Source organism: Pectobacterium sp. S5, from assembly GCF_051707265.1.
GTDB classification, from domain to species: domain Bacteria; phylum Pseudomonadota; class Gammaproteobacteria; order Enterobacterales; family Enterobacteriaceae; genus Pectobacterium; species Pectobacterium polare.
Map to the genome: position 1 here is coordinate 576155 of NZ_JAULSZ010000001.1, position 230686 is coordinate 806840.

General features: G+C 52.6%; 197 protein-coding genes, 3 tRNA genes, 3 pseudogenes and 1 riboswitch (2 of these 204 cut by a window edge). Of the genes and pseudogenes, 98 read left to right on the forward strand and 105 right to left on the reverse strand.

From position 1 onward, the window contains the following. The 3 genes from mmuM to dusC form a co-directional block, all read right to left on the reverse strand. A protein-coding gene (gene mmuM, locus QWJ20_RS02670) for a homocysteine S-methyltransferase (protein ID WP_433991769.1) crosses the window boundary here: on the reverse strand, positions 1-120 show its start. 828 nt of this gene lie to the left of the window's left edge; only the first 120 of its 948 coding nucleotides appear in the window; its start codon is at positions 118-120; the stop codon falls past the left edge of the window. Next, a complete protein-coding gene (gene mmuP, locus QWJ20_RS02675) occupies positions 113-1525 on the reverse strand; it encodes an S-methylmethionine permease (RefSeq protein ID WP_095699116.1) in 1413 nt (470 codons plus the stop codon). Before mmuP ends, mmuM begins: the two co-directional genes overlap by 8 nt. A 187-nt stretch (positions 1526-1712) precedes the next feature. Next, positions 1713-2645: a tRNA dihydrouridine(16) synthase DusC gene (dusC, locus tag QWJ20_RS02680; RefSeq protein WP_119889575.1), complete on the reverse strand. Its 933-nt coding sequence runs from the start codon at positions 2643-2645 to the stop codon at positions 1713-1715. Between the two features lie 227 nt (positions 2646-2872). Here dusC and QWJ20_RS02685 point away from each other — a divergent pair, with 227 nt between their 5' ends. Continuing rightward, the gene (locus QWJ20_RS02685) at positions 2873-3544 is read left to right on the forward strand and encodes an epoxyqueuosine reductase QueH (RefSeq protein ID WP_095701890.1); all 672 of its coding nucleotides are present in this window, start codon (positions 2873-2875) and stop codon (positions 3542-3544) included. 138 nt (positions 3545-3682) lie between these two features. Here QWJ20_RS02685 and QWJ20_RS02690 read toward each other — a convergent pair whose 3' ends face one another. The 3 genes from QWJ20_RS02690 to QWJ20_RS02700 are packed head-to-tail and all read right to left on the reverse strand — an operon-like array spanning position 3683 to position 9407. After that, a complete protein-coding gene (locus tag QWJ20_RS02690; RefSeq protein WP_433992373.1) occupies positions 3683-5104 on the reverse strand; it encodes an efflux transporter outer membrane subunit in 1422 nt (473 codons plus the stop codon). After that, positions 5097-8246, reverse strand: coding sequence for an efflux RND transporter permease subunit (locus tag QWJ20_RS02695; protein WP_433991770.1), 3150 nt, complete (start codon positions 8244-8246; stop codon positions 5097-5099). Before QWJ20_RS02695 ends, QWJ20_RS02690 begins: the two co-directional genes overlap by 8 nt. A 3-nt stretch (positions 8247-8249) precedes the next feature. Next, positions 8250-9407, reverse strand: a complete 1158-nt coding sequence (locus tag QWJ20_RS02700; RefSeq protein ID WP_433991771.1) for an efflux RND transporter periplasmic adaptor subunit — start codon at positions 9405-9407, stop codon at positions 8250-8252. Positions 9408-9538: 131 nt separating this feature from the next. Between QWJ20_RS02700 and QWJ20_RS02705 the strand changes: the two genes are divergently transcribed. Together QWJ20_RS02705 and QWJ20_RS02710 are read left to right on the forward strand one after the other, a co-directional pair. Continuing rightward, positions 9539-10153 (forward strand): TetR/AcrR family transcriptional regulator, encoded by a 615-nt coding sequence (locus QWJ20_RS02705; RefSeq protein WP_433991772.1) that lies wholly within the window; start codon positions 9539-9541, stop codon positions 10151-10153. After that, positions 10146-11345 carry a multidrug effflux MFS transporter gene (locus QWJ20_RS02710; RefSeq protein ID WP_433991773.1) on the forward strand — a complete coding sequence of 400 codons (1200 nt, stop codon included), beginning with the start codon at positions 10146-10148 and terminating at the stop codon, positions 11343-11345. The genes QWJ20_RS02705 and QWJ20_RS02710 overlap by 8 nt, the downstream gene beginning before the upstream one ends. A gap of 17 nt (positions 11346-11362) precedes the next feature. On the opposite strand, the pseudogene QWJ20_RS02715 reads toward QWJ20_RS02710, so the two are convergent. Continuing rightward, positions 11363-11545 (reverse strand): annotated as a pseudogene (locus tag QWJ20_RS02715) (AraC family transcriptional regulator); the annotation flags it as partial. 37 nt (positions 11546-11582) lie between these two features. After that, entirely contained in the window at positions 11583-13178 is a 1596-nt protein-coding gene (locus QWJ20_RS02720; protein ID WP_433991774.1) for an ABC transporter substrate-binding protein, read from the reverse strand. Positions 13179-13372: 194 nt separating this feature from the next. On the opposite strand from QWJ20_RS02720, the gene pepT reads away from it, so the two are divergent. Then, positions 13373-14602, forward strand: coding sequence for a peptidase T (gene pepT / locus QWJ20_RS02725; RefSeq protein ID WP_433991775.1), 1230 nt, complete (start codon positions 13373-13375; stop codon positions 14600-14602). 81 nt (positions 14603-14683) lie between these two features. Here the strand turns inward: pepT and QWJ20_RS02730 are convergent, their stop codons facing one another. After that, positions 14684-15556: a helix-turn-helix domain-containing protein gene (locus tag QWJ20_RS02730; protein ID WP_433991776.1), complete on the reverse strand. Its 873-nt coding sequence runs from the start codon at positions 15554-15556 to the stop codon at positions 14684-14686. Between the two features lie 115 nt (positions 15557-15671). On the opposite strand from QWJ20_RS02730, the gene QWJ20_RS02735 reads away from it, so the two are divergent. After that, positions 15672-16571, forward strand: coding sequence for a DMT family transporter (locus QWJ20_RS02735; protein WP_119889534.1), 900 nt, complete (start codon positions 15672-15674; stop codon positions 16569-16571). A 39-nt stretch (positions 16572-16610) separates the two neighbouring features. Here QWJ20_RS02735 and rhlE read toward each other — a convergent pair whose 3' ends face one another. The 7 genes from rhlE to QWJ20_RS02770 all read right to left on the reverse strand — a co-directional run bounded on the left by rhlE (position 16611) and on the right by QWJ20_RS02770 (position 25179). Then, on the reverse strand, positions 16611-18050 hold the full coding sequence (gene rhlE, locus QWJ20_RS02740) for an ATP-dependent RNA helicase RhlE (protein ID WP_095699105.1): 1440 nt from the start codon (positions 18048-18050) through the stop codon (positions 16611-16613). A 341-nt stretch (positions 18051-18391) separates the two neighbouring features. Further along, a complete protein-coding gene (locus tag QWJ20_RS02745; protein ID WP_433991777.1) occupies positions 18392-19201 on the reverse strand; it encodes an IucA/IucC family C-terminal-domain containing protein in 810 nt (269 codons plus the stop codon). Next, positions 19191-20042 (reverse strand): ABC transporter ATP-binding protein, encoded by an 852-nt coding sequence (locus QWJ20_RS02750; RefSeq protein ID WP_174869237.1) that lies wholly within the window; start codon positions 20040-20042, stop codon positions 19191-19193. The genes QWJ20_RS02745 and QWJ20_RS02750 overlap by 11 nt, the downstream gene beginning before the upstream one ends. 12 nt (positions 20043-20054) lie before the next feature. Beyond that, positions 20055-21086 carry a FecCD family ABC transporter permease gene (locus QWJ20_RS02755; protein WP_174869238.1) on the reverse strand — a complete coding sequence of 344 codons (1032 nt, stop codon included), beginning with the start codon at positions 21084-21086 and terminating at the stop codon, positions 20055-20057. Further along, positions 21079-22068 carry a FecCD family ABC transporter permease gene (locus tag QWJ20_RS02760; protein ID WP_174871350.1) on the reverse strand — a complete coding sequence of 330 codons (990 nt, stop codon included), beginning with the start codon at positions 22066-22068 and terminating at the stop codon, positions 21079-21081. The genes QWJ20_RS02755 and QWJ20_RS02760 overlap by 8 nt, the downstream gene beginning before the upstream one ends. Next, on the reverse strand, positions 22065-23084 hold the full coding sequence (locus QWJ20_RS02765) for an ABC transporter substrate-binding protein (protein WP_433991778.1): 1020 nt from the start codon (positions 23082-23084) through the stop codon (positions 22065-22067). The genes QWJ20_RS02760 and QWJ20_RS02765 overlap by 4 nt, the downstream gene beginning before the upstream one ends. Next, entirely contained in the window at positions 23074-25179 is a 2106-nt protein-coding gene (locus QWJ20_RS02770) for a TonB-dependent receptor (RefSeq protein ID WP_433991779.1), read from the reverse strand. The genes QWJ20_RS02765 and QWJ20_RS02770 overlap by 11 nt, the downstream gene beginning before the upstream one ends. A 557-nt stretch (positions 25180-25736) precedes the next feature. Here QWJ20_RS02770 and hlyD point away from each other — a divergent pair. Genes hlyD through QWJ20_RS02790 form a run of 4 tightly spaced genes read left to right on the forward strand, consistent with a single transcriptional unit; the run spans position 25737 to position 30814 of the window. Further along, positions 25737-26765 (forward strand): secretion protein HlyD, encoded by a 1029-nt coding sequence (gene hlyD, locus QWJ20_RS02775; protein ID WP_433991780.1) that lies wholly within the window; start codon positions 25737-25739, stop codon positions 26763-26765. Further along, positions 26758-28500 (forward strand): ATP-binding cassette domain-containing protein, encoded by a 1743-nt coding sequence (locus tag QWJ20_RS02780; RefSeq protein ID WP_433991781.1) that lies wholly within the window; start codon positions 26758-26760, stop codon positions 28498-28500. Before hlyD ends, QWJ20_RS02780 begins: the two co-directional genes overlap by 8 nt. Next, positions 28493-29668 (forward strand): ABC transporter permease, encoded by a 1176-nt coding sequence (locus QWJ20_RS02785; protein ID WP_433991782.1) that lies wholly within the window; start codon positions 28493-28495, stop codon positions 29666-29668. Before QWJ20_RS02780 ends, QWJ20_RS02785 begins: the two co-directional genes overlap by 8 nt. 9 nt (positions 29669-29677) lie before the next feature. After that, positions 29678-30814: an ABC transporter permease gene (locus tag QWJ20_RS02790; RefSeq protein WP_433991783.1), complete on the forward strand. Its 1137-nt coding sequence runs from the start codon at positions 29678-29680 to the stop codon at positions 30812-30814. 72 nt (positions 30815-30886) lie between these two features. Here QWJ20_RS02790 and QWJ20_RS02795 read toward each other — a convergent pair whose 3' ends face one another. From QWJ20_RS02795 to moaA, 6 genes are all read right to left on the reverse strand, one after another. Beyond that, positions 30887-31594, reverse strand: a complete 708-nt coding sequence (locus QWJ20_RS02795) for a Bax inhibitor-1/YccA family protein (RefSeq protein WP_095699095.1) — start codon at positions 31592-31594, stop codon at positions 30887-30889. Positions 31595-31705: 111 nt separating this feature from the next. Beyond that, positions 31706-32158, reverse strand: a complete 453-nt coding sequence (gene moaE / locus QWJ20_RS02800) for a molybdopterin synthase catalytic subunit MoaE (protein WP_433991784.1) — start codon at positions 32156-32158, stop codon at positions 31706-31708. A gap of 2 nt (positions 32159-32160) precedes the next feature. After that, entirely contained in the window at positions 32161-32406 is a 246-nt protein-coding gene (gene moaD / locus QWJ20_RS02805) for a molybdopterin synthase sulfur carrier subunit (RefSeq protein ID WP_433991785.1), read from the reverse strand. Continuing rightward, a complete protein-coding gene (moaC, locus tag QWJ20_RS02810; RefSeq protein ID WP_262252553.1) occupies positions 32403-32897 on the reverse strand; it encodes a cyclic pyranopterin monophosphate synthase MoaC in 495 nt (164 codons plus the stop codon). Before moaC ends, moaD begins: the two co-directional genes overlap by 4 nt. 18 nt (positions 32898-32915) lie before the next feature. Next, positions 32916-33434, reverse strand: a complete 519-nt coding sequence (gene moaB, locus QWJ20_RS02815) for a molybdenum cofactor biosynthesis protein B (RefSeq protein WP_010297666.1) — start codon at positions 33432-33434, stop codon at positions 32916-32918. Positions 33435-33468: 34 nt separating this feature from the next. Further along, entirely contained in the window at positions 33469-34458 is a 990-nt protein-coding gene (moaA, locus tag QWJ20_RS02820) for a GTP 3',8-cyclase MoaA (protein WP_226301985.1), read from the reverse strand. Then, positions 34446-34594: riboswitch (molybdenum cofactor riboswitch) on the reverse strand. Its footprint overlaps the gene before it by 13 nt. A 412-nt stretch (positions 34595-35006) precedes the next feature. On the opposite strand from moaA, the gene yvcK reads away from it, so the two are divergent. Continuing rightward, positions 35007-35939 carry a uridine diphosphate-N-acetylglucosamine-binding protein YvcK gene (gene yvcK / locus QWJ20_RS02825; RefSeq protein ID WP_039484424.1) on the forward strand — a complete coding sequence of 311 codons (933 nt, stop codon included), beginning with the start codon at positions 35007-35009 and terminating at the stop codon, positions 35937-35939. On the opposite strand, the gene QWJ20_RS02830 is transcribed toward yvcK, so the two are convergent. From QWJ20_RS02830 to bioB, 9 genes are all read right to left on the reverse strand, one after another. Further along, complete coding sequence (locus tag QWJ20_RS02830) at positions 35915-36346, reverse strand: glyoxalase (RefSeq protein WP_433992374.1); 432 nt, start codon at positions 36344-36346, stop codon at positions 35915-35917. The genes yvcK and QWJ20_RS02830 overlap by 25 nt on opposite strands. 28 nt (positions 36347-36374) lie before the next feature. Continuing rightward, positions 36375-38387, reverse strand: coding sequence for an excinuclease ABC subunit UvrB (gene uvrB, locus QWJ20_RS02835; protein ID WP_433991786.1), 2013 nt, complete (start codon positions 38385-38387; stop codon positions 36375-36377). A gap of 782 nt (positions 38388-39169) precedes the next feature. Continuing rightward, on the reverse strand, positions 39170-39595 hold the full coding sequence (locus QWJ20_RS02840; RefSeq protein WP_109412086.1) for a hypothetical protein: 426 nt from the start codon (positions 39593-39595) through the stop codon (positions 39170-39172). Further along, positions 39596-40288, reverse strand: a complete 693-nt coding sequence (locus tag QWJ20_RS02845) for a hypothetical protein (protein ID WP_219680182.1) — start codon at positions 40286-40288, stop codon at positions 39596-39598. An 80-nt stretch (positions 40289-40368) separates the two neighbouring features. Continuing rightward, a complete protein-coding gene (locus tag QWJ20_RS02850; protein WP_095699083.1) occupies positions 40369-40848 on the reverse strand; it encodes an Hcp family type VI secretion system effector in 480 nt (159 codons plus the stop codon). A 274-nt stretch (positions 40849-41122) separates the two neighbouring features. Continuing rightward, the gene (gene bioD, locus QWJ20_RS02855) at positions 41123-41803 is read right to left on the reverse strand and encodes a dethiobiotin synthase (protein WP_433991787.1); all 681 of its coding nucleotides are present in this window, start codon (positions 41801-41803) and stop codon (positions 41123-41125) included. Next, entirely contained in the window at positions 41796-42557 is a 762-nt protein-coding gene (bioC, locus tag QWJ20_RS02860) for a malonyl-ACP O-methyltransferase BioC (RefSeq protein WP_433991788.1), read from the reverse strand. Before bioC ends, bioD begins: the two co-directional genes overlap by 8 nt. After that, positions 42538-43695 carry an 8-amino-7-oxononanoate synthase gene (gene bioF / locus QWJ20_RS02865; RefSeq protein WP_433991789.1) on the reverse strand — a complete coding sequence of 386 codons (1158 nt, stop codon included), beginning with the start codon at positions 43693-43695 and terminating at the stop codon, positions 42538-42540. The genes bioC and bioF overlap by 20 nt, the downstream gene beginning before the upstream one ends. Positions 43696-43734: 39 nt before the next feature. After that, positions 43735-44772: a biotin synthase BioB gene (gene bioB / locus QWJ20_RS02870; protein WP_433991790.1), complete on the reverse strand. Its 1038-nt coding sequence runs from the start codon at positions 44770-44772 to the stop codon at positions 43735-43737. Between the two features lie 95 nt (positions 44773-44867). Between bioB and bioA the strand changes: the two genes are divergently transcribed. The 6 genes from bioA to QWJ20_RS02900 all read left to right on the forward strand — a co-directional run bounded on the left by bioA (position 44868) and on the right by QWJ20_RS02900 (position 51859). Then, positions 44868-46172, forward strand: a complete 1305-nt coding sequence (gene bioA, locus QWJ20_RS02875; protein ID WP_433991791.1) for an adenosylmethionine--8-amino-7-oxononanoate transaminase — start codon at positions 44868-44870, stop codon at positions 46170-46172. 186 nt (positions 46173-46358) lie between these two features. After that, positions 46359-46766, forward strand: a complete 408-nt coding sequence (locus QWJ20_RS02880; protein ID WP_014914903.1) for a CidA/LrgA family protein — start codon at positions 46359-46361, stop codon at positions 46764-46766. Next, a complete protein-coding gene (locus tag QWJ20_RS02885) occupies positions 46766-47464 on the forward strand; it encodes a CidB/LrgB family autolysis modulator (RefSeq protein ID WP_433991792.1) in 699 nt (232 codons plus the stop codon). The genes QWJ20_RS02880 and QWJ20_RS02885 overlap by 1 nt, the downstream gene beginning before the upstream one ends. 32 nt (positions 47465-47496) lie before the next feature. Continuing rightward, positions 47497-48813 carry a PD-(D/E)XK nuclease family protein gene (locus QWJ20_RS02890; RefSeq protein ID WP_433991793.1) on the forward strand — a complete coding sequence of 439 codons (1317 nt, stop codon included), beginning with the start codon at positions 47497-47499 and terminating at the stop codon, positions 48811-48813. Positions 48814-49064: 251 nt separating this feature from the next. Further along, the gene (cdd, locus tag QWJ20_RS02895) at positions 49065-49955 is read left to right on the forward strand and encodes a cytidine deaminase (RefSeq protein WP_433991794.1); all 891 of its coding nucleotides are present in this window, start codon (positions 49065-49067) and stop codon (positions 49953-49955) included. A gap of 206 nt (positions 49956-50161) precedes the next feature. Continuing rightward, complete coding sequence (locus tag QWJ20_RS02900) at positions 50162-51859, forward strand: NAD-dependent malic enzyme (RefSeq protein ID WP_095994217.1); 1698 nt, start codon at positions 50162-50164, stop codon at positions 51857-51859. Between the two features lie 58 nt (positions 51860-51917). Here the strand turns inward: QWJ20_RS02900 and gsiD are convergent, their stop codons facing one another. The 4 genes from gsiD to QWJ20_RS02920 form a co-directional block, all read right to left on the reverse strand. Next, the gene (gsiD, locus tag QWJ20_RS02905) at positions 51918-52823 is read right to left on the reverse strand and encodes a glutathione ABC transporter permease GsiD (protein WP_095699074.1); all 906 of its coding nucleotides are present in this window, start codon (positions 52821-52823) and stop codon (positions 51918-51920) included. A gap of 9 nt (positions 52824-52832) precedes the next feature. Next, on the reverse strand, positions 52833-53753 hold the full coding sequence (gene gsiC / locus QWJ20_RS02910) for a glutathione ABC transporter permease GsiC (RefSeq protein WP_039480114.1): 921 nt from the start codon (positions 53751-53753) through the stop codon (positions 52833-52835). A gap of 108 nt (positions 53754-53861) precedes the next feature. Then, positions 53862-55406 carry a glutathione ABC transporter substrate-binding protein GsiB gene (gene gsiB, locus QWJ20_RS02915; RefSeq protein ID WP_433991795.1) on the reverse strand — a complete coding sequence of 515 codons (1545 nt, stop codon included), beginning with the start codon at positions 55404-55406 and terminating at the stop codon, positions 53862-53864. 25 nt (positions 55407-55431) lie between these two features. Then, positions 55432-57333, reverse strand: a complete 1902-nt coding sequence (locus QWJ20_RS02920) for a dipeptide ABC transporter ATP-binding protein (RefSeq protein ID WP_433991796.1) — start codon at positions 57331-57333, stop codon at positions 55432-55434. 477 nt (positions 57334-57810) lie between these two features. Here QWJ20_RS02920 and moeA point away from each other — a divergent pair, with 477 nt between their 5' ends. The 3 genes from moeA to QWJ20_RS02935 all read left to right on the forward strand — a co-directional run bounded on the left by moeA (position 57811) and on the right by QWJ20_RS02935 (position 60507). After that, positions 57811-59046 (forward strand): molybdopterin molybdotransferase MoeA, encoded by a 1236-nt coding sequence (gene moeA / locus QWJ20_RS02925; protein WP_433991797.1) that lies wholly within the window; start codon positions 57811-57813, stop codon positions 59044-59046. Positions 59047-59048: 2 nt separating this feature from the next. Further along, positions 59049-59807, forward strand: coding sequence for a molybdopterin-synthase adenylyltransferase MoeB (gene moeB / locus QWJ20_RS02930; RefSeq protein ID WP_275208997.1), 759 nt, complete (start codon positions 59049-59051; stop codon positions 59805-59807). Between the two features lie 100 nt (positions 59808-59907). Beyond that, positions 59908-60507: a nitroreductase family protein gene (locus QWJ20_RS02935; RefSeq protein WP_039480107.1), complete on the forward strand. Its 600-nt coding sequence runs from the start codon at positions 59908-59910 to the stop codon at positions 60505-60507. Positions 60508-60576: 69 nt separating this feature from the next. On the opposite strand, the gene QWJ20_RS02940 is transcribed toward QWJ20_RS02935, so the two are convergent. Next, the gene (locus QWJ20_RS02940) at positions 60577-61491 is read right to left on the reverse strand and encodes a lipid kinase (RefSeq protein WP_433991798.1); all 915 of its coding nucleotides are present in this window, start codon (positions 61489-61491) and stop codon (positions 60577-60579) included. Between the two features lie 293 nt (positions 61492-61784). Between QWJ20_RS02940 and QWJ20_RS02945 the strand changes: the two genes are divergently transcribed. Further along, positions 61785-63260 carry a sensor domain-containing diguanylate cyclase gene (locus tag QWJ20_RS02945; RefSeq protein ID WP_433991799.1) on the forward strand — a complete coding sequence of 492 codons (1476 nt, stop codon included), beginning with the start codon at positions 61785-61787 and terminating at the stop codon, positions 63258-63260. An 80-nt stretch (positions 63261-63340) separates the two neighbouring features. On the opposite strand, the gene QWJ20_RS02950 is transcribed toward QWJ20_RS02945, so the two are convergent. Next, positions 63341-63508 carry a YqaE/Pmp3 family membrane protein gene (locus QWJ20_RS02950; protein WP_010280855.1) on the reverse strand — a complete coding sequence of 56 codons (168 nt, stop codon included), beginning with the start codon at positions 63506-63508 and terminating at the stop codon, positions 63341-63343. Between the two features lie 153 nt (positions 63509-63661). Here QWJ20_RS02950 and QWJ20_RS02955 point away from each other — a divergent pair, with 153 nt between their 5' ends. Next, positions 63662-64048, forward strand: coding sequence for a lysozyme inhibitor LprI family protein (locus tag QWJ20_RS02955; RefSeq protein ID WP_433991800.1), 387 nt, complete (start codon positions 63662-63664; stop codon positions 64046-64048). A gap of 60 nt (positions 64049-64108) precedes the next feature. On the opposite strand, the gene QWJ20_RS02960 is transcribed toward QWJ20_RS02955, so the two are convergent. Next, a tRNA-Ser gene (locus QWJ20_RS02960) sits at positions 64109-64195 on the reverse strand. Between the two features lie 93 nt (positions 64196-64288). Between QWJ20_RS02960 and mtfA the strand changes: the two genes are divergently transcribed. From mtfA to QWJ20_RS02975, 3 genes are all read left to right on the forward strand, one after another. Further along, a complete protein-coding gene (gene mtfA / locus QWJ20_RS02965; protein WP_433991801.1) occupies positions 64289-65086 on the forward strand; it encodes a DgsA anti-repressor MtfA in 798 nt (265 codons plus the stop codon). A gap of 110 nt (positions 65087-65196) precedes the next feature. Beyond that, positions 65197-65272, forward strand: a tRNA-Asn gene (locus tag QWJ20_RS02970). A gap of 585 nt (positions 65273-65857) precedes the next feature. Then, positions 65858-69892 (forward strand): hypothetical protein, encoded by a 4035-nt coding sequence (locus QWJ20_RS02975; RefSeq protein WP_433991802.1) that lies wholly within the window; start codon positions 65858-65860, stop codon positions 69890-69892. A gap of 372 nt (positions 69893-70264) precedes the next feature. Here the strand turns inward: QWJ20_RS02975 and QWJ20_RS02980 are convergent, their stop codons facing one another. Then, positions 70265-71155: an oxidoreductase gene (locus tag QWJ20_RS02980; RefSeq protein ID WP_433991803.1), complete on the reverse strand. Its 891-nt coding sequence runs from the start codon at positions 71153-71155 to the stop codon at positions 70265-70267. A gap of 124 nt (positions 71156-71279) precedes the next feature. Then, on the reverse strand, positions 71280-72482 hold the full coding sequence (gene tyrS / locus QWJ20_RS02985) for a tyrosine--tRNA ligase (protein ID WP_433991804.1): 1203 nt from the start codon (positions 72480-72482) through the stop codon (positions 71280-71282). A 305-nt stretch (positions 72483-72787) separates the two neighbouring features. On the opposite strand from tyrS, the gene QWJ20_RS02990 reads away from it, so the two are divergent. Continuing rightward, positions 72788-73132, forward strand: coding sequence for a gamma-glutamylcyclotransferase family protein (locus QWJ20_RS02990; RefSeq protein WP_103941198.1), 345 nt, complete (start codon positions 72788-72790; stop codon positions 73130-73132). 172 nt (positions 73133-73304) lie between these two features. Here the strand turns inward: QWJ20_RS02990 and QWJ20_RS02995 are convergent, their stop codons facing one another. Further along, entirely contained in the window at positions 73305-73550 is a 246-nt protein-coding gene (locus tag QWJ20_RS02995; RefSeq protein ID WP_174877490.1) for a YmjA family protein, read from the reverse strand. A gap of 453 nt (positions 73551-74003) precedes the next feature. Between QWJ20_RS02995 and QWJ20_RS03000 the strand changes: the two genes are divergently transcribed. Together QWJ20_RS03000 and QWJ20_RS03005 are read left to right on the forward strand one after the other, a co-directional pair. Next, positions 74004-74981 carry a DUF1852 domain-containing protein gene (locus QWJ20_RS03000; protein WP_433991805.1) on the forward strand — a complete coding sequence of 326 codons (978 nt, stop codon included), beginning with the start codon at positions 74004-74006 and terminating at the stop codon, positions 74979-74981. Positions 74982-75011: 30 nt separating this feature from the next. After that, positions 75012-76043 carry a methionine synthase gene (locus QWJ20_RS03005; protein WP_095699060.1) on the forward strand — a complete coding sequence of 344 codons (1032 nt, stop codon included), beginning with the start codon at positions 75012-75014 and terminating at the stop codon, positions 76041-76043. A gap of 115 nt (positions 76044-76158) precedes the next feature. Here the strand turns inward: QWJ20_RS03005 and QWJ20_RS03010 are convergent, their stop codons facing one another. The 4 genes from QWJ20_RS03010 to QWJ20_RS03025 all read right to left on the reverse strand — a co-directional run bounded on the left by QWJ20_RS03010 (position 76159) and on the right by QWJ20_RS03025 (position 79609). Next, positions 76159-76698: a DUF2058 domain-containing protein gene (locus QWJ20_RS03010; protein WP_095994197.1), complete on the reverse strand. Its 540-nt coding sequence runs from the start codon at positions 76696-76698 to the stop codon at positions 76159-76161. Between the two features lie 179 nt (positions 76699-76877). Then, positions 76878-77360 (reverse strand): cold-shock protein, encoded by a 483-nt coding sequence (locus tag QWJ20_RS03015; protein WP_433991806.1) that lies wholly within the window; start codon positions 77358-77360, stop codon positions 76878-76880. Between the two features lie 161 nt (positions 77361-77521). Then, positions 77522-78958 carry a glycoside hydrolase family 1 protein gene (locus QWJ20_RS03020; protein WP_433991807.1) on the reverse strand — a complete coding sequence of 479 codons (1437 nt, stop codon included), beginning with the start codon at positions 78956-78958 and terminating at the stop codon, positions 77522-77524. Positions 78959-79153: 195 nt separating this feature from the next. Further along, on the reverse strand, positions 79154-79609 hold the full coding sequence (locus QWJ20_RS03025) for a helix-turn-helix domain-containing protein (RefSeq protein ID WP_277514017.1): 456 nt from the start codon (positions 79607-79609) through the stop codon (positions 79154-79156). Between the two features lie 66 nt (positions 79610-79675). Here QWJ20_RS03025 and QWJ20_RS03030 point away from each other — a divergent pair, with 66 nt between their 5' ends. Further along, positions 79676-80911 carry an MFS transporter gene (locus QWJ20_RS03030; protein ID WP_433991808.1) on the forward strand — a complete coding sequence of 412 codons (1236 nt, stop codon included), beginning with the start codon at positions 79676-79678 and terminating at the stop codon, positions 80909-80911. A gap of 49 nt (positions 80912-80960) precedes the next feature. Here QWJ20_RS03030 and QWJ20_RS03035 read toward each other — a convergent pair whose 3' ends face one another. Next, positions 80961-81596 carry an NAD(P)-dependent oxidoreductase gene (locus QWJ20_RS03035; RefSeq protein WP_433991809.1) on the reverse strand — a complete coding sequence of 212 codons (636 nt, stop codon included), beginning with the start codon at positions 81594-81596 and terminating at the stop codon, positions 80961-80963. A 56-nt stretch (positions 81597-81652) separates the two neighbouring features. Beyond that, on the reverse strand, positions 81653-82078 hold the full coding sequence (locus QWJ20_RS03040; protein WP_433991810.1) for a DoxX family protein: 426 nt from the start codon (positions 82076-82078) through the stop codon (positions 81653-81655). Positions 82079-82116: 38 nt separating this feature from the next. On the opposite strand from QWJ20_RS03040, the gene QWJ20_RS03045 reads away from it, so the two are divergent. Further along, entirely contained in the window at positions 82117-82560 is a 444-nt protein-coding gene (locus tag QWJ20_RS03045) for a winged helix-turn-helix transcriptional regulator (RefSeq protein ID WP_433991811.1), read from the forward strand. Positions 82561-82575: 15 nt separating this feature from the next. On the opposite strand, the gene QWJ20_RS03050 is transcribed toward QWJ20_RS03045, so the two are convergent. Beyond that, positions 82576-82914, reverse strand: a complete 339-nt coding sequence (locus QWJ20_RS03050) for an ArsR/SmtB family transcription factor (protein WP_095994191.1) — start codon at positions 82912-82914, stop codon at positions 82576-82578. Positions 82915-82966: 52 nt separating this feature from the next. Here QWJ20_RS03050 and QWJ20_RS03055 point away from each other — a divergent pair, with 52 nt between their 5' ends. Continuing rightward, positions 82967-83971 carry a threonine ammonia-lyase gene (locus QWJ20_RS03055; protein WP_433991812.1) on the forward strand — a complete coding sequence of 335 codons (1005 nt, stop codon included), beginning with the start codon at positions 82967-82969 and terminating at the stop codon, positions 83969-83971. 37 nt (positions 83972-84008) lie between these two features. Here QWJ20_RS03055 and QWJ20_RS03060 read toward each other — a convergent pair whose 3' ends face one another. Next, a complete protein-coding gene (locus QWJ20_RS03060) occupies positions 84009-84311 on the reverse strand; it encodes a helix-turn-helix domain-containing protein (RefSeq protein WP_433991813.1) in 303 nt (100 codons plus the stop codon). 232 nt (positions 84312-84543) lie between these two features. On the opposite strand from QWJ20_RS03060, the gene yghU reads away from it, so the two are divergent. Beyond that, positions 84544-85383 carry a glutathione-dependent disulfide-bond oxidoreductase gene (gene yghU, locus QWJ20_RS03065; protein ID WP_433991814.1) on the forward strand — a complete coding sequence of 280 codons (840 nt, stop codon included), beginning with the start codon at positions 84544-84546 and terminating at the stop codon, positions 85381-85383. A 115-nt stretch (positions 85384-85498) separates the two neighbouring features. Here yghU and QWJ20_RS03070 read toward each other — a convergent pair whose 3' ends face one another. Continuing rightward, the gene (locus tag QWJ20_RS03070; RefSeq protein WP_095699050.1) at positions 85499-86467 is read right to left on the reverse strand and encodes a chemotaxis protein; all 969 of its coding nucleotides are present in this window, start codon (positions 86465-86467) and stop codon (positions 85499-85501) included. A gap of 542 nt (positions 86468-87009) precedes the next feature. On the opposite strand from QWJ20_RS03070, the gene QWJ20_RS03075 reads away from it, so the two are divergent. The 5 genes from QWJ20_RS03075 to QWJ20_RS03095 are packed head-to-tail and all read left to right on the forward strand — an operon-like array spanning position 87010 to position 91236. Further along, the gene (locus QWJ20_RS03075; protein WP_127157679.1) at positions 87010-87672 is read left to right on the forward strand and encodes a DUF3313 domain-containing protein; all 663 of its coding nucleotides are present in this window, start codon (positions 87010-87012) and stop codon (positions 87670-87672) included. Positions 87673-87706: 34 nt separating this feature from the next. Continuing rightward, positions 87707-88342: a paraquat-inducible protein A gene (locus QWJ20_RS03080; protein ID WP_433992375.1), complete on the forward strand. Its 636-nt coding sequence runs from the start codon at positions 87707-87709 to the stop codon at positions 88340-88342. After that, entirely contained in the window at positions 88332-88955 is a 624-nt protein-coding gene (locus tag QWJ20_RS03085) for a paraquat-inducible protein A (RefSeq protein WP_277513998.1), read from the forward strand. The genes QWJ20_RS03080 and QWJ20_RS03085 overlap by 11 nt, the downstream gene beginning before the upstream one ends. Beyond that, positions 88952-90595: an intermembrane transport protein PqiB gene (locus QWJ20_RS03090; protein WP_433991815.1), complete on the forward strand. Its 1644-nt coding sequence runs from the start codon at positions 88952-88954 to the stop codon at positions 90593-90595. The genes QWJ20_RS03085 and QWJ20_RS03090 overlap by 4 nt, the downstream gene beginning before the upstream one ends. Continuing rightward, the gene (locus QWJ20_RS03095; protein WP_433991816.1) at positions 90592-91236 is read left to right on the forward strand and encodes a PqiC family protein; all 645 of its coding nucleotides are present in this window, start codon (positions 90592-90594) and stop codon (positions 91234-91236) included. Before QWJ20_RS03090 ends, QWJ20_RS03095 begins: the two co-directional genes overlap by 4 nt. Here QWJ20_RS03095 and QWJ20_RS03100 read toward each other — a convergent pair. Beyond that, entirely contained in the window at positions 91214-91828 is a 615-nt protein-coding gene (locus QWJ20_RS03100) for a TetR/AcrR family transcriptional regulator (RefSeq protein WP_095699044.1), read from the reverse strand. The genes QWJ20_RS03095 and QWJ20_RS03100 overlap by 23 nt on opposite strands. A 494-nt stretch (positions 91829-92322) precedes the next feature. Between QWJ20_RS03100 and QWJ20_RS03105 the strand changes: the two genes are divergently transcribed. Further along, positions 92323-93060 (forward strand): LuxR family transcriptional regulator, encoded by a 738-nt coding sequence (locus QWJ20_RS03105; RefSeq protein ID WP_249681175.1) that lies wholly within the window; start codon positions 92323-92325, stop codon positions 93058-93060. Between the two features lie 12 nt (positions 93061-93072). On the opposite strand, the gene QWJ20_RS03110 is transcribed toward QWJ20_RS03105, so the two are convergent. Then, positions 93073-94890, reverse strand: coding sequence for an ABC transporter ATP-binding protein (locus QWJ20_RS03110; RefSeq protein WP_433992376.1), 1818 nt, complete (start codon positions 94888-94890; stop codon positions 93073-93075). Next, the gene (locus QWJ20_RS03115; protein WP_433991817.1) at positions 94890-96728 is read right to left on the reverse strand and encodes an ABC transporter ATP-binding protein; all 1839 of its coding nucleotides are present in this window, start codon (positions 96726-96728) and stop codon (positions 94890-94892) included. Before QWJ20_RS03115 ends, QWJ20_RS03110 begins: the two co-directional genes overlap by 1 nt. Before the next feature lie 231 nt (positions 96729-96959). On the opposite strand from QWJ20_RS03115, the gene QWJ20_RS03120 reads away from it, so the two are divergent. From QWJ20_RS03120 to QWJ20_RS03140, 5 genes are all read left to right on the forward strand, one after another. Beyond that, positions 96960-97928, forward strand: coding sequence for a helix-turn-helix transcriptional regulator (locus QWJ20_RS03120; RefSeq protein WP_109412048.1), 969 nt, complete (start codon positions 96960-96962; stop codon positions 97926-97928). 229 nt (positions 97929-98157) lie between these two features. Next, positions 98158-99420, forward strand: a complete 1263-nt coding sequence (locus QWJ20_RS03125) for an MFS transporter (RefSeq protein WP_433991818.1) — start codon at positions 98158-98160, stop codon at positions 99418-99420. Between the two features lie 193 nt (positions 99421-99613). Then, positions 99614-101623, forward strand: a complete 2010-nt coding sequence (locus QWJ20_RS03130; protein ID WP_262252603.1) for a TonB-dependent siderophore receptor — start codon at positions 99614-99616, stop codon at positions 101621-101623. Positions 101624-101886: 263 nt separating this feature from the next. Continuing rightward, positions 101887-102639 (forward strand): CDP-diacylglycerol diphosphatase, encoded by a 753-nt coding sequence (locus QWJ20_RS03135; RefSeq protein ID WP_433991819.1) that lies wholly within the window; start codon positions 101887-101889, stop codon positions 102637-102639. Positions 102640-102784: 145 nt separating this feature from the next. Beyond that, the gene (locus QWJ20_RS03140; RefSeq protein WP_039320420.1) at positions 102785-103723 is read left to right on the forward strand and encodes a LysR family transcriptional regulator; all 939 of its coding nucleotides are present in this window, start codon (positions 102785-102787) and stop codon (positions 103721-103723) included. Between the two features lie 12 nt (positions 103724-103735). Here the strand turns inward: QWJ20_RS03140 and QWJ20_RS03145 are convergent, their stop codons facing one another. Further along, on the reverse strand, positions 103736-104872 hold the full coding sequence (locus tag QWJ20_RS03145; protein WP_433991820.1) for an ABC transporter substrate-binding protein: 1137 nt from the start codon (positions 104870-104872) through the stop codon (positions 103736-103738). Positions 104873-105109: 237 nt separating this feature from the next. Here QWJ20_RS03145 and QWJ20_RS03150 point away from each other — a divergent pair, with 237 nt between their 5' ends. The 11 genes from QWJ20_RS03150 to QWJ20_RS03200 all read left to right on the forward strand — a co-directional run bounded on the left by QWJ20_RS03150 (position 105110) and on the right by QWJ20_RS03200 (position 119122). Next, complete coding sequence (locus tag QWJ20_RS03150) at positions 105110-106723, forward strand: ABC transporter permease (RefSeq protein WP_433991821.1); 1614 nt, start codon at positions 105110-105112, stop codon at positions 106721-106723. Beyond that, a complete protein-coding gene (locus QWJ20_RS03155; RefSeq protein WP_433991822.1) occupies positions 106720-107529 on the forward strand; it encodes an ABC transporter ATP-binding protein in 810 nt (269 codons plus the stop codon). The genes QWJ20_RS03150 and QWJ20_RS03155 overlap by 4 nt, the downstream gene beginning before the upstream one ends. Before the next feature lie 16 nt (positions 107530-107545). Then, positions 107546-109339, forward strand: coding sequence for an aryl-sulfate sulfotransferase (locus tag QWJ20_RS03160; RefSeq protein ID WP_433991823.1), 1794 nt, complete (start codon positions 107546-107548; stop codon positions 109337-109339). A gap of 172 nt (positions 109340-109511) precedes the next feature. Beyond that, positions 109512-110480, forward strand: a complete 969-nt coding sequence (locus QWJ20_RS03165; RefSeq protein WP_433991824.1) for an Rpn family recombination-promoting nuclease/putative transposase — start codon at positions 109512-109514, stop codon at positions 110478-110480. 187 nt (positions 110481-110667) lie between these two features. Further along, positions 110668-111501 carry an ATP-binding cassette domain-containing protein gene (locus QWJ20_RS03170; protein ID WP_433991825.1) on the forward strand — a complete coding sequence of 278 codons (834 nt, stop codon included), beginning with the start codon at positions 110668-110670 and terminating at the stop codon, positions 111499-111501. Continuing rightward, a complete protein-coding gene (locus QWJ20_RS03175; protein ID WP_433991826.1) occupies positions 111498-112334 on the forward strand; it encodes an ABC transporter ATP-binding protein in 837 nt (278 codons plus the stop codon). Before QWJ20_RS03170 ends, QWJ20_RS03175 begins: the two co-directional genes overlap by 4 nt. A gap of 82 nt (positions 112335-112416) precedes the next feature. Further along, entirely contained in the window at positions 112417-113664 is a 1248-nt protein-coding gene (locus tag QWJ20_RS03180) for an MDR family MFS transporter (RefSeq protein ID WP_433991827.1), read from the forward strand. A 10-nt stretch (positions 113665-113674) separates the two neighbouring features. After that, entirely contained in the window at positions 113675-115186 is a 1512-nt protein-coding gene (locus QWJ20_RS03185; RefSeq protein ID WP_433991828.1) for an ABC transporter substrate-binding protein, read from the forward strand. 37 nt (positions 115187-115223) lie between these two features. Next, positions 115224-117002: an ABC transporter permease subunit gene (locus QWJ20_RS03190; protein WP_433991829.1), complete on the forward strand. Its 1779-nt coding sequence runs from the start codon at positions 115224-115226 to the stop codon at positions 117000-117002. Between the two features lie 308 nt (positions 117003-117310). Continuing rightward, the gene (locus QWJ20_RS03195) at positions 117311-118771 is read left to right on the forward strand and encodes an AMP nucleosidase (RefSeq protein ID WP_119889462.1); all 1461 of its coding nucleotides are present in this window, start codon (positions 117311-117313) and stop codon (positions 118769-118771) included. 111 nt (positions 118772-118882) lie between these two features. Beyond that, positions 118883-119122, forward strand: a complete 240-nt coding sequence (locus QWJ20_RS03200) for a hypothetical protein (protein ID WP_127157699.1) — start codon at positions 118883-118885, stop codon at positions 119120-119122. 62 nt (positions 119123-119184) lie between these two features. Here the strand turns inward: QWJ20_RS03200 and proP are convergent, their stop codons facing one another. Together proP and QWJ20_RS03210 are read right to left on the reverse strand one after the other, a co-directional pair. Further along, complete coding sequence (gene proP, locus QWJ20_RS03205) at positions 119185-120687, reverse strand: glycine betaine/L-proline transporter ProP (protein WP_095699026.1); 1503 nt, start codon at positions 120685-120687, stop codon at positions 119185-119187. 274 nt (positions 120688-120961) lie between these two features. Continuing rightward, complete coding sequence (locus QWJ20_RS03210; protein ID WP_433991830.1) at positions 120962-121954, reverse strand: helix-turn-helix domain-containing protein; 993 nt, start codon at positions 121952-121954, stop codon at positions 120962-120964. A 66-nt stretch (positions 121955-122020) separates the two neighbouring features. Between QWJ20_RS03210 and QWJ20_RS03215 the strand changes: the two genes are divergently transcribed. Then, positions 122021-123007 carry a methyltransferase domain-containing protein gene (locus QWJ20_RS03215; RefSeq protein WP_433991831.1) on the forward strand — a complete coding sequence of 329 codons (987 nt, stop codon included), beginning with the start codon at positions 122021-122023 and terminating at the stop codon, positions 123005-123007. Between the two features lie 109 nt (positions 123008-123116). Here the strand turns inward: QWJ20_RS03215 and ygjG are convergent, their stop codons facing one another. The 3 genes from ygjG to QWJ20_RS03230 all read right to left on the reverse strand — a co-directional run bounded on the left by ygjG (position 123117) and on the right by QWJ20_RS03230 (position 126565). Further along, on the reverse strand, positions 123117-124523 hold the full coding sequence (gene ygjG, locus QWJ20_RS03220; RefSeq protein WP_433991832.1) for a putrescine aminotransferase: 1407 nt from the start codon (positions 124521-124523) through the stop codon (positions 123117-123119). Between the two features lie 327 nt (positions 124524-124850). Beyond that, entirely contained in the window at positions 124851-126275 is a 1425-nt protein-coding gene (gene patD / locus QWJ20_RS03225) for an aminobutyraldehyde dehydrogenase (protein WP_433991833.1), read from the reverse strand. A 119-nt stretch (positions 126276-126394) separates the two neighbouring features. Continuing rightward, positions 126395-126565 (reverse strand): hypothetical protein, encoded by a 171-nt coding sequence (locus QWJ20_RS03230; RefSeq protein ID WP_174877523.1) that lies wholly within the window; start codon positions 126563-126565, stop codon positions 126395-126397. A 258-nt stretch (positions 126566-126823) separates the two neighbouring features. Here QWJ20_RS03230 and QWJ20_RS03235 point away from each other — a divergent pair, with 258 nt between their 5' ends. The 4 genes from QWJ20_RS03235 to QWJ20_RS03250 all read left to right on the forward strand — a co-directional run bounded on the left by QWJ20_RS03235 (position 126824) and on the right by QWJ20_RS03250 (position 132059). After that, positions 126824-127333, forward strand: a complete 510-nt coding sequence (locus QWJ20_RS03235) for an RNA polymerase sigma factor (RefSeq protein WP_095699021.1) — start codon at positions 126824-126826, stop codon at positions 127331-127333. Between the two features lie 99 nt (positions 127334-127432). Beyond that, positions 127433-128386, forward strand: a complete 954-nt coding sequence (locus QWJ20_RS03240; RefSeq protein ID WP_433991834.1) for a FecR family protein — start codon at positions 127433-127435, stop codon at positions 128384-128386. 259 nt (positions 128387-128645) lie between these two features. Then, positions 128646-131324: a TonB-dependent hemoglobin/transferrin/lactoferrin family receptor gene (locus QWJ20_RS03245; RefSeq protein ID WP_433991835.1), complete on the forward strand. Its 2679-nt coding sequence runs from the start codon at positions 128646-128648 to the stop codon at positions 131322-131324. A 117-nt stretch (positions 131325-131441) separates the two neighbouring features. Beyond that, entirely contained in the window at positions 131442-132059 is a 618-nt protein-coding gene (locus QWJ20_RS03250; protein ID WP_095699018.1) for a heme acquisition protein HasA, read from the forward strand. Positions 132060-132140: 81 nt separating this feature from the next. Here QWJ20_RS03250 and QWJ20_RS03255 read toward each other — a convergent pair whose 3' ends face one another. Beyond that, positions 132141-132269, reverse strand: coding sequence for a hypothetical protein (locus tag QWJ20_RS03255; RefSeq protein ID WP_433991836.1), 129 nt, complete (start codon positions 132267-132269; stop codon positions 132141-132143). Between QWJ20_RS03255 and QWJ20_RS03260 the strand changes: the two genes are divergently transcribed. The 4 genes from QWJ20_RS03260 to QWJ20_RS03275 all read left to right on the forward strand — a co-directional run bounded on the left by QWJ20_RS03260 (position 132268) and on the right by QWJ20_RS03275 (position 139123). After that, positions 132268-134127, forward strand: a complete 1860-nt coding sequence (locus QWJ20_RS03260) for a type I secretion system permease/ATPase (RefSeq protein ID WP_433991837.1) — start codon at positions 132268-132270, stop codon at positions 134125-134127. The genes QWJ20_RS03255 and QWJ20_RS03260 overlap by 2 nt on opposite strands. Before the next feature lie 64 nt (positions 134128-134191). Continuing rightward, positions 134192-135550: an HlyD family type I secretion periplasmic adaptor subunit gene (locus QWJ20_RS03265; protein ID WP_433991838.1), complete on the forward strand. Its 1359-nt coding sequence runs from the start codon at positions 134192-134194 to the stop codon at positions 135548-135550. A gap of 2 nt (positions 135551-135552) precedes the next feature. Next, positions 135553-136908 (forward strand): TolC family outer membrane protein, encoded by a 1356-nt coding sequence (locus QWJ20_RS03270; protein ID WP_433991839.1) that lies wholly within the window; start codon positions 135553-135555, stop codon positions 136906-136908. Between the two features lie 874 nt (positions 136909-137782). Beyond that, on the forward strand, positions 137783-139123 hold the full coding sequence (locus QWJ20_RS03275; protein ID WP_039516117.1) for an anaerobic C4-dicarboxylate transporter: 1341 nt from the start codon (positions 137783-137785) through the stop codon (positions 139121-139123). 44 nt (positions 139124-139167) lie between these two features. Here QWJ20_RS03275 and QWJ20_RS03280 read toward each other — a convergent pair whose 3' ends face one another. From QWJ20_RS03280 to QWJ20_RS03305, 6 genes are all read right to left on the reverse strand, one after another. Further along, positions 139168-139884 (reverse strand): aspartate/glutamate racemase family protein, encoded by a 717-nt coding sequence (locus QWJ20_RS03280; protein WP_433991840.1) that lies wholly within the window; start codon positions 139882-139884, stop codon positions 139168-139170. Next, positions 139881-140894: a D-cysteine desulfhydrase gene (locus QWJ20_RS03285; protein WP_433991841.1), complete on the reverse strand. Its 1014-nt coding sequence runs from the start codon at positions 140892-140894 to the stop codon at positions 139881-139883. Before QWJ20_RS03285 ends, QWJ20_RS03280 begins: the two co-directional genes overlap by 4 nt. 21 nt (positions 140895-140915) lie before the next feature. Beyond that, a complete protein-coding gene (locus QWJ20_RS03290; RefSeq protein ID WP_433991842.1) occupies positions 140916-141719 on the reverse strand; it encodes an ABC transporter ATP-binding protein in 804 nt (267 codons plus the stop codon). Continuing rightward, positions 141716-142489 carry an ABC transporter permease gene (locus tag QWJ20_RS03295; protein WP_433991843.1) on the reverse strand — a complete coding sequence of 258 codons (774 nt, stop codon included), beginning with the start codon at positions 142487-142489 and terminating at the stop codon, positions 141716-141718. The genes QWJ20_RS03290 and QWJ20_RS03295 overlap by 4 nt, the downstream gene beginning before the upstream one ends. A 6-nt stretch (positions 142490-142495) precedes the next feature. Continuing rightward, positions 142496-143509 (reverse strand): taurine ABC transporter substrate-binding protein, encoded by a 1014-nt coding sequence (locus tag QWJ20_RS03300; protein ID WP_433991844.1) that lies wholly within the window; start codon positions 143507-143509, stop codon positions 142496-142498. A gap of 63 nt (positions 143510-143572) precedes the next feature. After that, entirely contained in the window at positions 143573-144595 is a 1023-nt protein-coding gene (locus QWJ20_RS03305; RefSeq protein WP_433991845.1) for a malate/lactate/ureidoglycolate dehydrogenase, read from the reverse strand. 372 nt (positions 144596-144967) lie between these two features. Between QWJ20_RS03305 and QWJ20_RS03310 the strand changes: the two genes are divergently transcribed. From QWJ20_RS03310 to QWJ20_RS03325, 4 genes are all read left to right on the forward strand, one after another. Beyond that, entirely contained in the window at positions 144968-145990 is a 1023-nt protein-coding gene (locus QWJ20_RS03310) for an ABC transporter substrate-binding protein (RefSeq protein WP_249681106.1), read from the forward strand. Positions 145991-146046: 56 nt separating this feature from the next. Beyond that, entirely contained in the window at positions 146047-146913 is an 867-nt protein-coding gene (locus QWJ20_RS03315; protein ID WP_127157714.1) for an ABC transporter ATP-binding protein, read from the forward strand. Continuing rightward, positions 146873-147739 (forward strand): ABC transporter permease, encoded by an 867-nt coding sequence (locus QWJ20_RS03320; RefSeq protein WP_095699009.1) that lies wholly within the window; start codon positions 146873-146875, stop codon positions 147737-147739. The genes QWJ20_RS03315 and QWJ20_RS03320 overlap by 41 nt, the downstream gene beginning before the upstream one ends. Before the next feature lie 128 nt (positions 147740-147867). Then, positions 147868-148971: an iron-containing alcohol dehydrogenase family protein gene (locus tag QWJ20_RS03325; protein ID WP_433991846.1), complete on the forward strand. Its 1104-nt coding sequence runs from the start codon at positions 147868-147870 to the stop codon at positions 148969-148971. A 91-nt stretch (positions 148972-149062) separates the two neighbouring features. Here the strand turns inward: QWJ20_RS03325 and gltP are convergent, their stop codons facing one another. Next, positions 149063-150379: a glutamate/aspartate:proton symporter GltP gene (gene gltP, locus QWJ20_RS03330; protein WP_433991847.1), complete on the reverse strand. Its 1317-nt coding sequence runs from the start codon at positions 150377-150379 to the stop codon at positions 149063-149065. A gap of 300 nt (positions 150380-150679) precedes the next feature. Between gltP and QWJ20_RS03335 the strand changes: the two genes are divergently transcribed. Next, positions 150680-150886 carry a hypothetical protein gene (locus tag QWJ20_RS03335; RefSeq protein ID WP_433991848.1) on the forward strand — a complete coding sequence of 69 codons (207 nt, stop codon included), beginning with the start codon at positions 150680-150682 and terminating at the stop codon, positions 150884-150886. On the opposite strand, the gene cbl is transcribed toward QWJ20_RS03335, so the two are convergent. Next, positions 150874-151827 (reverse strand): HTH-type transcriptional regulator Cbl, encoded by a 954-nt coding sequence (gene cbl / locus QWJ20_RS03340; RefSeq protein ID WP_039512441.1) that lies wholly within the window; start codon positions 151825-151827, stop codon positions 150874-150876. The genes QWJ20_RS03335 and cbl overlap by 13 nt on opposite strands. Before the next feature lie 557 nt (positions 151828-152384). On the opposite strand from cbl, the gene QWJ20_RS03345 reads away from it, so the two are divergent. Together QWJ20_RS03345 and QWJ20_RS03350 are read left to right on the forward strand one after the other, a co-directional pair. Next, on the forward strand, positions 152385-153218 hold the full coding sequence (locus QWJ20_RS03345) for an AraC family ligand binding domain-containing protein (protein WP_433992377.1): 834 nt from the start codon (positions 152385-152387) through the stop codon (positions 153216-153218). 318 nt (positions 153219-153536) lie between these two features. Continuing rightward, entirely contained in the window at positions 153537-154532 is a 996-nt protein-coding gene (locus QWJ20_RS03350) for a DMT family transporter (protein WP_433991849.1), read from the forward strand. Positions 154533-154568: 36 nt separating this feature from the next. On the opposite strand, the gene QWJ20_RS03355 is transcribed toward QWJ20_RS03350, so the two are convergent. The 8 genes from QWJ20_RS03355 to QWJ20_RS03390 all read right to left on the reverse strand — a co-directional run bounded on the left by QWJ20_RS03355 (position 154569) and on the right by QWJ20_RS03390 (position 164461). After that, the gene (locus QWJ20_RS03355) at positions 154569-155066 is read right to left on the reverse strand and encodes a TlpA family protein disulfide reductase (RefSeq protein WP_433991850.1); all 498 of its coding nucleotides are present in this window, start codon (positions 155064-155066) and stop codon (positions 154569-154571) included. After that, the gene (locus QWJ20_RS03360) at positions 155053-155769 is read right to left on the reverse strand and encodes an ABC transporter ATP-binding protein (protein ID WP_433991851.1); all 717 of its coding nucleotides are present in this window, start codon (positions 155767-155769) and stop codon (positions 155053-155055) included. The genes QWJ20_RS03355 and QWJ20_RS03360 overlap by 14 nt, the downstream gene beginning before the upstream one ends. A gap of 4 nt (positions 155770-155773) precedes the next feature. Continuing rightward, positions 155774-156913 (reverse strand): ABC transporter permease, encoded by a 1140-nt coding sequence (locus tag QWJ20_RS03365; RefSeq protein ID WP_433991852.1) that lies wholly within the window; start codon positions 156911-156913, stop codon positions 155774-155776. Then, positions 156903-158192: an ABC transporter permease gene (locus QWJ20_RS03370; RefSeq protein WP_433991853.1), complete on the reverse strand. Its 1290-nt coding sequence runs from the start codon at positions 158190-158192 to the stop codon at positions 156903-156905. Before QWJ20_RS03370 ends, QWJ20_RS03365 begins: the two co-directional genes overlap by 11 nt. A 2-nt stretch (positions 158193-158194) precedes the next feature. After that, positions 158195-159592: a Fe-S-containing protein gene (locus tag QWJ20_RS03375; protein WP_433992378.1), complete on the reverse strand. Its 1398-nt coding sequence runs from the start codon at positions 159590-159592 to the stop codon at positions 158195-158197. Positions 159593-159746: 154 nt separating this feature from the next. Continuing rightward, positions 159747-160274 carry an iron transporter gene (locus QWJ20_RS03380; protein WP_010285198.1) on the reverse strand — a complete coding sequence of 176 codons (528 nt, stop codon included), beginning with the start codon at positions 160272-160274 and terminating at the stop codon, positions 159747-159749. 119 nt (positions 160275-160393) lie between these two features. Then, positions 160394-162298 (reverse strand): FTR1 family iron permease, encoded by a 1905-nt coding sequence (locus QWJ20_RS03385; protein ID WP_433991854.1) that lies wholly within the window; start codon positions 162296-162298, stop codon positions 160394-160396. A 483-nt stretch (positions 162299-162781) separates the two neighbouring features. Further along, a complete protein-coding gene (locus QWJ20_RS03390) occupies positions 162782-164461 on the reverse strand; it encodes a methyl-accepting chemotaxis protein (RefSeq protein WP_433991855.1) in 1680 nt (559 codons plus the stop codon). A 601-nt stretch (positions 164462-165062) separates the two neighbouring features. On the opposite strand from QWJ20_RS03390, the gene fdhF reads away from it, so the two are divergent. The 4 genes from fdhF (at position 165063) to QWJ20_RS03410 (ending at position 172314) form a co-directional block, all read left to right on the forward strand. Further along, positions 165063-167213 (forward strand): formate dehydrogenase subunit alpha, encoded by a 2151-nt coding sequence (gene fdhF / locus QWJ20_RS03395; protein WP_433991856.1) that lies wholly within the window; start codon positions 165063-165065, stop codon positions 167211-167213. Between the two features lie 816 nt (positions 167214-168029). Then, entirely contained in the window at positions 168030-169343 is a 1314-nt protein-coding gene (locus QWJ20_RS03400) for a CitMHS family transporter (protein ID WP_205551254.1), read from the forward strand. Positions 169344-169450: 107 nt separating this feature from the next. Next, positions 169451-170344, forward strand: a complete 894-nt coding sequence (locus QWJ20_RS03405) for a GntR family transcriptional regulator (protein ID WP_039311991.1) — start codon at positions 169451-169453, stop codon at positions 170342-170344. A gap of 665 nt (positions 170345-171009) precedes the next feature. Beyond that, the gene (locus QWJ20_RS03410) at positions 171010-172314 is read left to right on the forward strand and encodes a dicarboxylate/amino acid:cation symporter (protein ID WP_039484279.1); all 1305 of its coding nucleotides are present in this window, start codon (positions 171010-171012) and stop codon (positions 172312-172314) included. Between the two features lie 105 nt (positions 172315-172419). Here QWJ20_RS03410 and hypT read toward each other — a convergent pair whose 3' ends face one another. Next, positions 172420-173319, reverse strand: coding sequence for a hypochlorite stress DNA-binding transcriptional regulator HypT (gene hypT, locus QWJ20_RS03415; RefSeq protein ID WP_010285882.1), 900 nt, complete (start codon positions 173317-173319; stop codon positions 172420-172422). Positions 173320-173558: 239 nt separating this feature from the next. Between hypT and QWJ20_RS03420 the strand changes: the two genes are divergently transcribed. Beyond that, positions 173559-174275 (forward strand): aspartate/glutamate racemase family protein, encoded by a 717-nt coding sequence (locus QWJ20_RS03420; protein ID WP_433991857.1) that lies wholly within the window; start codon positions 173559-173561, stop codon positions 174273-174275. 168 nt (positions 174276-174443) lie between these two features. Here QWJ20_RS03420 and QWJ20_RS03425 read toward each other — a convergent pair whose 3' ends face one another. Both QWJ20_RS03425 and QWJ20_RS03430 read right to left on the reverse strand, forming a co-directional pair. Then, positions 174444-175388 carry a polysaccharide lyase gene (locus QWJ20_RS03425; protein ID WP_433991858.1) on the reverse strand — a complete coding sequence of 315 codons (945 nt, stop codon included), beginning with the start codon at positions 175386-175388 and terminating at the stop codon, positions 174444-174446. Between the two features lie 224 nt (positions 175389-175612). Continuing rightward, the gene (locus QWJ20_RS03430; RefSeq protein ID WP_095698994.1) at positions 175613-176428 is read right to left on the reverse strand and encodes a MetQ/NlpA family lipoprotein; all 816 of its coding nucleotides are present in this window, start codon (positions 176426-176428) and stop codon (positions 175613-175615) included. 252 nt (positions 176429-176680) lie between these two features. On the opposite strand from QWJ20_RS03430, the gene QWJ20_RS03435 reads away from it, so the two are divergent. From QWJ20_RS03435 to QWJ20_RS03490, 12 genes are all read left to right on the forward strand, one after another. Beyond that, on the forward strand, positions 176681-177310 hold the full coding sequence (locus tag QWJ20_RS03435; protein WP_010285873.1) for a response regulator transcription factor: 630 nt from the start codon (positions 176681-176683) through the stop codon (positions 177308-177310). 3 nt (positions 177311-177313) lie between these two features. After that, positions 177314-178891: an MASE1 domain-containing sensor histidine kinase gene (locus tag QWJ20_RS03440; RefSeq protein WP_205557003.1), complete on the forward strand. Its 1578-nt coding sequence runs from the start codon at positions 177314-177316 to the stop codon at positions 178889-178891. Between the two features lie 89 nt (positions 178892-178980). After that, positions 178981-180306, forward strand: coding sequence for an MFS transporter family glucose-6-phosphate receptor UhpC (uhpC, locus tag QWJ20_RS03445; protein WP_039487753.1), 1326 nt, complete (start codon positions 178981-178983; stop codon positions 180304-180306). Positions 180307-180342: 36 nt separating this feature from the next. After that, on the forward strand, positions 180343-181377 hold the full coding sequence (locus tag QWJ20_RS03450; RefSeq protein WP_014914786.1) for an ABC transporter substrate-binding protein: 1035 nt from the start codon (positions 180343-180345) through the stop codon (positions 181375-181377). 206 nt (positions 181378-181583) lie between these two features. Then, on the forward strand, positions 181584-183662 hold the full coding sequence (locus tag QWJ20_RS03455; RefSeq protein ID WP_127157900.1) for an ABC transporter permease: 2079 nt from the start codon (positions 181584-181586) through the stop codon (positions 183660-183662). A gap of 5 nt (positions 183663-183667) precedes the next feature. Continuing rightward, positions 183668-184726, forward strand: coding sequence for a ferric ABC transporter ATP-binding protein (gene fbpC, locus QWJ20_RS03460; protein ID WP_010307020.1), 1059 nt, complete (start codon positions 183668-183670; stop codon positions 184724-184726). A 202-nt stretch (positions 184727-184928) separates the two neighbouring features. After that, positions 184929-186005, forward strand: coding sequence for a LacI family DNA-binding transcriptional regulator (locus QWJ20_RS03465; RefSeq protein WP_433991859.1), 1077 nt, complete (start codon positions 184929-184931; stop codon positions 186003-186005). A gap of 329 nt (positions 186006-186334) precedes the next feature. After that, a complete protein-coding gene (locus tag QWJ20_RS03470) occupies positions 186335-189466 on the forward strand; it encodes a beta-galactosidase (protein ID WP_433991860.1) in 3132 nt (1043 codons plus the stop codon). 136 nt (positions 189467-189602) lie between these two features. Continuing rightward, the gene (locus QWJ20_RS03475) at positions 189603-190865 is read left to right on the forward strand and encodes an MFS transporter (RefSeq protein WP_039473900.1); all 1263 of its coding nucleotides are present in this window, start codon (positions 189603-189605) and stop codon (positions 190863-190865) included. A 142-nt stretch (positions 190866-191007) separates the two neighbouring features. Next, a tRNA-Asn gene (locus QWJ20_RS03480) sits at positions 191008-191083 on the forward strand. Between the two features lie 174 nt (positions 191084-191257). After that, complete coding sequence (locus tag QWJ20_RS03485) at positions 191258-192523, forward strand: tyrosine-type recombinase/integrase (protein WP_433991861.1); 1266 nt, start codon at positions 191258-191260, stop codon at positions 192521-192523. A 325-nt stretch (positions 192524-192848) separates the two neighbouring features. Then, positions 192849-193070 carry a Flp family type IVb pilin gene (locus tag QWJ20_RS03490; protein WP_119889611.1) on the forward strand — a complete coding sequence of 74 codons (222 nt, stop codon included), beginning with the start codon at positions 192849-192851 and terminating at the stop codon, positions 193068-193070. Between the two features lie 148 nt (positions 193071-193218). On the opposite strand, the gene QWJ20_RS03495 is transcribed toward QWJ20_RS03490, so the two are convergent. Together QWJ20_RS03495 and QWJ20_RS03500 are read right to left on the reverse strand one after the other, a co-directional pair. Then, positions 193219-193644, reverse strand: a complete 426-nt coding sequence (locus QWJ20_RS03495) for a hypothetical protein (protein WP_147387618.1) — start codon at positions 193642-193644, stop codon at positions 193219-193221. Beyond that, positions 193634-194074 carry a hypothetical protein gene (locus QWJ20_RS03500; RefSeq protein ID WP_119889613.1) on the reverse strand — a complete coding sequence of 147 codons (441 nt, stop codon included), beginning with the start codon at positions 194072-194074 and terminating at the stop codon, positions 193634-193636. Before QWJ20_RS03500 ends, QWJ20_RS03495 begins: the two co-directional genes overlap by 11 nt. A 415-nt stretch (positions 194075-194489) precedes the next feature. Here QWJ20_RS03500 and QWJ20_RS03505 point away from each other — a divergent pair. Then, a pseudogene (locus QWJ20_RS03505) lies at positions 194490-194670 on the forward strand (hypothetical protein). Positions 194671-194817: 147 nt separating this feature from the next. On the opposite strand, the gene QWJ20_RS03510 reads toward QWJ20_RS03505, so the two are convergent. From QWJ20_RS03510 to QWJ20_RS03555, 10 genes and pseudogenes are all read right to left on the reverse strand, one after another. Then, on the reverse strand, positions 194818-195027 hold the full coding sequence (locus QWJ20_RS03510) for a DUF4926 domain-containing protein (protein WP_433991862.1): 210 nt from the start codon (positions 195025-195027) through the stop codon (positions 194818-194820). A 17-nt stretch (positions 195028-195044) separates the two neighbouring features. Then, positions 195045-195263, reverse strand: a complete 219-nt coding sequence (locus tag QWJ20_RS03515; protein ID WP_433991863.1) for a CPCC family cysteine-rich protein — start codon at positions 195261-195263, stop codon at positions 195045-195047. 34 nt (positions 195264-195297) lie between these two features. Beyond that, complete coding sequence (locus QWJ20_RS03520) at positions 195298-195765, reverse strand: DUF6392 family protein (RefSeq protein WP_433991864.1); 468 nt, start codon at positions 195763-195765, stop codon at positions 195298-195300. A gap of 397 nt (positions 195766-196162) precedes the next feature. After that, positions 196163-197572 (reverse strand): annotated as a pseudogene (locus tag QWJ20_RS03525) (S-type pyocin domain-containing protein); the annotation flags it as partial. A gap of 460 nt (positions 197573-198032) precedes the next feature. Further along, complete coding sequence (locus tag QWJ20_RS03530; protein WP_433991865.1) at positions 198033-199157, reverse strand: MBL fold metallo-hydrolase; 1125 nt, start codon at positions 199155-199157, stop codon at positions 198033-198035. Then, positions 199154-200188 carry an SMP-30/gluconolactonase/LRE family protein gene (locus QWJ20_RS03535; RefSeq protein ID WP_433991866.1) on the reverse strand — a complete coding sequence of 345 codons (1035 nt, stop codon included), beginning with the start codon at positions 200186-200188 and terminating at the stop codon, positions 199154-199156. Before QWJ20_RS03535 ends, QWJ20_RS03530 begins: the two co-directional genes overlap by 4 nt. A gap of 110 nt (positions 200189-200298) precedes the next feature. Further along, positions 200299-201066: a glucose 1-dehydrogenase gene (locus tag QWJ20_RS03540; protein ID WP_433991867.1), complete on the reverse strand. Its 768-nt coding sequence runs from the start codon at positions 201064-201066 to the stop codon at positions 200299-200301. A 24-nt stretch (positions 201067-201090) separates the two neighbouring features. Continuing rightward, positions 201091-202167, reverse strand: a complete 1077-nt coding sequence (locus QWJ20_RS03545) for an alpha/beta hydrolase (protein WP_095994127.1) — start codon at positions 202165-202167, stop codon at positions 201091-201093. 38 nt (positions 202168-202205) lie between these two features. Next, entirely contained in the window at positions 202206-203354 is a 1149-nt protein-coding gene (locus QWJ20_RS03550; protein ID WP_433991868.1) for an iron-containing alcohol dehydrogenase, read from the reverse strand. 194 nt (positions 203355-203548) lie between these two features. Next, complete coding sequence (locus QWJ20_RS03555; RefSeq protein WP_433991869.1) at positions 203549-204793, reverse strand: MFS transporter; 1245 nt, start codon at positions 204791-204793, stop codon at positions 203549-203551. A 379-nt stretch (positions 204794-205172) separates the two neighbouring features. On the opposite strand from QWJ20_RS03555, the gene QWJ20_RS03560 reads away from it, so the two are divergent. Further along, on the forward strand, positions 205173-206156 hold the full coding sequence (locus tag QWJ20_RS03560; protein ID WP_433991870.1) for an AraC family transcriptional regulator N-terminal domain-containing protein: 984 nt from the start codon (positions 205173-205175) through the stop codon (positions 206154-206156). 319 nt (positions 206157-206475) lie between these two features. Here QWJ20_RS03560 and QWJ20_RS03565 read toward each other — a convergent pair whose 3' ends face one another. Continuing rightward, entirely contained in the window at positions 206476-207633 is a 1158-nt protein-coding gene (locus tag QWJ20_RS03565) for an iron-containing alcohol dehydrogenase (protein WP_277513834.1), read from the reverse strand. A gap of 210 nt (positions 207634-207843) precedes the next feature. On the opposite strand from QWJ20_RS03565, the gene QWJ20_RS03570 reads away from it, so the two are divergent. Then, the gene (locus QWJ20_RS03570; RefSeq protein ID WP_433991871.1) at positions 207844-208737 is read left to right on the forward strand and encodes a LysR family transcriptional regulator; all 894 of its coding nucleotides are present in this window, start codon (positions 207844-207846) and stop codon (positions 208735-208737) included. 130 nt (positions 208738-208867) lie between these two features. On the opposite strand, the gene QWJ20_RS03575 is transcribed toward QWJ20_RS03570, so the two are convergent. From QWJ20_RS03575 to QWJ20_RS03585, 3 genes are read right to left on the reverse strand one after another with little or no spacing between them, the layout of a single operon-like run. Then, a complete protein-coding gene (locus QWJ20_RS03575; protein ID WP_119889625.1) occupies positions 208868-209479 on the reverse strand; it encodes an NAD(P)H-dependent oxidoreductase in 612 nt (203 codons plus the stop codon). Positions 209480-209513: 34 nt separating this feature from the next. Then, a complete protein-coding gene (locus tag QWJ20_RS03580) occupies positions 209514-210038 on the reverse strand; it encodes an NAD(P)H-dependent oxidoreductase (protein WP_174865958.1) in 525 nt (174 codons plus the stop codon). Positions 210039-210064: 26 nt separating this feature from the next. Beyond that, a complete protein-coding gene (locus QWJ20_RS03585) occupies positions 210065-210370 on the reverse strand; it encodes a DUF1330 domain-containing protein (RefSeq protein WP_262252658.1) in 306 nt (101 codons plus the stop codon). 353 nt (positions 210371-210723) lie between these two features. Between QWJ20_RS03585 and QWJ20_RS03590 the strand changes: the two genes are divergently transcribed. Further along, entirely contained in the window at positions 210724-211704 is a 981-nt protein-coding gene (locus QWJ20_RS03590) for a LysR family transcriptional regulator (RefSeq protein WP_433991872.1), read from the forward strand. Positions 211705-211739: 35 nt separating this feature from the next. Here QWJ20_RS03590 and QWJ20_RS03595 read toward each other — a convergent pair whose 3' ends face one another. Further along, positions 211740-212642, reverse strand: coding sequence for an AraC family transcriptional regulator (locus QWJ20_RS03595; RefSeq protein ID WP_174869390.1), 903 nt, complete (start codon positions 212640-212642; stop codon positions 211740-211742). Positions 212643-213031: 389 nt separating this feature from the next. Between QWJ20_RS03595 and QWJ20_RS03600 the strand changes: the two genes are divergently transcribed. Beyond that, positions 213032-214204 carry an NAD(P)-dependent alcohol dehydrogenase gene (locus QWJ20_RS03600; protein WP_433991873.1) on the forward strand — a complete coding sequence of 391 codons (1173 nt, stop codon included), beginning with the start codon at positions 213032-213034 and terminating at the stop codon, positions 214202-214204. A 302-nt stretch (positions 214205-214506) separates the two neighbouring features. Here the strand turns inward: QWJ20_RS03600 and QWJ20_RS03605 are convergent, their stop codons facing one another. From QWJ20_RS03605 to QWJ20_RS03615, 3 genes are all read right to left on the reverse strand, one after another. Further along, positions 214507-215526 (reverse strand): NADP-dependent oxidoreductase, encoded by a 1020-nt coding sequence (locus QWJ20_RS03605; protein ID WP_433991874.1) that lies wholly within the window; start codon positions 215524-215526, stop codon positions 214507-214509. Positions 215527-215533: 7 nt separating this feature from the next. After that, a complete protein-coding gene (locus tag QWJ20_RS03610; RefSeq protein WP_433991875.1) occupies positions 215534-216352 on the reverse strand; it encodes an oxidoreductase in 819 nt (272 codons plus the stop codon). A gap of 94 nt (positions 216353-216446) precedes the next feature. After that, positions 216447-217229, reverse strand: coding sequence for an SDR family NAD(P)-dependent oxidoreductase (locus QWJ20_RS03615; protein ID WP_433991876.1), 783 nt, complete (start codon positions 217227-217229; stop codon positions 216447-216449). A gap of 144 nt (positions 217230-217373) precedes the next feature. Here QWJ20_RS03615 and QWJ20_RS03620 point away from each other — a divergent pair, with 144 nt between their 5' ends. Together QWJ20_RS03620 and QWJ20_RS03625 are read left to right on the forward strand one after the other, a co-directional pair. Continuing rightward, positions 217374-217940, forward strand: coding sequence for a TetR/AcrR family transcriptional regulator (locus QWJ20_RS03620; protein WP_226308974.1), 567 nt, complete (start codon positions 217374-217376; stop codon positions 217938-217940). Positions 217941-218293: 353 nt separating this feature from the next. Beyond that, positions 218294-219208 carry a LysR substrate-binding domain-containing protein gene (locus QWJ20_RS03625; protein ID WP_433991877.1) on the forward strand — a complete coding sequence of 305 codons (915 nt, stop codon included), beginning with the start codon at positions 218294-218296 and terminating at the stop codon, positions 219206-219208. A gap of 73 nt (positions 219209-219281) precedes the next feature. Here QWJ20_RS03625 and grxB read toward each other — a convergent pair whose 3' ends face one another. From grxB to QWJ20_RS03650, 5 genes are all read right to left on the reverse strand, one after another. After that, the gene (gene grxB, locus QWJ20_RS03630; RefSeq protein ID WP_433991878.1) at positions 219282-219917 is read right to left on the reverse strand and encodes a glutaredoxin 2; all 636 of its coding nucleotides are present in this window, start codon (positions 219915-219917) and stop codon (positions 219282-219284) included. Between the two features lie 264 nt (positions 219918-220181). Then, on the reverse strand, positions 220182-221585 hold the full coding sequence (locus tag QWJ20_RS03635; RefSeq protein WP_433991879.1) for a glycoside hydrolase family 1 protein: 1404 nt from the start codon (positions 221583-221585) through the stop codon (positions 220182-220184). 11 nt (positions 221586-221596) lie between these two features. Then, positions 221597-223498 (reverse strand): PTS beta-glucoside transporter subunit IIABC, encoded by a 1902-nt coding sequence (gene bglF / locus QWJ20_RS03640; RefSeq protein ID WP_433992379.1) that lies wholly within the window; start codon positions 223496-223498, stop codon positions 221597-221599. Between the two features lie 344 nt (positions 223499-223842). Next, a complete protein-coding gene (locus tag QWJ20_RS03645; RefSeq protein WP_433991880.1) occupies positions 223843-224610 on the reverse strand; it encodes an AraC family transcriptional regulator in 768 nt (255 codons plus the stop codon). Positions 224611-224788: 178 nt separating this feature from the next. Beyond that, positions 224789-225544, reverse strand: coding sequence for an IclR family transcriptional regulator (locus QWJ20_RS03650; protein ID WP_433991881.1), 756 nt, complete (start codon positions 225542-225544; stop codon positions 224789-224791). A gap of 204 nt (positions 225545-225748) precedes the next feature. On the opposite strand from QWJ20_RS03650, the gene QWJ20_RS03655 reads away from it, so the two are divergent. Beyond that, positions 225749-227086, forward strand: a complete 1338-nt coding sequence (locus tag QWJ20_RS03655) for an amidohydrolase (RefSeq protein ID WP_433991882.1) — start codon at positions 225749-225751, stop codon at positions 227084-227086. A gap of 86 nt (positions 227087-227172) precedes the next feature. Here QWJ20_RS03655 and QWJ20_RS03660 read toward each other — a convergent pair whose 3' ends face one another. Next, positions 227173-227763: a flavin reductase family protein gene (locus QWJ20_RS03660; RefSeq protein WP_433991883.1), complete on the reverse strand. Its 591-nt coding sequence runs from the start codon at positions 227761-227763 to the stop codon at positions 227173-227175. A 382-nt stretch (positions 227764-228145) separates the two neighbouring features. On the opposite strand from QWJ20_RS03660, the gene QWJ20_RS03665 reads away from it, so the two are divergent. From QWJ20_RS03665 to QWJ20_RS03680, 4 genes are all read left to right on the forward strand, one after another. Continuing rightward, a complete protein-coding gene (locus QWJ20_RS03665) occupies positions 228146-228478 on the forward strand; it encodes a DUF1971 domain-containing protein (RefSeq protein ID WP_095698971.1) in 333 nt (110 codons plus the stop codon). A gap of 10 nt (positions 228479-228488) precedes the next feature. After that, positions 228489-228827, forward strand: coding sequence for a DUF1869 domain-containing protein (locus tag QWJ20_RS03670; RefSeq protein ID WP_433991884.1), 339 nt, complete (start codon positions 228489-228491; stop codon positions 228825-228827). 607 nt (positions 228828-229434) lie between these two features. Then, positions 229435-229887, forward strand: a complete 453-nt coding sequence (locus tag QWJ20_RS03675; protein ID WP_039487680.1) for a hypothetical protein — start codon at positions 229435-229437, stop codon at positions 229885-229887. A 108-nt stretch (positions 229888-229995) separates the two neighbouring features. Then, positions 229996-230686 carry the 5' portion of a hypothetical protein gene (locus QWJ20_RS03680; protein WP_433991885.1) on the forward strand. It continues 116 nt past the right edge of the window, so the window shows 691 of its 807 coding nt (coding positions 1-691); it begins with the start codon at positions 229996-229998; the stop codon falls past the right edge of the window.

Below are 230686 nucleotides of genomic sequence, written 5' to 3' on the forward strand. Positions count from 1 at the left end.
CGCCGACCACAGCGGATCGGTTAAATCACAGCCGCGCGCTTCCAGTTCGGTCGCCAACGCACCGTCCAGCACAATCGTTGATGCCGTTGCCAGCATTTCGGTAACCGTATTCTTACGCAATGTCTTCCACTCCCGTTAATCTACGTTTCTTCATTGACTGCGTGAAATAATAAGCACCATAGCACAGCGCAACAAACGGAATTCCACACCACAGCGCAATCCGCTGGCTTGGGTCAAACGCCAGCCCGACGCAGGCCAACAGGCACAGCAGGAAGCCAAGAATCGGCGTGATGGGGAACCAAGGGGCGCGATATTGCAGGTCGGAAAGCGGTTTTCCCGAGCGGACATGATGACGGCGGAACATATAGTGCGAGGCGCAGATACTCAGCCACACCGCCACCACGGCAAAACCAGAAATCGCGGACAGTGCCACGTAGACGGTATCTGGCGCGACCACGCTGGAAAACAGCGCCAACAGCCCGCCCAGCATACTGATGGAGATCGCAAAAAGCGGAATGCCACGGCGCGTCAGACGAGAAAAACGGCGCGGCAACGTGCCTTCGTTGGACAGCGACCACAGCATACGCCCCGAGGCATACAGTCCTGAGTTAGCGGCGGACAGGATCGCCGTCAAAATCACGAAATTAAAAATATCGGCGGCGTAAGGAATACCAATCTTTTCAAACACCAGCACAAACGGGCTTTTCGCGATACCGGCCTCTTCCATCGGAATGAGTGCCGCCAGCACTAGCACCGTGCCCAGAAAGAAGATCACCAGTCGCGCAACGGTAGTACGAATCGCCATCGGCACGACCTTCTGAGGATTCTCGGTTTCTCCAGCCGCGATGCCGATCAGCTCCGTACCGGAGAAGGCGAAGTTCACCGCCACCATCGTCATCAATATTGGCAAGCCACCGTATGGGAGCCAGCCAGACGCGGTAATGTTCTGGAAGAACGGCGCAGGTGAACCGTCCTGCATCGGAATAAAGCCAAACATCGCGCCCGCACCGAGCACGATAAAAGCGAGAATCGTGACAACTTTAACGATAGAGAACCAGAATTCCCCTTCGGCAAAGAAGCGGGACGACACGATATTCAGCAGATAGATCAGCACACAAAACAGCAGACACCAGGTCCAGACCGGCACCTGTGGGAACCAATACTGCATGCAAAAACCGGCAGCAGTCAGGCTGGAACCTAGCGCAACCGTCCACGTCAGCCAATACAGCCACGCCACGGTATAACCCGTAGCCGGGCTGAGATAGCGGGACGCATACACATGGAACGCTCCGGTTTCCGGCATGGCGACGGACAGCTCACCCAGACTCAGCATCACCAGATACACCACCAGCGCGCCGATCAGATACGCCAATAGCGTCCCGGCCGCACCCGTCGTGGAAATAATGTAGCCCGTATTGAAAAACAGGCCAGTGCCGATGACGCCACCGAGCGAAAGCATCACCAAATGGCGAGCCTTCATGGTGCGCTTAAACTGCCCTTCCGTGCCTGATGCATGTTGTTCCATGATGACCTTTCGTTATAGACGTCTAAACTTCCAGATAGATGGAGTGTTATACCGTCAACCGATTCGTAAAGTAAAGTACAGGCCAGTTGGAGAGTGATGAGGTGCGTTAAATCTGAACAACGTGATGAGAACACGAAGCGTAGGAAGGCAGATGTAGGAAGGTAGAAAATGAGGAAACAGTGAGTCTCTATGGCTCACCAATCACACGGGCGATATCCGCCGAGGTTTTTAACGTGCGGATCTCGCTGAATAACTCGGTGGCGTCGTCGTACTCTTTACGCAAATAGCCGAGCCACTGTTTGATGCGCGCGACGTGATACAGCCCTGTGTCGCCCTGCTTTTCCAACTGCACATACTTTTGTAGCAGCAGCATGACCTCCGGCCACGGCATACGCGGTTCGTTATACTTAATCACGCGGCTCAGGTTCGGCACATTCAGCGCACCCCGCCCGATCATCACCGCGTCGCAGCCCGTTGTCGCCATACAGTCCTGCGCACTCTGCCAGTCCCAAATTTCGCCGTTGGCAATCACCGGAATTTGCAGGCGCTGGCGGATTTCCCCTATTGCCTGCCAGTTAATGCATTCGGCTTTGTAACCGTCTTCCTTCGTGCGGCCATGTACGGCCAGCTCGCTGGCACCCGCCTGCTGCACCGCGTCGGCAATTTCAAACTGGCGAGCGCCGGAATCCCAGCCCAGCCGAATTTTCACCGTGACTGGCAAGTGTGCTGGCACCGCCTCACGCATCGCTTTTGCGCCCCGATAAATCAGTTCAGGATCTTTTAACAGCGTCGCCCCGCCTCCGCTGCCGTTCACCAGCTTCGACGGGCAACCGCAGTTGAGATCGACGCCATACGAGCCGAGTTCTACCGCTCGCGCCGCATTTTCCGCCAGCCATTGCGGGTATTGCCCCAGTAGCTGAACACGTACCAGCGTGCCTGACGGCGTGCGGCTGGCATGGTGTAATTCCGGGCAAAGGCGATAAAAGGACTTAACCGGCAGACACTGATCCACCACGCGTAAAAATTCGGTGATGCACAGGTCATAATCATTTACTTCAGTCAGCAGTTCTCGCACCAATGAGTCGAGAACCCCTTCCATCGGGGCAAGCAGAACACGCATAACGCTACTCGGTAACCATTCGATCGTTAATCACAGCCATTCAGGCCAAAAAAAGCAGGCAATCTTAGGGGGTATTGTACGAGGAACGCAACGGGAAAGATAACGCTGGGCAGGCCATGAGGTTGCCTCTTGTGAACATATCATCAATAATTCGTGACGAACTTGTGCCGACACCGTCCTTGCGGACCACAACGAAGTGACCATTTCTTATGTCGAATGTCAAAACTATGCAGAACGTCAAAACCGCTGCACTGCAACGTCCACAGCTTTCTCTGCCGAATAATGCCGACAAGCTGTTGCTGCACTCCTGCTGCGCGCCCTGCTCTGGTGAAGTCATGGAAGCCATCACCGCTTCTGGCATCGATTACACCATTTTCTTTTATAACCCCAATATCCACCCGCAGCGTGAATACCTGATCCGTAAAGAAGAAAACATCCGTTTCGCCGAACAGCATAACGTGCCTTTCATCGATGCAGATTACGATTCAGATAACTGGTTTGAACGCGCGAAAGGCATGGAATGGGAACCGGAACGCGGCATTCGCTGCACCATGTGTTTTGATATGCGTTTCGAGCGCACGGCGCTGTACGCCGCAGAAAACGGCTTTAGCGTCATTTCCAGTTCGCTGGGGATTTCACGCTGGAAAAACATGCAGCAGATTACCGAGTGTGGGCATAACGCCGCGCAGAAATATCCCGGCGTGACCTATTGGGATTACAACTGGCGCAAAGGCGGCGGCTCGTCGCGCATGATTGAAATCAGCAAACGCGAACGTTTCTATCAACAGGAGTATTGCGGCTGCATTTATTCTCTGCGTGATTCCAATAAGCATCGCAAATCACAGGGGCGCGATATTATCCGCATCGGTAAACTGTATTACGGTGATGAAACCGAATGATCGGTTAGGCACGTCATGCAACGTGCCGTTTCGCTGCGTCTGATTGCGTCGTCGTTACCGGATAGAAAAGATGGCGCTCAACGAATACTAACTTAGCGCGCCTCTTCTTATCAGCGCCATCTCTGACTAGCCTCGCTGTTACAGCGTTGCCACGCCGCCGCCCAGGGCGTTATACAGCGTAATCAGGTTATTCAATCGCGTCTGTTCCAACCCAATTAGATTTTGCTGGGCGCTATAGAGCGTACGCTGCGCTTCCAGCATGTTGAGGTAGGTATCCACCCCTTCGCAGTAGCGGCTGTCCGCCAGGCGATAGCTGCGCTGCGCCGCCGCCACATAGTCTCGCTGCGCGGCTTGCTGCTGATCCAGCGTACCTTTGCGCGCCAGCGCATCCGCCACCTCTTTGAACGCCGACTGAACGGCTTTTTCATAGCTGGCGATATAGCCCTTCTTCTGCGCTTCGGCATAGTCCAGCGCGGCCCGGTTCGCGCCGCCGTCAAACAGCGGCAGGCTGACGCTGGGCGCAAACGACCATACGCCCGCGCCGTGGCTGAACAGGGAGGAGAGCGCGGTGCTGCTGACCCCGCCGCTGGCGGTGAGCGTCACGCTGGGAAAGAACGCCGCTCGCGCCGCGCCGATATTGGCATTGGCCGACTTCAGGGTATGTTCCGCCTCCTGCACATCCGGGCGTTGCAGCAACACAGACGAATCGATCCCGGCGACCACCGGCACCACCGCCTGCGCCAGCGCATCGAGGTTCTCGGGCAGCAGCGACTCGCTCACCGTTTGCCCCACCAGCAGGTTCAACGCGTTGTAATACTGCGCCACGCTGGTGGTATTGCTGGCAACATCGACCCGCGCCTGTTGATAGACGGTTTCCGACTGCGCCACATCGACGCCGGACGCCACGCCGTTACGCTGGCGTTCTTGCGTCACGTCCAGCGACGCCTTGGCGCTCTGCAATGTTTGCTGCGACAGCGCCAGATCGCTGCGCGCTTTCGCCAGCGCCACATAGCCGCTGGCGGTGTCGGCGATCAGCGTCAGGCGCGTACTCTTTTCCGCCTCCGCCGTCGACAGATAGGTTTCCAGCGCCGCCGTGCTCAGGCTATGTACTTTGCCGAACAGATCCAGCGTATAGGCGCTGTTGGCGAGCGACGCGCTGTAGGTCTGGGTCATCGCCGTGGTGTTGACGCCGCCCGGCGTGGTCGAAGTGATAGAACGTCCGCGGCTGCCGTCCATGCCGGCGTTAACGGTCGGCAAGGTGTCGGCCCGCTGAATGCCGTATTGCGCCCGCGCCGCTTCCACATCGGCGATCGCTTTGCGCAGATCGCGGTTATCGCTCAGCGCCAGCGTAATCACCTGGCGCATTTTTTCATCGACAATCACTGTGTTCCACGGGATATCACTCGCCGCCGTCGCGCCTTTCTGCTCGGGCGCATAGGCAGCGCCCTGCGGCCAGGACACCGAGACCGGTGCCGCCGGACGCTGGTATTTCGGATCCAGCGATAAGCATCCGCTCAGCAGCCAGGGCAACAACAGGGCGGCCCATTTGGGATTATGCATCATGGTTATTCTCTTCCTTCGACGTGCTATGACTCGCGACCCGTTTGATCTGCGGGAAAATACGGCGTACCAACATAAAGAACATCGGTATCAGGAAAATCGTCAGAAGCGTCGCGGTCAGCGTACCGCCGACGATGCCCGACCCGATGGAAATACGGCTGTTTGCCCCGGCCCCGGTGGCGATCGCCAACGGCAGCACGCCCATGATGAACGCCAGCGAGGTCATCAGTACCGGACGTAAACGCACCGAGGCGCCTTCCAGTACGGCTTCAAACAGCGTGGCCCCGCGCCGGTAGGCCAGTTCGGCAAACTCAACGATCAGGATGGCGTTCTTGGCGGAGAGGCCGATGGTGGTCAACAACGCCACCTGGAAGTAGACATCGTTTTCCAACCCACGCAGCGTTGCCGCCAGCACGGCGCCGACCACCCCGAGCGGGATCACCAGCATGACGGAGAACGGAATGCTCCAGCTTTCATACAGTGCCGCTAGGCACAGGAACACCACCAGAATGGAGATGGCGTACAGCGCCGAGGTTTGCCCGCTTGATTGGCGTTCCTGGTAGGAGAGCCCGCTCCATGAGTAGGTAGTACCCTGCGGCAAGGCGGACGCCAGGCGTTCCATTTCGTCCATCGCCGCGCCGGAGCTGACACCGGATGCGCCGCTGCCCTGAATTTCATACGACGCCAGTCCGTTATAGCGCGAGAGGCTTTCCGGCCCGAAAGTCCAGTGCGTGCTGGCGAAGGCGGAGAACGGCGTCATGGCGTTATCGCTGCCACGGACGTGCCACTTATCCAGATCTTCCGGCTTGCTACGGGAATCGACATCGCCTTGCATGTAGACTTTTTTCACCCGACCGCGGTCAAGGAAATCGTTGATGTAGGTTCCGCCCCAGGCGCTGCTCAGCGTCGCGGTGATATCGCTCATGGACAGACCGAGCGCGTTGGCTTTTTCGTTGTCAACATCCACCTGTAACTGCGGCATCTGCGCCAGTTCGTTAGGACGCACCGCGGAGAGCAGCGGGCTTTTCTGCGCCGCGGCCAACAGTTGGTCGCGCATCGCCAACAGCGTGGTACGATCCGTGGTGCCGCTGGCCTGCAATTCGAAGGTAAACCCGCTCGACTGCCCCAGGCCATCCACCGCCGGCGGCGTCAGGCTAAACACCTGCGCGTCACGCAGTGACGAGAGCGACTTCATCGCACGCTGGGCGATGGCGTCGGCGCGATTCTCCGCGCCCGGACGTTCGCTCCAGTTTTTCAAGGCCACGAACGCCATCCCGGCATTCTGCCCGCTGCCGCTGAAACCGAAGCCGGTAATCACGAAGATGGCTTTGGTATTGTCCTTTTCCTGCGTCAGGAAATAGCGCTCAATCTCTTTGCCCACTTTCTCAGTGCGCGCGGCGGTCGCGCCCGGCGGCAGGGTGAACTGCACCATCACGTCGCCCTGATCTTCCGTTGGCAAAAAGCCAGTGGGCAGCCGCATCAGCAGCAGCCCCATCCCCACCACAATCGCGCCATACAGCAGCACAAAGCGCAGCGGACGCCGCAGGATCTGCGCCACCTTACCGCGATGCCCATCTTGCAGGGATTGATAGCCGCGGTTGAAGCGGGCGAAGAAGCCTTTCCCCGTCGCATCGTGCGCTACCGGGCGCAACATGGTCGCACAGAGCGCCGGGGTCAAGGTTAACGCCACCAGCACCGACAGCAGCATGGCGGACACGATGGTGATGGAGAACTGGCGATAGATCACGCCGGTCGAGCCGCCGAAAAACGCCATCGGCAGGAAGACGGCGCTCAATACCAGCGCCACGCCGATCAAGGCGCTAGAGATTTCCCGCATCGAACTTTCGGTGGCTTCAACCGGAGACAGCCTTCGCTCGCGCATCAGGCGTTCCACGTTCTCCACCACCACGATGGCGTCATCCACCAGCAGGCCAATCGCCAGCACCATGCCGAACAGCGTCAAGGTGTTGATCGAGTAGCCGAAGGCCGACAGGATGCCGAAGGTCCCAAGCAGCACCACCGGCACCGCAATCGCCGGGATCAGGGTGGCGCGCCAGTTTTGCAGGAACAGGAACATCACGGCCACCACCAGCGCAATAGCTTCAAACAGCGTTTTCACTACTTCTTCGATGGAGATCTTGATGAAGTCGGTGCTGTCTTTCGGGTAGGCGATCTGGTAGCCCTGCGGCATGGTGTGCTCATATTCCGCCACCTTGGCTTTTACCCGCTCCGCGGTCGCCAGCGCGTTGGAACCGGGTGCCAGCATCACGGCAATCCCCGCCGCCGGATGGCCGTTGAGGCGAGTCATGATGCTGTAATCCTCATCCCCCAACTCAACGCGCGCCACATCGCTCAGGCGCACCAGCGCGCCGCTGCTGTCGCTTTTCACCACGATGTTGTTGAACTGCTCGACCGTTTTCAGCTGCGACTGCGCCATGACGGTCGCCGTCAGCTGTTGATCGCTGCGCGACGGCAATGCGCCGATCTTGCCCGCCGCCACCTGCACGTTCTGCGCTTCGATAGCGGTAGAGATATCGGACGGCATCAGGCTGTAGGCTGCCAATTGCGTCGGGTTGAGCCAGATACGCATCGCGTACTGCGAGCCGAACACCTTCACGTCGCCGACTCCGGTGACGCGCGCCAGCGGGTCTTGCAGGTTACTGACCATGTAGTCGGCGATGTCCGCCGAACTGGCGCGATCGCTGCTGTCGTACAGCGACATGATCAGCAGGAAGTTGCTTTGGGACTTGGTGACGGTGACGCCCTGCTGCTGTACCTCGGTGGGCAGCCGCGACAGCGCCTGCTGAACTTTGTTTTGTACCTGAACCTGCGCGGTATCAGGGTTGGTGCCCTTCTCAAAGGTGGCGGTAATTTTTACATCGCCGCTCGAACTACTGGAGGATGAGAAATAGAGCAGGCCATCCAGCCCGGTCAGCTGCTGTTCGATGATCTGGGTGACACTGTTTTCCAGCGTCTCCGCCGAGGCGCCGGTGTAGGTGGTATTGATGGAGACCGACGGCGGCGCCACGTCCGGATACTGGGCGATGGGCAGCGATGTGATCGCCAACACCCCGGCCAGCATGATGACGATCGAAATCACCCAGGCAAACACCGGGCGATGAATAAAGAAACGCGAGAACATCGTTTACTTTGCCTCCGTGCTGGCAACAGGCGCTTGAGCGTTGGCGCTCGAAGAGGCAGTTGCCTCGTCGCTGGCCTCAACCGGGTTGACATGCTGCCCCGCGCTCACCTTGTCGGTGCCTTCGATAATGACGCGATCGCCCTGCTGCACCCCATCCGTCACCAGCCATCGGTTGCCGATGGCCTGAGCGGTCACGACCGTGCGCTGCTCCACCTGCTGTTGGCTATTCACCACCAGCGCCACAGCATTGCCCTTGGCATCGCGCGTGATGCCCTGCTGCGGCACCAGGATGGCGTTCGGGTCCTCGCCCTGCGCCACGCTGGCGCGCGCATACATCCCCGGCAGCAGCAGATGCTGCGGATTAGGGAATTCAGCGCGCAGCGTCACACTGCCCGTCGATTCGTCCACCACCACTTCCGCCAGGCGCAACATGCCAGTTTCGGCGTATGTGGTTCCGTTTTCCAGCGTCAGGGAGACCGGCACTTCTGCGGCTTTCTGCGTCGCCTGTAGCGCCAGACGCTGACGGCTGGATTGGGTCAAATCGACATAAATGGGATCGAGCTGACGGATCGTCGCCAGCGCCGTGGTCTGGCTGGCCGTGACCAGCGCGCCGGGCGTGACGGTCGAGATACCGATACGCCCGCCAATCGACGCCTTGATTTGCGTGTAGTTCAGGTTAATGCGCGCGGTGCTGAGCGCCGCCTGTTTCTCCGCCACGCTGGCGACGGCGGCGTCATAGCTGCTTTGCGCATCGTCGGCATCCTGCTGTGACACGCCTTCGCTTTTCAGCAGGCGCGCATAGCGCTCCGCCTTCAGCTTGGTCGAACGCACCGTGGCCTGCGCATTTTTCAGCGTGGCGGCGGCTTCATCGTAAGCCGCCTGATAGGTCGCGGGATCGATCTGGTACAGCACCTGCCCCGCCTTGACTTCGCTCCCCTCGGTAAACAATCTCTTTTGAATGATGCCATCCACTTGCGGACGGACTTCCGAGACCATCGCGGCGGTGACTCTGCCGGTTAATTCGCTGCTCAGACGGACAGGCTCCGTATGCAACGTTTTCACCGTGACGTCCGCCACGGGCGCTGTCGCCGTGGAGGCCCCCTCGTCACGACAGCCGGTAGCCAGCAATACCAACATGAAAATAAAGTGCTTACTTTGCATGAAATCATGCCCTATAATTTAAATTGAGAATGAACGTTCATTCTCAATTCTAAAGAAGCTTATTTAGAGATGTTGATAAGTTTTTGTAAGGTTTTCGTAAGGCGCATTTTCCTGACGTTAAAGAGGTTCATATGCAGGCAATAATGAGTAAAGAAGAGCGGACACAACGCCGCCGCGATCAAATTATCGCTGCGGCGCGGGTCTGCTTTCGCCGCGGCGGATTTCACGGCGGCGGGATGGCGGAGATTGCCAAGCATGCCGAACTGAGCGTTGGGCAGATTTACCGCTATTTCGACAATAAGAACGCCATTATCGAAGAGATCGTACGGCGCATTACCAACGACAAGTTGCAGTTTATGGAATTCGGCATCGACCATGCCAGCCATATTCGCGACACCGCGCTGGCGCTCTCGCTGCGCGGCAAGCAGGACGCTGGCACCGTGCGCGAAGACGATCGCGCGCTGATGCTGGAGGTCACCGCTGAAGCCACCCGCAATGCGCGCATCGCCGAGATCCTGCAAGAAGCCGATGACCGCTTGTTTCAACAGGCTTGCAGCCTGATGGCGCGCCACTATCCGCATTTCACCGCAGCGCAGATTGCGGCCCGCGTGGAACTGGTCGCAACCCTCGCCGAAGGATCGGCATTTCGCGCCGTGCTGCATTCGCAAGCCGCCGACGAACTGCTGCATCAACTCTATAACAATCTGTTAAATCATATTTTTACGATATCTGAACGCCATGAATAAAACCGCTACACAGCCGCTAAGCGGCTCGACCCGCCTGAGCTATGCGTTGGTCCTTGGCCTGTTGGCCGCACTCGGTCCACTCTGTACCGATCTCTATCTGCCGGCGCTACCCGCGCTGAGCAACGAACTCTCCACCTCGGCGTCCACAGCGCAGCTGAGCCTGACCGCCGGACTGCTCGGCCTCGGTGCCGGACAGCTGCTGTTCGGCCCGCTAAGCGATGCGCGCGGCCGCCGCGGGCCGTTGTTGACCTCGCTGGCGATTTTTCTGCTCACCTCAGTGTGGTGCGCGCTGGCGCCGGATATTCATCAGTTGATCATCGCCCGCTTCCTGCAAGGTGCCTCCGGCGCAGGCGGTGCCGTGTTGTCGCGCGCTATCGCCCGCGACCTATACAGCGGTCATGAACTGACGCGTTTTTTTGCGCTGCTGATGCTGATTAACGGGCTGGCCCCGATTTTGGCACCAGTGATGGGCGGCGTGCTGTTGCGCGTCATGGACTGGCGCGGCATCTTCGTCGCCTTATCGGTCATCGCCGTTCTGCTGGTGGTGATTTCCGCCTGGCGTCTGCGTGAAACCTTGCCCCCCGAGCGCCGCATTACCGGCGGCGTCGGCAAGCTGCTGCGCTCCATCGCCACGCTGCTGACCCAGCGCGAATTTATGGGCCTGTGTCTGACGCAAGGGCTGGTCGGCGCAGGGATGTTCGCCTATATCGGCGCCTCTCCGTTTGTGTTGCAGGAAGTGTATCAGCTCAGCCCGCAGGCATTTAGCCTGTGCTTTGCCATCAACGGCGTGGGGATGGTACTCAGCGCCCAGATCGCCACCGCGCTATGCCGTAAGAAAGGCGAGCTGGCGGTGCTGAAAATGGCGTTGTGCATCGCCGTACTTGCGGCGTTGGCGCTGCTGGTGGCCGGTTTTGTTCAGGCGCCGTTGCCGGTGATCATGGTGCCGCTGTTCATCACAGTGTCCATGATTGGCCTGATTGGGCCTTGCGCCTCGACGCTGGCGATGCAGGAACAGGGCAGTCTGGCCGGCAGCGCCTCGGCGCTGATCGGCACCAGCCTGTTTATGCTCGGCGCCCTCAGCACGCCGCTGACCGGCATTAACGGCACCTCGGCCTTCTCTATGGCGCTGGTGATCTTTATCTGTTACGCCCTCGCGGGCGCGACCTTTCTGCTGGTGCGCCGCTCGCGCTAACGGTGCCATTCCCACACTATCAACGGATCGCTACCAAATATCCGCTCTTTTGCACAGATCGACGCCGGGCTGCGATCCCAGATTTGTTCGGCCAGCTGTCTCAAGTGCGCATAGTCAAAATACCGGTGTACAGAGCTGAAGTCGCCACGGATATCCCAGGTCAACGAGCTCTGTTTCGGCATCAGACAGAAACGATCTGGTCAGGCACGCCGTGCGGCGTGCCGTTTTCACTGCATCTTACTTCTTCACGTCTACCTGATAGAAAATATGCTTACCGAACGGATCGACCTCATACCCGGTCACTTCCTTACGCACAGGTTCAAAGATGGTGGAATGCGCAATCATGACGGCCGGTACCTGATCGTGCATCATCTGCTGCGCCTGCTTGTACAAGGCAATACGCTGCTCGTGATCCTGTGAAGCGCGCGCTTCGATAATGATTTTATCAAACGGCGCATAACACCATTTTGCCGAGTTGGAGCCGCCATTGGCCGCCGTACAGGTAAAGAGCGGCCCGAAGAAGTTATCAGGATCGCCCGTTGCCGTTGTCCAACCCATCAATGCCGCCTGATGCTCACCGCCTTTCACCCTTTTCAGGTATTCGCCCCACTCGAAGGTGACAATTTTGGCCTGCACACCGACTTTCGCCCAGTCCGCCTGAATCATCTCCGACATGCGGCGAGCGTTCGGGTTATACGGACGCTGTACCGGCATCGCCCACAGTTCGATAGCGGTGCCCTCCGCCAAACCGGCTTCTTTCAGTAACGCCTTCGCTTTTTCAGGATCGTAGTCATAGTCCTTCAGATCGCTATCGGCACTCCAGACACCCGGCGGCAGCAAGTTTTTCGCCGCTGTTCCGGTTCCCTGGAAAACAGCTTCGATAATCGCTGGCTTGTTAATCGCCATCGTTAACGCCTGCCGCACTTTCACATTGTCCGTCGGTGCTTTCTGAGTATTGAACGACAGGAAGCCGGTGTTCAGTCCGGCCTTTTGCATCAGCACGATGTCCTTGTTTTCTTTCATGCGCGGCAGGTCGGCGGGATTAGGGAACGGCATCACCTGACACTCATTCTTCTCCAGCTTGGCGTAACGCACGGAGGCATCCGGTGTGATGGTGAAAATCAGCCGATCCAGCTTGGCCTTGCCTTCCCAATAGTCGGGGAACGCTTTAAACAGGATGCGTGAATCCTTCTGATACTGCGCTAATTCAAAAGGTCCGGTGCCAATCGGCTCCATATCTACACGCTCCGGCGTCCCGGCTTTGAGCATCGTATCGGCATATTCCGCAGAGAGAATAGACGCGAAGTACCAGGCTAAATCGGCCAGAAACGGGGCTTCCGCATGGGAGAGCGTAAAGCGCACCGTGTGGTCATCCACTTTCTCAATACTCTGAATCAACGAGCCAAAGGACAAGCTTTCAAAATTGGCATAGGTCCCTTTCGAGACGCTGTGGTAAGGGTGCTGCGGATCTTTTTGCCGCATGAAGGAGAAAATAACGTCGTCGGCGGTAAAATCACGCGCAGGTTTGAAGTATTTATTGCTCTGGAATTTCACACCCTTGCGCAAATGGAAGGTATAGACACGCCCATCAGCGCTGACGTCCCAACGCTCCGCCAGACTCGGCACCAGCTCCGTGGTGCCTACTTTGAAATCCACCAGACGGTTATAAATCGGCACGGCGCTGGCATCCACGCTGGTGCCGGAGGTGTAAAGCTGCGGGTTAAAGTTTTCCGGCGATCCTTCAGAGCAGTACACCAGCGTATTCGCCGAGGCCGCTGAGGCGACCGCCAGCGTCAATGCTGCCAGAGTCAATCGTATTCCTGCTTTTTTCATTCCAGTCCTCGCTTGTTATGTTATTCATGTCCCATTTAGTGTTATTCGTGTCCCATTTAGTGCGTTTGCTTTCTGACGTCCCCTGCCTGAAAGAGAAAAACCATGACAATAAAATGACAAATAAAACCACCGAATGAAATAATTTCTACGTTAGGATAACTGTCATAGCTATTACTGAATAAAAAGGATTCGTTATGACAGACCGTTTAGCTCATCAGCTCAGCACGCGTTTTTACCGTTACCTCGCCGTCACCAGCCAAAGCGATGCCCGTTCGACAACATTGCCTAGCACACCGGAACAGCATGAAATGGCGCGATTGCTGGCGGACGAGCTCCGCGCGCTGGGCCTACAGGATGTGGTGATTGATGAGCACGCCACCGTGACGGCCGTGAAGCCGGGCAACTGTCCGTCCGCACCGCGTATCGGTTTTATTACTCATATCGATACGGTTGACGTCGGCCTGTCGCCGCATATTCACCCGCAAACGCTGCGCTTTACCGGTGAAGATTTGTGTCTGAATACCGAACAGGACATCTGGCTGCGCACGGCGGAACACCCGGAAATTCTGCCGTATGTTGGGCAGGACATTATTTTTAGCGACGGCACCAGCGTACTCGGCGCGGACAACAAGGCCGCCGTGACTGTGGTCATGACGCTGATGGAGAACCTGAGTGACGCGACGCCGCACGGCGATATCGTGGTCGCCTTCGTGCCAGATGAAGAAATTGGGCTGCGTGGAGCGAAAGCGCTCGATCTTAAACGCTTCGATGTCGATTTTGCCTATACCATCGACTGCTGCGAGCTGGGTGAAGTGGTGTATGAGAACTTCAATGCGGCTTCCGCAGAAATTCGCTTTACCGGTGTGCCAGCGCACCCGATGTCGGCGAAAGGCGTGCTGGTTAACCCGCTGCTCATGGCACATGACTTTATCAGCCAGTTCGATCGCCAGCAGACGCCGGAGCACACGGAAGGACGCGAGGGTTATGTCTGGTTTAACGACCTGACGGCGAATGCCAATGAAGCGAAGCTCAAGGCGTCTATCCGCGACTTTGATTTAGCCACGTTTGAACAGCGGAAGCAGCAGATCGCCGCAATCGCAGAGAAGATTGCCACGCAGTACCCGACTGGCAGCGTGACCTATGCCCTCACCGATATCTACAGCAATATCAGCAACGCTATCACCGACGATCGCCGCGCTATCGACCTGCTGTTTGCCGCACTCGACACGCTGGGCATTGAACCCAAAGTGACACCAATGCGCGGCGGCACGGACGGCGCTGCGCTGTCTGCCAAAGGGTTGCTCACGCCGAACTTCTTCACCGGTGCACACAATTTCCACTCGCGTTTTGAGTTTCTTCCTGTGCCGTCGTTTGTGAAATCGTATGAAGTGGCGCTGAATTTATGCCTGCTGGCGGCGAAGTAATCGCATCCAGAAAAGCGTGAGGCGGACATTTGTCCGCCTCAACAATGCCTCACTGACTGTTCACCCATCTACTTTTCCGGTCTACTTCTGCGCCAGCCTCAGCGCCGACGGCGTCAGACCGTATTCCTTTTTGAATTGGTGGCTCAGGTGGCTGGCAGAGCTGAACCCGCAGGCCAGCGCAATGTCCGTAATCGACAGCGAACCCTGTCGCACAAGCGCCTCCGCACGGGCCAATCGCTGTTTCAGAACATACTGATGCGGTGCCATTCCCACACTCTGGCGAAACATGCGTGCAAAGTGAAACTCGCTAAGCCCCGCTTCCGCCGCCAGCGTCTGTAACGTCAGCGGCTGATCGAGATGTGCCTCAATTTGCATCTTGCTGCGCCGCAGTACAACAGGTGACAGCCCGCCGCGCACCGTAGGCAGTTCCCACTGCAATTGGGTGTAACCACGCAGCACCTGAATCATCAACAGCGTCGCGGCGCTACTCAGCACAAGCTGATTCGCAGAGTCGTCCCAGCGATTGCTGAGCAGAAATTGTCGATACAGCGAGGTAATCAGCGGATCGCTACCAAATACCCGCTCTTCCGTGCAGATCGACGCCGGGCTGCGATCCCAGGTTTGCTCAGCCAGTTGCCGCAGGTGCGCATCGTCAAAATACAGATGCACAAACTCGAGGTCGCCACGAAGATCCCAGGTCGAGGCGCTTTGTTTCGGCATCAGGCAGAAACGATCCGGCCCGCCGCCGTTATGCCAGCCGTCCGCCGTTTTATGATAGCTCTCATAACCACCAGCGGTATAAAGGCTGAGCGTATGGTGTTCAGTGTTTTCCATCGTGACGCGATCGTGGCGGTTAAACCATGAAGCCAGCCGCACGCAGGAGGTCAGCTCGACGGTGTCGCGCAGCTCGGTTTTATGATGCAGCATGGTATCGAACGCTTTATAACGATGCATTGCTGCCTCCGTTTTTCACTTAACCGCAAGATTCTGTTATTTACAGCAAGGTGCTGAAAGCCCGCGACAAACGCACGCGCCATACTGCCGCCATGCACTCATACGGAATCACCCAATGAATACCTTACTCTATTTTTCTGTCGTCCTGATTTGGGGCACGACCTGGATCGCGATTAGCCTGCAACACGGCGAGGTCGCTGCCGAAGTCTCCGTGTTCTGGCGCTTTGCGCTGGCATCGGCCATCTTACTGACGATTCTAGCCCTGACGCGTCGCCTGCGTCCGCTTTCATCACGCGCTCATCTGCTGTGTATGGTACAAGGGCTATGCGTATTCGGCGTCAACTTTCTCTGTTTTTATCACGCTATCGCCTGGATTTCGAGCGGATTGGAATCCATCATTTTTTCGATGGCGGTACTGTTTAACGCCTTTAATAGCCGTATTTTCTTCGGCCAGCCGTTAACACGCAACGTGGCGATCGCCACACCGCTCGGGCTGATCGGCATCGTCGCGCTGTTCTGGCATGACTTAATGCAAATCGACGCGCAGCCCCATCTGCTGTGGGGCGTGGGATTAAGCATTCTGGGCACCTACTGCTTCTCGCTCGGCAATATGATTAGCGCCCAGCACCAGCGACAGGGCCGCGACATACTGACGACCAACGGCTGGGGCATGGGATATGGTGCGCTATGGATGGGGTTGTTCAGTCTGATTCAGGGATATAGCTTCGCACCGGAGTACAGCGCCAGCTATCTGGGTTCCCTGTTCTATCTGGCTATCTTTGGTTCAGTCATCGGCTTCGGCGCCTACTTCAGCCTGATCGGTCGCATCGGTGCCAGTCAGGCAGCGTATACCACGCTGCTCTTTCCGCTGGTGGCACTGTCGATTTCGACACTATTTGAAGACTACCAGTGGCGGCCCAACGCGCTTATCGGCCTGCTGCTGATTCTGGCGGGCAACGCGGCAATGTTCTATCGTCCACGTCGTCTGACCGCACAACCTGCCACGGCGAAATAACGCGATAAAAAAAGGGAGCCGCTGGGCTCCCTATCTATTTTACTTGTCCGCTGGCTTACTGCGATTTTGCGGACGCGGTGCGCGGCGTTGGCCTTCGCCACTACCTTTCCCGCTATTACCTTTATTACCACCCCACGGGCTATCGCTATTACCGCCCGCTTTACGCGGCTGGCGATTGCCATCGGCCGGACGGCGTTCGCCCTGACCCTGGCTGCGCTCGGACTGACCGCGTGGCGCGCCAGACTGTGCGCGAGGCGATGCATTACGTGCACCACCGCCGCCACCGCCACGGTTGCCCTGACGACCATTCACAATCGGCTCGGCCTTGATGGACGGATCCGGCTCGTAGCCTTCGATAGCGATACGTGGAATCTCACGCTTCAGCAAACGCTCGATGTCGCGCAGCAGTTTGTGCTCATCCACACAGACCAGCGACAGCGCTTCGCCCGTTGCTTCCGCACGACCGGTACGGCCGATACGGTGAACGTAATCTTCCGGCACGTTTGGCAGCTCATAGTTCACCACGTGCGGCAGTTGGTCGATATCCAGACCACGCGCGGCGATATCCGTCGCAACCAGCACGCGAATGCTGCCGTCTTTGAAGTTCGCCAGTGCACGAGTACGCGCTCCCTGACTTTTATTACCGTGGATAGCCGCAGCGGTAATACCGTCTTTTTCCAGCAGCTCAGCCAGATGGTTAGCACCGTGTTTGGTGCGGGTAAATACCAGCACCTGCTGCCAGTTATTTTCACCAATCAGCTGCGACAACAGTTCACGCTTGCGGCGCTTATCAACAAAATGCACGTGCTGCGTAACCAGTTCAGACGGCGTATTACGACGCACGACTTCAACCGAGGCTGGATTAGTCAGCAGCTTGTTCGCTAGCGCTTTGATCTCATCAGAGAAGGTCGCGGAAAACAGCAGGTTTTGACGCTTAGCAGGCAGCTTCGCCAGTACACGGCGAATGTCGTGAATGAAGCCCATATCCAGCATACGGTCTGCTTCATCCAGCACCAGAATTTCAATCTGTGACAGGTCAACAGCGCGCTGATGCTCCAGATCGAGCAGACGTCCCGGTGTCGCCACCAGAATATCTACGCCGCCGCGCAGTTTCATCATCTGTGGGTTAATGCTCACACCACCGAATACGACCAGTGAACGCAGGCTCAGATACTTGCTATACGACTTCACATTTTCATCAATCTGCGCAGCCAACTCACGGGTTGGCGTCAGGATCAGTGCGCGTACCGGACGGCGACCTTTCCCTTTGTGCTGCGCTTCACGGCTGGTCAGCAATTGCAATAACGGCAGCGTAAAGCCCGCTGTTTTGCCCGTACCGGTTTGCGCGCTGGCCATTAAATCGCGCCCTTCCAGCACGACAGGAATCGCCTGACGCTGAACAGGAGTAGGATCGCGATAACCCTGCTCGTCAATCGCGCGCAGAATATCGGCACTCAGGCCGAGAGAATCAAATGACATAAAGAGAACAACTCCAGATCCGCTCTGACCGGACAGTAGCCGGTGTAGTTTTCAGAGGGTCAGTAAGACGGGTTTGCTGAGCCGCTATATACGTAACAACTCACGTAACAATCTACGTAAACAACGACATACGCAACAACCACGGTGAACGAGCACAACTACGGTGCATGACTGCCGACGATTGTAGCAGAGATTCTATCCCCGTCATACTTCAAGCTACATGTGCGTTGGCTTCTCTTACTCACTCCAGTCACTTACTGACGTAAGCTCCCGGAGATTTGTGCGCTTGCTGCCTGCCCGCCACCCTATGGGCCGTCGCAAGCGACGTTGAAAAACGTTCCCTACGTTTTTCTAGCGGGGCGCAGTAACGGGCAGTTTTGACAGTATTCCTGCGGCTGCGAGGCCTTGTAATAAAAACAGCAGGTTCGGCGAAAGCGCACGTCACGAAAGCTCACCGAACGCCCCGCTGCGGGGACCCGCGTTTTCGCACGGAAGAACGGTTTCAGCGGATTATCATCACAGCCAAAACGTTCGCCGGGCGCCGCCAGCAAGGCATCAAAGTCCTGCTGCACCTGCTGTGCCAGCGTCATTCCCGGTGAGCACACCACCGCCGGAGCGTCCCACTCAATGCGCTGTTCGTATAACGAAAATACCCGCACCGCGACGTTTTCCCACAGAATGCGCAGCGGTGCGCCCGACACCGCCGACAACGTATGCAGGATCGGCGACAGGTGTTGAGCAAACAGCGTGTCGAACAGGCTATCGCGCCACGCGTCTCGTTGCCCCACTTCCGGCAGGGAGACGGTGAGATCGTAAAGCGGCATGGTCGATGTCCACAGGCGAGCGTGTCCGAATTCCAGCACGCTGTTATCCAGCGTCATGTTCAGCCCTTTGTTATACACCGACATGGCGTACAGGCTGGCGGCCGTGGTTAAGAAGCCAATGCGCTTCGCCAGCAGCGAGGCGGTAATCTTGATCGACGGCGACAGTAACGGCGGCGTCAGCGTTTCCAGCAGCCAGCGGCAATACTCAGGATCCAACACCCTACGGCTCGGGCAACTCTCCTGCCCTGCCCGCAGTGAAGCATCCGTTAATTGCAGCGTGCCGGAGAGCATCGCCCACTGCGGTGCCGTCAGACGGTTAGCCGACATCGGCCGCACGCTCCGCCGCTTCACGTCCAAACGGAATGCACAGCGGCGTGCCGAAGAACGGATCGTCAATGATGCGACAGTTCAGGTTAAACACCGTCTTTACCGTGGCTTCCGTGAGAATGTCACGCGGGTTGCCCTGCGCAAATACCGTCCGGTTATGTACGGCCACCATGTGATGCGCATAGCGACACGCTAGATTCAAATCATGCAACACCATAACGATGGTTTTGTGCTGCTGCGCGTTCAGCTCCCGTAACAGATCCAAAACCTCCATCTGATGCGCCAGATCGAGATAGGTCGTCGGTTCATCCAGCAGAACGATGTCGGTATCCTGCGCCAGCGTCATCGCAATCCAGACGCGCTGGCGCTGCCCGCCGGACAGCGAATCTACCGCGCGATCCTTTAATGCCAGCACGCCGGTACTGCGCAGCGCCTGAAGCACTTTTTCTTCATCCGTTTCCGACCACTGTTTCAACCACGACTGATGCGGGTAGCGCCCCATCTTCACCAGCTGATAGACCGTCAGGCCTTCCGGCGCGGTCGGCGTTTGCGGAAGAATCGCCAGCGACTTCGCCACCTCAACGGTGGATTGCCGATGGATATCCGCCCCGTTAACAATAATCGTCCCGCTCGTGGGTTTCAGCAGGCGGGCAAACGACTTCAATAACGTGCTCTTGCCGCAGCCGTTACTGCCCACCAGCACCGAAATTTTCTGAGCGGGCAGCGTGATATCCAGCGCATCAATCACGACCTGTTTTTCGTAACTCAGCGTCAACGACTGGCTGACAATCGCCTCGCGGTCAGTGTGGGGGACGCATGTTGGCTGCACATTCTCTGGCATAATCTTGCAATCTCAATAACGTTGCCGAAGCAATAAATAGATAAAGAAAGGCGTCCCGAGCACGGAGATAAAAATGCCGGCCGGTAGATCCAGCGGTAAGAACGTCGTGCGGCCAATTAAATCGGCCACCATCACCAGTAAACCGCCCGTCAGCGCCGACACCAGCGCCAGTCCGGGGAATGAACGGCTAGCCAGCTTTTTCGCAATATGCGGGGCCAGCAGGCCGACAAACGCCATCGCGCCTGCATAGGCAATCGCCGCCCCTGCCAGCGCGACGCTCAGCGTCAGCAGTGCGAGCCGGATGCGTCCGACAGATTGCCCAACGCCGCAGGCCAGCGCGTCATCCAGTTCATGCACGTTAACGTGCCGCGCCAACCCGACCAGAAACGGCGCGCCAAGCAGTAACCAGCCCGCCAGCGCAGACACATGCTGCCACTGCGCGCCATAAATACTGCCCGTCAGCCACACATAGGCCGTCAGCGTGGTGCCGATTGGGCTAAACACCAGCATCATCGTCACCGCCGCGCCCATAATGGCGGACAGCCCAACGCCAACCAGCACCAGCCGCAGCGGCGATGCGCCCTGCTTCCAGGCCAGCAGATAAATGGCGACCGCCGTCACCCACGCCCCGCCCATTGCTGCCAGCGGTAGCCAACGCTGGCTTATCACCGTCGCCAGGAACGAGAGGAAAAACACCGCCGCCGCCGATGCCCCGCTGGTAATCCCCAGAATATCCGGCGAGGCCAGCGGATTGCGCACAATGCTTTGCAGAATCAAGCCGGATATCGCCAGCGCCCCACCGACCAACAGCGCCAGCAGCGCACGCGGCAAACGCAGGTCGTTGACGATAAAGTGCACGCCGCTGTCTGCTTTTCCCAGCAGCGCTGACATCACCTGTGCGGGAGACAACACCACCTGCCCTAATGACAGCGACAGGAACACGACGACTAACAACACCAGCAGGAGCGACAACGCCACCGCAGACGTGCGGCGATCAATCTGGCGCGAGATCATTCCCACGCGCACGGTATACACCTTACCCATGCCGCATCCCTCTTCTCGCCAGATAAATGAAGAAGGGCGCGCCCAGCAACGCGGTCATGGCCCCAACCGGCACTTCCTGCGGCACGATCAGCAGACGCGAGGCGACATCAGCCAGCAGCAACAGCGTGGCACCGAAAATAGCGCAGCCGGGCAACAGCCAGCGGTGATCGGCAGACAGCACGCGACGCACAATATGCGGCACGATCAGCCCGACAAAACCGATATTTCCGGCTATCGCCACCGCGCCGCCCGCCAGCCCGATCACGCACAGCCCGGACAGCGCACGCACCAGCGCAGTTCTCTGCCCCAGACCTTTGGCGATCTCGTCGCCCGCGACCAGAATATTCAAGTGACGCGCCAGCAGTAGTGCGAGGAAAAGCGCGATAACAAAGTACGGCAGGAGCGGTAACAGCATCGACAGGCTGCGACCGGACACCGAACCAGCCAGCCAGAACAACATGCTGTCCAGCCCGTCCTGATTGATCACCAGCAGCGCCTGCGTAAACGAAATAAACAGCGCGCTAATGGCGGCACCAGCCAGCACAATGCGTAAGTGGCTGGAACGGGCATTGCCCAGCGTTCCCAACACATACACCATAACGCCAGCCACAGCGGCACCCAGATAGGCCGTCCACGCCAGCGCGATCTGTGAGGAAAAGGTAAACAGGGAAGACAGCAGGACGATGGCAAACATGGCTCCCGCATTAATGCCAAATATCCCCGGCGACGCCAGCGGGTTACGCGTCAACGCCTGCATTAATGCCCCGGCAACGGCAAGGCTGGCACCGACAACAATGGCAATCACCGTCCGCGACAGGCGGGTCGTTAGCACCAGTATGTGATCGATCTGCTGCGGATCGTAATGGAACAGTGAATTGAACACGGCCCCCAACGAAATGGTGGTTTGCCCCAGCATCAGGCTGGCAACAATACTCAGCAGCAGCAATACGACACCCGCTGCCGTCACGATGCCCTGTCTCATCGCGTAGCGTTCTCCTTTGCGATATCGCGCTTCTTAACCACAGACTCGGCCTTGCCAGCAAACTGCCGTTCGATATCGTCCAACATATTATTCGCCCCTAAAATACCGCCAGACAGGCTCCAGGCTACGTTATCCACCGGATACACCTGTTGCTGCTGAGGCGCATGCAGCCGCTGCCAGAGCGGATGCGCCTGCCAGTCGAGATAGTTCTGCGCCACCGCAGGCTTGTCCGAACGCAGCAAAACAAAGAACAAATCGGCATCCACCACCGGAATGCTCTCTTTGCTGGTGAGCTTTTGCATCACGCCTGACGTATAGCTTTCCGGCCGCGACCAGACAAAACCGATTTCCGACAGCACCGATCCGGCAAAGCTGGCGGGCAGATAGGTACGCATGTGATCTTCACGGAATTCGAGAATAGACACGCTGAGCGGCCAGCGTTCACCGAACCGCGCTTTCAACCGGTCACGCAGCGCATCCACGCGCCGCTCCCAGTGGGCTAAAATCTCGTTCGCTTTCTCTTCCCTGTTCAGCGCCACACCCATCATCTGTACCGTTTCTTTAAATTCCGACACCCTGTCTAGCGCAATCGTCGGCGCAATCTGCGACAGCAGACCGTAGATTTTCTCATGCCGAAACGTAGACGCCACGATGAGGTCAGGCTTGAGTAGCGCGATAGTTTCCAGACTGGGCTGCGTTTCCAGCCCGACCAGCGTTACGCCCTGCAAAGCGGGACGCAAGTAGCGATAAATCGGCTTCTCCGTCCACGATTCCACCACGCCAATCGGTTGGATTCCCAGCGCCACGGCGGAATCCGTCGCCCCCTGAAACAGTGTCACGATACGCAGCGGCGTCCCCGTCACCGCAGTTACGCCCAGCGCATGCCGAATCTGACGCGGCGATTCTGCCGCCTGCACTAACGTCACCAGCAGAAAAGACAACAACACGGCCAGCGTAAAACGCTGCCGTGTTGCTGAACTGAGGACAGAATTAAATCGGTTACGCTTAGAAATCAACCGAATAACCCAGCGTTACCGTGCGGCCGCGCCCAGAGAAATAGCGCGTATCGTTAACAAGCCCCGCCTGCGAATAGTAGGTGATGTACTGTTTATCCAGCAGGTTAGCCACCGCCACGTTGAGGCGACCATATGGCAGCTTGTAACCCACCGCCGCATCCATCAACAGGTAACCGTCAAACGCCATACCCGCATCGTCAAAACTGCGGCCAAAGGCATAATTCGCCTGCACGAATGAGCTCCATTTATCGTTCCAATTCGCCGACCAACTGGTGATCAGACGATCCGGTGCAATATTCAGGCCGTTGAATTTTGTATCCACTTTGCCATCTTTATTGTCGTCATATTTTCCTTCGCTATGCGCATAAGAGGCATTTACTTTATGCTGCTCGTTGATCTGATAGCCCGCAGTCACTTCAACACCGCGAATCTGAGTGCGCTGGCGTTCGGACAAAAATACGCCACCGCTCTCCGTCACGTTTTCGCCCAGTTTCGATTTGGACTCATAATAACTGGCTTCAAAATCAAACTTATCCCGTTTAAAACGGAACCCCGTCTCTACGTTATCTGTCACAACCGGCTTAAAGCCGTCAAAGTTTTTCAGACTAACACCTGAACGCCTGATGGAACGCAGCGCACGCCCCACATCCGGCATACCAAACCCTTCCGAGTAGTTGGCAAACAAACTCAGCGAGTCCGTCGCCGCATAGACGATACCGGCGTTATACAGCGTTTCATTAAATTTAGGGCTACCGCCTTCTACCGAATGACCACCATAAAATGCCAGCGTTTGGTAACCACCGACGCGCAGCTTGGCGATTTCGTGGCGTACACCCGCATGCAATGTGACGTTATCCAGCAGTTGATATTCACCCTGAATAAACGGTGAATAGTTGGTGTATTCCATCTCCGGCACATAGGTACGCTTGGTCAGGTAAAGATCCTGCTTCCCTTTATCGTACAGCGTATCGAATCCGACGGTGACTTTAAGCGTATCATCCAGCAAGTCGTCTTTAGTCAACGCCAATTTAGTGCCATATTTATTAGCAACGGATCGAGATTGCTCATACAGCGTCCCGCTGGGCGCTATCGCAGGGTCTTGAAACGTATTCGAGTTCGTTGCGCCAAATAGCGCCTCATAGCGCTGATTAAATACCAGCGCGGACAGTTTCATTCCTGCAAGATCATGATTTTCGTAAGTAAAGCCGGTCGTCCATATGCTGTTATGTGGCGCTTCACCCGGCGGTGTACCACGCACCGACGTCGTCGGAATACCTTGTGTACGAATACCATCTACGCTCAGATAGTTATTCTCATTTTTAATGTTATAGCGGTTCACGCTCAGTTGAATGCGCTGATAGTCATCCAGCCAGTACCCGACTTTCGCTAACAGGTCGTAAGAGCGGGAGTCCATGGTATCACCCTGCGTGTTATCCACACCAACAGGACGATTGTTGCCGTCCAGATACAGTCCCTGATTCTCATAACCAATCGCGAACAGGTAGTCGAGATAGTCTTCACGCCCATCGACCCGATAGGTAGTTTTATAGCTGGCGGTTTCACCGCGAATCTTTTCCGTCGGGATCGTAGTTTGCACGTTGACGTGCTGATTAAATGAGCCATTTTCCGGTCGACGAGTAATGATGTTAATCACGCCCCCCGTCGCGCCCATGCCGTTGGTGGCGTTCGCGCCATGGATCACTTCGATGCGCTCGACCATCGAGTAGTCTATCGTGTGCATCTCACGCCCAGTCGGACGCAGCGGGTTGGACTGGGGAATGCCGTCGATCATCACCAGAGCCGCACGCCCACGGAAGGTTTCACCGCTGCCGCTCATTTTCTGACGGCTGGGAGAGAACGAAGGCAGCAGGTTGCTCAAAATTTGTGACGAGTCGGAGGTGACCTGCATCTGCTGCTCGATTTGCTCTTTGGTAATCACCGTGACCACCTGCGGCGCTTTCTGCTGCTGGATATTCGAGCGTGAGGCGGTAATCACCATCTCATCACCGCTCGCCTCATCCTTTTTGGTCGTGTCATCCTGTGCATACGCCGGAGCAATCAGCACGCATGGCATCAATGCGAGTAAAGTGCGCATCTGGTTCACTGTCCTTCCCCTTTGGTTATGTATCCAACCGTCAATAAAAGTCACCGCCTGTGACGAGGTGCTTATCTGGGAACAGGCACGTCGTGGCAGGCAAAAAAATGCCAAAATGCTTCGTCTCACGCGAAACATCTTGGCGGGTGATGATCCGCTCAGGCATTGAACACCGGGTTTCTCACCTCTGTACGCCGCGTCAGTGCTGTCAGATCACTATGTCAGTACCAATACACATGCAATTGCTAATAACAATTATTATCATTCAATGAAACAAATTACAATATTGCTACATTTCTACTGTTTTTATTTAAAATCAAATACATAAAAACAACGCAAGCGGAGGTGTCTGAAAGTATCGGCCGAATGCAATGTATTTTTGTGAACTTGATCACTCTAAATCGCCATAAACCCCTGTAACCCGTCATATGATTAATAGCTTCCAGAAATAAGAGACGCCGCGTCCTCTGAACGGCCTGCGGGATCGCTACCGCTGACAAGCCAACCGCTGATAAATAAGGAACTATTCTTTATAAATAAATAAGGAACTATGCGTGATGAACAAGAGAAAACTGGCGTTCGCTGCCCTCGTTCTTGTCCTGCTCGGTGCGGGTTATGGCTTTTATCACCACCAGCAACAGAAGGAAAAACCGCTAACGCTCTACGGCAATGTGGATATCCGCACCGTCAATCTGGCCTTCCGCGTCGGCGGCAGAGTGGCTGAGCTGAACGTTGATGAGGGCGATGCCGTGCAGGCCGGCCAGCCGCTGGCAACGCTGGACGCCGCACCTTATCTGAATGCACAACATCAGGCACAGGCGAACCTCGCCAGCGCGCAGGCACAGCTTCAACTGTCGCAGGAAGGCTACCGACAGGAAGAGATCGCGCAGGTGCGATCTCAGGTTGCACAGAGTCAGGCGGCCTATGATTACGCCAACAGCTTCTACCAGCGTCAGCAAGGACTGTGGGACAAACGCGCGATTTCCGCCAACATGCTCGACGACGCCAGAACGTCACGTAATCAGGCGCTTGCAACACTACAGGCCGCGAAAGACAAGCTGAGCCAGTTCGAAAGCGGTAACCGACCGCAGGAAATTGCCGCTGCTCAGGCAGCAGTAGCACAGGCCGAAGCCGGACTGGCACAGGCAGAACTGAATAAACAGGATGCCGAGCTGCTGGCACCGTCTCCCGGCGTGATCCTCACTCGCGCCGCCGAAAAAGGCAGCATGCTGGCGGCGGGCAATACCGTTTTCACCCTTTCACTGACTCGCCCGGTTTGGGTACGCGCCTACGTAAGCGAGAAAGATCTCGGACGCGTCGTGCCCGGTAGCCAGATGCTGATTTATACCGATGGCCGCCCCAATCAGCCCTATCGTGGCAAAGTCGGTTTTGTCTCACCTAGCGCCGAATTCACACCGAAAAGCGTCGAAACGGAAGATCTCCGCACCGATTTGGTTTATCGCCTGCGCATCGTCGTTAACGATCCCGATGACGGATTACGGCAAGGGATGCCGGTCACGCTGCGTTTTGAAGACGCACGCACCGAGGATGCCAATCGCGCTCACGAGCCCGTTCGCCATGACTAATTCTCCCGCGCAGATCGTGTTGGACGGGCTGGAAAAACGCTTTGCCGGACAGGAGAAACCCGCGCTCGCCAGCCTCACCGCCGAGATCCACAGCGGTGCGGTTACCGGGCTGGTTGGCCCCGACGGCGCGGGTAAAACCACCCTGCTGCGCATGCTGGCCGGATTATTAACCCCCAGTAACGGAACACTGCGCGTGGCGAATCTGGATCCCATCAAAGAAGATCGTCAGCTCCATGCCATTTTGGGCTATATGCCGCAAAAATTCGGGCTGTATGAAGACCTGACGGTGATGGAAAACCTGACGCTGTATGCCGACTTGCGCGGTATCACCGGAGAGGTGCGCAGAGAAACGTTCGAGCGCCTGCTGTCATTTACCGATCTGACCCGCTTTACCGACAGGCTGGCGGGCAAACTGTCCGGCGGCATGAAACAGAAGCTGGGGCTGGCCTGTACGCTGCTGGGGCAACCCAAGGTGCTCCTGCTGGATGAACCGGGCGTGGGCGTCGACCCGATCTCTCGCCGCGAACTGTGGCACATGGTGCACGAACTGGCCGACGACGGTATGTTGATCCTGTGGAGCACGTCTTATCTTGATGAGGCGGAACAGTGTCGGGATGTGCTGCTGCTGAACGAAGGGGAACTGCTGTATCGCGGTGCGCCGCGCGATCTGACCACACGCATGGCCGGACGCTGCATCCTGATGGATACTGGAACGCGCCGACATCGGGATGTGTTGCAGGAAGCGCTGCGTCTGCCACAGGTCAGTGACGGTGTGATTCAAGGACAGTACGTCAGGCTGATGCTAAGGCCCGATGCGGATCGCGCATCACTGCTCTCCGCCTTGCACCTGGAACCGGATAGCCTGCATGACACCGATCCGCGCTTTGAAGATGCCTTTATCGACCTGCTGGGCGGCGGCCCGGCCAGTGATTCATCGCTGGCGAGCATCATGCCGCAGATTGATGTCAGCCGTGGCGAAACGGTGATTGAAGCTCAGGCGCTGACGAAAAAATTTGGTGATTTCGCTGCCACCGATCACGTCAGTTTTCAGGTGAAGCGAGGCGAAATTTTCGGCCTGCTTGGCCCGAACGGCGCGGGAAAATCGACCACCTTCAAGATGATGTGCGGCCTGCTGGTACCGACTGATGGCAAAGCGCTGGTGCTCGACATGGATCTGAAAACCAGCTCCGGCAAAGCCCGCCAGCATTTAGGTTACATGGCGCAAAAATTCTCGCTCTACGGCAACCTGACCGTCGAACAGAATCTGCGATTTTTCTCCGGCGTCTATGGACTCAAGGGCAAGGCGCAGCGCGATAAAATGGCCGGAATGACCGACGCCTTCAACTTCCAGCCTATTTACCGCCAAACGCCGGACGCCCTGCCCTTGGGGTTCAAGCAGCGGCTGGCGCTAGCCTGTGCGCTGATGCACGAACCCGACATTCTGTTTCTCGACGAACCGACCTCCGGCGTCGATCCGCTAACGCGGCGTGAGTTCTGGATACATATCAACGGTATGGTCAACCGTGGCGTCACGGTGATGGTCACCACGCACTTCATGGACGAAGCCGAATACTGCGATCGCATCGGGCTGGTGTACCGCGGCAAGCTGATCGCCAGCGGTACGCCGGACGAACTGAAACAGCAGGCGGCCAGCGCACAGACGCCATCACCGACAATGGAGGAAGCGTTTATCGCGCTGATTCAGGCGTACGGCGGGGAGGCGGAACATGGTTGAACAGAATAGGCATGAACAGGATAAAACGAGCCAGCACGGCAGCACGCATTTCTCCACGCGTCGCCTGCGGGCGCTGTGCCTGAAAGAAACCCGCCAAATTTTGCGCGACCCCAGCAGCGGGTTGATTGCGTTCGTCATTCCGCTGCTGTTGCTGTTTATCTTTGGCTACGGCATCAATCTGGATTCCAGCCGCCTGCATGTCGGTATCCTGATGGAACAGCAGAGCGAAGACGCGCGCGATCTGGCGAATACCTTCGCGGCGTCGCCGTTTATCGAGCCGACCATCAGCAATAATCGTCAATACCTGATCCAACAGATGCAGGCCGGCAGTATTCGCGGGTTGATCGTCATTCCTACTGACTTTGCCGAACGGCTGGCGCGGCCGGGCGATCGTGCACCGATCCAGGTCATCACCGACGGCAGCGAACCCAACACGGCGAATTTTGTGCAGGGATACGCAGAAGGCATCTGGCTGCTGTGGCAACAGCAGCGGGCGGAAGATCGCGGCGAGACGTTCGAGCAACTTATCGAGGTGCAATCGCGCTACTGGTTTAATCCGGCCGCCATCAGTCAGCATTTCATCATTCCCGGCGCGATCACCATCATCATGACAGTGATTGGCGCTATCCTCACCTCGCTGGTGATTGCCCGTGAGTGGGAGCGCGGGACGATGGAGGCGCTGCTCTCTACGCAGGTCACCCGTGCCGAGCTGCTGCTGTCCAAACTCATCCCGTATTACTTTCTTGGGATGATCGCCATGACGCTGTGTATTCTGGTTTCTACCTTCATCATGCAGGTGCCCTATCGCGGCTCGCTGATTTTGCTGTTTGTCATCAGCAGCCTGTTCCTTGCCAGCACGCTGGGCATGGGGCTGCTGATCTCCACCCTCACCCGCAACCAGTTCAACGCCGCGATGGTGGCGCTGAATGCGGCATTCCTGCCAGCCATCATGCTGTCCGGCTTTATTTTTGAAATCGACAGCATGCCGGAATTTGTCCGCGGCGTGTCGTACATCATCCCAGCGCGCTATTTTGTCAGCACGCTGCAAACGCTGTTTCTCGCGGGGAATATCGGTACGGTGCTGATGACCAACCTGCTGTTTCTCATTCTCTCCGCGCTGGTCTTTATTGGCCTGACGGCCTGGCAAACCCGGCGCAGGCTGGATTAGGGAGCGATTATGCTGCATCGTCTGTGGACGTTGATTATTAAGGAGCTGCAATCGCTGCTGCGCGATCCGCAAACGCGATCCATTCTGGTGCTGCCCGTTATCCTTCAGGTTTCTCTGTTTCCTTTCGCCGCAACGCTCGACGTCACCAATGCGACTATTGCGATTTACAGCGAAGACAGCGGCCCCCACGCCATAGAACTGACACAGCGCTTTGCCAAGGCCAAGTCCTTTTCTCACGTGCTGATGCTGCATAACTCGCAGGATATTGCACCGACGCTGGATAATCAGCACGCTCTTCTCATTCTGCGTTTCCCGCCGCAGTTCTCGCGCGATATTGCCAGCGGGAACAGCGCATCACTTCAGCTTATTCTGGACGGCAGACGCTCTAACAGCGCACAGATCGCCGCCAACGCCGTGCAGCACATCGTGCGGGATTATCAGTTGGAATTGCTAGCGGCCAGACCGGTTCAAAGCGGCGCGAATCAGAACACGTCCAATCCAAACAACAGCGAGCTGGTGGTACGTCACTGGTATAACCCGAATCTGGACTACAAGTGGTTTGTGGTGCCGTCGCTGATTGCCATGATTGCCACTATCGGCGTGCTGATTGTCACGGCACTTTCCGTGGCACGCGAGCGGGAACAGGGCACGCTGGAACAGCTGCTGGTTTCACCGCTGTCCACCAGCCAGATATTTATTGGCAAAGCGGTACCTGCGCTGATTGTCGCCACGTTTCAGGCAACGATCGTGTTGCTGGCAGGCATACTGATTTTCCATATCCCTTTCGCTGGGTCGCTGCTGCTGTTCTACACCACGATGCTCATCTATGGCCTGTCGCTGGTCGGCTTCGGTCTGCTGATTTCGTCACTCTGCTCAACGCAGCAGCAGGCGTTTATCGGCGTGTTCGTCTTCCTGATGCCCGCGATTCTGCTTTCCGGCTATGTGTCACCGGTTGAGAACATGCCGATCTGGTTGCAGCACATCACCTGGGTTAACCCAATTCGTCACTTCACCGACATCACTAAGCAGATTTACCTCAAGGATGCGGATTTCAGCATTATCTGGGGCAGTCTATGGCCGCTGTTCATCATCACGCTGACCACCGGCTCGGCAGCCTACGCCATTTTCAGGCGGAATATCGCGTAATAGCAGGTAAGAGGGAAAGATAGGTAGGAAGCTATCTGGCACGAGGAGCCGCGCCAGATAGGTGAGCAAGAATTAACGACGATTACCGAAAATACGCAGCAGCATCAGGAACAGGTTGATGAAGTCGAGGTACAGCGTCAACGCGCCCACGATGGAGTATTTACGGAAGCTGTCTTTGTCATCAACAGACAGCTGCTCGCCAATATTTTTCAGCTTCTGGGTGTCATACGCGGTCAGACCGACAAACACCACAACACCGATATAGGTCACGGCCCACATCAACGCTTCGCTTTTCAGCCACAGGTTCACCAGCGAAGCCAGCACAATCCCGATCAGCGCCATGAACAGCATGCTGCCAAAGCCGCTCAAATCACGCTTCGTGGTGTAGCCGTACAGGCTCATCGCCCCGAACATCCCCGCCGTAATGACAAAGGTGCTGGCGATGGATTCACCGGAGTACATAATGAAAATGCTGGAGAGCGTCAGCCCCGTCAGCGCGGAATAGAGCATAAACAGCGACGTAGCGACCGTACCGCTCAGGCGCTGTACCATGCCGGAAATCACAAAGACCAGCCCCAGTTGAGCAATTATCAGACCGAAGAACGTAATCTGGCTGGAGAAAACAAAATTCAGTACGGCTGGCGTATTCGCCGCGTACCAAGAAACAAACGCCGTCAGCAGCAGGCCGCAGGTCATCCAGCCATAAACCTGTGCCATATAGGCCTGGAGACCCGTCTGCGAGCGTTCAACAATCGAACCCGAGCGTGGATATCTGTCCATGATGTTACCTTTGCATAAAGTTATCTGATTAACGCGGCGCGAACCGCCCGTTTGAGGATCGAGATTAAATATTCTCTCCCCACCATCCTTTTATCCTAACACAGAAATGGACTACCAGCGTTGCGCGGCCTGCTTATCACTGTCGCGTGATTCCACCCAGCGTTCACCTTCCGGCGTCGCTTCCCGCTTCCAAAATGGCGCGCGAGTTTTCAGGTAATCCATAATAAATTGGGCGGCATCAAACGCCACGCTGCGATGAGCAGCACTGACACCAACGAACACAATTTCATCGCCCGGATAGAGTGCGCCCACCCGATGAATCACGCTTACACGCGGCAGTTCCCAGCGCTCGCGTGCCAGTTCGACAATCTCCGCCAGCGCCTTTTCCGTCATGCCGGGGTAATGTTCCAGCGTCAATGCACTGACATTTTTCGCCAGATTGTGATTACGCACCTTACCGGTGAACGTCACCACTGCGCCGTCTTCATCACACTGCGCCAGCCACTGATATTCATCGCCTACATTGAAGTTCTCTTCGCCGACCAGAATACGCGTTTCTGCCACGATCAACCTCCCGTTACCGGTGGGAAAAACGCCACTTCATCGCCGTCCTGTAACGGGTGCGTGAGCTCAACCAGCGACTGATTCACCGCAGCCAGCAATTTGCCGGATTCTAGCGCCAGCGCCCAGCGTGCGCCGCGTTGGCTTAGCGCCTGTCGCACGTCTTCTACGGTGGCATATTCGGCAGGCAGCGACAGGCTGTCTGTCTCGATCAGTTCACGGACTTGTGCAAAAAACAGAATCGTAATCATACGCCCTCCGCGGTAAAGTCGCCTGATTTGCCGCCGCTTTTCGCCAGCAGACGCACCGGACCAATCACCATATCTTTCTGCACGGCTTTGCACATGTCATAGATAGTCAGCGCAGCGACGGAGGCCGCTGTCAGCGCTTCCATCTCCACGCCAGTTTTTCCTGTCAGGCGGCACACAGATTCGATACGAACCCGATTGTGCTCCGGCTGTGCTTCCAGCTCGACAGCAACTTTACTCAGCAGCAGCGGATGACAGAGCGGAATCAGTTCCCAGGTGCGTTTCGCCGCCTGAATCCCAGCAATGCGCGCGGTGGCGAACACATCGCCCTTGTGGTGGCTGCCGGCAATAATCATCGCCAGCGTCTGCGGTGCCATTTCAACGAAAGCTTCCGCGCGGGCTTCGCGCACGGTTTCAACTTTGGCGGACACATCCACCATCGCGGCTTCGCCAGCGGCGTTAATGTGGGTCAATTGTGGCTTAAGTGATGACATAGTGAATAAGGCTTACCGTTAAGAGGATTTTTTCAAGTGCGGGTAAAAATTGCACGGCTTCTGGCGCGCATCCAGCTGTTCCTGAATGATGCGTTCCCATGCGGTTCGACAGGCGCGAGTCGACCCCGGCATGGCGAAAATCACCGTCTGGTTAGCCAGACCGGCAAGCGCGCGGGATTGCAGCGTCGCCGTACCAATATCTTCGTACGACACCATGCGAAACAGCTCGCCGAAACCTTCAATTTCGCGGTCGAACAAGACGCCAATGGCTTCCGGCACCACATCCCCTGCGGTGAAGCCCGTCCCACCATTAATCAAAATGCCCTGTACCTCGTCGCTGGCAATCCACGCCGAGATCTGCGCCCGAATCTGGTACAGGTTCTCTTTCACGATGGCGCTGTCGACAATACGATGCCCCGCAGACTGCGCCGCTTCGCGCAGATAATCGCCGGAGGTGTCGTCTTCCGCCGTACGGCGTTCGGAAACGGTCAGAACCGCAAGATTGAGAGAAACAAATTCGCTGCTGACTTTGCTCATGTCAGGCTCCTTTAAGAATCAGTGATGTCGCGGATTAACCGCCGATAAATGACAGGTTTTGCGTGATGCCGCTATTCCCTTCATGCAGGAAATGGGTCTGCTTTTTCGCCGACAGCCCGCCCGAGATACGCATTTTCAAATCATCAAGGTGACGATCGTCGGCCAGTAAATCACGCAGCGGAATGCCCTGTTCGCCAAAGAGACACAGATGAAGATTCCCTATGGCAGAGACTCGCAGGCGGTTGCAGCTCAGGCAGAAATCTTTCTCATACGGCATAATCAGCCCAATTTCGCCCTGATAGTCAGGATGGCAGAACACCTGCGCAGGACCGTCGCTGCGTGCGCGTTGTTGCTGCTGCCAGCCTTGTTGCAACAGTTGCTGGCGGATCACCTCGCCGGAAACGTGGTGACGGCGGAACATGTCGCCCCCCTCTCCCGTTTCCATCAGTTCAATAAAGCGTAGTTGAATCGGGCGGTGTTTAATCCAGTCGAGGAAGGTTTGCAGGCTGCCCGCATTCACATCACGCATCAACACCGTGTTAACTTTAACCTTGGCAAAGCCACAGTCAAAGGCGGCGTCGATGCCGTCCATCACCTGACGGAATTTGTCCTGCCCGGTAATCGCGTGAAACTGACGTGCATCCAGACTGTCCACGCTCACGTTCAGCGCCGTTAGCCCCGCATCACGCCACTGTGCGGCATCCCGCGCAAGGCGATAGCCGTTGGTGGTGACCGCCAGCGTACGAATCGCGGGGTTTTCACGAATGGCTGCGATGATATCGACAAAGTCCCGGCGCAGAGACGGTTCACCACCAGTGAGGCGGACTTTTTCCGTCCCTAATTCGGCAAAAGCGCGGCTGACGCGACGAATTTCATCGAGTGATAAAAAGCGATGTGGATTAGTGCCATTGGCCTGATAACCATCCGGCAGACAGTAGGTACAGCGAAAATTGCAGACGTCTGTGATAGACAGACGCAAATAGTAGAACTTGCGCGCAAACGCATCAGTCAGTTGACTCACCATAAACACCTTTCCAAATACGGGAGATGCAGACATTTCTGCCTCGCACCCTGGTGACCGCGAAGGCCACGGCCAGGGCACCGTATCACGCGCACTACGCGCATCACTTAGGCACCAAGGCTAGGAGTTTGATTCCTATCAGTTATCCGTTAAACCGCAGCGAGATAACCAGTCAAGAATCGTGATTTCATTAAGCAGTCTACTGCGAAAAAGCACAATCAACCACTCTCAAAATTCGCTATATAATTAAATATATAGCGTGTTTTCAATATCTTATGATGTACAGCATACGGAAAAATACGTATCAGAAATTGTCTCAGGTCATGCCTACGTGAGGATTTTTCGCGTTTTAAGGTTAAATCAGCTACCTTAGCGACAATTCTTATACCCTAAAGAATTCGAGTTTCAGGCAGGCGGCAAGAGAAGGCATCCCGATGAGCTTACTCAGGTAAGTGATTCGGGTGACTTAGCGCAGCCAACGCACAGGCAACTTGAAGTATGGCGGGTATACACGTTATTCATATTCCTCTGGCTCATTCATAAGGTTTTCTATGCGCAATCGCACGTTGGCCGACCTCGACAGGGTTGTTGCACTCGGAGGCGGACACGGTTTAGGTCGTGTGATGTCTTCGCTCTCTTCCCTGGGTTCACGGCTAACCGGCATTGTCACGACGACAGATAACGGCGGTTCGACTGGCCGCATCCGTCGCTCTGAAGGCGGCATTGCCTGGGGCGATACCCGCAATTGCCTGAATCAACTGATTACGACGCCCAGCGTGGCGTCCGCGATGTTTGAGTATCGGTTTAACGGTAACGGTGAACTTGCTGGGCACAATCTGGGTAACCTGATGCTAAAAGCGCTCGATCACCTGAGCGTGCGGCCGCTGGAAGCCATTAACCTGCTCCGTAACCTGCTCAAAGTGGATGCCTTTTTAATTCCGATGTCCGAGCATCCTGTCGATTTGATGGCGATTGATGAACAGGGCAACCCCGTTTATGGTGAAGTCGAGATCGATCAGCTGGCAGCCTTGCCGCAGGATTTGATGCTGTACCCGACGGTGCCGGCCACGCGCGAGGCGATTGATGCCATCGCAAAAGCAGACCTGATTTTGATTGGTCCCGGCAGCTTTCTAACCAGCCTGATGCCGCTGCTGTTGCTGGAGGATCTGACACAGGCACTCCGCCGCACGCCCGCTCCTATGGTGTACATCGGCAATCTGGGCAATGAGCAGAGCAACCCCGCCGCCCGTCTGACGCTGGTGGAGAAGCTATCCTGGATTGAACACAAGGTAGGGAAACCCGTGGTTGATGCCGCAATCGTCGGTCCAAAAGTCGATATCAGCCAGATTGGCGACCGGCTGGTCGTACAGCAGGCGCTGGCCGCAGAAGATGTTCCTCACCATCACGACCGTGAGTTACTGCGCCAGGCCATCGATCGTGCGCTACAGCTGTTGGGCTCTCAATCCCGCAGCCACGGCGTATAAGTCACACCAATCAGAATACCTTCGGGACTCAGGAAACGCGTGACCTGCTGTCCCCAAGGCTCAAGACGGTTTTCCACCAGTAACACATAGCCTTGCGCTTTCAGCGTGCTGGTCGCTTCCACCATATCAGCCACTTCGAACTCCAGCCAGCTTTGCGGTTCAGGAAGATCCGCAGGCCAACTTTCGTGCCCGAAACAGGACTCGCTAGCCTGTGACAGCGGCCACAGCGCGAAATGCTTCACGCCATCCATCTCGTCGCTCACCAGATAGTCGCTCCCTTCCGCAACAGGCTTCAGCGGCAACTTCAGCGTATCGACATAGAGCGCATGGCTGTCAGAAAGGGATTTCACGATCGGCCCGAAACCCGCCACAAACAGCACTTCTACACCCGGTATAGTCTGATCCATCATTGATCCTCAGTGAGCGCTTGCATCGTTAGGATACGGCGATAAATTGTGCGCGCAGTGCGTGTACTTCATCGCGCAGAGCGGCCGCCTCTTCAAATTCAAGGTTCTGCGCGTGCGTCAACATCTTGCTTTCCAACTCGCGGATTTTCAGCTCCAGCGCCTTCGGCGTCATGAGTTCATAACCTGCTGCTGGCTCTGCCGCTTTACGACTCCCACGCCCTTTGCCTTTGTTCGTCGGTTTACCGAGTTGCAGGATATCGGAGATCTTCTTATTGATTCCCTGCGGCACAATCCCGTGTTCGGTGTTGTAGGCTTCCTGTTTTTCGCGGCGGCGCTCCGTTTCACCAATCGCTTTCGCCATCGACGCCGTAATCCTGTCACCGTAGAGAATGGCTTTGCCACGCAGGTTACGTGCCGCACGGCCAATCGTCTGGATCAGGGAACGTTCAGAGCGCAGGAAACCCTCTTTATCGGCATCCAGAATTGCCACCAGCGATACTTCAGGCATGTCCAGCCCTTCACGCAGCAGGTTGATCCCCACCAGCACGTCGAACTCACCAAGGCGTAAATCACGGATGATTTCCACACGTTCGACGGTATCGATATCCGAGTGCAGATAACGTACCCGCTCGCCGTGTTCTTCCAGATATTCAGTGAGGTCTTCCGCCATTCGCTTGGTCAGCGTGGTTACCAGCACCCGTTCATTAATTGCAGCACGCAGGCGAATTTCGGAAAGCAGGTCGTCCACCTGGGTTGCGACAGGTCGCACTTCGATGATTGGATCGAGCAGCCCGGTGGGGCGCACCACCTGATCGATCACGTCACCACCCGATTTTTCCAATTCATAGTTACCCGGCGTCGCAGACACGTAGATCGTCTGTGGAGCCAGTGCTTCAAATTCTTCAAATTTCATCGGTCGGTTATCCAGCGCCGAAGGCAGCCGGAAACCGTATTCGACCAGCGTCTCTTTACGCGCGCGGTCACCGCGATACATACCACCGATCTGGGGCACGGTGACGTGGGATTCGTCAATGACCAGCAGCCCGTCCGCAGGCAGATAGTCAAACAGCGTCGGTGGCGACTCGCCAGGGCCGCGACCGGAAAGGTAGCGTGAGTAATTTTCGATACCGGAGCAGTAACCCAGTTCGTTCATCATCTCCAGATCAAACTGCGTGCGCTGGCTCAATCGCTGCTCTTCCACCAGTTTGTCATTGGCCAGCAGCACCCTTTTACGGTCGGCCAGTTCAACCTTGATCTCTTCCATCGCCTGCAAAATACGCTCACGTGGCGTGACGTAGTGCGTTTTTGGATAGATGGTATAGCGCGGCACCGTCTGAAGGACGTGGCCCGTCAGCGGGTCAAACAGCGACAACCGCTCGACTTCTTCATCGAACAGTTCAACACGCAGCGCGATTTCGTCAGATTCCGCAGGGAAGATATCAATCACCTCACCGCGCACGCGGAACGTACCGCGCTGAAACGCCTGATCGTTGCGGGCATACTGCAATTCGGCCAGACGTCGCAAAATAGCGCGCTGGTCAATCAGCATCCCCTGCGTCAGATGCAGCATCATTTTCAGATAGAGATCGGGATCTCCCAGACCATAAATTGCGGATACCGAGGCCACGACGATCACATCGCGCCGCTCCAGCAGCGCTTTTGTTGCAGAAAGACGCATCTGTTCGATATGTTCGTTAACCGACGCATCTTTTTCAATAAAGGTGTCTGAGCTTGGAACGTAGGCTTCTGGCTGATAATAGTCGTAGTACGAGACGAAGTACTCGACGGCATTATCAGGAAAGAATTCTTTCATTTCGCCATACAGCTGGGCTGCCAGCGTTTTATTCGGTGCCAACATCATCGTCGGCCGATTGAGGTCGGCAATGACGTTGGCGATCGTGAACGTCTTACCTGAGCCCGTCACCCCAAGCAGCGTTTGGTGCGCTAACCCGTCTTCCAGACCCTCTTTTAAACGACGAATGGCCTCAGGCTGATCGCCTGCCGGTTTAAAGTCTGAATTCAGTGTAAATACTTTACTCATCGTTAAGCACGCTACTTATCGTTATTACCCATCGCGCAATGCGACGTTCGTGGGTGGATGCTCGGAACTTGATTTTGAATGCCAATGACATTTTGAATGCCAATGACGAAATTCGCCACCGCAATGATACTGGATATAAAAACAGCATCAAGGAAATTATCGCTGGATTGGATGATTAATCGACAAATGAATTTGCTAGCACATTCATATTCAATCTACCAGATAAAATCATCATGATTTATCCCCAGATTTGGTAAAAATGTAACATACGGGGATGACCGGTGACGTTAATTTATGCAACTACGCCCCATTGATGTTCAAGACGCTTGATTTTACTTAAGCATATGATAATAAATAGATTAGCAAAACCGTGGAGAATAGCGTCAACCTGGCGACAGGCCGCGCCAGCTCTCGGTTAGGCCGTGTTGTCTATCCATAATTCACATAGTTATCCACAGAAATGGTGGATAACTCCCACAACCCCGCATCAGCACTGAGTTAGAGAAATACCCGCTTCATTCGCGATCCCCCCTGATATGGATTTTCTTCACACTCTTTCTGTGATTTATCGCATAAGTATTAGACGGAAAAAGACTAAAAACAGCAGAGAGCTAAATTGCAACAATTCAGGCATGGCGGGGAGTTAGAGGAAAACTCAAGAAGGTTTTAGCTATTAATCGGCATAAAAATGTAAGTTTTACAGTCGTGAAACAGATGGCGGTAAAAAACAACAAAAACCGTTGCTTGATTAGACGCAGGCGAAGGGTTGTCAACAGTCACCATCACAGTCTTCTTGGCAGCACAACTTCCATACCGACCTTTCTTCCCTTCGCGTCGACAAAAATCACTACCGTTTTCGTTTTATCCTTGCTCAACCATTCTTCGCCGTTTCCCTCCACCTTCTCAAGGGTGCAGCCGATGGAAATAAGGTAGTCTCTCAATGAGGCAATATCCACGGTGTTTTCAAAATACACTGCGCTCACTTCCGATGCAGGGCCCTCTTGAGGTGCGTTCACAAACTGATAAACCTCCGATATACGAGGTACACCTTTGACGATATCGTCAGTGAGTTCTTCGTAGAGGGCTTTGTCTTCCATGGTGTAGTGTTTACTTTCAAGATCAAAGCCTGAAAAAAACCAAAATAGCAGCAGTCCCACGACGGCACTGGTAATGGCCAAATTCCGCAGCAAACGGTATAGCGTCGCCATTTATCCTCCAAAATAGCGCAGAATCACTTCGGATCCATCATCAACCGCGATACCCACCTTTTCAGATGGAATCGGAGCATAAGGCTTTATTGTCGTCATAAATGCAGGCAAAACCCCTAAATAGGGCCGAGCATTCGGGGTCTTCTCCGGATCGGGGAAGATCAGTGGCCGGAATGATTGATTCTTAAACGCACCGATAGGACCGTAAAAATCCCAGCGTTTTAATGCCTCATCCCTGCTAATCGGCTTAAGCTCAGAGAAATAATGCATACCATCAACAGCCCGATAAAAACCCAATAAATCTGAGACTAAATCTTCGCCGCTAAACCCGCTGTCCGTCATAAGACTAAACGGGAAAGCCCCCTGTAACCCCTCAAAGCGATAAGCTACTTTCATCATCATCGCTAACGCAATACTGAACTGCTCGCTACGCGATACACCTTTTTTGATGCGCCAGACGGTATATTTAGATGTACCGATTTTTTTATTAAATTTCCGCATATCCTGAAAGTATGTCACATCATAATAAGGCCTGCCCCCACTCTCACCGGTCTCAAATTGAAGTAGTAACGATCTGATATCGTTGCCTTGGGCATGACCTAAATCAACCCAGCCAAGCACTTCGGTATAAATTAGTCCACGCTTGCTCAACGTTGCCGCTGGACCATCAACAATCTCCGAACGTTTACTCATAAAGTCCTCAATGCCCCCTTATTTACGGGCAGCAAGCAGGAAAATAGAAATAGCCAGAATAAAATGAATCAGTCATCACTTCACATAACGGTATCTTGCCAAAACAGATAGGAACTGGTGCGTGCAGCCACATGTTCCCATTCGATGGTGTTAAACTTAAAAGATACGCTTTCACTCGGCTGCAAATCGTTATGCGTTAAAGAATTAGGATACACAGCATTAATGCCAGAAATAATGCCCCCTAATAACCTTATTTTAAAATACAGTTCATTACCGCCCGCCATGGCTGTCCGATAAAGAGACAGATCACAGGTTAATTTTTCTTTATCGCCCAAAGCCTGGGATAATAACGGCGTGGATTTATCGATGGGTTTTCTGATTTGAAGGGGATAGAATGAGACGTTATCTTCCCGCATAACGCTGGTATTTAATTCGTAAACAAAAATCTCATCTTCGTGTCCAGACTGATGCAGGTTGCCTATCGACGCCATGGTGGAACACCCTGCTGATATCAACCCTTGTTTATCGCCATTAAGTGAAAGATAAATAATATTCGCCATGATACATTCCTTGAATCACGTTAGCTGTTCGAATAAGAACTTTTAATAAAAATATTTCTAATAAAGATTACGGAGTTTATTCTATCACTATTATTTCACAAACGACCAGTCATTAATAAAACATAGCTTTTAAAACAAGCAATGGATTAGCTCTTTCATTAAAAACACCGAACTAATCCATTGAGTGAAGGAATAATAAATAACGCCATTATCATTCAGCATGAAATTATCAGCTGAGAATAAAAAACATATCCCATTTTTTTAGTGACGTTACTCATTTCGCTAATAACCCAATATCAATATACTGCCCCAAATCATGCTGCTGAAGATCCGATATATAAGGAATTTCGCCAAGCATCGGCGCGGGTAGGCGCTGTTGCAGCGTTTGCAGATACGGCTGGTGCCATTTTCCCGGTGGCGTGATGTCATTAGCAATCCAGCCGCCAAGGCACAGGCCAGCGTGTTGAATGGCGTGGGCCGTTAGCATCGCGTGATTAATACAACCCAGCTTGATGCCGACCACCAAAATCACGGGAAGCTGTTCCTGTACCACCCAGTCGGCAAACGTATCCTGCTCTGACAGCGGCGTAAACCACCCACCAGCGCCCTCGACCAGCAGCCAATCTGCCTGCGTTTCTAATGCCCGTAGCCCTGCGGACAATGCCGAGAGATGGATAGGCCGCTGCTCCACCGCACTGATAATATGCGGTGACGTCGGCTCCATAAACGCCATCGGGTTCACCGCCTGATACTCCAGCCGGACACTGCTATTAGCTTGAAGCGCCAGCGCATCGCTGTTGCGAATGCCATCGGCTGTCATTTCACAGCCAGATGCCACGGGTTTATAGCCTGCGGTACGATATCCAGCCTGATTAGCAGCCTGAAGTAACGCCGTACTCGCGACCGTTTTCCCAACCTCGGTATCCGTGCCCGTCACAAACCAGCGCTCAATCACGATAAATCACTCCATAAACCAGTTGATAGCTGAGCGGGTAGCCGCCCTGCTCTTGCGGATAGTGGGCAGACAGCGCCGCCAGACGTGCCCGGCTCAATAGCCCCGGCGTACGCCCTTCGTGCAGCCAGGTCGCGCCAATCCCCTTCAGCGATTTCATCAACGTCAATACATCAGGGAAAAGGCAGACTTCACGTTCTTGTACTAAATGATGTCGGTAAGGCTGGCAGGCTGCGTCGATAGCGGAGAGCGGCAGAAAGCGATTCGTCCGCTGCGTGCCGTCCAGCCGCTGCCACGCCTGTGACAGTTCGCTTAAGGAGCCGTCCGCCAGCGTCGCAAACGCAATCACGCCCCCCGGTCGTGTAACCCGATACAGCTCGGCCAGCGCACGCGGTAACGAATCACACCACTGCACGGCCAGATTGCTATAGCTGATATCCACACTGCCATCAGCCAACGGCAGGTTTTCAATATCCCCTTCCTGATAGCAGTCTGCTGAGTCCAATTCACGGGCATACGCCAGCATCTCCACCGACAGATCCAGAGCAGTCACATGTTTACCAGTCTGACGCCAGTGGCGGCTAAAATGCCCGGTTCCGCACCCCGCATCCAGCACCTGTAGACCGCTGTGTGGCGGCATCAATGCCAGCAGACGTTCTCCGCTAGTACGTTGCAGCTCGGCAAAGCGATCGTAACACCCCGCCGCCCGCCCAAACGCCTGCGCAATCGCCTGCTTGTTATAGTTTTCTGTCAGCATGGTGCAATACCGTAAGCAAGCGACTGATATCTTCCGGCTGATGTTCCGCCGTCAGCGTAATCCGCAGACGCGCGCTGCCGACAGGCACTGTCGGCGGGCGCATCGCACTGACCCAGACGCCCTGTTCACGCAGATGGCTCATCAGTGCCATTGCCCGCACATTCTCACCGACAATCAGCGGCTGAATCGCGCTCTGTGAATCCATCAGTTGATAGGACGAGTTGGAAAAGCCCGCGCGGAACTGGGCGATGTTGCGTCGCAACGCATCACGCCGCTCGTCGCCCTGTCGGATACAGTTGACCGCCGCGCTCAGCGCACAGGCCTGCGCCGCAGGCATCGAGGTGCTGTAAATCAAATGACGAGCGAATTGCAGGAAGTACTCGGCCAGCGGTTCGGCGCACAGTACCGCCGCGCCGCTCACACCGAACGCCTTGCCAAACGTGACAATCAGCAGTTCAGGCTTGACGCCCTGCTGCCAACAGCTGCCGCGACCTTCATCACCCAGTACGCCAATCCCGTGTGCATCGTCCACCATCAACCAGGCATCGTGCGCTCGGCACTGGGCTTGTAGCGCTGACAGCGGGGCGGTATCACCATCCATACTGAAAACGCCTTCGGTCACCACCAGCGTCTGGCCGTCCGTCGGTTTTTCCAGCAGCGCTTGCAGGCTATCGACCTGATTGTGCTTAAAACGGCGCAGCGTCGCGGGTGACTGTGCAGCCGCTTCCAGCAGTGAAGCGTGGCTGAGCTTATCGGCAAAAATACGATCTTCCGCCTGTGCCAGCGCCGCCACCACCGCCTGATTCGCGGCATAGCCGGAAATAAACAGCAGCGCACGCGGGTAGCCCAGCCAGTCGGCAAGCTGGTTTTCCAGCGCGGCATGGGCATCGGTATACCCCGTCACATGCCCGGAACCGCCGCTGCCAATACCGTATTGCTCAGCGCCCTGCTGCCAGGCACGTACAATCTCCGGGTGGTGGCTCAGCCCCAGATAGTCGTTGCTGGAAAAATTCAGGTAGCAGCGGTCGCCCTGCATCAGCCAGCGCCCGCTACCGCCTTGATTCACCCGCCGCACACGGTAGGCATCATCGCGCTGGCGTTGTACCAGCGCGGCGTCAATACGTTGCTGCCAGCTCATGATGCAGCACGCCTTACCCGACGGTTTGCAGGCTGGACGTTATACCGCAGCATTATAAAACTGCTCGCTATCGGCGTTAATTAGCTGTTCGGCCAGCCGTTGCTGCTGTTGGTTATCCCCAAACTCAGTCCCCGTCTGCTGCGGATTCAGACCTAACTTGAGGAACAGCGCCAGATCTTTGTCTTCTTTCGGGTTTGGCGTCGTGAGCAGTTTGCAACCGTAGAAAATGGAGTTCGCACCGGCCATAAAGCACATTGCCTGCGTTTGCTCGCTCATCTGCTCGCGTCCGGCAGACAGGCGCACATAGGAAGCTGGCATCATGATGCGCGCAACGGCAATAGTCCGAATAAAATCAAACGGATCGACATCATCGTTATCCGCCAGCGGTGTGCCTTTCACCTTCACCAGCATGTTGATCGGCACGCTTTCCGGCGGCGTCGGCAGGTTAGCCAGTTGCACCAGCAGCCCGGCGCGGTCGCGCACGGTTTCCCCCAACCCAACAATGCCGCCGGAACAGACTTTAATGCCCGCGCCGCGCACTTTATCCAGCGTATCCAGACGCTCCTGATACGTGCGGGTCGTGATGATGCTGCCGTAAAATTCCGGCGAGGTATCGAGGTTATGGTTATAGAAATCCAGTCCGGCAGAGGCCAAACGCGCGGCCTGATCGTTGTGCAGCGTCCCCAGCGTCATGCAGGTTTCCATCCCCATCGCTTTCACGCCTTGCACCATCTGTTCCAGATACGGCATGTCGCGCTCGTGCGGATTTTTCCACGCCGCGCCCATACAAAAGCGCGTCGATCCTGCGGCTTTCGCCTGACGGGCAGATTCCAGCACCTGTTCAACCTGCATCAGGCGTTCGGTATCAATCCCGGTGCGATAGCGGGAGCTCTGCGGGCAATATTTACAGTCCTCAGGGCAAGAACCGGTTTTGATCGACAGTAACGTACTAACCTGCACCTGACGGGGATCAAAATGCTGACGGTGGATCTGCTGCGCTTCAAACATCAGTTCCAGAAACGGTTTATTAAATAAGTCTTGCGCTTGCTCAAGCGTCCAGTACATGCGGCCAGCCATCTCGGCATCTCCAAACTAAAAACGTTTCGCCAGTGTAAATTAACCCGATATACTGTCAACCAAATAGAGTCCATTTTGGTTTACGAAAGATCACCATGAATCCAGAAGACCTTGCTTTTGACCAGCGCCACATCTGGCACCCCTACACGTCAATGTCAGAACCGCTGCCCTGCTATCCGGTCGTATCAGCCAGCGGCGTCGAGCTTCAGTTGAACGACGGGTGTCGCCTGATTGACGGTATGTCGTCGTGGTGGGCAGCGATTCACGGTTACAACCATCCGGTAATCAATCAGGCGGTACAGGCTCAGCTCAGCCAGATGTCGCACGTGATGTTCGGCGGGATCACCCATCCGGCGGCGGTGGCGCTGTGCCGCCAACTGGTGGATATCACGCCAGAAGCGTTGGAATGCGTGTTTCTGGCCGATTCCGGCTCGGTCGCCGTCGAAGTGGCGATGAAAATGGCGCTGCAATATTGGCAGGCACGCGGTGAAGCCCGTCAGCGCTTTCTCACCCTGCGTCATGGCTATCACGGTGACACCTTCGGTGCGATGTCCGTGTGCGATCCGCAAAATTCGATGCACAGTCTGTATCAGGGCTATCTGCCAACCCACCTGTTTGTCGATGCACCACCCTGCGCCGCTATCAACGAAGGCGGTTTTACCGACGACTGGCAGGAAGCGGAGATCGTGCCGCTACAGGCGATGCTGTCAACGCACGCCCATGAGATTGCGGCCGTCATTCTGGAACCCATCGTACAGGGTGCAGGCGGCATGCGTTTCTACCATCCGGCCTATCTGCGTCGGGTACGGGAACTGTGCGATCAATGGGGGATCTTGCTGATTGCCGATGAGATCGCCACCGGATTTGGCCGCACCGGCAAGCTGTTTGCCTGTGAGCATGCGGGAATCTCACCCGATATTATGTGTCTGGGAAAAGCACTTACCGGCGGCTATATGACGCTCTCTGCCACAATAACCACCCGAATAGTTGCGGAAACCATCAGCAACGGCGCGGCAGGCTGTTTTATGCACGGCCCGACATTTATGGGCAATCCGCTCGCCTGTGCGGCAGCCAATGCCAGTTTGTCGCTGCTGGCGGAAAACCGCTGGCAGGAGCAGGTCAAACAGATTGAACGGCAGTTGCGAGAAGCGCTGCAACCCTGCGCGGATTCGCCGCTGGTGGCGAACGTTCGCGTACTGGGCGCTATCGGCGTGGTGGAAACGCAGCGTCCGGTTAATATGGCGCGGCTACAGCGTTTCTTCGTTGAGCGCGGCGTGTGGATTCGCCCCTTTGGTCGACTCATTTATCTGATGCCGCCGTTTATCATTCAGCCTGATGAACTGCGTAAGCTGACCGACGCGGTCTGTACCGCGATTCATGACGAACGGCTATTTGACTAACGACTATTTGGATCAATGACGTATTGGGATCAACAAAGGCCTGAGTGTGGCACGTTTGATGTCGCACCCAGGCCATTCACCTGATATCCCCTGCCATGCGTTGCCGCATAACGTTAGCAATGTGCGCTGTAGCACGTAAATTCCATTAGCGTTATGATAATCCCCTCAGCTAATCAGGAATTTCCCATGCGTAATACGTTCATCGTGTGCTGGCAGTATTTACGCGCTTTCGCATTGATTTATCTCTGCCTGCTGGCAGGCAATGCGGTATCCGCGTTACTTCCGTTCACTATCCCCGGCAGTATCATCGGCATGCTGGTCTTGTTCATCCTTCTCGCCTCGCAAATTCTGCCCGCGCAGTGGGTGAAACCGGGTTGCCACCTTCTTATTCGCCACATGGCGCTGCTGTTCGTCCCCATCGGCGTCGGCGTAATGAATTATTACGATCTGGTCAGCCAACAGTTTGGCCCCATCGTGGTTTCCTGCCTGATCAGTACCTTTATTGTGATGTTGGTTGTGGGTTTCAGTACCCAGATAATGCAGCGTGAACGAGCCGTGGCTGGCGATCGTACGCCGCCGAAGGATAATGAATAATGTTCAGCTATTTGTGGTGGTCGCTGCCCCTCACTCTGATTGTCTTTTTCGCCGCGCGTAAACTGGCCGTGCTGACCCGAATTTCCCTGTTGAACCCACTAATGGTGTCGATGGCGATTATTATTCCGCTGCTGCTGGTGTTGAAGATTCCCTACGAGCACTATTTTCAGGGCAGCAAAGTCCTTAACGATCTGCTGCAACCGGCGGTGGTCGCGCTGGCGTTCCCGCTTTATGAACAGCTGCACCAAATTCGCGCGCGCTGGAAGTCGATTATCAGCGTGTGCTTCATCGGTAGCCTGACCGCCATTATCTCCGGCACGCTGGTGGCGCTGTGGATGGGGGCATCGCCAGAAATTGCCGCCTCGGTGCTGCCGAAATCCGTCACCACACCGATTGCGATGGCCGTCGCCAGCTCGATTGGTGGGATTCCGGCTATCAGCGCCGTCTGCGTGATTTTTGTCGGTATTCTCGGCGCAGTCTTAGGCCACAGTGTGTTCAACCGCGTCGGTATTAAAACCAAAGCCGCACGTGGGCTGTCGATGGGCACGGCCTCACACGCACTCGGTACGGCGCGCTGTGCGGAGGTTGATTATCAGGAAGGCGCATTCAGTTCGCTGGCGCTGGTCATCTGCGGAATCATCACGTCGCTAATTGCGCCGTTAGTCTTCCCTCTACTCTTGCACGTCGCTGGCTATTGAATGTTCGATAAATAAAAATGGAAAAATGAGATATGGATGCACAAACATTTTACGAATTTCTCACGGACAAGAAGTTGCTAGAATTACGAGAAAGGTTGCGTATTTCAGATAACATCCTTGATGTCATCACCCTCAGCGAAAACCAACATTCCGATATGCTCGCGTGGTGCCTTAATCCTAATGAAGGACACTGCCAAGGCGATGCCGTGATCAAAGATTTTCTGACTGCGGCTTATCAGGCTGGCCATGAAACGAATACATGTTTCAATGAAGAATTCTTTAAGAAATGGACCCCAGGCCGTATCCAGACCACGAGCTTTGGTTCGGCTTTTGTGACGCGTGAATTTAGTATTAAAGACCACGTAGGTTCAAATCGTCGCCTCGATCTCTTTTTGATCGACCCGAAAAACCAGTTCATCGTTATCATTGAAAATAAAGTCGGCGCGAAATTATCCAATAAGCAACTCAATGGTTACTACAAGACCGTTCAAATCGCCTTTCCTCGTGAAACTTCGTTTAAAGGTTACAAATTTGCTTATGTGGTTTTGGATAAAAAATTTGAAACCTACAGCGAGGAAAAATTAGAGTCGTTGGATAATACGTGGGCATTTCTAAGTTATCAATGGCTGGAAAAAGCCGCCCAACGCGCTCGACTCCAGTTACAAAACAACAATGCTGCGGCACAATTGTTAATGGCCTATTGCCAAAAGCAAGCACAGTGGCAAAGCGCGAATGAAGAAGAGACCTCTGAACTGTCAGCTCAACTAGCTTCCCGATATGAAGCAGTAGTCAATCATTTTTCCTTGTTAACCGCTAAACCACTGGCAGATTGGAAGCCACGTAATTTAGAAGGCGTTAACGGTGAAGCATTGCTCTTTTTCCAGCAAAATAAGCAATTGTGCCATCAGCTTATTCAGGCAAAAGGTATTGCGGGTATTTTGGTTAGCCTACGTAAAGCCCATCCACACTTGACGGAAGAAGATCATTTTCTCATAGGGAGAACCTGGTTTAATGTCACAACACCAGCGATGCTTTCACTCGCGCAGGATGATGACTATTGGCCACTTTATGTAAGCATCGTCCGGGAAAATGGTGCTAATTCCCCTTTTACTATTTCACTTATTTACTACGAAGAGAGCCTATCGGAAGCATTGTGCGATACTCAGGCGCTGCATACCTTGTTTTCCTCTTATTACCCTGAACTCGCCAGGAAACAACGGCGACAGTGGAAAACTATCGATAAAAAAGAGGGAATTGCGGCGCGTTACGTGGCTAAAGAGGTACAAGCATTGATTTGCGATGCGGAAAAACGGCTGGAGAAAGCCAGAGAGGAAAAGATCATTTTCTGATTCAGCCCACACCATGCTGGTGAAAAATCACAGCTAAACAGAAAGGTATATAACAGCTACCTCGTTATATGCCTTTTATTTTCGCCCCTACGGCGAGGAGAGGTTACGATAGCCACCATAAAATTGAGATACATCTCGCATTTAGCAGTTAATTTGCAGCCCTTTCATTCAACAAAGAGATTTTTATCACAATTTATTGCTACTCTGCTCCCTAACATGACGTCATTGACGGGTAAAAAGAGTACGCCGATATGCATCCACGATTTGAAAACGCCTTCCAGCAATTACCTGCCAGTCTGCAAGCCGCGATCGGTCCTTTGATCGATAAACCAGATTTCGCCGCCATGCTCACCGCAGACGACGTGAATGCCGTCTGTGAAGCCAGCCAGCTAGACGCCGACGCGTTGGCTTTTGCGCTGTTGCCTCTGGCAGCGGCCTGCGCACAAGCACCTATCTCGAATTTTCAGGTTGGTGCGATTGCGCAAGGACTCAGCGGCAATTTCTACTTTGGTGCCAACATGGAGTTCAGCGCGGTTCAGTTGCAGCAAACGGTGCATGCCGAGCAAAGCGCCGTCAGCCACGCCTGGATACGCAATGAACGTGGGTTGCGGGCCGTGACCGTGAACTACACGCCATGCGGCCACTGTCGTCAGTTCATGAATGAATTACGTAATGCTGCGTCGCTACGCATTCAATTACCGGGTCGCCAGCCTGCCGTGCTCAGCCACTATCTGCCGGATTCCTTTGGTCCCGTCGATCTGCACATCGATACCTTGCTGATGGATGACGTCAACCACGGCACAACCTTGCAGAATGTGAACGCGCTTGCGCGTCAGGCGCTGGATGCCGCCAACCGTAGCCACGCGCCCTATAGCAAAGCCATCAGCGGCATTGCGCTGGAAACCTCAAGTGGCAACATTTATACCGGACGCTACGCAGAAAATGCCGCATTCAACCCGAGCCTGCCGCCTTTGCAAGTTGCATTGAATCTGATGAACCTTGCCGGCGAAGATGCGTGCACCATTAAACACGCGGCTGTCGTTGAGCGTCGTAGTGCAGTTGTCAGCCACTGGGCCATTTCGCAAATTATGCTGGCCGAATTAGGCTGCACTGACATTGAACACCACTTTATTGAGGAATAACGGCAGAGGTCAGCACAGGATTTCAGCAAAGGGAAGTGTGAGAAACGAGAGGTGAATCGATAAAGCCTGCATTTTGACTAAGATGCAAGCCATCTGTAACTATTTAAATTAACAATTCCTGTACATATTTTCTGGGTAATTTAAGATCCGCAACAGTTTTGATCGACAACACCTGAGTTTTTTCTGTTATCCGAGAGTAAAAAGTCATGGAATTAGAATACGAAAGCAAACGTCCTCTCCATATTCCCTACGCTGGCCCAATATTGCTTGAATTTCCCCTGCTGAATAAAGGCAGTGCGTTTACTGAAGAAGAACGCGCTAACTTTAACCTGCATGGTCTGCTGCCTGAAGCCGTCGAAACCATCGAAGAACAGGCAGAACGCGCCTGGCGTCAGTACCAGGAATTCAAACACGATATTGAAAAACACGTGTACCTGCGCAACATTCAGGACACCAACGAAACGCTGTTCTACCGCCTGCTGGACGGTCACCTCAGTGAGATGATGCCTATCATCTACACCCCGACCGTTGGCGAAGCCTGTGAACACTTCTCCGATATCTATCGTCGCGCACGCGGCCTGTTTATCTCCTACCCTAACCGCGCACATATCGACGATATGCTGCAAAACGCCACCAAGCAGAACGTGAAAGTCATCGTTGTGACCGACGGTGAGCGTATTCTGGGTCTGGGCGACCAGGGTATCGGCGGCATGGGGATTCCAATCGGTAAGCTGTCGCTGTACACCGCCTGTGGCGGCATCAGCCCGGCTTACACCCTGCCCGTCGTTCTGGATGTCGGCACCAACAACCCGCAGCGCCTGAACGATCCGCTGTACATGGGCTGGCGCCACCCGCGTATTACCGACGACGAATACTATTCCTTCGTTGACGAATTCATTCAGGCCGTTAAGCGCCGCTGGCCGAACGTGCTGTTGCAGTTTGAAGACTTCGCACAGAAAAACGCCACACCGCTGCTGAACCGCTATCGTGATGAGATCTGTAGCTTTAACGATGACATTCAGGGCACAGCCGCCGTTGCGATTGGCAGCCTGATTGCCGCCAGCCGTGCAGCAGGCACTCAGCTACGCGATCAGACCGTCACCTTCCTGGGTGCGGGCTCCGCAGGCTGTGGTATTGCTGAGCAAATCGTCGCGCAGATGAAATCTGAAGGGCTGAGCGAAGAAGAAGCACGCGCACGCGTCTTCATGGTTGACCGCTTCGGTCTGCTGACGGACAAATTGCCGAACCTGCTCGATTTCCAGAGCAAGCTGGTGCAGAAAAGTGAACTGCTGGCTGATTGGGATTGCAACAGCGACGCGATTTCACTGCTGGAAGTGGTACGCAATGCTAAGCCGACCATCCTGATCGGTGTATCCGGCCAGCCGGGTCTGTTCACGGAAGAAATCATCCGTGAAATGCACAAGCACTGCGCGCGTCCTATCGTGATGCCGCTGTCTAACCCGACATCCCGCGTGGAAGCCCGTCCAGAAGATATCATTCGCTGGACAGAAGGCTCAGCACTGGTCGCCACCGGCAGTCCGTTCGCTCCGGTTAACTATCAGGGCAAAGTCTTCCCTATCGCCCAGTGCAACAACTCCTACATTTTCCCAGGTATCGGGTTAGGTGTTCTGGCGTCGGGTGCTAAGCGTATCACTGACGGCATGTTGATGGCCGCCAGCCGCGCACTGGCTGACTGCTCGCCGCTGGCGAACAATGGTGAAGGCGCTCTGCTGCCGGATCTGTCCGATATCCAGCAGGTGTCCAAGCGTATTGCACTGGATGTGGGTAAAGCCGCACAGCTGCAGGGCGCAGCCGTGGTGACCTCTGCTGATGCGTTGCAGAAGGCGATTGACCATAACTTCTGGCAACCGCAGTACCGCAGCTACAAACGTACCTCGTTCTAACTGTCTGACTGCTAAAAAGCGCGGTATTTACCGCGCTTTTTTTATCACTGCTTTTTATTCAGCTTTTCAATTTCGGGTCGAGCGCATCGCGCAGACCATCACCCAATAAATTAAACGCCAAGACCGTCAGAAAGATCGCCAAACTAGGGAAGATCGCGACGTGCGGGGCGATCACCATATCCGACCGCGCTTCGTTCAGCATCGCTCCCCATTCCGGCATCGGCGGCTGTGCGCCCAGCCCTAAAAATGACAGGCTGGCTGCCGTGATGATCGACATCCCAATGCGCATCGAGAAAAACACGACAATGGAGGACACCGAACCGGGCAGAATATGCCGAAATAGGATCGTCCGGTCGCTGGCCCCAATGCTGCGGGCCGATTCAATATAGGTAAGTTGCTTCAGCACCAGCGTATTACCGCGCACCAGACGGGCGAAAGCCGGAATGCTGAAAATCGCGACGGCGACAATCACATTCGCCATCCCACTGCCCATAATCGCCACAACGGCAATCGCTAGCAGAATACCGGGGAAGGCAAACAGCACGTCGCATAGGCGCATGATGATCCTGTCCGCCCATCCTTCGTAGTAGCCCGCCACCAGACCGAGTGTCGTGCCGATAATCATCCCGACCAGCACCGAGAGAATGCCCGCCGCCAGCGAGATACGCGTACCCATCAGGATCCGACTGAAAATATCACGCCCTAATGAATCCACCCCCAGCCAGTGTGCCGCCGACGGGCCTTCATTCAGGCGGTCATAATCGAAGTAGGTCTCGGCATCATAGGGCATCAGGTACGGTGCCAGAAACGCGATCGCAATCAGCAGCAGCACAAACACGCCAGCGGTGACCGCGACGTGCTGCCGAAGAAAGCGCCGCCAGAATTCACGCCACGGCGTACGAACCGATTTATCCCTAATGACAGGGAGCGTCGCCAGCATAGCGTTACGTCGCCAGTGTCTCATTCCCTTTCCTTATTTATAACGAATGGCTGGGTTAATCGCGGCATACAGCATATCCACCAGCAGATTGATCAGAATAAACTCCAGCGAAAACAGCAGCACTTCAGCCTGAATCACCGGATAGTCGCGCATCTCCACCGCATCCACCAGCAGCCGTCCTAGCCCCGGCCAGTTGAAGACCTTCTCCACGACAATTGAGCCACCGAGCAAGAAACCAAATTGCAGCCCCATCATCGTAACTACCGGAATCAGCGCATTGCGCAGGCCGTGTTTCACCACCACCAGCGATTCGCGCACGCCCTTTGCCCGCGCCGTACGCATATAATCTTCTTGTAAGACATCAACAAACGATGCACGGGTGAAGCGTGCCATCACCGCGGCAACCGCCGCACCCAGCGTCAGTGAGGGCAAAATGTAGTGCAGCCAGGTGTCTGCCCCCACCGTCGGCAGCCATCCCAGTTCAACAGAAAAGACCTGCATTAACAGCATGCCGAGCGCAAAAGCAGGGAAAGAGAGACCGGAGACCGCCAGCGTCATTCCGATTCTATCCGGCCAGCCGTTACGCCACACGGCAGACACGATACCGATCGCCATGCCAAAAATCACTGCCCACACCATGCTGCACACCGTCAGCCAAAACGTCGGCATAAAGCGCATGGCGATCTCTTCGGTGACCGGGCGTTTCGATACGATCGACGTGCCAAAATCCCCTTGCAGGACATTAGTAAAGAAGTGCCAGAACTGGTGCGGCAGCGGTTTATCTAATCCTAAATCCTGCCGGACCATCTCAATAACGGCAGCATCCGCTTCCCGCCCAGCGGCTAAACGCGCCGGATCGCCGGGTAACAGATGAACGAACAGGAACACCAGCACCATTACAATCAGGAGCGTGGGAATCAGTCCCAGTAGTCGTTTGATAAAATAATTCAGCATGAACAGTTTTCCACAGACATGCGTCGGACTCCCTATGAGTGAACGTGTGTTGACCACTGCGGGCAGCCTCACGGCCACCCGACTCCCTGGTCATTCTTTTGCGGCGGATTACTCCGCTAGATCGGCATCCTCAAAACTGAATAAGGTATCCGGCATCACGTAGAACCCGGTCAGTTTTTTGCTGTTCGCCGACACTAGGCGCTCTGTCGCCAGGAAAATCCACGGCGCATCCGCCCAGATTTTGTCCTGTGCATCTTTGTACAGCTTCTGCTTTTCCGCCCGATCCGTTGTTTTCAGCGCATTCGCCAGATCCGCATCGACTTGCGGGTTGCTGTAAAACGCCGTATTGAACTGCGCAGGTGGCCAGGAAGCCGTTGCAAACAGCGGCGACAGCGCCCAGTCGGCTTCACCCGTCGAGGCCGACCAGCCGGTGTAGAACAGGCGAACGCCCGTTTCTTTCACGCCCTTACCTTCCACTTCCGCCGCGCGCTGCCCCGCATCCATGGCGGTCACCTGCACTTTCACGCCAACCTGTGCCAGCTGTTGCTGCGTGAATTGCAAGACTTTCTGCGCCGTACTATGGTTATGCGACGACCAGAGCGTAGTAGTGAAGCCGTCTGGGTAGCCCGCTTCTTTCAGCAGTTCGCGCGCCTTGGCTGGATCGTAAGGCCACGGGTGATATTTTACTGAATAATCAATGCTGCTCGGCAGTGGCCCTTCGGCTGGCGTCGCATAGCCGGAGAACGCCACTTTAATCAACGCCTCTTTGTTGATCGCGTAGTTCAACGCCTCGCGCACTTTCGGGTTATCAAACGGCTTCTGCGTAACATTCATGCTGATGTAGCGGTGCAGAATCGACGGCGATGCCACCAGCGCTAACTTGTCATTTTTCTCCAGCACTTTGGCCTGCTCGAACGGTATCGGATAAGCGAACTGCGCTTCACCGGTTTGCAGCAGCGCCGCACGCGTATTGTTATCCACCACCGGACGCCAGGTAATGCTGTCCAGTTTCGGCAACCCAGCCTTCCAGTAGCCGTTGAATTTCTCGACTTTAACAAAATCGGTCTGATTCCAGGCCACAAAACGGTATGGACCGGTGCCTACCGGATGGAAACCAATCTCCTTGCCGTACTGCTTTAACGCCGCCGGAGAAATCATCACCGCCGCCGGGTGTGCCAGATTATTCACGAACGCGGAGAACGGCGTCTTCAGCGTAATTTTCACCGTCAGATCGTCAACCGCCTCGGTTTTGTCGATCATCTTGAACAGGTTATATCGCTTCAGGCGATTGTCAGGATTACTGGCGCGATCCAGATTCACCTTCACGGCGGCGGCATTAAACGCCGTTCCATCATGAAATTTGACATCTGGGTGCAGCTTGACGGTATACGTCAGGCCGTCCGGGCTCACGTCATAGCTGTCCGCCAAGACGTTCACCAGCTTCATATCTTTATCGAAGCCAAAGAGCCCCTGATAGAAGGACTTCGCCACCGTCTGCGATAGCGAATCGTTGGCATCATACGGATCCAGGCTGGTAAACGTGGAACCCACGGCGATAACCGCATCTTTGGCTGCCCAGACGGGTGAAGCCGCCATCGCAGCGGTTACTCCTGCGGCCACTAACCAGCGCCGCTTTATCGTCATTACGCTCATGCTACGTTCTCCTTGTGAATCCCTGTCAATACGCGCCGGCTATCGGATGGTGCGCAACAAAGTGCCGCTCACCGACCTGAACCAGAGGCGCCGTGATCGGCTCATCGCCAAGCGCCCGAATCGGGCTGGGTATTTCATCAACCAGCAGCACCTGCTCACGCTGGCGGCGTGAGGGATCGGCAACCGGTACTGCCGACATCAGCTTGCGGGTATAAGGATGTCGAGGCCGCTCGAATACATCTTGCCGCGAGCCGATCTCGACAATCTGCCCCATGTACATCACCGCCACACGGTGGCTAATACGCTCAACCACCGCCATATCATGTGAAATAAACAAAAATGCGATGCCGAATTCACGTTGCAGTTCCAGCATCAGGTTGATGATTTGTGCCTGAATCGACACATCCAGCGCGGATACCGCTTCATCCGCAATCACCACTTTAGGGTTCAGCGCCAGCGCTCTGGCGATGCAAACGCGCTGACGCTGGCCACCAGAAAATTCATGCGGATAGCGTCGGGCGTGCTCCGGCTCCAGCCCGACGCGCGACAGCAGCCACTCAACGCGCTTTTCCGCTTCCTGCCGACGGCAAATGTTGTGCACCAGCAGCGGTTCCATAATCGAGAAACCGACCGTCAAACGAGGATCCAGTGACGCATAGGGATCCTGAAAAATCAGCTGAATATCGCGCCGCAGGTGCTGTAACGCGGCACCTTTCAGTTGATGGATTCGCTGACCGTTAAAGGTAATCTCGCCTCTCTGGCTTTCAACCAACTGGAGCAACGCACGGCTGGTGGTGGACTTGCCGCATCCCGATTCGCCGACCAGCGAGAGCGTTTCGCCCGGCCAGAGATCGAAGCTGACGTTTTCTACCGCATGCACCTGCCGAGTTACGCGGTTCAATAAACCACTGCGAATGGGAAAACGCGTCACCAGATTGCTGACCTGTAAGATCGGCTCCGCCTGCGCGGGAACGGTATCCTGCGGGACGTTGTCCGCAATACGTCCCGAATGTTGATCCAGCAGCGGAAATTTTTCCGGGAACGGTTGACCGCGCATAGACCCTAACGTCGGTACCGCCGCCAGCAGCCCTTGAGTATACGGATGCTGCGGGGCAGTAAAGATCTGCCCAACGCTCCCCGCTTCGACGCTTTCCCCACGGTGCATAACCAGTACACGCTCGGCCATTTCCGCCACCACGCTCATGTCATGGGTGATGAAAATCACGGCCATTTCCATTTCACGCTGTAGCACACGAATAAGTTGCAGAATTTGCGCCTGAATGGTGACATCCAGCGCGGTCGTCGGTTCATCAGCAATGAGTAGCGACGGCTTGCAGGAGAGCGCCATCGCAATCATCACCCGCTGGCGCATGCCGCCAGAAAGTTGGTGGGGATAGCGATCCAGTACGTTGCGCGCTTCCGGTATTCTGACCAGATCCAGCATGCGCAAGGTTTCTGTTCGCGCGGCGCGTCTGTCCATCCCCTGATGCAAACGAATCGACTCGGCAATCTGTTCGCCGACAGGGAAGACCGGATTCAGCGATGTCATCGGCTCCTGGAAAATCATCGCCAGATCCGCACCGCGTAACATGCGCATCGCACGCTGGCGGGCACCACGGAGATCCAGCACCTGCCCATCGCGACGGCGAAATAACATATCGCCTTGGTGAATCACGCCGCCCGCATGCTCAACCAACCGCATCAGCGCCAGCGACGTCACCGACTTACCCGACCCCGACTCTCCGACGATAGCCAGCGTTTCGCCGCGATCGACAGAGAACGTCAAATTACGCACCGCGTCGGTCCGCTGCCCCTGCTGCTCAAAATAGACACTCAGGTTGCGCACCTCCACCACCCGTTTTTCAGGCAAAATCAGCCCCGAAACAGGGGAAGATAGCGAGGCATAATGATCCTGTGTGGGCAACATGAACGGCAAATCTCCATATAAATGCGGCTGGAATCAGCGCAACGCGGTCAGGGACAAATTATCAGCGATTTTCGACTATATTTAGCGCAAGGTATGATGTAAAGCGGAAACTGAAATCGACACAGTGAAAAATTTCTTTTTATAACATTAAGTTAATTGTCATAAAGACACGCCATCAGGGGGAATATGTCCTGCAAATCCACCCACTTTTGCCCGAAATGTTTCGACTTGTGGGAAAAAAGTGACGCTTTCGCACCCATCCTTGTCGTTTGATACCTGACGGGATTCACAAGCCAACAATCCTATTCCTTGACCTGCATACATTCACCCACGTTACGAACTCTGACATAATTAATACTGGCATAGGAAACGGGTTTTCGCCTATGAACGGCGCGTTGCCGGAACACGATTCTTACTGATGAAATAAGTCATATTAATGAAATCAGTCGTATTGATAAAACAAGCTGTGGAGTGAAGATGGAAAGCGTTAACGCAGGTTTACTGACTCTTGAACAAGCTCTGGAAAACATGTTTTCTCAGGTTCCTTCCCTTACCGAGACAGAGCGCGTATCCCTGTTCGACGCCGCAGGACGGATTACCACCCATGCTATCACCTCCCCGATTAACGTCCCGCCTTTCGCCAATTCCGCGATGGATGGCTATGCCGTACGCTGCGCCGATTTGTCCGTTTCGGCCTCCCTACCGCTGGCTGGAAAAGCATTCGCTGGCGCGCCCTTCACCGACGAATGGCCTGCCGAAACCTGCATTCGCATCATGACCGGTGCGCCGATTCCCGCAGGCGCCGACGCCGTCATCATGCAGGAACAAGCCGAAGTCAGCGAGGACAGCATCCGCTTTTCTCATGAGGTAAAACCCGGCCAAAATATTCGTCTGGCGGGAGAAGATATTCAGGCTGGCGCCAGCGTGTTACCCGCGGGCTGCAAGCTTGGCGTGGCGGAGCTGCCGCTGCTGGCGTCACTGGGGATTGCGCAGATTGACGTGGTGCGCCGCCTGAAAGTCGCGGTGTTTTCAACCGGTGATGAACTGCAACCCGTCGGCGAACCGCTGGCAGACGGCCAGATTTATGACACCAACCGTTTTGCCGTCCGTTTGATGCTGGAACAGCTGGGCTGCGAAGTGCACGATCTGGGGATTATCCGCGACGATCCGGCCGCGCTGCGTGCCGCGTTCCATGAGGCTGACCAGCTTGCCGATCTGGTGATTAGCAGCGGCGGCGTTTCCGTTGGCGAGGCGGATTACACCAAGCAAATGCTGGATGAACTGGGCGATATCCACTTCTGGAAGCTGGCGATCAAACCCGGTAAGCCCTTCGCCTTTGGCAAGCTGCAACACGCCTGGTTCTGCGGCCTGCCGGGGAATCCGGTTTCTGCTGCGCTGACGTTCTATCAACTGGTTCAGCCGCTGCTGGCTCGCCTGTCTGGCTATACGCAATGGCGCCTGCCGCCACGGATTCGCGTCAAAACCACCAGCGCACTGAAAAAGACGCCGGGGCGCACCGATTTCCAACGCGGCATTTTCAGCCGTAACGCGCAGGGTGAACTAGAAGTGAGAACCACCGGGCATCAGGGTTCACACGTTTTCAGCTCGTTCAGCCTCGGTAACTGCTTCATTGTGCTTGAACAAGATCGCGGTCGCGTTGCCGCTGGCGAATGGGTCGAAATCGAGCCCTTCAACGCGCTGCTGGGGCACTGAGTATGTTGCCGGAGCTGAGCGATGAAGAGATGCTGCGCTACAATCGACAGATTGTGCTGCGCGGCTTTGATTTTGACGGACAGGAAAAGCTGAAGGCTTCGCGTCTGCTGATTGTCGGGCTGGGTGGGCTAGGCTGTGCCGCCGCGCAGTATCTGGCCGCGGCGGGCGTCGGCCATTTAACGCTGCTGGATTTTGATACCGTCTCTCTGTCTAACCTGCAACGTCAGGTTCTGCACCGCGATGCCCGTATCGGCATGGCGAAGGTGGAATCCGCGCGTCTGACGTTATCCGATATGAATCCGCATCTTTCGCTCGATACGGTTGATGGCGATCTCGATGACGAGGCGTTGAGCGAACTGGTCAACCAACACGATGCGGTGCTGGACTGTACCGACAACGTCGCCATTCGCAACCGTCTAAACCGCATTGGCTTTCAGCTCAAGAAGCCGCTGATCTCTGGGGCGGCGATTCGGATGGAAGGCCAAATCAGCGTCTTTACCTATCAACCTGATGAACCTTGCTATCATTGTCTCAGCCGTCTGTTCGGTGCCAATGCGCTGACCTGCGTCGAGGCTGGCGTAATGTCGCCGCTGGTGGGCACCATCGGAAGTTTGCAGGCGATGGAGGCCATTAAGCTACTGACCGGTTACGGCAGACTAGCGACAGGTCGACTGCTGATGTTCGATGCGATGACGCTGCAATTTCGCGAAATGATGCTGCCGAAAAACCCACACTGTGACGTCTGCGGCGGATCAGGCTGAAAAAGGAAAGATTGGCATCCGGCACGATAAGCCATTGAATACGGCGAAAATCAGTGACACATTATCAAGGCAAATCATCACGTAAACTGAGGAACACACCATGAGTAATGCTTTTTTGCAGTCAATCAAGGCCCGTCGTTCAATCTATGCCATCGGTAATAAATTACCGATATCAGAAGATCAGGTTACCGCCCTCATTACCGAAGCCGTTAATGAAAGCCCCTCCTCTTTTAATTCACAAAGCTCACGCGTTGTGATTCTGTTCGGCGAACAGCATCATAAAGTGTGGGATATTGTTAAGCAGCAGTTGAAGAAAATTGTACCGGCGGACGCCTTTGCCGCAACAGAAAACAAACTGGCTTCCTTTGCCGCTGGCGCAGGTACTGTCCTGTTCTTTGAAGACACCGCCGTGATTGAAGCGCTACAGGAAAAATTCGCGCTTTATGCCGATAACTTCCCAGTCTGGTCTGAACATTCAACCGGTATTGCTCAGTTTGCCGTGTGGTCTACGCTGGCGCAGGAAAAAATTGGCGCCTCACTCCAGCACTACAATCCGCTGATCGACGATGATGTTAAAGCACAGTGGAACCTGCCAGCCAGTTGGAAGCTGCGTGCTCAAATGCCATTCGGCTCAATCGAACAGCCAGCCGGTGAGAAAACCTATATTTCCTTTGAAGAGCGTTTCCGCGTATTTAAATAATCCGCTGAAGCCCCCTTTATAAACAAACAGGGACACCATGCGGTGTCCCTGTTTGTTTTAGTTCAGGTTCTAATCTGGCACTGGTGGCGCAAAAACCTGAATCGCCTTTTCTCTGATCCCGAATACCGCTGGCATTTTGCCAATCAGCTCGCCGTCGGCATTGATATCGTGCGGCCTCGTCGTATTCAACGTCAGTTGTTTGGCGGAAAAAGCGCGGACTTTGCGCCAGCGACCGTGCGTTCCCCTGCGGATAAAGGGAATCAGTGCCACCATTTCCCACCAGTGAGAAACCTCCAGGCTATACACATCCAGCAGACCATCATCGGGCGCGGCACTGTCTGCTACCGCCATGCCTCCGCCGTAGAAACGCCCATTCCCCACCGACACCTGCACGGTTCTCACCCGCTCTTTGATGCCGTCATGCTCAATCTCCACGCGGAAAGGACGACTTTGCTTCAAGAGCTTAAAGGCCGCCAGCGCATAGCCCAATGTGCCCCACCGTTTCTTGGATTTCGCTGACAGCCCGCGCGCCAATGCCGCCGAAAACCCAATACTGGAAACATTAAAGAACAGATGCCCGTTGACCTCACCCAAATCAACAATACGCTGCTGCCCGTTAGCGATAACCTGCACGGCCTGCCGAATATCTCTGGGGATCCCCACCGTACGGGCAAAATCATTCGCCGTCCCTAATGGCAGCACGCCTAGCGGCAATCCGGTATCAACCAGGCCGGGTGCGGCAGAATTCAGCGTGCCATCACCACCGCCGATAATCACAAAATCCACCCGATCCGCATACGCACGTATAATGTCGCTGCACGAACCTGTGTCGTTTTCATCCGGTTCGACGATGCTGATCTGGCTTTGCTGTAATAGTTCTTTCACATAGCGTGCTGAGGAATCGCCATTCCGCGCCTGTTTATTAATCAATAAAAGCGCTGTTGGGCCTGATTCTTTCGTTGCTGAATAATGGCTCATGGTCATCCACCCAACATCATTGATTGATGAAATCTAACCATAGGGATAATCAAACCGACAAGAGAGCTTTAACAAGCCCACAATAAAATACAAAACATTACGTTCCGGCAACCTGCCGCTAATACTTCCACACGAGAACCACTATACTGGATCTCACAGACGAGCCATTTTTTGTCCGACGATACAACGCCGCCTATTTGGTGCTACAACGTAAATCCAGTAAAACATAAATCCTAATTTTTCAGGTGAAACAGTAAGTTACTCACCTACCTCATCAATTATTCTCTGGGGAGATTACTTTGCAGACTGGATTCATCAATAACGCACGCTGGCTGGATAAAACACGCGCAATCATAATACTCGGATCCATGCTGCTCACCGCCTTTCTGGTTATCAGTTGGACCAGCTATGAAGTGGCTAAAGAATCACTGGAAGAAGAGATCGAAGAAAATACCCTGCCGCTGACCAGCGATAACGTTTATTCGGAAATCCAGCAAGATTTGTTAAAGCCTATCTTTATTTCATCTCTGATGGCGCACGATACTTTTTTGCGTGACTGGGTACTAAAAAATGAAAGCGATCCTCAGGCTCTATTCCGCTATCTGAAAGAGATCGATCGCCGCTTCAACACTGTATTTTCTTTTTTCATCTCTGATAAAACGGGGCTTTATTACGATCAGCAACGCATCCTAAAAACCGTCTCAGAAACATCCCCCGACGATCAATGGTATTTCCAACACAAAGCCCTATCGGATGACATGCCCTACGTTGTCGATCTCCGCGTCGATCCTGAAGAGCGTACCCGTCTGGACATCTTCATCAACCATAAAGTCATGGATTATGAAGACAATTTTATTGGCATTACCGGCGTAGGCATCCCGGTTGATCGCGTTAAACATCTTATTGAAAAATACGAGCAGCGCTATAACCGGACCATCTATTTCATTGATAAAGAAGGTAACATTACGCTGCATGGAGAAAACTACGCGCGCCCACTGCAAATTCAGGAACAGCAAGGGCTGAACCGGATCGCAACCGCGATTTTAACCGCCCCTGGCGGCGCTTATGAATATCAGTCAAACGGGGAACATATTTTCCTCAACACCCGACTCATCCCTGAATTCAGCTGGTATTTGATGGTCGAGCAAACCAGTCACCCCAGTGAAAAACGGCTGTTCACCACGCTGCTTAAAAATCTGGGTATCAGCACATTCGTCAGCGTCCTCTTCCTGTTCCTGCTGTGGTTGACGATTGGAGGATATCAACGCCGTCTGGAACAGATGGCAACGACCGATAAATTAACCGGCCTGATGAACCGTCAGGCATTTGATTATTTATTTCGCCGTCTCGGGTCGAAAAATGCCTTACAGCACAAGCCACTCTCCATTATTCTGATTGATATTGACCACTTCAAAAAAATCAATGACAAGTACGGCCACAACGTCGGGGATCTGGTTTTAAGAGAGGTTTCCTCTACCTTATCGACCAACACTCGCTCTAGCGATCAATCCTGCCGTTGGGGAGGAGAGGAATTCGTGATTTTACTCGACGATTGCGATATCAACGCCGCGCAGCAGCGCGCCGAAGCCTTACGACACAGCATTGAAATAACGCACCTCCCTTACCGTGAAGGGGTAATTCAGGTAACAGTCAGCTGCGGCGTTGCTGAATATAGAGCAGGCGAGACACTGAGTATGCTGATTAACCGCGCCGATATCGCGCTCTATCAGGCAAAACAACAAGGGCGTAATCAGGTGGTGAGTGCCGCGCAATAGCGCGCCATCAATAAAAGGTAACGGGGAGCGCTATGTCTCCCCGTTATTTCATCCGAATCGTCGAACAGGCTTTTCAGCCATTAAATGCCATCATCTTTCGTCTGCACCCAAAACGCATGCACCAACCCAGGAAAATAACCTAACAACGTCAGAATAATGTTCAGAATAAATGCCCCACCGATGCCTTTTCCCAGTAACACGCCCAACGGTGGTAGAAGAATAGTCAGTACAATACGCCAAAATCCCATATCAACCTCCGTAACGTGATGATTCCTTATGAAAGTAGTTCAGCGCACAGGATTTGTCAGTACGGAACGAGATCATTGAGAGTAATCTTTGCTGAGTCGTTCCCCCATCACATGTGCACCTGCATGCAGGTGCCGACTTACAGAGGATCAATAATGAAAAAGCGAGCCATTGTTCTTTTTGCTCTACTGCCCATCACTCAAGCCGCCGCCACAGACTGTGGCAACGCCAACACACAGCTGGAGATGAGCCAGTGTGCTGCTAATGAATATAAAAAAGTGGATGGCGAGCTTAATCGGCTTTATCAGGATGTCGTAAAACGCCTGGTGATTGAAGAACACAAGGCGTTGCTCAAGTCAGCGCAGAGAAAATGGATCTCGTACCGCGACGCTGACTGTGAGTTTCAGACCTTCCCGACAACCGGAGGATCGGTGCATGGCATGGTGTATTCCCAGTGCCTGACGCAGAAAACCGCCGAGCGCGTAGAAGAATTCAAAAGCATATTACGTTGTGAAGAAGGGGATTTGAGCTGTCCGCTTTAAGCCACTGCCAAGTGTGGAAAGCGTCACAGACTAAATTCGGGGTAAGTGTTTGAATAGCGGTGGAGAGACGGGGGGATTTGAACCCCCGGTCGCGTTGCCCGACTCCAGTTTTCGAGACTGGCCGTTCAGCCGCTCCGGCATCTCTCCGTTTAGCAGTTGCCATGATGCCTACTTTTACGGCATGTTAACAGCACCCACCCTCGCCTTTAAATTCAAGTGACGACTGAACGAGCAATAACAATGATTAAATGGCCGTGGAAAAACACTCAACCTCAGGTGCAGACGCTTGAACACTGGCAAGCTGCGATTTCCATCCCACTTCTCGCGCCTTTAAGCGACGAAGAGCTCCAGAAACTGGTCGCCCTTGCCGATCAGTTTCTGAAGCAAAAGCGCCTGATTCCGTTGCAAGAGCTAGTGTTGACGGACATCATGCAGCAGCGCATCGCCCTGCTGTTTTCCCTGCCGGTGTTGTCGCTGGGAATAGATGCGCTGGATGGCTTCCATGAAGTTCTGATTTACCCCGGCCCGTTTATTGTTGAGGAAGAGTGGCAGGATGACATCGGGCTCGTGCATAAGGGGAAAATGGTGCAATCCGGCCAAAGCTGGGATCAGGGACCGATTGTCCTCAACTGGCAGGAAGTGCAGGATTCCTTCGACCTCTCCGGTTTCAACCTCATCATTCATGAAGTCGCGCACAAGCTGGACATCCGCAGCAGCGGCGAAGCGACGGGCGTTCCCCTGATTCCACTGCGTGAGATTGCTGCGTGGGAACAGCATCTGCACGGCGCGATGGATGCCTTGCAGGAAGAGATCGATCTGGTGGGCGAAGATGCCGCCAGCATGGATCCCTACGCCGTCCACGATCCGGCAGAGTGCTTTGCGGTGCTGTCGGAATACTTCTTCAGCGCCCCCGAACTTCTCGAAGAGCGTTTCCCCGATCTGTACCGCTGCTTCCAAAAGTTCTATCGGCAGGATCCGCTCGTCCGTCTAAAAAGCTGGCAAAGCAGCACCAATTACCGTGCGCCATCCATTTACTAACTCATAAAAAAACAGCGAATTGTACACAGCCTAAACAGTCAGACGATAAAGCTGATTTTGCCGTTGACAGTACTGCGGGTGGCAGATATCATCCGCCCCGTTCACACGATTCCTCTGTAGTTCAGTCGGTAGAACGGCGGACTGTTAATCCGTATGTCACTGGTTCGAGTCCAGTCAGAGGAGCCAAATTTAGAAAATCCCGCTTAAGGAAACTTAAGCGGGATTTTTGTTTTTATCATTTTATTCAATACGTTCACATGCAAAAGTCTTTCCGGTGCACATTATGTTTTTCCTCTGCATCGGGAAAATGTGGGGGTCAGATTCGGGGTCTTTCCGGTTCGATAATGATGTGACCCCCAAATGTCTCTTAACGACTCAAAAAAACTGCAACGTGAAATCATCCGCTAAAATCTTCAAAGTTTCCGCCGCTAGTGACGGGAACAACAAAGGGTAGCAAGGTGAACTGATTAAATGATGCCGCTATTAGCTAATAGCAGCAATTGAAGGGTCTGGAAGCAGATCTCAGAAAGTAAAAACTCCGCAAACAAGTTCTCCATAACAAGAAAAATTTAGTGTCTGTTAACCTGTATGTCGCGATTGCGAAATGTGATGAATGTCAATAAGTTGTATAACGCGGTCAGCAGTTGATAAAACAGCCCCCCGATAAAGAAAAAAATGCCTTACTATCTCTGATATAAGCAAGAAAACTTAGGCGCAGCTTTCCTTTCTGCTGAAATCTTTGGGCTATTCAACACGAAGCATTTTGCAACTATGAATTCAACTTTCTATCTTGAACGTAATTTTACACACGATGACAAGACATACACAGAGACAGAGTTGCTGGCTGCATCAACACATATTGTTGTATTAGCAGAACCCGGTGGCGGGAAAACGGAGTTGATGAAAAGTTTTGCTCGGAAACTGAACACTTCTATCTTAAATGCCAGCGTATTTGCTCACATGGGAGCAGATAAAGAAAATAGTCCACTGGTCATTGATGCAGTTGATGAAGTCGCCAGAATCGATCAATCAGGTATTCATAAACTCCTTGCACTCGCCAGAACATCAAAGCCGACTAGCGTAATCATGTCGAGCAGATCAAGCGAATGGGGGCTGGCTTCTACCAGTATTTTTGAAAAATTTCTTGGTTTCTCCCCTATGGTTGTAAGGCTGAGAGAATTCGATCAAGACGAACAACACGCCATCTTTAAGTACCATGCGCCAGAAGAAGACTTCTTTGCATTCCAGACCGAAGTAGCACGGTTTAGTTTAGAAATGTTGTTACCAAACCCTCAGTTTCTGAAAATGTTCACCGATGCCTACTTAGAAAGTGACAGACGATTTGCTGACAAGCGTTCAATCTTTGCTTTAGCGGTCGAACGGCTGGCTAAGGAAGTCAACCCAGATATCCCGAAAGCCTCAGTACCTCTTTCCGTTGCACAGAAGATTTCATTTTCTGCCGAGATTTATGCCAAACTTCTGTTGTCGGGTGCCGAAGGAATCAGCACCATCGACGCGACTGCAAACCGGATGTATCCCATGCTGCCCGCGTTATTTATTGGCAATACAGTCTGTTACGACATATTGTCAACTCAGCTTTTCAAACCCGGCGATAAGGAAGACCAGCACCGCTCGGTTCACAAGATCGTCGCTGAATACTGCGCAGCGGATTATCTTATTAAACGAATAGCCGACCCAGGGGATGTTCTCAGTTTAACAAAGTGCTTACCAGTCATTGCACCGAATGGTACTGCCAGAGATGAGTTGAGAGGTCTGCTCGGATGGATGGCGGCATTAGGTAACAAGTCAGTACAGGAATCCATTATTGAGCTTGACGCCTATGCGGTACTCGCGAACGGCGATCCATCGCAACTTGAACGTTCATCGAAGCGACAACTTCTTCATCGACTCAAAGAGATTGAAACCGCAGATCCTTACTTTCGTCGGAGCGACTTTTGGCGCCGATTCAGCGCGGCTGGTTTTTTCACGCAAGACGTTGTCGAAGAAATAAAGCCTCTTTTAACGATGGGTAATGATGGTCATTTACGTGATTTAATTTTAGAACTTCTGGCTGACTCTCCGGTTAACAATCAGTTGACGCCTGAATTGAGCCTGCTTACTTTAAACCCCAATGAGTCTGAACATATTCGTACATTAGCAAGTAGATGCTTACTCAATGTAAAAGAATACGATTTCATTGGCGCTTTAGCCGTTTTAATTTTTGAAGCCAGTAATATTTCACTCAATATTTCAGCCAAAGTCATCGAAGTCGCAGGGCCAGAAAAATTTAACCGCAAATATCTCTCTGGATTCTTACGAGTCTGTGCGAACCTCTATCCCAGCCACAAAGAACAATTTGAAAGAGTGGTAGGAACTCGTTATTTTATTAAGAAGCTCATTTCCTGTTTTTCACAGCATACTCTCGAATCTCTTCTGGATGAATTAACCCATAACCTTTACTGCCATTGTGGGAAAAAATCCTATGAATGTGATTGTCGCAATGGGGTAAGTAAGATCGTCGGTTCAATGGTCGATCGCTATTTTGAATTAGCTCAAGCGCCGTTTGACCCTGTGAGGATCTGGCAATGGATAGGTAATCTCAATTTTCATCACCAATGCCAAGCCGATCAAAGTAAATCGATACAGGTGCTTCGGGAAAATGACACACTTCGTCAAGAGATCATTGCCCATGTATTCGGGCCATTAACGGATCGTAATGAAATATTCAACACAAGAGTAGAAAAGTTCGACGGACACCTGCACTCACATTCAGGCCTTCCTTTATGGCGGAATGACTATAAATTTCTCCTCGATCTGGCGTTTGAAACAGATAACGCTGATCTGTGGGCGAGTTTCCTTGTCAGCCATCAACGTTACAAAAACAAGGAAGAACAAGGCTCTGATGACTTGCGGGCACAAATGCGTCAGCACGCCCTTTCTAAACCCGCATTTATGCGCGAATGGGCCCGATACAACAATGCAATGAAATTATCCGAGCAGGAGCATCAAACCTGGAGATTCAGACATAGCCGAAGCATTAAACGCCATGACAGAAAGCGACGAGAGATTAGCGCAGAAAACATAAATTTCGTTAATGAAAACAGAGAAATTGTAGAAAGTGGTCGTCACTGGAGCTGTTTGGTGCATTTTGCAGAACTCGTTCTCATGGAGCCAGAAAAAATTGAATCAGCGTTTGGTGACGAGAAACTGGTTCGGGCTGCGTTGCGAAATTGTCTGGATTTTATTACTCCCGTGGTTCCCACCCTACCCGAACTGGCGGCTCTGCAATGCGAATCTAAATACAGGCATTCTGAGACGGTTTTATATGCAGCCTGCCTAGAGATTCTACGTGCAGAAAGCAACCTTGAATGCGTCAATATCGAGTTGCTCACAGCATTAAGAACTAACATTCACATGGGATACAATTCAGTTTCGACGGAAGAACGTGATGCTCTACAGGAAGAGGTTGACCGCCTCATTTTTCCTGATAGTGAAAGTGCGGAAAAATATCTCAGACAGTACGTTGAACCCCAACTCGCTCAGCCATGCCCTCACCCTGAAATCTGGATATTAAGTGGAGAAAAGGTCTTTCGTCATTCACGCGCTAAACTTTCCATTGAATGGCTTCGCCGTTTTACTGATTTATCCCTTAACTCAGTAGATACACTTTTTGAAATTGCTGCTCAATATGGCGATCGTGAGGATTTAAAAAAGATTATTGCAGAGCGTTGCTCAGATATGATGTCAGGCTGGCCTAATCCGACAGAAAATGAGGATATTGAACGCAAGCGAATATTCTGGCTGGTACGTGAGTTCTACTTTCTGGAGAATATTACGGATACTTATTGGGCATGGCTAAAATCTGACAAAGATAATTTACTGCATTTTTATGAACGTTCTGACCGGATGAGTCGAAGCGAGCACCTTGCCTGGCCGGAATTGGCCTCAATTAAGATTGAAGCCATTTTAGACGCTTTCATTGAACAATGGCCGTGCATTGAACTACCGAGTCATTGGGATAGTGACAGTCCTAAAGAGGAAAAAGCCTATCGCTTTTTGACTGATTTAATTTGGTCAATTAACTCGGACACTCCTGACAATGCAATACCTGTGTTGGGTCGTCTTCTCAACGATCCGCGTTTCGCTAGTCTGCATAAGGAGTTACAAAGTATATATGCCGCTCAGATCAGAAAAAAAGCGCTCAGGGATTTTGAGCCACCGACGCCAGATGAGATAGTTCAACGCCTGGATTGTGATTCAGTTGTTACTGTTGAAGGCCTGCGTCAGTTAGTTCTTCAGGAACTTCATGATTTCCAGAAAGCGATCAATGGCGGGGAGTTTAACCCGGCAGATCGCTTCTATGAGAAAAATGAACGCATTGATGAGGTAAAGTCCACGGAGATTATTGCGGAACGTCTGAATTTAAGACTCGAACCTCAGGGCATATCGATAACACCTGAGCATCAGTTGAAAGGTCAAAACAGGAGTGATTTCACAGCATCTAAGTTGATTGGCGGAAAAAGACGGCTGCTGGTTACGGAAGTCAAAGGCCAGTGGCACAGAGAGCTATATTCTGCCGCGTCAGCCCAACTCTATGACCGTTATTCTATCCACCCAGATGCCGAGCAGCAGGGTATCTTTCTAGCCATATGGTTTGGAGATAATGAAATTGTTGCTGGCCGCAAGAACCATGGTATTAAAACTGCTCAGGAACTTAAACTCAGTATTGAAGCAGTCTTGCCAGTTGATCTCTGCGGTTTAATTGATGTTTTCGTCTTAGATGTTTCACGGCACAGTAAACATTAGCGTGAACAATATGACTCCTGCTTTGAATTTGTCTCTATACATTCAGACATTTGGCTATTTTGAGATTGCTTTAAGTAATACAGTACAAAAAACATAACAGTATTGTTATATCGAACATAATTATCCGATATCAGCGCAGGTGTAAGATCAGGCATTTACCACTGGCACAAAGAAGTTGTTAAAGTTGGTGGTCAACTTAGTGGTCTTGACAGAAATAAAATTCATATTTATCTTATTTATCAAAAAATCACAAGAAAACACACTCCCAATCAGAGGAGCCAAATTTAGAAAATCCCGCTTAAGGAAACTTAAGCGGGATTTTTTTTTATCACTTAACTCAATAAATTCATGTGAAAAGCATTCCGGTTCGCGTTAACCCGGTCCTTCACTGCCGGCCGCCAGCAGGGGAACAAGCACATCACTGATAGGAACGGGAATGCCGTGAGCGTGGCCGTAGCGCTGTATCACACCGTTGCGGATATCCCATTCCATCGGGCGATTGGCCTGGCGGTCAGCGAGAATAGATGTGCCTAAATCGGCAGGCGCACGCTGAAAATTATCCACGATTTCCTGCGCGATCCTATCATCCAGCACGGCCCCCTCGGCACAGGCGACAGCGAGACACTCGCGCAGATACGCCAGAGCTAGCGCTTTAATATCCTCACGCGAAAACATTCCGGCGCGGCGATTCGCTAGCACCATCAGGCCTGCGACCGCATTTTGCAGCAGTTTGCGCCATGCGACGGATAAAAAATCCGCAGACAACTCAACCGCGCAGCACGTGCCTCTCAGCGCATCAATCACCCGTTTTGCCTGTGGGACATCCGGCAGGGTCAGACGCGGTTTGGCGCGCAGCCAAACTGAAGCATCCGGCTCGCGCTGAGCCGGAAACCAGACCACGGAAGGCAACACCGTTGCTCCATTGACCCAAGGTTCAAGCTGGGCTTTCTGCTCGACGCCGTTTTGCAGAGCGCAGACCACCGTATTTTCATCGCATAACGCACTCAGCCACCCGGCGCTGTCGACGTTTTGGGTAGTTTTCACCGCGACAAAAACCAGATTGAAAGGATGGTCGATCGCCGTCGGATCGCTTAACACCGGACCTGGTACAACAATTTCGCCCCCATCGTGACGCAAAAGTAACGTTGAATGTGCGGAACGCCCGCAAAGTAGCGGCGTGCGGCCCACTTCATGCAGTGCCGCAGCGATGGTCGTACCAATCGCACCAGGCCCAATCAGCGCAATAGTCGGATAGTCAGACATCGGTAGCTCTCCTGATTCGCTTAACCCATAATCAGTGCGCCGGCGACAATCACCACGCACGCCAGTATTTTTCTTAACGTCAACACTTCGCCGAAAAACCAATAACCAAGATAGATATCAGCCCCTATCTGACGATGAAGCGGTGATGTTTACCCAGCCAGAGAAGCATGCCGGGTTCTGAATTAATCATTGCCAGTTCATCCGTTTCTTTATGCGTATTGACCCGTACTGCTCCAGAGCGAATTAGCCTCCGCAGTTCAGAGCGGCTCATGTCGGCAAGCGCCTGACTACAAAAATCAATCAGTGCCAGCGGCGCTTGCCCGTCAACGATGAGTGGAAGATGGTCCTCTTCGGTGGGATTATGGCGCTGAAATACCCGCTCAAAATGTTTGCCAGCAGCGTCAGCGGCTTCCGCGTCATGGTAGATACCCACTATCTGGTGTGCCAGATCCTTTTTAATAAGAATGGGATTTCTCCCCCGTTCCATCTGCTCTCTGACCTCAATGATATATTCTGCTGAAACATTCGTCGCCAGGCTGAAATAACTGATAATAAGATGGTCAGGTAACGACATAATTTTCCCATACATCTCTTCAGGGCTGTCCGCTAATGCGATGTAGTTCCCTTTCGATTTACTCATCTTATCTTTGCCGTCCAAACCTTCCAGTAGCGCCATCGTGATGACCGACTGCCCTTCACTTCCGAAAGACTCCTGCAGCATGCGCCCAACCATGTTATTAAAGAGTTGATCCGTACCACCAAGCTCAATGTCCGCGTTGATCATCACGGAGTCATAGCCTTGAAGGATCGGATACAGAAGCTCATGCAGATGGATAGGTGAAGATGCGGCATACCGCGTTTTAAAATCATCACGCTGCATCATTTGCGCTAGCGTGACGCGGGAAACCAGACCAAGAATTTCAGAAAAGGGCATTTTTCTAAACCAGTCCGAGTTGCGGCGCACCTGTATACGCGAAGTATCAATAATTCGGCCGAGTTGATCGAGATAGGTTTGACTATTAAGAACGATTTGCTTTTCACTTAATGGCGGGCGCAGCTTGTTACGACCAGTTGGATCGCCAATAGAGGCAGTAAAGTCGCCAATGATAATGACAATATCGTGACCGGCATCCTGAAATTGTTTTAATTTGCGCAATACCACAGCATGCCCGAGATGAAGATCGGGTGCGGTAGGGTCGAACCCAAGCTTAATGATAAGCTTGCGATTCTCTTTTTCGGCCAGCTCAAGCTTCTTTTCAAGCCCACTAGAGGGCTCCATGATGGCAATGTTTGAAGCTAAGACGTCAATATTATTATTCGTTTTCATTGATATTCTCAGTTAAGTTAACAAACATTTAACGACTATTGGCGCGTATTTCTGTCAAACCAGAATGGTTGTCTATACCGACCAACAGTATCCTCCCACCAATCTTACCCCCGCGACTCAGGCAGTAATATTGATAAAGTCATGCAAAAAGTAGGGATATTCGATATTTTCGGAAATGTGGCTTTAAAGGATTGTTGGAGGTCAATACAAAATGGCAGAACCTGTTGCGAACCGCTTTATTAACCCCTAACGTGAGCATTATTCTTCGCCCGTTGGGTATTCATTGTTTTGATTGACGAGGGAAAATGGAACGCTTGTTTGTCTACGGGACGCTGCGTCCGGGTCACGAAAATGCCTATATTCTGGAAAACATCGGGGGAGACTGGCTGCCGGGTTACGTGACAGGCACGTTTTATGAGCGTGGCTGGGGCGCTGCCGCGGATTTTCCGGGGATCGTGCTCGATGATCACGGGCCGCGCGTCAACGGTTACCTGTTTTTGTCCGCTAATCTTGAGGCGCACTGGCCAATGCTGGATGAGTTTGAAGACGGCTACGATCGCGTTGAGGTTGTGGTTACGACAGCGGAAGACCAGCAGGTTACGGCATGGGTTTATCAGTTACAGCCACAGACAGGCCAGTATGCGGGATAGATAAACAACGTTCCCTGCCCTAACCTGCCCCAGCAGAGACCACATTTAAAAATCCCGCTTCAGGAAACCGAGGCGGGATTTCTGTTTTTAGCATCTTATGACGGCCGGCCAAGATGGGAGGCGGACACAGCGACACTCGCTTTGTATCCTTTCACCATGACCTCAACAAGCGTTATTCATTGCCCCATTGATTCAGGAACGTCGCGATCTCATCAATACGAAACTCGTCGATACCGGCTTCACTGGCCATCTCTTTCTGAGCCTCTTCACTGATCTCTTCGTTATTCATTAAGCGGGTGAGCAGCAGTTGGAAATAGTGCGCCAGAGCGTCACGTTCTGACTCGCTCACCGGCTTTGCCGATTCCGTCGAATACTCATCCGTGATGTCATAAAATTTAAGCGATATTTCATTGTTCATCAGTCGTTCCCAAGGGTTAAGGTCTATGTCCGTTGATGCTTGTATCATCTGGCCTGAATAATACCATTCTTATGCCGTTTTCCTGTCATCCGTGTGGGACAAGGAGTCAGACGAGAACAGTGTAGCCTCTTAAGTGCGAAAGGCTGGGTGAGCGTTTCCGTTTTAGCTTTACCATAAGGTCATGCAGTTACTCGCCACTAACCCAATGAATTACAAGTATAAACTCCATATAGCAAGGACCACCGCAACGGTATCGATCCAGGTCATACACCAAGTCATGAAGATGGCTCATGTCTATTGAAATTAAATCACTTTTACTCACGCAGTGACTCTGGCATAAATTGTGCACTACTATAGACAAGATGAAACCTGCAAAATTATAAGACCTGAAAACCTTGGAAAAACAAGCAATAAATTCAGGTTTTATATCAAGAATTAGGATGCTAGATCGCGATGAATAAGAATTTTACCTTTACGATTAAGAACTCGTGTTTCGATGAAAATTATAACCCCTCCGAAAACACGCGTATCACGACCAACTTTGCGAACCTGGCGAGAGGAAAAAACCGCCAGGAGAACTTACGCAACGCCTTAACGATGATTGACAATCGTTTCAATTCTCTGGCGAGTTGGGATAACCCCAAAGGAGATCGTTATTCTGTCGAGCTTGATATCATTTCCGTTGAGGTTGATATAGAAGGCAATGGCGACAGCTTCCCAGTTATTGAAATATTGAAAACCAATATTGTTGATAAAAAAACTAACGAGCGCATTGAAGGCATAGTAGGAAATAATTTCTCCTCCTACGTGCGAGATTATGATTTTAGCGTATTGCTGTCAGATCATAATAAGAATCACCCCGGATTTAGCACCCCCGATAGCTTTGGCGTCTTGCATGGCAATCTATTTAAATGCTTCGTAAATTCAGATTGTTACAAAGAGAGTTTTAGTAAATCGCCGGTTATATGTCTGAGTGTTTCAAGTAAAAACACCTATCATCGGACTGGAAATCAGCATCCTGTGTTAGGCGTCGAATACCAGCAAGATGAATATTCATTGACCGATCAATACTTCCATAAAATGGGATTGCAGGCTCGCTATTTTATGCCGCCAAATAGTGTCGCGCCTTTAGCTTTCTATTTTTCTGGTGACTTACTGAGTGATTACACGAATCTTGAGCTGATCAGTACCATCGCCACGATGGAGACTTTTCAAAAGATTTATCGACCTGAGATTTACAATGCGAACTCTGCAGCAGGCCAATGCTATCAGCCAAGCCTGAATCATCAGGATCATTCATTCACTCAAATTGTTTACGATAGAGAAGAACGTAGCCTGTTGGCTATCGAGCAGGGAAAGTTTACTGAGAAAAACTTCATCAAACCATACCAAGCTATTCTTGAGCAATGGTCTGCTAATTACGTTCTTTGATTAACCAAACACACAAGGTCATCGATTATTATGAAAATATTGTTACCCACCTCCACTGCTGGCAGCTTACCGAAACCTTCTTGGCTGGCGCAGCCTGAGACCCTTTGGTCCCCTTGGAAATTGCAAGGCGAGGAACTGATTGAGGGCAAACAAGATGCACTACGTTTGAGCTTGGCAGATCAACTACAGGCAGGGATTGATATTGTCAGCGACGGCGAGCAAACGCGCCAACATTTTGTCACGACGTTTATTGAGCACCTCAGCGGTGTTGATTTCGAGAAACGTGAGATCGTTAAAATTCGTAATCGCTATGACGCGAGCGTACCGACAGTCATTGGTGCGGTGGTTCGCCAGAAGCCCGTTTTTGTTGAAGACGCCAAATTTTTACGTCAGCAAACCACGAAACCCATTAAATGGGCCCTGCCTGGTCCCATGACGATGATCGATACGCTCTATGATAGCCACTATAAAAGTCGCGAAAAACTCGCCTGGGAATTCGCCAAAATTCTTAATCAAGAAGCCAAAGAATTAGAGGCTGCGGGTGTCGACATTATCCAATTTGATGAGCCCGCCTTTAATGTCTTTTTTGATGAGGTGAATGATTGGGGTATTGCCGCTTTAGAACGAGCCGTTGAAGGGCTTAAATGTGAAACTGCAGTGCATATTTGCTATGGCTATGGCATCAAAGCCAATACCGATTGGAAAAAGACGCTGGGATCCGAGTGGCGGCAATATGAAGAAATTTTCCCTAAGCTGCAAAAATCGGCTATCGATATCATTTCACTGGAATGTCAGAACTCTCGTGTTCCAATGGATCTGATTGAACTCATTCGCGGTAAAAAAGTGATGGTAGGTGCCATTGACGTGGCAACCAATACCATTGAGACACCAGAAGAAGTCGCCGATACGTTACGAAAAGCCCTTCAGTTTGTGGATGCCGATAAGCTCTATCCGTCCACCAACTGTGGCATGACTCCCTTATCTCGTCGCGTCGCAAGAGGCAAGCTCAATGCGTTAAGTGCGGGCGCGGAAATCGTCCGCAGAGAGCTCTTGGGTAAATAACGTAGCCAAGTAGTCAATCACTTGAAACGAGCTCAGTCCGAGTTGAGCGATACGTAAGCCTTAATGAAAAGCCCGTAAGGGCTTTTCATCTATATACGCATCAGCAAAACGTTAATTACCACATCAAATCATCAGGCACTTTAAAATCAGCATACGGATCGTCTTCGTCTTGCTCCTCCTGACTCAGCGCACTATTTAATACAATACTACTCGCATCTCGCTGTGCAATTTTATCGGCTACGATTGCGGGGATAATCGCATATTCACTCTCGCCGTTGCCATCAACCACCAAACGAGCAATAGCAAGACGACCACTAATTAGCTGAGCCTGCGTCAGCTTATCCACAGTTATTTTTTTAATTAAATTATTATCTGTGAAGTTAAAACCAATATCACCTTTTGAAATATTGATTCTATTCATTTCAATAAGCTGCTTCACCTGAGCTTTATACTCTTTAGATAAAGCAGCTTGTTTTTGTTGTTCGCTTAACTGTTTATCACGCTCAAGCTGTGCTTTTTTATTTTCTTCCACAGCCTCTCTTGCTTCACGAGCCTGAACGCGTGATTTTTTCGCCGTTCTTTGGACTTTGGCCATTTTTTTGCTGGTCACTAATCCCGCTTTTAGCATCTGCTCTTGTAAGGTGAGCTTTGTCATCTTCGTTCCTAAACCCGTTGAATAATGTGTGGGATTATACCTGTAATTTTTGAGGCTGCACTAGGTTGCAGGGGCAGATCGCTGTGTGGAGTGAGTTTGGAGGAATCTGGCAGAAACAATGCCGAAATTCTGCTTATGAGTGGCGCAGAGATTTCGGCACAGGGTCAGTCCGAATGATTTCAGACCTTGAGCATTTTCACCGTGGCATCCACGTCGATCTCATCTTCCGAGAAGATTAACGTCGTTCCCTGGAAGGTGGTGATTGCCAGTTTTTTCAGGGAGCGCATGTCACCAGGTTGAGTGGCTGACTTCGGCCTGATGCTACCCATCAGTGCGCCCACAGACAGCACCGTATTTTCTTTATCAATGCGGATATCAGCAGGCATTTCTTCACTGTAAACCAGATAAGATTTGATCGACGTGAGCTTAATGCGCTCGCCCGCAATATAGATGTATTTGCTTTCCGGTACCACTTTCACAGCATAAGCTGACAGCCCCTTGTTATTCGTGGTGGGCTCGAAAGTGACTGCCGCATCTTTCTTAATCAGATCAGGGTTGGCGACCTTAATCACATGAAAATAACGGTTATCGCCGTTTTCATCTTTGATAAATCCAAAGCCTTTATCTTTAAACCAGGTTGTGATCGTTCCGTTCATCGCCATTGTCGCCTACTTAATCGTTTATCTGCTCAGTTTTTGCAGCGCGCAGTGTAAAGCACAATGCCTGCGCAGACTACGTCTTTGGGTTAAGTCTGGACGATAAATTTCTGGTCTGCGAAAAAACATTCCCGATGCCGATTCCCTCCGCATCGGGAAGAGCTCACTTAACTGATATCACTACCATTAGTAGCAATCACTTTCTTATACCAATGGAACGATTTCTTCTTATAGCGGTTGCCGCTGCCGGAAATCGTGTCATCCAGTTCGACGTAGATAAAACCGTAGCGTTTGCTCATCTCGCCGGTAGACATGCTGACCAGATCGATGCAGCCCCACGGGGTATATCCCATCAGTTCGACGCCGTCGGTAATCGCGTCTGCCATTGCTTCGATGTGCTGACGCAGATAGTTGATGCGATAGTCATCAGCGATGTAGCGATCTTCATTCGGCTTATCCACCGCACCCAGACCGTTCTCGACGATAAACAGCGGTTTTTCGTAGCGGTCATACAGTTGGTTGAGCGCGATGCGTAGCCCCACCGGATCAATTTCCCAGCCCCACTCGCTGGCTTCCAGAAACGGATTACGCGCCCCGCCCAGCAGGTTGCCGTGGGCTGCCGACGCATCCGGGTCAGTTTTATAGGTGGTGGAAGACATGTAATAACTGAAGCCGATATAGTCGACGGTGTGCTGTTTAATCAGCTCCAGATCTCCCGGCTGAATATCCAGCGTGACGCCCAACGACTGCCACAGGCTTTTCGCATAGTAGGGATATTTCCCGCCCGCCTGAACGTCCGCACAGTAAAAGTTAAATGACTGAGTCTCTTTCAGTGCCGCCAACTGATTGATGGGGTTACAGTCATAGGCGTAATTCGTGGCAAACAAGATCATGCAGCCGATCTGGATCTGCGGATTGGTCTCATGCGCAATTTTCACCGCCAGACTGCTGGCAACAAACTGGTTATGCCACGCCTGAAATTTAGCCTGTGGCTCCAGCGCGCCAGTTTGCACCGTCAGCCCTTGGCTCATGATCGGGAAGTGGGCAGCGCCGTTGATCTCGTTAAAGGTCATCCAGTACTTCACTTTATGGCCGAAGCGCTCCAGCACCGTACGAGCAAAACGCTCGAAGTGGCCGATTAACTCACGGTTTTTCCAGCCGCCAAAAACAGTGGCAAGATGCAGCGGCATCTCATAGTGAGAGATCGTAATCACGGGTTCGATGCCGTGAGCTATGCAAGTATCGATCACCTGCTCGTAGTGACTCAGCCCCGCTTCGTTGGGCTCCAGCTCAACGCCATTCGGGTAGATGCGCGTCCAGGCAATGGAGAAGCGATAGCATTTGAAGCCCATCTCGGCAAACAGCGCAATATCTTCACGGAAGCGATGGTAGTGATCGATGCCTTTATGGTTAGGATAAGTGTAGCGCTGTTCATCCAGCGTGAAGTCAAACGCGTCGGAAGCCACGATGTTTAAACGCGCTTTGCCGCCGGGAATGGCGTCAACAATCGACAACCCTTTGCCGTCGATATTGTAGGCCCCTTCGACCTGATTCGCGGCGGTAGCCCCGCCCCACATAAAGCCGTGCGGAAATCTTTCGCTCATGGCACTTATCCTTTATCGATGATGATTATTTAATGTCGTGGGTCTGCCTGACGTTGACTTGATTCAGCGCGGCCCGAATGGCAGAAATTCTAGAGGAAAAGCGAGGGCATGAACAGAAATAAGAAACCGGTTGCATATCCGGTGTATGCGGGTCTACCAACATAGGGACATTCACCACGGCCAGCGGATTACACGTTATTTTTTCGTCTTCTGAGGTACTTTTCGAGTGGCTGAATGGTTGGTTTTCTCACGGATCTGACCTCTTCGGTGCGTGGTCTCAACGAGCTTCCTGAACGTCGGACACTCCATATGCGATGGCGCAGAACAGTCGGCAACGTGCCGCAGCGTGTCGCGCAATATCTTCAACTCATGGATTTGCCTATCGATTTCGTCAGCCTTCTTATGCAGCGCAGTGCGGGGCAAGTCCGGCATCCCATCCTTGTTAAACATGCCAGCGATTTCTTGCAGTGAGAACCCCGCCGATTTCCCCATCGTAATCAACCTGAGTTGCAGCAGCACGTCGGCAGGAAACTGCCGCCGAAGCCCATGTCGGGACACCGAAGCAATCAGCCCAATTTCCTCGTAATAACGCAGCGCCGAAGGCTTGATTCCACTCTTCTCCGCGATTTCGCCTATATCCAGAAACTTCATACTTGACCTCAAGCCGACTTTAATTTGTAGCATGCTCTGGAACCCACATTCTGACAAGGATAAAAAATGACAATTAACCAACCGGGCGAACCAGAGCAGGCTAAATCTGGGGTCACCATTACACTGGCACTCGCAATACTGTCGGCCTCGCTGGGAACAAGTATTGCCAATATTGCCCTTCCGACGCTGACAGCGGTATTTTCTGCGCCCTTCGCGCAGGTGCAGGCCGTTGTTATCGCCTATCTTGCGGCCATGGCGCTTTCGGTTGTGATCGCGGGTCGCCTTGGCGATCACTATGGACTGAAGCCCGTTTTCATTGCAGGTCTTGGGCTTTTCGCCCTCGCTTCGCTGCTGTGCGCCATTGCCCCCCAGCTATGGCAACTTATCGCGGCAAGAGCACTTCAGGGGATCGGTGCGGCGTTCCTGATGACATTAGGCATGGCACTGCTGAGGCAGACGACTGGGGAGAAGCATGTCGGGCGAGCGATGGGGATACTGGGAACGGTGTCCGCACTGGGTACCGCGCTTGGCCCTTCTGTCGGCGGCTTCCTGCTTGCGATAGCAGGATGGCGTAGCCTGTTCTGGATACAGATCCCGCTGGTCACGATCGTTTTGTTCATGGCTTTTACCCTACTGCCGGCCACGCTAGTGAAGGAAAAAACCGCGCTATCAGGAGGATCGCCGTTGCGGAACACCACACTGTGGCCGAATCTCACGATTAATGCGGCCGTCACCGCCATTATTATGACGACGTTAATCGTCGGCCCCTACTACCTTGGCCTGGGTCTTGGACTGAAGGAAACACTGGTGGGACTGGTGATGGCGATTGGCCCTGCCGTTGCGACCTTTAGCGGGATTCCGTCAGGTCGACTAGTCGATATCTGGGGGTTTAAACGGGCTCTTACCGCCGGTCTCTCTCTTGTAGTAACTGGCACCTTCATGCTGGCGATCTTGCCCAATCTACTCGGCGTCACGGGTTATATTCTTGCCATTGTTGTCCTGACGCCCGGCTATCAGCTCTTTCAGGCGGCAAACAACACCGCCACTCTTGCCGAGGTTCCGGGGAACCAGCGCGGTACGGTCTCCGGTCTACTTAACCTGTCGCGCAATATTGGGTTGATCGCCGGTGCTTCAATCATGGGACAGGTCTTCGCTCTGGGAGTCGGCACGGAAGATTTTACCCATGCCGCCCCCGCTTCCCTCGCGAATGGCATGCAGCTGACCTTCTTTCTGGCTGGCGGTATGGCGCTTGTTGCCATCGCATTCGCTTACCTGCCACGGTGGAAGCGAGTTACCCAATAATCTGTGGGTATTCTTTCAGGTTACAGGCACACACTACTCTAGACGCATTTCATTTCGTGCTAATTCCCGGTGCCCTGTTGATGAATTGAGCATCCAGTAATTGATCGAACATAAACGTGGCTAATGCCTCACGGGATAACGTCATGGTGTGTTTGGTCTTGCCATAAAGCCCCACATTAAGGTGGCCCGAGGCGGGATGGTTATTAAGAAAGGCGACGCGAACCAATGTCCACTCTAATTCCGAGGCGCGGATTGTTTTTGCGAGAGCAATAATGTCCTGATAAGCGCTCGCCATCATTATTTTGATCAACCATGCAGGAAACCGAATTTTCCAATCCGACCCATCGTCTGGGTCAGCGGCCGTTCCGGTCGATATCGCAATCAGGCGGGTGACATTTTCCTGTTTCATCACCGTAATAATGGATTGCATCGCTCGGGTAATCGGTAACGCGTTGGGGTGCTTCAACGCGGTGGGGCCAAGCGCGGACAACACAGCATCTGCGCCCTGAATCGCAGTTTTCAGCGCGTCTTTGTCGGTCAATTCGCCGCGAATAACACGGACGTTTGGCTCGTCAAATAAAGAGCCTGTGCGCGCAAACACCGTCAGTTCTATTCCACGCTTAAGGCCTTCGGAAATCAAATAACGTCCTGTTTTCCCCGTCGCACCAAACAATGTCACTTTCATGTTGCTCCCTTATATCTTGATAAAATGCGAAAGGCCAAAAAGAGCGAAACTTCAGATCAGTACACACTCCCCTTCCCGCTACTCGTCAGATGGTGTTCTGTGCCGATATCGCCATAAGGCGATGGGGTGTCACGCGCTGCATTTTGGGTAGCAAAGGACGCCATCAACAATACGAGCCCTAGCCCTGCCGGTAAGGCACCGCCAGGCTTACGTACGCCAATGTGCGCAATAGCCGAAAGAAGCAGATGAAAGAACATGCCCGCATAGGCCAGATCGCTGAGCGGCACGCTAATGCGGGAAAGGATGGTAGCGACAGCGAGGAGCTTCACTGCGGTGAGGATCGGCACAAGATAACCGGGGTAACCAAAGTCAATGATCGTCTGGCGGACCCACTCCCTTTTGGTGAGGTATATCGTCGCTGAGGCGATATACAGCAGTGATAACAGTGCGGTACTGATCCAGTAAATATAGTGTGCTTGCATGACATTTCCTCAAGGGTGTTTTCCAACGTTGGTGCAGAATGTCTGCTAACATGAATTACCGCAAGCAGGATGAAATAGTGATGGTTAGTATGGAAAACAAGACTAATGGCGATCCTGAAATCAACATGCACGAGGAAATGCGCCGGGCATTTGGGCTGCTGGCAGGCAAGTGGAAGCTAGAAATTATGTGGCTGCTCAATCAACGGATTTATCGCTTCGGAGAGCTCCGAAAAGCGATACCCGGCATTACGCAACACATGCTGACGGCCCAACTGCGCGAGCTGGAAACAGACGGTCTGGTATCCCGCACCGTTTTCGCGGAAGTCCCTCCACGCGTCGAGTATGAAATTACGGATAAGGCTCGCGGACTTGGGCCGACCATGCAGGCGTTAACCGCATGGTGGATGGAATACGGCCAAACTGTGCCCGTCAAACCTGCTGCGCGGGGACGCACAGCCAGGCCAAAATCGCAGGAAAAGTAATACCTTGAGCGCCCCTTACTGCTGGCGAGAGGCAGTCTTGGCCAGTTCAGATAATACGGCGGTCGCCTCATCTAAACGCTCAGGGACGAGCTTGTAGAACACCCAGTTTTTGATGCGTTTCGATGTGACAATCCCGGCTTTCGAGAGATATTGAAGATGACCGGTGACGGTTGGCTGGCTCAAGCCAATTTTCTCAGTGATAAAACCGACACAGACCCCATCGTTAACCAGATCCCCGTCCTGCTGTTCCGGGAAGTGTGCACGGGGATCGGCCAGCCATTCCAGAATGATGAGCCGTTGCTCATTGCCGAGCGCTCGCAGCAAATCGGCCGTTGTCGTCACATGCTTGTTCATATAGCTAAATGCCTATATAGTCATTTCCATATACAGTTGATAGGGCAATACTATGACAAGCAAACACCAAAGGGCAACCGACTCTGTAACGTTGAAGGATATTTACGCCGCCTCTCAGCAGATCAAGGGAACAATAAGCAGGACACCGCTGGATCATTCGCCACCGCTATCCGCCCTTGTTGGGGCGGAAATCCGACTCAAAATGGAAAACCTCCAGCAGACCGGTAGCTTTAAGCTGCGTGGTGCGGCAAACGTGCTTGCCAATCTGGATGCAGAACAGCGCCGCGCTGGCGTTATTGCCCCCACGGCAGGAAATCATGGATTAGGGCTCGCCTATGCCGGGCAGGTTGCGGGCATCCCCGTAACCATCTTTTTGCCACGCGCGGCAGACCCCATGAAGGTCGCAGCCATGAAAGGCTGTGGCGCGCATATTACGTTCTTTGATGACATCGAAGAAGCGAGGCAGGCGGCTATCGCAGCGGCGCAGCAGTCAGGTGCCACCTTCGTTTCTGCCTACGACAACCCGCATATGATTGCAGGCGGTGGCACTGTCGGCCTTGAAATCATGGAAGACTGGATGGATGCAGAGATTATTCTGGTGAACATCGGCGGTGGCGGACTCATCTCAGGGATCGCAACAGCGGCCAAAGCCATCAACCCCGCTATCGAAGTGTGGGGCATACAAAGTGAAGCGAGCCCGACATTCGCCCGCTGGAAAGAAGCAGGTGAAGCTATTCCCGTCGATCTAGCCCCCTCCATCGCCGAGGGCGTGAGTGGTTATATAGAACCCAGCGCGATGACTTGGCCGCTGGTTCGCGATCGTGTCGATCGCGTGCTAACTGTCTCAGAAGACGAAATTAAAGCAGCGATGCTGTCAATGCTCGATCTGCATCGCCATGTTGTCGAGCCCTCAGGGGTGCCCGCTGTCGCAGGCGCCATTCGCTACGCGAAGGAGATTGGCGGACGCAAAACCGTCTGCGTCGTCACCGGCAGGAATATTTCGAGTTCACGCTATCTCACGTTGCTTAATGATGCGGTAGCCAGTGTAAACCGGTAGAACAAGCGCCTCTTTGCTAGGTAACCTACGGGAGGCGTTACAGCGTGAATTCGTAATGGGAGCCGTCCGGCAGTTCAATATCAAGACGTAGTTTACTGCCGGTCGCCTCGACATAGCGTTTAAGTGTGGAAAGTTTCAGATCGCGACCGGGTTTCTCCATTCCCGCTATGGTCGGCTGTTTTAATCCAAGCACCTGCGCCATTTCCACTTGCGTTTTTTGCACCCTCTCACGCAGTTCGGCGAGGTGAATATTGAGTAACATGTCTGCCGCTATAGCGTGAGCCTCGGCAGCAACATCTGATTTTTCATCCGCAAGAAGCTGTTCCAGCGTTCTGCCCATAGCATTACCCCTTCTTCTCTGATTTTTTCAGATACTTTGTGAATTCCCGATCGGCAAGCAGGATCATATAAGATTTAGCTAAAATAGCTCAAATACTATATAGGTTAAAAGCTATAACTCCTCGTTATATCAATATGCAGTAGAGATAGAACAGAACGGTATCAGCGAGCCGCGTGAGTTTGTTATGGTATTGACTTAACTCGCTCTCTTTTCATGCATAAGGAGTTTTTGAATGGCTACCTCCCCAACGTATGTGCCGCCAAAAGTCTGGCAGCCCGCTTCTTCCGGCGGTGCTTTTGCCAATATTAACCGCCCAATAGCTGGCCCAACGCACGAGAAAGCGCTGCCCGTTGGCAAACATCCGCTTCAGCTTTACTCGCTGGCGACGCCAAATGGCGTGAAAGTGACAATCATGCTGGAAGAGTTGTTGGCGCTGGGCCATTCAGGTGCAGAGTACGATGCCTGGCTGATTAAGATAGGCGATGGAGATCAGTTCTCCAGCGGGTTTGTCGACGTCAATCCGAACTCAAAGATTCCCGCCTTGCTTGACCAAAGCGGCGAGAAACCGATTCGCGTGTTCGAGTCCGGCTCCATTCTGGTGTATCTGGCCGAGAAATTTGGTGCGCTGCTGCCGAACGACCTCGCCACGCGCACGGAAACCCTGAACTGGCTCTTCTGGCAGATGGGTTCCGCCCCTTACGTTGGCGGCGGATTCGGCCATTTCTACGCTTACGCGCCGGAAAAATTTGAATACCCGATCAACCGTTTCACGATGGAAACCAAGCGTCAATTGGATGTGCTCAACCGCCAACTGGCAGAGAACCGCTATCTGGCCGGCGACAGCTATACGATTGCCGATATTGCGGTTTGGCCGTGGTACGGTGGACTGGTACAAAACGCGCTTTACTCTGCCGGAGAGTTCCTGTCCATACACGAATATGAGCATGTGATTCGTTGGGCTGACGAGATTGCCGCCCGTCCGGCGGTGATCCGTGGCCGCAAGGTCAACCGCACCTGGGGTGAAGAGTCTGAGCAGGTCGCCGAACGCCATCAGGCATCCGATCTGGATTAATCTTCTGCCGCCAGATCAATACTGGCCGTATTCAACGACTAAAAAAATCGGCCTCTGCCCTCTCCCGTCAAGGAGGAGGCAAAGGCCGAATAGGGTAATACGCGCGCTTGACTAATTAGCGGCGTTTCACTTTATTCAGTACCGTCTGAATCGCCGTCGACAGTTCATTGATCTCGAATTTCGCGACGTAAGCATCTGCGCCAACATTGCGTACGTGATCTTCGTTCGCGCTACCAGACAGTGAAGAGTGAATCACCACCGGGATATTCTTCAGGTATTCTTCACGCTTGATATTTCTTGTCAGCGTAAAGCCGTCCATTTCCGGCATTTCCAAATCGGTCAGGACCATTGAGATCTTATCCGAGATAGGTCGGCCTTCCGACTGTGCTTCTAGCGCAATTTGTCGAATCTTGTTCCAGGCATCCTGTCCGGTGATGTGCATACTAAACGGAATGCCCATCTGGGTTAACCCCTGCTCAAGCAGCGAACGAGCAACTTTGGAATCCTCCGCCACAATCGCAATCGCACCTGGCGTATAAGGGTAAATTTTCTCTTCTGCGTTCTTGAGCTTGGTTTCGCGATCGCCAGGAATGATATCAAACAGAATCTGTTCAACATCCAGCACCAGCGCCAGACGGTTGCTGTCTTTGTCGTTATCAAGACGCGCGATACTGGTGATATAGGAGCTGCTCACGCCCGCTTCAGCAGCCAGAACCTGGCTCCATTCCAGACGAACGATATCGTCGACTGACTCCACGGCGAATGCCTGCGTACTACGTGCATACTCCGTGATAAGGAGGATGTTCAGGCCAGTTTCTGATGAACTGCCGACCACGGCAGGAAGATCGATAACGGGAATGATTTGTCCACGAATGTTGACCATACCCAGCATCGGCGATTTCATGCCAGCCGCTTTGGTCAGCGTAGGCATCGGCACGATTTCACGCAGTTTAAACACGTTGATGCCAAACAGCTCAGATTTGCCACCTTCAGGTGATTTGCCCAGCTGGAATAATAAGAGTTCAAATTTATTAGCAGAGGTGAGGTTTGTTCTCTCATCAATTTCTTTTTGAAAATTATCCATGCTTTCCTCAGTGCGAGTCATTGTCATTATAGGTATACCGTAACCAGGCAACATTCGAGATGTGAGCAAACAGGAACCAACATCCGACCGCTCCACTGTACGTGATAGTCGTGTTCTTCAATCTTATCCAGCGTCAAACGTAAATATTTGTTAAGTGTGTCAACCTTATCATCCAACGATGCTAATCATCGGACCAGTAGACGGATATCAGCCCTCTTCAGTATAACAGTCGGCTAGCATCCTTAAGGTGCAGATAACATTCCCTGAATCATTAATATCGGCAGAATTTGCCAACACCTTATCCCAAATCGTGACAGAAATGTTGCCTGAGAAGAAAACCTCACACCTCTCTTGACACCGCAGTCAGAAAAAACTAAAAGAATACCGTACGGTTCAGTTTTATAAAAAGTACGCATGCCGACATTAACGCATAGCAACAGTGAAGGAGCTCTGGCACCTAAGCAGCTGGCGTGACTGGACGTCGTGTGGCTAAGGCTGCGTGTTATCACGCTATTTCGCGGTTCTCTTTACAGGATTCTCATATGTTCACATTCTCCCGGGTTGCACGTCCTACCGTATTGGCTCTGGCTGTCGTACTCGCGGGCTGCGCGAGTAATCCCCCCGTGCGCTACAGCGGCATCGCATCGTCTTCGCAATTGGCGCAAAACGCAGGTGAGCACGCGGATCGCATTCCTTACCGCTACACCACGCCCGTCGACTGGACGCAATACACTCACATCATCATCGACCCAGTCAGCATTTATCAGGGCAGCGATAACCAGTTCAAAGACATGTCACAGCAGGACAAGCAGTCGCTGGCCGCCTATATGCAGGATACGTTCAGTAAAACTCTGCGATCTCGTTTCAACGAAGTGACCTCTCCTGCCCCCGGCACATTGCGGCTGAAACTGACGCTGACGGGTGCCGATACCACGACGCCCGTTGCCGGTACGTTTACCAAATTCGATCTGGCTGGCGGGCCATACAACATCGTGCAGTCCATCCGTGGCAAAGAAGGTCTGCTCAACGGTTCAGTGAACTATGCCGTTGAAATTTATGATGCGACGACCAACAAACTGCTCAATGCCTATGTCGCGAAGCAGTATCCGAACGCCATGAACGTCAGCGCCAGCGTGGGCGCACTGAGTGCCGCGGAGGTCGGTATCGATAAAGCGGCTGAAGAACTGGCTGACATGCTGAAGTAAGCGAAAAACGACTATCACGGTGCGGAACAGCATGATGACAATCTATCCCCACTTAATTATCTGTCCGCACTGCGACAGCGTGCATCATTACCGGGCGTTAAACCCCGGTGAGGCGGCACGCTGCACACGCTGTCAGGCCACACTTTATCGTTCAGGCTGGATGAATATCGGGCATCGGCTGGCGCTGATACAAACGGCAGCTATCCTGTTTTTTATCGCCAATATCTATCCGGTACTGAGCGTCAGTTTCCATGCGCTACAGAATACGGCCACGCTGTGGCAAGCGGCGCTCGCGCTGGCTAACGGGGCAACCTTGCCGCTGGCGATAGGCTGTTTTTTTCTCCTGATTATTGCCCCGTTTCTACAAATCATGCTGACCGGCTGGGTACTGATGTTCGCCAACCGAGGCCGCTGCGCCCCCGGTTTTATCTCCGTGATGAAGATACTGCTGTGGCTTCGTCCCTGGAGCATGTTGGAGATTGCGACGCTGGGTTTTCTAATCGCCGCCATCAAGCTTTCCGGCTTTATGCAGGTCATGCCGGGAGCAGGCTGCTGGGCGATGGCGGCGCTGATGTTGCTGCTCGTCGTCGTCAACAGTCTGGATCTTCGCCCGCTATGGTCGCTGGTGCCCACGGACAGTCACCGCAGCGTGATCAGCCATGAAAAGTAATCCGCCCGTCCAGCCGTTACCGTTGGTCGCCTGTCCGGTATGCGGGCTCGTCTGCCAGCATGATGCCGACACGCACGACGCGGCGCGATGCCCACGCTGCCAATCACGGCTGACGTCTTCCCACAAAGACAGCACCACGTTCTCTTCCGCGTTACTGGTCGCCGCCTTGATTTTTTATATTCCCGCTAACGTGTTACCCGTGATGTACACCCGCTTTTTCGGGCTGGGGAGCGAAAGCACCATCTTAAGCGGCGTGATGGATTTCTGGCGCAGCGGCGATTACGGCATCGCCCTGCTGATCTTTACTGCCAGCATTGTCATCCCCTGTATGAAATTTCTGATTCTCGGCCTGCTGCTCGTCATGTCTCGCAAAAAAAGCAGTAAAGCGATGGCCGAACGCGCGGCACTGTATCGGCTAACGGAATGGGTGGGTTACTGGTCCATGCTGGATGTCGTCGTCATTGCCGCCGTCTCTGCACTCGTCAGATTTCCGCCGCTGAGTGAAGCGGAACCCCGCAGCGGCATTCTTTTTTTTGGGCTGGTGGTGATACTGACCATGCTATCTGCCATGAGCTATGACCCGCGTCTTATCTGGAAAGGTGACAAGAAATGACCCACGAACAACCCGGCGAGCCGGTGATTATCCGCCAACGTTGGCGAATCTCATTAATCTGGCTGGTACCGGCGCTCGCCATGCTAACGGGGCTCGCCATGCTGATTCACACCTGGTCGGATACCGGGCCGGAAATCGTGATTGCCTTTCAGAGTGCAAGCGGTCTTGAGGCGGGCCGCACCGTCGTCAAATATAAAGACGTCGTGGTCGGCAGTGTAAAAGACATCTCGCTGAGTCAGGACAGTCAACAGGTTCTTGTCACGGTACAGCTCAATAAAAATGCGGAAAATCTGGCGCATACCGATAGTCGTTTTTGGGTGGTTCGCCCACGCGTCGCCATCAACGGCGTGACGGGCATCGATACCCTGCTTTCCGGCGCTTATATCGGGGCCGATAAAGGCGAATCGACTCAGGGCGAAACTCACTTTATCGGTTTAGAATCGCCGCCCGCGGTGATTAACGGCATGCCGGGCAGCCGTTTTGTCATTCAAGCGGACGATCTCGGATCGCTGGATAGCGGTTCGCCAGTTTACTACCGCCGCATCCCCGTTGGCCGCGTCGCGTCTTACCAGTTGAATCGCGATGGTCGGAGCGTCCAGCTTCAGGTTTTTATCGATGCGCCCTATGACCGCTTTGTTACACCCAATACCCGCTTCTGGAATGCCAGCGGTGTGGATCTCTCGGTAGACGCCAACGGTTTTCGTCTCAGAACACAAACCCTCGCGGCCGTTATGGCGGGCGGCATCGCGTTTTCCACGCCCGATCTGGACAACACAATTGCCCGACCGGAACCGCTGACCACCTACAAGCTGGCGAGCGATCGGGAATCGGCCCTGTCACCACCGGATGGCCCGCCTACTCCCTTCAAACTCCGCTTTGACCGTTCGCTGCACGGTCTGGAGGTCGGTGCCCCCGTTGAATTCTCCAGTGTCAAAATCGGCTACGTGACCGCCATTGAGCTGGATTACAGTAAAACGGGCTATCGCTTTCCAACCGTCGTCAGCATTGACGTGTTTCCTAACCGGCTCGGCAACGTGCTGGATAAGTTACCTAAACAGGCGATGTCGCTCGAGCAGCAAACGGCTGAGTTTACGCGCGATCTGGTTGAACACGGTCTGCGTGCTCAGGTGGCACCGAGCAATTTGCTGACCGGACAGCTTTATATCTCACTTGATTTTGTGCCCGATGCGGCAAAGACACCGTTTGATCTCAACGCCCGCCCGTTAGTGCTGCCCACCGTCGATGGGGGATTCGATCGGTTACAAACGCAGATGGCGAGCATCATCGGCAAGATCGACAATCTGCCGCTGGATGCGATCGGCCGCAACATGAACATCACGCTGGTAGAAGCCAATAAAGCGCTGCGACAGGTTAACGGACAGACATTGCCGGAGGCCAATCGGCTGATGAAACAAATGCAGCAGGCCACACGCCGCGCACAGGATGTTCTGGAAGAGGATTCGCCGCTGCAACTGGGCATCACGCAGTCACTACAGGAAATTCAGCGCACCTTGCGCGCCCTGCGCAGTCTGGCTGAGCAGATTGACCGTCATCCGGAATCGCTGCTGCAAGGGCGACCAAGTGATTCGTCGGCGACATTTAACCACGCCCCCCTTTCCCGAGAAGGATCTTCAAGATGAAACGAGTGGCATTATTTTTATCGCTTACCGTTATGGCGTTGCTGGGCGCCTGCTCGTCGCCTCCGGTGCGTTACCACACGCTGCTGGCGCCCGCCTCGCCCGTTGCAACCCTATCCTTTATGGCAAACACAACGCACGCGGCACCCTTTTTTATCGATGTGCTGCCCGTTGGTGTCCCGGCACAGCTTGATACATCGCAGCTCGTTATTCGACAGGGTGATAGCAGTGCTGTCGTGCTGGATAACGACCGTTGGCTCAGCCCGTTGAGCGAGGAAATTCGTACCGCGCTTTCCGCCGATCTGACGCAGCGTCTCAATACGCAGGATGTTTCAGGCTTGGTACGTTCGGCAGACACGCCAGTGGTCAGAATTCAGCTTCAGGTTCGGCGATTTGATAGCTGGCCCGGCCAATCGGTGACGTTTGACGCCGACTGGAGCCTAAGCGCCGTTGGAAAAGAAGATGAACGCGCACGGTTGATCTGTCGCAGCCAGTTTACCGAGCCGTCGGCGAACAGTGATACCGCTATGCTGCACGCTCAGCAGCAGGTCATCACGCGGCTGGCAGAGCAGATCGCCACAACGGCGACTCGCTGGATGCCGGATCGCCAAGGCACTTGCCCTACGCCGCCGCTCCGGCCATAAACATACTGACCGCATCCCCGACGATCTCGCGGATGCGTTCGAGGCTTATTGGCTGTAAATGACGGTAGAATATGCGGTCATCGATTTCTGCCGTCAGCAGCGCCAAAAACTGCAACGCCCGCAAACGTGGGTTTCCGGGTTTCAATTCCTGCCGTGCTATCGCTGCCGCCATCAGTTCGGACAGCTTATCGACGTTTTCTTTCGGGCCAGAATCATAAAACAGCGAACCAATATCGGAATGCCCGGCTTCCGCCACCACCATCCGATAAATTGCCATCGCGCTACTATCGTTGGTCAACACGTAGAGAATGCGTTCACCGAAGCGCGTCAGCTGCACGTCCAGCGTTTCGGCTGCCAGCGTGTCCGTCATCAACTCCGCCGTTGCTTCGGACAGATGCATGGTTGCATGTTCACGAACGACAGCCGTAAACAGTTCTTCTTTCGTTGAAAAATAGCCATACAGCGTCGCCTTGGAACCACCGACCCGCTTCGCCAGCTCATTCATGGTGGCGCGTTCATAGCCCATTTCCTGAAAAAGCTGCGCCGCAGTTTTAACGATGGCCTCACGACGAGCCTTAGTGCGGACTTTCATCACCACTCCTGCCAGCCGATGCTGACGAGCAAAATAGGATTCGATATAGCAATATTATCAAAACATTAGCCTCGCCGCCGCCTCTTTACACAAAGCAGCATTACAGCCTGTAACAATGGGAGAAAGATGAGAAAAGCACGATGATGAACAGCAAAGGACGATGGGGGTTGATAAGCGAAAACGGATTATTTACTATCCAGCTCCGAATGACGGGATCCATGTTTTTAGGGTGCGTGGTTTGACACCACACACCCTAAATTCAGTAGACAGAACAGGAACAAAATTATGGGTAATTCCCTGGGTTGGCAAATCAATTTGTAACAATTTTTTTAAAATTTACTTTCTTGAATTTTTTTATAAATTGTCCTGTTCATGAAAAAATTATAAGTGATATCATGGGGTAACAGTAGTTAGACTTAGGTATAGGTCAGCACTATACTTTTAGGACGCCATCTATATCATGGGTACTTTCTTGCTTTTATTGAGGCCGTTACATGTCTGTATTTTGCTCTGACAATGAAATTATCAATAACACGATAAAAAGCTATCTCGGCCGAAAATTAAAGCAGTATGGCGACCTGAAATACGCCTACATGATCATGAACAAGAAGAACCCTTCTCAGGTTGTGATCATCTCAAATTACCCGCAGGAATGGGTTAATACCTATAAAGAAAATAACTATCAGCATATTGATCCGGTTATTTTGACGGCGATAAATAAAGTCTCTCCGTTCTCCTGGGAAGACAACATCGTTATTAACTCTAAGCTGAAGTTTTCCAAGATTTTTAATCTGTCAAAAGAGTACGATATTGTTAATGGCTACACCTTTGTCTTGCATGACAACAATAATCATCTGGCAGCGCTATCAATTATGTTTGAAGAACACGCGCCAACAGATATGGAAAGTATTGTTGAGGAAAATAAAGACAAACTGCAAATGCTGCTCATTGCCGTTCATGAGAAAATCACTACGCTTTACAAAGAGATGACGCAAAGTCCGCAGAGTAAAAAGCAAGGTGACAAAGAGATTTTCTCCCAGCGTGAAAACGAAATTCTGTACTGGGCCAGCATGGGAAAAACCTACCCGGAAATTGCGCTGATTCTGGATATCAAAATCAGCACTGTGAAATTCCACATTGGTAATGTGGTGAAAAAACTGGGCGTGCTGAATGCCAAACACGCCATCAGGCTGGGCGTAGAATTACAGCTCATCAAGCCGGAACCGTTATAACCAGCAGCAAATCTATCTCCCCTCTACATGCACTTTAAGGTGGGATAGGCGCTTACTCTTCTGCTGCGCGTTCCACAACGCGCGATAACGGCCTTCAGCATGCAGTAATTCATTATGTGTTCCCTGATGGGAAATACCCCCGTTCTCCACCACCAGAATTCGATGTGCGCCCACAATTGTCGATAGCCGATGCGCGATGACAATCACCGTCTTGTCCTGAACCAGCCGGTCAATTGCCCGCTGTACGGCGAGCTCGCTTTCGGTATCCAACGCCGCTGTTGGTTCGTCCAAAATCACAATCGGCGCGTCCTTCAATAAGGCTCGCGCAATCGAAATACGCTGCCGTTCACCGCCGGATAATCTGCCGCCGATATCGCCCAGCCGCGTTTGCCATCCCTGCGGCAGCCGCTGAATAAAGTCCAGACACTGTGCTGCCTCGGCAGCCCGCTCGATCTCTTCGTCACTGGCATCCGGATGTGCCATCCGAATGTTTGCCAGCACTGAATCATCAAACAGATAGACATCCTGAAACACCACTGAAATCAGCTTATTCAATTCACGCGTTGGAATGCAGCGGATATCCACGCCGCCGATACACACGCGCCCATGTTGCGGATCCGCATGACGCATGAGCAGTCGCGTTATCGTCGTTTTCCCCGAACCCGACGGCCCGACCAACGCCGTCATCCCCTTCTCCGGCAGCGCGATATCTACCCTATCGAGCACCGCCTCAGCCTCGTCTGCATAGCGAAAACTCACCTGCTCGAACGCAATCGCATACGTCGTCGGCATCTCAACAGGCTGGTGTACGGGAAGCGGTTCAATCGCCAGCAGATCGTCAATGCGATGCAGCGCCGTATCAATCAGTTCCAGCACGGCCGTATAGCTGACAAACGTCGCCAGCGGTTCAGAGAAACGTACTACAATCACCATCATCGCGGCGACGATGGCTATATCCCACGCGCCCACCACAACGCCGCTGATACCCAAAATCAGCACACCTTGCAGGCCCAACTCCACGACGCTAGTAACCACTGCGCCGGGTTTAGCACCGCTACGGTGAGCCGACGTTTGTATCTGCTGTAGATGCTGGAAACGCTGACGCAGCGCCGATGTACGTTCAGCCTGCTGACAGCTGGTTCTCAACACAGCGAGCCCCTGCACATATTCCACAATGTCGGCGCTGGTTTGCTGATTCGCCTCCGCCAGCGCCTGCATCGTGCGGGCAAATGCCGGCCGCCGCCAGCGATAAAGCAGCGCGATAGCAGGAAAGATCAGCAGCAGGCTCACGCCCAATCGCCACTCCACCATCAGCATGATGAGCGCTATCACGACGGGCGTCACGATAGCCAGCAGCAGCTGGTTTACTATCGCCAGCATATAGTTCAGGTTCTCATCCACGCTGCCCAGCAACAGCGCGTTGATATCCCCCGCCCGCGCGGACTGAAGCGTGGTTAACGGCATGCTCCGCAGCTGTTCCCCCAGACGCATACGCAGCTCATGGGTCGACGCCGCAAGCTGCCCGCGATATTCAAACCCTTGACCATACCAGCGCAGCACCAGCGTCAGCAGGCTCATAAATGTCATGAGCGCAAGCCACATCGCTATCTCGCGGGAAGCCGCTGCGCGGGTGAACGCCGACAGCAACGGAAACAGGCACGCCAATGCCAGTCCCTGCGTCATCGCCGCCGCCAGCAGGCTCAGGCAGCACCGACGGAACCGTCGAGACTGTGAACCCGTCACTCGCTCCAGTTGACGATACGTGTGCCACCACGCAGATAGCCGCGTCGTTATGGCGGAATAGCTTATGACGGTATGGTTTTTGTTTATCACGCGCGATCTCCTGACTGCCCGTTGCTCGACAATGTGCTGCACGGTGCGCTGCCTAGCGCCCAATTCCGCGCCTGCTCATAGTGTCGCCACAGTTCGCTATAGCGGCCTCGTGCCGCCAGCAGCGCGTCATGACGACCCGATTCGCTCAGCCGTCCACGGTCGAAGACCACGATCTGGTCAGCATCGCGGATCGTCGACAGACGGTGCGCCACCATGATGACCGTCTTACCCTGCATCAGGACGCCAAGCGCCGCCAGCAGCGCAGCCTCGTTTTCCGGATCGGCGAAGGCTGTCGGTTCGTCCAGCACCAGAATCGGTCGGTTATGCAACAGCGCCCGCGCAATGGCAATACGCTGCAGCTGTCCGCCAGAAAGGAACTGGCCGCGCTCACCAGCCAGCGTGTCGTAACCCTGCGGCAACGCCATGATAAAATCGTGCGCCTGCGCCGCCGTCGCGGCGGCAATCACCTCTTCCATGCTTTTTTCAGGCGAGCCGAGCCGGATGTTATTAGCGATAGTGTCCGCAAACAGGAATGATTCCTGAAAAACAAACGACACCTGCTGCATGAGCGTGGCGGTTTTCATCTGCTGGATATCAACGCCGCCAATCAAAATGCGCCCGGCCGTCACGTCCCAAAAACGGGGAATGAGCCGAGCCACGGTGGTTTTCCCTGCGCCAGACGCCCCCACCAGCGCCGTCACCGATCCTGCCGGCACCTGAAAACTGACGTCCTCCAGCACCCAGTCACTCGCGTGCTGGTCGTAACGGAAGCTCACCTGTTCAAAGCTCACGCTGGCATCGGCAGGCAAGGCATCACTTTCTGCTTCCGGCAGCGGTGATAGCGCCAGCACGTCCTGAATCCGGCTGATACTCAATCGGGTTTTCGCCACCATATGATTCAGCGCCATCATCGGCATGACGGCCTCCGCCATGCCATTACCGAGCAGCAGCACCGCGACCCACAGGCTGAAATCAAGCTCACCGGCGTGATAGAAACCGTAGGCCACCCAGCACAGCACCAGCAGCGTAGGAAGCGGGTTAAGCACGGCGAAGGAGAAACGCGCCGAGAACCCCGCCTGCTGATACCAGCGCGTAAGCACGTCCAGATAATTTTCCAGCGCCTGCTGGTAGCGCCCAAACGTTGACGCGCCGGTATCGAAGGTGCGCACCACCGGCATCGCCTGCACAAATTCGATCACGGCGGTGCTGACGTCTTCCCGCGCCTGGTTATAGCGCTGGTTCATTTCACCGGCATTGCGCATCGCCAGCATCAACACCACGACACCAATGACCAGCACCAGCAAGGCGGCCAGTGCCAAACGCCAGTCCAGCCAGAACAGTAACGCCCCCGTACATAGCGGTGCAACAAAGGCGCGGGCATAGAGCGGCGTGCTATCCGCCACAAACAGGTGGAGCGCTTTTACATCGTCCTGAACGATCTTCGCCAACGAACCAGTGCCCAGACGCTGCACCTCACCTAGCGGGATCCGCGCCAGCTGTTCCGCCAGCGCGCTGCGAATCTGATTTTCCAGTCGGAACGCGGCGTAGTGAGATTGATTAAAAGCCAGCAGACGCAGCAGATAGCTGACGCTCAGGCACAGTACGGCCCCGACCATCGTCAACAGCGGCCATGACGCGGGTTGCACGATCAGCAGTTGGATACTCCATGCTAGAAAAAGCAGAAATGCGATGCCAGCCAGAACCGACAGCCCCGACAGGCACATCGCCAGACGAATTTGCCCGCGTACGGGGTGCATTATGTGCCAGGCACGGTTCTGTGGCGTAGAAGGCGGCGCGGCAGCGGATGAACCGCCCTCAACAGCGGAATGTGGCATAGTTGTTCTCTTTTCTCCTTCCCGCACAGTCTCTTATCTGCAAGACAAGCAAATCAACTCGACGACGGCAATAAAGTCAGGAATAATAACTATTCTCAATTGCGTATCTACCCGATTCGAGCCGATTTCTACCCGAATCGGTACGGGTTTCTGTCATCAACTGCGGTGCGATGATCGTCCGATGACCAGATCGTCCGATAACCGCAACCCGTATCTTCAGGAGTCTGTCCATTGAATGCCTCCCCACTGAAAGCCGCCAGCGAGCCTGAAGTCACCATTTCGAATTTGATCGCTGAGCTGCACGTCATGCGGCCGGATACCGGTGCGGACTGTAGCCTGCTGCGCGCTACGCTTCAGGAAGGGCTGGATATTCTGGTGTGGCGCGGGAAGTTCCGGCAACCGACAACCATGCATTTGCACGACGACTGGGGACGCATCAATTTTTCTTGTTCGTTGCAGGGCGATTCGCAATTCTCGCTGAAAGGCGATCGGGGACGGGAACATGTGCTGAAGCAAGGGTCGGGCTGCATTAGCTACACTCCGGACTGTCAGGGTACGTCGTCCTATGCCGGACAGTTTGAAAGCGTCACGGTATCGCTGAGCCCTGAGTTACTGGCTAACTGGGTGCCGGATCTCACCGGTAACCTGCAACAGCAGTTGGATTCCGGCCGACTCTGCACCCACTGTGACTGCAATGCCGAGATGCGGGCGACCGCGCAGGTATTAAGCCACGCGTTGTCCAGTCTGACGCACCCACAGCAGGCCGGTGAAAAACGTCATGCCCCTCTGTGGCTGCTGGGGCAAAGTATGATTCTGGTTAGCCTCGCCGTCGCCGGACATGCCGACACGATTCCCCAACAGGACACGCTCAGCCTGGCCGATCGCCAAAAGCTGCTGCGGGCCAAAGATCTGCTGCTAGCAGATCTGTCACAGGCCCCTACTATCGCCATGCTCTCCAGAGAAACCGGATTAAGCGTACTCAAGCTGAAACGCGGATTCCGCCAGCTCTTCAATAACAGCATCTATGGGTTATTTCAGGCCGAACGTATGCACGAAGCGCGGCGTCGGCTGTTTGTCACAGGTGCGCCCGTCATGGTGGTTGCCACCGATCTGGGCTATGCCAACGCCAGCCACTTTAGTGCCGCCTTCCAAAAGCAGTTCGGCGTTACGCCTTCCGCTTTCAAGCGTCTGAACATTTAGTCGTTCGCCAACGCTACCGTTCATCCCGATACGGGTACAAATAGACTGGATTCGGGTAGCGCTACAACAGCGAATGATTATCATTTTCTCCATAATAAGCCGGAGAAACCGCCATGCCCGATTCCATTGCAACGCCACATTCTTTCCTTGATACACACGCCTATTTTATCGTCGCCACCTCGCTTGAAGCACAGGCGCTGGCGATCACGCTGCTGGATAGCGACAAACCATGACGCACAATTCGATGACTCGCTATCTGCCCTATTGGTGTTTCTATCTCCATCAGGGCATGATCACCGCACTCATTATGCAAGGCGTGGCGGGCTATTTTCGCCACGCGGGTTTGGATTTAGCGCAGCTAAGCTGGCTGTCGCTGACCTTTCTGCCGTGGATTGCCAAATGCCTGTGGGCACCGTGGGGCGAACGCCACGCGCTTCCGCTGCGCGGGAATCCCTATTTAGGCAGTCTGGTGCTGCTCCAGATCGCGATGGCGGCAACGCTGGTTGTGATTGGCGTCATCTCCCCCGAGCACTCTGTCCTCACTATTATCATTGCGCTGATGCTGCTGGCGCTGCTCTCCGCCAGCCACGATATCTATGCCGACGGCATCACGATTTGCACCACCAGCGCCGCCAGTCGCGCACTGGCGAATACCGCACAGGTCGGCGGCAGCTATCTGGGTATTTTGTTCGGCTCTTATGCGTTCCTAAGTATTGCGGAACAGGCGGGATGGCGAGGCGGCTTCTTCGCGCTGGCGGGGCTGTCGCTGCTGATGCTCATCCTGCCGCTGCGCTATATCCAGCAATCCCCTATCCAGCACAGCCAAACTCAGGATCATCAGACTCAACAAACCGCACGCCCGACGCTAAATCGTCTGACGTTTAAAGTTCTCTGGCCGGTATTGGCCTTCACGGCCATTTTCTATCTGGCGATGCGCGGCATGATGGCGTTACAGACCGTCATGCTGATCGACAGACAGCTTAGCCTCAGCCAGTTGGGCATCGTCATGACCGTGTACAGCACCGCCGTCAGCGGCGTAGGAATTGTGCTCGCCAACATCCTGATTCGCCGTATGGGCGCGCTGCGCTGTCTGCTGCCCGTCATGGTCGTGCACGCTCTGCTCGCCATTGTGCTGGCTGTAGGCTACCCGCTGTATTCATTGAACGCCTGGATCGCGCTCTTTGGCGTGGTCAATCTGGCTGCCGCAATCGGGTTTGTCACGCTATACAACGTTCTGATGGGCCTAGTCAGACCGCATCAGCCCGCTTCTGACTATGCGCTGTTCCAATCGACCGACGCCGCCGTCGCCATGATCGTGTCGATTGCTGCGCTCCAGTTAGCACATCACACGAATTACCAGACCACGCTGGGCGTGCTGGCCTGCTTCGCCGTCGCCAGCCTGTGGCCCGCCAAGCGGCTATCTCTGCGCTTTTCCCGCCTATTTTCAGAGGGTATTCCCTCGGCTACAGCAGGCCAGCGGGGACAGGATTAAGGCAGGGAAAACACGCGGAAATCTGTTGTATTCGGGTTGAAATAGACCCGATACGGGTAGCTCAAAAAATGCAAACGATTATCATTTAACCTTCGTCATTCTCTGTCTCACACGCTTCCCTTATCGTAATAAAGCGCGTCGTGATGAAAGCCGTTACGTTGACAGCGATTTTAGTCTTTTCAGGGATTTAATAATGAAAATAATGCGTCTTTATCCGCTTGCCTTAACCGGCGTGTTTCTCTCTTCTTATGCCTTTGCCGCTCAGGACGATACGCTTGTTGTCACCGCCAGCAAACAATCGCCCTATTCCGCCTCGGCCAATAACGTCTCTTCTACCGTCGTAACGGCACCGGAGCTGAAAGATGCTGGCGTTACCAGCACGGACAAGCTGACCCGCGTGATGCCCGGCCTGAACCTCGGCAATAACGGTAGCCTGCTGTTCCCCTCCATCTCACTGCGCGGCGTGTCTTCCGCCCAGGATTTCTACAGCCCGGCCGTGACGGTCTACGTGGACGGCGTACCACAGCTCGCCACCAATACCGTACAGGCACTCTCCGATGTGGAAAGCATCGAAATGCTGCGAGGCCCACAGGGAACGCTGTACGGTAAAAGCGCACAGGGCGGCATTATCAACATCGTGACTCAACAGCCGGACAGCACGCCGCGTGGCTATGTCGAAGGCGGCGTTGCCAGCCGCGACGGCTATCACGGCAAAATCAACCTCAGCGGCCCCATTCAGGATGGCCTGCTGTACGGCAGCGTCACGCTGCTGCGTCAGGTCGATTCAGGCGCGATGACCAATCCTGCCACAGGCAGCGATAATCTCGGTGGGACAAAATCCAGCGTCGGGAACCTTAGGCTGCGGTTGGCTCCCGATGGTCAGCCGTGGGAAACCAGTCTGGCACTGACAGAAGACTGTACGCGCGCCACGCAGGATACCTATCTGCCGTTTGGCGATGCTAAAAATCGGACGCTGGAGATCGCCGCGGGCGCCCCCGATCCGACATTGCGCCGCTGCACGCACAGCCAGTCGCTAAGCGGAAAATACACTACCGATAACTGGATCTTTAGCCTGATCGGCGCGTGGCAGCAGCAGAATTATGAACGTACCTTCCCGAACGGTACGCTGATGGCCGACATGCCGGAGCGCTGGAATCAGGACGTGCAGGAACTGCGTGCCGCGACACACGGTGCAGGCCGCACGGTGGATATGGTGTTCGGTCTTTACCGACAGAACACGCGTGAAAAACTCGATCTGACCTACAGCACGGCAGGTGCTCCGTTCATGAAGAGCAATGCCAATACGTCGTCGGAGACGTTAGCCGCCTACAGCGATCTGACCTGGCATCTGACTGACCGTATCGATCTGGGCGGCGGGCTGCGCGTGTCACACGATAAAGCCGAAACCCGTTACCACCAGCAGTTCTCCGGCATGAACGTGGGCGACCGCAATAGCGTCGATGACGATCAGGTGCTGGGACAGCTCTCCGCCAGCTATCTGCTGAATAATGACTGGCGTGTCTATACTCGCGTCGCGCAGGGCTACAAACCAACGGGCTTTAACTATTCACCTGCCGCCGGTACGCAGGCCATTCCGTATAGTGCAGAGAAATCGATTAACTATGAAATCGGTTCGCGCTATCAGAGCGGCGATGTGCAGCTTCAGGGCGCGGTGTTCCACACCCACACGCGTGATATGCAGCTGTATTCCGGCCCGGTCGGTATGCAAACGCTCAGCAACGCAGGTAGCGCCGACGCCAGCGGCGTAGAGATGATGCTGAAGTGGCAGTTCGTTCCCAACTGGTCATGGGATATCAACGGCACCTATGTCCGTTCTGAATTTACGGGCGACAGTGAGAGCTATCAGGATAAACGCGTGCCCTTCGTCCCGCGCTACGGTGCCGGCACCAGCCTGAACGGATTGATTGATACTTCGTTCGGCGCGTTAATGCCGCGTCTGGCCTTCAACGTAGTAGGGCCGCACTACTTCGACGGCGACAATGCGTTGCGTCAGGGCACCTATACCACGACCGACCTGCGCCTCAGTTGGCAGGCCACCGACCGGGTGAATATCGCAGGCTATGTGGATAACGTCTTCGACCGCCGCTATCGCACCTTTGGCTTTATGAGCGGTACATCAGGCTATGCGCAGGTCAACGAAGGCCGAACCGTTGGCGTGGACGTGCGGGTAGATTTATTCTGATTTTGTTCTGACTTCGGTCATGACACATTCATCGCATAACGGCCTGCCGGGATAATTTTCTGTCATCCCGGCAGGCCGTTTCTTCTTACCGCGCATGCCTCTTACCGCTTATTCCCTTTACAATCCGTTACCGATTAGGTTTTCGCCTTTGCCGCTAGGTCATATTAATGACATCGCTCCTGCACCATACTGACTCTCGCCACTTTCTCATGATCCGTTTACCCTGATGTTTTGCGCCAGCCGCATTCTGCCGGAGATCCATCATGACGCGTAATAAGCTCCTTCTCCTTCTGATTCCCGTTGTCGTCTTGCTGATTGCCGTGCTGTGGTGGTCGTTCGGCCGAGGAAACAGCAATGCACTGTGGGAGATCGTCAGCGAACAATGCGTGCCCAATCAGCAGCGCAACGGCAAACCGGCCCCTTGTCTGGAGGTTAATCTGGCAGAAGGCTACGTGCTCTTTGATGACAGAAACGGTCCCTATCACGACCTGCTGCTCCCAACGGATAAAATCAGCGGCATCGAAAGCCCCGAACTCTTGCAGCCAGGTATACCCAATTTCTTCGAGCAGGCCTGGGCGCGCCGCGGTCGCCTCTCCAGCGAGGCAGGTAAACCCATCAAAGATGACTATCTGTCGCTGGCGATTAATTCACGCTATGGCCGCACGCAAAACCAGCTGCATATCCACATTGCCTGCCTGCGCCCAGAAATTTATCAAACGTTGAATCAGCAATTCCCGACACTTTCTGGCGACTGGAAAGTGCTGCCAGCGAAAATCAACGGGCACGTCTATCTGGCAAAAATGCTCACGGCGAACGAACTGACGCAGAGCGATCCATTCAAAACGCTTGATCGCTACGCCCAGCAGCGGGATGAATCTATCGGCAAATACGGGCTCGCGATGGTCTCCACGCCAGCAGGCGAAAAGGTACTGCTCGCCAGCGGCCTTGACGTATTCAATATGAGTCTCGGGTCTGTGGAAGAAATTCAGGATTTTTCCTGTGCGCTGGCGAAATAGCCGCTGACCGCGCCAGACAGCGGCCTGCGTGCGCTGAAGGCCTATAGCAATCAATTCGCTATAAGTTATGAATTTTTGTTCATTGCGTTGCCAGCCGACCTCCGCCTAAAAAGTGGGGAAAATCGATACGGTAGGTAGCTGCAACATGCATCTGGATTTACGGCAATTACGCAATTTTCTTGCACTGGCCGAACATGGGAGTTTTGTACAGGCCGCAGAGGCCGTCTGCCTGTCGCAATCGGCATTCAGCCGCAGCATTCAGGCGCTGGAACAAACGATGGGGCATCCGCTGATCGACCGTCAGAGCCGCCGTTTTGCGCTGACGTGGCAGGGCAATACGCTGCTGCCGTTTGCGCGGCGTATGCAGGAGCTGTCCTGGGAATTGATGACCGACATGCGGCAGATCAGCGAAGCGCAGGAAGGCGAGCTAACGTTTGGCTGCGGCCCTGCGCCGTCTACTACGCTGATTCCCAAAGCCGTCGCGCATTTCCATGCCCTTCGTCCGCGCGCCAGAGTTACCTACAGCGTGGATAACTGGCAATCCCTGCGTGAGCGGCTGCTCGCCGACGAGTGGCCTTTTATCGTTGCCGATACCTGGCAGGCCGAAATGGAAACCAACCTCCACGTACAGCCATTAAGCCAGCAGCGCTGCTTCTTTATCTGCCATTCCTCGCATCCGCTGGCGCAGCAGGCAAACGTGACGCCGGACGATCTCCTGCGCTTTCCGCTCGCCTCCCCTTTTATGCCCGTTGGCATGCGCAAGGTGCTGGCGGCGTTAACGCGTCAGCCCGATTATCGGCCACAGATTCAGTGTGATCATATCTATTCCGTCTTCAGCATCCTGCGGCACACGCAGGCCATCAGCTTTGCCAGCGAGGATGGCTTTGCGCTGGGACGATTAAGTCATCAGTTGGTAGAAATTCCGCTGACGGGCACGCCGCCGGAATGGGGAAATATGCAAACCCGCTTCGGTATTGTCACCTGCTTGCAAAGAACGCTGCCGCCGCTGGCTGAGCTGATGATCGAAAGCATACTGGCGCAGGACAGGCTGCGCTCACCGGCTCCGGCACTGCCGACCCTGTGAGCGCATTCGTGATTATTTCGTGGAACTACCGCTGGCGTCATACACAGCCCAGTTCGATTCCAGCCCTTTGGCTTTCAGCGCCCGGTCAACAAACTGGTCGGCAAACCAGTCGCTGGCCGAGAACGTGTTGCGAATCAGCCCGGCGGCTTTCGCCCGTTCGATGCTGTCCTGCAAGCTGCTGAGCAGGAATGGATCAAGACGCGGAGAACTTTGGAAAGGGAGATCTTCCGCTTTCAGCTCTTCCTGAAAAATCGCCTGCGGAATCTGACTCTGTTCGGACATCAGCGCGGTGTATTCCGGCAGGTGCTGCGCATCGCCGATCCACTGCGCATTGTCCACCAGCACATTCACCAGCTGCTGCGTCGTGCCCGGATAGCGGTCGATAAAGTCCTGCGTCGCCAGCACCGCCGCCTGCGTGGTGTTCGGCCAGCCCAGCGCCCGGCTGGTGGTCACAATATTGATGCCCTGCTTACGCAACGCCAGCAGAGAGACGCCGCCCCACACCGCATCCACGCGCCTGGCCGCCAGCGCCGCTTTGCCCGCCGTCCAGTCCAGATTGATCACCCGCACATCGCGCTCGTTCAGCCCGACGCTTTTAATCGCACGCTCAAACGACAGCTGATCGGCCGTCCCCTTGTAGACCGCAATTCGCTTACCGCGTAAATCCTCAATACGTTGAATGCCCGATTCCGGTGTCGCCGCCAAATAAGAATTAGAGCCGCGTGACCCGACCAGCACCCGCGTTGGCAGGCTCCCCGAACGACCGATAACCGCCGCCAGATCGCCCAGATACACCACATCCAGCTGCTTGTTTGCCAGCGCTTCATTCACCGCTGGGCCCGCCCCTTTAAAGAACGACCAGTGAATTTTAATACCCTGCGGCTCAAATTCCTTCTCCAACTGCTGGCGAATGTGCGCCAACCCCAGTGGCCCGCGAATAAAGGGTTTGCTGCCTGCACTCTGATCCGGCAAACCAATGCGAATCTCCGTCGGCTTCTGTGCATCCTGCGGGGCGGCGTCGTTTGCCTGAACGGTGGAAACGAGCGCAGCGCCCATCAACAGGGCGGTACTTAATACCTTCATCCCCCAGCGCCAGCGGGAAGATGCCGCTATCGGCGAGGCAGTGATCAACAGGGTGGCTTGTTGCATACGGTTTTCCTTAATAATTCGTTTCATCTGTCATGAAACTAGCGAACCGTCGGCATCAGGCTTAAATAACATTTACAGGTTTGTTCAGCGGAAAAAAGCATAAATCAGGGCTGGCGGGCTCGGGCTACGCATATGCATTTATTGCACGGCGACCATCGCTTTATTGCATTGGCGTTCAACGTCGAAACCTGTTTTTTATTCCCTATTCATCCAAGTGAGATGGTTTTCGGGAATAAAATGAATAAGTCGATACCGCTGAAAAAAACCACGATCGTCTGGCCTTCTCTGCCGATAGCGCGGGCCTATTCTCTTGTCGTGCCACTAGTCGTGTCGCTTGTCGTACCACTAATCGTGCCGCTGGCAGTGCTGGCCCTGTGGTATATCAGCACCCACTACGGTTGGATGCCCGCCCAGATTCTCCCAGCTCCCGATGTCGTCGCTAAAACTGCCGTCGAACTCTGGCACAACGATCTCCTGCCGCAGCTTTTTATCAGCCTGCAGCGGTTGGCTAGCGGCCTGCTGGCAGGCGTTCTGGCGGGGACGATACTTGGTGCACTGATGGGCGCCTCGCGCCGCGCCGAACACCTGCTGCACCCGACGGTATACGCGCTGGCACAAATTCCAACGTTGGGCTGGATCCCGCTGTTTATGGTGCTGTTCGGCATTGATGACGGTTTAAAACTCGCAGTCATCATCAAGGCCGTGATTATCCCGGTGACGCTGCATACGCAAACGGGCGTGCGCAACGTGCCGCATGCGCTACAGGAAGTCGCTCGCACGCTGCGCCTGCCGTGGCATCAGCGCCTCATCAAATTAACGCTGCCCGCCGCGCTCCCCACTTGGTTAACCGGCTTACGGCTGGCTCTCTCGCAGGCGTGGGTATCGCTAATTGTGGTCGAACTGCTGGCGTCGTCTCAGGGCATTGGTTACCTGTTGGTGTGGGGACGTCAGCTGTTTCAGTTGGATATTGTGTTTGTCTGTATCGCCGTCATCGGGTTGGCAGGGCTGACGATGGAGTGGGCAATCAATCAAATGGAACGCCGTCTGGTCTTTTGGCCACACCCACCGCTCAGTCGCTTAACTACCGCACCGTCTCGCCGTTTATCTGCGCTGGTTTTACCCTTTCTGCTTCTGCTGCTCTGGCAGCAAGCAAGCCGTTTTGGCTGGATCGACCCGTTGCTGCTGCCACCGCCCGCTGATGTGTGGCATATGCTGCTGCAAGGCGTGCGTGACGGTTCGCTCACCGAGGCAATGCAAGCCAGCCTAACCCGCGCGCTCGCCGGTGCAGTATGCGGCATTGTCGCGGGGCTCGTGTGCGGTGTGCTGCTGGGGCTGAATGCCACCAGCGATGCCCTCTTTACACCCACGGTCGCGACGCTGCGCCAGATCGCGCTGTTTGCCTGGCTACCGCTGCTGACTGCCTGGGTTGGCAACGATGAAGTCGGGAAAATCACGTTTGTCGCACTGGCCTCATTCTTCCCGATGCTGGTTGCCAGCCATCGCGGTATTCGCCAGCGTTCTCAGGCGTTACAGGAAGTCGCACAGGTACTGCAACTCCGTCTCTGGACCCGCCTGCGAGTGCTGATTCTGCCGGGTGCCGCACCCGCAATCTTCGCTGGTTTACGTCTGTCGCTGATTTACGCCTGGCTTGGCACCATCGGCGCGGAATATTTCATGTCATCCGGCACCGGGATCGGCAGCCTGATGATCAACGCCCAGCAGCTGCTGGATATGCCCTTGATTATCAGCGGCATGCTGTTGATTGGATTAACGGGCGCGGTGCTCGACCGCGTCGGATTAGGTCTGGAACAGCGGATGACGCGCTGGCGTTCCGCAGGAGAAATCGCATGACATCCACAACCCTTGACGTATCACCGCCGGTGGTGCAGTTCGATCGGCTTCGTAAACAGTTTCGCGTACAGGGCGAGGCGTTAACGGTGATTGAGGATTTTTCCCTGTCGATTCATAGCGGTGAACTGGTGGCGATTGTTGGCAGCAGCGGCTGCGGCAAATCCACGCTGCTGCGCATGCTGGTCGGTCTGGACAACGACTATCAGGGACGCGTGCTGGTCGAAGGAAAAACCGTGCGTGGTATCGGACGTGAGCGCGGCATGGTGTTTCAGGAACCGCGCCTGTTTCCGTGGCTGACAGTACGACAAAACATCGCGCTCGGGCTGGCGAATGAAGCCATCGACGACAAAGAGCGGAAGCGCCTGATCGACCACTTTATTCAGCTCGTCCATTTGCAGGATTTTGCCGATGCCCTGCCCGCTCAGCTTTCCGGCGGCATGGCACAGCGTGTGGCTATCGCACGTGGGCTCGTCGCCAATCCACGCATTCTGATGCTGGATGAGCCTTTTGGCGCGCTGGATGCGTTGACCCGCCAGCAGATGCAACAGGAGCTGCGCCGCATTCATCAAGCGGAAGGCACCACCACGCTGCTGGTCACCCACGACGTCGAGGAAGCGGTCTATCTCGCCGATCGCGTCGTTGTGCTGGCCCCGCGACCGGGCCGTATCCGCCAGATTGCGACGATTTCGCTGCCGCATCCGCGCCAGCGTGACAGTCAGGCCTTTCACCAGCAGAGCAGCGAGCTGCTCGCCTTGCTGACGCAGCCTGCCGATACGGCTGCCGACTTCTCTTCTCTGAACACGTAAATACTGGAGCACCATTATGGGACACCCTTCCGTCTACCCGACCGGCACAACGATTTACAACCCGGAAAAAGCCTGGGGCGGCTACACCGTCTTTCAAGCGCTGGAACGTGGTGCGGTACTAGTGGATATGAACGGCACCGAACTGCGCCTGTGGGAAGGCCTGCACGGCTTCCCCAACAAAATCCTGCCCGGCGGTTACATCCTCGGGCACAGCGGTGAACGCGACTCGCGCTACGGCATGCAGGACATGGTCGACCTGATTCAGGTCGACTGGGACGGCAATGTCGTCTGGAAATTCAACGGCTATGAGCACATTACCGATCCTGACCTTCCGCCAGAATGGATGGCGCGCGTCCATCATGACTACCAGCGCAGCGGTAATCCGGTAGGCTATTACGCACCGGGGCAGGAACCTCAGTCGATCGGCGGCAACACGCTGCTGTTGGCGCATACCAACCTGCACAATGAACGTATTAGCGACAAACTGCTGCTCGACGACACCATCATCGAAGTGGACTGGGAGGGCAACATTTTGTGGGAATGGCGTTGCAGCGACCATTTCGATGAGCTGGGCTTTGACGACGACGCGAAAACCGCGCTGTACAATAATCCTAACCTACGCAAAAGCGGCGGCGGGATGGGCGACTGGATGCACATCAACTCCATGTCGGCACTCGGCCCCAATCCGTGGTTCGATCAGGGCGATACCCGTTTCCACCCGGATAACATCATCTGGGACGCGCGCGAATCCAACATCATCGCCATCATCGACAAGCAGAGCGGCAATATCGTCTGGCAGCTTGGTCCGAATTACAACACGCCGGAACTCAAACACATTGGCTGGATTATCGGCCAGCATCACGCACATATGATCCCTGCCGGCTTGCCGGGCGCGGGCAATATTCTGGTGTTTGATAACGGTGGCTGGGCAGGCTACGGCGCGCCCAATCCGGCATCGGCTGACGGCGTGAAAAACGCCTGGCGTGACTATTCCCGCGTGCTGGAGATCAATCCGATAACGCTGGATATTGTCTGGCGCTATTCGCCGTACGAAGCGGGCATCCCCCATCCGACCGACGCCTTCCGTTTTTACAGCCCGTACATCAGCAATATCCAACGTCTGCCGAACGGCAATACGCTGATTAACGAAGGGGCAAATGGCCGGCTGTTTGAAGTGACCGTCGATCACGAGATTGTCTGGGAGTTTATTTCTCCCTACTGGGGCAAGACGGTGAACACCAACATGCTGTACCGCGCTTACCGCGTGCCTTACGAGTGGGTGCCGCAGTTGCCGCGCCCACAGGAAACTCCGGTGATTGCCCCCGACAACACCCAACTACGTCAACCCGGTGCCGCCGCCCCCGGCTTCGCCAGCGTGGTTCATATCGACGGCACGCGCCCCTACAAAAAAGGCGGCGATGCCCTGTGCGTCGCGACCGACAGCGAAGACCTCAAGCGCAGTCCGAAGCTCTTTGCCGTCAACCGTGAGCGTTTTGCTCCACTTACCGCCGACGACTGGCCTGAGCTGGCAGCCCAACCAGGCCCACAGCTGCTGCTGGTCGGCGCAGAGCGCTGCGTCCACTGCAAAAGCCTCTATCGCCAGTTAGAAGCGATTCTGGGTAATGAGGAATACCGACAATTACCAAGCCATTATCTGGACGCCGATCATCACATTGCGCTAGCGGAGCAATTGGCGGTCAGGACGCTACCGACCCTGCTATGGCTCGTCAATGGTGAAGAACAGGCTCGCCTGAACGGCGCACAGCAACCCGAACGCCTGCGCCAGTGGCTAGCCGCACAGCAGAGCTAAACCTCCCCCTGAACGCGATCTCGCTCCCGGTGAGATCGCGTCGTTACTTTCGTTTCTCACTTTTCTTGCGTACATCCTTCCATACCGACGCAGTTGTCCTCCGCGCGTCTTCCCTGCCCGTATCTGCTTCTTTTACCATTGCCTACAGATTATTCAGGGACGGAAAAACAGCATGGCCGCGCATGATGCGATTTTTAAACAGTTTCTCAGCGATCCAGCCGTTGCAAAGGATTTCTTCGCCATCCATCTGCCAGAAGAAATCAGGACTATCTGCGATTTCAGCTCGCTACAACTGCAATCGGCCTCTTTTGTTGACGAGGAATTACGCGCAAGAATATCGGATATGCTGTACTCAATTCAGACCACCGCAGGGCAAGGTTATATCTATTGTGTGATTGAGCATCAGAGTCGCCCAGAAAAGCTGATGCCATTTCGCCTGCTGCGCTACGCGCTGGCGGCCATGCAGCAACACCTCTCTCAAGGCCACGATACGTTGCCGCTCGTCGTTCCTTTGCTGTTTTATCACGGCCAGCGTAGCCCTTATCCCTATACGCTGCGCTGGCTCGATGGTTTTGCTGACGCTATTCAGGCTGAGAAACTCTACAACGCCTCCTTTCCTTTGGTTGACCTCACGGTGATACCGGATGAGGATATCAAGACGCATCGCCGCGTGGCGCTGTTGGAACTGGTACAAAAACACATCCGCACGCGAGATATGCTGGAACTGGCGCAGGATATCGGGCTATTATTTGAGCGCTGGCAGGTACCGCTGCCACAAAAAAGAGCGATACTGTTTTACATCGCCCGGAGCGGCAACACCTCAAGACCAGCAGAGTTTATTGAGGCCGTCGCGCAGTCTCTGTCAACGGATCGGGAGGCGATCATGACCATCGCACAGCAGCTTGAGAAAATCGGGTTTGAAAAAGGTATCAAGCATGGCATGCAGCAAGGGATACAGCGCGGCATGGAACAGGGAATACAACATGGCATGGAGCAAGGAATGCAACAAGGTATGAAAGCCAGTGCTCGAAACATTGCTCGCCAGCTTCTGCTTAACGGCATGGAACCTGCTCAGGTTTGTCAGATTACTCAGTTGAGCACGGCGGAACTGGCACAGCTTGTTGACTCATCGAATGAGTAGGCTCTAAAGATAGTCCGCACCTTCCTACAATCTATTCTCCCCTCATTTTTTCATCATCGACGTGGTCGTTAAATAGACTGCGTCGATGCGCCAATTTATACGTTCTGGATCACATTTCCTTTGCATCACCTCGTTGTATTTTGTTATGTTATTACATATCGATTTACACTAACCCTATACGTTATCCATGATCAACTGGAACAGACACACAGACGCCATTCTTCAGGTAGAGAACCTGAGCCTGTCTATTGGTGGTGAAACCAAAGTCAGCGATATCAGCTTTACGCTGTTCGCGGGTGAACGTGTCTGTTTACTCGGTGCATCCGGCTCTGGTAAATCCCTCACCGCCAAAGCGGTAATCGGCACACCGCCGTCGGGCTGTCAGGTTCGCGGCAGTATTCGGGTGAATGGCGAAGAGGTCGGTCGGCTGAAAGCGCTGGCACGCCCACCCGTTAGCCGCGTCTCTGCCGTGTTCCAGGACTCCGCAACGGCGCTCAATCCCCTCATGCCGTTGGGAAAACAGCTGTCTCTGGCGTTGGAAGCCACCTCTTCCGCTGAGCTTTCTGCCCTTCTGGCTGCTATGAAGTTGGATGATATTCCCAACCTGCTGCAACGCTATCCTGCCGAACTGTCCGGCGGTCAGCGCCAACGCATTTGTATTACCCTCGCTCTACTCGGCAAGACGCGCCTGCTGGTGGCGGACGAACCCACAACCGCGCTCGATGTCATGACCCAGCAGCAGGTATTGCAGGTCTTACAGGAACGTAGCGTGCAGCCAGATGCGCCCGCCCTGCTGTTTATTACGCATGATATCGCCGTTGCCGCCCAGCTCTGCCAACGTGGCCTAGTGATGGAAAACGGGCGAGTCATTGAATCTGGCAGTATGCAGCAACTACTGAATGCACCACAGCAGCCGTATACCCGCAGTCTGGTTGCTGCTGCTCGTCGCGCTGACACACTTTTATCTGACACTCGGTTATCCGACAGGATGTTACCCGCTGCCGGAGCGCTCGCTGGATGAACCACCACCTGCATGCGGTTCCCTCACCGTTTTTAAGCCTTGAGCACGTTAGCCGCTATCGCCAGACGTCACGTTTGCCGTGGCAAAAGGCCGATCCTGCCAGTGCGATTTTTCACGACCTGTCGCTGAACCTGCAACAGCACGAACGCGTCGGGCTGGTTGGTGCGTCCGGCTGTGGCAAATCCACGCTGCTAAAAACCCTGCTCGCGCTTGAAGCGCCGCAGAGTGGCGCGGTGTACTGCGACGGCAACCTGATTACGCCCGGTTCGGTGCGTTCGCTGCTCTGGTATCGCCGCCGCGTTCAGTACATTCCGCAGGATCCAGCAGGCTCGCTCGCGCCGCGTCAGCGCGTCGCCGATCTCCTCATCGAGCCGCTGAAGCGACTCCGCCCTGATGAGATCCGTCACGCTAATGGAAATCATTCTGCCCGCCTGGACGAAGTCATGGATCAGGTAGGACTGAGCGTCACGCTTCTGGATAAGGTCGCCGGACAGCTTTCCGGAGGACAGGCACAGCGTGTCGCGCTGGCGCGAGCGTTGATTGTTCGACCCGAATTTTTACTGGCGGACGAGCCCGTCAGCGGTCTGGATTTGCCGCTGCGCGAACAGATTAAAGCCCTACTTCAACAGGTCACCGAACAAAACAAAATGGGTTTGCTGATGGTCTCGCACGACATTTCCATGCTCGCCGGGCTATGCGACAGAATGCTGGTCATGGACGGCGGACGCATTATTGAAGATCGCCCCACGGCAGAGGTGCTGGCTTCGCCGCAGCAGGCACACACTGCCCGTCTGTTGCAGGCCGTACCCGCGCTATCAACGTCAGGCTATTAGCTCGCTGAAAACGCGCTTTTTACCATAAAATATCGCATCAATAACACATTCCCGTAACGGGCTTTTTATAACGGATCATGACATGTCAGACCTTACCGCCAACCACGCACCACGGCCTTATCCCCCGTTGCTTCTGGGTAGCCAGCTTGTTTTCAACATTGGCTTTTATGCCGTCGTGCCGTTTCTGGCCATTTTCCTGCGCGACGACATGCTGCTTTCCGGCTGGGCCATCGGACTGGTGATTGGTTTACGCACCTTTTCTCAGCAGGGCATGTTTTTAGTCGGCGGTGCGCTGGCTGACCGCTTCGGTGCACGCGTGACCATCCTGTGCGGCTGCGTCGTACGTATCAGCGGCTATCTCCTGCTGGCGTTAGGTGACTCGCTGTGGCCGATCATTCTCGGCGCCTGTCTGACCGGTGTCGGCGGTGCCCTGTTCTCTCCCGCCATTGAAGCGCTGATGGCACAGGCCGGTACGCAAAGTGAAAAAGAGGGAAAACGCAGCCGCTCCGAGTGGTTCGCCCTGTTTGCCATTTGCGGCGAGTTAGGCGCAGTGCTAGGGCCGTTGCTCGGTTCGGTGCTGGCGGGATACGGATTCCAGCGCGTGGCACTAGCCGGTGCGGGCGTGTTTGTGATTGCACTCATCATCCTGTTTTTCAGCCTGCCGCCAACGCAGCGCAATCGGGGCGAATTACAGATTGCTCCGTGGTGGGAAACCTTCCGCCAGCGCCGCTTTGTCGCGTTCATCATTGCCTACAGCGCTTACCTGTTCAGCTACAACCAGCTCTATCTGGCGCTGCCGGTCGAACTGCATCGCTCCGGCAGCAGCGAGAAAGATCTCGGTCCGCTATTTGTCCTGGCTTCACTGCTGGTGATCGGGTTACAGCTTCCGCTGGCGCGTTTCGCCCGCCGGGTTGGTGCGGCACGTATGCTGCCACTGGGCTTTGCGCTGCTAGCTGCCTCGTTCTTTAGCGTCGCGCTGTTTGCCTCCAGCACTCCGCCTGAAGGCTGGCAGCGTCTGCTTCCTGCCATCTCGCTGATTACGCTGCTGACGCTGGGTCAGATGCTGATCGTTCCGGTCGGGATGGACCTTATCCCGCGCTTTGCCAACAACCAGAATCTGGGTGCGCACTATGGCGCGCTGGCGTCGATGGGCGGTATCGCCGTTCTCGTCGGTAACTTTATACTCGGCAGCCAGCTTGACCGCGCGCTGACACCATCGCCACAGGCCGCCATTCCGTGGCTGTTGCTCGCCGCCGTGCCGTTGTGCAGTTCGCTGGCGATGATGGTCATCTGCCGCCCGTTTAAATCCGCTTCAACCGTGAATGAATAAGGACAGATTGATGAATATGCGTAATCGCCTGTGGCCCGTTTCTGGCTTGCTATCAGCCACGCTGCTGCTTTCAGGCTGCTTCAACGAGCCGGAGGAAAATCACACCTCGCATCATGACGGTCGAATCAAACTGGCGATGCTTCAGCCGCCGCGCTCCGGCCTGACGCCGCTGAGCGATGATGCCTTTAAGCTGTCGCGTTGGAGCACGGCAGAAACGCTGGTGGTACTCGACAAACTCGGCGAAGCCCAACCTGCGCTAGCGACAAAATGGCAGCAGATCGATGATAAATCCTGGCGTTTTGAACTACGCCCGAACGTCCATTTTCACGATAACACCGCCTTAAACGCCGCCACGGTAGTGAATGCGCTCACCGTGGCCTCCACCGCCGCCCCCAAACCGCGCATTCTGGACGGCGTGCAGTTAACGGTAAAAGCTGATGGCGATAACGCCGTCGTTGTCTCCACCGCTAAACCGGATCCGCTGTTGCCACAGCGTTTATCCAGCCCACAGTTGGCGATTCTCTCCACCGCGGCATACGGTAAAAATGGCGTCGTCAATCCGATCAACACCGGAAGTGGCCCGTTCGTTCTGCGTACTGTCACCGGCACCAGCAGCGCGGTATTGGATCGATTCGACGGTTATTGGGGTGAGAAAGCACAGGCCAGCGGTATCGACGTCAGCTTTGTCTCCGACGGCGCGGCGCGTGCAGCGGCATTACGTACCGGCACGGCTGATATTGTCGAAGCCATTCCGGTTTCTCAGGCACCGTTGCTGGATCAATCGCTGGTGCATGAAGTTCCGATGCCGCGCACCAATACGCTATATCTGAATACACGCCATGGCGTGATGCAAGATCCTGCGATGCGTGCTGCCGTGCGCGATGCGATCAATCGCCAACAGCTGGTGGATAACGTGTATGAGAAACGTGCCGATATCGCGCAGGGTCTGTTAGGTCCCGCGCTGCCGTGGGCCGCGCAACTGCGTCAGCCAGTAGCCAACCCGGTCAAAGCCGGTACGCCTGCGGGTGCCACCATTACGCTGGCCACCTTCAGCGATCGCGCCGAACTGCCTGAAGTGGCGGTCTATCTGGCACAACAGCTCACTGCCGCTGGATTTACGGTAAAGCAGGTGGTGCGTGAATACTCACAGATCGAGTCCGACGCGCTGGCAGGCAAGTTTGACGCCTTTATCTTATCGCGCGCGACGGTGCTGGATTCCGGCGATCCGGTCGCTTATCTATACAGCGACTTCGCCTGCGAAGGGTCATTCAATATCGCCCAACTGTGCCGCCCGGAAATCGATCAGGCGCTGCAAAAAGCTGCTGCGATTCCTGCTGGTGAAGCACGCCGTCAGGCCATCATGCAGGCAGAAAACCTGATCCTTGCCAGCGATGCCGCGATCCCAATGCTGCATGAGCGTGTGATTCAAGGTGAAAGCGCACAGGTAAAAGACGCGCTGCGCGACCCGCGTGAACGCACGCTGATTAACGCCGCCACGCATATTGTTACCAGCGCCAAGTAACGGATAGCGCACCCGCAACCAGAAAGATGACGAGTTTATGAGCGAATCGCTGTATTGCCGCACCTGTGCGACCATCAACCAGACGCAACGCCCGCGATACGGCGTGCTGATCCCGCTGTTTTCGCGGCTGCTGACGCTGGCGGGCATTGTGGTGCTGATTGGTATGTTGCCGTGGTTATCCGGTCAGGATCCGGCGCTGGCGCTGCTACGCGCCCGTTCCGGCGAGCAGGAAGCGACGACGGAAACGCTAAACGCGATTCGTCACTCTCTTGGGCTGGATCAAGGCCCGCTGCAATTGCTGTTGAACTGGCTGACTGGCCTGTTGCACGGCGATGCAGGTAATTCCTGGGTTTCTGGCCGACCGGTTCTTCCGGGGATGCTGCAAGCGGCGGGCGTCTCGCTCACGCTGATGGCCTCCTCAGCGCTGGTGGCCTTCACGCTGGCTGCCGTGCTGTGTGCTCCTACCTTTCGGCAGGGGTTGCGCGGTCAGATTCATCGTTCAGGCGGTTTGTTCGCCGCCTTGTTTACCGCGCTGCCCGAATTCCTGCTGGCGTCGTTTCTGCTGATTGTCGGTGCCGTCTGGCTACAGTGGTTCCCACCCTATGGCTGGCTGGGCCTGCACTACGCGGTGCTGCCGTCGCTGGCGCTCGGTATTCCGGCAGGCGGCTACCTTGGCCGGATTATTGCCGATGCGCTCTCCGCTACCTTCAGCGAAAACTGGCTCACTACCTGGAGCGTAGCGGGCGTGAGCCGTCGTCATATCGCGCTGGCCGTGCTGAAACGCACGTTACCCAGCGTGATGCCGCTAGTCGGGCTGGTGCTGGTCTCGCTAACCGGCGGTGCCATCGCCGTCGAAAAAGTGTTCGCGATTCCCGGTCTGGGACGTGCAACGCTGGGGGCGGCGGCCGCGCAGGATCTGCCCGCCTTGCAGATCGGCGTGCTGATTCTCTTACTCATCGCCTCGCTGGCTGGCATCGCCGCCAGCGGCGTACGACTGCTGATTCTCGGACGCGCGCTGCGGAGCGGCGCGATGCCCGTGCCGGAAGAGCGCGGTAGCCCCGCGTCTCGTCATGCCATCTGGTTGCCGATTATCTGCGTGCTGCTGCTGGCGCTTCTGTTGCTGGCTGGTCTGCCGCGCGATCCCTATACTTCTGCCTTTCTGCGCCTGCAACCGCCGTCGTTCCTGCTGCCTTTTGGCGCGGATGCGATGGGGCGTGATGTGCTGGCACGCGTCGCACACGGTACGTTAAATACCTGTCTGCTGGCGCTGGCGGTGTCGCTGGCCTGTCTGGCGATTGGCCTGTTGGTTGGGCTCTTTCCGCGCCTGCTCACAGGCCCGATTGAAGTGACTAACGCCCTGCCACCAGTCATTGCCGGGCTGCTGGTCGCTGCGGTCAATGGCCCGACGGCAACGGGCGCGGCGATTGCCGTGATTGCCGTCAGTTGGGCACCGCTCGCGGCCCACACGGCGGCGCTGGTCGCCGAAATCAATGCGCGCCCTTATATTCGGATGCTGCCAATTCTCGGCGTCGGCCCGATACGGCGCAGCCTGTTCTATATTCTGCCCGCGCTGATTGGCCCGCTTTTCCGTCACGCCATGCTGAAGCTGCCTGGCATCGCGCTTGCGCTGGCCTCACTCGGCTTTTTAGGTCTGGGCGCGTCACCGCCGACGCCGGAATGGGGACGCGTGCTGTCGGAAGGGATGCCGTATATCGAACGCGCCTTCTGGGGCGTGCTGGCACCGGCGGCTGCACTCGGCGTGCTGTCGATACTCGCGGTGAGCGCAGCGAACCTCTCCGGTCGCCACAAGCACTAATCTATCGTGCTATCGCAGAATACCGTCTAAGCGCCCGCTTCTCTCCACGTTTACAGCTCCGCCAGATTTCACGATGGCGGGGCTGTGCATCTTCAGTTACGCTGTGAGCTAACCTCTGCCGAAGTACAGGATATGATGAGGCACAGAATATGGATATACCCTAAATAATTCGAGTTTCAGGAAGGCGGCAAGGGAAGGCATCCCGATGAGCTTACTCAGGTAAGTGATTCGGGTGACTGAACGTAGCCAACGCACATGCAACTTGAAGTATGACGGGTATGGTGTAGAGCGTGATTAAAGGAGAGAGTATGCATAACAGCGGATCCCACGTCAGTCTTACCGTCACTCAGACTCTGGATAAACTGGAAGCGCTGTATGATGAGGCCGTCTCAGCACTGCGCGACGCCATTGGGGACTTCATCAATGATGGCACGCTGCCTGATGCCAACGCACGCGCGGCGGGGCTATTTGCCTACCCTGCCCTGCGCGTTAGCTGGAGTGGCAATTCGACCGGCCATCCACGCCATCGCGCCTATGGGCGTTTTACCCACCCCGGCAGCTACTCCACCACCGTTACCCGCCCGGCATTTCTGCGCGCTTATCTGGCTGAACAGCTGGCGCTGCTGGAAGGGGATTATGACGTCACTATCGAGGTTAGCCCGTCACAGCAGGAAATCCCGTTCCCTTACGTACTCGACGGTTCCGACCTGATTCTTGACCGTTCGATGAGTGCCGGTATCGCCAAGCATTTCCCTACGACAGAGCTGTCGCAGATTGGGGACGAGACGGCTGATGGACTGTTTCACGCCACCACCACATCGCCGCTGTCGCACTTCGACGCGCTGCGTACCGATTTCTCGCTGGCACGCCTTCGTCACTACACCGGCACGCCGGTAGAACATATTCAGCCGTTCATCCTCTTCACCAACTACACGCGCTATGTCGATGAGTTTGTACGCTGGGCCTGTGCGCAGATTGCCGACCCCGATAGCCCGTATGAGGCGCTGTCCTGCGCAGGCGGTATTTACATCACCGCGGATACACCTAACCCCGAACAGACAGTGTCCGATCTGGCCTGGAAGAACCACCAGATGCCCGCCTATCATCTGATTCCTCGTCAGGGGAAAGGGATTACGATGGTCAACATTGGCGTCGGGCCATCCAACGCCAAAACCATCTGCGATCACCTCGCAGTGATGCGTCCGCATGCCTGGCTGATGATCGGCCACTGCGGCGGCCTGCGCGAAAGCCAGTCCATCGGTGATTATGTGCTGGCGCATGCTTACCTGCGTGACGATCACGTACTGGACGCCGTACTGCCGCCGGATATCCCGATTCCCAGCATCGCCGAGGTGCAGCGCGCGCTGTATGACGCCACCAAGATGGTCAGCGGTATGCCGGGGGAAGAAGTTAAGCAGCGCCTGCGTACCGGCACGGTTGTCACCACCGATGACCGTAACTGGGAATTACGCTATGCGGCCTCTGCCCTGCGCTTTAACCTCAGTCGCGCAGTGGCGGTGGATATGGAAAGTGCAACGATTGCTGCACAGGGTTACCGCTTCCGTGTCCCTTACGGCACGCTGCTGTGCGTCTCGGATAAGCCGTTGCACGGTGAAATCAAGCTGCCGGGACAGGCGAACCGTTTCTATGAAGGGGCGATTTCGGAGCATTTGCAGATTGGCATCTGCGCTATCGATCTGCTGCGGGCGGAAAGCGACAAGCTGCACTCGCGTAAGCTGCGCACCTTTAACGAGCCGCCGTTCCGTTAGTTAATCGAATGACGTTGTTCAGACAGCCGACCCTATTCGGGCGGTCGGCTGCTCTGGCGCGATTAAATACGTTATGTTATAACAAAACAAACTCCATAGCGGATAAGCCCGATGAAAAAAGGTCTGTCAGTTCTGTTTCTTTCCCTCGTCGCGACACAAGCCTCGGCGTTTCAGGCCAAAATAGCTCAGTCTACTGAGACTGGATTGCGCAATATCGACGAGGCTAAGCGCACCTTTTCTGGCTTTACGCCAATGGGGCTGGAAACCATTCACCCCGGCCAGTGCGATGCGACCTCCGTTAACGGCTGTGGTTGCCCATTTTGCACCCAGCTGCGGCTCATTGGTCGCTAGGTTGTCGGCGGCATAGCAAAAGCGCCACATTCGTGGCGCTTTTCTAACACAGGAAGCTGAGACTAATTAATCTCAGGATGCTGTTCGGTCAGCCGTTTTCTTTTCTTCTCCAGTTCGGCAATTTGCTCATCAATCTCTTCTATTTTCTGCTCAATATTGTCGTACTGTTCCTGCAACAGCTCTTTGGCTTCCGTCCGATCCGATGCCGCGGGCGTTGCGCCTTTCAGCGGCTGGTTAGCGGTTTCACGCATCGACATCCCGGTAATCAAGCCGATCAGCCCAATCACCATCAGGTAGTACGCCGGCATATACAAGTTACCGGTAGACTCCACCAGCCACGCCGCCGCCGTTGGCGTAAAACCCGCAATCAGCACGGAAACGTTAAATGACGTCGCCAGTGCGCTATAACGAATGTGCGTGGGGAACAGAGCTGGAAGCGTTGAAGCCATCACGCCAGTGAAAGAGTTCAGCAGTACGGCCAGCATCAGTAATCCGCAGAAAATTAGCCCAATCACATCGCTGTTAATCAAGATGAAGCTGGGCACCGACAGCAGCAGCAGCCCAATACTGCCGCAAATAATAAACGGCTTGCGCCCATAGCGGTCGCTCATCAGCCCCATAACCGGCTGCACAAACAGCATCCCGATCATGACGGCGATAATAATCATCACCCCATGATCTTCCGAGTAATTCAGGCTGTGTGAAAGGTAGCTCGGCATATAGGTCAACAGCATGTAATAGGTGACATTGGTGGTAATCACCATCCCAATACACACCAGCAGACCTCTCCATTGCTTAGTCACAATTTCACGCAGAGAAATCTTCGGTGGAGATTGGATGCTGTCTTTTGATTCTTTATCAATCTTGTCAACGTGCTGTTGGAATGTCGGCGTTTCCTCCAGCGCATGGCGCAAATAAATCCCGATTAATCCGAGCGGTGCAGCAATAAAGAACGGAATACGCCATCCCCATTCCAGAAAACTCTCTTCTCCCACGATGGAAGAAATTAACACCACGACGCCTGCCCCCATTACGAACCCGGCAATAGAGCCGAAATCCAGCCAGCTCCCTAAAAAGCCGCGTCGTCTGTCCGGGGAATATTCGGCAACGAAAATCGCCGCGCCGGTATATTCTCCCCCGACGGAGAATCCCTGCGCCAGTTTCGCCAACAGCAGTAATATCGGTGCCCAAATACCAATCGATTCATAGGACGGAATCAAGCCGATACAGAATGTACTCACCGACATGATAATAATGGTGATCGACAGGACTTTCTGGCGACCAAATTTATCTCCCATCGCACCAAAGAATATCCCGCCAAGTGGCCGAACCAAAAAGGGAACCGAGAACGTTGCCAGCGCGGCAATCATTTGTACACCGGGATCGGCACCGGGGAAAAAGACCTGTCCGAGCGCATACGCCACAAAGCCATATACGCCAAAATCAAACCATTCCATCGCATTACCCAATGCGGCAGCGGTAATGGCTTTTTTGAGTCTGGCATTATCAATAATGGTAATGTCCTGAATCTTCATCGGTTCGATTTTTTTCTTTTTTAATCTCATCCTTTTTTCCTTTGCTTAAAAAGCGACCATTTATTAAAAATACAACGCTCACTTTCATGCACAGGGAACCACCCGACTGCGCGCTGAAAAATGAACAACTTATTGGTCGCAATATTCATTACACGTTGATACTGCTGGATGAAGTATAGAAGAATTTGGACAAAAGCTCGGATTCAGGAACCGCATGCCGAAATAACGCACGGGAATATAATCAAAGGAAAATAATGGTAAATAGTTATGACAAAATCATCACATTAATGTCAGTAGGGTATTTTTACTTACGCGAAGTAATCATTTTCGGGTTGCGTTTAAAATAGCGTGTAAATGCCAGACTGAAATTAGCAGGGTGTCGATAGCCAACTTGCCAGGCAGTCTGCGCCACCTGAAATCCCTGTTCCAGTAGCTGATGCGCTCGTTCCATCCGCATCCGCAATAGCATCTGACCCGGCGTGGTCGTAAAACAGCGATGAAACCCGAGTTTAAGTCTGGATTTCCCCATTCCAGCCTGAGCCGCAATGCAGGCCAGCGTCAGCGGTTCGGCCAAATGCTCACGCATCCAGCAACATACCTGCTCCAATTGCTGCCGTTCCTGTGGGTGAATACCGCCGCGTCTTTCTTCCGGTTGCAGGACGTGACGATACTGCGCCAGCAGGCTTAAGGCATGGATATGGCGATTTAGCGGATCGGCGTCAGCACACAGCGCATTGACGTGAACCTGACTGGCCGCAGAGACGGGCGTAAATGCGCGCTGCTGTACCCCAGCATCGTTGAACAACTGCTCCGCACCGTCCGCGCCAAAATAGCGCGTCGCCGCCGTTTTCCCCATCAGCAGCCGTAGCTGATCGACCTGCTGCTGCGCCTGATAATGACGCTCGCCCACGCTGGCACCAAACGTCGTAATCGTGACATGCTGCTGGCGAAACCAGATCGATGAACCGCCGCAATCGTAATAAACAGACTCCCCTGTCAGCGCAAACGTCATAACCAGCATCGGCTGCGAGTGCGGGTTCTGCGTTTCCTCCACCAAGGCACGACGCGGGCGATATTGCGAACGAGCCAGCGACAGATCGGTATCAATACAGCTGAAATCCGACCAGCATTCGCCAATGCCGTCCGGCAGTATTCGACGCGAATCAGTGCGATTCACCTCACTCATCCGGCACCGATCGCCCGATGATAACCCTTCTCGCACCTGCTGCTGTTTTTGCGCCATCTTCCCCCCGCCGTTTCGCATATGAAAAACGCCGTCTCGCATAGCAATGAACATAATAACGATTCTCATTTATAGATAGCATATTCCCTATCGACTGACCATCAATGGGAAAAACCACTTATGAATCCATTAGAGACGTTATGGCAGCTTGCCGCCAGCAGCGTGAAGGCGGACGCCTTATATCTGGCGCTGGAACAGCAGATTTTCGACAGGCTAGAAGAGGCCACCACACCGCAACAGCTGGCGGAAGCGCTGGGCTGGCAACCGGAGAAAACCGGGTTTCTGCTTGAACTGCTGTGGAGCATGCAGCTATTAACGCGCCATCACGAAGGCTATCGCACCGCTCCGGCCTGCGCCGCCGTGCTCTGTCGCAGCAGTTCACGTTTTCTGGGCGACGCCTGGCGTTTTCGCCTCACCAGCCTGCGCCAGTTTGGTCAGGGACTCGGTGGCGGTATGTGTCAGCCGCTGCTGACGCAGTTGAGCGAGTTGCCACGCGATGCGGCGTGGGCCAACGCTGCGGAACAGCAGATCGCACAGGAGCAGCGGGCAATAACGGCCGACCGTGCCGAGCAGTTAATCGCCAGCCTGCCGGATTTCTCGCAAATCAGACACGTTCTCGATCTGGGCGGCGGCCCCGGCTGGGTGGCGATTACGCTGGCGCTGCGTCACGCTCAGATCTCCGGCACGGTGTATGATCTGCCGCAAACCGCCGCCGTGGCACAACGCAATATCGATGCTGCCGGATTATCTGCACGTCTGTCGGCGCAAAGCGGCGCATTGCCCAGCGAGAAATACGATCTGATCTGGAGTTCCTCTTTCCTGCATTTTGTCGAGGACATCCCCACCATGCTGACCACGCTCCACGATACGCTGGCACCGGAGGGCACGCTGGTTCTGGCACAGGCGGAGATTGCCGAAGCGCCGGAGGATGCCGCACCGGTTCTGCCGTTCTATCTGCCGATGCAAATGAGTGGACGCCACGTCACACGAGAGGGTCAACTGACGCAGTGGCTACTGGCTGCCGGCTTTAGCTCTGTCGAAACTCGTCGCCATCAGGCATTTCCCATGGCTCCGCTGAATGTGCTGATCGCCCGTAAAGGCCATTGAGCCATGTCGAAAAATCGTGTCGGGAACCGGATAAAAAAAGCCAGTCAATAAGGGCTGACTGGCTTTCAGAGTGAACCTAATAGGGTGCTGCGTGTTTCCGTCTCGTTTTTCACTCTACCGCATATTCCTTCATTTTATTTTCGTCAGGCATGGTGCCATTGAGTTTCTTGAGCACTTCCTTCGCTTCTTTCAACACTCGGGCACATTGCTCGCGCGTGATGGTAAGCGGTGGCTCAATCCTGACCGATTTGGCATTATTCAAGGTGCCCGCAACCAGAACATTACGTTGAAACAGCTCTTTCGCGAAGGCATAGCCGATCTCGTTTTTCCTGAACTCGATAGCCTGTAACAGCCCCATTCCTCGCGCTTCGATAATCAATTGAGGATACTCGGCCGCCAGTTGCCGTAAGCCCTGCAATAAATATTCCCCCTGTATGGTCGCCTGTTCCGGCAGATTCTTCGTCAGCAATTCATTGACCGTCGCCAACGCCGCCGCACAGGCCAGCGGATTGCCGCCAAACGTGGTGGTATGCAGGAACGGGTTTTCAAACAGCACGGAAAATACCTCTTCCGTTGCCACCGTTGCGCCAATCGGCATCACGCCGCCGCCCAGCGCCTTCGCCAGACACAGAATGTCAGGCTGCACGCCATAATGCTCACAGGCGAACATCTTGCCCGTGCGGCCCATGCCGGTTTGCACCTCATCCAGAATCAGCAATGCCCCAACCTCATCGCATAACGCTCTGACCGCAGGCAAGTAATTTTCCGGTGGCACAATCACGCCGCCTTCTCCCTGAATAGGTTCAAGGATGATGGCAGCCACGTCATCGCCGGTCTTCTGGCACTGCTCAACCTGCTTGCGCATGGCGCTGATGTCACCAAAAGCAACATGATGGAAGCCGGGTAACAGCGGCATGAAAGGACGACGAAATGCGGGTTTGGCGGTGGCGGAAAGTGCGCCCAGCGATTTCCCGTGGAAAGCGCCTGTCGCGGCGATAAAGGTATATTTACCGCGCGGTGACTGGTAGGCCTTCGCCAGCTTTAAAGCCGCCTCAACCGATTCCGTTCCGCTATTGCAGAAGAAACTGTATTTCAGATCGCCCGGCGTCAGCGCCGCCAGCGTTTTTGCCAGTAATCCCCGCAGCGGGTCGAGCAGTTCCTGACTGTGCAGCGGTTGTCTGGCGAGCTGGCGCTCAACGGCAGCAATGACGTTAGGGTTACGATGCCCAACGTTAAAAATGCCGTAACCGCCGAGGCAGTCCAGATATTCATTCCCTTGGGTATCAATCAGCGTATTCGGGCCGCTGGCGCGCCATTCGACTGCGCCGTAATCGCCGCCGGTGGTGACAGATTTTCGGTACTCCAGAAAACCTGGGTTGACGTATTCACGAAAACAACTCAAAACTTCTCGATTCAGTGCCGTCATGTCATCGTGGGATAGCGTGTCACTATGAATCCAATGCAGCGCCTGCTGAGTACACTCTAGCGGGTTAAGGTGGGCGTTTGATCTGGACAAAATGCGCTCCTTGAAAACGGACATCACGCGATGCCACTTTAATTAATGCACATAACACGCCAGTCGCCCGCCCCAAATCAGAATAAAATACAAAAACGCGATCTAATCCAAAAATTCAGCAGGTAATTTGAACTAAATACGAAGAGATGAAATTAATAACCAACAAGAATGGCAAATGCCAGTATGAAGAAAATCAAAGTAACGTGTGATGCCCTGCTTTTGCCCAGCGTGCCCTTTTTTGGGGCACGCCGGGGCTGGACAAACGCGCTATGTCATTACCTGCTTCTCGTGCAGGACAAACAGAATCCCCAAGCAGGCAGAAGATCCTCAGTGCCGGATCATGATATGGCGCACGATGGTGTAATCCTCCAGACCGTACATCGACATATCCTTGCCGTAGCCGGATAGCTTCTGCCCGCCGTGTGGCATTTCACTCACCAGCATGAAGTGGGTGTTCACCCAGGTACAACCGTATTGAAGGCATGCGGCCAGACGGTGTGCCCGCCCGATATCGCGCGTCCAGACCGACGAGGCCAGCCCGTAATGCGAGGCATTCGCCCAGCCAATCACCTGCGCCTCATCGTCAAATGGCGTGATGGAGATAACCGGCCCAAACACCTCTTTCTGGACGATTTCGTCTTCCTGTTTTGCCCCCGCCAGCACCGTAGGCTGGAAGTAGAATCCCTGCCCTTTTACCCGCTCACCACCGGTCACCACCGTAATGTGCGGTAACGCTTTGGCGCGTTCGACAAAGCCAATCACGCGCTCCAGCTGCGGCTCGGTAATCAATGGCCCCAGTTCGGTGGTTTCATCGTGTGGATCGCCCATTTTCAGCGTCGCCACCGCTTTTCCTAATGCGTCTACGACCTCATCGTAAATCGCACGTTGGACATACAGCCGACAGGCAGCGGTACAATCCTGCCCCGCATTGTAAAAACCGAAACTGCGGATCCCATCAACCACCTGATCGATATCAGCATCGTCGAAGACAATCACCGGTGCTTTGCCACCCAGCTCCATATGCGTCCGTTTTACGCTCGCGGCGGTATGCGACAGAATATGCGCGCCAGTCGCAATCGAACCAGTCAACGACACCATGTTCACTTTCTCATGTCCCGTCAGCGCATCGCCGATATCCGCCCCACGCCCGAACACAATATTCACCACGCCAGCAGGCAGTATCTCGGCCAGCAGGTGTGCCAGATAGAATGTGGTCAGTGGGGTTTGCTCCGCCGGCTTCAGCACCACGCAGTTTCCCGCCGCCAGCGCCGGTGCCAGCTTCCACGACGCCATCATCAGCGGGTAATTCCACGGTGCGATGGACGCCACCACGCCAACCGGATCGCGCCGGATCATTGAGGTGTGCCCTTCAAGATACTCTCCCGCCGCCGAACCGCTCAGGCAGCGTGCCGCGCCGGCAAAAAAGCGAAACACATCAGCGACCGCAGGCACTTCATCATTCAGCGCCGCATGGTAGGGCTTACCGCAGTTCAGCGATTCAAGCTCGGCAAACGTCTCAGCGTTTTCCTCGATGGCATCGGCAATCTGTAGCAGCAGCGTCGCGCGCGTTTTCGGCGTGGTCTGGCCCCAGTGTGCAAAAGCGGACTCCGCGGCCAGAACGGCTGCATCAACCTGGTGCAGATCGGCCTGCGCAATGGCGGCAATTTGCTCTCCTGTGGCAGGATTAAATACCGCTAACGCCTCGCCTTTCCCCGCGACCAGCTTGCCTTCTATGAGTAATTTATCGTGCATACATTTTCCTTACAGAGAGAAAACCATCTTGTTTTTCATCACTATCTGCAAAATGTCTGTGCAAAAAACCTGCCACGTTGCGCTACCTGTCGCTCCGTTCTGCGGTCAGCGCCATTACACTAGGGCGCGTTGCCCGACCCTTTCTGCGTCTGCGTGGCAGCCTGTCTGGCTTCTTCCGCCAGCGCTTCAATCTCTTCTTCCGTCAACTGCTCTGATGCCTCATGCACCTTTGCCAGCCCTTCGCTGACCGTCACGGCTTTAGGATCCTGCTCTGAGTCCTTCGTAGTCATCTCTGTATCTCCTGATTAAATAATAAGCCAGCAAAGATAAGTGTAGTCGATGGCGAGAATCCGCCAATCTGAAGAAGATTTAACTCTGCTTTCCGGTTCGTCATATGTGATAATAATTATCAATTACATTAAATTTATTATTCAGGGCCTTACCCCGTCGACATCAACGGACAGGATCGCTATGGAGAGCGCCGTGGCAAGGGAAAGGGGTTCTGTTGCCGCAGAGTCGGCGGGAAGGTCACCTGACGGGACGTTGGCATGTCAGAGTCTGAACTCAGAATGCTGTTCAACCACTATGCAGAACGGTTGGAACGCTATCTCAATCATAAACTGCGCGACCCTCAGGCAGCGGCAGATCTGGTGCAAGAGAGTTTTTTACGGTTGGCGCAACGGCTGGAACAGCAAGATGATGTAGACGACAAGAAGGCGTATCTCTATAAAACAGCAAATAATTTGCTGCTTGATCATGTGCGCCACCAGCAGCGCTGGCAGATGGCGACGTCCGTTGACGACGTGGAGACGACGCTGGAATACCTGCCGGATGCCGCACCCCAGCTCGATCAAACGGCCATCGCCCAGCAGGAGCTGGAACGTCTGGCAAACGTACTGGCGACGCTGCCTGAACGCACGCAGCTGATATTTCATCTGCACCGGTTTGAGCACATGACGCAGGCGCAAATTGCTCAGCAGTTGGAGATTTCCCTCAGCACTGTTGAGAAGCATCTTGCCATGACGCTGAGTGCAATGATGACGATCCGCGCCTCGTGAAACGCGTCGCCCATCGTGAAATAATCACAAATTATTTACGGGTTTATTGCCGCCAGACGTCTACGTATTTAGAGACCCTACACACTCCAGGCCTACAACATGAACGATTATCCCCCTGAAATCCAACAGCAGGCAGCACGATGGGCCATCCGTTTGGCCGAAGCGCCGCTGGACGATGAACAGGAACTGACATTCCAACACTGGCTGGCACAGGATCCGCGCCATTGTCACGCGTTGGAACAGGCAGGGAGGCTCTGGCACGGGCTCGGCTCACTCAGCGCCGAGCAAAAACAGGTGCTGCAACCACGGCCGCCAGCAACCTTTCTCATCAGGCGTGTTAATCGCGCAACACAGTGGAAAATCGCCGCCTTGCTGCTACTGGGTTTCAGTCTCGGTGCGACGTGGATTTCTGACGGCATACTCATGCTGCGCTCGGATTATCATGCAGCGCATCAGGTCAAACACGTTACGTTGCCGGACGGCAGTGAAGTCGATATGGATGCGGGCAGCGCCATTTCACTCGCCTACACGCCGCAAGAACGGCGCGTCACGCTGCTGCAAGGTTCCGCCTGGTTCACTGTCGCACCGACAACTACACAGGAAAAACGCCCTTTCCTGGTTGATGCCGCATCGGGCACCACACAGGCGCTGGGTACGCAGTTCATCGTGCAGAATTCACCACAGACCACGACCGTCGGCGTGGTGGAACACAGCGTTCAGGTAACGGCAAACGGGCAAACGCTGCGGCTTGATGAGCAACAGGCGGCACGTTATACCGAACAAGGGATGACTCGCCTCCCCGGCTGGAATAGCCGCGAGCGCGGCGACTGGCGACGCGGCCTGCTGATCTTCGATCAACAACCGCTGGCTATCGTGATCGCACGTATCAATCAGTATCGATCGGGGACGATCGTTATCCCTACATCAGCACTGCGCCAACGTCAGGTTAGCGGCATTTTTTCGCTGAACGAACTGGATGGCGCGCTGCAAACCATTGCCACCGAACTGGGTGCCAAAACGGTTTCACTCCCCGGCATCACGGTTCTGTACTAATCCTTTCCCCTCCAGTCTTCCCCACTCCTGCCACGCCGCTTAGGCGTGGTAATCGCACATAAATTCCCTTTACATTCACAAGGCCGCAACGCGCCGGAGAAAAAAATTTAAATATTTTTTTACGGGTTCTGTCATCTCAGCCGTCTTCATATTTAGGTAATGATTTTTATTATCATTTTCATTAAGAAAAATAGGACTAATTATCCCTTTGTTTATTAATGCTTATTGGTGATTTAACAGATGGCAGACCAGGCGAAAAATGTTTAAAAGAACACAACAGCAAAACAACCGCTTGTTACAACGTAGTCCACTTTCTCTTGCCGTCGGCATCGCACTGTCGTTGTCTGGCTCGCTCCACTATGCGCAAGCAGAAACGCAGGCCACCAGCGTTCAGGAGGCGGCTCGTCAAAGCGCCGCCTTTTCCATCGGCGCGCAGCCGTTGAGCAGCGCGTTGCTGCGTTTCGCCGAACAGGCGGGGTTACAGGTCTTTTTTGCCGACGTCAAACTGGAAAATATGCAGGTCGTTGCGCTTCAAGGGCGCTTCACGCCAGAACAAGGGCTGCGCAGGCTAATCGGCACTAATCCGGTTGATTTCCAGATTGGCAGCAATGGCGTCATTACCCTGCGCCCTCGTTCAGTCAATGTCGATACGGCAAAAATAGACGACGTGATGACAGTTCGCGCATTTACCGTCGCCAATCCCGGCGACTGGATCTACGAACAGCCGCGCGCGATCAGCGTTATTTCACGCGAGCAGATGGATAACCGCCCTTCCCGCCATGCCGCCGATCTGCTGGAGCAATCCGCTGGCGTTTACTCCAGCGTCAGCCAGCAGGACCCGTCGCTGTCGGTCAACATTCGCGGCATACAGGATTTCGGTCGCGTGAATATGAACATCGACGGTGTGCGGCAGAATTTTCAAAAAACCGGCTACGGCCAGCGCAACGGACAGATGTATATCGATTCGGAGCTGCTCTCCGGCGCAACGATTGAAAAAGGCGCGACAAACGTGATGGGCAGCGCGGGTACGTTGGGCGGCGTCGCTACATTTAACACCGTCAGCGCTCAAGACTTTCTCGCTCCGGGTAAAGAGCTGGGCGGAAAACTGCACGCCAGCACGGGCGACAACGGAACGCATTTTATCGGCAGCGGCGTGCTCGCGTTGGGTAACGAAACTGGCGACATTCTGGTCGGTGCCAGCGAGCGTCATTTGGGCGACTACTGGCCGGGTAATGATGGCAACCTCGGTAATATCCGTATCCCCGGCAATTCAAATAATTACGAAGAATGGGCCAATAACTTAAAGCATCAAAAAGTGGCCAACGCAGCTTACACCATGCGCTCGCGGCTGGCGAAAGTCGGCTGGAATCTGCCAGCTAATCAGCGCTTCCAGCTCAGCTATATGCAAACGCAAACCTCTTCTGAAAATGCCGGGACGTTGTCCAACCTTTCCAATACCGAACTGGGTTGGAAGGCTAGCGGGCACAGCGAAATTATGGCGCGCAGTACCGCGCTGGATTACAGCCTGAAACCGGACAACCAGCGCTGGCTGGATTTTAAGGCCAAGATTTATTACGCCGATACCAATAACGACACCGACAACTACGCTACCTCTAATAACAGCGCCTATCACGAGAGCACGCGACTGCGCACCTACGGAGCGCAAGCGCAGAATACCTCGACGCTGTGGCAGCAAGGCGCGCACGATCTGAAAGCCGATTACGGGCTGGACTTCTATTACGACAAGATCACCACAGACAGCAGCAATAACACAGCCAGTAACGCGACCCCGGAAGGGAACCGTGCGATGGCCAGCCTGTTCGCGAATCTGAATTACGCGTACGACGAGTGGGTAACGCTTCAAGGTGGCCTGCGTTACGATCGCTACCGGTTACGCGGCACCACCAGCATCAGCTATCGGGAAATCCCCTATACCGTTACGGACCCCTGCACTGAACGGTCGATCGCGCTCTGCTCGCCGTTCGTGACTACCACGCAGGATTGGAATGTCGATGACGAGCACGGCAAACTATCCCCCACGCTGTTTGCTGGTGTCCGCCCCGGCGTTGAATGGCTACAGCTGTACACCAGCTATGGTCTATCCTGGCGTCCGCCGTCAGTCAGCGAAACCTTTGCTAACGGCAGCTACAGCGCGGGCAATTATTACCTGTATCCGAACCCCAATCTCAAGCCGGAGCGTTCCCGTGCCTGGGAGATCGGATTCAATATTCAGCAGCCCGACCTGCTCGTCGACGGCGACAGGCTGGTCACCAAGGTGTCCTATTTCGACACCAAGATAAATAACTACATCAGCCTGAACGGTGCCCGCACCAAACCCGGCTATAACGGCGATTCCCTCAGCAACTCTGTGTTCCAGAACAATCTGGCGAAGAGCCGCTTCCGCGGTATGGAATACCAGCTTAATTACGACGCGGGCTTTCTGTATGTCGATGCCACCTACACCCACATGATCGGCAATAACGATTTCTGTGCGCCAATGGCCTGGATGGGTGGCGTCACGACCGTCGGCGGCACCAGAAGAAACTACTACTCCACACCTGTCGATACCACGGCCAGTGATTTCACTTGCCAAAAAACGCTGTTACTCAGCAACGCCGCCTATCTGCCGGGCGACCGTGGTTCCGTCACGCTGGGGACGCGCGTCTTCGACCGCAAGCTGGATATGGGCGTCACGATGCGTTTTGCTCCCGGCTATCAGGACGCTGCCGCGCCAGCCAACTCCGCCTATTTAGCCGACTGGCCCAAGTATGAAGTTTACGATCTGTACGCCAGCTATCGTCTGACTGACAGCCTGACGGTACGTGGTTCCGTCGAGAATATCGCTAACCGTACTTACATCGTGAGCTATGGCGAATCACTGGGTTACACGCCAAGCCGGGGAAGAACGGTGCAGGCTGGCGTGGAGTACCGATTCTAATTTCTCTGTTTCTCCACGCGGGAGACAGGAAAACAAAGGGGATGGGATGGCTCATCCTCTTTCACGACAGACACGGATAACCGTGCCTGTAGATCGCTAGTTAATGAGGAATCTATCATGAGTTTTGCAATTACCTACGATGCCTACTATGCCAATTACAGCATTGCCAGCTACCTGACTGAATGGTCTGCAGCATTTGGCGACGTTAATCATACCGCGGGTAATACACAAGTCGGTGGCAATAATACCGGGGGCTTTTACGGCGGCGACACCTTTATAGACGGTACTCAGTATGCGATCACGAGTGCGCAGAACGACTTTTCTGCACTTATTGCAGGCGGCGATCTGAACTATAGCCTCTTCACCCCTCCTGCCCACACGCTGTACGGCGATCTGGACACTCTGTCCTTCGGGAACGTTCTGCAAGGCGGCACCACCGCAGGCACCACGTACTCTCTTGCTGAGCCAGAAGTGACCTTCAGCGGGCTGGGTCTCTCCACGGACGTTGCCAACCAGAATGTTGACGATCGCGGCGTGGTACATGACGTGATTTATGGCCTGATGAGCGGACAGGTTCAGCCACTGCTGACTGCGCTGAGCAATGCGGGTATCGATATTAATGCGAGCCTGGATAGCCTGAGCTTCGCCACGGCGACCGCCGATGCTGCGCTTTCTGCTGATACCGTGGTTGACGTCGTTGGCGTCGCAGAAACGGCCGATCTGCTGGCGGCATAAGAAAACGGCTAAAAGATGACGCTTTTAGCCGTTTGAGTGAACACCGTCGCGGTACGGAGAGAACATCTGAACCGCGACGGTCTAGTGAGTGTAATAACCGTTGGCAAACCGCGTCAATAGCGGTACGGCTAACCGCTTTTCCCCCTCTTCCACCTTGTGGGTACACCACGATGGAACGATGGCGACTTCATTGAAGAAGGAACATCCCATGTCCGCATCCCATCCGGCGTCATCAGGCCGGGAGATTATTGACGCGCTGGCCGCCTACCGTCAGGGATTTTGGGGAATTGGCCTGTTCAGCGCCGTCATCAACCTGCTGATGCTGGCACCGGCGATTTATATGCTCCAGGTTTATGACCGCGTACTGCCTTCCAGCAGCACCATGACGCTGGCGATGCTGACGATCATTATGCTGGGTCTGTTTTTACTGATGGGATTACTGGAATGGATACGCAGCGCCGTGGTGATCCGCCTCGGTACGCAGATGGATATGCGACTGAATCAGCGTATCTACAATGCCGCGTTTGAAAGCAATCTCAAGAACGGCACGGCAGGAGCCGGACAAGCCTTAAACGATCTGACCGCCCTGCGCCAGTTCGCCACCGGGAATGCGCTATTCGCCTTCTTTGATGCGCCGTGGTTTCCGGTTTATCTTCTGGTGATCTTCTTACTTCATCCCTGGCTGGGCGTGATGGCGCTGGCGGGGGCGATCATACTGATTGTGCTAGCCTGGCTGAATCAAAAACTCACGCGCGAACCCTTGGCCTTAGCCGCACAAAACACCGTTCAGGCAACGCAGCAGGCTAACTCCAACCTGCGTAACGCTGATGCCATTGAAGCGATGGGGATGCTGCCCGCCATGCGTGAACGCTGGCTGACGCAGCATAACGCGTTTCTCTATTATCAGAACGTTGCCAGCGAAAAAAGCGCCAACATTACCTCGCTGACGAAAAGCACCCGACTGGCGCTCCAGTCGCTGATGCTGGGGCTGGGCGCGTTGCTGGCTGTTAACGGCGATATCACGCCCGGCATGATGATTGCCGGCTCCATTTTGGTGAGCCGCGTACTCAGCCCAATCGATCAGATCATTGGCGTCTGGAAACAGTGGATGCAGGCGCGTCTCGCCTGGCAGCGTGTCAATATCTTGCTCGACAACCATCCGGCGCGCCCTGCTGGCATGGCGTTGCCCGCCCCCGAGGGTAAACTTCAGGTGGAACAGCTCAGCGCCAACGCACCCAACACGCGCACGCCCATACTCGCCAATATCACGTTTGAACTGGCGCCCGGCGATGTGCTCGGCGTTTTAGGCCCATCGGGCTCCGGTAAATCCACCCTCGCCCGCCTGCTGGTTGCCGCCATGCCCGCTCTTGGTGGCAAAGTCAGGCTGGACGGCGCAGACATGCACCAGTGGGACAAAGGTGATTTAGGCCGCTTCGTCGGCTATCTGCCGCAGGATGTCCAGCTTTTCAGCGGGACGATTGCCGAAAACATCGCTCGTTTCACTCAGCCGGATGCAGAAAAGATCGTTGCCGCTGCCATCACGGCAGGCGTTCACGAGATGATTCTGCGGCTGCCGCAGGGCTACGATACGCCACTCGGTGAAGGTGGTGCCGGGCTGTCCGGCGGTCAAAAGCAGCGTGTCGCCCTTGCCAGAGCCATTTACAACCAGCCGCGCCTGATTGTGATGGATGAACCGAATGCCAGTCTGGATGACGACGGCGAAAAAGCCTTATTGGCCGCGATTGCCGCCCAGCAGGAAGCCCAAAGTACGCAGATACTGATCACGCATAAGCCTGCTCTGCTGTCCTGTGCCAACAAACTGTTAGTCCTGCGCGCCGGACAGATCCAGTATTTCGGCGCAACCGAGCAGGTGTTAAAAGAACTACAGCGCGCTAAGCCCGCGAATGCTTCTATGACCAAACCGATGACGAACCCCGCCAGCGCCAAACCCGCGCCGGTTAAAACAGCCGACGCCGCAAATGCCTTTACTCCAAAAGAACCCGGTTCATCCGGGCTGAGTATGGTGTACAGCGCGCCAACGCCGCGCCGCGCCGCACCGGATAAATGAGGCTCAGCGCATTGATAACGCACGCCTGCCGTCAGAACAGCATCATGGAAAGAAGAGGATAACCATGTCCGCGTTACGCAAAGTCACATCACAGCCGACAACTCCCCTCCATCCGGTAGCGGATAACGTCGCGGCGATGCCGTTACACACCGACGCTGGACGCTATTTGAAGTACGGTCTCTGGCTGGTGCTTATCGGCTTTGGAGGCCTGCTGCTGTGGGCCGGCATGGCACCGTTGGATAAAGGGGTCGGCGTATCCGGTCGGGTCATCGTCGCAGATAACCGCAAAGCGGTGCAGCCCGTCAGTAGCGGACGCATCGCCTCGCTCACCGTGCGGGACGGTGACCATGTGCAGGCTGGGCAAGTCCTTGCCACGCTGGATCAAACGCCCGCTCAGGCACAGCGCGACAATCTCGTTACGCAGCTTCAGGAAGCGCACGCAGGCGAAGCGCGTCTACTGGCGGAACGCGACGATCTGAATACGATCGCCTTCCCTGCCCCCACCGAGCAACACAGCACCGTCACGCAACAAATTCAGATTGCCCAACAGCAGCTCTTCATCAGCCGTCGTGCTGCCCTGCAACAGGAACGCGCCGCGATACAGGCCGCCATCATCGGGGCAAAGGCGCAGTCGCAGGGTTCACAGGCGCTGCTGGCCAGCAGCCAAACGCAATTCCAGATTATCAGCGAGCAGCTGAGCGGGCTGCGCCCGCTGGCGCAGGAAGGCTATATCGCCCGTAACCGTCTGCTGGACGTCGAGCGGCAAGCCGCCCAACTGGCTGGCGCGATCGCGCAGGAGCGGAATAATCAGGTGCAGCTCCAGCAACAGGTTGTCGAGCTGGAGCAAAAGATTCAGCAGCGCCAGAACGAATACCAGAAAGAGGTACGCGCCCAGCTCGCCGATACCCAGCGTTCCATTCAGGATCTCACCCAGCGGCTGAAAACGGCGGAGTATGAACTTCAGCACACGCACATTCGCGCTCCTGCCAGCGGCACGGTGGTCGGGCTGGCGCTGCACACCGAAGGCGGCGTGGTGAATAGCGGGCAGATGTTGATGGAGATTGTTCCCGAGGGGCAACCGTTATTGATTGACGCACAGCTGCCAATCGAACTGGTGGACAGAGTCAGCAACGGGCTGCCGGTCGAGCTGCTGTTTTCTGCCTTCAACCAAAGCACCACGCCGCGTATTTCCGGCGTTGTCGCGCTGATCGGTGCCGACCAGCTCGTCGAGCAGCAGACCGGAAAACCCTATTACGCACTGCGTATCCACGTCGATGAACAGGGTAAGCAGCAGCTCGCCGGGCTGGACGTGCGTCCCGGCATGCCGGTTCAAGCCTTTATTCGTACCGGTGAGCGCTCCCTGCTCAACTACCTGTTCAAACCGCTTTCCGACCGCCTGCATCTGGCGCTGACCGAGGAGTAATCATGCTGCGCCTTTCATCCGTTTATCGCGCGGCGATCCGCTCCCGTTATGCCGTCCCGCTTGTTCTCACGCTGCTCTACAGCGCACCGAGTCAGGCATTGGGATTAATGGAAGCCTGGCAGCAGGCGCTGACGCACGACCCAGCCTTTCAGGCCGCCGTGCATGCACGTAATGCAGACAGCGAAGAGAAGAACATCGGGCGCGCTGGGCTGCTGCCAAAAGTCACCTATGACTACAGCCAGTCCCGTAACGATTCGACGGTGACGGCGGGTGGGCAACAGTCGGAGCGGGATTACACCAGCCGTGCGTCCAGCTTTTCTCTGCAACAGCCTCTAATCGACTACGCGGCGTGGTCGCGCTATCAACAGGGTGAAGCCAGCGCCGTGCTGGCCGACGAACAGCTGCGCGATGCCAGCCAGCAGCTATTGGTACGTCTGTTTCAGGCTTATACCAACGTGCTATTTAGCCGCGAGCAGATTGCGCTGGTTCAGGCACAGCAGCGCGCTTATCGCGAGCAATATCAGTTGAATCAACGCCTCTTCCAGCAGGGGGAAGGCACCCGCACCGATATGCTGGAAACCGAAGCGCGCGTCAATCTGACCGAGGCACAGCTCATCGAAGCGCAGGACAATCTGGATATCAGCCTGAGTGAACTGGAAACGCTGTTGGGGATGCCCGTTGGCGTGGATCAGCTTGCGGCACTAACGCCGCACTTCACGCCGCAGCCGCTCCAGCCTGCAGGCTATCAGCACTGGCAATCGCTGGCGCTGCGCCACAACGCACAGCTATTAGCGCTAAACCAGTCGCTGGCCGTGGCGAAATACGGTATTGAGCGTAACCGCGCGGGTCACCTGCCGCAGGTTACGCTGGTTGCCAGCACGCGCAATACGCAGTCAGATACCGAAAACAGCTACAACCAGAAATACGATACGCGGTCGATTGGTATCCGCGTCAGCGTACCGATTTTTGCCGGCGGCGGCGTCTCTGCCGCAACGCGTCAGGCAAAAGAGCGCTATCAGCAAACCGCGCGGGAAAAGGACGAACAGACGGCGACAATCCAGACGGAACTGCGTCGTCAGTTTAATCTGGTCACCAGCAGTCAGGCGAAAATCCGTGCCTATGAGTTGACGGAAAAGTCGGCGCTGGCGCTGGTCACCGCTACACAGAAGAGCGTTCAGGGCGGAGAACGCGTGAACCTTGACGTGCTGAATGCCGAACAGCAGCTCTATGGCGCACGACGCGATCTGACCGAAGCGCGTTATACTTGGCTGACGGCTTGGCTACAGCTGCGTTACTACGCCGGTACACTGGACGAGCAGACGCTGCGGCAGTTAGCGACCTATTTCGTGCATACCTAGCAGCATAAGTTCGGAAAGCGATATAGAGATATAGAGATAAAGCGAATGTGGCTGGTATTCGGCCACGTTCAGCTTAGGAAGGAAAATAAGCCGAATCCAGATATTCTAAAATATTTATAAAAAAACCATATTAATAACCAATAACACTATAAAGAGTCTCCCTCTTCGCATTCAATGTAAAAATAGCAGAAAGCCAGTCAGCTATATTCCTGATGTGAACAGCGATGTCGCAGCAGCCACTTTTATTTCTCGACAATTCAATAGTGGCCTGATGTTGACTTAGTAATTTAAAAGGGATTCATTTTATCATTTTTAAAGTAATCATTTAAAAACAACACAATATGCAAAAGTACCTCATTGGAGGTATCCAAAGTGACATTAAGGTAGGATTTTTTATGGCAATCATTAACGAAAATAAAAAATAGAACAACATTGAACACAACAAAATAAGAACGAAAATTTAATCACTTTTAAAAATCCCCACCCAATCATTAACAACCTCACCAACTGGCGCTCAACCCAACCATTAATAAATTAAAATCACACTTAAATAACTAAATAAACCAGAAAGACGCAATTATTGCGAGCGAGATCTTTTATTTTCAGTAAATAGCGCAAAGGTAAAAATTAATAGATTTAGATCAAGAAAATAAATAACAACCCGTCCATATAGTACCCGCAGTAAAAACTCACTTATTTTAATTCTAACTAATCAGTTCATCTTATTACCCTAAATAATTCGAGTTGCGTGAAGGCGGCAACTGAGCGAATCCTCAGGAGCTTACTCAGGTAAGTGACTGAGGTGAGTAAAGGCAGCTAACGCACAAGCAGATTGAAGTATGACGGGTATATTGAGCAATGTAATGGGGCTACTATGGACTTCATCATTCAATTAGTCATTGTCTTGATCTGCCTTTTTTACGGGGCAAGAAAAGGCGGGATCGCGCTGGGTTTATTAGGCGGGATTGGACTTGTTATTCTGGTCTTTATTTTTAAACTACAACCGGGTAAACCGCCCGTTGACGTTATGCTGGTCATCATTGCTGTGGTGGCCGCATCGGCAACGCTTCAGGCATCGGGCGGGCTGGATGTAATGCTGCAAATCGCAGAGCGTATGCTGCGGCGTAACCCGAAATACGTGTCGATTATCGCGCCGTTCGTCACCTGTATTCTGACCATCCTCTGTGGTACAGGCCACGTGGTGTATACCATTCTGCCGATTATTTATGATGTCGCCATCAAGAATAATATCCGTCCTGAAAGACCAATGGCCGCCAGTTCGATCGGCGCTCAAATGGGGATTATCGCCAGCCCGGTCTCTGTTGCGGTGGTGTCGCTGGTTGCCATGCTGGCTAATTTCACCTTCCAGGGTAAGCATCTGGGCTTCCTCGATCTGCTGTCGATTACTATTCCCTCTACCCTGCTGGGTATTCTGGCGATTGGGATTTTCAGCTGGTTCCGCGGCAAGGATCTGGACAAAGATGAAGACTTTCAGACATTCATCGCCGATCCAGAAAACAAACAGTATGTGTATGGCGATACCGCCACGCTGCTAGACAGAAAACTGCCGCGCAGTAACTGGATCGCCATGTGGATCTTTCTGGCAACCATCGCGGCGGTGGCGATTCTGGGTGCCGTTGAAGAACTGCGTCCGGTCTTTGCTGGTAAACCGCTGTCGATGGTGCTGGTCATTCAGATGTTTATGCTGCTGTCTGGCGCCATCATCATTATCGCGACCAAAACCAATCCGTCTTCAATCTCGAAGAATGAAGTGTTCCGTTCAGGGATGATTGCCATCGTCGCGGTATACGGTATCGCCTGGATGGCGGAAACCATGTTCGGCGCGCATCTGGAGGAGATCAAAGGCACGCTCGGTTCACTGGTGAAAGTCTACCCTTGGGCTTACGCCATTATCCTGCTGATTGTGTCCAAGTTCGTGAACTCGCAGGCGGCGGCGCTGGCGGCGATTGTGCCCGTTGCGCTGGCAATCGGGGTGGATCCCGCATATATCGTGGCGTCTGCACCAGCCTGTTATGGTTACTACATTCTGCCGACCTACCCAAGCGATCTGGCGGCTATCCAGTTTGACCGTTCCGGCACCACCAAAATCGGCCGGTTCGTTATCAACCACAGCTTTATTCTGCCGGGCCTGATCGGTGTGAGCACATCCTGCGTCTTTGGGTGGGTGTTCGCCGCGATGTACGGCTTCCTGTAATTCGGTTCTCTGTACCTAAAGCCGTCCAGCAATGGACGGTTTTTTTATCTCTGTTGCCAGATTCGAACGCAGGCCTGTGCCAGCGCGCGAGTCGGATCAATACTAATGTCCCGCCAGCGTGACGACACAGCCTCCAGCGCCGGAGGGACTTCCGTGCAGGCCAGTACCAGACGTTCTGCTCCCCGTTCCACCAGTTGCGCCGCTAACTGATCCAGCAAACGTCCGCCGTGCTGTAATTCTCCCCTTTTTACTGCATAGCACCCCGGCACAAAGAGCGTCGCCATTTCCTGTTCGTTCGGTACCACCGTCTCGGCACCTCGCTGCGCGGCAAAACGCTGCTGATACCATCCGGCATTTAGCGTCCCGTGAGTCGCAATCAGCCCGATTTTACGTGGCGATACCTTTGCCTCATCTACCTCTGTCAGCGCGTGCAGCGTAGCGTCAGCAATGTGTAGCAGCGGTGCATCGCTTGCCTCAGCCAACGCATCAAACCAGTGGTGTGCCGTATTACACGGCACCACAATATGGCTAACCGATAAGCGATTAAGCTGCCGGATGGCGTGCAGTAGCGTCGGCAGCGGCGATTCACCGGTGCCTGCCAGCGCCTGTTGGCGGTCGGGAATCTGCGGCACGTTCCAGGCAACTACTGGCACATGATCCTGATCGCAACTGGCAGGCGTTTCTTCAATAATCTTATGTAACAGGTCGACCGTCGCCAGCGGCCCCATCCCGCCCAACACGCCAATCAGCGTCGTACTCATTGCGCAGCCGTTTGTTCGAATAGTTGACGATAGCCAAATAGCCCTGCCGAGCCGCCAGTATGGATGAAGACAATATTTTCATCCGCGCGAAAGTGTCCCTGACGAATCAGATCGATCAGCCCCGCCATTCCTTTGCCGGAATAGACCGGATCGAGCAAAATCCCTTCCAACTGAGCCAACAGCCTGAGTGCTTCCAGCGTTCCCTCGGTTGGAATACCGTATCCTTTGCCGACATAATCACTATTCACCTGTACAGCACTGCGCGGCAATTCGCCCGGAATTCCCAGCAGTTGCCAGGAGCGCTGTGCTAACGCATAAACATTCTCTTCCTGCTTCGCTTTCAGCGCTCTGACGCTAATACCTAACAGTGGAATCTGGCTGTGTGTTGCCGTCAGCCCGGTCACCAACCCTGCCTGTGTTCCCGTGCTACCCGTCGCATGGACAATATGATCGATGCGCAGACGCTGCTGGCTGGACTGAAATAACAGCTCTTCCGCACAGGCTACATAACCCAGCGCGCCGACCGGACTGGAGCCACCGCCGGGGATGACATAAGGCTTCAACCCTTCTTTTCGCAGCGATTCCGCGAGGGTTTCCATCGCCTGCTGCATATCCGTACCCGCGGGCAGATGATCGATAATTTCACCGCCGAGCAGGTTATCCAGCAGCACGTTACCGGATCGCTGGTAGTCTTCGCCGTAGTCCTCAACGCGTTTTTCCAGCAGCACTTTGGTTTTCAGCCCCAGTTTTGCCGCCGCCGCAATGGTTTGTCGCACATGGTTAGACTGCGTCGCACCCTGTGTGATGATGACATCCGCTCCCTGCTGCTGCGCATCGGCAAGCAGGAACTCCAGTTTGCGGGTTTTATTGCCGCCGGTCGCCAGCCCTGTGGCGTCGTCGCGCTTGATGTAAATCGTCGGGCCGCCCAGATAGGCAGACAGGTTCGGTAATGCCTCCAGCGGCGTGGGAAAATGGCCCAGTGTTAAACGGGGGAATCGGGCAAGGTGCATAATATTCTCCTGGAATACGGGTTACAGATTAAGGTGACGACGCGCTTCTTCACGAACGCGATGCAAAATACGCTGCTTCAATGCGGCGTAGTCAGGGTGCTGTGCCAAGGTTTCAATGTCTCTCTCTCGGCCAAACGGCAGTGGGATGGTTTCCGCAATACGACCGGGACGCGCGGACATCACCAGTATTCGGTCGGCCAGAAACAGCGCCTCGTCCACGTCATGTGTAACAAATAACAGCGTAGTGCCAGTTTTCTGCCAGGCGGAAAGCAGCAATTCCTGCATCATCAAACGGGTTTGTGCATCCAGCGCGCCAAACGGTTCATCCATCAGCAACACTTCAGGGTTCGGCAGCCAGGCTCGCGCCAGTGCAACCCGTTGCTTCATTCCGCCAGAAAGCTGCCAGGGATAGTGCTGCTGGAATCCCTCCAGCCCGACCAGCGCCAGATAGTCTTGCGCTTCACGCTGAAGGTGCGCTTTCTTCGCCCCCTGCATCCGTGGACCAAACGTCACGTTTTCCAGCACGGTGAGCCAAGGGAATAAATTGGCCTGCTGAAATACCATACCGCGCGCTGGCCCCGGACGTCGGACAGGTTCACCGCCGCACAGCACACGCCCTTTATCAGCGGCCTCAAAGCCCGCGATCATGTTGAGAATGGTCGATTTGCCGCAGCCGGAAGGGCCAAGCAGCACCACGAATTCACCTTTGGCAATCTGGAGGGAAACATCATCCAGCACCGTCAAAGGCCCGCTCTGTGACGAAAAGGTAAGGCTAACGCGTTCGACGGAAATGTGTGGTGCATCAAGCTGAGAATGTTCTGTCATGATGATTTCCCCGCCCACGGCACGAAGATGCGCTGCGCGCCGACTAACAGCAGATCGAGCACATAGCCAATCCCCCCCAATAATAAGATGCCCAACATAACGATATCGGTACGCAGATAGGCGCTGGCATTCATCACCATCCAACCTATTCCCGAGGTGGCCGCGACCATTTCCGCCGCAATCAGGGACGTCCAGCCAATACCGATGGCCAGTCGCACCGTGGTGAACAACTCCGGCAGCGTATCGGGCAACACGACATGGAAAAAAATCTGTCGGCGACTGGCACCGAGCGTTTGTGCAACACGGATACGTGAACGTTCCACCCGCTCAGCAGCGGCACAAGCCCCCACCACGACGCTGAGAAAAGTCGCGATAAAGATCAGGAAAAATTTGGATGCCTCACCGATGCCCAACCACACTACCGCCAGCGGGATCAGTGCGATTTTAGGCAGTGGCCGGAGAAACTGAACGAAAGGATTAAAAACGGCAGCAATCGGCGGTGATAACCCCATCAACAGGCCAAGCGGGACGCCGAGAATAATGGCAACGCTAAAGGCACTTAGCGCCCGTCCAACGCTCACAGCAATATGCTCCCACAATGACACCTGCCGATAGCCATCCTGCGCTAACTCCCCCGCGGTCAAGATGATATCTGACAGCGGGGGTAGCAGCAGCGGATCCACCCACTGCTGTGCCCCCGCCCACTGCCATAAGCCGAGTACCGCCGCCACAGACGTGATACTCAATAAGACATAAGACGTTCTTTTCACGACCCGTTAATTCCCTTTTGCAGCCTGCTTCAGATAGGAGGAATTAATGGAATCGGCGTACGAAGCGGGAATATCACGCTGGCGAACTTCGCCGATACTTTCCAGAAAATGCGCCGTTTTAGCGACAGCCTGACCGATGCCGCTCCGATCCGTATTACTGCCGTCACCCAGCCATTGGGCCGTTGCCTGCTGTTCCAGCGTCGGATACTCCAGCCCTGATAGGGTATTGGTTGCCGTCGTAACCGGCGCACCGACCTCTTTTGCCACAATCGCCGCTGCTTTCTCTGGATCCTGACGGAACTCGTCCACTTTCTGCTGGTGTACACGTAGGAAGCGAGCCACCGTTTCAGGATACTGCTGGGCAAAAGCCTTTCTGACCACGTAGTTGTTGTAAATCAGATAGCCGTCCTTTTGCAGATCTTTGGTCGCAAAAATGGCATGCCCATCGGAAGCTTCCAGCTCCTGAGCGAACGGTGCCCAGACGTATCCTGCATCAATATCGCCGCGCTTCCATGCAGCCACCAGCTCAGCCGGACGTAATGGGATAAGGGTAATCGTACTGCGGTCGAGTTTATTCACAGCAATGGCCGCTTCCAGTGCGTACTGCGCCGTTGAATTTGGCGGATAGGCGACACGCTTACCTTCAATGTCTTTCAGCGTGGTGATACCGGACTTGGCAATCAGCCGTTCATACGTTGCAATCACGCCGGATACGCCAATAATTTCCACCTGGAGTTTTCTCACAATGCCCGCTGTCGCAGGGCTGGAACCGAAGTTGGCGATATCTATTGCATTACTGGCGAAATAATTCAGCGCATCAGCACCAGAAGCAAACTGCACCCACTTTACTGGCACACCTAGCGTTTTTTGCAGCGAGCCGTCAGCTTTGGCTAACACTAATACCTGTGAGCCGCCGCTGTAAGCCACGCGAACTTCATCAGGAAGTTTTTCTGCCGCCAGTCCGGATGTTGCTATTAATAATAAACCGCCGACACCGACAGCACTAAATATACGTTTCATTGTCTTTCCCTATAAGGTTAAATAAAAATTAGTTAAATAAATTAAAAAATAACCAACCCACTATCAGGCTACTTTATTATTTAAATAAGAGAGTTGCCCCCAGCTAACATCATCGACAAAAATGCCGTTCTCCAATCGCTGGCGATAGGTTTGTTTTTCTTTATCGCCCGGCAGTAATAAGGCATTGTCATCACGGGACTGACGCACCCATTCTAATAAAGCGGGAATCTCCTGCTGATAGGTTGCCGCACCGCCTAATTTCTGCGGATCGATTAAAATCGACAGCATGCTGTTAATAATTTGTTTGCCCTCGCCCTTCGCCGTGCGTTCAGTTTTCCCACCGGTCAGCGCCGCACCAAGCAGCGAGCAAACCAGCGAAAGCCCCGACCCCTTATGTTCGCCAAACGGCAGTAGCGCTCCCAGAGGTTGTTCCATCAGCCAGCGGGGATCCACCGTCGGATTACCTTCGTTATCGACAATGCAGCCAGGCGCAACCTGTTTGCCCTCATTCCACGCGATACGCGCTTTGTTACCCGCAATCACGCTGGTGGCAAAATCCAGAATGACGGGGTCATCCTGCTCGACCGGAATACCGGCACAGAACGGGTTGGTCCCAAAACGCGCCTGCTGGCCCTGCCACGGCAGCACCACTGGTTTGGTATACACATTGGCAAAATGCAGCGACACCAGCCCGACCTCCGCCGCCTGTTCTGCCCACGCACCAATGCGGCCCAGATGGTGGGCATTAGCTAAACTCACCACCGCCAGACCATGTGTTTGTGCACGCACAATGCCTTCCGCCAACGCCTGTTTTGCTACCACCTGACCAAAGCCTTGCTGCCCGTCAAACGAAATCAGTGGACCGAAATCCAGCGTTTTTTCCGCCTGTGCGTGGGGAGAAAGCCCACCTTCCTGAATAGCGTCGATATAGCGCGGCAGCATGCTGACGCCGTGCGAGTCATGCCCTTTCAGGCTGGATTCGACGAGATTATCCGCCACCGTTCCTGCAATGGACGCGTTCACGTCATTATCCGTCAGCCGGTCGCGCAAATAATCACGTAAATAATGATGGCTAAAGACAGGCATATAATTCTCTGTATATCGAAATAGAAATGTAGCACCCACTATAACGCGCCGATTTTTATCCATAAGTGAAAAATAAAACTATCCATAGCGAATATTTAGCTAAGGCGGTTATTTGCTTTTTTTCCTGCACTCATTCCGTTTTAAAAGCGTATTTATTCTAACTTATTCCAAAAAACACTTTATCAATAAAGCGACAAGAAAATAGGATTCCTTCTTTGATACATTATTTACGGCACGTTATTTTCTTGAACACGTTAATTTGTTGGAAAATTGTTATTTATTGAATAAATGTTATTCGTTGAAATATTAACGTGTCGTTATTCCCTATTTACCACCTTGATCGATTACCATTAATAATGAGAGAAAATGATAATGAATAACTCACTACCCACTAAAAAATCGACGCGTTTCACACGCCTTGCCGCCATGATTGGCCTGACGTTAACGGCCTTTGGCGCGAATGCGGAAGGCACCATCAGCATTGCGCAGCAGTTTGGTATTGGTTACCTGATTCTGGATGTAGTGCGCGACCAAAACCTGATAGAGAAGCACGGTAAGCAGCAAGGGCTGGATATCAAGGTAGACTGGCGTACGCTCTCTGGCGCAACGGCGATCAACGAAGCGCTGCTGTCCGGTGCCTTAGATGTTGCCTCTGCCGGTGTTCCGCCGATGCTGACCGTGTGGGATCGCACGCAGGGCCGTCAGAATGTGAAAGCCATTGCCTCACTCGGCTCCATGCCCAACTATTTGCTCAGCAATAACCCGGCGGTGAAAACCATTCGTGACCTGAGCGATAAAGATCGTATCGCTGTACCTGCTGCTGGTGTTGGCTTCCAGTCTCGTACGCTGCAAATCGAAACCGCGAAGCTCTATGGCGCGGAGGATTTCAAACGCTTCGATAAGATTTCCGTCAGCCTACCGCATCCCGATGCCAGCGCGGCACTTATCGCTGGCGGTTCCGAAATTAATACCCACTTCTCCAGCCCACCGTTCCAATATCAGGCGTTGGAACACGCCAATGTGCACAAAATTCTGAGTTCTTATGACGTGCTGGGCGGTCAGGCAACGTTCAACGTGCTTTATACCACGCAGAAATTCCATGATGAGAACCCGAAAACTTACCGCGCCTTCTACGAAGCACTGAAGGAAGCATCGCAGATCGTCAAGGCAGATAAAGCCGCGGCGGCCGACACCTACATTCGGGTAGAGAAATCGAAGCTGGACCCAGAACTGGTGAAACGCATCGTCGCCGATCCCGAGATCGATTTCACGATCACCCCAGAACGTACCTACGTTTATGCTGAAAAGCTGCACCAGCTTGGCGTACTGAAAAACAAAGCCACCTCTTGGAAAGACTATTTCTTCGCTGAAATCCACGACCAGCCGGGCAGCTAAATGCTCAAGGTCACGCCCATTCGACGAGAATCTCGTCGCTATGCAGGAGAACAAGCATGACACACCCTTCTCACGGCACGATTGACCAACCGCTGTTGCAGGTTGACGGCGTCGGACTGGAATACCGAACGCGGCGCAGTCTGGTACGCGCCACCCATGATGTGAGTTTTGACGTCTTCCCCGCCGAACGCTTTGTGCTGTTAGGGCCTTCCGGCTGCGGCAAATCCAGCTTGCTCAAATCTATCGGCGGCTTTCTGTCGCCGGTAGACGGTGAAATCCGCCTCGACGGTCAGCGCGTCACAAAACCGGGGCCGGATCGCATCATGGTCTTTCAGGAATTTGACCAACTGCCACCGTGGAAAACCGTACTGGAGAATACGCTGTTTCCGCTGGTTGCCAGCCGTCAGGCGACACGAGCAGAAGCAGAGGAACGCGCCCGCTATTTTCTCGATAAGGTCGGGCTGGCGAAATTTGCCGATGCCTATCCGCATACGTTATCCGGTGGGATGAAGCAGCGCGTCGCCATCGCGCGGGCGCTAACTATGCAGCCGAAAGTGCTGCTCATGGATGAGCCTTTCGCCGCGCTGGATGCGCTGACCCGCCGCAAAATGCAGGAAGAATTGCTGGCGCTGTGGGAAGAGGTACGCTTCACGCTGCTGTTTGTCACCCACTCGATTGAGGAAGCGCTGATTGTCGGCAGTAGGATTTTGCTGCTCTCACCGCATCCGGGTCGTGTGCGAGCAGAAATCAACTGCCATCAATTTGCGCTGAGCGATCAGGGCAGCGAAGCCTTTCAAACCACCGCACAACGTATTCACCATCTTCTTTTTCCAACCGATGTCGACGCACCATCACCCGTCACATCCACGCAAGGTAAACCCTATGAGCATTCAGCCCCCCGTGCGGCCAGAGTATCAGCGTGAACTGGCACCACTGAAAGATTTTACGCTCACCCAGCCTCTGCCGCTGACGACGCGTCTATGGAATCAGACCTGGCTGCGCAAGCTGGTGCTGCTAGCCGGGTTGCTTATCCTATGGGAGTTCGCCGCTCGCTGGCAAAACAACGATCTGATGCTGCCCGGCTTTCTGCAAACGTTTCAGGCTTTTCGTGATGACGTCGCCAGTGGTGAATTACCGCATAAGATGGTGATTTCGCTCGGTACGCTGTTGAAAGGTTATGTCATTGGTAGCCTGCTGGCTCTCGCCCTCAGCGCATTGGCGGTTTCCACCCGCTTCGGGCGCGATCTCTTAGGCACATTAACCTCCATGTTCAATCCACTACCCGCGATTGCATTACTGCCGTTGGCACTGCTGTGGTTTGGGCTGGGAGAAAAAAGTCTGGTATTCGTGCTCGTCCACTCCGTGATGTGGCCGATGGCGCTGAACACCTACTCCGGCTTCCTCGGCGTCTCGGAAACGCTGCGTATGGCGGGCCGCAACTACGGCCTGACGGGCTTTCGCTACATCAATGCCATCCTGATTCCTGCGGCGCTGCCATCGATTATCTCTGGCCTGAAGATTGGCTGGGCGTTTGCCTGGCGCACCCTGATCGCGGCTGAACTGGTGTTCGGTGCCTCCAGCGGCAACGGCGGTCTGGGCTGGTACATCTTCCAGAACCGTAACGAGCTTTACACCGACCGCGTTTTTGCCGGGCTGGCTTCCGTCATCATTATCGGGCTACTGGTTGAAGGGCTGGTGTTTTCTACCCTCGAAAAGATCACGATAAAGCGCTGGGGAATGCAGCGCTAGCTTGGGCGTTACGACCATTCTGGTTATGCGAAATCTGCCCATTCATAGCCAGAATTGTTCTTTTGCGGCGTTCGGCATCGCTGCTACAACTGATTTATCTTTTCCCACAGAGATGAGAGATCGCAAACATGATTGCAATACAAGCGCCACAAACCTATCTGAATCGTGATGGCGTCATCCGTTCTGTCGGCGAATATGCAGCGCCCTACGCTAACACCGTATTGATTATTACCAGCCCACAGGCATGGAAAGCGACGTCGGATGCCGTCGAACACAGCCTCCGTGAATATGGCTTACGGTATCAGGTCGAATTTTTACCGGGTGATTGCACCAAACCGGCGATAGAAGTGCTGACCACACAGGCGCGTGCATTCGGTGCGGAACTGATTTTGGGCATTGGCGGCGGGCGCGTGCTGGATGTCGCCAAAGCCGTCGGCGACATTCTGGGGCAGATCCCCGTCATCGCCGTCCCCACCATTGCGGCCACCTGCGCCGCCTGGTCACCGATCAGTGTGATTTATAGCGACAGCGGTGCGCATAATGGGCCATTCCCATTAACACGCTTACCGGTGTGGGTACTGGTAGACAGCGAGATCATCGCCCGCAGCCCTTCACGCTATCTCAAAGCCGGTATCGTGGATGCGCTGGCGAAATGGTACGAATTTCAACCCTATCTGCGTCACGGCGATAGCGGGCTGGCATTAGCACTCAAAGCGCAGGCCGCACGGCTGGCCGTAGAGACATTCAATACGCATGGTGAGCAGGCCATTGCGGATAATGAGCAAGGTCTGGTCACGCCTGCCCTACGCGGCGTGATCGATGCCGTTATCGCATTGGCGGGTCTGGCGAACAGCATGAAAGATGAAGTGCCACGCATCGGCGTCGCCCATGCGATTCACAACAGCATGACGCGCCTGCCAGAGCTGCATGACTGGCTGCACGGCGAGAAAGTGGGCTTTGGGCTGGCCGTGCAGGCGTTTCTGGAACACGATAACGACGCCGATCGCGAAGAGCTTTTCGCCCAACTCCGCCGCTACGGTAGTCCAATTACGCTGAACTCCCTCGGCCTGAACGAACGCCCCCAACAGGTTGAAAGTATCGCGCAAAACGTGAAAATTGCGCCGAAAATTGCCGCGCGCCTTCCTTTTGCAACGGATGCCGAGAGTATTGAACAGGCACTGTGGCACACGCAAACATTAGAAACCCGCGTGATAGATAGCCACGCGGCATGACGGCAGGACAATAGACCCTGAACAATAAAAGAAACGGGCGCCTCGATCACTCGATGCGCCCGTTGCATAGGCTATTTGAAAGAGTCTGGGATTATCCCTGCTGGGCAGGCTGCGTACTTATCCCTTTAAGCTCACGCTCATAGGCCCGCGCTTTCTGCTCATCGAACTGGTTTTCCCACTTGGCAATGACCAGCACCGCCAGCGCATTCCCTACTACGTTCAGCGCGGTACGCGCCATGTCGAGGATACGGTCAACGCCCGCAATGAACGCCAGACCTTCCAGCGGAATACCGACGCTACCCAGCGTAGCAAGCAGTACGACAAACGACACGCCTGGTACGCCGGCAATGCCTTTAGACGTCAGCATCAGCGTCAGTACCAGCACGATTTCCTGCCCAATCGACAGTTCGATGCCGTACAGCTGCGCGATGAAGATTGCTGCAATACTCTGGTACAGCGTAGAGCCGTCGAGGTTAAAGGAGTAGCCGGTCGGCACCACAAAGCTGGTAATCGACTTTGGCGCGCCATAGGCTTCCATTTTTTCGATGATGCGCGGCAGCACGGTTTCAGAACTTGCAGTGGAGTACGCGAGGATCAGCTCATCTTTGAGGATACGGATCAAAATGGTGATACGCAGCTTACACAGCCGTGCGACGATACCGAGCACCACCAGCGCGAAGAAGAAAATCGCGGCATAAACCAGCATAACCAGCTTGGCTAACGGCCACAGCGACGCAAAACCGAAGTTGGCCACCGTGACGGAAATCAGCGCAAACACCCCAACAGGCGCGTAACGCATGATCATGTGTGTCACCTTGAACATGGTCTCCGACACGCCGCGGAAGACGTTCAGCAGTGGTTCACGGTGATCTTTCGGCAACGAAGATAGTCCTAAACCAAACAATACCGAGAAGAAGATAATCGGCAGCATTTCACCGTGTGCCATCGCGGCGAAGATATTCGGTGGAATCAGCGACAGCACCGTCCCCACCAGACTGTGCGAACCGCTCTGCACCTGCTCAGTGGTCTTTTGATACTGCGAGATATCCACGGCGGTCAGCGTCGACATGTCGATGCCGTGACCCGGCTGGAAGACATTCGCCAGCGTGATGCCAAGGATAATCGCTACCGTCGTGATGATTTCAAAATAGAGGATGGTTTTGAAGCCGATGCGCCCGAGCTTCTTGGCATCCCCTACGCCCGCAATCCCGACAATCAACGTGGCGATGACAATCGGGACAACAATCATTTTAATCAGGCGGATAAAGATGTCGCCCGCTGGGCTAAGAATATTGCTGATAAGCCACTGGCGGCTTTCTTGCTGTTCATGCAGCATAGCACCGAGTGCAATACCCAGAACCAATGCGATAAGGATTTGCCAGGCAAGGCTGATTTTTTGTGTTTTCATCGTCATTTTCCGTTTTAAACTCCCCGCCATCACAAACATGGCGCTAGCGCGACTCCGGCGCAATGCGAACCGAAAAAATCAACGTGGAGGTGACTGACTAGTGAGAAGGATGTCTGATGGATTACCCCGTCATACTTCAAGCTGCATGTGCGCGATTCAAAACGCACACGTTTTGCCTAGCAACTCGAATTATTTAGGGTAAAGGTTCTAGTGCGATACCAAAATCATTAACATAATTATTCAATAAAAACGCACAAGTATTTGTATCGCTTAACAAAAATTCAGACATAAGTTATTGTTATGGCGGGAATGCTACTATTGCAGCACGATCAGATCAAGCAGATTATCGGCACGATAAACCATATTTATGCTGAATCGAGCACAGAAAACGACGGGTATCGCGATACAAAAAATCGCGACAAAATCGAAAGAAAAACACCTGCCCAGTCAGAAAAATACTGGCTGGGCATCGGGTTAGGAAAGCGCGCTATCCGTCAGATTTGGTAATCAATCACCGCTTCATCGTTATCCGAGAACACCTTATCTTTAATGTCATCCAGCGACAGTTCTGTATTACACAGCTGAATAAATTTCCAGGCATAGTTACGTTGTAACTGACCCTTTTTTAACCCCAGCCAGACCGTATTCGCTTCAAACAAATGCTCGGCATTCAACCGTACCAGCCCTTTGTCTCGCACCGGATCGAATGACATATCGGCCACAATCCCCACCCCAAGCCCCAGCTCGACATAGGTTTTAATCACATCCGAATCCTGCGCGCTCAGCGTAATATCCGGCGACATGCCCACCGCCTGAAACGCGCGATCCAAGCGCGAACGGCCGGTAATCCCCTGACGATAGGTAATCAACGGCTCCGCATTGAGCATTTCCAGCGTAATCACTGGTTCCTGCGTCAGCGGATGGTGCTCCGGCACAATCACCGAATGGTGCCAGCGATAGTAGGAGAACGCCGCCAGCGAGGGATCGTTAATCAACTGCTCACTGGCAATACCGATATCGGCCTCACCGGAATGGAGCATCGTCACGATTTCATCCGGCGTGCCCTGATTCAGCACCAGACGCACCTGCGGATACAGAGAGCGGAAGGCTTTAATCACCGGCGGCAGGCTGTAACGCGCCTGCGTATGCGTGGTCGCGATCACCAACTGGCCGGTGTCGTTATTGGTGAAGACATTCGCCAGCCGCCGGATATTACTGGCGTCATTCAGAATGCGCTCTGCCACCACCAGCAGCTCTTTTCCCGGTTCAGTCATGCCTAACAGACGTTTGCCACGACGGATGAAGATTTCAATCCCCAGCTCTTCTTCCAGCTCACGGATGTGGCGGCTCACGCCGGATTGAGAGGTAAACAGCGTATTCGCCACCTCGGTCAGGTTGTAATTGCACCGTGCTGATTCACGAATAATCTTCAGTTGCTGAAAGTTCACCTTTCACTCCCTTGTCCTTTATTACAGATAGCAATATTGATGCAAGTAATGAGAGCCAGAACAAATAAGCAAATGGAGTTGATTATATTTTTTTATACTAACGGTATGTCTGTCACGCGATCTTATCTAACAAGGAATAGACATAAACATTAAAATCAAAAAGTTAGATAAACTCATTTTTGTGACGTGCACGCCATCAATCAACCATTTTGCTATGATTTATGCCTTTCTGATCTATTTATCTCAGCGCTTTTATTCTCTGTTTTCGCTATTTCCGTACACGCTAAATAGAACGCACGACTTCAAGCTGACGTGCTATACCCCAAATAATTCGAGTTTCAGGCAGGCGGCAAGAGAGGGAATCCCGATGAGCTTGTAAGTGATTCGGGTGAGTGACAAATATGCCTTTGGCAGGTTTGAACGCTGCTTGCAGCGGCCCCAACGGGGCGAGGCACACGCTAGTGTGCCGAGTAGCGCAGTCAACGCACATGCAACTTGAAGTATTACGGGTATATCGCTGCTATGATGACGGTCTGAATCAGAGACAAGGTGGCAGCATGCAGGGCGTACCGGAACACTTTACCGATGAGAGAGACTATGCCCAGTTCCGGCATTTGCCGACGCTGCCCGGCATTGAGCTTTACCACGCGCACATCTGCCGTTATGCCTTTGAGCCGCACACGCATGAGGCGTTTGGTATCGGCACCATCGATGACGGTGCCGAGCGATTCCGCTATCGTGGCGCCAAGCATATTGCGCCTGTCGATTCGTTAGTGTTGATGAACCCTGATGAGCTACATACGGGAGAATCCGCGACGGAAGACGGCTGGCGCTATCGCATGATCTACATTCCACCCGATGTGTTGGAGAACGTCTCCGGCGAGAAAGGCTGGTGGTTTACCGACGTCGTGCGCCACGATCCAGCAACTGCACGCCAGCTGGCGATGACGCTGGCTGCGCTGTGGCAGACGACCGATCCCTTGGCAAGTGAAAGCCTGCTGCTGTCGCTGATTGCGCTTTTCCGGCCTCACGCACACATTGCCCAGCGCCAGAGGATTGAGCCGCTGCACCGCTTTGATGTGGTGAAAGCCTATCTGCGCGAGAATTTCGCCCACACCATTACCTTAAAAGAGCTGGCGGCGCTGGTTTCCCTGAGTCCGTATCATTTCCTGCGCCAGTTCAAAGCTCAGTTTCACGTCACGCCGCACCAGATGCTGATGGCAATCAGGCTGTATGAAGCCAAACAGATGCTGACACACGGCATGGCGGCCGCTCATGTCGCCGTCGCCGTCGGGCTAACCGATCAGGCGCATCTGACCCGCACCTTCGCCCAGCGCTATGGCGTCACGCCCATTCGCTACCAAAAGCAGGTGTATCCACTTCAGCGCTAACGCTTTCAGCACGCATGCTTTCACCGTTACCCCACAGATGATATACCCTAAATAATTCGAGTTGCGTGACAAAACGTTAGCGTTTTGAACAACGCTATGCGTTGACCCTTTAGGGCAAGGCTCATTTATGGGCCTTGTAACGCGGCAACCGCGCGAATCCCCAGGAGCTTACACAAGTAAGTGACTGGGGTAAGTAAGGGCAGCCAACACACAAGCAGCTTGAAGTATGACGGGAATAAACAGCAATATCCTACAATCATTCATCACCAACTCTCCCTAGACTGGCGCGATGCACTCTTGTGAACAAACGGGTTTATCATGCTGATAGGGGTTTTATTTGCGCTTGCCGCCGGACTGATGTGGGGGCTGATTTTCGTTGGGCCGTTGATCGTACCGGACTACTCTGCGGCCTTGCAGTCCACCGGACGCTATCTGGCTTTTGGGCTGATTGCCTTACCGCTGGCATGGCTCGATCGCCGTCGTCTGCGCCAGCTGACCCGCAGCGACTGGCTGGAGGCCACGAAGCTCACGATTATCGGTAATCTGCTGTACTACTTTCTGCTCGCCAGCGCGATTCAGCGCACGGGCGCACCGATCTCAACGATGATTATCGGCACTCTGCCCGTGGTGATTTCCGTTACCGCCAATGTGTTGTATAGCAAGCACGATGGCCGCGTGGCCTGGCGTCGGCTGTTGCCTTCGCTGCTGCTGATTGCGGCGGGGTTAGTTTGCGTCAATATTGCGGAACTGAAAGGAACCACCGTCAAATTCGATTTATGGCGTTACGCCAGTGGGATTGCGATGGCGTTTCTCGCCGTGGTTTGCTGGACCTGGTATCCGCTGCGCAACGCTCGCTGGCTACGCGACCACAAAGGCAATACGCCGACCACCTGGGCCACGGCGCAGGGGCTGGTTACGCTACCGCTGGCGCTGTTGGGTTATCTGCTGGTGTGCGGCCATCTGGCGCTAACGGACAGCACCTTTACGCAGCCGTTCGGCCCACGGCCTGAGGTTTTCATCCCGCTGATGCTGGCGATTGGGCTGTTTTGTTCGTGGATCGGTACGCTGTTCTGGAATGAAGCCAGCCAGCGTCTGCCGACGGTGCTGGTAGGGCCGTTGATTGTGTTTGAAACGCTGGCGGGACTGACCTACGCCTTCATCATCCGGCAATCCTGGCCGCCGCTGCTGACGTTCTGCGGCATCACCTGTCTGATCGTCGGGGTGATCTACGCCATGCGCGTGAAACCGGAACCTGTCGTTGTGAAAAAATCAACGGTGGTAGAAGTCCCGATGCCGGCTTCACGGACAGAGTAAACGCACGCCTGACTGGCTGTGAAAATAAGCCAGTCTTTATGTCCGGCTTGCCAGCTTCTGAAACAGCGCGGTCAGTTGTGCTTCATCCCTCGCGCCCTGATGCTGATCGGTCACCTTACCGTTGGCATCAATAATAAACGAAGTTGGCGTGCCGCTGACCTGATAGCGCTCTTTGGTAATGCCCAACTGATCGCGCACCACCGGATAGGTCACCTTGTGGTGCGCCAGCATCGAAGTGATATCCACGCCGTCAGGGTCGGTGTTAACCGCAACCACCACCACTTTATCGCCATATTCCTGACTCAGCTTCTCCAGCGCGCCCATTTCAACCATGCAGCCGCCACAGCCCGACGACCAGAAATTCAGGTACACGCTTTTCCCCTGCCAGCGCGACAGATCTACCTGCTGCCCCGCCAGATCGTAGGCCGCCAGCGCCGGTGCCTGCGCCCCGACGCTAACCTGTTCTTCCTTACAGCCGCTCAGCGCCACTGCACCCAGCAGGCACAGTGCGGTAATCCCGTTACGCCACTTCATGATGATTCACCTCTTCACCGAAATACTTGCCGTGTTGCAGGCGGATAATGCGGTCAGCAAACCGGCCTAACTCAGGATTGTGCGTCACCATCACAATGGTGCGCCCCTGCCGATGCAGATCTTTCAGCAGATCCAGCACCCGCCGTTCATTCTCTTCATCCAGATTCCCCGTCGGTTCATCGGCGAAAATCACCGGCGGCTCATTCACCAACGCACGGGCAATACACACACGCTGCTGCTCACCGCCGGAAAGCTGGCTGGGTAAGTGATCGACGCGATGCGCCAGCCCAACCTGTTCCAGCACGCGCTGCGCCGCCGCTTCATCCACCACGCTGTGGTAATGCTGCGCCAGCATCACGTTTTCCAGCGCGGTCAAAAATGGAATCAGGTGAAACTGCTGGAATACCAGCCCAATTTTATCGGCCCGGAACTGACGTCGCCCTTCTTCATCCAGCCCAGCGGCATCGACGCCGTCCAGCAATACCAGCCCTTCACTCACCGTATCCAGACAGGTGAGAATATTCATCAGCGTGGTTTTACCCGAGCCGGACGCGCCCATGATGGCGACGAACTCGCCGCGCGCGATGCGGATATTGATGTTCTCCAGCGCGGTAACCTGACCAAAGCGTTTATAGAGCTGGCGAGTTTCAATCACCGCCTCCGCGGTCTGCGCCCTTTCCTGCGCGTTCACCTCTACAGACATCGAACTACTCTCCTTTCAAGACTTTGGCTGGTTCGACGTAGATCGCCCGCCGAGTAGGAACCACTGCCGCGACGGCAGCAACCAGCAGAGACAGCGCCAGCGTGAGCGGGAACACCGGCAAACGCAGCGAGATCGTCGCATTGAATACGGCCATCCCCAGCACCTGTGCCAGCAGATAGCCCAATAGCAAACCGCATAACACGGCCGCCAGCGCGATAATGCCGGTTTCCGCCAGCATCTGCCGGATGATGTCTCGTCCGCTCGCCCCCAGCGCTTTCTGTAGCGCGAATTCGCGGGCGCGTTCGCCGACAATCGCCATCAGCGTCGTGTTCACACACAGGGAAGACAGCACGAGAATCACCGCCGAGACCAGCCCCATCAGCCCTTTGATTTTATTCAGCACCTGACCTTCCGACGCCGACACTTTCAGGATCGGGCGGATCTCCAGTTGTGGATACTGCTGCTGAAGTTGGGCAGCGAAGCGATCGACCTGCCCCAGATCGTTGCTGACGCTCAGCAGGGCATTACTGATCGCGCCTTCTTTATCCAGCCACTTTTGCGCCAGATCCAGATTCACGATCAGCATGTTGTCCGTCGCATCACCGGATTCCACGATGCCTTTGATCTGCAACCGCTGCTTCCCGCCGTCCCCCACCAGCGTGATGCTATCGCCGACTTTGACGTTCAGTCGTTCCGCCAGCTTCACCCCGATCATCGCGTTGCGGTCATCGAAGCTGACGCCAATCCAGTTACCCGTGACCTGCCAGTACGGTGCCAGCTGCCGTAGCGATTCGAACCACACGCCCATCAGCACCACTTTTTCCAGCTCCGTACGTGCCATGCCGTACAGATAAGGGCTGGACGCATTGATTAATCCAGCCGGTGCGTTATCGATAATCGGTTGAAACGTGCTTTGTGGGATCGTATTGCCCCGCGCCGGACCGATGTAAAAATTCGCGCCGAAGGTGCGCAGCTCCTGACTCATCTTGGCGTTGATATCAAAATAGACAGCAGACATCGCCGTCACAATCGCCGCCCCGACCATCAGCGCCGCGAACACCACGCTGACGCGCTGCATACGCAACCGCAGCGCGCGGAACACCAGCCGCCAGAACATGCTGTTCATCCAGCCATTAGCGCCCATACAGCACCTCCACCGGATACAGTTTGGCAATCCGGCGCGCCGGGAACCACGTTCCGATGATGGCGATCAGCATTGAGATCACCAGCACACAAGGAATAACAATCCACGCGAAACTCAACGGTACACCGAACAGCATCAGGCCAATGGCTTTCGCCAGCCCCCAGCCTGCAACGCAACCCGCGATCCCGCCAGCCAATCCGCTCAGCGCCGCTTCGAGATAAAACAGCAGCATGATCTGCCACTGACGGGCACCCAGCGCCTTCATCAGCCCGATCTCTTTGGCCCGTTCCATGATGGTGCTGGTCATCAACGAGGCAATCCCCATCGCTGCCGCCACCAGCGCGGCGAAGGTCACCACCGCCAGAAGCAGTTGGATCTTGTCGATCACCACGCCTTCCGACGCGGCGACCTGCCAGATAGGGCGAACCACCGAGCCAGAAATCGCCTCTTCCAACTGGTGCGCAATCGAAGAGACATACGCGGTGCAGTACCAGAGGTCATACTCTTCGGCATTCAGCGCTTCCAGATTTTCCCGCGCCCGCCGCGACAGTTCGTTTTCCGGCACGGTCAGCGCCGATACGCGAATGGCCTGAATTTTACCGGTTAGCCCCAGTAGCGATTGCACCGTTGCCAGCGGCATCACCAGACGGCTTTCTTCATCACCGCCGCTGCTCAGAATGCCGCTCACCTCTACCGTTGCGTCGCCTTTTGCACCGTGCAGCGCAAGTTTATCCCCGACTTTCCAGCCCGTTTGCGCCGCCAGCTGTTTTCCTACCAGCGTTTGCGCCGCCTTTTCCGTCGTCACCGGTTCCTGCGGCCACTGCCCGGCCACCTGCCAGTAAGGGCTAACGGTCATTTGTCCCGTGCGATAGTCTTCTTCATCCGGCACGGCGACAGGCTGAGAAAAGAAGGTGCCCAGCACGGCAACCGGCTGCCCCTTGATCTCGACATCACCACTCAGCAGTGGCGCAAAGCCGACAATGTTATTGCGCCAGAAGATATCTTTGATGTTCGGCAACTCGGCCTCATCGAGAAAATCCTGCCCTTCCAGCGGATTGCTGCGCTCGCCAAACAACGCGGGTAGTGCCGCTTGCCCTGCTGGTTCAATCAAAATATTCGCGCCGTAAGATTTCAGCTCACGCGCCATTTTGTCGCCGATATCGATGGACACCGCCAGCAGCGCGGAGATCAGTCCTGCCGCCAAAAACACGGTTAGCACCGCCAGCGATTTACGCCGAATATTTCTGCGCCAGGACTGACGTAACAGTCGCCACAGCATGATTATTCCCCCTCAGCCTGCTCGCCAGCCGCCACTTTGGCAGTGGCAAATTTCGCGGGACTTTCGCGGAAGCGGTTGTAGTTGGCCTCCGACGAGAAGAAGTACGTTTTACCGCCGTAGCGATATTTATGTTCCGCACTCACGTTAGTCAGTTTGGAGCCATCAACCGGGTCGATAACTTCCATCGACACCACCGTCGAGAAGTAATTAGTACCTGCCGCCAGTGACGCCCGTCCAATCACCAGTTCGTTATCGTCGTTGCTCCACCCTTCGATCGGCACGGGATTACAGCCGCCCGCCTTCCCGATAGAAGGAATGAAGATATGCACGCCACAGGCGACACAAATCACCTGATTACCTTCCATCACATAGCCCTGATCGCCACACAGTAGGCAGGCATCAAACACCACGCCAAGACGCAGGCGATCGGGATAGCGGTTAATGATGAAAAAGCGCACGGCCTTGCCGTCATCGGCAATCCATACGAAGCGATGCAGCTTGCCATCCCGCACTTGCTCAATCGGAATATGCACTTTGCCATCGGCCGCCAGCGTCACCGGCTGTGCTTCCGACAGACGAGGCGGCTGCGACGCGACCTTGTCCCAATAGAGCTGAGCCAACACCACCACCAACAGCGCCGTGACCGTCGACAACAGCGTGCGGCGCAGCGTGCGATAGCCTGCCGTGGCTTTACGCTTTTCAATCGCCTCGTGCGTGGCCAGCATCTGGCGACGCGCATGCCGCAGTGGCCAAACCAGCCCGGCAGCCAGCGCAGCCATGAACAATGCACTGAGGTAATTTAATAAATACGCGCTGTTGGTGACGTGTGCCACATAGCTCAAGCGCGGCTTGGTGAGCCCCAGCGCCTGTAATTTCATCAACAGCAGTAGCAGGTTGCCGCTTATCGGCAATAGCAGAAGAGCGACCAGCAGCGCCAGCAGTGGCCAGCGCAGTAAACGAATGCGGCGCACGATCATGCCGCACAGCGCGGCACAGAACACCAGCCAGCCAAACGCCAGCAGCACGGCGCTGAAATTCAGCAGCAGATCGGTATTCACTACATGGGTGGTCGTCAGCGCGGTCAGATTGGGATCGTTGCCCCAATGCACCGCCGCGCCCGCTACCAGCAGCGCCTGCCACAGATAGCCAATACGCGAATGGGAAAAACACTGACAGACAAGAAACAGGATCAAGGCAAGCGCCTGAAGCGCCGTAAAGCCCAGCAGAAACGCCTGCCCGTTAGGAAAATGCACGCCAATAAACGTACCGGCGAACAGCGCCAGCAGCGTGGTCCAACCCAGCGATCTGACTGTCGGCGTGGAACGATGGCTCCAGTTCAGCCCCAGCAATAGCGCTATCGGCAGGAAGGATTGAAGTGTCGTGATAAAGAAATAACTCATATTCTCGTCATACTTCACGTTGCAGGTGCGTTGGTCGAGCGTGATACCGGGTGGCATCAGTACACGAACCGAAAAATCGCCGCCTCTGCGAGCCGCGATAACGACCCACAGAGGCGTGAACATGACCGCGACAGAACATCGCGGACAGAAGACCTTATTCTAAGCCGACGTATTTGAAGTCAAAGCTGACATCAAACGGTTTCCACCAGCGGCCTACGCCCGTTTCACCATCGGTGTGACGGTGCATACCGGCTTTTGATGGTGGATCGATGTGGTAAGTCACTTTGTAGTTACCCACGCCCATCATTTTGATGTTCGCGCCGTAGTGCGGGCCATCGCTGGCCACCATCGGCATGAAGGTACCTTCCTGCTTCGCACCGGTATCGGTGTTAGTCAGGGTATAAGCGATGGTCAGGAACGGCATCCACTCACCGGCACCGAAGCCATTCTTGTTACCTTCAGCGGCGTGAATATCGGCTTCCAGATGAATGTCCGCTTTCGCGGCTGGCAGGCCCATGCCACGCGGTTCCATATCGATAGGTTGCAGATAAACAGCGGCAATTTCCATTTCGTTCATGGAAACCGGTTCACCCGCTGGGTATTCTTTAAACGCCAGCGCGGCAGGTGCAGTGAAAATACCGGCAATAACGGCACCCGCAATCAGACTTTTTTGCATATTCATCAAACCCATCCTCATCTCAGTCGTCCCTCCTCGCTTATTTGCTAAGCGATTGGGGTTGTTATGGTTATTTGCTGCTCTTATTGCTTTCAGTATTAAATTAACGTCGGATGCTTGCTTTATCAGACGGCAGACGCCCTGCGCCGCATCACCCACAGAGCAATTAACGCCGCGACCACCAGCACACCCTGTGGAATCAGCGTTTCAACATAAGGATAAATCCCCAACCCGCTGATTTCCGGCACGCCGGTCAGCAACGTCGGTTCAAACAGTTTGCCTTCGATCAGCTCCAGCACGCCTTTACCTGCAAACACAAACGCCATCAGGTACATAAAGCAGCCGGTAAACATGAAGAACGGCTTCAGCGGCAGTTTGACGATGGTGTAGCGCATCACGAAATAGGCGATCAGCAGAATCACACAGCCGATGGCAAACCCGGCCAGAATAGAGAGGTGTCCCGCCATGTTGCTGGCATCACCGACCAGCGCGTAATAGAACAGCACCGTCTCCGCGCCTTCGCGGTACACGGCCAGAAAGCTGGTTAGCCATAGGCCAATCATGGAGCCGCTGCTTAGCGAATGGGACAGCTTGCCTTCCAGATAAGCCTTCCAGTGCCGCGCTTCCACTTTGGACAACAGCCAGTAGCTCATGAAGAACAGCATCACGACGGCAATCAGCATCGTAATACCTTCTAGCAGCTCACGGCTGGCACCGGAATTGGTGAACACGAGTTGGAAAATGACAGCGGTAATCACGCTACACAGCAGTGCGACGTAAACCGACTGGCGAATCAGCGGCAGCTTGTCCTGCTGATTGTTTTTCACCAGATAGGCCACGATCGCCGCCACAATCAGCAAGGCTTCCAGCCCTTCGCGTACAATAATCAGCAGGCTGTAGATCAACAGGCTCCAGTGTGTTTCGCCGCCGTCGCCCAGCATGGTCACGGCCTTCGCCAATTCCTGCTGTAGCGCGTCAGCCTGCCCTTGCAGCTGCTCCGCAGGCTGTTTGGCGTTCATCAGGCTCACCAGACGGGTGAAATAACCTTCCAGCGTCGATTTGAACGCCGCATCGCGAGAACCAATTTTGTTCTCCATGCCGGTGGCTTCAAACAGATCGAAATAGGTGTCCTGCACCGCCATGATGGCGGGCTTGACCTGACCCTGACGGTACTGCGCGATCGCAGCGGCAATAGCCTGATTGATATCGTCGGCGACTTTCGCCCAGTTCGCATCCGGCACGGCACCGCTATCAGCGTTCGCGGCAGGTGTTGCCGTCGCCTGCTGGCTGTCGCGCGTTGTCGGCAATCCCGGCAGGACATCTTCGATATCCTGCAACAGCGTGGTGACCCGATAGGCGACATCCGTCAGTTGATCGGGTTGACTGGCTAGGGTAATCAGTGCGGAGAATTGTTGATTAATGGAAGCAGCCTGCTGCGCCGAGCGATTCTGCCTGACCGACATCTCCATTTCAGAGTTTTTAAAGCCCTGATAGTGCGCCTGCTGTACGCTCTGGCTGGCCTTTTTGTAATCGCCAGCCTGATATTCGGTCACGGCCTGCGCGAGCTGGTCATCAATGATTTTGAAACTCTGCTGCCAGTATGGCGCGATCTGAGCATTGTCATAGGCACCGTGCTGCTCCTGTGCAACCAGCTTGTGCCCTTCCGACAGCACCGGCAGAACGGCATCCAGTTCGCCCTTCAGCCAAGAGATTTTCGCCTGTACCTCGGCCTGCGGCTTTCCTTCGCCAATCATGCGGCGAATTTCACCGAAGGTCGCTTCCAACTGATAGCTTTTTTGCGCGGAAATGTTGATACGGATAGGGCCTTCAAGGTTTTCAAACACCTCGAAATAGGCCATCTGAACTTCGGTGCGGGCATCATCCGGCTTTTGCTGCTCATAGAGCTGAGCCGTTTTATCCAGCCGAGTTTCGATATCTTGAATAAATGAGGCGTAATCGGTCGCAGCAACTGCCACTGAACAACTCAACAGCCAACACAACACGAGAAGCGTTTTTTGCCAGATAGACATAAGCGAGTAATGAAGCACAAATGATATTTATTCTTATTATCACTTTGAAGCCGCCATCTGTCTTGATTTACGTCACGAAAATATAAGCAACAATGACTTTAGTATGTAACAAATGATTTCTAATTTAACTTAATACCAATAAATTCCGTTTTATTTTTATAACCCCAGAAAAATACGGCTTTTTGATCTCAAAAACGGCAAAAAATCGCCAATAAAATAAAGCAATAACTATGCCAATATTTTAATAAAGTCATCTCGGCGCTGGAGATACCCGTCTTAAAATGTCATTTCTTTACATTAACACAGTCAGATTTACAGAGAAAAATGCCCTTTTCTCTCTGTAATCCAAGGTATTACACGTGTTGATGTTCAAGCGATAATCCGCGATCAACAGAACCGTGCAGACTCCTTTCCGCCCAGTTCGTCGCCAGCCTCATGGCAATCTTGCGTTCAACGTCTGCCACGCATTTAATCCGCAGCGGATCAGAATTTTTCCCATCCCTCACCGTTACGGCCATGTGCCGACAGTAGCGGTGTGGGGCCCTGCCCAACCGCGCGATGAACGGGGGCAGCGACCGCCTGACGGGAAAAAGACATTGTCGGATCGCAATCTGAATCCAGATCGAACACATCAACCACGGCAGACAGCTCGCTGCTTTGTTCGTCCAGACGCGCAGCCGCTTCTGCCGATTGCATCACCAACGTCGCATTCTGCTGCGTGACGGTGTCCATTTCGTGCACTGCCTGACTAATCTGCGTAATCCCACGCGTTTGCTCATCCGTTGCCGCCGCAATTTCACCAATCAGATCGTTCACATGCGAAATGGAGGCGATAATTGCCGTCATCGCCTCACCGGACTGTCGAACCTGCCCTGCACCGGTTTCAACACGCGAAACCGATTCTGCAATCAGCGCCTCAATCTCTTTCGCCGCCTGCGCACTGCGCTGTGCCAGTGTGCGAACCTCGCCGGCCACCACGGCAAATCCTCTTCCTTGCTCTCCCGCCCGCGCCGCTTCAACCGCCGCATTCAGCGCCAGAATATTGGTCTGGAACGCGATGCTGTTAATCACCGAGGTAATATCGGAAATTTGTCGGGAACTGGCGCTAATGCCATCCATCGTCGTCATCACGTTGCTGCTGATATTCCCGCCTTTTTCCGCCATATCCGCCGCATCCTTCGCCAGCTTACGCACCTGATGCACGTGGTCAGTGGTTTGCCGCACCGTGGAGCTAATCTCTTCCATGCTGGCCGCCGTCTGCTGTAGTGCTGCGGCCTGCTGTTCCGTGCGGCTGGAAAGATTATCGTTGCCATCCTTAATGCTCGACGTCCCGTTGTTGATTTCCGTCGTGCTCTGCCGGATGACCGTCACCGTATCGCGCAAACTTTTCTGCAATTTCTTAATATCGGGAATCAGTCGGCCCGCACAGTTCTTGCCGAACTCCGCCAGCTCACAACCTAAGCGCCCCGCCGTGAGCTGCGCCAGATGAGATTTGAGTACTGAAATCGGAATAACCAGATAGTTCCTCAAATAGTATTCAGTGAAAATCAACACGATGAGGCCAATCACCATCACGGCAATTAACGAATTACGATTTTGGGTATTGTGCTCATTCACGGTTGGAATCAACGAGGAAGCGGTAATGTTGTCCGAATAGCGTTTGATATCTTCGCCAAACGTCAGGCTAATCGGCGGATAAATGGAGCGAAATATCTGTCGAAATCCTTCGTAATCATTGCGTTGTAGCGCCGCATTCATCGGATCAATCGCAGTAGCAATCAGGGTGCTCCACGTTTTGTTTACCGCCTCAACCGTGGCTGACTCGACACCAATGTGTTCCGCAGCCTGGAATTTCTCCAGCGAGTCTTTGGTGTTTTTTAGCGCAACCTGTGCCATTTCCAACGTCTTTTGGGCGTTTTCTGGCTCGTTACGCTGCAAATAATCCATCGTTCTTTCCATACGAGTTACGGCCCGAAAATATTGATCGGTTCCATAGACCAGATGGGAATACGTTTTTCGCTGAGTCTCACTTTTATCAAGTAAATTGGTGACCTGATAAAGCGAGTAAAGACTAAATCCTGATGCCACTCCCCACGCCACTAGTAGGGAAGCGACGATGAACAGCACCATTACTTTTATGCTGGCATTTCTTAGAAATTCCATAATGCACTCCGCGACGTTAACAAATATTTCCCGCCCGCACGCTCTGTCGGAAAAGTATTTACTTTTTACTCATGACGGTGCCGCCCGTTGTCTCGCGCCCTTATCCCACGCGATCTAACAGACGTTCTGGAATTCCCTGATTCATGCCCCATTAGATGGGAAATTACGCTCAAAAAATTAACGAATAGAATGTGTTATCTTCCTTGAGATGCCAATTTCCGTTGTTTTAAACAGCCGACAGGCATGGCTACCCCAGCCCAGTCGGTGGCACATATGCCCGTCATCCTTCAAGTTGCGTGTGCGTTGGCTGCGTTCACTCACCCGAATTATTTAGGACATAGAGTTAATATCGTCAAAAACAGTATAGGCATTAACGGATAAAGAGGATGAATCCGCGATAACCTATTTTCCAGACAAATGTCCTATGGAAAAAGGTCGCAGCACTCAACGCGTTAGGACGATTTATCATCGCGCTGAGCATGACCACGATCAGTAAATTAATTTTCTTTATCGGTGATTATCGAAGGTTAGACAACTGCATCAACACCCGCCATAGGAATGCAGTTCTTAACGATCCAAGACTCGGCTTTGGAGAATAATCATGCAGAAAGTGCTTACCGTCTGTCCGTATTGCGGGTCAGGCTGCAAAATTAACCTGCTGGTAGAGAACGGCAAAGTGGTTGGTGCGGAAGGAGCAAACGGCGTCACCAATGAAGGTGAGCTGTGCCTGAAAGGCTATTACGGCTGGGATTTTCTCAACGACACGAAACTTCTGACGCCGCGTTTAAAGCAACCGCTGATTCGACGCCAGAAAGGTGCCCCCTTTGAGGCCGTATCCTGGGATGAAGCGATCGACTTCGCCAGTTCCCGTCTGAAAGCGATTAAAGAGAAGTACGGTGCCGAGTCGATTATGCACACCGGTTCGTCACGCGGTCCCGGTAATGAAACCAATTACGTAATGCAGAAATTTGCCCGCGCGGTCACTGGGAATAATAACGTCGACTGCTGCGCCCGACTCTGCCACGGCCCTTCGGTTGCCGGGCTACAGGTTACGCTGGGCAACGGCGCAATGAGCAACTCTATCTGCGAAATCGAAAAAACCGACTGCATCCTGATTTTTGGCTACAACGCCGCAGACTCACACCCCATCGTGGCGCGTCGGATCCTGAAAGCCAAAGCACGCGGGGCAAAAATCATCGTGTGCGATCCGCGCCATATTGAAACCGCCCGCATCGCCGATCTGTGGCTGCCGTTGAAAAATGGTTCCAACATGGCATTGGTCAACGCGTTTGCTAACGTGCTGATTAACGAAGGCCACTACGATAAAGCGTACGTCGCCCGCCATACCGAAGGCTTTGAGGAATTCAGCCAGACCGTCGCAAAATACACGCCGGAGTACGTCGCTGATATCACCGGACTGTCGCCGAAATTGATTCGAGACGCGATGCGGATCTATGCCGCCGCACCGTCCGCCACCATTCTCTGGGGAATGGGCGTGACGCAGTGGGGTCAAGGCGTTGATGTGGTCAAAGGGCTGTCCGGCCTGGCACTGCTGACCGGGAATCTGGGGCGTCCGAACGTTGGCGTCGGGCCGGTGCGTGGGCAAAACAATGTACAAGGCGCCTGCGATATGGGGGCGCTGCCCAATATGTTCCCCGGTTATCAAAACGTCACGGATAAAACGGTACTGGCGAAATTTGCCGATGCCTGGGGCGTGCCTGCACTCTCCGACAAAATTGGCTACTCGCTGACGGATCTCCCGCACAAGATAAAAGAAGGGAAAATCCGAGCCAACTACGTGATGGGCGAAGATCCGCTGCAAACTGAACCGGACCTGTCGATGCTGCGCGATGCGTTCAACGAGCTGGACTTGCTGATCGTGCAGGACATCTTCATGACCAAGACCGCTGCGATTGCCGATGTGATTTTACCTGCCACCTCCTGGGGCGAGCACGAAGGGGTCTATACCGCCGCCGATCGGGGCTTCCAGCGCTTTTATAAAGCCGTGGAACCACAGGGCGATGTCAAACCCGACTGGGAAATCATCAGCCTGATGGCAACGGCGCTCGGCTATCCGATGCACTATAACAACACGCAGGAGATCTGGGACGAGCTGCGAGAACTCTGCCCGCTGTATTACGGCGCGACCTACGAGAAAATGGCGGGGCTGGGCTACGTGCCGTGGCCGTGCCCGACGGAGGACAGCCCCGGCACGCCGTGGTTGTACGCAGGCAACCACTTCGATCGTCCTGGTGGGAAAGGCTTACTGCTCACGGCCGAATGGCGACCGCCGATGGAGTTGGTGGATGAGGATTACCCGCTGGTCTTATGCACCGTGCGCGAAGTTGGCCATTACTCCTGCCGTTCCATGACGGGCAACTGCACGGCATTACAAACGCTGGCGGATGAACCGGGCTACGTGCAGGTGAGCCCGCACGACGCTGAACGTTTAGGCATCCACGACCAGCAGCTCGCTTGGATTTCATCACGACGCGGCAAGGTGATCTCTCGCGTTGCCGTCAGCGAGCGCATCAATAAAGGTGCCGTCTATATGACCTACCAGTGGTGGATCGGTGCCTGCAATGAACTGACGCTGGACCATCTCGATCCGGTATCCAAAACACCGGAATACAAACACTGCGCCGTTAAGCTGGAGGCTATTGACGATCAGCAGGCAGCCGAGAATTATGTACAGCAGGAATACAGCCAGTTGAAAGATCGGCTGCGCAGCACCGCAGAAAACGTCAGTTAATCTCCCTGACCTAAGCCGCCACAAACCTAAGTCATTAGATAAAAGCCGTGGCGGCTTAGGAAAAATACATACTCTAAATAATTCGAGTTTCAGGAAGGCGGCAAGCGAAGGAATCCCGATGAGCTTACTCAGGTAAGTGATTCGGGTTACTGAACGTAGCCAACGCACATGCAACTTGAAGTATGACGAGTATAGATGGTTTAGACACCGTTTAACTATCCTCACCGATAATGCCTTTATTTCCTGCTTCATCTTGTAAAATTTCATTAATGAAAACGAATAAATTTCCGTTAATCGATAATAACTTTCTACGCAGAAATTAAATTTTCACACCTCTGTTTATCTTTTAAAATTATGTTGCTATCACCGCCCTTCCCTTTGCCCAATTGTTTTTTATTCCAATTTAGCGCAATTTGCGTTTCATTTTACAATGCTTTAATTTGTTTTTAACAAAAAGAGCCCCCTTGTAGCGGCAGTTATCAAGTCGATTAAAATAATTATTAAACAATCGGTTAGATGAACGCAGATGGGGATAAAAGGAATATTATTATTGCTCGCATAGAGGTCGTTTATGTTACCGATTACCGTTACCTTATCGCTCCCTCATTATCTGTCCTTTATTATTCGTCTCGACCCTGGAAGCTAACCCCCGCTTTTCATTCGTATTCTCCTGAACGTCGCTGACGTCGGGAAATAAGCTAATCTCATCCCTTTCGATATGCAGTTATAAAAAACCGCACGGCTTTTTGTACTCCAAATTCGCCGAAAGAAAGGCAGTAAGTTATTCAGAATATAATAAAAAACAGGAGATTCACTGTGCTCACTATTCTCGGTTTCTCTATGGTCATCTGCTTTATGTACCTGATCATGACCAAGCGGATGTCTGCGCTGATCGCGCTGATTCTTGTCCCTACGCTGTTCGCACTGGCCGCAGGTTTCTATCAAGGGTTGGGTGCGATGATGCTGGACGGCATCAAGACGCTGGCACCAACCGGCGTGATGCTGACGTTTTCTATTCTCTACTTCGGCATCATGATCGATGCCGGGCTGTTCGATCCGCTGGTGCGTTTCATTCTCCGTCTGGTTAAAGGCGATCCGCTGAAAGTGTTGGTCGGCACCGCCGTATTAACCTTGATGGTCGCGCTGGACGGCGACAGTACGACGACCTATATGATCGCGATTGCTGCATTCCTGCCGCTCTACCAGCGGTTGGGGATGAACGTGCTCGGGTTGACCTGTCTGGTTAACATCGCCAGCGGCGTGATGAACCTTTCCCCCTGGGGCGGCCCGACGGCGCGTGCCGCCGCCGCATTACGCGTTGATGCACTGGACGTTTTCCTTCCCATGCTCCCGGCGATTGTTTTAGCCAGCCTGACGCTGGTCGGCGTGGCCGTGTTTCTGGGTCTACAGGAGCGCAAACGACTGGGGATCATTGATGTCAGCAGCTTCCAGAATGCTTCGATCAATCTGGGCAACGGCAGTGACGAAGAAAGCGACGCCAACCGCCGCCCTAAAATGTTCTGGCCTAACTTTATTCTGACCACCCTACTTCTGGTGTTTCTGGTGATTGGCATTCTGCCTATTCAGGTGCTGTTTATGGTCGGCTTCGCTATCGCCGTCATGCTCAACTATCCCAAGCTGGAAGAGCAAAAAGCGCGGATCGGCTCACACGCTGCTAACGTGCTCGCGGTCACATCGCTTATTTTCGCCGCTGGGATTTTCACCGGAATTTTATCCGGTACGGGCATGGTGGATGCCATGGCGAAGAGCCTGTTGCAGGTGATACCAGAAAGTTTCGGCCCGTATCTTGCGGTGTTCACCGCGCTCATTAGCCTGCCGTTTACTTTTTTGATGTCCAACGATGCGTTCTATTTCGGAATCTTACCCGTTATCGCCCAGACGGCGGTCAACTATGGTATTACCCCAGAGGAGATCGCCCGTGCGTCGATTGTCGGCCAGCCGTTCCACCTGCTCAGCCCGCTGGTTCCGTCGCTCTATCTGCTGGTCAGCCTGGCAAAAGTGGACATCGGCGATCACCAACGCTTTGCAATCAAATGGGCGATTTTTGTCAGCCTGTCGCTGCTGGTCGGTGGTATTGTCTTCGGCGCATTTCCGTTCTATCACCAGTAAAACAGCATTGCTCCGGCCTGGCCGGAGCATTCTCTGCTGGCAGGCAAGTCATGCTGACAGAATATAAAGATTCCTCGTAGCACCCTAAACGACATAGCAGGATAGCCATGGCTTTAACTCCCCTACAGACAAGGATTGTCAGACAGATTGTCGCCTACATTCGCCGCGAGCAGTTGCCGCCCGGCGCGCATCTGATCGAATCGTCGCTGGCGCAGGTACTGAACGCCTCGCGCACGCCGGTCAAGGTCGCGCTGCTGTATCTGACGGAAAAAGGCATGCTGCATTACCACCGCAATCGGGGGTTTTATCTCGACCGCCATGCCCATGAATTAGGGCATCTGGTCACCGAGTTAGCCGCCAGCAGTGAAGAGCCGCTCTACCGGAAGATTGTCGATATGCGCCTCTCCCGTCGGTTGCCGGAGCAGTTTTCAGAAGTGGATTTGATGCGAGAATGTCAGGTGTCCCGCTCCGTACTGCGTAACGTTCTGACGCGTATTCAACAGGAAGGTTGGCTGGAATTCCGCACCGGTCAAGGCTGGCGAACCACGCCGATTATCGATTCCGTCACGGCCTATGAGGAAAGTTTTACGTTCCGCCTGCTGGTCGAGCCGCTCAGTCTGCTGTCACCGCAGTTTCGTATCGATCAGCACACGCTCAATGCCTGCCGTAAGCAGCAGGAAGACATTCTTAATGGGGGTTACCTGACGCTTACACCGCATGAAATGTTCGATGCCAATACGCACTTTCATGAAACGCTGCTTGCCTGTAGCGGCAACCGCTTCGCCCACCATAGTTTGCAACGAATCAATCAGTTACGGCGTTTGGTGGAATATCGACAAGGGAGTCCAGCCTTCAATCCCAAGCGGTTGGAACAGATTGCAGAGCATCTGGCGATTCTGGATTTCCTGCAACGGGGAGAGATCGAAACAGCGGCAGACTGGATGAAGAAACATCTGGAAAAAGCGTGCCACGATAAAGTCAGCATCGATCTTTTTCGGTGAAATAACCAACAGCGAGGTCTAAAATCATCAGTAACATATGTTTAAAAAATAAAAAACACCATTTTAAACACCCTAAACGCTCAATTAGTTACAAATAGAAACACATAGAACAATAATTAAACGTCAACTCAACAACGAAAAAATAAAACATAGAACCAAAAAACAAAGTCACGATTTAAATAATTAAAAAATTAATTTTTTTATAAAAAATCATGTATATAAACTTTTCGTTAATTGTTCTTTTATTTTTACTTAATCTTTAAGTAATTCACCATCTGTTTTATTGATGTATCGCCACGTATCATTAGCAACACTACTTCAACACCTTGACTCATCTGCTTTTATCTGCAAAAAACCAATTTAAACCATTGTTTAATAATGAATTAATAGAAATATCACGATTTACGCGATCTGCGCATCACATCCCTATTTATCATTACAAGCGACATGGACATGCATTTTTCGCATGACAAAGATCACAATTACATAACAATCCGCAGAAAAAAAATGTAAAAAACAAGAATCGTTGTAATATCGGCGGGCAGACACAACACCCCAATAACAGGTTCGGGTGAGGAATTGGTGTATTCAGGGAAAGCACCAACCATCCATCACGCGGCAATAATATTGTGTTGTCTGAATCAATTCATCAACATGAGGTTTATATGCAAAGGCAGAAGTTACTTGTACAGATAGTCTTGGCTATCGTCCTGGGAATATTAATCGGCTGGGCTTGCCATCAATATCTTGACGGCAGTCGAGCAAAAGAAGTTGCATCTTATTTCAACATGGTTACCGATATCTTCCTGCGCCTGATTAAAATGATCATCGCGCCACTGGTCTTCGCTACGCTGGTTTCCGGCTTGGCAAGCATGGGAGGAAACTCTTCTGCCGTTGGTCGTATCGGTATGAAAGCGATGATCTGGTTTGTCAGCGCCTCGTTCATTTCCCTGCTCATCGGTATGGTCTTCGCCAACCTGTTCCAACCTGGCGGCGGCATGAATCTCGAAATCCCCGCACAGCATATTGCAACAGGCCTGAACACCGACAGCTTTACGCTTAAGAGCTTCATCAGCCATATCTTCCCGAAAAGTATCGTCGAAGCGATGGCGAACAATGAGATCCTGCAAATTCTGGTGTTCTCTCTGTTCTTCGGCTCCGCGCTTGCCTATGTAAAAGGCAAAAACAAGCACGCGACCACGATCATCTCCCTGATCGAAGAACTGACCAAAGTGATGTTCCGCGTGACCGACTACGTGATGGCGCTGGCCCCTATTGCTGTCTTTGCCGCAATCGCTTCCGCGATTACTACGCAAGGTCTGGGCCTGCTTTACGACTTCGGTAAACTGATCGGTGAGTTCTACCTCGGTCTGGCCGTACTGTGGGGCGTTCTGTTCCTGGTTGGCTACCTGTTCCTGGGTAAAGGCATCGTTAGACTGGCGAAGCTGATTCGTGAACCTACCATGCTGGCTTTCGCCACGGCGAGCAGTGAATCTGCTTACCCGAAAACCATGGAAGCGCTGACCAAATTCGGCGTGCCGAAAAAAGTCACCAGCTTTGTGCTGCCGCTCGGTTACTCGTTCAACCTCGACGGTTCTATGATGTACCAGTCCTTTGCGATTCTGTTTATCGCACAGGCTTACAACATCGACCTGAGCGTTACTGAACAAATCCTGATTCTGCTGACGCTGATGATCACCAGTAAAGGGATGGCAGGCGTAGCGCGTGCTTCTATCGTCGTGGTTGCCGCAACGCTGCCGATGTTCAGCCTGCCGGAAGCCGGTATCCTGCTGATTATCGGTATCGACCAGTTCCTGGATATGGGCCGTACTGCAACTAACGTCATCGGTAACAGTATCTCTACCGCTGTTGTGGCCAGTCTGGAAAAAGACATCCACGATGATGAGGAAGAGGCTACCGACGAAGTCGTCGCCTATAAGGAACCTCAGCAGGCTACGCAAAATAGCTAATGCTGAGTGAGTGAATTCGTTATCTATAGCGGCCTTCGGGCCGCTATTTTTTTATCTCTCGTTGCCAGTCCACGTTTTGTTTCATCATCTGCATGGTCACGACGTTTAGAGTCCAGACGCCGATGACAGCCCTTTCATGTAGCGCCAGAATTTCTCAGAAGCCACGTTCAACCGCGCATCGAGGCGATAGAGATAAACGCCCATGCGGATCACCGCATTTTCCATGCTCAGGATCGTCAGCTCTTTGTTTTTCAGCTCTTCCTGAATGGAATAGTCCGGCAGCCAGGCGATACCATAACCTTTCTTCGTCATACGTTTGAGCAAGTCGCTCATGGAAGAGACGAAATTGACCGTAAACTTATCGCTGTCGACGCTGGATAAATAACGGCTGACCTGACGCCCCATGTAGCTCGTCTCGGTATAATTGAGTAGCGGCACCGATGAGGCGCTGACATCAAACAGCGGTTTCCCTGCACTATCACACGCGCAGACCGGATAAAGTCGGGACTCCAGTATCTTCTCATGCATGAAGGGCTCCCCCATCAGATCCTCATTGTAGAATGAGAAAATGAAGTCACTGCGCCCTTCTTTGAGATTCAGCACCGCCTCATCGACATCGATCGATTCGACATAGAAGATTTTTTCCTGCGGATCCGGCACATCTTTTAACAGTTCAGGCATGATGAATACCGACAGCGAATGCGCCGCGGCGATGGTGATCTTATTCTTGTAATTATCCCCGCCGTGCAGCTTATTGAGCTGATACTCCAAATCATCCAGCGTATTGCGAATATAGGCGTGGAACACGCGCCCCTGCTCGGTTAACTGTAGCGGCAACGCGCTACGGTCGAAAATATCAAAGCCAACCGCCGCTTCCAGCGCCTGAATTCGCCGACTGAATGAGGACTGAGAGATATTCCGCTTCTCGGCAGCCAGCGTAAAACTCCGGTGCTCTTCCAGCACGATAAAATCATACAGCCACTTGGTTTCGATATTATTCAGCATCGTCCCTCACTCAAAACGCTCAGCGCCATGTTTTCGCTCCCTATGCCAACGTTCTATATTTGCCAACGTCCTGCATCGCCAATAAAGAGGCTTCCCACCGAACGCAGTTAAAACCAATAAAAGCATAGGGATGCCAATAGTTATGCAAATCATACATAGCAGATGGGAATTTAGCAATTCACATTGCCCGGCAGTGTGCGATTATCCTTTTAATTTCATAATGCTACAGGGTTAACAGCATGAACAGTCTCGTGGGAATTCTTGGTGGTATGGGGCCGGGTGCGACCGTCGATGCGATGCAAAAACTGATCAAAAACACGCCAGCGTATCGGGATCAAGACCATATTCCGATGATTGCAGTTTCTATTCCTGATATCCCTGACAGAACGAAATGCATTCTCCAGCACAGCGCGTCACCGCTGGACAAAATGCTGCAATATATGAAAATTCTCGAAAATGCGGGCGCTGAATGCATCATTATCCCATGCAATACCGCGCACTATTGGTTTAATGACTTAAAAAAGCAGTGCCGTGCAGAAATGATCAGCATTATTGATGTGACCTGTCAGGCGATTAAGCATGCCAACACCACACGCGTCGGCCTATTGGCGACGACGGCGACGGTCAAAGCGAGAATTTATCAGGACAACCTGATTACCGATAATATTGATTGCTACACGCCGGATGATGCAGACCAACACCAGGTAATGGAAAGCATCTACGCGTATAAATCCGGTGATATCGCCGGCGCCTATAACATGCTGTCACCGGTAAAAGACCGCCTATTGCAGGCTGGCGTTGAGAAAATTATTCTGGGTTGTACCGAACTTCCCCTTATTCTGGAACAGGAAGTCAAAACGTCACCGCAACACTATGTCGATGCAACGGAAGAGTTAATTAAGAAAACGGTCGAGTGGTATTTTACTCACAGCCCGAGAAATGATATCGCCGCTTAATTTTTTAACGCAGCTATTATATTTCGTTGAATAAAAACCAATAACTATGCCACTCGGCATGAATGAATTCGCCGAGTGGCATAGTGCGACAGACTCAGTATTTAATGCATTTCACTTCACAATAAAATACTGCGAACACAGGAACGTAATTCACTATACGTTCAACGATTACGATGGGAATTTCAGCGCACTATTTTGCGCGCCGGAATTAGAAACCACCCAAGATTTCGCCGCTGACGTGGTCATCAAACTGTATGAATAGTTAGATGACGCTGTCCATTTAGCCGCAGGCGATTTACTCGCCACCGCAGCCGGTGAACTGCCATTATCCGTAAAGGTTGAACCATTGCCTTTATCGTCAACCATTCCTTTCTTTTCCGCGCCGGTACCAAATACGTTACGCTCAGAAAGTACATTGGCATTCTGCGCAACCGTAAAGGCCAGATTGAATTTATTGACGTAGTTGTTGAAGACGTGGAAATAGCCATAACGCATCAGGCCGGGTGCACGAACCTGAATATTTTCGTAATAGTTATGGCAGATAGTCAAACGCGGATAGCCATTGTAAGCGCTGTTATTATCATCTGCCGGATGGCCGAAGATGCAACCATATTTATGGTTTGAGAATAAGCAGTTACTGATCGTGATGTAATCCGCCTTTTCACCGATATAAATCAGTTTATCGAGGCTACCATCGCTATCACTCCACGTATGCCCAGGCCATGAACAGTGGTCCACCCAATATCCCTTACCGTAATTCAAATACAGCTGGATATCGTCATTATCTTTGATGCCAACATCATGTTTAAAAACCAGATTTTGGAAAATGACGTTAGATGAGTTACTCTCAGCACGCAGGTGGATATTGGTCAGTACATTAGCGCCACCGAAAGAACCGACGATGGTTTTATTGCTGCCAAAGACCACCTTGGTCAGTGCGGATGCTTTAAGCGCTTTTTCCACCACCACGATTGCCTTTGTCGAACCACTTACCGCAGACTTAAACTCAGCCAGCGACGTTACCTTTACAACTTTACCGCCCGTTCCTCCGGTAACTTTTGCTGCTTTTGCAAAACCAATAAGCCCAGTAAGATTTGTTGTTGGATAAGCCATAAATATTCCTTTTTACAATGAGTGAATAATAATGTCTTCCAGAGTCTTATTTAATCGAGACTAAATAACACGCCTCCGACAATTAAAAATTGTATATAAAGGGTTTCATTATGCTTATTAATCGAGTTTAATAAAAAAACAACCTTGCGAATAATTCAATACCAAATTAATACGCCGCCATCTTTTAGTAAAATGGCAGCGCCATGATTATCACATTATTATCATTACCAGCCTTTTACCGCTCCGCCATTAAAAATACGGTTCGCAGCCTGTTCAACTTCATCAGACTGATAGGCCTGAATAAATTTCTTGACGTTTTCCGCCTCTTTATTATTTTCACGAGTCACAATAATATTCACATACGGTGACTCTTTATCCTCAATGAAAATACCGTCTTTCGTTGGCGTCAAGCCCGTTTGTTGAATATAGGTCGTGCTAATAATCGCGACTGTCACTTGCGGATCGTCCAACAAACGCGGCAACTGTGCCCCTTCCACTTCCATAATACGCAGGTTGTGCGTGTTGGTCGTAATATCCAGTACCGTCGGCAATAAGCCTGTATCAGGCTTCAGCGTAATTAATCCGGTTTTTTCCAGTAATAACAGCGCGCGTCCCAGATTCGTAGGATCGAAAGGAATCGCGATGGTGTCGCCAGCCTTCAGATCGTTGATATTTTTAATCTTCTTCGAATAACCCGCCATCGGGAAAACGAAGGTATTTCCTACCGCCACCAGCTTATAACCGTGTTCGCGGTTTTGCTGTTCCAGAAAAGGACGATGTTGAAACACATTCGCGTCCAGATCACTTTTATCCGTCGCCTCGTTCGGCAATAGTGAGCCGCTGAACCCCACCAGCTCGACATCCAGACCATATTTCTCTTTTGCCACTTTCTTCGCGACGTCGGCGACGTCCTGTTCCGCGCCGTTAATCACACCGACTTTAATATGGTTGGCAGAATTGCTTGCGCTATCGCATGCCGTCAACGCCATCGCCGCCGTGACCATTCCCGCCACCAGCGCTATACGCCATTTCTTCATCATTCTGATTCCCTGATATCGTAACTATATCGTTTTTGTAACTACATTGATTTGTAACTACATGGAGTTAAAGAGAAAAACAGTATGTCCCTCGGTTAAGCGAGTCAAATAACTCCGCGTTCTATCAATATGCCTTTCATCATTCGGTCAACAAGAGTGGTGATGTCGATTCCATTTTACTTATCTGCTATTGCTCGCCTCTTGATTCCCCCGCATTATGACGTTTTGATGACCTTGAATTCACACGGCGAAACCATGATTAATGTGGCTTTGGTTGACGATCACATCGTTGTACGGTCTGGCTTTGCACAGCTTCTAACATTAGAAAATGACATTCAGGTTGTTGGACAATATGCTTCGGCGGCGCAGGCATGGCCCCATCTACTCAAACAGCCGATTGACGTTGCCGTGATTGATATTGCCATGCCGGATGAAAGCGGCCTGTCGCTATTAACCCGCCTGCGTCAGCAGCGCCCCAATTTTCGCGCCATTATTCTGAGTATTTATGACACCACTGCATTTGTACAAAGCGCGCTGGATGCAGGCGCAGGCGGCTATCTCACAAAGCGCTGTGGCCCAGAAGAGTTAGTGCAGGCGGTTCGCGTGGTCAGCAGCGGTGGCCTTTACCTGTGTGCCGATGCACTGCACGCTATTCGCCATCAGCAGCAGCCACCGAAGGAGTTGCTGGCGCTGACCCCGCGCGAGCGGGAAATATTCAGCCTGCTGATCAACGGGATTAGCGTAAAAAGCATCGCTGAACAGCTCGAGCTCAGCCATAAGACCGTTCACGTTCACCGCGCCAATATTCTCAGTAAATTACAGTGTGAATCCACGGTAGAGCTGGTGCACTTTGCACTGCAACACCAACTGCTGGCTGGGAAGTAAATCATGCGCCGTTTGCACGTCATCGGCATGACGCTGTTTCTGGCTTTTTTTTATAGCCTGATTTGGCTGGCGCTGTGGACCATCAGTTTCTATTTGAGCAACAACGGCCAGCAGGCAGCGCTGCTGTTACCGCAAGGGCTGCGGCTGGCGTTGATGATTTTGCTGCCGCGCAAATACTGGCCGACCTTGTTGCTTGCGGAAATCGCCATCCAAAGCTGGCTTATCAGCGAGCAGCTCATCACGCGTTCGCTGCTCCTACTTTCCCCATTCCTGAGCCTGATTCCAGCCATCATCACGCATAAAATCTGGCATCGCTATACGCTTTATTGGCAACGACTTCTGCTGTTGCTGGCGGCGCTGACGCTCAATACCGTTCTGCACGGCATCGCTATCGGCCCCTGGTTACACTCGCAGCTGACACAAACGCTGCTGGCGACGTTTACCGGCGGCGTCCTGCTGATTCCCTTCATCTATCTGCTGTACGAATACATCAAACAGCAGCACTTGCAGACGCTGCTGGCACAGGAAATCCCCGATCCGCCGCTGCGCACCTCGCTGCTGATTTGGTGTTCGCTGTTTTTTTCTATCGGCGTTTGCCTGCAAATGACGTTCACACCCGAGATGGAACGCCTGCTACTGATCTTCGTTTTTCTCCCTAACGTGGTCATGGCGTATAAATTCGGCTGGCAAGGCGGCGTGCTCTCCGCCGTACTCGGCAGCCTGATGATTGCTGTCACGCGTCAGGTGAGCGGTGCCTTCGACGATCTACGCGAACTGGAACTCTTTCTCTCTACACAGGCGCTGCTCGGCATTGGGCTGGGTATCGCGATAAGCCGTCAGCAACAGCTGGCACAGCGGCTCCAGCGCTATCGTCATCAGTTGGAGCAGGAGTTGAAAACCCGGCGGCAGCTCATGGAGCGCATCATCCATACCGAAGAGGCCGTGCGCAAAGACATCGCGCGCGAACTGCACGATGACATCGGCCAAAACATCACTGCCATTCAGATTCAGGCCATGCTGGTGAAACACAGCGCGCCAGCCGATGCAGCTCAGCATGCTGCCGGACAAATCAGCGAGCTGTCGCGGCGCATCCACCACACCACCCGCCAGCTTCTGCGCCAGTTGCGCCCGCCGGTGCTGGATGAAATGGTGTTGGATAAAGCGCTGCATCATCTGGCGGACGAATTTGCCTTCTCGGCTCGCGGCATCCAGTTTCAGTTGGATTATCAGCTCCCCACGCCACCGCATGATGACGTGGTGGTTTTCACCCTTTATCGGCTGGTGCAGGAGCTGCTGAACAACATCAACAAGCACGCCAGCGCGACGCAGATTACGGTTCGGCTTTCCCAGCAGGATGACCTGATTACGCTCGACGTTATTGATAACGGCGTGGGCATCGCACAAAAAGACAGCTCGCATCCGACAGGCGGCGGTTTCGGTCTGCGGGGCATCGAGGAGCGCGTACAGGCGTTGGGCGGTAACTGGCTGGTAAAAGCCGCCACCATTGGCGACTCTGCCACGCCGCGCGGCACGCACATAATTGTTAACCTGCCCACAAAATTTAAACAAAAAGACGATTAGCTAGGAATTATTCCTAGTCATCTAAAACCTTGTCTCATCCTTTTTAATTCACATCCCCCTACTCTTCTCTCAACGCGACGGAGAACCCCATGCAGGCACCCATGTTTCCAGCGGGACAGCTTTCACCCACACAAATCAGCCAGCGTTATCGCTACTGGCGACCGCGGTTGCTGATTTCCATGGTCATCGGGTACGCCACGTTTTACCTGACGCGTAAAAGCATCAACTTCGTCATGCCGGTGATGCAGTTGGAATTAGGGTTAAGCAAAGGCGATATCGGTCTGCTGGGGACGCTGTTTTATCTCTGTTATGGCGCGTCCAAGTTTATTTCCGGCATCGTGTGCGATCGCAGTCAGGTGCGCTGGTTTATGGGCGTCGGACTGATGATTACCGGCGTGCTGAACATTCTGTTCATGTACTGCCAGTCGCTCACGGGGTTATTGATTGTCTGGGCGCTGAACGGGTTCTTTCAGGGCTGGGGGTGGCCGCCTTGCGCCAGACTGCTGAGCAGTTGGTATTCACGCAACGAGCGCGGCCTCTGGTGGGGATGCTGGAATACGTCGATCAACATCGGCGGTGCGGCGGTTCCTCTGCTGGCGGGATATCTGGCCTCCGAATGGGGATGGCAGGCGGCGCTGCTGGTGCCGGGCATCATCGGCATTGTGATTGGTCTATGGCTGTGCTGGCAGTTGTGCGACAAACCGCAGCAGCAGGGATTGCCCAGCGTCGGCCAGTGGCGGCGCGATGCGCTGGAGCTTCGTCAGGAGCAACAAAGTCCGCCGATGCCAATGCGCCAGATTCTGCGCGATGCGATTTTGCGTAACCGTACCATCTGGCTGCTCGGGTTTTCCTACATTCTGGTGTACCTGATTCGTATCGCACTGAATGACTGGGGGAACATCTGGCTGTCGGAGAGCCACGGTTTCAACCTGCTCAGCGCGAACGCCACGCTGTCGCTGTTTGAACTGGGCGGATTGATGGGGGCGCTGTTTGCCGGTTGGGGTTCGGACCTGCTGTTTCGTGGTCAACGCGCACCGATGATTTTGCTGTTTGCACTAGGGCTGTTTTTAACCATGACCGCGCTGTGGCTAGCACCGATTCACCACTATTCACTGCTCGCGGCCTGTTTCTTCAGTATCGGTTTTTTTGTTTTTGGACCACAGATGTTGATTGGTCTGGCTGCGACGGAATACAGCCATAAGGATGCCGCAGGCACGGTGACAGGTTTTCTGGCGTTGTTTGCCTATCTGGGGGCAGCGCTGGCGGGCTGGCCGCTAGCACAGGTGCTGCAACACTACGGATGGTCGGGATTTTTTACTCTGCTGGCGTTGGCTTCAGCCTGCATCGGATTGTTACTGATGCCGCTGCTGATGGCAGGTGTCAGCCGCCGGGAACGTTTGATGACATCAAAATAGCAATAACAACAGATAGACACCTATAAGGAAAACATCATGAAACTGAGTACCTTAACTACCCTCATCGCCGCTGGACTGACCGTTGCTGCTGTTACCACCACCACTGCTCGGGCGGAAGGACGCCTGGTCATTTACTGTAGCGCCACCAACGCCTTCTGCGAGGAAGAAGCCAAGGCCTTCGGTGAGAAACACAACGTTAAAACCTCCTTTATTCGCAACGGCTCTGGCAGCACGCTGGCGAAAGTCGATGCAGAGAAGAAAAATCCACAGGCTGACGTCTGGTACGGCGGCACGCTGGATCCGCAATCTCAAGCGGGCGAAATGGATCTGTTGGAACCTTATCAGTCTAAAAACCTTGAGCAGATCATGCCGCAGTTCCGCGATCCCGCCAAACGTAAAGGCAACTACTCGTCTGCCGTTTACGTCGGTATCCTCGGCTTCGGCGTCAACACCGACCGCCTGAAAGAGAAAAACCTGCCCGTTCCACAGTGCTGGAAAGATCTGACCAATCCGATCTACAAAGGCGAGATCCAGATTGCCGATCCACAAAGTTCCGGTACGGCCTATACCGCACTGGCGACCTTCTCCCAGCTGTGGGGTCAGGATCAGGCCTTTGATTACCTGAAAAAACTGAATACCAACGTGTCGCAGTACACCAAATCCGGTATTGCCCCGGCACGTAACGCCGCACGTGGCGAAACCGCTATCGGTATCGGCTTCCTGCATGACTACTCACTGGAAAAAGAGAAAGGCGCCCCGCTGACGCTGATCTCTCCGTGTGAAGGTACTGGCTATGAAATTGGCGGCGTCAGCATCCTGAAAGGCGCACGCAATATGGATAACGCCAAGCTGTTCGTTGACTGGGCGCTGTCAAAAGAAGCACAGGAACTCTCCTGGAAGAAAGGCCAGTCCTACCAGATTCTGACCAACACCACCGCCGAAGCCTCTCCACTGTCGCTGAAGTTGCAGGATCTGAAACTGATCAACTATGACATGGACAAATACGGCGCGGCTGACGTGCGTAAAGAGCTGATTTCCAAGTGGGTTAACGAAGTCAAAATGGGCCAATAATCTCGATTCATTGCCCTTAATTTATTGACCTTTATTGATTAAAAAATAACGGGAACACGGCGGCAAAGCTTGCTCGCATTTCGTTGAACGCCGTGTTCTCAGCATCGCTAATTAACCATTACTCAATATTATTCAACACCTAATACCTGTGACGATTCAATCTCATAAAACAACTTTATAAAACTTGCACGCACCAGGGAACCATCATGTCACACACACTAACTCTTTCACCGACGCCTAAGCGGGATCCCGTTTTCCTGTGGCTGGCGCTGATTGCAGCAACATTTTTGCTGCTGCCAGCGTGGAGCCTGGATTACGGCCTGCTGGATGCCTCACGCGATGAACTGCTGGCGGCTTACAGCTGGTCGAGCCTCAATATCAGCCTGCTGTGGTTCCTGCTCCCAGTAGGATTGCTGGCACGTCCGCTGCTTACGCCCGGTCGGGAACAGCGTGGACGCCACCGTTTTGATGCGGCTTACGCATTGTTCTGTGCCCTTTTCGTGGTCATCAGTGCCACGGTTGAAGGTCGCGGAATGGGCTATGGCACCATCGCGCTGTTTGTCGCACTGAGTGCGATTATTACGCTGGCGCTGTCGCGGCTGGATTGGCTGGGTGGCGATCGCTTCGTCATCGGCTCGCTCATCAGCATCATCGCGTTGATTGGCGTCTTTATCCTTTACCCCAGCATCGCTATCTTCATCCCGATGTTCACCAACGACAGCGGTGAATTCGCACCGCTGTCGTTTATGCAGGTTTTGGGTCAGGCGCACATCTTACGGGTGATCTGGAACTCCTTCCTGCTGTCGGTTGCCGTCGGTATCGGCTGTACTTTCTTCGGTATGGTGCTGGCGATTTATACCTCGCGCATCGCCCGCCGTTCCGCCATTATTGGCCGTATTTTCTCCATCCTGCCTATCGTTACGCCGCCGTTTGTCGTCGGGTTAGGCGTAACGCTGATGATGGGCCGCTCCGGTTACATGACTGAGCTGATGGTGGATTGGTTCGGACTGACGAACACCAACTGGCTGTACGGTTTTACCGGCATCTGGCTGGCGCAGGTTCTCGCCTTCACGCCAATGTCATTTATGATTCTGGAAGGCGCGATGAAGACCATTCATCCGTCGCTGGAAGAAGCGTCATACACCCTGCGTGCTAACCGTTATCAAACCTTTCAGCGGGTTTTCCTGCCCTTGCTGAAACCGGCGCTCGCCAACTCGTTCCTGATCGTGATCGTCCAGTCGCTGGCCGACTTCAGTAACCCACTGGTACTGGGCGGTAACTTCGACGTACTCGCCACACAAATTTACTTCTATATCACCGGTGCACAGCTGGATTATCAGTCAGCCAGTACGCTCGGCGTTGTCCTGCTGGTGTTCTCACTGGCCGTGTTCTGCGTGCAATATCTGTGGATCGGTAAACGCTCCTACGTGACGATTTCTGGTAAATCCTCTCGGGGTGATGTACAGCCGCTACCCGTTTCGCTGGTGTGGATCGTCAGCATCCTGCTCTATGTCTGGATTGCCTTTAACGTCCTGCTGTACGGCAGCATTTTCTACGGCAGCTTTACCGTTAACTGGGGCGTGGATTACACCCTGACGCTGGATAACTTCAGCAAACTGTTCGGACAAGGCTTTAGTGACGGTGCCTGGCCTTCCCTACTGGATACGCTGCTGTTCGCGGGCATCGCTGCACCGATTACGGCACTGTTCGGGCTACTTATCGCCTACATCGTGGTGCGCCAGCAGTTCTACGGCAAGAAGGCTATCGAGTTCACCACCATGCTGTGCTTTGCGGTGCCGGGCACGGTTGCCGGTGTGTCTTACATCCTGGCCTTTAACAGCGCGCCGGTTTACTTAACGGGAACGGCAGTGATCGTCATCATGTCGATGGTGATGCGTAACGTGCCGGTTGGTATCCGTGCGGGTATTGCCGGACTGGGACAGTTGGATAAATCGCTAGATGAGGCATCACTCAGCCTGCGTGCGGGTTCGATGCGCACGGTGTTCTATATTCTGCTCCCGCTGCTGCGTCCGGCCATTTTGTCTGCGCTGATTTACAGCTTCGTGCGCGCCATTACTACCGTCAGCGCCATTATCTTCCTGGTTACACCAGATACTCGCGTCGCCACGTCTTACATTCTTAACCGCGTGGAAGACGGTGAATACGGTATGGCGATTGCCTACGGTTCCATCCTGATTGTGGTCATGCTGGCCATTATTTTCCTGTTCGATTATCTGGTCGGTGAAGCGCGGGTTTCCCGAACGAAAGCCAAGAATAATGCCTAAGCGGAGTGATTACCTTGAATACTGAAAAAAGCTTTGTCGAACTGAAGCACATCACTAAACGCTTCGGCAACAACACCGTCATTGATGATTTGAATCTGGCGATCCCTCAGGGAAAAATGGTCACGCTGCTGGGGCCGTCTGGCTGCGGTAAAACCACGGTACTGCGGGCCGTTGCCGGTCTGGAAAAGCCGACAGAAGGCCAGATTTTCATCGATGGCGAAGACGTCACAGAGCGCTCCATTCAACAGCGTGATATCTGCATGGTGTTCCAGTCTTACGCCCTCTTCCCGCATATGTCGCTGGGAGAAAACATCGGCTACGGGCTGAAAATGCTCGGTCGTCCGAAGGCAGAAATCAATCAGCGTGTAAAAGAAGCGCTGGCGCTGGTCGACCTGGCAGGATTTGAAGATCGCTACGTCGACCAGATTTCTGGTGGACAGCAGCAGCGTGTCGCTCTGGCACGTGCGCTGATCCTCAAACCTAAAGTTCTGCTGTTCGATGAGCCGCTGAGTAACCTTGATGCCAACCTGCGCCGCAGCATGCGTGAGAAAATTCGTGAGCTTCAGCAGCAGTTCAACATCACCTCGCTGTATGTTACGCACGATCAGAGCGAAGCCTTTGCGGTGTCCGACATGGTTCTGGTGATGAACAAAGGCAAAATCATGCAGTTGGGAGCGCCGCAGGAGCTTTATCGCCAGCCCGCATCCCGCTTCATGGCCAGCTTTATGGGAGATGCCAACATTTTCCCTGCCACCTTCACGGCAGACAGCGTGAATATCTACGGCTACCTCATTCCACGTCCGCAGGGTTTTGCTGCCGGATTAAGCGAATCCGTCGTCGGTATTCGCCCGGAAGCCATTACGCTCAGCCATCAGGGTGACGAAAGCCAGCGCTGCACCATCACGCAGGTCGCCTACATGGGACCGCAGTACGAAGTGCAGGTGGACTGGCACGGTCAGTCTATGCTGTTACAGGTTAACGCAACCCAGCTTCAGCCGAATCCAGGCGACAGCTACTATCTGCAAATCCACCCTTACGGCATGTTTGTGTTGTCCGAGCAGTAAACATCGGGTAACCATCCACCTCAAACTGGGAGCGCTTGCTCCCGGTTTTATTTTTTACAAACATCTAAAAACGCCTATAAACGTCCGCTTCTCTTCGGCCTGCTTTGATTGCGCCGGAATACATACGCCTGTTACGGATTCCCCGCGCGATTTGTTATGATGATGCTCTTTTACGCATAGAATCACGCACGGAATAGCCGCTATGAAACAGAAACCCATAACATTAAACGATGTCGCCGAGTACGCAGGGGTTTCCTATCAGACGGTTTCCCGCGTGCTGAACCAAGCGCCTCATGTTTCATCCCGTACTCGCAGTAAAGTGGAACAGGCGATGGCGGCACTTAACTACACGCCAAACCGTGTTGCACAGCAGTTGGCAGGAAAAACCATCACCACGCTGGGGCTGGTCACTACCGATCTTTCACTGCACGCGCCTTCACAAATTGCCGCAGCGATTAAGACCACCGCCAGCCAGCTAGGTATTAACATCGTGATGTCTATGCTGAGCAGCTCGGATGTCAATACCTGCAATAACGCCGTTAACGACCTGCTTTCTCAGCGTGTCAGCGGCGTTATCGTGAATGTTCCGCTATCCACGGATGAAGTCGCCCACATTAGCCAGACCTGTGCCGACACGCCTATCCTGTTTATGGATGCCGATCCGCATACCGACATACTCAACGTCATGTTCGATCCCAATCACGGCGCACGTTTAGCCATCACGCATCTGGTACAGTTGGGGCATCAACATATCGCCCTGTTGACCGGGCCAATGACATCGATCTCCGCTCGACTGCGTTATGAAGGCTGGCTAGCCGAGTTGGAAAAACAGCAGCTCTCCCCTGCTTCGGTGCTACACGGTGACTGGAGCGCCGCATCCGGTTACCACCAGACGCTGGCCCTGTTGGGAGAATCCCTGCGCGTCTCCGCCATTGTTGTCGCGAACGATCAAATGGCGCTTGGCGTCCTGCGTGCGCTGCACGAGTATGGCCTGCGCGTACCGGAGCAAATGTCAGTGATCGGTTTTGACGATACTCAGGACAGCGCGTATTACACCCCACCGCTGACAACCATTCGCCAGGATTTTAGGCTATTAGGTAAAGAAGGCGTCACTCGTTTGCTCGCGACGCTGCGCGATCCTACCCAAAGCACATCGCTGCTGTTACCCACCGAACTGATCGTACGCCATAGCACCGCCGTACATTCATCAACCCATGCCTCCCTGCAAGAACTCACCAAAAACCTGTTGGACATTACACGCCAGCTACAAAGGCTGTAACCCTTTATGTTTGTAGCCCCTTACACTATTTGTAATCCTTTACACAACAGCACCTTTTTCACCATCGATGCCAAACACTAACAAAATAAGATGATAAACAATAAGTTATTTATCATCTCTCGTTAATTTACTGCATAGCGCTTTCCAAATCCGATGTATCGCCACTCGTTTTACAAACGTTCTTTGTGATCGCTTCCACTTTATTGTCACGTTCCACTTTACTCGCCCTGACGAGTCGATATGTTATGAACAACAGAAATTGTGAGCGGATAACAATTTTAATATCCAATCACAGAAATAGACTCAAGACGTTCAGGAGCCAAACCATCATGAGCGATACCGTTTTACCGTATCCAGTACGCCATCGCGCCACACTGCAAGAGATCCTTGCCCGACGTGATTGGGAAAACCCAGCCTGTACTCACTATCAGCGGCTCCCTGCTCACCCACCGTTCAACAGCTGGCGCAGCGTGGCTGCCGCACAGCAAGATGAGCCTTCTCAGCGGCTTCGTCGCCTGAATGGTGAATGGACGTTTAGCTATTTCACCCGCCCGGAAGCCGTACCGGAAAGTTGGTTACAGCAGGATCTGCCTGATTCAGATACCATTCCAGTACCTGCCAATTGGCAGCTACAGGGCTATGACACCCCGATTTACACCAACGTAAAATACCCGATCCCCGTCAACCCACCCTATGTGCCAGAAGACAATCCTACAGGTTGTTACTCGCTCACTTTTAAAGTCAATCACGACTGGATCAGTAGCGGACAAACCCGGATTATTTTTGATGGCGTTAACTCCGCGTTTTATCTCTGGTGTAACGGCCACTGGGTGGGATATTCGCAGGATAGTCGCCTGCCTGCGGAGTTTGATATCGGTCGCTATCTGACGACAGGAGAGAATCGGCTGACGGTGATGGTGCTACGCTGGTCTGACGGCAGCTATCTGGAAGATCAGGACATGTGGCGTATGAGCGGTATTTTCCGCGACGTCACACTTCTGCACAAACCGACGGTTCACCTTAGTGATATCCAACTCACTACGCCGCTCAGCGCTGATTTCCGCCACGGCACGCTGGATATTCAGGTGGAGGCAACGCTCTCTGAAGATGAGGCCAAGAACCATCGCGTCCACGCACAGCTCTGGCGTGGTAATAAACTCATCGGTGGTACGAGGCAGGCATTCGGCAGCAGCATTGTCGATGAGCGCGGTGCCTATCACGATAAATCTTTTCTCCGCATCGACGTGCCACAGCCCGACCTGTGGAGTGCCGAACTGCCGCACCTGTATCGCGCGGTCATTTCACTGGAAACGGCGGAAGGCGAACTGATCGAAGCGGAAGCCTATGATGTCGGTTTCAGAAAAGTTGAAATCCGCAGCGGCCTGCTGCTGCTGAACGGTCAACCGCTGCTGATTCGCGGGGTTAACCGTCACGAACACCATCCGCAGCACGGTCAGGTCATGGATGAAGACACCATGCGGCACGATATTATGCTAATGAAGCAGCATAACTTTAACGCCGTACGCTGCTCACATTATCCCAACCATCCGCTGTGGTATCGGCTGTGCGATCGCTACGGCCTGTATGTTGTGGATGAAGCAAACATTGAGACGCACGGCATGCAGCCGATGAATCGTCTGTCGGACGATCCCGTCTGGCTGCCAGCCTATAGCGAACGCGTATCAAGGATGGTGCAGCGCGACCGCAATCATCCTTGCATCATTATCTGGTCATTGGGGAATGAATCCGGCTACGGCGCAAACCATGATGCACTCTATCAGTGGATCAAACGCCACGATCCGACTCGCCCTGTGCATTACGAAGGCGGCGGCGCAAACAGCCGTGCGACCGACATTGTGTGCCCAATGTACGCCCGTGTTGATGAAGATCAGCCCTTCCCCAGCGTCCCTAAATGGTCGATCACCAAATGGGTCAGCATGCCGGACGAAAATCGGCCTCTCATCCTCTGCGAGTATGCACACGCGATGGGCAACAGTCTGGGAGGATTCGCGCGCTATTGGCAGGCATTCCGCCAATATCCTCGGTTACAGGGCGGATTCGTCTGGGACTGGGTCGATCAGGCACTGACCCGACGTGACGAACAAGGCAATACCTACTGGGCGTACGGCGGAGATTTTGGCGACATGCCTAACGATCGCCAGTTCTGCCTGAATGGTCTGCTTTTTCCCGATCGCACCCCGCATCCCAGCCTGTATGAAGCCCAGCGGGCACAGCAGCACATTCAATTCGTCTGGCAGGCTGAATCGCCGTGTGAACTGCACGTCACCAGCGAATACCTGTTTCGCCATACGGACAATGAGCAGTTGAACTGGTGCATTACGCTGAATGATAAGACGCTCGCAGAAGGTTCGCAGCCGCTGACGCTCGTTCCGCAGGCCACCCAGACTCTGACGCTGCTGGAAGCCCTCCCCACTGTCGATTGCGCAGGGGAACTTTGGCTCAATGTTGAAGTTGTACAGCCGAAAACCACCGCCTGGTCAGAAGCCAATCACCGCTGCGCCTGGGATCAGTGGCAACTTCCTGCACCGCTTCATTTTCCCGAGGCACCTTGTGCTGGACAGAAGAAACCACCCGTTCTGCGATCGTCCGATGCGTACTTTGACATCGTTCAGGGCGAACAGCACTGGCGCTTTAACCGCCAGAGCGGCTGGCTGGAACAGTGGTGGACGGCGGATGCGCCAACGCTATTAACACCCTTGCAGGATCAGTTTGTTCGGGCACCGCTGGATAACGACATCGGTATCAGCGAAGTCGATCGCATCGATCCGCGCGCCTGGGCCGAACGTTGGAAATCGGCCGGACTTTATCAACTGCAGACGCAGTGTATTGCGATTCAGGCTGACCAACTCACCGATGCCGTGCACATTGTCACCGAGCACGTATTCCGCCATGCCGGACAGATCCTGCTACGGAGTAAAAAGCGCTGGCAAATTGATGCGCATGGCGTGATGACCGTGGATGTCGATGTTGATGTCGCCACCGTGCTGCCGTCACTGGCCAGAGTGGGCTTGAGTTGCCAGTTAACCGACGTCGCGCCTCAGGTCAGTTGGGTCGGACTTGGGCCTCATGAAAATTACCCAGACCGACAGCTCGCAGTACAGCATGGGCACTGGAATCTGCCGTTGGATGACCTTCACACACCTTACATTTTCCCGACGGAAAACGGGCTGCGATGTAATACGCGCACGCTGACGTATGGCAAATGGACGATCGCCGGCAACTTCCATTTTGGGTTAAGCCGCTACGGGCTAACGCAATTGATGACGTGTACCCACCATCATTTGTTAGAAAAGGAAAAAGGCGTTTGGCTCAATCTGGATGGCTTCCACATGGGAATTGGCGGCGATGACTCCTGGAGCCCTAGCGTTCATCGCGATGATTTACTCACGGCCACGCATTATCACTATCGCGTCGCCATGCAACATCACCAGCCATATTGATATGAAAAAACAGTATTAAAAAAACAACGAAAGAGAGCGGGTATTACCGCCTCTTTCCACCCTGATTGTATCCAGCAAGTATATATCCGCCATCAAAGTAAACGTTGCGGATATTATGCATATCGGAGAAAGCAACATGTACTACCTACATAATAAGAATTTCTGGATATTCGGCCTGTTTTTCTTTTTCTATTTTTTCATCATGGGGGCTTACTTCCCCTTCTTCCCTATTTGGCTTCATGATATTAACCAAATAAGTAAAAGCGACACGGGAATTATCTTCGCCTGCATTTCCTTTTTCGCCTTATTATTTCAACCGATATTTGGTTTGCTCTCCGATAAATTAGGGCTGAGAAAACACCTGCTATGGATTATTACCATAATGCTGGTTTTTTTTGCTCCGTTCTTTATTTATGTTTTCGGCCCATTACTAAAATATAACATCGTTTTAGGTTCTATCGTCGGTGGGATTTACCTGGGATTCATCAACAACGGTGGTGCACCAGCTATTGAGGCCTATATCGAGAAAGTCAGCCGCCGTAGCCAGTTTGAATTTGGCCGTGCACGTCTGTTCGGCTGTCTCGGCTGGGCGCTCTGTGCGTCTATCGTCGGTATTATGTTTACCATCAATAACCAGTTCGTTTTCTGGCTGGGTTCCGGTTGTGCCGTCATCCTCGCCATCCTGTTGCTGCTGGCGAAACCAGAGGCCTCATCCAGCGCTCTCGTTGCCGATCAGGTAGGTTCCAACCAGAAACCGTTCAACCTGAAAATGGCAGCTGAACTGCTGAAAGAACGCAAAATCTGGTTCCTGACTCTCTATGTCGTCGGCGTTTCTTGCACCTATGATGTGTTCGATCAGCAGTTTGCCAACTTCTTCACCTCGTTTTTCGAGACCCGACAAGAAGGGACGCGAGTATTTGGCTACGTCACCACGCTGGGTGAATTGCTTAATGCCAGCATCATGTTTTTCGCACCGCTGATTGTGAACCGTATCGGTGGTAAAAACGCCCTGCTCATTGCTGGTACAATTATGTCCGTGCGCATTATTGGCTCGGCCTTTGCCAGTTCCGTACTGGAAGTGATTGTGCTGAAAACGCTGCACATGTTTGAAGTGCCGTTCCTGATTGTCGGCTGCTTCAAATACATTACTACAGTCTTTGAAGTCCGCTTTTCCGCGACAATTTATCTGGTGTGCTTCTGCTTCTTTAAACAGGTATCCATCATTTTCATGTCGATCTTTGCTGGCAATATGTATGACAGCATCGGTTTTCATGGCACTTACCTGATTTTAGGCGGCATCGCCCTCTCCTTTACAGCAATATCCCTATTTACGCTGTCAGGAAAAGGGCCGCTGTATGCGTTTTCCGATAAACAGAAAGCGCCGCTGAATACCCTCTAGCGATGGCAGGACGCGATAAAATGCCGATATTTGTCAAAAATATCGGCAAATTGAACATTCTCTCACCGAACAGTGCAATTTTGTGGTTTACGCCTTTGACATGCGCGGCACACGCCGTTATTATGCGCCCCGTTCACACGATTCCTCTGTAGTTCAGTCGGTAGAACGGCGGACTGTTAATCCGTATGTCACTGGTTCGAGTCCAGTCAGAGGAGCCAAATTTAGAAAATCCCGCTTAAGGAAACTTAAGCGGGATTTTTGTTTTTATCCGTTTATTCAATACTTTCACGCGAAAAAGTCTTTCCGGTACACATTCCGTTTTCCCTCAGTATCGGGAGAATCTGGTGGTCAGATTCGGGGTCACGTTGGTTCGATAACGGAGTGACCCCCAAATGTCTCTTAACGACTCAAAAATCCGCAACTTAAAACCATCCGCTAAACCCTTCAAAGTTTCCGATTCTCATGGTCTGTATCTGCTGGTTAATCTAGGCGGTTCACGTCTCTGGTATCTCAAATATCGTATCAATAAAAAAGAATCCCGCCTCAGCCTAGGTGCTTATCCAGACGTATCTTTAGCCGACGCTCGTCAGCAGCGTGACGGTATCCGCAAGTTGCTGGCGCAGAATATCAATCCAGCACAACAGCGCTCTGCTGAAAAAACCACTTCCTCACCAGAAAAAACCTTCAAGCATGTGGCACTGGAGTGGCATAAAAGCAACCGAACATGGTCAGAGAACCATGCCGCCCGTCTGCTCGCCAGCATGAATAACCATATCTTCCCGATCATTGGACACCTGCCGATCACTGAGCTGAAAACTCGCCACTTCATCGAGTTGCTGAAAGGGGTTGAGAAAAAAGGTTTGCTGGAAGTGGCGGCTCGTACCCGGCAGCATATGTGCAACATCATGCGTCATGCCGTACATCAGGAATTAATAGAGCACAACCCGGCGGCAAATCTGGACGGTATTATCGCCCCTCCGGTTAAACGCCACTACCCTGCCCTTCCGCTGGAGCAACTACCGGAACTATTGACCCGCATTGAGAACTACAAGCAAGGGAGAGAATTAACCCGTTTGGCAGTCTCACTCACCCTGCACCTTTTCATCCGTTCCAGCGAATTGCGCTTTGCCCGTTGGTCAGAGATCGATTTCAAAAGTACTTTGTGGGTTATCCCTGAACAGCGTGAAGCCATTGAAGGGATCAAGCATTCAGGCCGTGGTGCAAAAATGCGCAGGAAACATTATGTTCCTCTATACGATCAAGCGCTGGCAATTTTGGAAGAGCTTAAAGACCTCACCTATGACGTTAACGGTGATGGCGGCTTTATCCTGACTGGCTGTTATGATGCTATGAAACCGATGAGTGAAAACACCATCAACAAGGCACTACGCAAAATGGGCTATGACACCAAAACCGATCTGTGTGGTCATGGTTTCCGAACGCTGGCGTGTAGTGCGTTGATTGAATCGGGGATCTGGCCTGAAGATGTTGTGGAGCTTCAAATGAGCCATATGGAAAAGAACAACGTTCGCGCTGCCTATACCCACAAGGCCAAACATCTCGAACAACGTCACCTGATGCTGCAATGGTGGGCTGATTTCCTTGATGCTAATCGCAATGGGATGGTTAGGCCGTTTGAGTTTGGGCAGAAGGGATAAAATTTAGCTCAGGTCATGGATGACTGATACCATCAGGGTGAGATAACTGTCAGAACACAAAAGCAGTAAAAACATCAGACCACTTAAAGTCCCTATCATAAGTCATTATTGATTTTGATAATGAAAATCATTACCATGAAAGCCAAGGGTTATAAGATAAAAACGTCTACACCCGTCATACTTCAAGTTGCATGTACGTTAGCTTCGTTCGGCTACCCGAATAACTTACTTGAGTAAGGTCATCGGGATCCCCTCGCTTGCCGTCTGCCTGAAACTCGAATTATTTAGGGTATACACACTTTCAATCAGGCAAGGGGTTGCTGTTATGGAATTGAAATTTCGTTCATTTTTAAGTAACGAGAGTGGTGCTACTGCAATTGAATACGGCGTTTTGGCGGCGTTGATAGCCACGGCAATTAGTTTTATCTTTGGTGATAGTGGCATTTTTATTAATGCACTTAATGATAAATTTGATGAGACCCATCAAATAATCAGATCATGTGGAACAGATAAACCGGGTGTTTCGTGCTTCACAGTCGAAAAGTGAACTGAGTGATAATATCACGGATGAATATATTTATAATGATACTCTCCGTGATATACAATTAATTAATATTCCATTCAATAACGGCAACTCATTTCTTTCATACAACTAATCCCTAATAATTTTATAGATGGATGGATAAATTTCAAAATCATTTATGATTATACCATAAAATTTTAAATTCATTTTTTGTATAATTAACCCACTCCAACTCTTTAGTGTTAGTTGATTTTTCTCTAATTCCCAAGCGACCCGTTCTATCATCGAAAAAAACAAATAATGGATATTCATCATCGGATATACACCACCCTAACGATGGTAAGATATTTTCGAAATTATAATTTTTTTCTTCACAGAATTTTTTTAAAAAAACAAAAGTATCACTATCTGCATGGAGAGTAACATAAGGCCAAGAACTTACCATCATCCCAGATTTATCTGGATATATTTTCTCAATCGCGTGAATTACACCATTTTCCGGTGGCTCTCCAATCCTTAACTTCCCATTAGAACATCCAGAGATTAATAATATCGAAAGAATGACAGAAGCCGACCTTACATTTAAATTAATTGCCATATCTTTTAGCCCAGAAATATTTATAAGACTCTTTTGTATGCGCGATCCAAGACTCATCACTTACACCATCCCCTTTTTCTGCAATAGAAATCGTTCCTTTTCCATTATCAAATATATCCTTAAAAAATACATACTGAGGTCTGTCATTATCACCAATACACCATCCTGCATCCATAGTATATTGTTCAAAAGTCCCCTCTCGTTCTTCACAGAGTTTTTTTATTTCTTGGAAATGAATAACTGATATATGAAGAACAACACTTGGCCCGTATGCTAGCCTTATTTTTGAATCTTGTGGATATCGATTTTCTAATGTAGAAATAATTCCTCCATGTAGTGGGAGCCCTTGTTTTTTGATACTACATGAAGATAACATTCCTCCTAACGCAATAAAAATAAATGGGAATACATATTTTTTATTAAGCACCATTCAAGAAAATTTCCATCGATAAAAGATAATGATATTAATTATCACTATCATTAATAAAATGCAAGAGCTTATATCGAAGAAATGTCAGTAAACTACTCAGTACTGAAAACCGTTCATACATATGTACATTTGAAAGGTCGGAAGCTTATCCGTCGTAGCTTTTTGTATCGTGTTAACAATTGACTAGTACAAATCCTAGCCTTACATTGCAGCCAAGCAAGTAAACAACTTAACACAAAGCTATTCATGAAATAATCGCCCCTGAAAGGTATTGGCGTACCAGACAAGGGCTAACCTCAACGTTAGAAGGATAACGCTATGGCTGTCTGTCAGTTTACCTATTCCCTTCCTGAAACTCTGCATCTAGCTACTGCTTTTTTTGCTACAACTCAGCATTCAGCAGCGGAGGCTTATCATGTTCGATAACACACCACTAGAGCTGGAAGAAATCATCGATCAGTGTAGGGCATATAATTTATGCCGTTGTTGAACTGAATGAACCCAAGGCAAAAGAGATTTTGATTTTCGTTCTTTGGGAACGACTTGATCTGTTATTCCGTACTTTTCATACGCCAGAAGTGATCTCAGCAGACTAAGGAAACAGCCATGAGGGTAACGCATTAAAGCTACAGCTTTAATTATGTGGAAAAGTGAGCAGCACACAGGTTGTTGTGCTGCTATTTAATTTTTTTGATTACAGTTCGTCGTTATGATATTTTTATTTTAATGATTAAATCATCAGACTATTTTTTAAAACCAACCTTACTGAAACAGTCTAATGGTAATGTAATCCAAGCTAGTGTCTCACCATTATCATCACAAAACTCTATGTCATATGCAGGGGATGGCTCGTCATAAATGTGCACAATAGCCCCTAGCATTCCTTTTTTCAACCCTTCCTCTGGAAGATCATTTTTTAAAGAAATAACATCAAATAAAGAATAACTCTCCATATATCTCTACTATTACATCATTTAACTTTTTGACCATTTCTAAAAGCTTCTCTAGCTTCATTTAAACTCATCTGATTTGCCCCTCCGGGGTAGTCAGGTTCTCGTAACTGAACGGGATCATCTTCCCATCCACAATGAGAGCAAATGTCATATTCACCTAATACTTCGAACTCATGTTTACCACAGCACGGGCATGGGTAGTTATATTTATTAGCCAATTCATTTACCTTTTTCATTATTCTTCACCGGGAGAATAAAATCAGATAACAATCACCACCTAACCATTGACGAAAGTAAATATGTTATTGCTTCAACCTTTTCATTATTGTCATAATCTATCTGCATGCTTACAGGGATATTATATTTTTTAAAATTATAAAGATCTGTATAGCCAATATCTTCTTTCAATACCTTTCTTGGAAGAAGGCTCTTCTCTGGAAAACCAATATTTTCGTGCACCCAACCACGAATCATATTTTTACGTAAAGGAGTAGGTAATTCATTAGAAAAATTCCAGTTACTTATTTTTTCGCACTTAATTCTCAATGTTATCTCATTTAAAACTTTATCAACCCTATTAAAAGAAAGGTAAATACCTTCTTTTATCATATCCAAACTGATATCTGGATCGCCAGAAAAACCTGTTGGTTTTTTCTTATAGGGAATCAGACCTGCATCAAATATCTCTTGATACGTTTTTCCTAAGCAGGCGATTAACGCTTCTACGTTTACAGACATTAGTACAACCCCTGTTCTTCATTAAGTTTATGCATTTACCTCTTGCCAGTTCTAACTGTTCTTCTGTTACACCATGCTCTTTTAATTGAGGTTTTATCGCATCAAAATTACGATCCAATGCCCCTCTCAAATCTTGTGAATCAAGTTCAATATTATCTGCACTATTACGTCCACCATACGTTTCGCTGATTTTTTGGTGAATTTCGGTAGGAATGATAATCGCAGCAACCTCTCTAGCCATTTGTTCCAATTTATCTTTTCGCAAATCAGGATACAAACGCTTAAGGTAAGCTTTTACCGCAGCTGCGGAAGGCATGTGATCAGCCTGATACTTCCCTTGTCGTGAGCGTCCAATGAAATTACTGTATAAATCAACATCAAGCAAGTTAACAGGCAACTTACTCAAATAAACATAAATCGGTGGAAACGCATTCTCAGGGAACACCAGAATGTAATCCCGAAAATCCTTCTCGTCCGGCATAGGTGTGACAAGAATGCTGACATCATCCATTTCGGGAATTTCAAACCCCGGTATGGCTGATGGGATAACAGGCTGTTCACCGTGTGCCGTATCCGTGGGTAATTCTACTCCCGGATTATCCGGCGTCCATAGAATCGTTGGCCCTGTTGCCCCCTCTTCCCAGAATTCATAGCGGTTATTGGGGAAATCATATTTCAGTAGTCTGACACGCACCTGATCGCGCCCGCTTTCCATACTGGTGTGGTAGCCAACCGCCTTCAGCCTGCCTGTTTCCTCATCTTCCATCCACTGATAACGCACACGACTGGAAACGGTTCCCTGCTTATTAGCTACCTCAAGCAATTTCTCAGGTGTCAGCAGGTCTGCTTTTTCCCCTTTCAGATGCTGCTGAATCAGCGCCCCTATCAGCAAGAAACTCTGTGCCATCTGCAACTGGCCCTGCCAGATTGATGGACCAGAAAGGCGTTTCATCTGATGTGTCAGTTCTTTCGCTGCATTCTGATTGGCCTGAGCTACAGCGCCACCCGCAGCAGCAGTCGCCCCTGCCTGTGCTGCCGTACCAGCCATGACTAGTTGTTGAGGTGGCGGCAACATGGCCGCATCCGCTTTACCCACTAACAGATCAAAAACCGTTTTATACCACGGCTCCATCGGGGGTATCTGAGTCTTGTTAATCACACCGGGCGGAGTCTGGGGTAACGGTTCGCTTTTTCCGGTAAATGATTGGGGAGAAGAAACGGCAGAAGACGTATTTTTCTTTTTCGCTGCCTGCGCATACTGTTTTACTTCACCCGGTTTATCAGCCGGAGCGATAGGTTCACCAACAGGCGCGGAGAAATAGACACTCATTTCCCCAATATTGCCCTGTGGCTCGTCTTCCGTTCCCGCATTCGTACAACCAGCACCACGTAAACTGGATTTGGCAAAAACAGGCTCGACGGCCAGCATCGGTGTTAGCGCCAGTAATTGCGCACGGCTTAACGCTGCTTGTTTAGCGCATTCCTGAACCGGAGAACGATGAGGGGTATCACCAATGATGACATTGCCACTGCCAGAAAAAATGACACCACCACAATTGATGCCATCCCCAATACGCGCAGCATTTTTACCGTTAATAATGACGGTCGATGAACCTTCGGCGATTTTTCGGGAATGAACACCATGTGGTGCATTGGGACAGGGACAACCGTGGAGCAGAACGGTATCGCCTCTACGAGCCGCAGGCTGACCATTAATAATAACGTCAGGACTGCCTTCGGTTATCGGGGGTTCAGGGAAGCAGTCATGACCACTTCCAATATCGTTAAGACGGGCAGCACCCGGCATTGTCATTTTCCTTTGACAGTAAACTATTCCTTTTGAGGACGGAATGTTGGGCGCTTTTTATGGATGGTTCAATACCGAAACCCGTATCAGGCGTCAATACAGAGATGATGAATGAGATTTTTATTTAGGTTCAGATATTATTTCTTATTAAGTCATAAACCTGTCAAAAAATCCCTATTCACCCTGCTCTTACTGAGATAATGAAACACTGATATCACTGCTGCTATGAAATCCAGACTTGCCATAACCACTTGGACAACATCGTCCTGTTTTACTGCCGTCGTAAACATATGCAATGTTGCGCCCGTATTTTCATAACCCTAGTAATGTCCACGACTTCCCGCTTTCCAAACCGTAATTGAGGTCGTGATTTGTCCCACCGTTTTATCCCCTACCAGCACATTAAATGTGGCTGAACCGGTGTGTGTACCATCTGCTAGATAAAACAAGGTGTTAAGCGCTATCGCACTTGCTCCCACCACCGGGTAAACGTCTGTGCCTGGTCGTCTAAATAAATCGCGCGACCAATTTCCGGCGTCCATAGCGCATATCCACGCCCGGCGCTTGCCGCTGTGATTCGCTTAAACGGGTCATCCCAGTCGTGAGGCGAGATTGAGAAGCGGCCTGCATGGCCTGGTGTAAACGTGCGTGCCCTCAAATCCTCGGCAGCCTGAGCAGCCTCTTCAGGATTCATATGCACATAAGCCCAGCGCGGGTCATACTGCCCTGTATCGACCGTTGCCCAGTCAAAGGGTCCTAGTTGTTGGCCGATTGCGGCGAAATGCGGGCCGTACCCTGAGTCGCCACTAAAGAAGATGCGACGTTGCGGCGATACCAGCGCAAAACCAACCCAGAGTGACTGGTCCCGCGTCAGCGTACGACCGGAAAAATGTCGGGCCGGAACGACGTGGATATCCAGCTCAGGAGATTCCTTGACGATGTCATTCCAGTCAGCTTCCTGAATCTGATCAGCAGAGTAGCCCCAACGTTTGAAGTGCGCCCCAACGCCAAGGCCAACGACCACTCGTTTGACCTTGTCTCGAAGCGCCAGAACGGTGGGATAGTCCAGATGGTCGTAGTGATCGTGGCTTATCAGCAATACATCAATGTCAGGCATGTCCTGTGCGCTATACAGATTTGTGCCTTCGAATGCCTCGTTGGCCCACGGGATTGGCGCAGCGTTGGCACTGAACACCGGGTCAATCAGGATGCGTTTCCCAGCCATTTGTACAAAGTATGACGAATGCCCCAGCCAGACTACCAAATCCCGTTTTGCATCAAGGGCTTTGAGATCTGTTTTCATCGCAGGGATCGCGCCCGGAGGCCGCGGATTGCCATTGTTGCCGAAACTGTTACTTAACATGATTGAGAACTGTGATTCATCGGTTGTCAGTAACGGCGTTTCGAGTTGGTTTCGGAATTCCCCCTGGAGGTAGTTCCGCGACTGCGTGATGCGTGCCAATTGCTCATCAGATGGAAGCTGACCAAACAAGGGATGCTGCAGATAAGCGACCACGGCCAGTACAGACACAAGAGCAATAATCAGCCCCACTTTGATCACAAACCAGATATTGAAAGCTTTCACTGATGAACTCCCTCGGGTGTAAGACCTAAGCCAAAAACCTTTGAGTGGAAAATAGCGGCCTGCTGTCCGCCAGGGCCATCGCTGGAAACGACATAAAGATCATTTGTACCAGGCCGTATAGCCAGACTGGTTGAATGCAGGTTCCGCCCATTATCCCTATCAGGCAACAAAATTTGTCCGATGGGAATGCCGTTACGGTTGAAGACCATAATCCGGCCTTGCCCATAAATCGCCACGTAGACATTGCCATCTGCATCCACGCGCATCGAGTCCGGTGCTGGCCCTGTAAATCGGTAGGGAATGGCAGAGCCGATTGGGGCGATTGTCGTCGGATCGGCCAATTCAACACGATGCAAGAGGTTGCGGCCGAATTCGCTGGCCCACAGGGTTTTGCCGTCTGGGCTGAGGGCAAGGCCATTCGCCATTGATAAGTTTGGCAAAACGGGTTTGATCGTAGCGAAATCAGGTGTGACGTAGTACACGCCGCCCTTTGGTTCCGTAGAAGAGCCCTTGAAGTCTGTGAAGTAGAAACCGCCTTGGCTGTCGAACACCAGATCATTGGGTAAGTATCCAGCGTCGGTGTCAATGATGTTCTTCAAGGATGAACTATCAGGACTCAACGCAAAGATAGCGCCTCGCCCAGCATCGAGATCAATAGCGGCAATAAAGAGGCGGCCATCCTTATGCAGCGCCAGTCCACCCGGTCGTAGTCCCTCTAAAGTGATGATGGTGGACAATTTCCGGTCCGGCGACAAGCGCAACACACGGCGACCCGTTACATCGCAGAAAAGCAGGTTACCATTAGCATCGAAAATCGCCCCTTCCAGAATAAGCCCTTGGTCGGCGACCTTGAACCACGAGGTTGCTTCAACGGTTTGCAGAGCCCGCTCGGCGGGTGGAATGGGTACAGGCCCTCGTGTGAGTCCGTCGTAGGCCAGCTCGGCAGCATTTGCCCGTAGTGGCTCAGGCAAACTCGCCGCAAAAGCTGAAGCAGCCAGAAAGCAACTCAGACCAATCAATGTGCTTCTCATATCATATGCCATAAGCGAGAAGGTATCCGTTATCGGGGATAGGGATTGTTGCGACCGATATAGGCAGCCCACCAACACGATTGATGGGCTGCCATTCCATATCAGCGCATTCAATGGGCAGTGAAGCCACCGTCCACAGGAAGGCCGACGCCGATCACGAAGCTCGCTGCGGAGCTGCACAGCCACAGGACTGCGGCGGCGATCTCATCGTCCCGCCCCACTCGCCCAATCGGGTGTTCCTTCAGGATCGCAGCCATCGCCTCTGGTTGTCCGTTGAGCATGTCCTGCACCATCGGTGTGTCGATGGTGCCTGGACATATCGCGTTGATGCGTATGCCAAGCGCCGCATACTCCACTGCCGCGCTCTTGGTCATGCCCAGAACGGCATGCTTGGTACCATGATAGGACGCTCGACCGGGCAGCCCAACCAGACCGCCTAGCGATGAATTGTTAACGATTGCCCCAGTTCCTCGGGAGCGCATTACCCGAAGCTCATGCTTCATGCTTGCCCAAACGCCAAATTGGTTGACGGCCACGACCCGCTGGAATGCCTCGGCCGGCTCTTCGGCTGCATCACATGGCGCCACCTGGATGCCAGCGTTGTTGAAGGCCATGTCCAACTGCCCATATTCAGCGATGACTCGATCCACAGTCGAAGCGATCTGAGCTTCGTCTGTCACGTCACAAGTAACCCCCAAGGCGCAAGCCCCCTCTGCTACGAGGGCGCTAGCATGCTGAACAGCAAGTTCACCATTGCGATCTGCCAACACTACACACGCGCCGCTTCGTGCGAACGCGCGTGCGGTGGCTAGCCCCATTCCCATCGCTGCGCCAGTGACCAGGGCAACTTTTCCTTTGAAGTTGTAGATGATATCCATATGCTTCCCCCCAATTTATCGGTTTTACAGATATTTATTGAAGAACGTTGTCATTGCGTCGAAGGGAATCTTATCCATGCGATCATATAGATCAACGTGGCTGGCGCCTTTAACGATCAGGAGTTCTTTCGGCTGCGCGGCGGCTTCATAAGCAGTTTCCGCAAAGTAACGCGAGTGAGCCTTTTCACCGTGGACAAACAGGATAGGACGTGGCGAAATTTCCTTGATGTAAGTCAGGATCGGCATATTCATGAACGACAGCGGCGTGGTGACCGTCCAAGAGTTACCAGAGTTGACAGCCCTCTGGTGATAACCACGTGGCGTCATATAGTAGTCAGCGTAATCAACCAGGAACTGCGCTTCGCCGCCCTTCAAGTGGTTATAGGCCGGTTGGTAAGCGGGTGTTTTGTTCGCCGCATCTTCCCAGCGCTGCCGACTCAGTTTCTCCAGCGTCTGCTCCCGTTGTTCAGGCGTCACGCTATCGTTATACCCTTTAGACATAACACGGCTCATGTCATACATGGTACTGGCGACAACGGCTTTGACACGCTTGTCGGCAGCCACGGCATTCAATGCGATGCCGCCCATACCGCAGATGCCGATCACACCGATACGCTCACGATTGACGTAGGGTTGCAGCCCGATGAAATCCACCGCCGCCATGAAATCCTCAGTGTTAATATCCGGTGACGCTACGTTACGTGGCTCGCCGCCGCTCTCCCCTGTATAGGAAGCATCGAAGGCCAGCGTAACAAAACCGCGCTCGGCAAGCGTTTGTGCGTACAAGCCCGATGCTTGTTCCTTCACTGCACCGAACGGACCGCCAACCACCAGCGCAGGCAGGCTCTGATTCTCACGGTTCTTCGGTAGATACAGGTCGGCGGCAAGGGTGATGCCGTAGCGATTTTTGAAGGTGACCTTCTGGTGATCAACTTTCTTGCTCTGGGGGAAGGTCTTGTCCCAAGTTTGGACCAATTGCAACGGTGTATCTGCGGTAGACGCCTGAGTCTGAGCCGTAGCTGACTGTACGCCGACCATTGATATAGCACTTGCGATGAGTGCAACTTTGAAGAAATTCGTTGGAGAAAATAAACGGGTCATGGCTTTACTCCTTCAGGATTAGGTAAATAGTGCTCGCCTCACAGCGCGCGTTTGAGAATGTCTGTCACTACATGGGGGGGATAAGCATCTGCGATGCCGAACGCCTTCACATTGATTTGCACGTTGGCTACGATGGCGGGTAGATCCGACTCCTGTATGCCCAACTGTCCCAAGCGGATGGGCGTGTCGATCTCGACGAACCAGCGTTCCAATGCAGCAATGCCTTCTTCGGCCGACGGTAAACCGAACACATACTTGGCAAAGCGCTCGAACTGAGATTTATTCTGCTCCTGGTACCACTTCATCCAGGCAGGCATAACAACTGAAAGCCCCGCACCGTGCGGCACGTTGAACAGCGCCGACAATGAATGCTCTATTGCGTGATTGGGGTAGCCGAACCCCGCACAGCCGGAGAACGTCAGGCCGTTTTGCGCCAGTGTGGCGGCCCAGGCAAACTCCCCACGCGCAGCATCGTCGGCAGGGTTATCCAGCAACGAACGCGTTGTGTCGATCACGGTATTAATCAGCGATTCCACGAGACGTGACTGCAACTTGGGCTGAACCGTTGCGGTAAAGTACACCTCGATAAGATGCGAGATGATGTCAGCAGCCGAATAGGCCAGATAGTCGCGCGATACACCGGCCATGAGCGCCGGGCTGAGTATGGATACCTTGGGACGTGTGTGATCGTTACCGATGGATAACTTTTCCTGAGTCTCTTCGTTGGTGACCACGCCATAGCCGTTCATTTCGCTGCCCGTCGCTGCGATCGTTAGGATCGCAAACAAGGGTAGTGCCGATGTAAGCGCCCCCTTCCCGACAAACAGATCCCAGATATCGCCTTCGTATTGTGCGCCCGCAGCGATCGCCTTGGCGCTGTCAAGCACAGAACCACCCCCTACGCTCAGGACGGCGTCTACACCATGTGCTCGGGCGAGTTCGATGCCTTCACGAACTTTCGAAAGAACTGGATTGCTGACGATGCCGCCGAGTTCTACAAATGTGATACCTTGCTCAGCAAGGCTTCGGCTCACGACATCAAACAATCCCTCACGTTTAATACGTTCGCTTCCGTAGCACAGCAGAACGTTGCTAATCCGGTGCTCGGTGAGGTGCTTTCCGATCTCGGCTTCCTTTCCTGATCCGAATTCAATTCGGGTCGGGTTGTAGAAAGAGAATTGCTCCATCTCTAGCTCCTTTTAAGTCAATTTTTCTTGATTACAAAAGGTGTGAAGCAGGGTTATGGCTCGCCGAGAAAAGGCGATGACAACTCACTCCACGACATTTGTGCCTAATACATACCGATATCGGGTACTGCTCTGCCGTTCATGTTGGATCGGGTACACATTGGGACGGCATATTCCGTAATACGGCGCATCATTCACTCGCCCAATGCCAGAGCCTCTCTCGCATGAACGTCTTCTTTGCTAGCAGCTTTAACTGCTGACCGGCCCGCGAGGTAAGAGAGAACGGCAGTCGCAGCAAGCAAAAGGGCACTGACTTCGAACGTCGCCCGGTAGCCGAGCGTGTCAAAAAGGATTCCGCCGACAGTGCCTCCGAGAGCAATCGCGAGTTGGCAAATGGCAACGAAAAGGCCACCACCTGCCTCGACGTCATTCGGAACCGAGCGTGCAATCCAGGTGAACCACGCCACCGGCGTCGCCGTCGCGATTAGCCCCCAAATGACCAGAAGTACTGCGGTCGTTAACATGGCATCACCATATTCCACCAGCGCCAGTGCGATTATCGCCATCATGATCGGCACGCTGACCAGTGTTTTGTACAGGCCGCCGTCTTTCAGGAAGGCTCCGATCAGAAACGTACCGATAAGGCCACCGACGCCGATCAGCAGCAGCACGAAAGACACCATCGAGATATCGAGTCGGGTTACCGTTTCAAGGAATGGTCGCAGGTACGTGAACAACATAAACTGGCCCATGAAGAAACCCGCGACCGCTAACATCCCCAATGCGATGGGCGGCTTCTTGAGAAGCAGGAGAACATTGCCCGAGCCTGACGATGTGGGACGAGGTGCCAGTCTGGGCATGCTGAGCATGATCCACGCAAGTGCTATCATGGCAACCGGAACCACGGTAAAGAATGCCCATCGCCAGCCGATGAAAGCGCCGAGGTAACTGCCCACTGGCGCTGCAATAACCGTGGCGAGTGCATTGCCACCGTTGACTAATGCAAGGGCTTTTGGCACTTGATGGGCTGGAACAAGACGAATGGATGTGGCAGCGCTAAGTGACCAGAAACCGCCAATTGCCACGCCGATGAGCGCTCGTCCAGCCATGAACATTTCGTAGTTGGCAGCGAACGCAACTATTGTTCCAGAAATGACCATAAGCAGGATCATAGATAACAATAGGCGCTTGCGTTCCACCTTGGCGGCGATAGGTGTAATCAAAAGTGCGGTGAACAGGGCGAACAGTCCGGATACCGAGATACCCATACCTGCCTGGCCCTCAGTGATCAGTAAGTCAGTTGCCAGAGGTGTTAACAGGCTGACAGGCATAAACTCCGAGGCGACCAAAGCGAAGGCGGCCAAAGACATCGCAACTACGGCGCCCCATGCTTTTCGTTCTTCGCCATGAAAATGTTGGCTGCTGCGATTTAATAACACGTAAGTATTTCCTCATTACTGGTAGCACAGGAGATGCTGGCATGCCGTTGACATGCCCGTTTTGTTCATTGATTTGGTACGTTGTCGATGAGCGCTCCAGCGCAGCCTACAAACGGTTCTGGTAACACGACCATTGTTCTGTTTTATCTAGTCCAGACCCAACCGCTATCACAGCTCGGCCTGTTGGCGTGTCTACTAATTCCAAGCGCCGAGGCATGCTCGTTCTTGGTGTGAGGATTGTAGAATCTTTGACCTGCGTTCCATTAGCATATTTCTATGGTTTACATGCCTAATCCTATGAACCTTTGCAGGCCCTATAGGCTTACGCGTCTCAGATAGGCTACAGTGAGAAGTGAAATTCGTAGAGGAGCGAGCCAAGATGATTTCTGCACAATCCCCCAAGAAGCAACGAGATGACTACCTGAGTGCGCTGATTAGCGACATCGGTGAACGCACACCTGGCACAGGCGATTTCGGCACTGCGATTCCGGGTTTGGATCTCTTTCGCCGCAATGCACCAGCGCCACCAGTCAGTTGTATGGTTCCCCCCAGCATCGTTCTGGTTGTGGATGGGGCCAAGAAGATGTGGGTCGGTGGTGAGGGTTACGAATATGATTCATCGCGATTTTTGGTCACATCGCTTGACCTGCCCGCGAACTCAGAAGTCACAGAGGCAAGCAGTGACCGACCGTGTTTAGGGTTAGCATTCAAACTGGATCAGCGAGTTTTGGCTGAGTTGATCGCCCACGGCAATTTGTCGTCTCGAAGGGATAGATCAGTAAGTACTGGCGTAGGTATTGGTACCGTCACGGAGGCGATCTTAGCGCCGTTCAGCCGTCTAGTGGCATTGTTGGATGAACCAGAGGCCATCCCCATTCTTGAGCCAATGATTCAACGTGAGATTCACTACAGGTTATTGATGAGCGATCAGGCTGCCAGGCTGCGACAAGTTGCAGCCGTCGATGGCCATGGGCACCGGATTGGAAAGGCGATAGATTGGCTCAAGGTGAACTTTGCATTGCCCTTGCGGGTTGAAGAGTTGGCTCACCATTCTCAGATGAGTACGCCATCATTCCATCAGCACTTTCGGCAACTGACGGCGATGAGTCCAATTCAGTATCAAAAATGGTTGCGCCTGAATGAGGCGAAACGACTGATGCTGAACGAACACCGTGACGTTTCAACGGCGGCTTTCGAGGTTGGATATGAAAGTCCATCACAATTCAGTCGCGAATACAGTCGTATGTTTGGCGTTGCCCCAAAGCGGGATATAGCAACGCTGCGAGAGAAAGCGAGAGAGAACGTCGGCATAAATGTAACGGCCTATGCCCAAATCTCTAAGCCGAATACAGCGACGCTTTAGCTACCCTACGCTTATTTCCGGAAATGTGCTGTTCGAGGTCATGTGTTCAACAACTGCCACATCGAGTTGCTCTGGTGATGGCGTGTTATTATTTCATACAAGGCCTACCACGACCTTTTTATCACTTGATATCGACTATAATTCACCCTCAGAAATTGCCATCATTGATTAAATGGCAATTTCTTTTGGGCTGATTAACTCTTGGTTAAAACTTAATAAAATTGAAGCTTTTCGTATTAATAACGCTATTTACCCTTTCGTTATTCCTTTTCTTTCTCTATAGAAAGAATGGTATTACCATAACGATTGACAATACATTTTAAAGAGCCAGTCTCAGAACTTCCCCAACCTTTTCAGTCGTGATAGTAGAGCGCTCGCCTAAAGCAACATGCCCATGTTCTTCAAGTTTATTAATAATTTCAGGAATAATCTCCTCACCCAGTCCATAGTCAGACAAATGCGTTTTTACTCCCATTTCCTCAAAAAATTTAACGGTCGCCTGAATAGCCTGCTCTGCCATTGTTTCGGTATCAGAAACCGGTATATCCCAGACTCTGGAACCATACTGAGCAAGTTTTTCCGCCTTTTCTGAACGGCAATATTGCCAGATAGCAGGCATAACGATAGCTAATGTTTGAGCATGATCGAGACCATAAAGCCCAGTAATTTCCTGCCCAATTAAGTGAGTAGCCCAGTCAGCAGGCGTGCCTGTACTGAGCAGGCCGTTAAGTGCCATCGTAGCCGACCACATAATATTTGCTCTGGCATCATAATCTTCTGGGGATATTAATACTTTTGGACCTTCTTCCTTGAGCGTATTCAGCAACCCCTCCGCAAGCCGGTCCTGTACTTTTGCATTCACTGGGTACGTTATGTATTGCTCAAGAATATGAACAAATGCATCAACCACACCATTAGCTGTCTGGTTTTCTGGTAGCGTAAAAGTGAGTTCAGGTTCCAGTATAGAGAACTGAGGCATAATATAAGGCGATGCAAAGAAAAGTTTATCTTTTGTCGCAGCCTTTGTGACAACAGAAACATTATTCATTTCTGAGCCAGTAGCCGCGAGGGTCAGTACGCAGCCAATCGGCAGGGCTTTTTGCACAACGCTACCATAGCTTTTGACAATATCCCAGGCATCACCTTCATAACAGGATGCTGCAGCAATAAATTTTGTGCCGTCAATGACGGAACCACCACCAACAGCTAAAAGGAAGTCAATTTTTTCTTGCTTAACAATATCCACTGCTTTCATAAGCGTTTCATAGTGCGGATTAGCTTCGACACCACCGAACTCGAATACAATGGTATTTTGCAGTGCGTCTTTAACTCGTTTTAAAACGCCATTTCTTTTAACACTCCCTCCTCCATAAACGATCATGACTCGTTTATCTAGCGCAATCTCTTGGGAAAGGCTAGAGATCTGATCTCTACCAAATAGAATCTTGGCGGTATTTTGGTAAACAAAATTTTGCATAATATGGCCTTATCGGGTTTAAAAAATAGATAGAAAATTAATATTTATGGTAAATTACATCTCACTTGAATAACGTTATTTTATCATTGCCTGGACGACTTTTTAATTGCCTTTTTTTTAAATGTCTTGTGAAGGAAATTCATCAATAAAAAGAGAGTTGATATCATGGGTGTTATTCAACGATATAAAAAATAGCAAGGGGTGATGCCAGTGGATGAACTAAAAGTCTTTTTAAGCGTAGCCAGACAGCGTAGTTTTACTAAAGCAGCCGCTGAATTGGGTGTCACACCTTCAGCTGTCAGCCATGCAATGAAGTCACTAGAGGAACGGCTGGGTATCAGACTGCTGGCGAGAACCACCCGCAGCATCTCGACAACAGAGGCAGGGGAAAGATTAAGTAATGAAATAGGCCCTTTGCTTGAGCAAGTGGATGATGCGATAGGTCGGCTAAGCGAACTTAGGGAGAAGCCGACAGGAACGCTCCGTATCACTGCTTCTGATGACGTTATACAGTATCTCGTCAGACCTATTTTACCCGAATTTTTTGCTCGCTATCCTGATATCCAAATTGAGGTTGGAATTGACTACGGTTTCACTGATATTGTGGAACAGCGTTTTGATGCTGGTATTCGTCCCGGAGATTCCCTCAATAGCGATATGATTGCTGCTCGAATAAGCCATGACTGGCGTCAACTCTTAGTTGCTTCACCAGGATATTTTAGCCGATATCCTAAACCCCGTACGCCGCAGGATTTGCTAACTCATAATTGCATTAATGTCCGCTATTCAGATACTAGTGGCCTTTATGCATGGGAGTTTGAAAAAGGCGAACAAAAGTTCAGTCTCAAAGTCAAAGGGTTGTACACTGTCAACAGCACCATTCATCAACTAGATGCTTCTCTTGATGGCATTGGTATTGCGTATATACCTGAATATGTAGCTGATGATTATATTAAACAAGGAAAACTGATTTCAGTCTTACCTGAATGGTCTCCATACTTTGATGGATTTCATATTTTTTATCCACATCGCAGAAAAGATTCACCAGCATTCATAGCTTTTGTTCAGGTTTTGCGCGATAGATATACTACGGGAGTACGGTAACTTGCCATTTAATAATAATGAACAAGTTAGACATGCATTTTACTGAAAAAAAAGAGGCATAACAGAGCCTCTTAATCAAAATAACAATTAAGATTATTCGACACAAAAATAATCTAAAATATAAACAGTGTTATTTCTCAAGCCGCTGTATAAATTCTTTTTGATATTCAGGCAGTCGTGAAGAACTGACAGATTGGAATGTTAACGGCGGTAAATATACCATTCCAGCATGCAGTGCACTGGCCTTCATTGGTGCAAAAACCTCTGCCAGACTCATGCCGATCCTTCCTGAACTACCATAAGTGCTTTCATCACCTGCGGCAGTCGTTACAATTAACATTTCTTTGCCCTGCCAGAGTCCCGGCCCTACGCTTCCCCAAACGTCGTTTAGATACGCTTTCATCATAGGCGTTATATTGAACCAATGCGTAGGGAAAAGAAAAACAATGCGTTCATTCTGGCGTGTAAGCAGTTTTTCTTTATTGCTATCAATGCCACGAGTATCATAGCCATAAATAGTTTCTAAATTTCGAACAGTCACACCTTCAACACTTTCTGCAGCCTGCTGTAATCCTTTTATCATCACAGAGCGTTCTGGGTAAGGATGTGAAACGATCACAAGTGTTTTTACTGCTGCTCGATGAACGTTATCTGCAGCAATTGATGCGTTGGCGGAAAACAACCCGATAAGAAGTATTTGAAAAGAAAGAAACCCAGATAAAACTAACTTCATCTTACTCATAACGAACCCCTTTAAAAATAAATAGCCAGACTTATCAGAATTGGAGTCTCGCTGAGAGCTTAGTCTGAAAATCTAATAAGGTCTCTTTATCCGCTTGAGTAACTTCAAAGAATGCAAGAGGTTCGACGTACTTCATCCCCACATACCGTGCACTGGCCTTCATTGGGGTGAGCACGTCATCCATCGTACCGTCAATCAAGCCATCATGGGAATACAGATGCTCACTGGCACCGGCAGTGGTTACCACTAGCATTTCTTTACCTTTAAGCGCCTCTCCCCCCGGGCCAAATGCCCAGCCATAAGTCCAGACTTCGTTAAGATAAGCTTTAAGATTCGGAGTAAGGTTGAACCAGTGGGTTGGGTACATGAACACGATGCGGTCCGCGTCTTCACTGGCCGCTTGTTCTGCCACAACATCAAACTCACTGATGGTATTACCATAAAGAGATTCGAGATTACGAACGACAATGTCGTTTCGCGCTTCAACCGTTTGTTGAAGCATTTTAATTACCCGTGATTGAGAAGCGTAAGGGTGAGAAACGATAACTAACGTTTTCATGGTGAAAGAACCTCAAATTATTGCATCTATTCTGGAATATTTTCAACCAGCCAGGCATTTGTTTCAGCGGCTGCATGGCGATAGGGAATTATTTCCTGGTATTCAAAGGAGTTATACCAATTACGCGCATTTTCAACGCAGTCAAATTCCAGCATAACAATTACGCCTTGTGGGGGATATCCTTCTATCGTTTCCATTCTCCCACCTAGAATCTTTAGTATTCCGCCATAACGAGTATAGCTTTCAGCGACTTTTTCTTGATAAAGCGTTAAAGCCTCAATGTTGTTTACCTTCACATCAAAGATGAAATATGCCTTGCTATTTCCTTTCATAAGACTCCCATTCCAACAATTGCTATTTCCATCAGGCACTGACTTTAGTAAAAATAATAATCAAGCCCAGATAAAAGCATCCCCTTCGTGATATTTTCCCTGAAATGTTAACCACCTACAGAAATAGGTTTTTAGATTTTCTCCATAAAATTCGTCATAACTTGTTAGAGAAATAGTGTATTTTATGGCTAACTTGAAAAAAGGACGGTATCTCGTATGTGTTGTTGGTACCATTATGCACAACGCTTACCCATTATTTAACAGTACATATGGTTGATGAATTGATAACCTCAAGTTGTCAATCGGCGCATACGTCTTTTACCATCTTAAGCATCATTTCCCGAGGTATCGATATGGAACTTTCACAACGTGTCCGAGCCATACTTTCATTTGTCGAAGCCTCTGATGTCGGGAGTTTTGCATCAGCAGCCCGCTCGTTAGGGATAAGCTCGGCAGCAGTCAGTAAAAATGTGGCGAGTCTTGAGCAGGTCTTGGGTATACGCCTGATGAACAGGACAACCCGTAAACTGAGCCTCACCGATGAGGGAAAACTCTTTCTTAAGCAAGCACGTATTGCTATCGATGCTCTGGATACTGCGGTTGATGCTGTCGTCGCGAGAAAAATGGAAATTAGTGGGCATGTTCGTATTTCAACCAGTGCGGCATTCGGACGAGAGCAAGTGTTACCCGTGCTTTCAGGGTTACGAACCCGCTACCCATCTCTGTCCGTGGAGGTTGATTTTGATGACAGGATGGTAGATCTGATCCGTGATGGATATGATCTGGCCATCAGGGGAGGACGCATCGTCGATTCGACACTGATATCTCGTCCGGTCTGTCAATTAGGTATGATTCTCGTCGCCTCTCCTGAGTATCTTAAAAACTATGGAGCCCCTCAGTCCCCTCAAGAGCTAAGCAAGCATCACTTGATAGCTCGCCGCTTTTTAGGTGGAAAGGTCTCGCCATGGGGATTTCGCTCAGAAGATGGCAGCCTGACAACCATGGAACCCGACAATGCTGTTATTACTATTTCCGCGCCGGAAGCTCAAGTTCAAGCAGCTTGTCTGGGGCTCGGCATTGCTCAGGTTGGGGTTCATCACGCGCTTCGCTATCTAAAAGAAGGGTCGTTGAAAATAGTGCTTATGGGCAAACACGATCTAGGGAATTACGAGATGGTTATTCAGTACCCACACAGAGCGCTTATAGCACCTCGTGTACACGCAACGGTAGATTATTTATTAACTGCTTTCCATGAAGATCCGTCTCTCAATTATCCCTTTGACCAACTTAAGATTTACTGCGAAAACGTCAAAAAAGATAATCTTTCGGAATGAAAATTCATTTCCCTATTAAATGTTTATTATTTCGTTTAAGAAAGCTGACCACTAAACTGTCGGCGCAGCCCTTCGATATCTCGTTTTGGCGGCGTTCCGAAAAGCGCGGTATATTCACGGCTGAATTGTGACGGACTCTCATAGCCTACCTGAAAGGCTGCGCTTGCCGCATTCATACCCTCACTAAACATCAGGCGTCTGGCCTCGCTGAGGCGTAACCATTTCTGGTATTGCAATGGGCTCATCGCTGTCAGTTGGCGAAAATGTTGATATAAACTGGACGTGCTCATTTGTAAATGAGCAGCAAGTTCCTCAATACGCAGCGTCTTACTGTAGTTTAATTTCAACCAATCAATCGCCCGGGCAACTCGGTGCCCTTGGCTACCGACACAGGCTATCTGCCACAGTCGTGCCCCTTGATCGCTACGCAATAGGCGATAGTGAATTTCTCGTACAATCAGCGGTGCCAACACAGGAATTGAATCTGGATCGTCTAACAGGTCAATCAGACGTTTGAAAGGTTCCAATAACGTTGGCGTCACCGCGCCCAAGCCAATGCCGACACCATAATCACTGGAGCGTTCGGCGGGCAGATGAACGTCACCTTGAGCCATTAATTCGGCCATAAGGCGTAAATCAAGTTTGAACGACAACCCTAGACAGGGTTTTTCTGGATTTGCCTCCAGCACCTGAGAATAAGCAGGAATATCAAGCGATGTGATGAGGAAGCGAGAGGCGTTATAAGCATAACTTTCGCCTGCTACCAGCATTTGCTTTTCCCCCTGTACAGCCAGAACAATACTTGTCTCAACAAGGCAGAGAGTGGGTGGCACAGGTGCATTACGGCGAAAAAGGATTAGATTGTTAATACTACACAGGCAATCTTTATTACCTTCTACTCGACGCGCTATGCTGTTTGCCATCGATACACGCATCATCTCGAATGTATCTACTTTGCTATAGTCTTGCCAATCGTTTTCCAGCATGGCTATTCCCCACGTTGATCATCACACGCAGTATATCCATTTGCTCGCACAGGACTATAGATGAAAATACATTCTGGAGAATCAGGCAAGAAATTTGGTGATTTTGTATATCGATAGATTATCTCGGCGGATAAGATAATTTTGCTGCTCTGGCTTACTGTACAGATTGCGAATAGTGCTAACAGATATAACAGTAATTCGTTCTCAGTATGGAAAAAGAAAATTACTGACTCGCCAAAGCAATGCCAGTTCACCTATACGATTCATGAGAATTATTGCTGTTATCCGACTGCCATCATCATATCGAGATGAATATCCCCCCTTCTGTAGGAGTAACGAGTATGAGCGAAAATAAAGACCTAAGCCGCCGAGATTTTGTCATTCGTTCTGGTGCCATAATTGGTGCAGGCCTGCTGATGGGGAGTCCGATTGGGGCTCTTGCCGCAAACAGCAAAGATCTGAATATCAAATCTCGTGGTTATGCTGCTTTTGATACCTCAGGGAAACTTGCACCCTGGTCGTTCGAACGCCGTCCAGTCGGTGATAACGATATTCTGATAGAAACGAAATACGCCAGTATCTGTCATTCCGACATCCACCAGATGAAAGGCCACTGGGGAGTACAGAAGTACCCTCAAGTTCCCGGACACGAAATCGTCGGTGTGGTCGCCGCAGTCGGAAAAAACGTCACACGCTTTAAAGTCGGCGATCGCGCAGGGGTTGGCTGCATGGTTAACAGTACGCTGCCTCGTAATGAACTGGCAACACTGGAAAACGTTGAACAGTATAACCCTGCGACCATTTTCACTTACGGTTTCCCAGAAAAAGACTCACCGACAGGTATCTCTCAAGGGGGATATTCGACGAATATCGTCGTGCGCGACCATTTTGTCGTACATATTCCAGACAATATTAGTTTTGAAGAAGCTGCGCCGTTGTTGTGTGCAGGTATTACTACCTACTCCCCATTGATGAAAGCGAACATCGGCAAAGGTATGAAGGTAGGCGTGGCAGGTATCGGCGGCTTGGGACATATGGCGATAAAACTTGCCGTTGCCAAAGGCGCTGAAGTTTACGCTTTCACGACTTCAGCATCAAAGACTCAAGATATTTTGTCCTTTGGCGCGAAAGAAGTGATCGTAGTGGATGACCTTAGCAAAATGAAGCCGTATCAGGGAATGCTGGATTATATGATTTCCACTATCCCTTATCAGTATGATGTCGCCGCCTATGCTTCGGTAGTGAAACCTTACGGTACGTTTACCCAAGTTGGTATGCCTGAAGGTTTTCAACTAACACTGAGTGCACTTGGGCTTGCAGCCTCCAGAGTGAATTTTAATGCCTCAATGATCGGTGGTATGAAAGAAACACAGGAAGTCGTTGACTACTGTGCCAATAATAAAATTTTACCGAAAATTCAGATTATCAAGGCGGAGCAAATTAATGAGGCGTGGGATAATGTATTCAATAAGAAAGCACGTTATCGCTATGTGATAGATACAGCGACAATATGATTTTACATGTTCTCCTTCCGCTTAAATTATCTTTAAAATATCTACCTCTCTTCACCCGGTCAAAAGACCGGGTTCTATAAATGCTATAAATGCCATGCTGGCGTTACTATATTCGTTTCGATGGCGTGTTATCTGTAGAGAAGGGAATGCTTAAGCGGGACTTTTGTATTTTATTAATACCTTTACGTGCAAAAGTCGTCCTGACACACATTCCGTTTTTCCTCTGCATCGAAAGAATGTGGTGGCCAGATTTGGGGTCATGTTGGTTCGAGCATGATGACGTCGCTGTTAATGGAAAGACGTTACCCCTGCATCTTGATGACAACTTTTCCCTTTGCATGCCCTTGGGCAAGATAGATAAGTGCATCTTGTGTTTCAGCAAAAGAAAACACCTTGTCGATCACTGGCTTGATTTGTTCCGTTTCAAGGAGTTTGCCAATTTGGGTCAGTTGAGCACCATCTGGTCGAACGAAATGAAATGTGTAGGCCGTGCCCCGCTTTTTCGAAAGACGCATAATCTTTCGGCTCATCAACCAGAAAACAAAAGTCAGAAAAAAGTTTACTCGCCTAGCCCGTGCGAACGCGGCATCTAACGGCCCGATGAGAGAAACAATGATGCCTCCAGGCTTAAGCGTATTGATGGATTTTTCAATCGCATCACCTCTGAGAGTGCCAAGTACAATATCGTAGCCGCTCAACACGTTTTCGAAGTCTTGCTTTTTATAGTCAATCACTTCGTCTGCGCCAAGATGACTTACCCATTCGACGTTGCCTGTACTCGTGGTCGTTCCCACCGTTGCGCCAAGGTGTTTCGCCAGTTGGATTGCAAAGGTACCAATGCCCCCCGAACCTGCTGGGATCAAAACCTTCTTACCAGGCCGGAGTTTGGCACGCTCGATCAGTGCCTGCCAGGATGTGAGACTCACCATCGGGAGCGAAGCCGCCTGCACAAAATCCAGGTTTGCTGGTTTCATCGCAGCTGCGTTCTCAGGCACCACGGCAAATTCGGCAAGAGAGCCCGTTCCCCTATCGAAAATGCTGGCAAAAATTTCATCGCCTGGCGCGAAACGAGTCACGCTGCTCCCTACTGCGATGACGACACCAGACAGGTCACTGCCCAATGTTGCAGGGAGCGTAAAATGCAGAACGGGCTTAAATATTCCGGTAGGGATCATATTGTCGATAGGGTTTAGCCCCACAGCGTAAACGTTAACCAAGATTTCATCAGCGTTGAGCGAAGGATAATCTACGTCATCGAATCCCAATTCAGGATGCTTACCATAACGTTTAAACGTGAAGGCTTTCATCGTCTTATTATTCATTTTTTATTTATCCTGTCGTATCAAGCTGAAGACTATTACGCACCACTTTGTCGAGGAGTTTTGTGGGCGCAAATCTAAGCAAAAAATTCAACTGGCCAGCCAATTTCCCCGCTGTGTAGCGCAACTTAGGCTGTGAACTCTGGGCCGCTTTAACAACGACTTCCGCCACCCTCTCGGGGCTTTCCGCCTCCGCCATCGCCTTACCAACAACTTTCGTCAGCTTAGCCCGAATACTTTCATACTCATCAAGCTTCGCGTCTGGTTCTATATTATTGACTTCAAACTGGGTTTTTATGTAAGCCGGTTCGATCACAGACACTCTTATACCTTGAGTGCGCAGTTCATGATCCAGCGATTCCGAATACCCTTTGACCGCATGCTTACTGGCTGCATAAAGTGCCATATACGGCAACGGAACCGTTCCCAATATCGAACCGATGTTGATGATGCGACCGCTGCCCTGACGGCGCATGTGAGGAACGACCGCTCGAGTCAACCGGACTATACCGAGGAAATTCGTGTCGAAAAGGCTCTTAGCCTGTTCGATTGAGCTTTCTTCCGCTGCCGCCGGCGCAATACCAAAGCCTGCATTATTCACCAAAATATCGATCCGACCTTCCCGCCGCAGCAGCTCATCAATAGCGGCCTTTACGGACGCATCATCGGTGACATCAAGCGCCAATAAAGGAAAGGCATGCTTACCGGCCTGAGAGCCGCGTCGACTCGTGCCATAGACCGTATACCCCGCGGCTAATAGTTTGTTAGCCGATGCCTCGCCAATTCCTGATGAGGCCCCCGTCACAAGCGCTACACGTTTATTTGTCATGTTGAAATAAGACCTTCATAAGTGGTTTGGGGCATACTCCTCTGCAAAACAGCCAAAGACTGTGATTCGCGTCCTGCAGAGTGCGGCTCATTGGCTAAAGGGCTTTATATCGCTCTGCAGCTTCATCTTGTTTGATGTCTGAAAGCAAAACCTGACGCGAAGCATCGAGGGTGTCCCAGCGTGCAGCATTATGTAAAGGTGGAATAGTGACGAGCTCCCGACGATCAAAGCCAACCAGTGCGGCATCCACTAACTCGCCCACTTCCATGAATTTTGGAGAATTACTGATGTCGATACCTGCACGGTCCCAGATTTCCGTATAAGTACCGGCAGGAAGTACCACCTGGACATAAATACCTTTGGGCGATAGCTCAAGACTCATTCCCTGAGATAAGAAAAGAACAAAGGCTTTGGTTGCGCCGTAAACCGTCATTGCAAATTCCGGGGCTAAGCCGACTACAGAGCTGATATTGACGATCGATCCTTCCCCTGCTTGCACAAATCGTGGTGCCACGGCACTGGCCAGTCTGGTCAAGGCGGTGACGTTAAGCGCGATGAGTCGCTCTATAGAATCGGACGTCTGCTCGGTGAAGCTACCCGACTGTGCGATACCCGCGTTATTGATAAGAATGCCAATCTGCGCGTCTTCACGCAGGCGAGCTTCGACCACGGCTAAATCACTCGGTTGCGTGAGGTCAGCAGGCAGCACATCAACAGAAATACCATTTTCCTGTCGCAGACGATTGGCAAGTGTCTCTAACTTTGCTTTGTTGCGGGCGACCAGAACCAGGTCGTGTCCACGGCGGGCGAACCGTTCAGCGTAAACCGCGCCAATACCCGTTGATGCGCCTGTAATGAGAACTGAAGCTTTAGTCATAAGTTGATCTTCTTCATTTGATAGTGATTGGTGAAACGCCAAACATAATGATGATGATCGTAATCTAAAAAGTCAAACGGTTTGATTACGATCATCATCAATGTATACTTGTGACATAATTTTTTAAGAGAGGACCCTAAAGCGATGAAAGTTTCGAAAGAGCAGGTTCGCGAAAATCGAATGCGTATCGTTGAGACGGCCTCGGTGCTGTTTCGTGAACGGGGGTATGACGGCGTGGGTATAGCGGAACTCATGTCAGCCGCAGGTTTAACGCACGGCGGATTTTACAAACACTTTAGCTCCAAGGCAGATTTGATGTCGGAGGCGATGAGCTGCGGTTTTTCGCATTCGATAGAAAATACCGTGGGTGTCGATATGGCGGGTTTTGTAGAGAAATATCTCTCTCGTCAGCATCGTGATTCGATGGGAAATGGCTGTGTGATGTCAGCGCTTGGTGTGGATTCAGCACGCCAGTCAGCATCCATTAAGGAAAGTTTCGCGGCTGGAATTGAGAAGCAGCTGGCTACATTAGAAAGCGAAAATGGGTCGGGAGACGACGTGCGTGCCGAAAGAATTAGCGCTCTTGCTCATCTTGTTGGCGCTCTGGTGATGTCGCGAGCCTGCCCAGATGATTCCGCCCTCGCCGATGAAATTCTAGCGGTTTGCCGCTCACGTATTCTCAGTCAGGAAGCACTCTTTCCCGGCAAGTGATTCACCCTTCTGTGCAGTGAAGAAGTCATTCACATCAGCGGAAAAGCGAGAAATACGATTGCCAAACGTCACCTTGCCAGCTTTCCAGTAGGAAAGTGACACGCCATCGTTCGTCTGAAATGAACCAATCTCCAGACCTTCCGCATCTGAGAGCTAAGCGGGCAGTCCCTGAATCGCATTAGGAAAGTCGAAATCTCGTCCAAAGTGTTGCAGTGCGGTTTTACGCATAATGCTTACCCCTTCTGGCTTTTAATAGCCTGCTGCCTGAAAACAGATACATTTTACTGAGCCAGTTCTTTAGTATGTAGAGCAGAAAATGAAAGTAGATCTTCCATGTCTGAGAGGATGCAATATTGGATCTGAATGCGCTTAACATGTTCGTCATGGCCGCCCGGAGCGGCAGCCTGACTGCTGCTGCACGAGAGAACAACATCCCGCTGCCGACCCTGAGTCGCAGGATTCAGGATCTGGAAAAAGAGCTCAAGGTGCTGCTGCTTGAACGAACAGCGAAAGGTTGCAAGGTAACGGAAGCTGGGAAAAAATTACTTAACCACGCAAGCTCTGCGATGGATATCCTTAACGACGCTGAACAGTTTATGGCGCCAGGTCATCCCCACATCACCGGACGCCTGCGATTGACGCTTCCCCAGTCTATGGGACCCTGGTGGGAAATCATCAGGCAGTTTCAGCAGACATACCCACGCATTGCGGTAAATGTGTATTCCACCGAGAGAAGAGTGGATCTGATATCAGACGGGGTCGATGTTGCGTTACGAGTAGGTAGCATCGCTGATGATTCCGTTGTTGCACGGCATTTAATGGATTTTCGCCATATTCTTGTTGCCAGCCCGGGATTACTGAATGCATCACCACCCCTACGTGAGCCATCTGACCTGATGAGGTTCCCGTGTGCAGCCTGGGGCTCTGTTATTGACGCGCGCCCGGTGTGGATGCTGGGCAATCACGCTTATGACGTCTCAGCCGTATTGACGGTTAATGATTATCTTCATTTACGAGCAGGTGCCCTTGCCGGGGATTTCATCACCGAATTACCGGCGTTTTTCGCTGCTGAATATATTAAAAGAGGAGAGCTAACCGAGCTGCTTCCAGAGTACCCGCTGCCCTATTCGTCTTTGCATCTGGTATACAAAAAGCAGCAGCACATCTCTTCAACGGCCAGAGCCTACATCGATTTTTGTACAGCGCACATCGCCGAATTATCAGAACAATGTCGCGTTCCGTCTGACGCTTATTTTAGGGAAGAATGATGCCGGATATTCTGCACGCTTTTAACACTATTTAGTGCAGACAAGGGGGGATAATCCTCCCCCCCCTCTTTAACTACAATGCTTTATCAGTAAATAGGGGTACGTTGCATTGTTCTGAGATAACATTCAGATAATGGTTCAAATAGGCCGGATACGGGAAACCTTTAACAATCGTCAGGGAGTTAAGCAGCGGGAATAAAAAGAAGTCTGTCGTGGTGACACGCTCTTTCGTACTCAAATAAGGCTGGATTTTAGTCAGTTCAGATAAAATTTCATCTGTGAAATCCTGGCTTTTTGCGATTAACTCTTCCAGATTACCAAAAGCCTTTATCTCCCTGATGGTATATGCCTCTCTGGCTGCCGCTGTCGAAAGCTCTTTAAAGTCAGCTTTTGTAAAACGCGGGATAGCCAGATTATAAATGGTTCGGGTGGCATTTTTACACCAGTCCTCGATCTCCTTATCACAAGGCTCGTTCAATTCGACAGTGCCTGAAAGCCCGTCAACATAACGGACGATATCCATGCTTTCCGGCATGTAGGTTCCATCTTCTTTTTGAAGAATCGGGACGACTTTGCGCCCTACCATTTTAGTCAGCGTTTCTGAATCCCCTTCCATAATGACACCCAGTTCAAAGGGGACCTTTTTGAGACCAAAGATCATTCTGGCGCGAATACAGAAAGGACAATGTTCATATACATATAATTTCATAGCAATCTCATTAGGTCAGGCGTGAAAAGATAACGTGCCGATGTTGATGTGTTTTCAAATCGCTCGGTAATGGCGTTACCGATACAGCAACATCTTGCGCAACAAGTGCGTGTTTCAAGATTGACGTTGGTTGTGCTGGATTCAATTCTACGGGGCATAGCTCAGCAGGAGATAAATGAATCACGACAAACTATATCGATTTCGCGGCAACACGCTGCAACCCAGCATTGCAACGTTAAGCAGGCCCGAAGGCCTGCATCAGCCTTAAATATAAGGAAGCAGCGTCTCACCGTTGCTGCGGATAACATCCCGATACCAGTAAAAACTGTCTTTTTTATATCGGGCCAGGTCACCTTGTCCGACATCATCACGATTCACGTAAATAAAACCATATCGCTTACCGAGTTCGGCCGTTGAGTTACTGACCAGATCGATAGGTCCCCAGGAGGTGTATCCCATCACATCCACGCCATCCTTCATCGCCTCGTAGACCTGATAAAGATGGTTATTCAGGTAAGAAATGCGGTAGCTATCATTAACAGAGAAATCGTCATTGAGCGTGTCTCTGGCACCTAAACCATTCTCAACGATAAACAACGGCTTTTGATAACGGTCCCACAATAGGTTCAGCAGTATCCGAATCCCCGTTGGATCGATCGTCCAGCCCCACTCAGAAGTAGGCAGTAGCGGGTTTGAAATCATGCTGAGCACATTGCCGCGAGACTTCTCAATGGTGTCTTCATCGGTGGTAGCACAGCCGCTGTTGTAATAACTGAATGAAATAAAATCGACGGTATTTTTCAGATGCTGGCGATCGTCTTCTGTAATAACCAAGTCGATATTGTTATCGCTGAAAAACCTCAGCATATAACCCGGATAGGCACCACGGCACTGCACATCGCCAAAGAATAACCATGCACGATTTTCGTTCATGGTCTTCAGGACATCTTCTGGTTTGCAGGTCAGCGGATAGACCAGCCCACCAAGCAGCATATTACCGATCTTCGCATCGCTCACGATCTCGTGGCATTTTCCGACCACAATTGCACTGGCAACCAGCTGGTGGTGTATTGCCTGATATATCTCTGCCTGACTGCTGTTTTCCGGCAAACCTACGCCCGTTAATGGCGCATGCAGAGACATATTGATCTCGTTAAAGGTCAGCCACAGTTTGACTTTATCTTTATAACGTTCAAAAACGGTCACAGAGTAATTAACGAAAAGCTCAATAAGCGCCCTGTTTCCCCAACCGTTATATTTCGTCACCAGATTCCACGGCATCTCATAATGAGACAGCGTGACCATCGGTGAAATGCCATGGCTGAGGAGCTCATCAAATAGTTTATCGTAATATGCAAGCCCAGCTTCATTGGGAATCTGATCATCACCATTCGGATAGATCCTCGCCCAGGCAATAGATACTCTTAAACAGGTAAAACCCATTTCACTAAAAAGAGCAATGTCGTCAGGATAACGATGATAAAAATCGATGGCGACATCTTTAATACTGCTGACATCACCGCCAACGCGTTCAACAACACGGCCAAAAATACCGTTGGGTTGTACGTCAGAGGTCGTTATCCCTTTTCCATCTTGATCCCATGCCCCTTCAACCTGGTTTGCAGCAATAGCTCCGCCCCAATAGAAACTGTCTGGAAATTTACTCATCTCCCCCTCCCTCATTTCACCGTCTTCATTAATAATGCGCCATGCGTAATCGTAGCCACATCGGTAATCTCTACTGATTTAAAATCATCGCTGTTATTCACTAATACCGGCGTATCAAGCAGACAACCCGCCTTCTGAATAGCTTCAATATCAAATTCAATTAACAGATCCCCGGCAGAAAAGCGGTCTCCTGATTTAACATGTGCGATAAATCCTTCACCGTTAAGTTTGACTGTATTAATGCCAACATGAATTAACAATTCGATGCCAGTATCACTGACCAGATTAATGGCGTGCTTAGTCTTAAATAAAGAAGAGACGTGACCATCAAACGGTGCCGTTACTTTTCCTGATGTAGGAATAATGCCGACCCCCTCACCCAGTATCCCTCCTGCAAACGTTGGATCCTGAACATCAGCAAGTTTAATCACCTGACCTTCCAGAGGAGAGAAAATAGCGGTATCAGCTTGGGTACTCTCAGCCCATGATTTTGGTTCAGACAAGACAGCCGGTTTTGGTTCAGGCGCGACGTCCTGTTTTGGCAACCCCATGAAAAAGGTCAACAGCGTTGACAAAATCAGGGATACGGCGGTACCGATAATCGCCCCCCAAACCGTCATATCCATGCCGGTAGGTGGAATCATCTGCGCCAGCGTGAAGAAACTAGTCATGCCGAAGGAATAAATGCTGCCGTGGAACGCACCAACAATCATCCCACCAATTGCACCGGACAGGCAGCCAAAGATAAATGGACGTTTATTGGGTAGGTTAACCCCATAGACCGCAGGTTCAGTAATACCGAAGGCTGCGGCACTCACAGCCGAGCCTGAAAGCGCCTTCATTTTTGGATCGCGTGTTTTCAGGAATACGCCAAGTGCCGCACCTAACTGCCCGACAACAGCGGGTACCAACAGCGGCTGCATAACGTCATGCCCCAGTACGCTAAGGTTGTTAATCATGAGCGGCACCAGACCCCAGTGCAGACCGAACATCACGCAAACCTGCCACAATCCTCCCATGATGCCACCAGCGACCGCTGGGGCAAACTCATAGGTCACCAGGAACGCATTCGCCATCATGTGACTTAACCAGGTCGCAAGCGGCCCAATAACCAGAAATGCCACAGGCACCACAATGGCCAGCGCAATAAACGGCGTGAAAAGGTTTTTCACCGCTGACGGCAATATCTTATTGCAGTACTTTTCCACCAGGCTGCTAAGCCAGGCAGCGAAGATGACAGGGATCACCGAGCCTGCATAATTTATCCAGATGACGGGGATGCCCAAAAAGGTATCTGCCGGTGCGCCAGACTGCGTGGAGGCCTCAAAAGCGGCAATCATGGTTGGGTGCATTAACGCCCCGCCAATCGCCATAGACAGGAACGGTGAACCGCCAAACCGTTTACCAGCGGTATAACCCAGCACCAGAGGAAAGAAGTAAAAAAGTGCATCACCAGCGGCGGCCAGAATTTTGTATGTACTGCTGGTCTCTGAAAGCAGGCCAAATACCAGCGACAGTGCGAGAAGCCCCTTCATAATACCGGAGGCAGCCAAAATCCCCAGGAATGGCGTAAATATCCCCGAGACAACATCAATCAGGCGGTTGAAAAGATTTCCTTTTTCTTCATTCTCACCCACACCATCCGTCGTGTCTGCTTTATTCTCGCCAGTCGCCCCCAGTGCTTCAATAGCCTGATAGACTTCAGAAACATGATTACCGATAACAATCTGTAGCTGCCCACCACTTTCCACCACCATAATAATATCCGGATGATTATTCAGATCATTTTTCTGAACAAGGTCGTGTTTTTTAATTTGAAAGCGAAGACGTGTGGCGCAGTGAATAACACTTTTTATATTTTGGTTTCCGCCGACTTTACTGACGATAAATTCGGCAAGTGACTGATGTTTCATAGGGATATTTACCTTAAAAAAAAGCAAAAAAACCCACCCAAACCAGAAATATCTGATTCGAAGTAGGTTTTGCCTGCAAATGCAGTAACAATCCTGTTTTCATTACGCTGTATAGGAGAGATAAAAAATTCAACACATATCAAGTGTAAAATTAATATCGAACATCTCGCCTCATAAAAATGTATACATCCACGTCGGGAAAATAAATATCTCCCGGCTAGTTTGGCGGATTATCGATATAAATCGGCGTCAAATGAACACAAGAAAATAACGGAGGAAATTAATTTGGCAATCCATAAACCCTATGAACCTAAAGTCTATGCCTGTGTAGAAAAATGTAGATGTCAGAAGTATTTTGACGGGGTTGTCCCGAACATGGCGCGAAATGCGGCAATAAAGCTGGAAGGCGATTCATACCCTGCCTCGAGCGCTACGGTAGTGACGTTCTGACCGTAGGCCAGACGCTCCAGAGCATACAGCATCCGATGTTTGTGCCGCCAGGCACCGAATGTCAGCTGTGTTTCCAAAATAAATAGTCGCTCAATCGTCCTGCCACTCGCCCCCGCCTCACGGGCAAGTTCGTTTAACGAGCGCCGACTGCCGGGCTCTAGCCTGAGAAGCTCGACTATGCGCAATGCCCTTGGATCTCTGGGCATCATCAGTTCCAACGGAGCATGTTCCTGTAGTTGGATTCTGTCGATCAGCACCTGTGCCAGCCTGCTGCTGTCTGAATCAAGCGAATAGTCCCACGGCAAGGCGGCACAGGCGGCAATCAGTTCACGTACCAGAGGAGACACGTCGATAACGCTACAACGATCTCCCCCCGGCAGAGTTAATCGTTCCGGATCGATATATAAGACGTAGAGTGAGACGGGACGTTTAATCATCAACCCATGTTCAACACCACCGGTAATCCACATTGCGCGGCTAGGAGGAAGGATCCACTCCCCAACGGACGTATTCATGTGTACCACCCCTCGAGAGGCGTAGATGAGCTGATGCCTCACATGCGCATGAGGTTCAACGGAAGCGGGCATCCACTGTTCCTGCTGCCCCACGACAGGGGCACTGGCCAGGTCGGGATTACGAGTGATTTGACGAGATATCGACATAATTAGACATTATATAGAAATCACGCATTTAGCGCCATTGTTAAGCCAAGGATACAAACCCGTTGCAGAAAAGTGGCGTGAGGCGAGTAAATTCAATTTCACGGTAATGGCCCATTTGCGTCACCAGAGTCTGGCGTCGAGAGAGCCTTCCAAGTGAAATCGAATAAATTTTGCCGTCTCAGCGGGTTGAACGTAAATACTCATGGCATTCGCTAACACTGTGCCTCAGGGCGTCTTCTATCGCGCTTCGATGTGAGTGAAACCGGCTGGTAGGGACAACAACCGATATAGCGAGGGGAAGCTGGCCTGAGTTCATGAGAGGAAGGCCAATCGCACATGAACCCATTGCGTGCTCTTCGATATCGTAGGCAAATCCCCCAGCCCGAATGGCATTCAACTGTTCAATTAAATCATCAACATTAACGACCGAACAGGGTGTTACCCTCTCCAGAATATCCGTTCCATACCGTGCATAGACGTCATCATCAGATAACGTTGAAAGTAATGCTTTCCCGTTTGCCATTGTATAAGCGGGATAGGTCACACGCACATCCGGAACCGCTCGGATGCGCTGCTCTGACAGAAAGCGATCCATAAACAAAACGGATGTTCCATCTAACGTTGATAAATCAACGGTTTCTTTTGTTTTTTCGTACAGTCGATACAACGCAGGACGGAGATCGTGAGCAGGCCCTGGACCTGATATCTCCCCCAAACGCCGCAGACCCCAGCCAGGGCGAACGCCCTTGGCACCAGCCTGAACGAGATGTTCACTTTCCAGCGCATCGACAATCCGCTGGACGGTCGATCGAGCTAGCCCTGTCAATGCAGCAAGCTGTCCCAGGCTAAGGCCGTCTGGGCTCTCACAAACTTCACGCAAGATAGCCGCGGCCCGTGAGATAACCTGAATACCGCCCCCAGATTTATCGATCATAATAGCTCACCTTGAATCACTATGTGGTACAGGAAATGTATCGCATTGTGATACACTATTTATGTTACATGCCGACACGCTGCATTTATTCATCCTCAGATTCTCACTGCGTAGTGACAAAGAAAACAGGGCTCAGCATTTCTCTGCTCAGGAACAAGCAAGGCATTAACCACCCTACTCTTTAATCAAAAAGGACGATACTTCATGAAACTTAACGCGACATTATGTCTCCTGCTAACAATGAATTGCATTCCCAATATTGCAAACGCAGTGGATATACAGGAAATAAGCAAGAAAACGGATCTCTATCTCAATCAGCATTACCCTCAGTTGGATAGCTTATATAAAGATATTCATAAGAATCCTGAACTCGGGTATCAGGAAGTCAGAACAACCAAACTTCTTGCTGATAATATGCGCAAGATCGGTTTCCAGGTGACGGAAAATATCGGCGGCACAGGGTTGGTTGCCATATTCCAGAATGGGGCTGGCCCTACCGTCATGGTACGCACAGAACTTGATGCTCTGCCCATGCAGGAAAAAACAGGTCTGCCATACGCCAGTACCGCCAAGCAGACAGGTCGAGATGGGAAAGAGACATTCGTTGCGCACTCCTGCGGTCACGACATTCATATGGCATCATGGTTCGGCACCGCCTCTGCACTAATAAGTATGAAAGACAGCTGGAAAGGAACCTTAATGTTTGTCGCCCAGCCGGCTGAAGAGGAAATTACTGGTGCCAGTGCAATGATTCAGGACGGCATTTTCAAAAAATTTGGTAAGCCAGATTACGCCTTTGCCCTCCACACTTCCCCAATGGAATACGGACTGGTTTCTTTTAAGCCCGGCGTCCAGACATCCAACGGTGATTCATTCGCCATTACCTTTAGCGGGAAAGGGGGACATGGTTCCATGCCGGAAAAAACCATTGACCCCATTATTATCGCTGCACGATTTGTGACTGACGTACAAACGCTAGTCAGCCGTGAAACGTCCCCTAACGCGTTTGGCGTTGTGACAATTGGCGCATTTAACGCCGGATCATCCGGCAATATCATTCCTGATACAGCGAATATTCAGGGAACGCTGCGTACTTACGATGAGAACGTACGTAAAAATTTGATTGAGGGTATCACTCGGTTTGCCAAGGCGTCTGCCGACATGGCCAAAGCACCAAAACCGGAGATTGTGATTGGTCAAAGCAAAGTTGACTCTGTCGTGAATGACGACAGGCTATCCGAATCTACCGCGAAGGTGTTTAGCCAACGATTCGGTCAACATTTCATACAGGCGAAAGAACCCAGCTCTGCCAGCGAAGATTTCTCTGTCTTCGTCAACAATGGCATTCCATCTGTCTATTTTAACATCGGTATTTATTCGCCAGAGCAAATTAAAAAATGGGCAAATGAAGGCGTAGAAATACCCAGCAACCATTCCCCACAGTTTGCACCAGTGCCGGAACCGACCATTCGCACCGGGGTTGAAGCCATGACGCTAGCGGTAATCAATACAATCGATAAAAATGCGGAAAATAAACAATAGCATCAATATTTTTTAATGCTGGCCTACGCTGCAGAAGAGAGAACGCCACCATCAGTAAACGCCGCGGCAGCGTTCTCTCGATAAGATTAATGCCCGTATTTAAAATTAAAACCTAATGCGTCGCCCGTGGTGTCATATTCGCGGAAGTTGTAGATCAGAGGCTTCCATTTTGACGAATCAACAACGTCATTTGCTCCTAATAGCTCGCTCTCCACCCAGACATTCACAATGTCCAGTTCGACAAGAATAAAACGCCCTTTGTCCGTTGTGCTGACGGTTTTACATTCCGCCTGGATAGGACATTCAATCACCCGAGGTGGCGTAATATCGGTAGAGGGTTCAGTGTGAAGGCCGACTTTGGAGAATTTGTCGTGGCAGACCTCAACACCCCATTTAATCTGACCTTCAGATAGCGTATCGCTCCCGGTCAACTTACCCAGTTCTTCAATTTTCTCCCACAGTTTGTAATCAGGAATATTGATGACAACATCAGATCCAGATAATAAATTACTGTAGGTCTTACTTCCTTTAGTGACACCGATAATAATTTTATCACCGAGAGAAATTGACGACGATATAGAAGCAACATTGACTTCTCCGTTGCTACTATCTGTTGTCGTAACAAGGAAAACCGGGAAACCATAATAAAAAGAGCTGAGTTTTACGTTCTTTTTCATTTGAGTTAAAACCTCACCATAGAGTAGCGTTATATTTTCTCATTTCTACTCTTTTGATTTATTTTTAACAATAACTCTAATTGAGTATCGCCAAGGGGGATTTATTACATTCAACATCCCTAATAAGTAGACCATCCAAAAATAACTTAATGTAACTATTCCTTGATGTTAGTTTCCCCTCCCTTCCATAAGCGCAGAAAAATAATCGATATGAGAAACGTCGAACCTTGATAATACAGCCTTTCCGCGACGTGTTGCGGTATTGTAAAAAATTAATTAGCAGAAAATAATTCACAAACATTAAAACAGGTATATGATATGCACCATATGGTTTTTTCCTTCCCGCCCTGCAATGTGGCTGGGTAAAGCATGAGGTTTAAACATGGAACGAATTGTTATACCCGCGAATTATGTTCATACCCGTACCACGCCTTTCTGGACAAAAGAAACTGCCCCTGCGTCTATCTGGAAGCGCCATTTGGATGCGGGGACGCGTCAAGGTGTCTACCCGCGCTTGTGCGTGATGCAAGGGACGATTCGTTATTATGGCTACGCCGATGAGACCAGTCCTGAGCCCGTCGAAACGTTGACGATCGAGGCCGGACAATTTGGCGTATTCCCCCCAGAGAAATGGCACAGAATCGAAGCGTTATCTGATGATACGCTATTTAACGTGGACTTTTATGTCGATCCAAAAATTTTGATAGAAGGTTGAGGTGAACATAATGGCAAGTGAAAATAAAGGCTATTCATTAACACTATTGAACTACGAAAATAATGAAAAAGCAGAAAAAGTTTATCTTAAACCGATGGCTTTTTATGTGCCAAATTTCGCCGCAGGTGCAGTCGTGGAATTACTCAACGAGCTGCCTTCAGCCAGTGAGAATAAAAAAGGGTTTTTGCTGACAGTCACGAATAATAATAACGGCGTGTCCGTTGATAAAGATCTCGCTACGGTCGAAGAGTTAAAAGACAAGACAATTTCAGCTGAAGCAGTAAAAGAACTGGTTAATATCGTACGTGGCTACGATGCGGATGAAGACACTAACGTCTGCGGCTGGTAAAACGATATAGATTAATCATGATCCCGTTGCGTATACGCTGGCTTTCATGAAAATCGAATGGTTAAGATATACCTTTAGTATCCCTACTTATTAAAAAAACAGGCGCTGGATGTCTTTTGACTTAACAAGCGCCCCTGCACCCTACTCTTCGATTATTCAAAATAGCCATTCATGCCACAATACAGGCTTACCAACAGCAATCATCGATCTATCCACACTGTTTATCCGCATCGTTCGCTAATCCGAAAAGAATAGCCAAATTATAATTACCTGGCTATCTAACTCAGTAAGAAAACCCTGTCTATAGCGGTTCGTATAACACAATCATCTCACTCTGGAGAAGCAGGACATGTAAATGAATAATTGCAATTAATATTATTAGCATGAATAAATTAAGAATGGAAAGAAAATATACTTTTAAGGCCTATAAAGCGTTATTAAAATAACCATAAATACTTAAATGTTTTTTATATAATGCCGATTTATTATCAAATCACGCGGTCTGCCTGCGTTTACGGCTACAGCACACAGCGTCGTATTCCGCGTAGTAGGATAGAAAGAATAAAAAGACTGTGGTCACAGATGAAAATACATGGAGTTTTTTCAAATGAAATCAAGCAATATTCTGTTGTCTTCACTGTTCATGACAGCCCTTTTTGCATCAGCTGCTGCTAATGCGGGCCCGAAATTCAATGTCACCTTTAAGAATCTTGGCGCATCCAGCGCTCCGGATGCCATTTTTTCGCCAACGACGACAGCAGAAGTTTTTTCACAGGCGAATGCGTCACCTACACCGAGTGAATTCGTCAAGTCTGGGAATTCAAATCAATATACGATCTCCAATCCAATCAGTGACGTTGGTTCAATGCATGTTCGTTACAAAGTTGGGGCCAAAGTTTGCCAGTTTGATATGACGTATACTGTGAAGTATGTGTTGGGAAATAAAATCCCCCAATGGACTAAAAGCACCACGCCTAGCAACGGCGCACGCTGTGACCTAAGGGTCACGTATGCCAACGTCAATACTCACGACTCAGATGTAGAAATTACCATGAGATAACACCCGTACTGAAAAATAGCTGAGCAACCACTCAGGCATTTTTTATGAATAGGGATAAGCAGCATGAGTCGTTACTTGTCCCTGAATCACAACGAGTGAGAAGAACGAATGATTAACTTCAATGGCCTTTCAAAAAGTACAGTGGCAGATGCGCAGTCCACCAATGACAGTCGCTCGATAAAAAAGCAGGAAAACGTATCCGAAGGCACACAATCCGCGTCTACAGCGTCTGATGGTTATTCAAATAAAAAAAATATCGGCATTACAACGCTGGCAAAACAGCTCAGCGATGCCGCCGTCAGGGCCGAAGCCAGAGATGCAACAAACGATCGCAATGCATTGGCGGCCAAGGCCAAAAGTGCGCATAATGAAATTCTCGGTGTGAATTACGCCAACAACAGAAAAACCCACGATGCGGAAGTCCCCAATAGCGATGACCCCGAGCGATTAGCCAGAGCGAAACAAGCTACAGCGTATACCAATAGTCAAGGAAGTAACCCCTTCAAAGGTCTGTCTCGTGAACAGTTGGCGCTGATTACTTATGACGACAGCGGAACCTTTACGGTGAATGAGCGGCGCGCGGCCTGGAGCGAGGCTTATGATCAGGAGCAAGTGTGGCGCACGATGGCCATAGCACAAAGCAAACTGGAGTGGAGTCGCGGCGAGTTTAAACAAACCGAATTTTTCAAAATGGTGTTAGATCACCATGAGAATCTACCATTAATCGAACAAGCACAGGCACCAGAAGGCTATGTACCACGCCTGAAATACCTGATAGAAATGGACTTCAACTTTATGA

Coding starts and splice junctions, on each gene's coding strand:
- mmuP (WP_095699116.1), bottom strand. CDS start 1,525: ATGGAACAACATGCATCAGGCACGGAAGGGCAGTTTAAGCGCACCATG.
- dusC (WP_119889575.1), bottom strand. CDS start 2,645: ATGCGTGTTCTGCTTGCCCCGATGGAAGGGGTTCTCGACTCATTGGTG.
- QWJ20_RS02685 (WP_095701890.1), top strand. CDS start 2,873: ATGCAGAACGTCAAAACCGCTGCACTGCAACGTCCACAGCTTTCTCTG.
- QWJ20_RS02690 (WP_433992373.1), bottom strand. CDS start 5,104: ATGCATAATCCCAAATGGGCCGCCCTGTTGTTGCCCTGGCTGCTGAGC.
- QWJ20_RS02695 (WP_433991770.1), bottom strand. CDS start 8,246: ATGTTCTCGCGTTTCTTTATTCATCGCCCGGTGTTTGCCTGGGTGATT.
- QWJ20_RS02700 (WP_433991771.1), bottom strand. CDS start 9,407: ATGCAAAGTAAGCACTTTATTTTCATGTTGGTATTGCTGGCTACCGGC.
- QWJ20_RS02705 (WP_433991772.1), top strand. CDS start 9,539: ATGCAGGCAATAATGAGTAAAGAAGAGCGGACACAACGCCGCCGCGAT.
- QWJ20_RS02710 (WP_433991773.1), top strand. CDS start 10,146: ATGAATAAAACCGCTACACAGCCGCTAAGCGGCTCGACCCGCCTGAGC.
- QWJ20_RS02720 (WP_433991774.1), bottom strand. CDS start 13,178: ATGAAAAAAGCAGGAATACGATTGACTCTGGCAGCATTGACGCTGGCG.
- pepT (WP_433991775.1), top strand. CDS start 13,373: ATGACAGACCGTTTAGCTCATCAGCTCAGCACGCGTTTTTACCGTTAC.
- QWJ20_RS02730 (WP_433991776.1), bottom strand. CDS start 15,556: ATGCATCGTTATAAAGCGTTCGATACCATGCTGCATCATAAAACCGAG.
- QWJ20_RS02735 (WP_119889534.1), top strand. CDS start 15,672: ATGAATACCTTACTCTATTTTTCTGTCGTCCTGATTTGGGGCACGACC.
- rhlE (WP_095699105.1), bottom strand. CDS start 18,050: ATGTCATTTGATTCTCTCGGCCTGAGTGCCGATATTCTGCGCGCGATT.
- QWJ20_RS02745 (WP_433991777.1), bottom strand. CDS start 19,201: ATGTCGGCTAACCGTCTGACGGCACCGCAGTGGGCGATGCTCTCCGGC.
- QWJ20_RS02750 (WP_174869237.1), bottom strand. CDS start 20,042: ATGCCAGAGAATGTGCAGCCAACATGCGTCCCCCACACTGACCGCGAG.
- QWJ20_RS02755 (WP_174869238.1), bottom strand. CDS start 21,086: ATGGGTAAGGTGTATACCGTGCGCGTGGGAATGATCTCGCGCCAGATT.
- QWJ20_RS02760 (WP_174871350.1), bottom strand. CDS start 22,068: ATGAGACAGGGCATCGTGACGGCAGCGGGTGTCGTATTGCTGCTGCTG.
- QWJ20_RS02770 (WP_433991779.1), bottom strand. CDS start 25,179: ATGCGCACTTTACTCGCATTGATGCCATGCGTGCTGATTGCTCCGGCG.
- hlyD (WP_433991780.1), top strand. CDS start 25,737: ATGAACAAGAGAAAACTGGCGTTCGCTGCCCTCGTTCTTGTCCTGCTC.
- QWJ20_RS02780 (WP_433991781.1), top strand. CDS start 26,758: ATGACTAATTCTCCCGCGCAGATCGTGTTGGACGGGCTGGAAAAACGC.
- QWJ20_RS02785 (WP_433991782.1), top strand. CDS start 28,493: ATGGTTGAACAGAATAGGCATGAACAGGATAAAACGAGCCAGCACGGC.
- QWJ20_RS02790 (WP_433991783.1), top strand. CDS start 29,678: ATGCTGCATCGTCTGTGGACGTTGATTATTAAGGAGCTGCAATCGCTG.
- QWJ20_RS02795 (WP_095699095.1), bottom strand. CDS start 31,594: ATGGACAGATATCCACGCTCGGGTTCGATTGTTGAACGCTCGCAGACG.
- moaD (WP_433991785.1), bottom strand. CDS start 32,406: ATGATTACGATTCTGTTTTTTGCACAAGTCCGTGAACTGATCGAGACA.
- moaC (WP_262252553.1), bottom strand. CDS start 32,897: ATGTCATCACTTAAGCCACAATTGACCCACATTAACGCCGCTGGCGAA.
- moaB (WP_010297666.1), bottom strand. CDS start 33,434: ATGAGCAAAGTCAGCAGCGAATTTGTTTCTCTCAATCTTGCGGTTCTG.
- moaA (WP_226301985.1), bottom strand. CDS start 34,458: ATGGTGAGTCAACTGACTGATGCGTTTGCGCGCAAGTTCTACTATTTG.
- yvcK (WP_039484424.1), top strand. CDS start 35,007: ATGCGCAATCGCACGTTGGCCGACCTCGACAGGGTTGTTGCACTCGGA.
- QWJ20_RS02830 (WP_433992374.1), bottom strand. CDS start 36,346: ATGGATCAGACTATACCGGGTGTAGAAGTGCTGTTTGTGGCGGGTTTC.
- uvrB (WP_433991786.1), bottom strand. CDS start 38,387: ATGAGTAAAGTATTTACACTGAATTCAGACTTTAAACCGGCAGGCGAT.
- QWJ20_RS02840 (WP_109412086.1), bottom strand. CDS start 39,595: ATGGCGACGCTATACCGTTTGCTGCGGAATTTGGCCATTACCAGTGCC.
- QWJ20_RS02845 (WP_219680182.1), bottom strand. CDS start 40,288: ATGAGTAAACGTTCGGAGATTGTTGATGGTCCAGCGGCAACGTTGAGC.
- QWJ20_RS02850 (WP_095699083.1), bottom strand. CDS start 40,848: ATGGCGAATATTATTTATCTTTCACTTAATGGCGATAAACAAGGGTTG.
- bioC (WP_433991788.1), bottom strand. CDS start 42,557: ATGCTGACAGAAAACTATAACAAGCAGGCGATTGCGCAGGCGTTTGGG.
- bioF (WP_433991789.1), bottom strand. CDS start 43,695: ATGAGCTGGCAGCAACGTATTGACGCCGCGCTGGTACAACGCCAGCGC.
- bioB (WP_433991790.1), bottom strand. CDS start 44,772: ATGGCTGGCCGCATGTACTGGACGCTTGAGCAAGCGCAAGACTTATTT.
- bioA (WP_433991791.1), top strand. CDS start 44,868: ATGAATCCAGAAGACCTTGCTTTTGACCAGCGCCACATCTGGCACCCC.
- QWJ20_RS02880 (WP_014914903.1), top strand. CDS start 46,359: ATGCGTAATACGTTCATCGTGTGCTGGCAGTATTTACGCGCTTTCGCA.
- QWJ20_RS02885 (WP_433991792.1), top strand. CDS start 46,766: ATGTTCAGCTATTTGTGGTGGTCGCTGCCCCTCACTCTGATTGTCTTT.
- QWJ20_RS02890 (WP_433991793.1), top strand. CDS start 47,497: ATGGATGCACAAACATTTTACGAATTTCTCACGGACAAGAAGTTGCTA.
- cdd (WP_433991794.1), top strand. CDS start 49,065: ATGCATCCACGATTTGAAAACGCCTTCCAGCAATTACCTGCCAGTCTG.
- QWJ20_RS02900 (WP_095994217.1), top strand. CDS start 50,162: ATGGAATTAGAATACGAAAGCAAACGTCCTCTCCATATTCCCTACGCT.
- gsiD (WP_095699074.1), bottom strand. CDS start 52,823: ATGAGACACTGGCGACGTAACGCTATGCTGGCGACGCTCCCTGTCATT.
- gsiC (WP_039480114.1), bottom strand. CDS start 53,753: ATGCTGAATTATTTTATCAAACGACTACTGGGACTGATTCCCACGCTC.
- gsiB (WP_433991795.1), bottom strand. CDS start 55,406: ATGAGCGTAATGACGATAAAGCGGCGCTGGTTAGTGGCCGCAGGAGTA.
- QWJ20_RS02920 (WP_433991796.1), bottom strand. CDS start 57,333: ATGTTGCCCACACAGGATCATTATGCCTCGCTATCTTCCCCTGTTTCG.
- moeA (WP_433991797.1), top strand. CDS start 57,811: ATGGAAAGCGTTAACGCAGGTTTACTGACTCTTGAACAAGCTCTGGAA.
- moeB (WP_275208997.1), top strand. CDS start 59,049: ATGTTGCCGGAGCTGAGCGATGAAGAGATGCTGCGCTACAATCGACAG.
- QWJ20_RS02935 (WP_039480107.1), top strand. CDS start 59,908: ATGAGTAATGCTTTTTTGCAGTCAATCAAGGCCCGTCGTTCAATCTAT.
- QWJ20_RS02940 (WP_433991798.1), bottom strand. CDS start 61,491: ATGACCATGAGCCATTATTCAGCAACGAAAGAATCAGGCCCAACAGCG.
- QWJ20_RS02950 (WP_010280855.1), bottom strand. CDS start 63,508: ATGGGATTTTGGCGTATTGTACTGACTATTCTTCTACCACCGTTGGGC.
- QWJ20_RS02955 (WP_433991800.1), top strand. CDS start 63,662: ATGAAAAAGCGAGCCATTGTTCTTTTTGCTCTACTGCCCATCACTCAA.
- mtfA (WP_433991801.1), top strand. CDS start 64,289: ATGATTAAATGGCCGTGGAAAAACACTCAACCTCAGGTGCAGACGCTT.
- QWJ20_RS02975 (WP_433991802.1), top strand. CDS start 65,858: ATGAATTCAACTTTCTATCTTGAACGTAATTTTACACACGATGACAAG.
- QWJ20_RS02980 (WP_433991803.1), bottom strand. CDS start 71,155: ATGTCTGACTATCCGACTATTGCGCTGATTGGGCCTGGTGCGATTGGT.
- tyrS (WP_433991804.1), bottom strand. CDS start 72,482: ATGAAAACGAATAATAATATTGACGTCTTAGCTTCAAACATTGCCATC.
- QWJ20_RS02990 (WP_103941198.1), top strand. CDS start 72,788: ATGGAACGCTTGTTTGTCTACGGGACGCTGCGTCCGGGTCACGAAAAT.
- QWJ20_RS02995 (WP_174877490.1), bottom strand. CDS start 73,550: ATGAACAATGAAATATCGCTTAAATTTTATGACATCACGGATGAGTAT.
- QWJ20_RS03000 (WP_433991805.1), top strand. CDS start 74,004: ATGAATAAGAATTTTACCTTTACGATTAAGAACTCGTGTTTCGATGAA.
- QWJ20_RS03005 (WP_095699060.1), top strand. CDS start 75,012: ATGAAAATATTGTTACCCACCTCCACTGCTGGCAGCTTACCGAAACCT.
- QWJ20_RS03010 (WP_095994197.1), bottom strand. CDS start 76,698: ATGACAAAGCTCACCTTACAAGAGCAGATGCTAAAAGCGGGATTAGTG.
- QWJ20_RS03015 (WP_433991806.1), bottom strand. CDS start 77,360: ATGGCGATGAACGGAACGATCACAACCTGGTTTAAAGATAAAGGCTTT.
- QWJ20_RS03020 (WP_433991807.1), bottom strand. CDS start 78,958: ATGAGCGAAAGATTTCCGCACGGCTTTATGTGGGGCGGGGCTACCGCC.
- QWJ20_RS03025 (WP_277514017.1), bottom strand. CDS start 79,609: ATGAAGTTTCTGGATATAGGCGAAATCGCGGAGAAGAGTGGAATCAAG.
- QWJ20_RS03030 (WP_433991808.1), top strand. CDS start 79,676: ATGACAATTAACCAACCGGGCGAACCAGAGCAGGCTAAATCTGGGGTC.
- QWJ20_RS03035 (WP_433991809.1), bottom strand. CDS start 81,596: ATGAAAGTGACATTGTTTGGTGCGACGGGGAAAACAGGACGTTATTTG.
- QWJ20_RS03040 (WP_433991810.1), bottom strand. CDS start 82,078: ATGCAAGCACACTATATTTACTGGATCAGTACCGCACTGTTATCACTG.
- QWJ20_RS03045 (WP_433991811.1), top strand. CDS start 82,117: ATGTCTGCTAACATGAATTACCGCAAGCAGGATGAAATAGTGATGGTT.
- QWJ20_RS03050 (WP_095994191.1), bottom strand. CDS start 82,914: ATGAACAAGCATGTGACGACAACGGCCGATTTGCTGCGAGCGCTCGGC.
- QWJ20_RS03055 (WP_433991812.1), top strand. CDS start 82,967: ATGACAAGCAAACACCAAAGGGCAACCGACTCTGTAACGTTGAAGGAT.
- QWJ20_RS03060 (WP_433991813.1), bottom strand. CDS start 84,311: ATGGGCAGAACGCTGGAACAGCTTCTTGCGGATGAAAAATCAGATGTT.
- yghU (WP_433991814.1), top strand. CDS start 84,544: ATGGCTACCTCCCCAACGTATGTGCCGCCAAAAGTCTGGCAGCCCGCT.
- QWJ20_RS03070 (WP_095699050.1), bottom strand. CDS start 86,467: ATGGATAATTTTCAAAAAGAAATTGATGAGAGAACAAACCTCACCTCT.
- QWJ20_RS03075 (WP_127157679.1), top strand. CDS start 87,010: ATGTTCACATTCTCCCGGGTTGCACGTCCTACCGTATTGGCTCTGGCT.
- QWJ20_RS03080 (WP_433992375.1), top strand. CDS start 87,707: ATGACAATCTATCCCCACTTAATTATCTGTCCGCACTGCGACAGCGTG.
- QWJ20_RS03085 (WP_277513998.1), top strand. CDS start 88,332: ATGAAAAGTAATCCGCCCGTCCAGCCGTTACCGTTGGTCGCCTGTCCG.
- QWJ20_RS03090 (WP_433991815.1), top strand. CDS start 88,952: ATGACCCACGAACAACCCGGCGAGCCGGTGATTATCCGCCAACGTTGG.
- QWJ20_RS03095 (WP_433991816.1), top strand. CDS start 90,592: ATGAAACGAGTGGCATTATTTTTATCGCTTACCGTTATGGCGTTGCTG.
- QWJ20_RS03100 (WP_095699044.1), bottom strand. CDS start 91,828: ATGAAAGTCCGCACTAAGGCTCGTCGTGAGGCCATCGTTAAAACTGCG.
- QWJ20_RS03105 (WP_249681175.1), top strand. CDS start 92,323: ATGTCTGTATTTTGCTCTGACAATGAAATTATCAATAACACGATAAAA.
- QWJ20_RS03115 (WP_433991817.1), bottom strand. CDS start 96,728: ATGCCACATTCCGCTGTTGAGGGCGGTTCATCCGCTGCCGCGCCGCCT.
- QWJ20_RS03125 (WP_433991818.1), top strand. CDS start 98,158: ATGACGCACAATTCGATGACTCGCTATCTGCCCTATTGGTGTTTCTAT.
- QWJ20_RS03130 (WP_262252603.1), top strand. CDS start 99,614: ATGAAAATAATGCGTCTTTATCCGCTTGCCTTAACCGGCGTGTTTCTC.
- QWJ20_RS03135 (WP_433991819.1), top strand. CDS start 101,887: ATGACGCGTAATAAGCTCCTTCTCCTTCTGATTCCCGTTGTCGTCTTG.
- QWJ20_RS03140 (WP_039320420.1), top strand. CDS start 102,785: ATGCATCTGGATTTACGGCAATTACGCAATTTTCTTGCACTGGCCGAA.
- QWJ20_RS03145 (WP_433991820.1), bottom strand. CDS start 104,872: ATGCAACAAGCCACCCTGTTGATCACTGCCTCGCCGATAGCGGCATCT.
- QWJ20_RS03150 (WP_433991821.1), top strand. CDS start 105,110: ATGAATAAGTCGATACCGCTGAAAAAAACCACGATCGTCTGGCCTTCT.
- QWJ20_RS03155 (WP_433991822.1), top strand. CDS start 106,720: ATGACATCCACAACCCTTGACGTATCACCGCCGGTGGTGCAGTTCGAT.
- QWJ20_RS03160 (WP_433991823.1), top strand. CDS start 107,546: ATGGGACACCCTTCCGTCTACCCGACCGGCACAACGATTTACAACCCG.
- QWJ20_RS03165 (WP_433991824.1), top strand. CDS start 109,512: ATGGCCGCGCATGATGCGATTTTTAAACAGTTTCTCAGCGATCCAGCC.
- QWJ20_RS03170 (WP_433991825.1), top strand. CDS start 110,668: ATGATCAACTGGAACAGACACACAGACGCCATTCTTCAGGTAGAGAAC.
- QWJ20_RS03175 (WP_433991826.1), top strand. CDS start 111,498: ATGAACCACCACCTGCATGCGGTTCCCTCACCGTTTTTAAGCCTTGAG.
- QWJ20_RS03180 (WP_433991827.1), top strand. CDS start 112,417: ATGTCAGACCTTACCGCCAACCACGCACCACGGCCTTATCCCCCGTTG.
- QWJ20_RS03185 (WP_433991828.1), top strand. CDS start 113,675: ATGAATATGCGTAATCGCCTGTGGCCCGTTTCTGGCTTGCTATCAGCC.
- QWJ20_RS03190 (WP_433991829.1), top strand. CDS start 115,224: ATGAGCGAATCGCTGTATTGCCGCACCTGTGCGACCATCAACCAGACG.
- QWJ20_RS03195 (WP_119889462.1), top strand. CDS start 117,311: ATGCATAACAGCGGATCCCACGTCAGTCTTACCGTCACTCAGACTCTG.
- QWJ20_RS03200 (WP_127157699.1), top strand. CDS start 118,883: ATGAAAAAAGGTCTGTCAGTTCTGTTTCTTTCCCTCGTCGCGACACAA.
- proP (WP_095699026.1), bottom strand. CDS start 120,687: ATGAGATTAAAAAAGAAAAAAATCGAACCGATGAAGATTCAGGACATT.
- QWJ20_RS03210 (WP_433991830.1), bottom strand. CDS start 121,954: ATGTTCATTGCTATGCGAGACGGCGTTTTTCATATGCGAAACGGCGGG.
- QWJ20_RS03215 (WP_433991831.1), top strand. CDS start 122,021: ATGAATCCATTAGAGACGTTATGGCAGCTTGCCGCCAGCAGCGTGAAG.
- patD (WP_433991833.1), bottom strand. CDS start 126,275: ATGCACGATAAATTACTCATAGAAGGCAAGCTGGTCGCGGGGAAAGGC.
- QWJ20_RS03230 (WP_174877523.1), bottom strand. CDS start 126,565: ATGACTACGAAGGACTCAGAGCAGGATCCTAAAGCCGTGACGGTCAGC.
- QWJ20_RS03235 (WP_095699021.1), top strand. CDS start 126,824: ATGTCAGAGTCTGAACTCAGAATGCTGTTCAACCACTATGCAGAACGG.
- QWJ20_RS03240 (WP_433991834.1), top strand. CDS start 127,433: ATGAACGATTATCCCCCTGAAATCCAACAGCAGGCAGCACGATGGGCC.
- QWJ20_RS03245 (WP_433991835.1), top strand. CDS start 128,646: ATGTTTAAAAGAACACAACAGCAAAACAACCGCTTGTTACAACGTAGT.
- QWJ20_RS03250 (WP_095699018.1), top strand. CDS start 131,442: ATGAGTTTTGCAATTACCTACGATGCCTACTATGCCAATTACAGCATT.
- QWJ20_RS03260 (WP_433991837.1), top strand. CDS start 132,268: ATGTCCGCATCCCATCCGGCGTCATCAGGCCGGGAGATTATTGACGCG.
- QWJ20_RS03255 (WP_433991836.1), bottom strand. CDS start 132,269: ATGGGATGTTCCTTCTTCAATGAAGTCGCCATCGTTCCATCGTGGTGT.
- QWJ20_RS03265 (WP_433991838.1), top strand. CDS start 134,192: ATGTCCGCGTTACGCAAAGTCACATCACAGCCGACAACTCCCCTCCAT.
- QWJ20_RS03270 (WP_433991839.1), top strand. CDS start 135,553: ATGCTGCGCCTTTCATCCGTTTATCGCGCGGCGATCCGCTCCCGTTAT.
- QWJ20_RS03275 (WP_039516117.1), top strand. CDS start 137,783: ATGGACTTCATCATTCAATTAGTCATTGTCTTGATCTGCCTTTTTTAC.
- QWJ20_RS03280 (WP_433991840.1), bottom strand. CDS start 139,884: ATGAGTACGACGCTGATTGGCGTGTTGGGCGGGATGGGGCCGCTGGCG.
- QWJ20_RS03285 (WP_433991841.1), bottom strand. CDS start 140,894: ATGCACCTTGCCCGATTCCCCCGTTTAACACTGGGCCATTTTCCCACG.
- QWJ20_RS03290 (WP_433991842.1), bottom strand. CDS start 141,719: ATGACAGAACATTCTCAGCTTGATGCACCACACATTTCCGTCGAACGC.
- QWJ20_RS03300 (WP_433991844.1), bottom strand. CDS start 143,509: ATGAAACGTATATTTAGTGCTGTCGGTGTCGGCGGTTTATTATTAATA.
- QWJ20_RS03305 (WP_433991845.1), bottom strand. CDS start 144,595: ATGCCTGTCTTTAGCCATCATTATTTACGTGATTATTTGCGCGACCGG.
- QWJ20_RS03310 (WP_249681106.1), top strand. CDS start 144,968: ATGAATAACTCACTACCCACTAAAAAATCGACGCGTTTCACACGCCTT.
- QWJ20_RS03315 (WP_127157714.1), top strand. CDS start 146,047: ATGACACACCCTTCTCACGGCACGATTGACCAACCGCTGTTGCAGGTT.
- QWJ20_RS03320 (WP_095699009.1), top strand. CDS start 146,873: ATGAGCATTCAGCCCCCCGTGCGGCCAGAGTATCAGCGTGAACTGGCA.
- QWJ20_RS03325 (WP_433991846.1), top strand. CDS start 147,868: ATGATTGCAATACAAGCGCCACAAACCTATCTGAATCGTGATGGCGTC.
- gltP (WP_433991847.1), bottom strand. CDS start 150,379: ATGAAAACACAAAAAATCAGCCTTGCCTGGCAAATCCTTATCGCATTG.
- QWJ20_RS03335 (WP_433991848.1), top strand. CDS start 150,680: ATGGCGGGAATGCTACTATTGCAGCACGATCAGATCAAGCAGATTATC.
- QWJ20_RS03345 (WP_433992377.1), top strand. CDS start 152,385: ATGCAGGGCGTACCGGAACACTTTACCGATGAGAGAGACTATGCCCAG.
- QWJ20_RS03350 (WP_433991849.1), top strand. CDS start 153,537: ATGCTGATAGGGGTTTTATTTGCGCTTGCCGCCGGACTGATGTGGGGG.
- QWJ20_RS03355 (WP_433991850.1), bottom strand. CDS start 155,066: ATGAAGTGGCGTAACGGGATTACCGCACTGTGCCTGCTGGGTGCAGTG.
- QWJ20_RS03360 (WP_433991851.1), bottom strand. CDS start 155,769: ATGTCTGTAGAGGTGAACGCGCAGGAAAGGGCGCAGACCGCGGAGGCG.
- QWJ20_RS03365 (WP_433991852.1), bottom strand. CDS start 156,913: ATGGGCGCTAATGGCTGGATGAACAGCATGTTCTGGCGGCTGGTGTTC.
- QWJ20_RS03370 (WP_433991853.1), bottom strand. CDS start 158,192: ATGCTGTGGCGACTGTTACGTCAGTCCTGGCGCAGAAATATTCGGCGT.
- QWJ20_RS03375 (WP_433992378.1), bottom strand. CDS start 159,592: ATGAGTTATTTCTTTATCACGACACTTCAATCCTTCCTGCCGATAGCG.
- QWJ20_RS03380 (WP_010285198.1), bottom strand. CDS start 160,274: ATGAATATGCAAAAAAGTCTGATTGCGGGTGCCGTTATTGCCGGTATT.
- QWJ20_RS03385 (WP_433991854.1), bottom strand. CDS start 162,298: ATGTCTATCTGGCAAAAAACGCTTCTCGTGTTGTGTTGGCTGTTGAGT.
- QWJ20_RS03390 (WP_433991855.1), bottom strand. CDS start 164,461: ATGGAATTTCTAAGAAATGCCAGCATAAAAGTAATGGTGCTGTTCATC.
- fdhF (WP_433991856.1), top strand. CDS start 165,063: ATGCAGAAAGTGCTTACCGTCTGTCCGTATTGCGGGTCAGGCTGCAAA.
- QWJ20_RS03405 (WP_039311991.1), top strand. CDS start 169,451: ATGGCTTTAACTCCCCTACAGACAAGGATTGTCAGACAGATTGTCGCC.
- QWJ20_RS03410 (WP_039484279.1), top strand. CDS start 171,010: ATGCAAAGGCAGAAGTTACTTGTACAGATAGTCTTGGCTATCGTCCTG.
- hypT (WP_010285882.1), bottom strand. CDS start 173,319: ATGCTGAATAATATCGAAACCAAGTGGCTGTATGATTTTATCGTGCTG.
- QWJ20_RS03420 (WP_433991857.1), top strand. CDS start 173,559: ATGAACAGTCTCGTGGGAATTCTTGGTGGTATGGGGCCGGGTGCGACC.
- QWJ20_RS03425 (WP_433991858.1), bottom strand. CDS start 175,388: ATGGCTTATCCAACAACAAATCTTACTGGGCTTATTGGTTTTGCAAAA.
- QWJ20_RS03430 (WP_095698994.1), bottom strand. CDS start 176,428: ATGATGAAGAAATGGCGTATAGCGCTGGTGGCGGGAATGGTCACGGCG.
- QWJ20_RS03435 (WP_010285873.1), top strand. CDS start 176,681: ATGATTAATGTGGCTTTGGTTGACGATCACATCGTTGTACGGTCTGGC.
- QWJ20_RS03440 (WP_205557003.1), top strand. CDS start 177,314: ATGCGCCGTTTGCACGTCATCGGCATGACGCTGTTTCTGGCTTTTTTT.
- uhpC (WP_039487753.1), top strand. CDS start 178,981: ATGCAGGCACCCATGTTTCCAGCGGGACAGCTTTCACCCACACAAATC.
- QWJ20_RS03450 (WP_014914786.1), top strand. CDS start 180,343: ATGAAACTGAGTACCTTAACTACCCTCATCGCCGCTGGACTGACCGTT.
- QWJ20_RS03455 (WP_127157900.1), top strand. CDS start 181,584: ATGTCACACACACTAACTCTTTCACCGACGCCTAAGCGGGATCCCGTT.
- QWJ20_RS03465 (WP_433991859.1), top strand. CDS start 184,929: ATGAAACAGAAACCCATAACATTAAACGATGTCGCCGAGTACGCAGGG.
- QWJ20_RS03470 (WP_433991860.1), top strand. CDS start 186,335: ATGAGCGATACCGTTTTACCGTATCCAGTACGCCATCGCGCCACACTG.
- QWJ20_RS03475 (WP_039473900.1), top strand. CDS start 189,603: ATGTACTACCTACATAATAAGAATTTCTGGATATTCGGCCTGTTTTTC.
- QWJ20_RS03485 (WP_433991861.1), top strand. CDS start 191,258: ATGTCTCTTAACGACTCAAAAATCCGCAACTTAAAACCATCCGCTAAA.
- QWJ20_RS03490 (WP_119889611.1), top strand. CDS start 192,849: ATGGAATTGAAATTTCGTTCATTTTTAAGTAACGAGAGTGGTGCTACT.
- QWJ20_RS03495 (WP_147387618.1), bottom strand. CDS start 193,644: ATGGCAATTAATTTAAATGTAAGGTCGGCTTCTGTCATTCTTTCGATA.
- QWJ20_RS03500 (WP_119889613.1), bottom strand. CDS start 194,074: ATGGTGCTTAATAAAAAATATGTATTCCCATTTATTTTTATTGCGTTA.
- QWJ20_RS03510 (WP_433991862.1), bottom strand. CDS start 195,027: ATGGAGAGTTATTCTTTATTTGATGTTATTTCTTTAAAAAATGATCTT.
- QWJ20_RS03515 (WP_433991863.1), bottom strand. CDS start 195,263: ATGAAAAAGGTAAATGAATTGGCTAATAAATATAACTACCCATGCCCG.
- QWJ20_RS03520 (WP_433991864.1), bottom strand. CDS start 195,765: ATGTCTGTAAACGTAGAAGCGTTAATCGCCTGCTTAGGAAAAACGTAT.
- QWJ20_RS03535 (WP_433991866.1), bottom strand. CDS start 200,188: ATGAGAAGCACATTGATTGGTCTGAGTTGCTTTCTGGCTGCTTCAGCT.
- QWJ20_RS03540 (WP_433991867.1), bottom strand. CDS start 201,066: ATGGATATCATCTACAACTTCAAAGGAAAAGTTGCCCTGGTCACTGGC.
- QWJ20_RS03545 (WP_095994127.1), bottom strand. CDS start 202,167: ATGACCCGTTTATTTTCTCCAACGAATTTCTTCAAAGTTGCACTCATC.
- QWJ20_RS03550 (WP_433991868.1), bottom strand. CDS start 203,354: ATGGAGCAATTCTCTTTCTACAACCCGACCCGAATTGAATTCGGATCA.
- QWJ20_RS03560 (WP_433991870.1), top strand. CDS start 205,173: ATGATTTCTGCACAATCCCCCAAGAAGCAACGAGATGACTACCTGAGT.
- QWJ20_RS03565 (WP_277513834.1), bottom strand. CDS start 207,633: ATGCAAAATTTTGTTTACCAAAATACCGCCAAGATTCTATTTGGTAGA.
- QWJ20_RS03575 (WP_119889625.1), bottom strand. CDS start 209,479: ATGAGTAAGATGAAGTTAGTTTTATCTGGGTTTCTTTCTTTTCAAATA.
- QWJ20_RS03580 (WP_174865958.1), bottom strand. CDS start 210,038: ATGAAAACGTTAGTTATCGTTTCTCACCCTTACGCTTCTCAATCACGG.
- QWJ20_RS03585 (WP_262252658.1), bottom strand. CDS start 210,370: ATGAAAGGAAATAGCAAGGCATATTTCATCTTTGATGTGAAGGTAAAC.
- QWJ20_RS03590 (WP_433991872.1), top strand. CDS start 210,724: ATGGAACTTTCACAACGTGTCCGAGCCATACTTTCATTTGTCGAAGCC.
- QWJ20_RS03595 (WP_174869390.1), bottom strand. CDS start 212,642: ATGATGCGTGTATCGATGGCAAACAGCATAGCGCGTCGAGTAGAAGGT.
- QWJ20_RS03600 (WP_433991873.1), top strand. CDS start 213,032: ATGAGCGAAAATAAAGACCTAAGCCGCCGAGATTTTGTCATTCGTTCT.
- QWJ20_RS03605 (WP_433991874.1), bottom strand. CDS start 215,526: ATGAATAATAAGACGATGAAAGCCTTCACGTTTAAACGTTATGGTAAG.
- QWJ20_RS03610 (WP_433991875.1), bottom strand. CDS start 216,352: ATGACAAATAAACGTGTAGCGCTTGTGACGGGGGCCTCATCAGGAATT.
- QWJ20_RS03615 (WP_433991876.1), bottom strand. CDS start 217,229: ATGACTAAAGCTTCAGTTCTCATTACAGGCGCATCAACGGGTATTGGC.
- QWJ20_RS03620 (WP_226308974.1), top strand. CDS start 217,374: ATGAAAGTTTCGAAAGAGCAGGTTCGCGAAAATCGAATGCGTATCGTT.
- grxB (WP_433991878.1), bottom strand. CDS start 219,917: ATGAAATTATATGTATATGAACATTGTCCTTTCTGTATTCGCGCCAGA.
- QWJ20_RS03635 (WP_433991879.1), bottom strand. CDS start 221,585: ATGAGTAAATTTCCAGACAGTTTCTATTGGGGCGGAGCTATTGCTGCA.
- bglF (WP_433992379.1), bottom strand. CDS start 223,498: ATGAAACATCAGTCACTTGCCGAATTTATCGTCAGTAAAGTCGGCGGA.
- QWJ20_RS03645 (WP_433991880.1), bottom strand. CDS start 224,610: ATGTCGATATCTCGTCAAATCACTCGTAATCCCGACCTGGCCAGTGCC.
- QWJ20_RS03650 (WP_433991881.1), bottom strand. CDS start 225,544: ATGATCGATAAATCTGGGGGCGGTATTCAGGTTATCTCACGGGCCGCG.
- QWJ20_RS03655 (WP_433991882.1), top strand. CDS start 225,749: ATGAAACTTAACGCGACATTATGTCTCCTGCTAACAATGAATTGCATT.
- QWJ20_RS03660 (WP_433991883.1), bottom strand. CDS start 227,763: ATGAAAAAGAACGTAAAACTCAGCTCTTTTTATTATGGTTTCCCGGTT.
- QWJ20_RS03665 (WP_095698971.1), top strand. CDS start 228,146: ATGGAACGAATTGTTATACCCGCGAATTATGTTCATACCCGTACCACG.
- QWJ20_RS03670 (WP_433991884.1), top strand. CDS start 228,489: ATGGCAAGTGAAAATAAAGGCTATTCATTAACACTATTGAACTACGAA.
- QWJ20_RS03675 (WP_039487680.1), top strand. CDS start 229,435: ATGAAATCAAGCAATATTCTGTTGTCTTCACTGTTCATGACAGCCCTT.